The 227430-nt window shown below is 64.9% G+C and carries 211 protein-coding genes, 2 tRNA genes and 2 pseudogenes (2 of these 215 running past the window's edge); 102 read left to right on the top strand and 113 right to left on the bottom strand.

Annotated elements, in window-relative coordinates:
• Both JQ580_RS13140 and JQ580_RS13135 read right to left on the bottom strand, forming a co-directional pair.
• Window positions 1-115: the 5' end (the start) of a peptide ABC transporter substrate-binding protein gene (locus JQ580_RS13140; RefSeq protein WP_212280467.1), read on the bottom strand. 1679 nt of this gene lie to the left of the window's left edge; only the first 115 of its 1794 coding nucleotides appear in the window; it begins with the start codon at window positions 113-115; its stop codon lies beyond the left edge, outside the window.
• A gap of 261 nt (window positions 116-376) precedes the next feature.
• Window positions 377-1795 carry a M20 family metallopeptidase gene (locus JQ580_RS13135; protein WP_212280466.1) on the bottom strand — a complete coding sequence of 473 codons (1419 nt, stop codon included), beginning with the start codon at window positions 1793-1795 and terminating at the stop codon, window positions 377-379.
• 283 nt (window positions 1796-2078) lie between these two features.
• On the opposite strand from JQ580_RS13135, the gene JQ580_RS13130 reads away from it, so the two are divergent.
• From JQ580_RS13130 to JQ580_RS13120, 3 genes are all read left to right on the top strand, one after another.
• A complete protein-coding gene (locus tag JQ580_RS13130) occupies window positions 2079-3050 on the top strand; it encodes a S1C family serine protease (RefSeq protein WP_212280465.1) in 972 nt (323 codons plus the stop codon).
• A gap of 22 nt (window positions 3051-3072) precedes the next feature.
• Complete coding sequence (locus JQ580_RS13125) at window positions 3073-4143, top strand: alpha/beta hydrolase (protein ID WP_212280464.1); 1071 nt, start codon at window positions 3073-3075, stop codon at window positions 4141-4143.
• A gap of 81 nt (window positions 4144-4224) precedes the next feature.
• Window positions 4225-4431 (top strand): hypothetical protein, encoded by a 207-nt coding sequence (locus tag JQ580_RS13120; RefSeq protein WP_212280463.1) that lies wholly within the window; start codon window positions 4225-4227, stop codon window positions 4429-4431.
• A gap of 83 nt (window positions 4432-4514) precedes the next feature.
• Here the strand turns inward: JQ580_RS13120 and JQ580_RS13115 are convergent, their stop codons facing one another.
• The 5 genes from JQ580_RS13115 to JQ580_RS13095 all read right to left on the bottom strand — a co-directional run bounded on the left by JQ580_RS13115 (window position 4515) and on the right by JQ580_RS13095 (window position 7317).
• Window positions 4515-5174 carry a DsbA family protein gene (locus JQ580_RS13115; protein ID WP_212280462.1) on the bottom strand — a complete coding sequence of 220 codons (660 nt, stop codon included), beginning with the start codon at window positions 5172-5174 and terminating at the stop codon, window positions 4515-4517.
• A gap of 87 nt (window positions 5175-5261) precedes the next feature.
• Complete coding sequence (locus JQ580_RS13110; protein WP_212280461.1) at window positions 5262-5984, bottom strand: LrgB family protein; 723 nt, start codon at window positions 5982-5984, stop codon at window positions 5262-5264.
• Window positions 5981-6364 carry a CidA/LrgA family protein gene (locus JQ580_RS13105; RefSeq protein WP_212280460.1) on the bottom strand — a complete coding sequence of 128 codons (384 nt, stop codon included), beginning with the start codon at window positions 6362-6364 and terminating at the stop codon, window positions 5981-5983. Before JQ580_RS13105 ends, JQ580_RS13110 begins: the two co-directional genes overlap by 4 nt.
• Window positions 6365-6408: 44 nt before the next feature.
• Complete coding sequence (locus JQ580_RS13100) at window positions 6409-6885, bottom strand: PaaI family thioesterase (protein WP_212280459.1); 477 nt, start codon at window positions 6883-6885, stop codon at window positions 6409-6411.
• Between the two features lie 3 nt (window positions 6886-6888).
• Entirely contained in the window at window positions 6889-7317 is a 429-nt protein-coding gene (locus tag JQ580_RS13095; RefSeq protein ID WP_212280458.1) for an acyl-CoA thioesterase, read from the bottom strand.
• Between the two features lie 105 nt (window positions 7318-7422).
• Here JQ580_RS13095 and JQ580_RS13090 point away from each other — a divergent pair, with 105 nt between their 5' ends.
• A complete protein-coding gene (locus JQ580_RS13090) occupies window positions 7423-7971 on the top strand; it encodes a TetR/AcrR family transcriptional regulator (RefSeq protein ID WP_212280457.1) in 549 nt (182 codons plus the stop codon).
• A gap of 46 nt (window positions 7972-8017) precedes the next feature.
• On the opposite strand, the gene JQ580_RS13085 is transcribed toward JQ580_RS13090, so the two are convergent.
• Window positions 8018-8509: a hypothetical protein gene (locus JQ580_RS13085; RefSeq protein WP_212280456.1), complete on the bottom strand. Its 492-nt coding sequence runs from the start codon at window positions 8507-8509 to the stop codon at window positions 8018-8020.
• Between the two features lie 203 nt (window positions 8510-8712).
• On the opposite strand from JQ580_RS13085, the gene JQ580_RS13080 reads away from it, so the two are divergent.
• Both JQ580_RS13080 and JQ580_RS13075 read left to right on the top strand, forming a co-directional pair.
• Window positions 8713-9003: a PsiF family protein gene (locus JQ580_RS13080; RefSeq protein WP_212280455.1), complete on the top strand. Its 291-nt coding sequence runs from the start codon at window positions 8713-8715 to the stop codon at window positions 9001-9003.
• A 97-nt stretch (window positions 9004-9100) separates the two neighbouring features.
• Window positions 9101-10186, top strand: a complete 1086-nt coding sequence (locus JQ580_RS13075) for an AbrB family transcriptional regulator (protein ID WP_212280454.1) — start codon at window positions 9101-9103, stop codon at window positions 10184-10186.
• A 3-nt stretch (window positions 10187-10189) separates the two neighbouring features.
• Here JQ580_RS13075 and JQ580_RS13070 read toward each other — a convergent pair whose 3' ends face one another.
• A complete protein-coding gene (locus tag JQ580_RS13070) occupies window positions 10190-10729 on the bottom strand; it encodes a disulfide bond formation protein B (RefSeq protein ID WP_212280453.1) in 540 nt (179 codons plus the stop codon).
• A gap of 158 nt (window positions 10730-10887) precedes the next feature.
• Here JQ580_RS13070 and JQ580_RS13065 point away from each other — a divergent pair.
• From JQ580_RS13065 to JQ580_RS13040, 6 genes are all read left to right on the top strand, one after another.
• Window positions 10888-10972, top strand: a tRNA-Leu gene (locus JQ580_RS13065).
• A gap of 156 nt (window positions 10973-11128) precedes the next feature.
• A complete protein-coding gene (locus JQ580_RS13060; RefSeq protein WP_212280452.1) occupies window positions 11129-11431 on the top strand; it encodes a hypothetical protein in 303 nt (100 codons plus the stop codon).
• A gap of 778 nt (window positions 11432-12209) precedes the next feature.
• Window positions 12210-12437, top strand: coding sequence for a hypothetical protein (locus JQ580_RS13055; RefSeq protein ID WP_212280451.1), 228 nt, complete (start codon window positions 12210-12212; stop codon window positions 12435-12437).
• Window positions 12438-12616: 179 nt separating this feature from the next.
• The gene (locus tag JQ580_RS13050; RefSeq protein WP_212280450.1) at window positions 12617-15379 is read left to right on the top strand and encodes a DUF2235 domain-containing protein; all 2763 of its coding nucleotides are present in this window, start codon (window positions 12617-12619) and stop codon (window positions 15377-15379) included.
• 150 nt (window positions 15380-15529) lie between these two features.
• Window positions 15530-16213: a response regulator transcription factor gene (locus tag JQ580_RS13045; RefSeq protein WP_212280449.1), complete on the top strand. Its 684-nt coding sequence runs from the start codon at window positions 15530-15532 to the stop codon at window positions 16211-16213.
• Window positions 16210-18168: a sensor histidine kinase gene (locus tag JQ580_RS13040; RefSeq protein ID WP_212280448.1), complete on the top strand. Its 1959-nt coding sequence runs from the start codon at window positions 16210-16212 to the stop codon at window positions 18166-18168. Before JQ580_RS13045 ends, JQ580_RS13040 begins: the two co-directional genes overlap by 4 nt.
• A 137-nt stretch (window positions 18169-18305) precedes the next feature.
• On the opposite strand, the gene JQ580_RS13035 is transcribed toward JQ580_RS13040, so the two are convergent.
• A complete protein-coding gene (locus JQ580_RS13035) occupies window positions 18306-18614 on the bottom strand; it encodes a hypothetical protein (protein WP_212280447.1) in 309 nt (102 codons plus the stop codon).
• Between the two features lie 236 nt (window positions 18615-18850).
• Here JQ580_RS13035 and JQ580_RS13030 point away from each other — a divergent pair, with 236 nt between their 5' ends.
• Window positions 18851-19075: a hypothetical protein gene (locus tag JQ580_RS13030; RefSeq protein ID WP_212280446.1), complete on the top strand. Its 225-nt coding sequence runs from the start codon at window positions 18851-18853 to the stop codon at window positions 19073-19075.
• A gap of 154 nt (window positions 19076-19229) precedes the next feature.
• Here the strand turns inward: JQ580_RS13030 and JQ580_RS13025 are convergent, their stop codons facing one another.
• Together JQ580_RS13025 and mddA are read right to left on the bottom strand one after the other, a co-directional pair.
• Complete coding sequence (locus tag JQ580_RS13025) at window positions 19230-19652, bottom strand: GFA family protein (protein ID WP_106949376.1); 423 nt, start codon at window positions 19650-19652, stop codon at window positions 19230-19232.
• A 214-nt stretch (window positions 19653-19866) separates the two neighbouring features.
• On the bottom strand, window positions 19867-20655 hold the full coding sequence (gene mddA, locus JQ580_RS13020; RefSeq protein WP_212280445.1) for a methanethiol S-methyltransferase: 789 nt from the start codon (window positions 20653-20655) through the stop codon (window positions 19867-19869).
• A gap of 133 nt (window positions 20656-20788) precedes the next feature.
• Here mddA and JQ580_RS13015 point away from each other — a divergent pair, with 133 nt between their 5' ends.
• Complete coding sequence (locus tag JQ580_RS13015; protein ID WP_212280444.1) at window positions 20789-22336, top strand: winged helix-turn-helix domain-containing tetratricopeptide repeat protein; 1548 nt, start codon at window positions 20789-20791, stop codon at window positions 22334-22336.
• 18 nt (window positions 22337-22354) lie between these two features.
• On the opposite strand, the gene irr is transcribed toward JQ580_RS13015, so the two are convergent.
• Window positions 22355-22834, bottom strand: coding sequence for a Fur family transcriptional regulator Irr (irr, locus tag JQ580_RS13010; protein ID WP_249134144.1), 480 nt, complete (start codon window positions 22832-22834; stop codon window positions 22355-22357).
• Between the two features lie 181 nt (window positions 22835-23015).
• Between irr and JQ580_RS13005 the strand changes: the two genes are divergently transcribed.
• The 5 genes from JQ580_RS13005 to JQ580_RS12985 all read left to right on the top strand — a co-directional run bounded on the left by JQ580_RS13005 (window position 23016) and on the right by JQ580_RS12985 (window position 28880).
• Window positions 23016-23327: a hypothetical protein gene (locus tag JQ580_RS13005; RefSeq protein WP_212280443.1), complete on the top strand. Its 312-nt coding sequence runs from the start codon at window positions 23016-23018 to the stop codon at window positions 23325-23327.
• A 296-nt stretch (window positions 23328-23623) separates the two neighbouring features.
• Entirely contained in the window at window positions 23624-25174 is a 1551-nt protein-coding gene (locus JQ580_RS13000; protein ID WP_212280442.1) for an ABC transporter substrate-binding protein, read from the top strand.
• Between the two features lie 276 nt (window positions 25175-25450).
• Window positions 25451-26422 (top strand): ABC transporter permease, encoded by a 972-nt coding sequence (locus JQ580_RS12995; RefSeq protein ID WP_212280441.1) that lies wholly within the window; start codon window positions 25451-25453, stop codon window positions 26420-26422.
• On the top strand, window positions 26419-27258 hold the full coding sequence (locus JQ580_RS12990) for an ABC transporter permease (protein WP_212280440.1): 840 nt from the start codon (window positions 26419-26421) through the stop codon (window positions 27256-27258). Before JQ580_RS12995 ends, JQ580_RS12990 begins: the two co-directional genes overlap by 4 nt.
• Window positions 27259-27260: 2 nt before the next feature.
• Window positions 27261-28880 (top strand): ABC transporter ATP-binding protein, encoded by a 1620-nt coding sequence (locus JQ580_RS12985; RefSeq protein ID WP_212280439.1) that lies wholly within the window; start codon window positions 27261-27263, stop codon window positions 28878-28880.
• 18 nt (window positions 28881-28898) lie between these two features.
• Here the strand turns inward: JQ580_RS12985 and JQ580_RS33800 are convergent, their stop codons facing one another.
• On the bottom strand, window positions 28899-29162 hold the full coding sequence (locus JQ580_RS33800) for a hypothetical protein (RefSeq protein ID WP_249134143.1): 264 nt from the start codon (window positions 29160-29162) through the stop codon (window positions 28899-28901).
• Between the two features lie 183 nt (window positions 29163-29345).
• Complete coding sequence (locus tag JQ580_RS33795; RefSeq protein ID WP_249134173.1) at window positions 29346-29618, bottom strand: hypothetical protein; 273 nt, start codon at window positions 29616-29618, stop codon at window positions 29346-29348.
• Window positions 29619-30207: 589 nt separating this feature from the next.
• Between JQ580_RS33795 and JQ580_RS12980 the strand changes: the two genes are divergently transcribed.
• A complete protein-coding gene (locus JQ580_RS12980; RefSeq protein ID WP_212280438.1) occupies window positions 30208-33012 on the top strand; it encodes an autotransporter domain-containing protein in 2805 nt (934 codons plus the stop codon).
• Between the two features lie 51 nt (window positions 33013-33063).
• Here JQ580_RS12980 and JQ580_RS12975 read toward each other — a convergent pair whose 3' ends face one another.
• Complete coding sequence (locus JQ580_RS12975) at window positions 33064-33411, bottom strand: hypothetical protein (RefSeq protein ID WP_212280437.1); 348 nt, start codon at window positions 33409-33411, stop codon at window positions 33064-33066.
• Between the two features lie 122 nt (window positions 33412-33533).
• Between JQ580_RS12975 and JQ580_RS12970 the strand changes: the two genes are divergently transcribed.
• The 4 genes from JQ580_RS12970 (at window position 33534) to JQ580_RS12955 (ending at window position 38472) form a co-directional block, all read left to right on the top strand.
• Window positions 33534-33854, top strand: a complete 321-nt coding sequence (locus tag JQ580_RS12970; RefSeq protein ID WP_212280436.1) for a hypothetical protein — start codon at window positions 33534-33536, stop codon at window positions 33852-33854.
• A gap of 224 nt (window positions 33855-34078) precedes the next feature.
• Entirely contained in the window at window positions 34079-34804 is a 726-nt protein-coding gene (locus tag JQ580_RS12965) for an outer membrane protein (RefSeq protein WP_212280435.1), read from the top strand.
• Between the two features lie 166 nt (window positions 34805-34970).
• Entirely contained in the window at window positions 34971-37121 is a 2151-nt protein-coding gene (locus JQ580_RS12960) for a methyl-accepting chemotaxis protein (protein WP_212280434.1), read from the top strand.
• Window positions 37122-37410: 289 nt separating this feature from the next.
• Window positions 37411-38472 carry an MBL fold metallo-hydrolase gene (locus JQ580_RS12955; protein WP_212280433.1) on the top strand — a complete coding sequence of 354 codons (1062 nt, stop codon included), beginning with the start codon at window positions 37411-37413 and terminating at the stop codon, window positions 38470-38472.
• A 108-nt stretch (window positions 38473-38580) separates the two neighbouring features.
• On the opposite strand, the gene aroQ is transcribed toward JQ580_RS12955, so the two are convergent.
• From aroQ to JQ580_RS12935, 4 genes are read right to left on the bottom strand one after another with little or no spacing between them, the layout of a single operon-like run.
• On the bottom strand, window positions 38581-39012 hold the full coding sequence (gene aroQ / locus JQ580_RS12950; protein WP_212280432.1) for a type II 3-dehydroquinate dehydratase: 432 nt from the start codon (window positions 39010-39012) through the stop codon (window positions 38581-38583).
• 19 nt (window positions 39013-39031) lie between these two features.
• Window positions 39032-40312 (bottom strand): TRAP transporter large permease, encoded by a 1281-nt coding sequence (locus JQ580_RS12945; protein ID WP_212280431.1) that lies wholly within the window; start codon window positions 40310-40312, stop codon window positions 39032-39034.
• Between the two features lie 2 nt (window positions 40313-40314).
• Window positions 40315-40857, bottom strand: a complete 543-nt coding sequence (locus JQ580_RS12940) for a TRAP transporter small permease (RefSeq protein ID WP_212280430.1) — start codon at window positions 40855-40857, stop codon at window positions 40315-40317.
• 19 nt (window positions 40858-40876) lie between these two features.
• Entirely contained in the window at window positions 40877-41905 is a 1029-nt protein-coding gene (locus tag JQ580_RS12935; protein WP_249134142.1) for a TRAP transporter substrate-binding protein, read from the bottom strand.
• A 164-nt stretch (window positions 41906-42069) separates the two neighbouring features.
• Here JQ580_RS12935 and JQ580_RS12930 point away from each other — a divergent pair, with 164 nt between their 5' ends.
• From JQ580_RS12930 to JQ580_RS12920, 3 genes are all read left to right on the top strand, one after another.
• A complete protein-coding gene (locus tag JQ580_RS12930) occupies window positions 42070-42792 on the top strand; it encodes a GntR family transcriptional regulator (RefSeq protein ID WP_409363203.1) in 723 nt (240 codons plus the stop codon).
• A 207-nt stretch (window positions 42793-42999) separates the two neighbouring features.
• Complete coding sequence (hemA, locus tag JQ580_RS12925) at window positions 43000-44229, top strand: 5-aminolevulinate synthase (protein ID WP_212280428.1); 1230 nt, start codon at window positions 43000-43002, stop codon at window positions 44227-44229.
• Between the two features lie 233 nt (window positions 44230-44462).
• A complete protein-coding gene (locus JQ580_RS12920) occupies window positions 44463-47972 on the top strand; it encodes a PAS domain-containing hybrid sensor histidine kinase/response regulator (RefSeq protein ID WP_212280427.1) in 3510 nt (1169 codons plus the stop codon).
• Between the two features lie 6 nt (window positions 47973-47978).
• Here JQ580_RS12920 and JQ580_RS12915 read toward each other — a convergent pair whose 3' ends face one another.
• From JQ580_RS12915 to JQ580_RS12900, 4 genes are all read right to left on the bottom strand, one after another.
• The gene (locus JQ580_RS12915) at window positions 47979-48803 is read right to left on the bottom strand and encodes an SDR family NAD(P)-dependent oxidoreductase (RefSeq protein WP_212280426.1); all 825 of its coding nucleotides are present in this window, start codon (window positions 48801-48803) and stop codon (window positions 47979-47981) included.
• Between the two features lie 17 nt (window positions 48804-48820).
• Window positions 48821-49387: a cytochrome P460 family protein gene (locus tag JQ580_RS12910; protein ID WP_212280425.1), complete on the bottom strand. Its 567-nt coding sequence runs from the start codon at window positions 49385-49387 to the stop codon at window positions 48821-48823.
• Window positions 49388-49458: 71 nt separating this feature from the next.
• Window positions 49459-50484: an alpha/beta fold hydrolase gene (locus JQ580_RS12905; protein ID WP_212280424.1), complete on the bottom strand. Its 1026-nt coding sequence runs from the start codon at window positions 50482-50484 to the stop codon at window positions 49459-49461.
• A 27-nt stretch (window positions 50485-50511) separates the two neighbouring features.
• Window positions 50512-50931 carry an organic hydroperoxide resistance protein gene (locus JQ580_RS12900; protein WP_212280423.1) on the bottom strand — a complete coding sequence of 140 codons (420 nt, stop codon included), beginning with the start codon at window positions 50929-50931 and terminating at the stop codon, window positions 50512-50514.
• Window positions 50932-51128: 197 nt separating this feature from the next.
• Here JQ580_RS12900 and JQ580_RS12895 point away from each other — a divergent pair, with 197 nt between their 5' ends.
• Window positions 51129-53969: an ATP-binding protein gene (locus JQ580_RS12895; protein WP_212280422.1), complete on the top strand. Its 2841-nt coding sequence runs from the start codon at window positions 51129-51131 to the stop codon at window positions 53967-53969.
• A gap of 5 nt (window positions 53970-53974) precedes the next feature.
• Here the strand turns inward: JQ580_RS12895 and JQ580_RS12890 are convergent, their stop codons facing one another.
• Window positions 53975-54646 (bottom strand): response regulator, encoded by a 672-nt coding sequence (locus tag JQ580_RS12890; protein ID WP_212280421.1) that lies wholly within the window; start codon window positions 54644-54646, stop codon window positions 53975-53977.
• Between the two features lie 340 nt (window positions 54647-54986).
• Between JQ580_RS12890 and JQ580_RS12885 the strand changes: the two genes are divergently transcribed.
• Window positions 54987-56612, top strand: coding sequence for an MFS transporter (locus JQ580_RS12885; protein WP_212280420.1), 1626 nt, complete (start codon window positions 54987-54989; stop codon window positions 56610-56612).
• 123 nt (window positions 56613-56735) lie between these two features.
• Here the strand turns inward: JQ580_RS12885 and JQ580_RS12880 are convergent, their stop codons facing one another.
• From JQ580_RS12880 to JQ580_RS12870, 3 genes are read right to left on the bottom strand one after another with little or no spacing between them, the layout of a single operon-like run.
• Entirely contained in the window at window positions 56736-57209 is a 474-nt protein-coding gene (locus JQ580_RS12880; RefSeq protein WP_212280419.1) for a secondary thiamine-phosphate synthase enzyme YjbQ, read from the bottom strand.
• Window positions 57210-57265: 56 nt separating this feature from the next.
• Complete coding sequence (locus JQ580_RS12875) at window positions 57266-57787, bottom strand: hypothetical protein (protein ID WP_212280418.1); 522 nt, start codon at window positions 57785-57787, stop codon at window positions 57266-57268.
• Complete coding sequence (locus JQ580_RS12870) at window positions 57784-58071, bottom strand: hypothetical protein (RefSeq protein WP_212280417.1); 288 nt, start codon at window positions 58069-58071, stop codon at window positions 57784-57786. The genes JQ580_RS12875 and JQ580_RS12870 overlap by 4 nt, the downstream gene beginning before the upstream one ends.
• A 75-nt stretch (window positions 58072-58146) precedes the next feature.
• On the opposite strand from JQ580_RS12870, the gene JQ580_RS12865 reads away from it, so the two are divergent.
• From JQ580_RS12865 to JQ580_RS12845, 5 genes are all read left to right on the top strand, one after another.
• Window positions 58147-58521, top strand: a complete 375-nt coding sequence (locus tag JQ580_RS12865) for an AtpZ/AtpI family protein (protein WP_212280416.1) — start codon at window positions 58147-58149, stop codon at window positions 58519-58521.
• 111 nt (window positions 58522-58632) lie between these two features.
• On the top strand, window positions 58633-59382 hold the full coding sequence (locus JQ580_RS12860) for a F0F1 ATP synthase subunit A (protein ID WP_094973330.1): 750 nt from the start codon (window positions 58633-58635) through the stop codon (window positions 59380-59382).
• Between the two features lie 53 nt (window positions 59383-59435).
• Window positions 59436-59666 (top strand): F0F1 ATP synthase subunit C, encoded by a 231-nt coding sequence (locus JQ580_RS12855; RefSeq protein WP_007599451.1) that lies wholly within the window; start codon window positions 59436-59438, stop codon window positions 59664-59666.
• A 60-nt stretch (window positions 59667-59726) separates the two neighbouring features.
• Window positions 59727-60290 (top strand): F0F1 ATP synthase subunit B, encoded by a 564-nt coding sequence (locus tag JQ580_RS12850; RefSeq protein WP_212280415.1) that lies wholly within the window; start codon window positions 59727-59729, stop codon window positions 60288-60290.
• Window positions 60291-60295: 5 nt separating this feature from the next.
• The gene (locus JQ580_RS12845) at window positions 60296-60781 is read left to right on the top strand and encodes a F0F1 ATP synthase subunit B family protein (protein ID WP_212280414.1); all 486 of its coding nucleotides are present in this window, start codon (window positions 60296-60298) and stop codon (window positions 60779-60781) included.
• 200 nt (window positions 60782-60981) lie between these two features.
• Here JQ580_RS12845 and JQ580_RS12840 read toward each other — a convergent pair whose 3' ends face one another.
• The 5 genes from JQ580_RS12840 to JQ580_RS12820 form a co-directional block, all read right to left on the bottom strand.
• Window positions 60982-61632 carry a hypothetical protein gene (locus JQ580_RS12840; RefSeq protein WP_212280413.1) on the bottom strand — a complete coding sequence of 217 codons (651 nt, stop codon included), beginning with the start codon at window positions 61630-61632 and terminating at the stop codon, window positions 60982-60984.
• A 120-nt stretch (window positions 61633-61752) separates the two neighbouring features.
• Window positions 61753-62340, bottom strand: coding sequence for a GNAT family N-acetyltransferase (locus JQ580_RS12835; RefSeq protein WP_212280412.1), 588 nt, complete (start codon window positions 62338-62340; stop codon window positions 61753-61755).
• A 39-nt stretch (window positions 62341-62379) separates the two neighbouring features.
• On the bottom strand, window positions 62380-63669 hold the full coding sequence (locus tag JQ580_RS12830) for a M16 family metallopeptidase (RefSeq protein WP_212280411.1): 1290 nt from the start codon (window positions 63667-63669) through the stop codon (window positions 62380-62382).
• On the bottom strand, window positions 63666-65084 hold the full coding sequence (gene thrC, locus JQ580_RS12825; protein WP_212280410.1) for a threonine synthase: 1419 nt from the start codon (window positions 65082-65084) through the stop codon (window positions 63666-63668). Before thrC ends, JQ580_RS12830 begins: the two co-directional genes overlap by 4 nt.
• 535 nt (window positions 65085-65619) lie before the next feature.
• Window positions 65620-66264 carry a response regulator transcription factor gene (locus JQ580_RS12820; protein ID WP_212280409.1) on the bottom strand — a complete coding sequence of 215 codons (645 nt, stop codon included), beginning with the start codon at window positions 66262-66264 and terminating at the stop codon, window positions 65620-65622.
• 86 nt (window positions 66265-66350) lie between these two features.
• On the opposite strand from JQ580_RS12820, the gene JQ580_RS12815 reads away from it, so the two are divergent.
• Complete coding sequence (locus JQ580_RS12815) at window positions 66351-67733, top strand: ATP-binding protein (protein WP_212280408.1); 1383 nt, start codon at window positions 66351-66353, stop codon at window positions 67731-67733.
• On the opposite strand, the gene JQ580_RS12810 is transcribed toward JQ580_RS12815, so the two are convergent.
• From JQ580_RS12810 to coxB, 9 genes are all read right to left on the bottom strand, one after another.
• Window positions 67730-68095, bottom strand: coding sequence for a nuclear transport factor 2 family protein (locus tag JQ580_RS12810; protein ID WP_212280407.1), 366 nt, complete (start codon window positions 68093-68095; stop codon window positions 67730-67732). The two genes, JQ580_RS12815 and JQ580_RS12810, sit on opposite strands and share 4 nt — an antisense overlap.
• Window positions 68096-68212: 117 nt before the next feature.
• Window positions 68213-68965 carry an SURF1 family protein gene (locus JQ580_RS12805; protein WP_212280406.1) on the bottom strand — a complete coding sequence of 251 codons (753 nt, stop codon included), beginning with the start codon at window positions 68963-68965 and terminating at the stop codon, window positions 68213-68215.
• Complete coding sequence (locus tag JQ580_RS12800) at window positions 68962-69363, bottom strand: DUF983 domain-containing protein (RefSeq protein WP_212280405.1); 402 nt, start codon at window positions 69361-69363, stop codon at window positions 68962-68964. Before JQ580_RS12800 ends, JQ580_RS12805 begins: the two co-directional genes overlap by 4 nt.
• 98 nt (window positions 69364-69461) lie before the next feature.
• Entirely contained in the window at window positions 69462-70358 is an 897-nt protein-coding gene (locus tag JQ580_RS12795) for a cytochrome c oxidase subunit 3 (protein WP_212280404.1), read from the bottom strand.
• Window positions 70359-70437: 79 nt separating this feature from the next.
• Window positions 70438-71091 (bottom strand): cytochrome c oxidase assembly protein, encoded by a 654-nt coding sequence (locus JQ580_RS12790; protein WP_106949410.1) that lies wholly within the window; start codon window positions 71089-71091, stop codon window positions 70438-70440.
• Between the two features lie 5 nt (window positions 71092-71096).
• The gene (locus JQ580_RS12785) at window positions 71097-71273 is read right to left on the bottom strand and encodes a hypothetical protein (RefSeq protein WP_035700697.1); all 177 of its coding nucleotides are present in this window, start codon (window positions 71271-71273) and stop codon (window positions 71097-71099) included.
• Window positions 71270-72214 (bottom strand): heme o synthase, encoded by a 945-nt coding sequence (locus JQ580_RS12780; protein ID WP_212280403.1) that lies wholly within the window; start codon window positions 72212-72214, stop codon window positions 71270-71272. Before JQ580_RS12780 ends, JQ580_RS12785 begins: the two co-directional genes overlap by 4 nt.
• 61 nt (window positions 72215-72275) lie before the next feature.
• Complete coding sequence (gene ctaD / locus JQ580_RS12775; RefSeq protein ID WP_212280402.1) at window positions 72276-73901, bottom strand: cytochrome c oxidase subunit I; 1626 nt, start codon at window positions 73899-73901, stop codon at window positions 72276-72278.
• Between the two features lie 87 nt (window positions 73902-73988).
• A complete protein-coding gene (coxB, locus tag JQ580_RS12770; protein ID WP_212280401.1) occupies window positions 73989-74828 on the bottom strand; it encodes a cytochrome c oxidase subunit II in 840 nt (279 codons plus the stop codon).
• A 446-nt stretch (window positions 74829-75274) separates the two neighbouring features.
• Between coxB and JQ580_RS12765 the strand changes: the two genes are divergently transcribed.
• The gene (locus JQ580_RS12765; protein ID WP_212280400.1) at window positions 75275-75820 is read left to right on the top strand and encodes an invasion associated locus B family protein; all 546 of its coding nucleotides are present in this window, start codon (window positions 75275-75277) and stop codon (window positions 75818-75820) included.
• Between the two features lie 35 nt (window positions 75821-75855).
• Here JQ580_RS12765 and JQ580_RS34215 read toward each other — a convergent pair whose 3' ends face one another.
• Complete coding sequence (locus JQ580_RS34215; RefSeq protein WP_212280399.1) at window positions 75856-77199, bottom strand: HD-GYP domain-containing protein; 1344 nt, start codon at window positions 77197-77199, stop codon at window positions 75856-75858.
• 292 nt (window positions 77200-77491) lie between these two features.
• On the opposite strand from JQ580_RS34215, the gene tldD reads away from it, so the two are divergent.
• Together tldD and lepB are read left to right on the top strand one after the other, a co-directional pair.
• Window positions 77492-78919 carry a metalloprotease TldD gene (tldD, locus tag JQ580_RS12755; RefSeq protein ID WP_212280398.1) on the top strand — a complete coding sequence of 476 codons (1428 nt, stop codon included), beginning with the start codon at window positions 77492-77494 and terminating at the stop codon, window positions 78917-78919.
• Entirely contained in the window at window positions 78916-79695 is a 780-nt protein-coding gene (gene lepB / locus JQ580_RS12750) for a signal peptidase I (RefSeq protein WP_212280397.1), read from the top strand. Before tldD ends, lepB begins: the two co-directional genes overlap by 4 nt.
• 115 nt (window positions 79696-79810) lie before the next feature.
• Here lepB and JQ580_RS12745 read toward each other — a convergent pair whose 3' ends face one another.
• The 3 genes from JQ580_RS12745 to JQ580_RS12735 form a co-directional block, all read right to left on the bottom strand.
• Window positions 79811-80389, bottom strand: coding sequence for a PAN domain-containing protein (locus tag JQ580_RS12745; RefSeq protein ID WP_212280396.1), 579 nt, complete (start codon window positions 80387-80389; stop codon window positions 79811-79813).
• Window positions 80390-80500: 111 nt separating this feature from the next.
• Window positions 80501-81871: a glutamate--cysteine ligase gene (locus JQ580_RS12740; protein WP_094890805.1), complete on the bottom strand. Its 1371-nt coding sequence runs from the start codon at window positions 81869-81871 to the stop codon at window positions 80501-80503.
• Between the two features lie 97 nt (window positions 81872-81968).
• Entirely contained in the window at window positions 81969-82466 is a 498-nt protein-coding gene (locus tag JQ580_RS12735; RefSeq protein WP_063197904.1) for a MarR family winged helix-turn-helix transcriptional regulator, read from the bottom strand.
• A 126-nt stretch (window positions 82467-82592) separates the two neighbouring features.
• On the opposite strand from JQ580_RS12735, the gene gstA reads away from it, so the two are divergent.
• Both gstA and JQ580_RS12725 read left to right on the top strand, forming a co-directional pair.
• Window positions 82593-83207, top strand: coding sequence for a glutathione transferase GstA (gene gstA / locus JQ580_RS12730; RefSeq protein ID WP_212280395.1), 615 nt, complete (start codon window positions 82593-82595; stop codon window positions 83205-83207).
• A 273-nt stretch (window positions 83208-83480) separates the two neighbouring features.
• Window positions 83481-83807, top strand: a complete 327-nt coding sequence (locus tag JQ580_RS12725) for a hypothetical protein (RefSeq protein WP_249134141.1) — start codon at window positions 83481-83483, stop codon at window positions 83805-83807.
• Window positions 83808-83857: 50 nt separating this feature from the next.
• Here the strand turns inward: JQ580_RS12725 and JQ580_RS12720 are convergent, their stop codons facing one another.
• From JQ580_RS12720 to JQ580_RS12705, 4 genes are all read right to left on the bottom strand, one after another.
• Window positions 83858-86071, bottom strand: coding sequence for an FAD-dependent oxidoreductase (locus tag JQ580_RS12720; RefSeq protein WP_212280393.1), 2214 nt, complete (start codon window positions 86069-86071; stop codon window positions 83858-83860).
• Window positions 86072-86089: 18 nt separating this feature from the next.
• On the bottom strand, window positions 86090-87298 hold the full coding sequence (locus JQ580_RS12715; RefSeq protein ID WP_106949420.1) for an acetyl-CoA C-acetyltransferase: 1209 nt from the start codon (window positions 87296-87298) through the stop codon (window positions 86090-86092).
• 54 nt (window positions 87299-87352) lie between these two features.
• Window positions 87353-89143 (bottom strand): acyl-CoA dehydrogenase C-terminal domain-containing protein, encoded by a 1791-nt coding sequence (locus tag JQ580_RS12710; protein WP_212280392.1) that lies wholly within the window; start codon window positions 89141-89143, stop codon window positions 87353-87355.
• A gap of 102 nt (window positions 89144-89245) precedes the next feature.
• Window positions 89246-89629, bottom strand: coding sequence for a nuclear transport factor 2 family protein (locus JQ580_RS12705; RefSeq protein WP_212280391.1), 384 nt, complete (start codon window positions 89627-89629; stop codon window positions 89246-89248).
• A 195-nt stretch (window positions 89630-89824) separates the two neighbouring features.
• On the opposite strand from JQ580_RS12705, the gene JQ580_RS12700 reads away from it, so the two are divergent.
• The 4 genes from JQ580_RS12700 to JQ580_RS12685 all read left to right on the top strand — a co-directional run bounded on the left by JQ580_RS12700 (window position 89825) and on the right by JQ580_RS12685 (window position 96253).
• A complete protein-coding gene (locus JQ580_RS12700) occupies window positions 89825-90415 on the top strand; it encodes a PadR family transcriptional regulator (protein WP_212280390.1) in 591 nt (196 codons plus the stop codon).
• A 289-nt stretch (window positions 90416-90704) separates the two neighbouring features.
• A complete protein-coding gene (locus JQ580_RS12695; protein WP_212280389.1) occupies window positions 90705-94202 on the top strand; it encodes an SEL1-like repeat protein in 3498 nt (1165 codons plus the stop codon).
• A 366-nt stretch (window positions 94203-94568) separates the two neighbouring features.
• Entirely contained in the window at window positions 94569-95486 is a 918-nt protein-coding gene (locus JQ580_RS12690) for a sulfite exporter TauE/SafE family protein (protein ID WP_212280388.1), read from the top strand.
• The gene (locus JQ580_RS12685; protein ID WP_212280387.1) at window positions 95483-96253 is read left to right on the top strand and encodes a TIGR02186 family protein; all 771 of its coding nucleotides are present in this window, start codon (window positions 95483-95485) and stop codon (window positions 96251-96253) included. The genes JQ580_RS12690 and JQ580_RS12685 overlap by 4 nt, the downstream gene beginning before the upstream one ends.
• Window positions 96254-96413: 160 nt before the next feature.
• Here JQ580_RS12685 and JQ580_RS12680 read toward each other — a convergent pair whose 3' ends face one another.
• Together JQ580_RS12680 and JQ580_RS12675 are read right to left on the bottom strand one after the other, a co-directional pair.
• Entirely contained in the window at window positions 96414-97187 is a 774-nt protein-coding gene (locus tag JQ580_RS12680; RefSeq protein WP_212280386.1) for an MBL fold metallo-hydrolase, read from the bottom strand.
• A 15-nt stretch (window positions 97188-97202) separates the two neighbouring features.
• Window positions 97203-98111 (bottom strand): DMT family transporter, encoded by a 909-nt coding sequence (locus tag JQ580_RS12675; RefSeq protein ID WP_212280385.1) that lies wholly within the window; start codon window positions 98109-98111, stop codon window positions 97203-97205.
• Window positions 98112-98207: 96 nt separating this feature from the next.
• Between JQ580_RS12675 and JQ580_RS12670 the strand changes: the two genes are divergently transcribed.
• The 3 genes from JQ580_RS12670 (at window position 98208) to JQ580_RS12660 (ending at window position 102723) form a co-directional block, all read left to right on the top strand.
• Window positions 98208-99071 carry a LysR family transcriptional regulator gene (locus tag JQ580_RS12670; protein ID WP_212280384.1) on the top strand — a complete coding sequence of 288 codons (864 nt, stop codon included), beginning with the start codon at window positions 98208-98210 and terminating at the stop codon, window positions 99069-99071.
• Window positions 99072-99293: 222 nt separating this feature from the next.
• Window positions 99294-101810: a glycogen/starch/alpha-glucan phosphorylase gene (locus JQ580_RS12665; RefSeq protein ID WP_212280802.1), complete on the top strand. Its 2517-nt coding sequence runs from the start codon at window positions 99294-99296 to the stop codon at window positions 101808-101810.
• Between the two features lie 97 nt (window positions 101811-101907).
• Window positions 101908-102723 (top strand): acyl-CoA thioesterase, encoded by an 816-nt coding sequence (locus tag JQ580_RS12660; RefSeq protein ID WP_212280383.1) that lies wholly within the window; start codon window positions 101908-101910, stop codon window positions 102721-102723.
• A 173-nt stretch (window positions 102724-102896) separates the two neighbouring features.
• On the opposite strand, the gene JQ580_RS12655 is transcribed toward JQ580_RS12660, so the two are convergent.
• The 3 genes from JQ580_RS12655 to JQ580_RS12645 form a co-directional block, all read right to left on the bottom strand.
• Window positions 102897-104513: a phosphoenolpyruvate carboxykinase gene (locus JQ580_RS12655; protein ID WP_212280382.1), complete on the bottom strand. Its 1617-nt coding sequence runs from the start codon at window positions 104511-104513 to the stop codon at window positions 102897-102899.
• A gap of 284 nt (window positions 104514-104797) precedes the next feature.
• Entirely contained in the window at window positions 104798-107392 is a 2595-nt protein-coding gene (locus JQ580_RS12650; RefSeq protein WP_212280381.1) for a CHAT domain-containing tetratricopeptide repeat protein, read from the bottom strand.
• 64 nt (window positions 107393-107456) lie between these two features.
• Window positions 107457-108206, bottom strand: coding sequence for a HugZ family pyridoxamine 5'-phosphate oxidase (locus JQ580_RS12645; RefSeq protein ID WP_212280380.1), 750 nt, complete (start codon window positions 108204-108206; stop codon window positions 107457-107459).
• Window positions 108207-108446: 240 nt separating this feature from the next.
• Here JQ580_RS12645 and JQ580_RS12640 point away from each other — a divergent pair, with 240 nt between their 5' ends.
• From JQ580_RS12640 to JQ580_RS12620, 5 genes are all read left to right on the top strand, one after another.
• On the top strand, window positions 108447-109148 hold the full coding sequence (locus tag JQ580_RS12640; RefSeq protein ID WP_008542552.1) for a response regulator transcription factor: 702 nt from the start codon (window positions 108447-108449) through the stop codon (window positions 109146-109148).
• A gap of 118 nt (window positions 109149-109266) precedes the next feature.
• On the top strand, window positions 109267-111066 hold the full coding sequence (locus tag JQ580_RS12635) for a sensor histidine kinase (RefSeq protein WP_212280379.1): 1800 nt from the start codon (window positions 109267-109269) through the stop codon (window positions 111064-111066).
• 11 nt (window positions 111067-111077) lie between these two features.
• A complete protein-coding gene (locus JQ580_RS12630; RefSeq protein ID WP_212280801.1) occupies window positions 111078-111602 on the top strand; it encodes an HPr kinase/phosphorylase in 525 nt (174 codons plus the stop codon).
• A 133-nt stretch (window positions 111603-111735) separates the two neighbouring features.
• Window positions 111736-112137, top strand: coding sequence for a PTS sugar transporter subunit IIA (locus tag JQ580_RS12625; protein WP_007597752.1), 402 nt, complete (start codon window positions 111736-111738; stop codon window positions 112135-112137).
• A complete protein-coding gene (locus tag JQ580_RS12620) occupies window positions 112134-112451 on the top strand; it encodes an HPr family phosphocarrier protein (RefSeq protein ID WP_212280378.1) in 318 nt (105 codons plus the stop codon). The genes JQ580_RS12625 and JQ580_RS12620 overlap by 4 nt, the downstream gene beginning before the upstream one ends.
• A 108-nt stretch (window positions 112452-112559) precedes the next feature.
• Here JQ580_RS12620 and JQ580_RS12615 read toward each other — a convergent pair whose 3' ends face one another.
• Complete coding sequence (locus JQ580_RS12615; protein ID WP_212280377.1) at window positions 112560-114185, bottom strand: glycosyltransferase family 39 protein; 1626 nt, start codon at window positions 114183-114185, stop codon at window positions 112560-112562.
• A gap of 114 nt (window positions 114186-114299) precedes the next feature.
• Between JQ580_RS12615 and lepA the strand changes: the two genes are divergently transcribed.
• Window positions 114300-116111 carry a translation elongation factor 4 gene (gene lepA, locus JQ580_RS12610; protein WP_106949439.1) on the top strand — a complete coding sequence of 604 codons (1812 nt, stop codon included), beginning with the start codon at window positions 114300-114302 and terminating at the stop codon, window positions 116109-116111.
• Window positions 116112-116431: 320 nt separating this feature from the next.
• Here the strand turns inward: lepA and JQ580_RS12605 are convergent, their stop codons facing one another.
• Together JQ580_RS12605 and JQ580_RS12600 are read right to left on the bottom strand one after the other, a co-directional pair.
• Complete coding sequence (locus JQ580_RS12605) at window positions 116432-116845, bottom strand: SRPBCC family protein (protein WP_212280376.1); 414 nt, start codon at window positions 116843-116845, stop codon at window positions 116432-116434.
• Between the two features lie 143 nt (window positions 116846-116988).
• Window positions 116989-118242: a serine hydrolase domain-containing protein gene (locus JQ580_RS12600; RefSeq protein WP_249134139.1), complete on the bottom strand. Its 1254-nt coding sequence runs from the start codon at window positions 118240-118242 to the stop codon at window positions 116989-116991.
• Window positions 118243-118473: 231 nt separating this feature from the next.
• Between JQ580_RS12600 and JQ580_RS12595 the strand changes: the two genes are divergently transcribed.
• Window positions 118474-119694, top strand: a complete 1221-nt coding sequence (locus tag JQ580_RS12595; protein ID WP_212280374.1) for an MFS transporter — start codon at window positions 118474-118476, stop codon at window positions 119692-119694.
• A gap of 13 nt (window positions 119695-119707) precedes the next feature.
• Here the strand turns inward: JQ580_RS12595 and JQ580_RS12590 are convergent, their stop codons facing one another.
• Entirely contained in the window at window positions 119708-120454 is a 747-nt protein-coding gene (locus tag JQ580_RS12590) for a hypothetical protein (protein WP_212280373.1), read from the bottom strand.
• A 198-nt stretch (window positions 120455-120652) separates the two neighbouring features.
• Between JQ580_RS12590 and JQ580_RS12585 the strand changes: the two are divergent.
• Window positions 120653-121806 (top strand): annotated as a pseudogene (locus JQ580_RS12585) (acyl-CoA dehydrogenase family protein).
• A 181-nt stretch (window positions 121807-121987) separates the two neighbouring features.
• A complete protein-coding gene (locus JQ580_RS12580) occupies window positions 121988-123952 on the top strand; it encodes a methyl-accepting chemotaxis protein (protein WP_212280372.1) in 1965 nt (654 codons plus the stop codon).
• 77 nt (window positions 123953-124029) lie between these two features.
• Here the strand turns inward: JQ580_RS12580 and JQ580_RS12575 are convergent, their stop codons facing one another.
• Window positions 124030-126231, bottom strand: a complete 2202-nt coding sequence (locus tag JQ580_RS12575) for an EAL domain-containing protein (RefSeq protein WP_212280371.1) — start codon at window positions 126229-126231, stop codon at window positions 124030-124032.
• Between the two features lie 506 nt (window positions 126232-126737).
• Between JQ580_RS12575 and mepA the strand changes: the two genes are divergently transcribed.
• From mepA to modC, 4 genes are all read left to right on the top strand, one after another.
• Window positions 126738-127682 carry a penicillin-insensitive murein endopeptidase gene (gene mepA, locus JQ580_RS12570; protein WP_212280370.1) on the top strand — a complete coding sequence of 315 codons (945 nt, stop codon included), beginning with the start codon at window positions 126738-126740 and terminating at the stop codon, window positions 127680-127682.
• A 233-nt stretch (window positions 127683-127915) separates the two neighbouring features.
• Window positions 127916-128701, top strand: coding sequence for a molybdate ABC transporter substrate-binding protein (gene modA / locus JQ580_RS12565; protein ID WP_212280369.1), 786 nt, complete (start codon window positions 127916-127918; stop codon window positions 128699-128701).
• Between the two features lie 13 nt (window positions 128702-128714).
• A complete protein-coding gene (gene modB / locus JQ580_RS12560; protein ID WP_212280368.1) occupies window positions 128715-129410 on the top strand; it encodes a molybdate ABC transporter permease subunit in 696 nt (231 codons plus the stop codon).
• A gap of 2 nt (window positions 129411-129412) precedes the next feature.
• Complete coding sequence (gene modC / locus JQ580_RS12555) at window positions 129413-130075, top strand: molybdenum ABC transporter ATP-binding protein (protein ID WP_212280367.1); 663 nt, start codon at window positions 129413-129415, stop codon at window positions 130073-130075.
• A 37-nt stretch (window positions 130076-130112) separates the two neighbouring features.
• Here the strand turns inward: modC and JQ580_RS12550 are convergent, their stop codons facing one another.
• The gene (locus JQ580_RS12550) at window positions 130113-131906 is read right to left on the bottom strand and encodes a potassium/proton antiporter (protein WP_212280366.1); all 1794 of its coding nucleotides are present in this window, start codon (window positions 131904-131906) and stop codon (window positions 130113-130115) included.
• Window positions 131907-132113: 207 nt separating this feature from the next.
• On the opposite strand from JQ580_RS12550, the gene JQ580_RS12545 reads away from it, so the two are divergent.
• From JQ580_RS12545 to radC, 4 genes are all read left to right on the top strand, one after another.
• Window positions 132114-133430, top strand: a complete 1317-nt coding sequence (locus JQ580_RS12545) for a mechanosensitive ion channel family protein (protein WP_212280365.1) — start codon at window positions 132114-132116, stop codon at window positions 133428-133430.
• 184 nt (window positions 133431-133614) lie between these two features.
• A complete protein-coding gene (gene map / locus JQ580_RS12540) occupies window positions 133615-134433 on the top strand; it encodes a type I methionyl aminopeptidase (protein ID WP_212280364.1) in 819 nt (272 codons plus the stop codon).
• A gap of 174 nt (window positions 134434-134607) precedes the next feature.
• Window positions 134608-135567 carry an MBL fold metallo-hydrolase gene (locus JQ580_RS12535; RefSeq protein ID WP_212280363.1) on the top strand — a complete coding sequence of 320 codons (960 nt, stop codon included), beginning with the start codon at window positions 134608-134610 and terminating at the stop codon, window positions 135565-135567.
• Between the two features lie 122 nt (window positions 135568-135689).
• On the top strand, window positions 135690-136403 hold the full coding sequence (gene radC / locus JQ580_RS12530; protein ID WP_212280800.1) for a RadC family protein: 714 nt from the start codon (window positions 135690-135692) through the stop codon (window positions 136401-136403).
• On the opposite strand, the gene JQ580_RS12525 is transcribed toward radC, so the two are convergent.
• The 6 genes from JQ580_RS12525 to JQ580_RS12500 all read right to left on the bottom strand — a co-directional run bounded on the left by JQ580_RS12525 (window position 136351) and on the right by JQ580_RS12500 (window position 141668).
• Entirely contained in the window at window positions 136351-137115 is a 765-nt protein-coding gene (locus tag JQ580_RS12525; RefSeq protein ID WP_212280362.1) for a tetratricopeptide repeat protein, read from the bottom strand. The two genes, radC and JQ580_RS12525, sit on opposite strands and share 53 nt — an antisense overlap.
• A gap of 178 nt (window positions 137116-137293) precedes the next feature.
• On the bottom strand, window positions 137294-138016 hold the full coding sequence (locus JQ580_RS12520; RefSeq protein ID WP_212280361.1) for an AprI/Inh family metalloprotease inhibitor: 723 nt from the start codon (window positions 138014-138016) through the stop codon (window positions 137294-137296).
• Window positions 138016-139005, bottom strand: a complete 990-nt coding sequence (locus JQ580_RS12515; RefSeq protein ID WP_106949464.1) for a 2-hydroxyacid dehydrogenase — start codon at window positions 139003-139005, stop codon at window positions 138016-138018. The genes JQ580_RS12520 and JQ580_RS12515 overlap by 1 nt, the downstream gene beginning before the upstream one ends.
• Window positions 139005-139823 (bottom strand): ABC transporter permease, encoded by an 819-nt coding sequence (locus JQ580_RS12510; protein WP_212280360.1) that lies wholly within the window; start codon window positions 139821-139823, stop codon window positions 139005-139007. Before JQ580_RS12510 ends, JQ580_RS12515 begins: the two co-directional genes overlap by 1 nt.
• A complete protein-coding gene (locus JQ580_RS12505) occupies window positions 139820-140635 on the bottom strand; it encodes an ABC transporter ATP-binding protein (protein ID WP_212280359.1) in 816 nt (271 codons plus the stop codon). The genes JQ580_RS12510 and JQ580_RS12505 overlap by 4 nt, the downstream gene beginning before the upstream one ends.
• A gap of 10 nt (window positions 140636-140645) precedes the next feature.
• Entirely contained in the window at window positions 140646-141668 is a 1023-nt protein-coding gene (locus tag JQ580_RS12500) for an ABC transporter substrate-binding protein (protein ID WP_212280358.1), read from the bottom strand.
• 161 nt (window positions 141669-141829) lie between these two features.
• Here JQ580_RS12500 and JQ580_RS12495 point away from each other — a divergent pair, with 161 nt between their 5' ends.
• From JQ580_RS12495 to JQ580_RS12485, 3 genes are all read left to right on the top strand, one after another.
• Window positions 141830-142636, top strand: a complete 807-nt coding sequence (locus JQ580_RS12495) for a creatininase family protein (RefSeq protein ID WP_212280357.1) — start codon at window positions 141830-141832, stop codon at window positions 142634-142636.
• A 139-nt stretch (window positions 142637-142775) separates the two neighbouring features.
• Window positions 142776-143039 (top strand): hypothetical protein, encoded by a 264-nt coding sequence (locus JQ580_RS12490; protein ID WP_212280356.1) that lies wholly within the window; start codon window positions 142776-142778, stop codon window positions 143037-143039.
• 397 nt (window positions 143040-143436) lie between these two features.
• The gene (locus JQ580_RS12485) at window positions 143437-145401 is read left to right on the top strand and encodes a carbohydrate porin (protein ID WP_212280355.1); all 1965 of its coding nucleotides are present in this window, start codon (window positions 143437-143439) and stop codon (window positions 145399-145401) included.
• A 9-nt stretch (window positions 145402-145410) separates the two neighbouring features.
• Here JQ580_RS12485 and JQ580_RS12480 read toward each other — a convergent pair whose 3' ends face one another.
• Window positions 145411-147486 carry a methyl-accepting chemotaxis protein gene (locus JQ580_RS12480; RefSeq protein ID WP_212280354.1) on the bottom strand — a complete coding sequence of 692 codons (2076 nt, stop codon included), beginning with the start codon at window positions 147484-147486 and terminating at the stop codon, window positions 145411-145413.
• 232 nt (window positions 147487-147718) lie between these two features.
• Between JQ580_RS12480 and JQ580_RS12475 the strand changes: the two genes are divergently transcribed.
• Window positions 147719-149014 (top strand): hemolysin family protein, encoded by a 1296-nt coding sequence (locus JQ580_RS12475; RefSeq protein WP_212280353.1) that lies wholly within the window; start codon window positions 147719-147721, stop codon window positions 149012-149014.
• Between the two features lie 29 nt (window positions 149015-149043).
• On the opposite strand, the gene JQ580_RS12470 is transcribed toward JQ580_RS12475, so the two are convergent.
• The 3 genes from JQ580_RS12470 to JQ580_RS12460 all read right to left on the bottom strand — a co-directional run bounded on the left by JQ580_RS12470 (window position 149044) and on the right by JQ580_RS12460 (window position 152150).
• On the bottom strand, window positions 149044-149283 hold the full coding sequence (locus JQ580_RS12470; RefSeq protein WP_106949473.1) for a PilZ domain-containing protein: 240 nt from the start codon (window positions 149281-149283) through the stop codon (window positions 149044-149046).
• Window positions 149284-149388: 105 nt separating this feature from the next.
• Entirely contained in the window at window positions 149389-151101 is a 1713-nt protein-coding gene (locus JQ580_RS12465) for an FMN-binding glutamate synthase family protein (RefSeq protein ID WP_212280352.1), read from the bottom strand.
• A gap of 275 nt (window positions 151102-151376) precedes the next feature.
• Window positions 151377-152150, bottom strand: coding sequence for a ferredoxin--NADP reductase (locus JQ580_RS12460; protein WP_212280351.1), 774 nt, complete (start codon window positions 152148-152150; stop codon window positions 151377-151379).
• Between the two features lie 381 nt (window positions 152151-152531).
• Between JQ580_RS12460 and JQ580_RS12455 the strand changes: the two genes are divergently transcribed.
• Entirely contained in the window at window positions 152532-153335 is an 804-nt protein-coding gene (locus JQ580_RS12455) for an ATP-grasp domain-containing protein (protein ID WP_212280350.1), read from the top strand.
• 97 nt (window positions 153336-153432) lie between these two features.
• On the opposite strand, the gene JQ580_RS12450 is transcribed toward JQ580_RS12455, so the two are convergent.
• Window positions 153433-154374, bottom strand: a complete 942-nt coding sequence (locus JQ580_RS12450) for an amino acid ABC transporter substrate-binding protein (protein ID WP_212280349.1) — start codon at window positions 154372-154374, stop codon at window positions 153433-153435.
• A gap of 9 nt (window positions 154375-154383) precedes the next feature.
• Entirely contained in the window at window positions 154384-155682 is a 1299-nt protein-coding gene (locus tag JQ580_RS12445; RefSeq protein WP_212280348.1) for a dicarboxylate/amino acid:cation symporter, read from the bottom strand.
• A 210-nt stretch (window positions 155683-155892) separates the two neighbouring features.
• On the opposite strand from JQ580_RS12445, the gene JQ580_RS12440 reads away from it, so the two are divergent.
• From JQ580_RS12440 to JQ580_RS12420, 5 genes are all read left to right on the top strand, one after another.
• Window positions 155893-156894, top strand: a complete 1002-nt coding sequence (locus tag JQ580_RS12440) for an NADP-dependent oxidoreductase (protein WP_212280347.1) — start codon at window positions 155893-155895, stop codon at window positions 156892-156894.
• Between the two features lie 157 nt (window positions 156895-157051).
• Complete coding sequence (locus tag JQ580_RS12435) at window positions 157052-157918, top strand: cysteine rich repeat-containing protein (protein ID WP_212280346.1); 867 nt, start codon at window positions 157052-157054, stop codon at window positions 157916-157918.
• 117 nt (window positions 157919-158035) lie between these two features.
• A complete protein-coding gene (locus JQ580_RS12430; protein WP_094973403.1) occupies window positions 158036-158251 on the top strand; it encodes a hypothetical protein in 216 nt (71 codons plus the stop codon).
• 190 nt (window positions 158252-158441) lie between these two features.
• A complete protein-coding gene (locus JQ580_RS12425; protein ID WP_212280345.1) occupies window positions 158442-159581 on the top strand; it encodes an FAD-dependent monooxygenase in 1140 nt (379 codons plus the stop codon).
• The gene (locus tag JQ580_RS12420; protein ID WP_212280344.1) at window positions 159578-161191 is read left to right on the top strand and encodes a benzoate-CoA ligase family protein; all 1614 of its coding nucleotides are present in this window, start codon (window positions 159578-159580) and stop codon (window positions 161189-161191) included. The genes JQ580_RS12425 and JQ580_RS12420 overlap by 4 nt, the downstream gene beginning before the upstream one ends.
• Window positions 161192-161374: 183 nt before the next feature.
• Here JQ580_RS12420 and JQ580_RS12415 read toward each other — a convergent pair whose 3' ends face one another.
• Entirely contained in the window at window positions 161375-161887 is a 513-nt protein-coding gene (locus JQ580_RS12415) for a MarR family winged helix-turn-helix transcriptional regulator (RefSeq protein WP_212280343.1), read from the bottom strand.
• The gene (gene maiA, locus JQ580_RS12410) at window positions 161877-162509 is read right to left on the bottom strand and encodes a maleylacetoacetate isomerase (RefSeq protein WP_212280342.1); all 633 of its coding nucleotides are present in this window, start codon (window positions 162507-162509) and stop codon (window positions 161877-161879) included. The genes JQ580_RS12415 and maiA overlap by 11 nt, the downstream gene beginning before the upstream one ends.
• Window positions 162510-162598: 89 nt before the next feature.
• Here maiA and gtdA point away from each other — a divergent pair, with 89 nt between their 5' ends.
• Entirely contained in the window at window positions 162599-163639 is a 1041-nt protein-coding gene (gene gtdA, locus JQ580_RS12405; RefSeq protein WP_212280341.1) for a gentisate 1,2-dioxygenase, read from the top strand.
• Between the two features lie 156 nt (window positions 163640-163795).
• Here gtdA and JQ580_RS12400 read toward each other — a convergent pair whose 3' ends face one another.
• The 5 genes from JQ580_RS12400 to JQ580_RS12380 form a co-directional block, all read right to left on the bottom strand.
• On the bottom strand, window positions 163796-164617 hold the full coding sequence (locus JQ580_RS12400; RefSeq protein ID WP_212280340.1) for an ABC transporter permease: 822 nt from the start codon (window positions 164615-164617) through the stop codon (window positions 163796-163798).
• Window positions 164610-165383: an ABC transporter ATP-binding protein gene (locus JQ580_RS12395; RefSeq protein WP_212280339.1), complete on the bottom strand. Its 774-nt coding sequence runs from the start codon at window positions 165381-165383 to the stop codon at window positions 164610-164612. Before JQ580_RS12395 ends, JQ580_RS12400 begins: the two co-directional genes overlap by 8 nt.
• A gap of 16 nt (window positions 165384-165399) precedes the next feature.
• Window positions 165400-166404 carry an ABC transporter substrate-binding protein gene (locus tag JQ580_RS12390; RefSeq protein WP_212280338.1) on the bottom strand — a complete coding sequence of 335 codons (1005 nt, stop codon included), beginning with the start codon at window positions 166402-166404 and terminating at the stop codon, window positions 165400-165402.
• A gap of 36 nt (window positions 166405-166440) precedes the next feature.
• The gene (locus tag JQ580_RS12385) at window positions 166441-167805 is read right to left on the bottom strand and encodes an FAD-dependent oxidoreductase (protein ID WP_212280337.1); all 1365 of its coding nucleotides are present in this window, start codon (window positions 167803-167805) and stop codon (window positions 166441-166443) included.
• Window positions 167806-167930: 125 nt separating this feature from the next.
• A complete protein-coding gene (locus JQ580_RS12380) occupies window positions 167931-168734 on the bottom strand; it encodes an enoyl-CoA hydratase-related protein (RefSeq protein WP_212280336.1) in 804 nt (267 codons plus the stop codon).
• A gap of 150 nt (window positions 168735-168884) precedes the next feature.
• Between JQ580_RS12380 and JQ580_RS12375 the strand changes: the two genes are divergently transcribed.
• Complete coding sequence (locus tag JQ580_RS12375; protein ID WP_212280335.1) at window positions 168885-169859, top strand: ketopantoate reductase family protein; 975 nt, start codon at window positions 168885-168887, stop codon at window positions 169857-169859.
• Window positions 169860-169862: 3 nt separating this feature from the next.
• Here JQ580_RS12375 and JQ580_RS12370 read toward each other — a convergent pair whose 3' ends face one another.
• The 3 genes from JQ580_RS12370 to JQ580_RS12360 form a co-directional block, all read right to left on the bottom strand.
• Complete coding sequence (locus tag JQ580_RS12370; protein ID WP_212280334.1) at window positions 169863-170537, bottom strand: alpha/beta hydrolase family protein; 675 nt, start codon at window positions 170535-170537, stop codon at window positions 169863-169865.
• Between the two features lie 110 nt (window positions 170538-170647).
• Window positions 170648-172204 carry an acyl-CoA synthetase gene (locus JQ580_RS12365; RefSeq protein WP_212280333.1) on the bottom strand — a complete coding sequence of 519 codons (1557 nt, stop codon included), beginning with the start codon at window positions 172202-172204 and terminating at the stop codon, window positions 170648-170650.
• Window positions 172201-172944 (bottom strand): TetR/AcrR family transcriptional regulator, encoded by a 744-nt coding sequence (locus JQ580_RS12360; RefSeq protein ID WP_212280332.1) that lies wholly within the window; start codon window positions 172942-172944, stop codon window positions 172201-172203. Before JQ580_RS12360 ends, JQ580_RS12365 begins: the two co-directional genes overlap by 4 nt.
• 87 nt (window positions 172945-173031) lie before the next feature.
• Here JQ580_RS12360 and JQ580_RS12355 point away from each other — a divergent pair, with 87 nt between their 5' ends.
• Genes JQ580_RS12355 through JQ580_RS12335 form a run of 5 tightly spaced genes read left to right on the top strand, consistent with a single transcriptional unit; the run spans window position 173032 to window position 177092 of the window.
• Complete coding sequence (locus JQ580_RS12355; protein WP_212280331.1) at window positions 173032-174213, top strand: lipid-transfer protein; 1182 nt, start codon at window positions 173032-173034, stop codon at window positions 174211-174213.
• 9 nt (window positions 174214-174222) lie between these two features.
• The gene (locus JQ580_RS12350) at window positions 174223-174678 is read left to right on the top strand and encodes a MaoC family dehydratase N-terminal domain-containing protein (RefSeq protein ID WP_212280330.1); all 456 of its coding nucleotides are present in this window, start codon (window positions 174223-174225) and stop codon (window positions 174676-174678) included.
• Window positions 174675-175085, top strand: a complete 411-nt coding sequence (locus tag JQ580_RS12345) for a MaoC family dehydratase (protein ID WP_212280329.1) — start codon at window positions 174675-174677, stop codon at window positions 175083-175085. The genes JQ580_RS12350 and JQ580_RS12345 overlap by 4 nt, the downstream gene beginning before the upstream one ends.
• A gap of 20 nt (window positions 175086-175105) precedes the next feature.
• The gene (locus JQ580_RS12340; RefSeq protein WP_212280328.1) at window positions 175106-175933 is read left to right on the top strand and encodes an SDR family NAD(P)-dependent oxidoreductase; all 828 of its coding nucleotides are present in this window, start codon (window positions 175106-175108) and stop codon (window positions 175931-175933) included.
• 13 nt (window positions 175934-175946) lie between these two features.
• The gene (locus JQ580_RS12335) at window positions 175947-177092 is read left to right on the top strand and encodes an acyl-CoA dehydrogenase family protein (protein WP_212280327.1); all 1146 of its coding nucleotides are present in this window, start codon (window positions 175947-175949) and stop codon (window positions 177090-177092) included.
• 16 nt (window positions 177093-177108) lie between these two features.
• Here JQ580_RS12335 and JQ580_RS12330 read toward each other — a convergent pair whose 3' ends face one another.
• On the bottom strand, window positions 177109-178089 hold the full coding sequence (locus JQ580_RS12330; protein WP_212280326.1) for a helix-turn-helix domain-containing protein: 981 nt from the start codon (window positions 178087-178089) through the stop codon (window positions 177109-177111).
• A gap of 160 nt (window positions 178090-178249) precedes the next feature.
• Here JQ580_RS12330 and JQ580_RS12325 point away from each other — a divergent pair, with 160 nt between their 5' ends.
• Window positions 178250-178975, top strand: a complete 726-nt coding sequence (locus tag JQ580_RS12325) for an alpha/beta fold hydrolase (protein ID WP_212280325.1) — start codon at window positions 178250-178252, stop codon at window positions 178973-178975.
• A 41-nt stretch (window positions 178976-179016) separates the two neighbouring features.
• Here JQ580_RS12325 and JQ580_RS12320 read toward each other — a convergent pair whose 3' ends face one another.
• The 6 genes from JQ580_RS12320 to JQ580_RS12295 all read right to left on the bottom strand — a co-directional run bounded on the left by JQ580_RS12320 (window position 179017) and on the right by JQ580_RS12295 (window position 184050).
• The gene (locus tag JQ580_RS12320; RefSeq protein ID WP_212280324.1) at window positions 179017-180156 is read right to left on the bottom strand and encodes an amidohydrolase/deacetylase family metallohydrolase; all 1140 of its coding nucleotides are present in this window, start codon (window positions 180154-180156) and stop codon (window positions 179017-179019) included.
• Between the two features lie 123 nt (window positions 180157-180279).
• A tRNA-Arg gene (locus tag JQ580_RS12315) sits at window positions 180280-180356 on the bottom strand.
• 103 nt (window positions 180357-180459) lie between these two features.
• Entirely contained in the window at window positions 180460-181416 is a 957-nt protein-coding gene (locus JQ580_RS12310) for a tripartite tricarboxylate transporter substrate-binding protein (RefSeq protein ID WP_212280323.1), read from the bottom strand.
• 48 nt (window positions 181417-181464) lie between these two features.
• Window positions 181465-181836: a dimethylsulfonioproprionate lyase family protein gene (locus JQ580_RS12305; protein WP_212280322.1), complete on the bottom strand. Its 372-nt coding sequence runs from the start codon at window positions 181834-181836 to the stop codon at window positions 181465-181467.
• 25 nt (window positions 181837-181861) lie between these two features.
• Complete coding sequence (locus JQ580_RS12300) at window positions 181862-182500, bottom strand: RraA family protein (protein WP_038973561.1); 639 nt, start codon at window positions 182498-182500, stop codon at window positions 181862-181864.
• A 32-nt stretch (window positions 182501-182532) separates the two neighbouring features.
• On the bottom strand, window positions 182533-184050 hold the full coding sequence (locus tag JQ580_RS12295) for an AMP-binding protein (protein WP_212280321.1): 1518 nt from the start codon (window positions 184048-184050) through the stop codon (window positions 182533-182535).
• A gap of 232 nt (window positions 184051-184282) precedes the next feature.
• Between JQ580_RS12295 and JQ580_RS12290 the strand changes: the two genes are divergently transcribed.
• Entirely contained in the window at window positions 184283-184903 is a 621-nt protein-coding gene (locus tag JQ580_RS12290; protein ID WP_212280320.1) for a hypothetical protein, read from the top strand.
• Window positions 184904-185251: 348 nt separating this feature from the next.
• On the opposite strand, the gene JQ580_RS12285 is transcribed toward JQ580_RS12290, so the two are convergent.
• The gene (locus JQ580_RS12285; protein WP_212280319.1) at window positions 185252-186253 is read right to left on the bottom strand and encodes a 2-dehydropantoate 2-reductase; all 1002 of its coding nucleotides are present in this window, start codon (window positions 186251-186253) and stop codon (window positions 185252-185254) included.
• A gap of 161 nt (window positions 186254-186414) precedes the next feature.
• Here JQ580_RS12285 and JQ580_RS12280 point away from each other — a divergent pair, with 161 nt between their 5' ends.
• Together JQ580_RS12280 and JQ580_RS12275 are read left to right on the top strand one after the other, a co-directional pair.
• Window positions 186415-186987 (top strand): YidB family protein, encoded by a 573-nt coding sequence (locus JQ580_RS12280; RefSeq protein ID WP_212280318.1) that lies wholly within the window; start codon window positions 186415-186417, stop codon window positions 186985-186987.
• Window positions 186988-187030: 43 nt separating this feature from the next.
• Window positions 187031-187303 carry a GlsB/YeaQ/YmgE family stress response membrane protein gene (locus tag JQ580_RS12275; protein ID WP_212280317.1) on the top strand — a complete coding sequence of 91 codons (273 nt, stop codon included), beginning with the start codon at window positions 187031-187033 and terminating at the stop codon, window positions 187301-187303.
• Window positions 187304-187423: 120 nt separating this feature from the next.
• Here JQ580_RS12275 and JQ580_RS12270 read toward each other — a convergent pair whose 3' ends face one another.
• Window positions 187424-188209 carry an SDR family NAD(P)-dependent oxidoreductase gene (locus tag JQ580_RS12270; RefSeq protein ID WP_212280316.1) on the bottom strand — a complete coding sequence of 262 codons (786 nt, stop codon included), beginning with the start codon at window positions 188207-188209 and terminating at the stop codon, window positions 187424-187426.
• A gap of 248 nt (window positions 188210-188457) precedes the next feature.
• Here JQ580_RS12270 and JQ580_RS12265 point away from each other — a divergent pair, with 248 nt between their 5' ends.
• Genes JQ580_RS12265 through JQ580_RS12255 form a run of 3 tightly spaced genes read left to right on the top strand, consistent with a single transcriptional unit; the run spans window position 188458 to window position 191528 of the window.
• Window positions 188458-189522 (top strand): acyl-CoA dehydrogenase family protein, encoded by a 1065-nt coding sequence (locus tag JQ580_RS12265; RefSeq protein WP_212280315.1) that lies wholly within the window; start codon window positions 188458-188460, stop codon window positions 189520-189522.
• A 16-nt stretch (window positions 189523-189538) separates the two neighbouring features.
• On the top strand, window positions 189539-190699 hold the full coding sequence (locus JQ580_RS12260; RefSeq protein ID WP_212280314.1) for an acyl-CoA dehydrogenase family protein: 1161 nt from the start codon (window positions 189539-189541) through the stop codon (window positions 190697-190699).
• 16 nt (window positions 190700-190715) lie between these two features.
• Window positions 190716-191528, top strand: coding sequence for an enoyl-CoA hydratase/isomerase family protein (locus tag JQ580_RS12255; protein ID WP_106949510.1), 813 nt, complete (start codon window positions 190716-190718; stop codon window positions 191526-191528).
• Window positions 191529-191639: 111 nt separating this feature from the next.
• Here the strand turns inward: JQ580_RS12255 and JQ580_RS12250 are convergent, their stop codons facing one another.
• The 3 genes from JQ580_RS12250 to JQ580_RS12240 form a co-directional block, all read right to left on the bottom strand.
• The gene (locus tag JQ580_RS12250; protein WP_212280799.1) at window positions 191640-192386 is read right to left on the bottom strand and encodes a VOC family protein; all 747 of its coding nucleotides are present in this window, start codon (window positions 192384-192386) and stop codon (window positions 191640-191642) included.
• Window positions 192387-192388: 2 nt separating this feature from the next.
• Window positions 192389-193177, bottom strand: coding sequence for an enoyl-CoA hydratase (locus JQ580_RS12245; protein ID WP_212280313.1), 789 nt, complete (start codon window positions 193175-193177; stop codon window positions 192389-192391).
• A 168-nt stretch (window positions 193178-193345) separates the two neighbouring features.
• Window positions 193346-194554, bottom strand: coding sequence for an ABC transporter substrate-binding protein (locus tag JQ580_RS12240; RefSeq protein ID WP_212280312.1), 1209 nt, complete (start codon window positions 194552-194554; stop codon window positions 193346-193348).
• A gap of 331 nt (window positions 194555-194885) precedes the next feature.
• On the opposite strand from JQ580_RS12240, the gene JQ580_RS12235 reads away from it, so the two are divergent.
• Together JQ580_RS12235 and JQ580_RS12230 are read left to right on the top strand one after the other, a co-directional pair.
• Window positions 194886-195656: a thermonuclease family protein gene (locus JQ580_RS12235; protein ID WP_212280311.1), complete on the top strand. Its 771-nt coding sequence runs from the start codon at window positions 194886-194888 to the stop codon at window positions 195654-195656.
• 35 nt (window positions 195657-195691) lie between these two features.
• Window positions 195692-197182 (top strand): M48 family metalloprotease, encoded by a 1491-nt coding sequence (locus tag JQ580_RS12230; protein WP_212280798.1) that lies wholly within the window; start codon window positions 195692-195694, stop codon window positions 197180-197182.
• A gap of 94 nt (window positions 197183-197276) precedes the next feature.
• On the opposite strand, the gene JQ580_RS12225 is transcribed toward JQ580_RS12230, so the two are convergent.
• Entirely contained in the window at window positions 197277-198605 is a 1329-nt protein-coding gene (locus tag JQ580_RS12225) for an MFS transporter (protein WP_212280310.1), read from the bottom strand.
• Window positions 198606-198786: 181 nt separating this feature from the next.
• On the opposite strand from JQ580_RS12225, the gene cyoA reads away from it, so the two are divergent.
• Genes cyoA through JQ580_RS12190 form a run of 7 tightly spaced genes read left to right on the top strand, consistent with a single transcriptional unit; the run spans window position 198787 to window position 205707 of the window.
• Window positions 198787-199947: a ubiquinol oxidase subunit II gene (gene cyoA, locus JQ580_RS12220; RefSeq protein ID WP_212280309.1), complete on the top strand. Its 1161-nt coding sequence runs from the start codon at window positions 198787-198789 to the stop codon at window positions 199945-199947.
• A 12-nt stretch (window positions 199948-199959) separates the two neighbouring features.
• A complete protein-coding gene (gene cyoB / locus JQ580_RS12215; protein WP_212280308.1) occupies window positions 199960-201957 on the top strand; it encodes a cytochrome o ubiquinol oxidase subunit I in 1998 nt (665 codons plus the stop codon).
• Complete coding sequence (gene cyoC / locus JQ580_RS12210) at window positions 201958-202587, top strand: cytochrome o ubiquinol oxidase subunit III (protein WP_212280307.1); 630 nt, start codon at window positions 201958-201960, stop codon at window positions 202585-202587.
• Window positions 202584-202964 carry a cytochrome o ubiquinol oxidase subunit IV gene (gene cyoD, locus JQ580_RS12205; RefSeq protein ID WP_212280306.1) on the top strand — a complete coding sequence of 127 codons (381 nt, stop codon included), beginning with the start codon at window positions 202584-202586 and terminating at the stop codon, window positions 202962-202964. The genes cyoC and cyoD overlap by 4 nt, the downstream gene beginning before the upstream one ends.
• A complete protein-coding gene (locus tag JQ580_RS12200) occupies window positions 202961-203809 on the top strand; it encodes an SURF1 family protein (RefSeq protein ID WP_212280305.1) in 849 nt (282 codons plus the stop codon). The genes cyoD and JQ580_RS12200 overlap by 4 nt, the downstream gene beginning before the upstream one ends.
• Entirely contained in the window at window positions 203781-205184 is a 1404-nt protein-coding gene (locus JQ580_RS12195; protein WP_212280304.1) for an ATP-binding protein, read from the top strand. Before JQ580_RS12200 ends, JQ580_RS12195 begins: the two co-directional genes overlap by 29 nt.
• Entirely contained in the window at window positions 205174-205707 is a 534-nt protein-coding gene (locus JQ580_RS12190; RefSeq protein WP_106949522.1) for a response regulator transcription factor, read from the top strand. The genes JQ580_RS12195 and JQ580_RS12190 overlap by 11 nt, the downstream gene beginning before the upstream one ends.
• Before the next feature lie 25 nt (window positions 205708-205732).
• On the opposite strand, the gene JQ580_RS12185 is transcribed toward JQ580_RS12190, so the two are convergent.
• From JQ580_RS12185 to JQ580_RS12160, 6 genes and pseudogenes are all read right to left on the bottom strand, one after another.
• A complete protein-coding gene (locus JQ580_RS12185) occupies window positions 205733-206386 on the bottom strand; it encodes a hypothetical protein (RefSeq protein WP_212280303.1) in 654 nt (217 codons plus the stop codon).
• A gap of 149 nt (window positions 206387-206535) precedes the next feature.
• Window positions 206536-207339, bottom strand: coding sequence for a CarD family transcriptional regulator (locus JQ580_RS12180; RefSeq protein WP_212280302.1), 804 nt, complete (start codon window positions 207337-207339; stop codon window positions 206536-206538).
• A gap of 347 nt (window positions 207340-207686) precedes the next feature.
• On the bottom strand, window positions 207687-208025 hold the full coding sequence (gene fdxA, locus JQ580_RS12175; protein WP_212280301.1) for a ferredoxin FdxA: 339 nt from the start codon (window positions 208023-208025) through the stop codon (window positions 207687-207689).
• Window positions 208026-208157: 132 nt separating this feature from the next.
• Window positions 208158-208421: pseudogene (locus tag JQ580_RS12170) on the bottom strand (RNA-binding S4 domain-containing protein); the annotation flags it as partial.
• A 10-nt stretch (window positions 208422-208431) separates the two neighbouring features.
• On the bottom strand, window positions 208432-211848 hold the full coding sequence (locus JQ580_RS12165; RefSeq protein WP_212280300.1) for a helicase-related protein: 3417 nt from the start codon (window positions 211846-211848) through the stop codon (window positions 208432-208434).
• Between the two features lie 849 nt (window positions 211849-212697).
• Window positions 212698-213507, bottom strand: a complete 810-nt coding sequence (locus tag JQ580_RS12160; protein ID WP_212280796.1) for a DUF3108 domain-containing protein — start codon at window positions 213505-213507, stop codon at window positions 212698-212700.
• Between the two features lie 535 nt (window positions 213508-214042).
• Between JQ580_RS12160 and rpmB the strand changes: the two genes are divergently transcribed.
• A complete protein-coding gene (gene rpmB, locus JQ580_RS12155) occupies window positions 214043-214354 on the top strand; it encodes a 50S ribosomal protein L28 (protein WP_106949527.1) in 312 nt (103 codons plus the stop codon).
• A 187-nt stretch (window positions 214355-214541) separates the two neighbouring features.
• Window positions 214542-215504, top strand: coding sequence for a DUF4917 family protein (locus JQ580_RS12150; RefSeq protein WP_212280299.1), 963 nt, complete (start codon window positions 214542-214544; stop codon window positions 215502-215504).
• Between the two features lie 88 nt (window positions 215505-215592).
• Here JQ580_RS12150 and JQ580_RS12145 read toward each other — a convergent pair whose 3' ends face one another.
• From JQ580_RS12145 to JQ580_RS12125, 5 genes are all read right to left on the bottom strand, one after another.
• Window positions 215593-216279, bottom strand: a complete 687-nt coding sequence (locus JQ580_RS12145; protein WP_212280298.1) for a HEPN domain-containing protein — start codon at window positions 216277-216279, stop codon at window positions 215593-215595.
• Between the two features lie 2 nt (window positions 216280-216281).
• Window positions 216282-217394 (bottom strand): DUF262 domain-containing protein, encoded by a 1113-nt coding sequence (locus tag JQ580_RS12140; RefSeq protein WP_212280297.1) that lies wholly within the window; start codon window positions 217392-217394, stop codon window positions 216282-216284.
• A 202-nt stretch (window positions 217395-217596) separates the two neighbouring features.
• Window positions 217597-217875 (bottom strand): DUF1488 family protein, encoded by a 279-nt coding sequence (locus JQ580_RS12135; RefSeq protein ID WP_211379716.1) that lies wholly within the window; start codon window positions 217873-217875, stop codon window positions 217597-217599.
• A 95-nt stretch (window positions 217876-217970) separates the two neighbouring features.
• Entirely contained in the window at window positions 217971-218267 is a 297-nt protein-coding gene (locus tag JQ580_RS12130) for a hypothetical protein (protein ID WP_212280296.1), read from the bottom strand.
• Window positions 218264-218542, bottom strand: coding sequence for a hypothetical protein (locus JQ580_RS12125; RefSeq protein ID WP_212280295.1), 279 nt, complete (start codon window positions 218540-218542; stop codon window positions 218264-218266). The genes JQ580_RS12130 and JQ580_RS12125 overlap by 4 nt, the downstream gene beginning before the upstream one ends.
• A 407-nt stretch (window positions 218543-218949) precedes the next feature.
• Between JQ580_RS12125 and JQ580_RS34090 the strand changes: the two genes are divergently transcribed.
• The 3 genes from JQ580_RS34090 to JQ580_RS12115 all read left to right on the top strand — a co-directional run bounded on the left by JQ580_RS34090 (window position 218950) and on the right by JQ580_RS12115 (window position 221182).
• Entirely contained in the window at window positions 218950-219084 is a 135-nt protein-coding gene (locus tag JQ580_RS34090; RefSeq protein WP_256471549.1) for a hypothetical protein, read from the top strand.
• A gap of 314 nt (window positions 219085-219398) precedes the next feature.
• Entirely contained in the window at window positions 219399-220751 is a 1353-nt protein-coding gene (locus JQ580_RS12120; RefSeq protein ID WP_212280294.1) for a DUF2235 domain-containing protein, read from the top strand.
• Window positions 220752-220936: 185 nt separating this feature from the next.
• The gene (locus JQ580_RS12115; RefSeq protein ID WP_212280293.1) at window positions 220937-221182 is read left to right on the top strand and encodes a PilZ domain-containing protein; all 246 of its coding nucleotides are present in this window, start codon (window positions 220937-220939) and stop codon (window positions 221180-221182) included.
• Between the two features lie 120 nt (window positions 221183-221302).
• Here JQ580_RS12115 and JQ580_RS12110 read toward each other — a convergent pair whose 3' ends face one another.
• From JQ580_RS12110 to cobS, 6 genes are all read right to left on the bottom strand, one after another.
• Window positions 221303-221710 carry a hypothetical protein gene (locus JQ580_RS12110; protein ID WP_212280292.1) on the bottom strand — a complete coding sequence of 136 codons (408 nt, stop codon included), beginning with the start codon at window positions 221708-221710 and terminating at the stop codon, window positions 221303-221305.
• 132 nt (window positions 221711-221842) lie between these two features.
• A complete protein-coding gene (locus JQ580_RS12105) occupies window positions 221843-222955 on the bottom strand; it encodes an NADH:flavin oxidoreductase/NADH oxidase (RefSeq protein WP_212280291.1) in 1113 nt (370 codons plus the stop codon).
• Between the two features lie 178 nt (window positions 222956-223133).
• On the bottom strand, window positions 223134-223952 hold the full coding sequence (locus JQ580_RS12100; RefSeq protein ID WP_311982451.1) for a Bug family tripartite tricarboxylate transporter substrate binding protein: 819 nt from the start codon (window positions 223950-223952) through the stop codon (window positions 223134-223136).
• Between the two features lie 194 nt (window positions 223953-224146).
• Entirely contained in the window at window positions 224147-225229 is a 1083-nt protein-coding gene (locus tag JQ580_RS12095; RefSeq protein ID WP_212280290.1) for an esterase-like activity of phytase family protein, read from the bottom strand.
• Window positions 225226-227127, bottom strand: a complete 1902-nt coding sequence (cobT, locus tag JQ580_RS12090; protein WP_212280289.1) for a cobaltochelatase subunit CobT — start codon at window positions 227125-227127, stop codon at window positions 225226-225228. Before cobT ends, JQ580_RS12095 begins: the two co-directional genes overlap by 4 nt.
• Before the next feature lie 143 nt (window positions 227128-227270).
• Window positions 227271-227430, bottom strand: the final stretch of a protein-coding gene (cobS, locus tag JQ580_RS12085) for a cobaltochelatase subunit CobS (RefSeq protein WP_106949537.1). Its footprint extends 839 nt past the window's final position; only the last 160 of its 999 coding nucleotides appear in the window; its start codon lies off the right edge, out of view; it ends in the stop codon at window positions 227271-227273.

The raw sequence follows: 227430 nt of genomic DNA, 5'->3' as shown, positions 1-227430 counted from the left end.
GATTGGCGAGGGGAGCGGTGAGACCGACGGCCGCCATGCGCTTGATGAAGGCGCGGCGATCCATTCGCCCGTCCTTCACATCACCGATCATCGAACGCATTTCTTTATCCAGCATGGTTATCCCCCGTCTGGTTCCCATAGTGATGAGGACGGCCGAGAAAGCTGGCCGCCCAATTTGCTGGCAGTAGATGGCACACCGAATGGGGGGCCCGTCAACTGGGACCGTGTGTATGCAAACGGTCTTCTGGCTGTCTGTTGGGCAAAACTGCGCTGCTCAGCCCATCCGTTTGGCAATCCAGCATCAAAACATGCTGGATTGCACGCTGCACTGCGAAAAATTTGTTCGCAGGATCAGACGAAGTGTCGAGGCGTAATTCTACGCGACGGACATGTCGAGCGGCGGTTCAATGTGGTCCGGCAGCGGACAGACATACGGCGTCTTGGCTGTCCGCTTTTTCAGGTCGGCCTTGGCCGCCTTGATCAGTTCCGGATCTGTCAGCGCCTTGATGCCGAGACCGGCCATCGCCTTGGCGGCCTGCACCATGGCCTTGTGGGCGTGCGGGCTTTTGCCCTGCGCCACCACCTGCCAGGTGTGGAACGGCGTGCCGATCGCAACCGTGGGGGCGTGAACCTGCACGGTCGGCACCACCCAGCTGACGTCACCGACGTCGGTCGAGCCGACCAGCGGATTGCGCTTGGCATCTAGCGGCACCAGGAAGTCGGCCAGCGGCCGATCGGTCTGTTCCATGCCGATCGCGTAATAGACCGATGCGATATCCTTGTCGCTCAGCGTCGCACGGATCTGGCTGGCAAAGCCTTTGTCCGCGTCGTCGAAATGCGGCGGTCCGAGCTCTTCCATCACACGGTGCAGCGCCTGCTCCAGCGGCGCGTTCGGCAGGATGTTGGAGACCGCGGAGATGATCTTCATCTCGACCTTGGTCTCGGTCATCAGCGCCGCACCTTCTGCGATCTTGCTGACGCGCCCGACCAGTTCGTTCATGCCGGGAAGGTCACGGGCCCGGATCGAGTAGCGCACCCGCGCATGGGCCTGGACCACGTTGGGCGCGATGCCGCCGGTGTCGAGTAGCGCGTAATGCACCCGTGCATCGCTCGGCATGTGCTCGCGCATGTAGTTCACGCCGACATTCATCAATTCCACCGCATCGAGCGCGGAACGGCCGAGATGCGGCGAGGCCGCCGCATGCGAGGTGCGGCCGGTGAAGATGAAGTCCGCGCGCGTGTTGGCGAGCGACGGCGTCACCGCGACCTCCCAGAAACTGTGCGGATGCCAGGTGATGGCGATGTCGGCGTCCTCGAACGCGCCGGAACGCACCATGAAGGCCTTGGCCGCGCCGCCTTCTTCAGCCGGGCAGCCATAATAGCGCACGCGGCCGGGCACCTTGTTTTCGCCCAGCCAGTCCTTCACCGCGGTCGCGGCCAGCAACGCCGCGGAACCGAGCAGGTTGTGACCACAGCCATGGCCGTGTCCGCCGGATTCGATCGGACGAGGCTCGGCAACGCCCGCTTCCTGGCTGAGACCGGGCAACGCGTCATATTCGCCCATGAATGCGATGACAGGACCGCCCTCGCCCCACTCGCCCATGACTGCGGTCGGAATGCCGGCAACCTTCTCGGTGATGCGGAAGCCCTGGTGGCGCAGCTCGGCGAGGTGCTCGGCGGCAGACCGCGCCTCGGTGTAGCACACCTCGGGCATGCCCCAGACCTTGTCGCTGAGGTCGATGAAACGTCCCTTGATCGTGTCGATGCCACGCCAGATGTCGCTGCGGTTGTCCATTGCTTCGGTCCGTGATCTCTTGGTCAAACGAAGCGGCAATGGTTAGCAGTTTCATCGTACTGCGCCTAGCACCTCGCCGGACACCAGCCATGCGGCCGCATGCTGGATCGAGGGTCGCCTGCCATTCGCGCGGGATGCATCTGAGCCTTTCGAAGATTTCACGCGGGGTTCTGCGAATAGTTGGGAACGAGGCTTTCAAGACGCCCTTCCTCAGCCTAAATTAGCCGTGCTTCGCGCGTCGCTCTGCAGTCTCGGAGCGATGCACTTAAGCCAGGAGAACTCCATGCCCGCTTTGACCGAATGGAGAGTGCCGCCGGCCAATCAGCCGCGTGCGAGCGACTACGGTTTCGATCTCGACCGCGCGCTGGCATCCGTCGTCGGTCTGCACGCCATCATCCCGCCGGACGCCTTCAGCGCCGAGACGCTGGGCACCGAACGCGCCGGCAACGGCGTCGTGATCGACCGCGGACTCGTGCTGACCATCGGCTATCTCATCACCGAGGCGGAATCGGTGTGGCTGCACCTCGGCGACGGGCGCGTGGTCGAAGGCCATGCGCTCGGGTTCGATTCCGAAACCGGCTTCGGCCTGGTGCAGGCCCTCGGCGACCTCGACGTCGAGCCGTTGCCGATCGGCAGCTCGGCGGAAACCGGAATCGGCGACCGCGTCGTGGTCGGCGGCGCCGGCGGCCGCACGCGCTCGGTGGCGAGCCAGATCGTGGCCAAGCAGGAGTTCGCCGGCTATTGGGAATATTTGCTGGACGAGGCCATCTTCACCTATCCCGCCCATCCGAACTGGGGCGGCACGGCACTGCTCAACGAGCGCGGCGAGCTGATCGGCATCGGCTCGCTCCAGCTGGAGCGCGAACGCGACGGCAAGGCCGAGCACGTCAACATGGTCGTGCCGATCGACATCTTGAAGCCGGTTCTGGACGATCTGCGCAAGTTCGGTCGCGTCAACAAGCCGGCGCGACCCTGGCTCGGGCTCTACTCGACCGAGATCGACAACCGCGTGGTCGTGATCGGGATCTCCCCGAACGGCCCTGCCGCGCGCGCCGAACTCAAGACCGACGATATCATCCTCGCCGTGAACGGCGACAAGGTCACGAGCCAGACCGCGTTCTACAAGAAGATGTGGGCACTCGGCGCCGCCGGTGTCGACGTGCCGCTGACGGTCTACCACCAAGGTGTCACCTTCGACGTCACGGTGGCCTCGACCGATCGCTTCAAGCTCTTGAAGGCGCCGAAGCTGCATTGATGCGACGCTGAAGGAAGCTGCGATGAGCGAGGCCGTGATCGACGACATCGTGGCCGTGCTGCCGCCGCTGCTCAATTCGCTGGAAGCGCTCGGCTTCTTCCAACGCCATCTGCATCCGCCGGCGTTCGCTTCCGTGATGAACGCGATCGGCGCACCGGATGAAGCGCTGCAAGCGGCCCGCGCGGCTGTTGGAGCGTGGCCGGAGCAGTTCGCGGGCCTCCGCGAGCGACTGGACCGCGCCTGCGACGAGACGCTTGCCGCCTTTGCCGGAATCCGCGAGGTCGAGCGCGGCAATGGCGATCTCGTCGCCGTCTTCCGTGCGCTGCGCCATGTGCCGCGCGCGCAGGAGGCGCTTTATCCGCTGTCGCTGCAATTTCCTCCCGTCAGCAATTTCTTTCTCAATACCGCCAATCGCGACAATGCGGATCTGTTGTCGCGACTCGAAGCCGGCGCGAGCGAAGATACCGGCATCTTCCATGATCACAACGAACCCGGCAGCCGCGGCGGCTTCTCGGTCTACGTGCCCGAGTATTATATGCCCGGGCGCGCCATGCCGCTGGTGATGGCACTGCATGGCGGCAGCGGCAACGGACGCGGCTTTCTGTGGAGCTGGCTGCGCGACGCCCGCAGCCTTGGCGCAATCCTGGTGGCGCCGACCGCGACTGGTCCGACCTGGGCCCTGATGGGCGACGATGCCGATACGCCCAATCTCATGCGCATCCTCGAGACCGTGCGCAGCCGCTGGAGCATCGACAGCTCGCGCATGCTGCTGACCGGCATGAGCGACGGCGGCACCTTCAGTTATGTCAGCGGTCTCGACGGCGCCTCGCCCTTCACCCATCTGGCGCCGGTCTCGGCAACCTTCCATCCGCTGATGGCGGAGATGGCCGACGCCGCGCGCCTGCAGGGTCTGCCGATCTTCATCACCCACGGCAAGCTCGACTGGATGTTTCCGGTGCAGACCGCGCGCCAGACCCAGGCGGCGCTCGCGGCCGCCGGCGCCGATGTCACCTATCGCGAGATCGACGACCTCAGCCACACCTATCCGCGGGAAATCAATGCGGAGCTGGTGCAGTGGCTGAAGGCGGGATGAACAAGTCCACCTCATCCGTGCCACAGTGCCGCGGAACCTTCACTTCGGGCCGACGTTATCGGCCGTCATCGGAGGTTAGCCATGCGGACTTTTTTCGGAATGATCTTGGGCGCGCTGCTCCTTACCGGAGGAGTCTATGTCTATGACTCCATGCAGACATCGTCCGTTGCCAACGGCGAAGTCGCGGGCGTGAATCGCACGATCGTGAACTGGGACGTCGCGAAGGCCGATTGGGATGCCCTGCGCGATCGCGCTCACCGGGACTGGGTGCGAATCTCGCAGAAGTAACGCCGCACTGTCGGACATGAACGAGGCGCCGTCGCGGATCCGCGACGGCGTCTTTGCGTTGGCCGCGATCGACGCTGCGCGTATCAGTTCATCTTGGCCTTGCGGGCATCGGCGATGACCTGCTCGAACTCGGCAATGCTGAGCACGCCCGGAACGCGATACTTGCCGACGATGAAGGCCGGGGTGCCGCGGAAGCCGAAGGCTTCGGCCTGCTCGTTGTTGCGCTTGAGCAGGGCGTCGATGTCGCTGCCGCGGCCGGCGAGATCGCGCTTCAGGCGGTCCATGTCGACGCCGGCGGCAGAGAGCAGCTCGTTGATGCGCGGCTCGGTCAGGCGCGAGTTGACGCCCATCATGGCATCATGGGCCTGATGGTACTTGTCCTGGAATTTCGCCGCGAGCGCGGTGCGCGCCGCCGTGACCGAGACCGGCCCCAGGATCGGCCAATCCTTCATCACCAGCCGCACCTTGCCGTCGTCCTGGACGACCTGGCGCAGTTCGGGCTCGAGCTTGCGGCAATAAGGGCAATTGTAGTCGGACCATTCGACGATCGTGACGTTGCCGTCGGGATTGCCGGCGACGGGCGTATCAGGATCGCGCAACACCTTGGCTTCGGTCAGCACCTCGTCACTATCGGCGGCTGCCAGCGCCGAGGTGATCCCGCCAGCTGCGAGGGCGCCTGCCCCGATCAGCGTCAGCGCCGCGCGCCGCGTCGGCCTAAGGCCCTTAATCCCAAATCCAGCCATATCTCGTCCCGTTTCGGTCCCATCTCCCCGAATACGGTTCGGGACCGGGAATTGTTACGCGTCATATAGAGTGTCGCGGCGGCGATGTCATCGCACCAGCAGGGTGACCGCCAGGGGGACCAGGAACGAGGTCACCAAGGCGTTCAGGCTCATGGCGATGCCGGAGAACACGCCGGCAATCTCGTCGACCTGGAACGCACGCGCGGTGCCGATGCCATGCGCGGCCAGGCCAGCCGCAAATCCGCGCGCGCGGTAATCGGTGACGCCGGTGCGGTTCATCAACGGCGTCACGATGATGGCGCCCATGATACCGGTGAGGATCACCGCCACCGCCGCCAGCGAGGGATCGGCGTGCAAGGATTCGGCGATGCCCATGGCGACGCCGGCGGTGACCGATTTCGGCGCCAGCGACAGCACCACGTCGCGCGGCAGGCCCGCGAGTTCGGCCAGCAGCACCACCGACACCACCGCCGTGATCGATCCCGCGAGCAGCGCCACCAGCATCGGCACGATGGACGACGCGACGCGCCGGCGGTTCTCATAGAGCGGCACCGCGAGCGCGACGGTGGCAGGCCCCAGCAGGAAGTGCACGAACTGCGCGCCGGCGAAATAGCTCGTATAGGACGTGCCGGTCGCGAGCAGGAACGCGCCGATGATCCACATCGCGTGCAGCACGGGATTGGCGAGCGGATGGCGCCGGGTCGCGAGCGACACCGCATCCGTGGTCGCATAGACCAGCAACGTCACGGTCAGCCACAGCAGCGGCGACTGCGAGAGATAGACCCAAAGCGAAAACGGATTGTCGTTCATCGCGCGTCCTGCTGCTTCAACAGGCGGCTGACGAGGCGGAAGGTCAGCACCGTCGCCAGCAGCGTGACGACCACGGAGAGCGCGAGCATCAGGACGATGGCGATGCCGTGCGAGGCGAGCAGGTCGAGCTTCTGCACGACGCCGACGCCGGCCGGCACGAACAACAGCGACAGATGCGCCAGCAGGCCCTTGCTGGCGGTTTCCACGCCGTCGTTACGCAGCGGCCCGTGTGCAAGCACAGCGAAGCGATCGCGGGCGAGCAGCAGGATCAGGAGCAGCAGCAGGCCGAGCACCGGCCCCGGCAATGGCAGGCCGATGCCGCGCACGACGGCTTCGCCGATCAATTGGCACAGCAGGATGAGGCCGAGACTCGCAAGCATGACGAGCCCATCAAGGGATGCGTCGGCGGGCTTGTCAATCGGCGCTATGCACGGGATGTGCGCGGCTCGTGCGAAGCAGCAATGCGGGGCAGCATCGCCATCAACGTGCCGGTCATGGTGGCGATCAGCGTGGTGTTGCCCTCGTGCTCGGCAAACGCCCTGGCCTCGCAGAACGTGAGCGTGCGACCCGGCTTGACCACCTCCGCCTTGAAGACGAACCGCTCGCCCCGAGCCGGCGCGAGCAGCGTGGTCTTGAACTCGACGGTTAGGATGTCGGCCTCGCGCGGCATCAGGGTAAAGGCCGCAACACCGCAGGCGTTGTCGAGGCCTGCGGTGTTGATGCCGGCGTGGACAAAGCCGTTCTGCTGGGTGAGAGCCGGCGCATGCAGCATCGCCAGCTCGGCCTCGCCCGGCGCAAGGCGGACGATCACGATGCCGAGCGTGTGCATCGCCGGCTGGCGCTCGAACATCGCGATCGACGCCGCGTGATAGCCCGGGTTCTTGGGCTCGAACGCAGCCATGGCTCAGGCCTCGGCGGCAGCGGCGAGATGGCGTAGAGCGATCTCGCGGATGGCCGCCGCGAACGGCGCCGATTTGCGCTGGCTCCGGTCCATGTGCACGCCGGTGATCTCGCAAGTTGCGGCGATCTCGCCGGTCTCGACATTCGTCATGTCGTGCCGGAAGCGGATCGACTTGTCGCGAATTTCGAGCAGATGGCTGCGGATCTCGACGATGTCGCCGGCGAGCAGCTCGCGCCTGTAGGCGATGTTCTGCTGCACGGCGGCCATGCCGCGGCCGGAGGAGCGCAGATAGCTCGGCGTCAGGCCGAGGCGGGCGAACAGATTCCAGTTGGCTTCGTCGAATTTGCCGACATACCACATGATGTTCATGTGGCCGACATGGTCGCATTGCCACGGATAGACCGTGCCGCGATAGGTTGCCTCCTGCTCCATCGCCGTCTCCGCCCTCGATGTTTATCAATCTTGATACGGTAGCGTATCAGGCGCGCAACGCGTTAGCAATACGGCACCGTATCAAGAATCGGAGAGGTCTCTTCCATGAGCGACGGCAAGGGCGATGTCTGGGTCGAGGCGGGCTTTGCCGAGCTCGCCCGCGCCGGGGTCGAGGGTGTCCGGATCGAGGTGCTCGCCAAGAATCTCGGCGTCACCAAGGGCGGCTTCTACCGCCGCTTTGCCGACCGGGCCGCGCTGCTCGATGCCATGCTGCAACATTGGCGCGAGGGGCGGACCGCGTCGATCGCGCAGCAGACGCGCCTCGACGGTCAAGAGCCACGCGAACGGCTGAAGGCGGTGATCCAGCTCTATTCCGAGCGTCTCAATCCGGACGCGATGGCGATCGAGCTCGCGATCCGGCAATGGGCCCGCTCGGACGAGAACGCCGCGGCCGCTGTGGCGGCCGTCGACGAAGTGCGGCTCAAGCACGTCGCCGAACTCTATCGGGCCACCGGCCTTGCAGCCGACGAGGCCGAGGCGCAGGCCTTTCTGTTCTATTGCTTCATCTTCGGCCAGAGCCTGTTGTTCGTAGAGCGCGGTCCGCGCAAGCGGTCGCAGCTCGTGGCGAAATCGGCCGAGAAATTGCTCGACTAGGCGAAATGGCCGGAGAGTTGCTCCGGCCATCGTGTCGATTCGAAGCTCAGGCGGCGCCCTTCAGCTTCTTGTTGCATTCGCTGTAATAGCCGCCGCCCTTCTGGATCCACTTCAGGCCCCCGTTGCCGTTGGTGGTCTTGTTGGCGTTGTACTGGTCGACGCAGGTATGCAGACGCCCCTTGCCCGGGGTCTCCTTGGCATATTTCGGATCGATCGCGTTCGGATAGATCGCGGGTCCGGCCGGCAAGGTCGGCGCGGCAGCCGGGGCCGCCTCCTTCTTGGCCTGCTTCGGCTCGGCGGGCGCGGCTGCGGTCGGTGCGGGAGCGGCCGGCGCGGCAGCAGCCGGCGTTGCATCCGCGCCGCACTGGGCCTTGCGGAAGTCATTCCACTTCATGGTACCGAGCGAGCCGTCCTTCTTGGCAGCCTGGTATTTGGCGCTGCACTCCTGCGACGTCAGGGCCTGCGCCGGCGCTGTCACCGCCAACGCAGCAAATCCCGACAACGCAATCGCGCAGATCATTTTCGATTGAATGGTCATCCTTAAGTCTCCTCCTTGGCCTTCCCAGAGGGAAGTGAAACAAGACTTGCTATCCTAGCGTGTCCGCCATTTGCGACAAGGAAGCGCTGGCTCCCCGCCGCCAAAATATAGTCGCGGCGCCGTTCAGATTATTCATGTCGCGTTCAGCAACGCGAGCCGAGGTTCGCAACCCTTCGCCATTCTCGCAAGATGAGTGCAGCACCATGACCCTCGCCTCTCGCCTCGCCGCCGTCGCCCTCGCCTCCCTGCTCGCCAGCGGCACCGCCTTCGCGCAGACCGCCGCGCCGGCGGCCAAGGTCGATACGGCTACCACCATCGACAAGAAGGCAATGAAGGAGCGTACGGCCGAGTCGATCGAGTGCTCCAAGCAGGCGGACGCCAAGGGGCTGAAGGGCAAGGAGCGCAAGAAATTCCGTCGCGAGTGCAAGAAGGAAGCGAGGGCCGGTACCGCCGCGCCGGCGGCCCCCGCCGCCCCTGCCGCCGACAAGAAATAATCCCTCGCGGGTCCTGCGCGCGTCAGCGGGAGGCACGCGCATTGCGGCATGACGAGCCTGCAATTGTGCGCCTCTCGCCGATTTGCGATAAGGCGGTGTGAAGCAAATCGCCGCCTCCCTGTCGTTCGAATGGCCGAGCCGTGCCAAGATCCTGAGCACGGTGGAGACGCTTGTCATCGGCACCGCCGGCGGCCTTGTGTTTCTCCTTGCCGGCCTTCCCGGGGGACTGATCTCCGGCTCGATGATCGCGGTCGGGATCGCCGCGATTGCCGGACGGCAGCTCGCGCTGCCGCCGCTCCTGACCCAGACCGTGCTGGTGCTGCTCGGCATTTCGCTGGGCTCGGTGGTCTCGCGCCACCTGCTGCAGCAGGTCGGTGCCTACCCCCTCACCATCGGGCTGCTTGCGCTCGCGACCTTCTGCTCGACCTTCGGCTCGAGCTATTACCTCCAGCGCTTCCATGGCTGGGACCGCACCTCGGCGTTCCTCGCCGGCAGCCCCGGCGCGCTGTCGCAGATCACGATTCTGGCGGTCGAGCGCGGCGCCGACCTGCCGGGCATCGCGGTGGTACAGACCATGCGCGTCATCATCCTCACCGCGGCACTGCCGATGGTGCTCGCGTTTGCAGGCGTCGCCCCCTCTGCCGCGCCGTCGCTGACGACGACGATCGCCTCGCCGCTCGATCTCGTCGAGCTGGTCGCGGCGTCGCTCGCCATGGCGCTGGTCCTGCGCCTGATCAGGTTTCCGGCGAGCTGGATGTTCGGCGCCATGATCGCCTCCAGCGTGCTGCACGGCGCCGGCTGGGTCGAAGGCGGCCTGCCGGACTGGGTGCGCGGCGTGGCGCTGGTTGGGATCGGCGCGCTGATCGGCAGCCGCTTCGCGCGGATGCGGCTCAAGACACTCGCCGGCCACATCAACGCGGCGCTGGGCTCGTTCACGGTCGCGATCGCCGTCTCGGCCATCTTCGTCGGCATCGTGGCGCTGACCACCCAGGTCAAGTTCTCCGACACCGTCGTCGCCTTCGCGCCCGGTGCGATGGATGCCATGCTGGCGCTGGCGCTGACCCTGCACATCGACCCGATCTTCGTCGGCGCCCATCACCTCTCGCGTTTCGTGTTCGTGACGATCGCGACGCCGGGCATCGTGCATCTGTTCGGACGCACGCAGGACGACGTGGACGATTGAGCTTCAGCGTTTCGCCGTGGCTGCAAATCCCCACGCGGCGATCGCGGCCATCAGCAGCGAGATCAGCACGTTGTAGCCGGCGAGCGAGAGGCCGAGGAAGCGCCATTGCACCTCGTCGCAACGCACCACCTTCACGGTGTCGAGCTTCGAGAAGAGATCGCCGGCATTGCCGAGGTTGACGACCGGACCGGTGCAATCGGTCGGCCCCTTCCAGAATCCCCATTCGACGCCCGAGTGATAGGTGCCGAGACCGGCATTGGCGAGCGTCGCCAGCGCAAGGATCGCGAGCCCCGCCAGCAGCAGCGGCCGCGGCGCGCCGCTCCGCGCCGCAAGCGCCGTCAGCGCACCGAGCGGGATCGCGAGGTAATAGGCGTAGCGCTGCTCCAGGCAGAGCGGACACGGCAGGATCTCCAGAACGAGCTGGAAGAACCAGGCGCCCGCGATGGTCGCCGCGGCAATCAGCGTGACAAGCAGCGATGCCGTCAGCGCGGGCCCGCTGGCAGCCGGCTTGAACGCAGGTATTGCGGCACTCTGGGTCGTCACGGCAGCCTCTTTCCGGTCGGTTGCTCTCGTAAGCCTCTAGCCCCGGTCCATGCGGCTGTCGAGAACGGCCGGCATCACTTTGGCGCGGGTTGACCCCGCTTTGTCCATGGCTATAGTCCGCCGGCTTCGCGACGCTCGCCTCATAGGGCCGACCGAGGGCCCCTGTGGCGGAACTGGTAGACGCGCTCGACTCAAAATCGAGTTCCGCAAGGAGTGCTGGTTCGATTCCGGCCAGGGGCACCACGCTTCGCCCTTCGGGCTACGCGTGGCGCAGCCGAGCCGAAGGGCGAAGCCTCTTGGCGAAGACGCACTGTCTCAGCGAATCCGCTCTCCCGCTAGCCATCCCCCGATCTCCACTGTATAAGCCGGCAGCTTCTTCCGTTATTCGAAGGAGCTCATATGAACGATTTGCACGCGTGGCTTTTGCAACAGCACCACGGCTTGCGGACCTTCCAGACCTTTCAGCATAAGCTCGAGATGCTCGGCCACAGCGATCCCGCCCAGCGCGGCCTGTGCCGGCTGCTCAGCGGCATCGTCGGCAACTATGTCGAGGCCTTTGACGAGTCCCCGCTCCCGGTCGACATTGCCGAGGCCGCCTATCGGCGCCTGCTGACGCTGGTCGAAAGCCTCGATCTGCACGGAAACGCTGCGCGCCGCCTTGCCGACATCAACCGCGTGGCAACCTGCGAGTTGTGGCGGTGATCGACAAGACGAGCCCGCCCACTTCTGGATAACAAGACGCGCCGCTACGCCTCGCGGCGCATGGCGTCCGAGTCTTGTGCTTCTCTCGACGCCCCCTCCCAAGGAAAGGGCGCAGGGAAGGCCGGGCGCCGGCTGGCACCCACGGTCCGCTGTGCGCAAATTGCGCGAAGACAAATGCACAGCGGCATACAGGGCAGCCTGGGACATCCCGGCCTTTCCCTGCGCAGCGTTTGACGGCTTATGGCGTGCTCTCCCCGGGGAGCGTTGCACTATTGCCCCCGTCGCCTTGCGGATGGCTGATGCGCACGCCCGGTTGGGCAGCCACATCACCGCAAGCCTTGACGCACAGACCCCGGGCGTCAGGACGACACGCTTTTGCCGTACGCGGAGCGCACCGGTCGTGTGCGCGCCGCCCAACCACTCACGGGCCAAACCCGCCCTGCGATTGCTGGCGCGCCGATGCATTCCGCGTCCACCGCCACCCGGCCCGCGCATCGTGACGATCGCGAAACGCCCCTTATCCCAGGGCCGGGATGAGCGACGCATACGATATTTCCGAATTTCGGTCAAGCAGAATTCTTGGATTAGGCTTTCATCCCCCCGGAGCGGGGCAATCGCGCTTGAGAGCAGGCTACCCGCGGCCATCCTTTCGATAGGCGCGCTGAGGCGCCCAGAATACCACCTCGGCTGTCGTGCTCCGAACCGGTGCGAGCCGTTCGACTTCGCCGCGCCACCGCCTATATCCTGAAGCAACCGATGTGATGCAGCGGACAGCTTGATGGCCAGGACACGCACGACTGACGCCGACGACCTCCCCTGCTATTTCGTCTGGGTTCGGGGCCTCGAAGGTCCCGAGCCGCAGAAGTGGATGGCGATGGATTTCGGCGTCGGTGACTGGAAGCGGCCGCTGGTGCTGGCCTATCTGGAGCTGCCGGCCGACGAACGGCGTCTGTCGCTGTCGATGCTGGCCCGGCGCTATCCGCCGCCGCGGATCGACGTTTCATAGACCGGGTCGGCATCACCGGTACGCATCACTATCTCGTCATGGTGAAGCGGCTGGCTTGCTACCTCAACGGGATTATGGGCAGGCTGCACCTGCATTAGATGACGCAGCGATTGATGAATTCCGGGGAGTGCAGCCCGGTTCAGGCCTGACACTTTCCGGTTGCATCGCCGGAGCGACCCATGACGCATCATGATGTCGAGCGGAACGCCGGCTCTTCCGAAGCCGATTATCCCAGGCCGGAACGCACGTCCGGCGCCGGGAATGACGAAGGCGCGGCCTTGCCGAGACGCAAGCTGGTGCTGTTCGCCGACGGCACCGGCAATGCGTTCACCACGAAGGAATCCAGCGTCTGGCGGCTCTATGAGGCGCTGGACCATACCCAGCCGGATCAGATCGCGCACTACATCAAGGGTGTCGGCACCGCCGGCTGGGCACCGTTGGCCGCGCTCGACGGTGCCACTGGTATCGGCGTGCCTTCCAATGTCCGCAAGCTCTATCGCTTCCTGTGCTGGAACTGGCGTCCCGGCGACGACATCTACATCTTCGGCTTCAGCCGCGGCGCCTTCACCGCGCGCACGCTGGCCGCGCTGATCTCGAGCCAGGGCCTGGTGCCGGCGGAAATCGACGACACCCCAGTGTCGCATGCCGAGATGAGCCGCAACGTCAAAGCCGCCTGGCGCGCGTACCGGCGCGACACCGTGCCCTGGACCAGGAGCCTGCCGACGATCTGGGTCACGCGCTGGATCCGCGACTTCCTGCTGTTCCTCTATCACTGGTTTTGCGGGCACCGGAGCTATGCCGAGGTGCGGAGGAAAATGAACGGGCGCAGCGACGTCGAGATCGCATTCCTCGGCCTGTTCGACACCGTCGAGGCGTTCGGCGTTCCGGTCGAGGAGCTCCGTCTCGCCGTCGACTGGGCGATCTGGCCGATCTCTTTCCGCAATCATCGGCTGTCGCACAAGGTCAGGCACGCCTGTCACGCGCTCGCGCTCGACGACGAACGCACCACATTCCATCCGCTGCGGATCGACCAGAGCCATCTGGCGCAGGGACAGATCGTCAAGGAAGTCTGGTTTACGGGCGTTCATTCCGACATCGGCGGCGGCTATCCGGAATCCACGCTGTCCTTCGTGCCGCTGGTCTGGATGGTCGAGCAGCTCGGCGGCCGGCTGCGCTTCAAGGACGGCGAGATCGAGCATTTCAGGGACTATCAATCGGCGCTCGGACCACGGCACGATTCCCGCGGCGGCGCAGCGGTGCTGTACCGTTATGGACCGCGTCCGATCCTCGGCGGCGACGTCAATGGCGGGCCGCCAGTGGTGCACTTCGCGGTCATCGAGCGGATGCTGTTCGGCTGTGACGATTACGCGCCGATCATGCTTCCGGCGAGCTGCCTGGTGCTGCTGCCGGACGGAACGAAATTGCCGCTGCGGTCGGAGGGCGACGACAAGGATATCGACGAGCAACATGCGCGCGAGGTCATGAAGGCCGCCTATCTGCAAAAGGCGACGGGGCCACGTCGTACCGAGGAGGCCAGGGCCTTCATCAGGATGAGCACGCCAGACGCCACCATGTCGAGCCTCACGCGCGACACCGTGTGGTGGCGTCGCGTCGCCTATTTTTCGCTTCTGTTCATGGTCGGAGTGATCGCCGCCTGGCCGTGGATCGCGCACGCGCTGGTGCAGTGGTCCGAAGACCGCGCCCTCGAGGGTACCGGCGCACTGTCTTTCATTACCAATATCGACTGGGTGATGGGCGCAGTGGTGGCGCCGCTGACCAATCTGCTGCGAGACGTGCTGCCGTCCTATGCGGCCCCCTGGCTCAACATCGCGACCTACTACCCCTTCCTGACCTCGATCGTGGTGATCGTCACCTGGTGGATCTGGCACAAGAACGCAACGTTGCGTGACGACATCCAGGAGCGGGCGCGACTCGCCTGGAATACGCCGCGCCGCAGGGCCAGCATGGATCACGTCGACGAGCCGGGACCGCTGATGCGGTTCGGACATTGGATGCGCCTGAATGCCGGTCCGGCGCAACGCGTCATCACCAAGGGTTTGGTGCCGGCGGTCTTCCTGATCGCGATCTTCGGCTCGGCCGCGGTGATCGTGTCGAGCAGCTTGTTCACCGGACGTCTCGCCCTCGGATCGGTCTGCTCGCCGCCTGCGGCCAAAGGTTCTCCCTCGTTTCAGACCGGAACGCCGGTGATGGACGATCCGCTCGAGGCGCGCGGATCATTCGACACCCGGGATTTCTGCTGGTGGAGCGGGCTCGCCGTCGAGAAGGGCCGCAAATACCGCGTCTTTCTCGAGATCAAGGAGCCATGGTTCGACCGTACCATCATGAGCGGCGCGAACGGATTTGCGACCTACGAGCCGCATCATTACGTGGCTCTGCCGGAGCGTCGCCTGTTCGCCGCGGACTGGTTCCAGCCGGTGGTGCGCATCGGCAGCAAAGGCATCAACGACCTGCCGCTGAGCGCCGTCAATGTGATGCCGGCCGACGAATTCCCCCGCCGCATGAAGCCCACCTTGCCGGCGGAGGACGACATCAGCAGGAGCCGCAACAGATATCCCGTACGGCTCGACGACACGGCAGAGTTCAAGGGCCGGCTCGACGGACTCGGCAAGTTCGAGCCGATTCCGCCAGCCATGCTCGCCGAGGCTGGCCAGGTCTGGACCAAACAGCTCTTGACCGGCCGCCTCGTCGCCGAATTCGTCGCGCCCGAGTCCGGCGAGCTGTTCTTCTACGTCAACGACGCCGTCCAGATCTTCCCGCGGCTGCTTCCGGAATCGTGGGTCCCGTCCTGGCTCGATGCGATCCAGGGACCGCGCGATCTGTTCTACCGAAACAACAGCGGCACTGCGAAGATCAAGGTCCAGCGCCTGCCAGCCCCGCCGATGCCGCCGGACAAGCCGGCATCACCGGTGGCGAGCAACTGAGACCGGCAGGACTCCCGCGTCGGAGCTCTCGGCGCCGCGCCTTGGACACGGGGCAATCCCGCCCCCATGATTATGGGTGTCGCTGCCTGCGTCCGGCGGCTAAACTTGCCCTTGCGCCGCGGGGGACACGCGGATCGCGGGACCAGGATCATGACCGAACAGGGCGAGACGGGTGACATCATCACCATCCTCCTCGTCGAGGACGACGCGCCGACCTGCTGGCGGCTGCAGGACGCGCTGGTCAAGGCCGGCTACGAGGTGCGCAGCGCCGGCACGCTCGGCGAAGCCCGTTCGGCGCTCGCCGCCGGCGCGCCCCGCGTGCTGCTGACCGATCTGCGGCTGCCCGACGGCCACGGCATCGAGCTGATCCGCGAGATGCGGCAGCGCTTCCCCGACACCGAGATCATGGTGATCTCGGCCCTCGGCGACGAGGAGAGCGTGATCTCCGCGATCACGGTGGGCGCCACCGGCTATCTGCTCAAGGATGCTTTCCCCACCGACATCGCCACCACCGTACGCGACCTGGTCGCCGGCCATTCGCCGATCTCGGCCTCGATCGCGCGCTTCATCGTGCGCAGAACACAAGGCGCCGCGCAGAATTCGGCGGAGCCGCCGCCCGGCCCCACGCTCAACACCGCCAGGCTGACACCGCGCGAGATCGACATTCTCTGGGGCATCGCAAAAGGCTTCAGCTATGCCGAGATCGCCAGCCATCTCGGCCTGTCCAAGCAGACCGTGCCCGGCCACATCAAGAACATCTATCGCAAGCTCGAGGTGCACACGCGCAGCGAAGCGGTGTTCGAGGCGGTGCAGCAGGGCCTGATCAAGCTGTGAGCGAGATCGCGGCCAAAGAGCCTACAGCGGTAGCTGCAAAGGCACCTGCGAAGGCGGCCGCGCGCCCGCGGCGCCGGCTGATCGCCTCGCGCCTCGTGCCCTATCTGCTGCTGCAGGCCCTGATCGTGATCGCCACCATTCTCGGGTTGCGGCTGCTGCAGCCGAACGACCCCGACGATTTCGCGCTGAGCGGGTTTTCGCTGCGGCAGGACGGCGTAACGCTGCCCGTGACGCTGCCGCATTTCACGGCCTCGCGTTATTCGCTGGACGACCCACCACTCTATACCGGGAACTTCACATTCCGACGCGGCGAAGCGGCCACGGGCTGGTCGGTCTACCTGCCGCGCTTCAGCAACGCGGTCGAAGTCGCCGTCGACGGCGTCGTCGTGCTCGATTCCCGGCGCGACGCCAATGCCAACCGGCCCGACCGCAACACGCCGCAGATCGCAGCCATTCCCGCTTCGCTGCTGCGCGAGGGCGCCAACGAGATCACGGTGCGGCTGTTCGTATGGGGCCCGTTGAAGGGCTTTCTCGATACCGTGTATGTCGGACCGGACGCCGCCCTGCGTCCGGCCTACGAGACGCGCACGCTGCTGTTCGTCACCCTGCCGGTGGTGTTCTCGGCCTGGCAGTCGATCCTGGCCGTTATCCTCGCGATCATGTGGCTGATGCGGCGCCGCGAGCCGGTCTATGGCGTGTTGGCGACGGCGATGGTGCTCGGCGTGGTGCAGGCGTACGTCCCGCCGCCGGTGCCGCCGGCCGCCACGTCGCGGCTTGCCGCGGTGCTGCTGGCGTCCGCGCCGACCGAAAGCGCGTTGGTCGTCATGTTCGGCGTGCTGTTCTTCGGCTGGCGCTGGCCGCGCTACGGCATGCTGCTGTTCGTGCCGGGCCTCGTCGTGTTCGTGGTCGGGCTGATCGGGGGACCACCGCTGCCGCGCATCCTCTTCCTGGTGATCGGCATCCCCACGGTCGGGCTTTGCCTGTTGCTGATGGCCTGGGTGACCGCGACCGCGGTCGTGCGGCGGCAGGACGCCGCAAGCTTCACGATCGGCTGCGCCGTCACCATCGTGCTGGTCTGCTGGATCCAGGACATGCTGACGGTGATCGACATCGTGAACACCGATCGCATCTTCGTTTCGCGCCTGTCCTATTCGGCGATGCTGGTCGCGATCGGCGCGGGACTGACCTGGCGCTTCGCCCGCGCGCTGAACCAGGTCGACAGCTTTGCCGGCCAACTGGTGACGCGCGTGCGGGAGGCCGAGGAACGGCTGAAGGCGAGCTTCGTCCGCGAGGAGGAGCGCGCGCGCGCCGCCGCGCTCGCCAATGAGCGCACGCGCCTGATGCGCGACCTGCATGACGGCCTCGGCGGCCAGCTCGTCAGCATCGTCGCGCTCTCCGAGCGCGGCCACGAGGGCGCGACCATCACCGATGCGGCCCGTGCCGCGCTGAAGGATCTGCGTCTCGTCATCGATTCCATGGACGATATCGGCGGCGACCTGATGCTGGCGCTCGGCTCCTGGCGCGAGCGCGCCAGCGCGCAATTGCGGCCGCACGACATCACGCTGGAGTGGCGGGTGGCGACCGTGCAGGGCCTGCCGCTGCACCCGGAACTGCGGCCATGGCATGTCATCCAGATCGTGCGCATCCTCGACGAGGCCGTGACCAACGCGGTCAAGCACGCGCAGGCCCGCCACATCACGGTCACCATCGAAACGCTCGACGCAAGCGAGGGGCCGTGCGGCCTGATCAGCGTGACCGACGACGGCCGCGGCTTTGCACCGGCCGGCCATGGCGAAACCGGACGCACCGGCCAGACCGGGCGCGGCCTGCGCAACATGAGAAATCGCGCCGCGCGCTGCGGCGCGGTGCTCGATCTGAGCTCCGATGCCTCCGGGACGCGCGTGCGGCTGCAATTGCCGCAGCGTTTTCCCGACAGCGATGCGGCTACGGGCTGAAAAGCCCCCTCTCCGAAACGTGTGGGACGCACGGAGAGAGGGAACGGGCCGGGTGATTTGCCGGCGGAGGACGGGGGGTTCGTCCGCGGGGCGCCCTGGGCCCGAAGCGATGCAATCAAGTCAATCGAATGGAAATGTCAGCGCCTGCCGACGCGATTGACCGGGCCACCGCGGTTCATCGGCGTTCCCGCGCGCACGCCGACACCGGGCGCACCGACACCGGGTGTTGCGACTGCCGCCGCGGCGACCGGCGCTCCGGGCGCCACGACCACCGCCGCCGCCGTCGGCCGCACCACGCAGCCCTTAGGCACGCCGACGGTCTTGCAATAGACCACCGCCTGCGCCGGGCTCGTCCCCAGCGACACCATCGCCACGCCCGCCAGCGCCACGACCGTCAGCGCCGTGACAGTCAGCCTTGCACCCAGCGCTCCAGCTCTCTTCGACATCCTAGCTCTCCTGCTTCCCGTTCGGCGTCCCGATGCAATCACCGGGTCTCGCAGCCGAGGTGTAGCCTGAATGACAAAAGACGGCGTGGGGATACATGCCATGAAGATGGGGGTCCAGCGTCCGTATGGGCTTGCCGGTGCCATGAACATGGCATGGACCGGCGCGCAGGCTTTGCGGGATGGTCCGGCCCGATTGATCCCGGTCGGGACCAACGAGGATTTACAAGAGGTGCTTCATGAAGATTTCGGTTCTTGCCGCGCTGCTGCTCGCTGCAGCCGTCCTGCCCGCTGCCGCGCAATCCGGTCCATCGGTCCAGGAGCAAATGGCCTGCCGCGGCGATGCCAGCAAGTTCTGCGCCGAACATATCGGCAAACCGCCGCAGATGAACGCCTGCCTGCGTGAAAACAAGTCCAAGCTCTCGGACAGCTGCCGCAAGGTCGTTGAATCCCGCGGCGGCTAGTCGTTCATCAGTCTTCTTCGAAGAAGACAGAGGGCGGCGCTCAGCCGCCCTCTCGATAGGGCTTCGACATTGGGAGAGGCGTGAGTGCACGCCTCACCTGAGGGCCCGCCGGGGCGGACAACTCGAAGGATGGCCGCAGGCGACGGCCTTGCCGCTACTCCTGCATCATCTCGCCGCTGCCGCCAAACTCGGCCGGGAAATCCTTCAGCTTGGGCAGGCCGTCGCGCATCGGCAGCACGGTCTCGGCATAGTTCACGTGAACGCCGGGCGCGAAGGCCAGCGTCGGGATGGTGGCGGTGAAGACGTCGACCAGGCCGAGCGGCGGATGGTTGGTCATGAGGTGGCCGCCGCACTTCTTGCAATATTTGCGCTGGCTGAGCGGCGTCTTTGCAAACGTCTCGACATTCTGCGCGCCTTCGGTGACGCGCACCGCCTCGGGCTTCCACAGGCTGAAGGCGTTGACCGGCCCGCCCGACCAGGAGCGGCATGAGCGGCAATGGCAATAGCCCATCGCCTCCGGCGCGCCCGTGACCTCGATCGTGACCGCGCCACAGAAGCAGTTTCCGACATGTTTCATTGGGTCGTCTCCGTTTGATGAAGGGTGCAAGAATCTCTCCCCGCTCCCCGTCCACGATATGTCTGGACCGATGGGATGCGGTGAGAGGTGTGGGGTGAAGGGGGACATCACCCCGGGGGACGCTAGGGGGACGGGCGTATGGGATGCCCGGGTAGCTGACTTCAAGCGGCCGCGCGTCCTCCGTTCGGCGGACGCGCGCGACGCTGCGCAAGGGCTAGAGTGAGCGGCGCCAGGGAATAAGCATCGAGACCCGTTGTTTGTACTGCCGGTACTCGTCGCCGAAGAGAGCGACGAGGTCGTGCTCCTCCAGCGCGATGCCGACGAAGATGTACAGCGTGGTGACGACCGCGAACAGCAGATGGCCCGCGGTCATGGTCGGCGCCGCCCAGAAGGCAACGATGAAGCCGAGATAAATCGGATGGCGGACGAAATTGTAGAGCAGCGGCGTCTTGAAGCGCGGCGGCGTCATCTCCTTGCCGGCCAGATGGTTGGTCACCTGATGCAATCCGAACAACTCGAAATGATTGATCATGTAGGTGCTGGCGAACACCAGCACCCAGCCCGCAAAGGACAGCGTGACCAGCGTCACGGCGAGATCCGGATTCTCGACGTTCCATATGACCGCAGGCAACGGGCGCCACTGCCAGAACAGGAGCAGCAATGACAGGCTCGCGAACAGCACATAGGTCGAGCGCTCGACCGGCTTGGGGACGAATTGCGTCCACCACGCCTTGAACTGCTTCCGCGCCATCACGCTGTGCTGAACGGCGAACAGCGTCATCAGGAGTAGATTGACGATGATCGCCTTGGCCGTCGGCGTGTCGGTTCCGGTGTCGATGGTCTTCGGCACCATCACCCCCATGACGAAGCCGATGGCGTAGAGAATGGTGACGAAGAATACGAGATAGGCCGTAATTCCGTACAGAAAGGCGACGAGCTTGAAAATGCGTGAGCCCGCAACCTCCGGGCCGATGGAATGAATCTGGTGATCAAGTTGGCTCATGAAACGCTCCGTTGTGCCGAGACATCGACACTGTTTGGTCTTCGCAGCATGCCGGATCGGACCTCCGCAGACTTTGGCGGACGGTTGATTTTCGCCTGAGACGACTTTGATTTTTGCTTGAGACGACGGAAACGTGCGATTTCGCTTTGAAAACAACGTGCTCGATGGCGACCTGCGGGAACTCACCTGCGGCGGGTCAGCCGTGCCGTTGCAGCCGCAGGTGTTCGATCTCCTGCTCTATCTCGTCGCGCAACGCGCGCGTGTGGTCAGCAAGGATGACCTGATCAGCCAGATCTGGAACGATCGGATCATCTCGGATTCCGCGCTCAACAGCCGGATTAACGCCGCGCGCAAGGCGATCAATGACGATGGCGCGACGCAGCGGCTGATCAAGACGATACCGCGCAAGGGCTTTCGCTTCATCGGCGAGGTCCATGAAGAAGTGGCAGCATCGATCGTGCCGGCCGAAGCCAGGCCCGCGCCCTCGCGCGCGCCGGACCGCCCGGCGATCGCGGTGCTCGCCTTCGAGAACATGAGTGGCGATCCCGCGCAGGACTATTTCGGCGACGGCATCAGCGAAGACATCCTCACCGCGCTGTCGAAGCAACGCTGGTTCATGGTGATCGCCCGCAACTCGTCCTTCACCTACAAGGGACGCGCGGTCAACATCAGGCAGATCGCGGACGAACTCGGCGTCCGCTACGTCGTCGAAGGCAGCGTGCGCAAGGCAGGCAGCCGGGTGCGCATCACCGCACAGCTGAACGATGCCCATTCGGGCAGTCATTTGTGGGCCGAGCGCTACGACCGCGAGCTGGTCGACGTCTTCGCCGTCCAGGACGAGATCACCAACGCGATCGCCGCTGCGATCGAACCGCAGATCCACGCGGCGGAGAGTTTTCGCGCCCACAGCAAAGCGCCTGCGAGCCTGGACGCATGGGATCTGCTGATGCGGGCGCTGTCGCATTTCTGGCGGGTGACGAGGCGTGATCACGAGACCGCGCGGATGCTGCTCGAACGCGCCATCGGGATCGATCCGAATTACGGCCAGGCGCTGTCGGTGCTGGCGGCAAACCACATGTTCGGCGTGCATCTCGGCTGGGCCGAGCTCGCCGCGGTGGCGCCGGCGGCGGAAGCCGCCGCGCTGGCTGCGGTGCGCTGCGATCATGAGGATGCCTGGGCACATGTCGCGCTGGGCAGCGTCTGCTTCTCGACACGCAGGCTTGCGAACGCGCTGGCCGCGTTCGAGCAGGCACTCGCGCTCAATCCGAACTTCTCGCTGGCGCAGGGTTATTACGCGCTGGCGCTGTCCTATGCCGGACGTTCGCAGGATTCGTTCGAGGCCGCGCAAAGGGCGATCCGGCTGTCACCGCGCGATCCGTCGCTCGCGGTCTATCATGGCATCGCCGGCTATGCGCGCTTCACCGAACGACGTTATGACGAAGCCATCGCGCTGGCGCGCGAGGCGATCCGCCACCGCGGCGATCTCACCGGCGCCTACCGCGTGCTCGCGGTTGCCGCCGGCATGGCCGGCGACCGATTGCTTGCGGAGACGGCGCTGAGCGAGCTCCGCCGCACCCAGCCCGACATCTCGCTGCACTGGATCGCGACGCAACTGCCGTGGGCCAATGACGGCGATCGCGAGCATTATCTGGAGGGATTCCGCCGCGCCGGATTGCGCTAGGCGATCGTCGTGCCGTCGCTACGTTCGCTTGCGGCGCAGGTGGACGATGACGTCGAGCCGCGCGATCTCGTGGCCGGGCAGCGCCTCGGGGATCTTGGTGAAAGCGAGACCGTCGGCGACGTCGACCAGCATATCCTCGCCTTCCAGATAGAAATGCGGATGCACCGACGTGTCGGTGTCGAAGAACGACTTGATGCCGTCGGCGGCGATGCGGCGCAGCAGGCCGGCCTCGGTGAACTGGTTCAGCGTGTTGTAGACGGTCGCGAGCGACAGCTCGGCGCTCGTCGCCATCGCTTCTTCGAACAGGCTCTCGGCGGTGACATGACGATGGCCGCGCAGGAACAGCAATCGGCCGAGCGCCAGCCGCTGGCGCGTCGGACGCAGGCCGGCGTCAACAAGCAATCGCAGACAGTGCTGCACGTCCGCATCGGGCGGCAATTCGAGGCCGGCGACGTCAGGTCCACTATCGTCAACGGCAGGGATATCCTGGATGTCCATCGATCGTCTCACACGTCTCACAGCCCAAAGGCGCAGAACGCGCCGCGTCGCCAGTTGCCATTCGATCGCAAAAGCGGCGACCAGGCTTTGATCCGGATCAAATCCGAAAGCCGCCTCTGACCTATCGCAAGGCGCTTCGCTTTATTCCCAACCAGAATGTGTTGATAGCCACGAGGTTCAGATGTCCCGGCCGGTTCCAGACAAGGCAGAGATCGCACTCGAATATCCCGACAAATTCTATGTCGGCACGTTCGAGCATTCGTCGCGGTTCGAGGCGCGGCTCGACGGCAGCGGCGTTGCACTGGTGCTGCAACATCCGGGCGCTGCCGACGAACGCAAATCGGTGCACCTGCACCTCAATTTCGGCCTGCTTGCCGGCATCCTGCGTGAGCTCGCCGGCAGCGTTGCCGCGCTCCCCAAGGACGACATCGCACATCGCGAACAGCTGGCCGACGCGCTCGCCGAGCTGCAACGGGCGCTCGGCGCGAAATGATGACCTGACGCTTTTGGTCGCAGGCGCAGCCTTGTGCACCGCCTCTCCTGAATCCGGATATGACAGAGGTCGCCTGATCAGCAGGGGCGGCCGATCCGCGTTGGCGGAGGGCCTACGGGATAACAGGACGCGCTGTACATTTTTTGTGCGAACACTGTCGCGACTTTCATCTTGCGGCGCCGAACGGGACTGTGTGAGCCTCGCTTCCGGATGGGGACTGGGATGGGCCGGCCGTAACTTCGCGCGCCATAACGTGCGAAGCGTTCGCGGCTGGCCTCGCTTGAGAAAGATACGACATGCCAAAACGAGTGTTGCTTGGTCTTCTGCTGGCTTGCGGCCTTGCGGCCCCGGTACTGGCACAGGAGCCGAAAACGGGCGGTGTGATCAATGCGGTGATCCAGCCCGAGCCGCCCGGCCTGATGCTGGCGATGGTCCAGAACGGTCCGACCCAGATGGTGTCGGGCAACATCTTCGAGGGCCTGCTGCGCTACAGTCCCAAGCTCGAGCCGCAGCCGGAGCTCGCCGAGAGCTGGAGCGTCAGCGAGGACGCCAAGACTTACACCTTCAAGCTGCGCAAGGGCGTCACCTGGCATGACGGCAAGCCCTTCACCGCCGCGGACGTCTTGTTCTCGATCGAGATGCTGAAGCAGACCCACGCCCGCGCCCGCACCAACCTCGCGCAGGTCGACAAGGTCGAGGCGCCCGACGATTACACGGTGGTGTTCACGCTGAAGCAGCCGTTCGGCCCGTTCCTCGGCATCTTCGAGGTCGGCTCGATGCCGATGGTGCCGAAGCATCTCTATGAAGGCACCGACTGGAAGACCAATCCCTACAACAACGCTCCGGTCGGCACCGGCCCCTTCATGTTCAAGGAGTGGCAGAAGGGCTCGTTCATCCGCCTGGCCAAGAACCCGAACTATTACGAGAAGGGCAAGCCCTATCTCGACGAGATCTACTGGCAGATCATTCCCGACGCGGCGGCGCGCTCGGTGGCGTATGAGACCGGCAAGGTCGACGTGCTGCCCGGCGGCTCGGTCGAGAACTTCGACGTGCCGCGGCTGACCAAGCTGAAGGACACCTGCGTCACCGGCGCCGGCTGGGAGTTCTTCTCGCCGCTGGCCTGGCTGTGGCTCAACAACCGACAGGGCCCGCTCGCCGATAAGCGGGTGCGGCAGGCGGTGATGTATGCGATCGACCGCGACTTCGCCAAGGACGTGATCTGGAACGGGCTCGGCAAGGTCGCGACCGGCCCGTCGGCCTCGACCATCAAGTACTACACCGACGACGTGAAAAAATACCCTTACGATCCGGCCAAGGCCAAGGCGCTGCTGAAGGAAGCCGGCTACAAGGGCGAGAAGATCCGCCTGCTGCCGCTCGCCTATGGCGAGACCTGGCAGCGCTGGGGTGAAGCCGTGAAGCAGAACCTCATGGACGTCGGCATCAACATCGAGACCATCGCCACCGACGTTGCCGGCGGCAACCAGAAGATCGGCGACTGGGACTACGACATCGCCTTCACTTATCTCTACCAGTACGGCGACCCCGCGCTCGGCGTCGGCCGTAACTACATCTCCAGCAACATCGCCAAGGGCCAGGTGTTCAACAACGTCGAAGGCTACTCCAACCCGGAGATCGACAAGTTGTTCGCCGACGGCGCGGTCGCGACCCCGGACTCCAAGCGCAAGGAAATCTACGAGAAGGCGCAGAAGATCCTCGTCGAGGACGTGCCGGTGGCCTGGATGCTCGAGCTGCAATTCCCGACCATCACGCGCTGCAAGGTCAAGAACCTGATCACCACGGGGATCGGGGTCAATGACGGCTTCAAGGACGCATGGCTCGACAAGTGATGAGCTCCATGCGACACCGCGGCAGAGCTTGCTGCGGTGTCGCATGCCTGGATACACAGATAGATCATGAGATCGTGTCGAGACGCTGAGGCATCGGCGGTGCCCATCTCTCCAGGGAGAGGTCCAATCGCATCGCCAGATGCGATCGGGGTGAGGGGTTGCGTTTCCTCGCGGGCCCTGATCCCGCTCACCCGCGCCTTCGGCGCGACCTCTTCCCGACGGGGAGAGGTGTTCCTCGCGGCGAGACCGTCCCAAACAACCGTCATTCGAGTCTAGATGCTCTCCTTCATCTCCCAGCGTGTCGTGAAGGGCGTGATCGTCCTGCTCGCGATCGTCGTCCTCAATTTCTTCCTGATCCGGCTTGCGCCGGGCGACCCCGCGGTCGTCATGGCCGGCGAGGCCGGGGCCAGCGACCAGGTCTTCGTCAAGCAACTCAGGGAAAAGTTCGGCCTCGACAAGCCGCTGCCCGAGCAGCTCTTCATCTACGTCAAGGGCGTCGTCACCCTCGACCTCGGCTTCTCCTTCCGCCAGCAGGCACCAGTCGCAAAGCTGATCGGCGAACGGCTGCCGGCCACGTTGCTGCTGACGCTGACGGCATTTGCGATCTCGCTCATGCTCGGCGTTCTGTTCGGCACCTTCGCCGCGCGCTTTGCCGGGACCTTCCTCGACACCGCCATCACCGTGTTCGCACTGATCTTCTATGCGATGCCGATCTTCTGGGTGGCGCTGATGGGCATCCTCTTGTTCTCGGTCACCATGGATTGGCTGCCGAGCTTTGGATACGAGACGGTCGGCGCCAACCTCACCGGCCTTGCCCACGCGGTCGACGTCGCGAAACACTTGATCATGCCGGCGATGACGCTCGGACTGTTCTTCATGGCGACCTATACCCGGATGACGCGCGCCTCGATGCTCGAGGTGAAGCGGCTCGACTTTGTCAAGACCGCGCGCGCCAAGGGCCTTTCCGACGCCGTGATCCAGCGTCGCCATGTGCTGCGTAACGCGCTGCTGCCCGTCGTGACGCTGGCCGGCGTGCATTCGGGAACACTGATCGGCGGCGCCGTCATCACCGAGACCGTGTTCGCCTGGCCCGGCATCGGGCGGCTGATGTACGACGCGCTGTTGCAGCGCGACTACAATCTGCTGCTCGGCGTCTTCGTGATCTGCTCGGCCATGGTCCTGATCTTCAACCTCATCACCGATCTGGTCTATCGCCTGGTCGATCCGCGCATCGAATTCGCCTCATGAAACAGTTCTGGAAATCGATGCTGCGTAGCCCGAGCGGCGTCATCGGGCTCGTCATCCTGCTCCTCGCGGTTTCGGTCGCCTTGTTCGGGCCTATGCTGTTTCCGAACTCGCCCTGGCGCATGGTGCAGCGGCCGTTCCTGCCGCCGTTCACGCTCTCGACCGTGCCGCTCGGCACCGACGCACTCGGCCGCGACGTGTTCGCCGGCATGATTTTCGGCGCACGCGTCTCGCTTTTGGTCGGCCTCGTCTCCACGCTGGTGGCGCTGGTGGTCGGCATTCCCATCGGCGCCATGGCCGGCTATTTCGGCGGCAAGGTCGACGACGCCCTGATGCGCTTCACCGAGTTCTTCCAGACCATCCCGAGCTTTGCGCTCGCGATCGTGCTGGTCGCGATCCTGCAGCCCTCGATCTATTCGATCGTGGCCTCGATCGCGGTGGTGAGCTGGCCACCGGTCGCCCGCCTCGTGCGCGGCGAGGTGCTGTCGCTGCGCACGCGCGAATACGTCCAGGCCGCCGTGGTCACCGGCCAGAGCAACACCTGGATCATCATGCGCGAGATCCTGCCCAATGCGCTGTCGCCGGTGATCGTGCTGGCCTCGCTGATGGTGGCGACCGCGATCCTGCTGGAATCCTCGCTGTCGTTTCTCGGCCTCGGCGATCCCAATCTGATTTCCTGGGGCTACATGGTCGGCGCCGGCCGCACCGTGATCCGCCAGGCCTGGTGGATCACGGTGTTTCCCGGTGTCGCCATCCTGATCTCGGTGCTCGGGCTGAACCTGATCGGCGAAGGCCTCAACGACGCGCTCAATCCGCGCCTGTCGCGGGAGGGACGCTGACCATGGCCGCGCCAGCCACCGTTTCCATCAAGAACCTGCAGATCGCGCTGCCCGAAGGGGCCGAACGTCCCTTCGCGGTGGATGGTATCTCGCTCGACCTGAACGCTGGCAAGATCGTCTGCGTCGTCGGCGAATCCGGCTCCGGCAAATCGATGTGCGCGCATGCGCTGATGGGCCTGCTGCCAGATACGGTATCCATCGCCTCCGGCGAGATCCAGTTCGAGGGACGCGACCTGCTCAAGCTCGACGACGACGGCTGGCGCGATCTGCGCGGCCGCCGTTTCGCGATGATCTTCCAGGAGCCGATGACCGCGCTCAATCCGTTGATGCGGATCGGCGACCAGATGGCGGAGATGTTCGAGGCCCATGGCCTGCTGACGCCAAGGGAGCGACGCGCCAAGGCGCTGGCGCTGGCGCGCGAGGTCGGGCTGCCCGACCCCGAACGAATCGTGCGCGCCTATCCGCACCAGCTCTCCGGCGGCCAGCGCCAGCGCGCCATGATCGCGATGGCGCTCGCGCTCGAGCCCGCCGTGCTGGTCGCGGACGAGCCCACCACCGCGCTCGACGTCACAACGCAGGCGCAGATCCTCAAGCTGATCCGCAATCTCCAGCAGAGCCGCAACATGGCGGTGATGTTCATCACCCATGATTTCGGTGTCGTCGCCGACATCGCCGACCAGGTCGTGGTGCTCCGCCACGGCAAGGTGGTGGAGGAAGGCCCTGCCGCAACCGTCTTCGACAACCCGCAGCACGACTACACCAAGGCACTGCTCGCCGCCGTGCCGTCGATGGACCCGCCGGCGCGCGCGCCGCTCGACGACAGGGCCAGGGCGGTCGAGGTGATCGGGCTCGACAAGACCTATGTCACCTCGGGCGGCTGGTTTCGCGAGGACCGCCGCGTCGATGCCGCGCGCGCGGTCAATTTCAACATTCTCAAGGGCGAGACGCTCGGTCTGGTCGGCGAATCCGGCTCGGGCAAATCATCGGTGGCGCGGCTGGTGATGCGGCTGATTGAGGCCGACCGCGGCACGGTGTGGATCGGCGACACCGAACTCACCTCGCTCTCGGGCAAGGCGCTGCGCGCGGAGCGCCATCGCATCCAGATGATCTTCCAGGATCCGTTCGCCTCGCTTAATCCGCGCCGCAAGGTTGGCAACATCATTGCCGACGGCCCGATCGCGGCTGGTCTCGATCCGAAGGCGGCGTTTGACCGCGCCCGCGATCTGCTCGGGATGGTCGGCCTGGATGCCGGCGCGCTCGAGCGCTATCCGCATGAATTCTCCGGCGGCCAGCGTCAGCGCATCGGCATTGCGCGCGCGCTCGCGCTCGAGCCCGAGATCATCGTCGCGGACGAAGCGGTCTCCGCCCTCGACGTCTCCGTTCAGGCGCAGGTTCTCCGGTTACTCGAAGACCTCAAGGCGCGACTTGGCCTCTCGATGCTGTTCATCACCCACGATCTGCGCGTTGCGGCCCAGATCTGCGACCGCATCGCTGTGATGCAGCGCGGCGTCATCGTCGAGCTGAAGCCCTCCGCACAACTCTTTGCAGCGCCGGAGCATGCCTATAGCCGGGAGCTGCTCGCAGCGGTGCCGGGGCGAAAGGCGCACGCACCGGTCGCGTGAGGCAGCCGGCTGCGGTTGCTACCTGGCTGGAGGGTTCGTGCTTTTCCAGGTGGGAACGGAGTTGGTCACGCCGACAGAGGGCTGCGTAGACGTGCCAATTGACGGCGCTGTCACTGTCCCGACCGTCTGCCCGGAACTCCCAACCGTCCCTTGCTGCACCGGCGCTCCCGGAATGCTGTTGGTACTGTTGTTCACGCCCGGTCCCGGCGTTTGCGCGCTTGCGGCGGATGCCGCAAATCCGACGGCGGCAATAACGGCAATGAAGCTTCCTGTTCTTGTCATGGCTGATCCTTTTGGATGCGGTGCAAAGATCGATTAGTCGTCGAACCGCTCCTGCACTGAGAACTCCCCATGGGTGAGAATGTGCCGGGATACCTGCGTGAGACCGCTCTCAACACTCCGGCATCATGCGCGATGAACAAGGGCGCGGCCGGCGGCGAGCGAGGCAGCCTGGCAAGATCAAGATCATCGCGGGTTGGTATTGCTCCAGGTGGGGACCGAATTGGTCACGCCGACCGACGGCCAATTATAGGACCCGATCGACGGCGCCGTTACCGTTCCAACGGTTTGCCCAGACGACCCATAAGTCGCCCGCGGCTGCACTGCCGCCGATCCGGCCGCTACTGCACCCGTGTTGTCATATCGGCTCGATCGGTACTTCTTGGCTTCAGCCGCGAACGGCACGGTGAGCACTCCAGCTACGACAAGCGCTATGACTGCAATTCTGTTTCTCGTCATTGCCGATTCATTCATCCCGAAACTCCAATTGCCTGGTTGGGCAATTGTACAACGTGTTGGATCAACGCGTGGCGGGTCGAATTTCCGGGCGAGCGCAGTTCACTTTCACGTCACGGCCTTCCTAGCGGCCAACGCCCGCTTCAATCACTCAAAATTCAGCTGTCGCCGATCGGCAAACCAGTGACGACTTCGCAATTGGTCAGAATAGATGTCCTAATTTGAGGCTTGTCTAAGCGACCATCGACGAGCGTGGCCCGTCAAGCACAGCCACGCAGAATCAGGCCATATGCACGATAGAAGGCAGAAGAAATGTAGAAACAGCCTCCAACAACCCCTAAACTGATTCTAGTTCGGGAAATTGCCAGTGCCCCTGATTTTGGCGCGGCAAAAAATATTTCAGGGGTGACACGTGGGGCATTTTCTGTCGGGCGGCGCGACGTCTTGTGAAACGGCGATACTTGAACCCTCGGTGCATCGGCATCGGCTTCTGCAGACAACGGCCCTTGTCCCCGTCGTGGCGTTGCGGCGTTCGCGGCGATGGCTGGCCTGATCGATCATTGGCGCCGCCAGCTTGTTTGCAACTCAGGCCATGGCGATCGACGTAGCCAACCAGGCAGACTGGAATACCGCCGTCGCTGCGGTTGCTGCGGCCGGCGCAAATTCAACTGTGAGCATCAACATCACGTCTGGATTCACGTTGTCGAGTTCGCTGGCGCAACTCCAGGCGAGCAATGCCAACGTCGTCATCAACATCACCGGCAACAACCAAGTCATCAACGGCGCGTCCGCGTTTCAGGGCATCCAGGTCAACGGCACCAACGCGCCCACAGTGAATATCTCAAGCCTCTCGATTACCAACACCGCGGCGCTCGGCGGAAACGGACAGAACGGGCAGGACGGCTACTTCTCGGGTGGATTGTCCTACGGGTCCGGTGGTGGCGGCGGCGGCGGCCTCGGTGCCGGCGGCGGTCTGTTCGTCGGCAGCGGTGCCAACGTCACGCTGGCGGCAGTAACGTTCACCGGCAACACAGCGACCGGCGGCACTGGCGGCAATGGCGGATCTGCGCAGAACGCGGCCCCCGATCCCGTCAATGGCGGCAATGGCGGCAATGGCGGCGCTGCCAACAATGGCGGTGCCGGCGGCGGCGGCGGCGCGGGCGGTACCGGCGGTCATGCGGGCAACCAGGGTACCGCCGGCACGGCCGGTGGAACCCTCGGTGCCGGCGGCGGCGGCGGCGGCGGTTCGGGAACGACCAACAGTACGACCTATACGAGCAATAACAGCGGCGGTTCGGGGAACGCCAACGGCGGCAATGGCGGTTCGGGCGGAGACGGCGCGACCAATGCCAGCGGCTCGGGCGGACCCGGCCCCGGCGCCGACGGCGGTGCAGGCGGCAACGGCGGCGCCGCCAATGGTGGCGCCATCTACGTCGCGACCGGGGGCACCCTGACCATTCTGAATTCGCCAATCTCGGGCGCCGCCGTCACAGGGGGCGCGGCCGGAACTCCCGGCATCGGAATTGGTCCCAGCGCGATCAACGGATTCAGTGCTGCGGCAGGCGCAGCACAAGGCGCGGGCATTTTCCTGAGCGGCGTCACCGCAAATATCGGCGTCTCCGGCGGCACCGTCACCTACGCCAATACGATCGGCGGCAGCGGACTGACCACAGGAGGCGTCAACACCGCCCTCATCAAGACCGGCGTCGGCACGCTGGTCCTGTCGGCCGCCAACACCTACTCCGGCAACACCGTCGTGAATGCCGGAACGCTGGAAGTGAACGGCACAGCCGCGAATTCGGCCCTGACCACGGTCAATTCCGGCGGCCAGTTGGCCGGTGTCGGCACGGTCAAGGGAACCCAGATCAATGCGGGCGGCACCTTCGCGCCCGGTAACGGGACGCCGGCCAGCACCATGTCGGTCAACGGCAATCTCGCGTTCCAGTCAGGCGCGATCTACCTGATTCAAGTCGACCCGACGACCGCCTCGCGCGCCAACGTTTCCGGCACCGCAACGCTCAACGGCACGGTCAACGCGACCTTCGCCAGCGGGACTTATGTCGCCAAGCAATACACCATCCTTAACGCGACCGGCGGTGTGAGCGGCACCTTCGCCGGGGTCGTCAACATCGGCAATCCGGCAAACCTGAGGTCGAGCCTGAGTTACGACGCCAACAACGCGTACCTCAACGTCACGCTGGGTTTCAATGGGTTCACGACCAACCAGCAGAACGTCGGTAACGCGCTGATCAATTTCTTCAACGCCAATGGCGGCATTCCAGCGGTTTACGCGAACCTGAGTCCGGCCGAACTGACCCAGGCTTCCGGCGAGGCCGCCACCGGATCGCAGCAAACCACCTTCAACGCGATGACCATGTTCATGGGGATCATGACCGATCCGTTCATTGCCGGACGCGGCGAGGGCGGAAGCGCGGGCGGTGGCGCCACCGGCTACGCCGACGAGGAGCTTGCCTATGCCGCGAGCCGCAAGCCGGCCGATGCTATGGCGGCAATCTACGCCAAGGCGCCTCGTCCTGCCCCCTTCGCGCAGCGCTGGAGCGTCTGGGCCGCCGGTTACGGCGGTTCGCAGACCACGGACGGCAACGCCGTCGTCGGTTCCAACACTGCGACCTCCAGCATCTACGGCACGGCCGTCGGCGCCGATTATCGCATTTCGCCCTACACCATTGCCGGCTTCGCTCTGGCGGGCGGCGGCACCAACTTCAATGTCGTCAATAGCGGTTACGGCCAATCGTACCTGTTCCAAGCCGGTGCGTTCGTCCGGCACACTATCGGTGCTGCTTATCTCTCCGGTGCGCTGGCCTACGGTGCACAGGACATCACGACCAATCGCATCGTGACGATTGCCGGCACCGACCGGTTGCAGGCCCGCTTCAATGCCAACGCCTATTCAGGCCGGGTCGAAGGCGGCTACCGCTTCGTGACGCCCTGGATGAACGGCGTCGGGATCACGCCCTACGCGGCAGGGCAGTTCACGACGTTCGATCTGCCGGCCTATACCGAAAGCGCCATCTCCGGCGGCGGCGCGTTCGCGCTCGCTTACGGAGCAAAGAGCGTGACGGACACGCGCAGCGAACTCGGCGTACGGACCGACAAGTCGTTTGCCATGGACGGTGCCCTACTGACCTTGCGGGGGCGTGCGGCTTGGTCGCATGACTACAATCCGGATCGCACGATCGGCGCCACCTTCACCGCGCTCCCCGGCGCGTCCTTCGTCGTCAACGGCGCAGCGCAGGCAAGCGACTCGGCGTTGGTGACTGCCGCTGCCGAAATGAAATGGATGAACGGCTGGTCCGCCGTCGGCACTTTCGAGGGCGAGTTCTCCAACGTCACGCGCAGCTACGCCGGCAAGGGCGTCGTGCGGTATAATTGGTAACCCGCAACGGCCCGGACGCAGTTCGGCCCCCGAGGCGCGGCACCGCCGCGCTCACCGCCGCCGCGGACGGCATGAATGGCGGCCGTGGCGTTCCTTCACGGTCGCGACCGAATGCATCAGCTCCTTGAAGGCGGCGATCGCCGTGTCGTCGCCGAGCGCACTGTCGCCGTGCGCTTCCAAACGCTCGATGACCACGAGCAGCGCATCTCCGATCTGGCCGATCTGCTTGCCGTAGCTGCCGACATCGGACAGCAGATCCTTCTCGACCTCTGGCGCCGAGGATTGACCGACCGTGATGTTGATGAGGCCGAACTGGCTGCCGACGGGGCTGAAGAACGACGTGATCGGATTGATGGACTGAACGACGTCCCCCGACAAAGGCAGCTTGAACACGGACATCCTGGATTCCCTCGCTGACGCTGAAACGGCAGCGCGAGACTAGCACAATCATGGCCGCCTTCGGATGGACCCGAATCAGCGCTAGTGCATTGGGTTCAGTGACTTCCCTGGACGCAAGCAGCATGACCGGCCCTGAACTGAAGCAACTTCGCAACGACCTCTCCGATGCCCTCGGGCGCAAGCTCACCACAACCGACATGGCCAGGCTTTGCGGATTGCCTGACAAGGGTGGCGCCGACACCATTCGACGCTGGGAGGTGAGCGGCCCGACACCGTCTGCGACAAAGGTGCTGCGCGTGCTCGCGATGGCGAGCGAGAGCTATCCGATCCTGGAGAAGTTCGACATCTTCGATCGTCACGACATTCGCGAGGAAGACCGGCCCGCCAAGCGCGCCGCGTTCCGCGAACAGATGCGCGATGAGGCGCTGCGCCGTCTTGGTTAACGAAAGTCGCGCGCAAGTTACCTGGGCCGCGCGAAGTTAAACCTTCCTTCACCACTTCTTAAGCCGACATTAAGCACGAAAATCATTTGCAACCCAATAAGTTAGGTTGGGCGCCGCTGTGCCACGCATGTGACAGCATTTTCGTCAAAAGCGAGCTATCTGCAAAACCAACGCGGCGCGGACAGCGCGCCTGCCGGGGACCTAGAGTGTCGGAGTTCAAGACGATGAAGAAGATTCTGTTCGCGACCGTTGCGCTGCTCGTAGTGGGCGCGGCTGCACCGGCCGTCGGTGCCGATCTCGGCAACCGCAACTATTACAAGTCGCCGGCGCCGGCCTATGCCGCGCCGATCTACAACTGGACCGGTTTCTATATCGGCGGCCATATCGGCGGCGCGTTCTCCAGCGACAACAATTTCAGCGGCCTCTCCACCGGCAACAACGGCAACGGCCGTTTCCTCGGCGGCGTGCAGGTCGGCGGCGACTGGCAGTTCCACCCGAACTTCCTGGTCGGCGTCGAAGGCCAGTATTCCTGGCTCTCCGGCAGCGTCGGCGCCGTGTTTCCGGGCGGCATCGCCTACACCAACGACCAGCGTGGCCTTGGATCGATCACCGGCCGCGTCGGCTACACCTGGGGCCCCGGGCTCGTCTACGTGAAGGGCGGCTACGCCTATTCGGACAACAACGAGAAGGTGACCGTCGGCGGCGTGCCGACCGCTTTCGTGATCACCGGCGATCACCGCAACGGCTACACCGTCGGCGCCGGCCTCGAATACATGTTCGCCCCGAACTGGTCGGCCAAAGCCGAGTATCAGTACTACAATTTCGGCGACGCGAGCTTCACCGCCGGTCCGCTCACGGGCACCGGCAGCTTCACCACCGACGACCACACCATCAAGGCGGGCCTCAACTACCGCTTCAACTGGGCAAGCCCGGCCGTCGCGCGCTACTGATCGGTTACCACGACCTTACTAAGACAAGGGGGCCGGCGATTTCGCCGGCCCTTATTTTTTCGCGCTGCGGAACTGGTGCAACCGCTTGCAGAAATTGCGAATTTTTAACCTGCGGTGCGGATACTGCCGGCCACAACCAGAAGCAAGAACGTTGGGGGAATTTTCGATGGCGATCCGTCTGGGGCTTGGCCGTTTGGGCCGTTCTCTGCCGCGCTTCAAACTGCCGAACTGGGGCGTGCGTGGCAGCCTGTTCACGGCCTTCGCAGTGATTGCAGGCATGGGCCTCGTGATCGCGGCCGGCGCCGGCCTGGCGCTGCAGAGTCTAGGCGGTCGCATGACCGATCTGAGCGGGCGGGACATTCCGCGCCTCACCGCCAGCCTGCAATTGTCGGCATTGAGCGCGAGCCTCGCAGCCCAGGGGCCGGCCCTGCTCGCGGCGCAAAACGAGGAAGCCCTGAACGAGCGTACCAAGAAGCTCAAGGAACTGCAGGAGCAAACCCAGCAGAAGCTCACCGAGATCATCCAGCTCGGCGGTGACAAGACCGTCGTCGCCGGCCTCAGCGAAACGATGAAGAGCATCAACGAGGCGGCCCAGAGCCTGGCCAAGGCCGCCCGCGAACGGCTGGACATCGCCGCCCTTCACGACAAGCAATATGACGCGCTACGCAACGCGCAAGCCGCCTTCGTCGGCGCAGCCAGCCCGGCCATGCTGGACGCCCAGACCCGGGTCAATGCCATCCTCGGCTCGGCCGACCTGTCCGCCGCGGACGCCAGCGACGCCGCGCAGACCGTCGGCCAACTCGGCAACGTCGTCGCCAGCGGCAACCTCGCCGCCGCCGACATGAGCGCGGCGCTGTCGGCCAACACCAGCGACAAGCTCGACGACATCCAGAAGGGATTCAAGACGGCGCAGGGCCGCCTGCGCTCCAACCTCGATCTGCTGCCCGACAACCAGGGCAACAAGATGCTGCGCGAGACGGCGGAGAAGTTGCTCGCGCTCGGCACCGGCAAGACCGGCGTGTTCAATCTGCGAGAGAAGGAGCTCGACTCCATCGACTACGGCCAGACCATCCTGGACGAGACCCGCAAGCTCAATGTCGGCCTCGGCATCAGCGTGCAGCAGCTCGTCGACGGCGTGCAGAAGGAAACCAACGCGTCGACCTCCCAGGCGCAGCAGGAGACCTCGCTCGCGACGACCGTGATGCTGGCTTTGGGGGCCTTGATGCTGGTCGGCTCGGCGCTGTTCGTCTGGCTCTATGTCGGCCGCAACATCCTGCGCCGCATCGGTGAGCTTCAGCGCGCCATGCAGCTGCTCTCGGCCGGCGACCTCGACACCGAGATCGTCCGCTCCCGGCAGAACGACGAGATCGGCGTGATGAAGGAAACGCTGACCGTGTTCCGCGACAGCATGATCGAGGCCAGGGCGCTCGCCGCCGAACAGGACAAGGACCGGGTCGCCAAGGCGGAGCGGGCCGCGCGCATGGAAGCCAGGATCGCCGAGTTCGAAAACACGGTGCGCTCGGCGCTCGACAATCTGGCGCAGTCGGCCAATTCGATGCAGTCGACGGCGCAGAGCATGTCGACCACCGCCGATCAGTCCAACGCGCTGGTCAACGCGGTCGCCTCCGCCGCCGAAGAGACCTCGGTCAACGTGCAGACCGTATCGTCAGGCACCGAGCAGCTGTCGTCCTCGATCGAGGAGATCAGCAAGCAGGTCGTGACCTCGGCCGCCATCGCCAAGAAGGCGGTCGACGAGGCCGGCGCGACCGACGCCACGGTGCAGAGCCTGGCAGACAGCGCGAGCCGCATCAGCGTCGTGGTCGACCTGATCCAGACCATCGCCTCGCAGACCAACCTGCTCGCGCTCAACGCCACCATCGAGGCCGCGCGTGCGGGTGAGGCCGGCCGCGGCTTCGCGGTGGTCGCCTCCGAGGTGAAGAGCCTCGCGAGCCAGACCGCCAAGGCGACGGAAGAGATCCGCGCCCAGATCGCCAGCATGCAGGACATCACGTCGTCGGCCGTCGGCGCCATCCAGGGTATCGGCCGGATCATCGGCGAGATCGACGACGTGACCACGACCATCGCGGCCGCGGTCGAGGAGCAGGGCGCGGCCACCCGCGAAATCGCCCGCAACATCCAGCACGCGGCCGGCGGCACCAGCGAGGTCTCCAGCAACATCGTCGGCGTCTCCACCGCATCCGCCGAAGCCGGCGCCGCGGCAAACGAAGTGCTGGGCGCTTCCGATGCGCTCCGCCGCGAAGCCGACATGCTGCGCGGAGAGATCGACGCGTTCCTCAACAACATGCGGGCGGCATAAGGACGCCGGCAGCACGGAGACTGCACTCCCTCTCCCGCTTGCGGGAGAGGGCCGGGGCGGGGGTGCCTCCGCATTGGGATCACCTGAGACACACCCGAAATTCCCCGCGGGGAGAGATCCCCACCCGGCGCTACGCGCCGACCTCCCCCGCCAGCGGGAGAGGTGACCGAGTTCGGGTCACGACTGTCCCACACCACGGAAAGATGCCGCCCGGAATGACCGCCATGCGGGCGGGCCGCGTAGCCTTTTTCGGCTGGCGCACCGCCCGCGCTGGGTTTAATCCGATAGGATGAACACGAAAACCGACACCCCACAGTCCTCCGCCGAGGCCCTGCGCTATCCCTGGGATCAGCACCCCGGCCACGACGAGGTCGTCGAGGTCAGGCCCGGCGTGTTGTGGGCGCGGCTCAAATTGCCGTTTCGCCTCAACCACGTGAACATCTACCTGCTCGCCGATGGCGACGGCTATGCGATGGTCGACACCGGCTTCGGCAACGAGGAGACGATCGAGGCCTGGACCAGGCTGTTCGACGGGCCACTGAAGGGCGTCCACATCACGCGCCTGATCGTCACCCATTCCCACCCCGACCATGTCGGGCTTGCAGGCTGGGTCGTCGAGCGCTTCAACTGCCCGCTGGTGATGTCGCAGGTCGAATATCTGCAATCGGTCTATCACCAGAATCGCGGCACCGAGGAGCGGAAGGAAGCACAGCGGCAGTTCTTCCGCCGCCACGGCATGGACGATTCGCTGACGGAGAAGCTGCTCGGCCGCGGCCAGGACTATCTCAAGCGCGTCTCGGTGCTGCCGCCAGCCTACCGCCGGATCTCGCATGGCGACGAGGTCGTGATCGGCGCGCGCCGCTTCAAGGTGATCACCGGCGGCGGCCACGCGCTCGACCAGGTGATGCTGTATTGCGCCGACGACAAGCTGTTCCTCTCCGCCGACCAGGTGCTGAGCAAGATCTCGCCCAATGTCAGCGTGTGGGCAGTCGAGCCCGACCAGAACTCGCTCGGCGAATATCTGGCGTCGCTGGCGAGCCTCACCACCACGCTGCCCTACGACCTCCTGGTGCTGCCCGGCCATGGCGTGCCGTTCTACGGATTGAAGACCCGCATCAAGCAGCTCGCCGACCATCACGAAGAGCGCTGCCGCCTGATCGCGGAAGCCTGCCGCGAGGTGCCGCAGACCTCGCGCGCTTTGGTGCCTGTCGTCTTCAACAAGCACGTGCTGGACGAGCACCAGATGGGCTTTGCCGCCGGCGAGCTCGTCGCCCACGTCAACTACATGATCGTCGAGGGACGGCTGACGGCGGAGACGAAGGACGGCGTGCTGCAGTTCAGGACGACCTAGACATGGTCGTCATGGCCGGGCTTGCCCGGCCATCCCCGCTCGGCGCGGAAACGAGTTCGTGGATACCCGGGACAAGCCCGGGCCTGACGAGCTTAGGCCGGCATCGCCTCACTTCATGTTCGCGATCGCGTGCAGCGTCGCGATGTAGCCGAACGGGCCCAGCCCGCAGATCACCCCGGTCGCCACAAACGAGATCTTCGAGTGGCGGTGGTATTCGTCGCGGGCGTGGATATTGGAGATGTGGACTTCCAGCACCGGACCTTCGAACGTCTTGATCGCGTCCATGATCGAGACCGAGGTGAAGGAGAGGCCCGCCGGATTGATGATGATGGCATCGGCGTCCTGCCGCGCCGACTGGATCAGGTCGACCAGCACGCCTTCATGGTTGGACTGGTGGAAGGCGAGCTTGAGGCCGAGCTTGGCCGCGACCTCTTCGCAGCTCGCATTGACCTCGGCGAGCGTCGTGGTGCCGTAGATGTGCGGCTCGCGGATGCCGAGCATGTTGAGGTTGGGACCGTTGAGGATCATCACGCGCTTCATGGCAAGGACCTTTTGGAGGTTAACCGCCGAACCATTTTGCCGGTCCGGTGACGAGAACGGGAAACAGCGTCAGCAAGGCTAGCACGGCCAGCTGCGCGATCATGAACGGCCAGACGCCGCGGATCAGATCGTCCATCGATACCCGGGAGACGCCGGCGACCACGTTGAGCACGACGCCGACAGGTGGCGTGATCAGGCCGATGGCGTTGTTGATGATGAAGAGCACGCCGAAATAGACGGGGTCGATGCCGGCCTGCTTGACGATCGGCATCAGGATCGGCGTCAGGATCAGGATGGTCGGCGTCATGTCCAGTGCGGTGCCGACGATCACGACGATGATCATCAGCACGATCGTGAGGAGCGTCTGATTGCCCGCGAACGGCTTCGTCAGCGCCACGATCTGGTCGGAGATTTCGGCGACCGTGATCAGCCAGGACGACACCAGTGCGGCGGCGACCAGGAACATCACCACCGACGTGGTTTGCGCAGTCGAGACCAGCAGCGCCGGCAGCTGCGACGGCTTGAGCTCGCGATAGACGCCCATCGCCACGACGAGCGCATAGACCGCGACGACGACGGCGGCCTCCGTCGGCGTGAAGATGCCGAAGCGCAGGCCGAAAACGATGATCATCGGCAGCATTAAGGCCCAGAAACCGTCGATCAGGGCGCGCCAGATCTCGGCGACACTCTTGCGCGGCAGCCGCGCCGGGTTTTCCTTGCGCACCACCCACCACCAGGCGAAGCACAGGCCGACACCGAGCAGCAGGCCCGGCACGATGCCGGCGAGAAAGAGTTTTGAGATCGAGACGTTGGCGGCGACGCCGAAGATCACGAAGCCGATCGAGGGCGGTATGACAGGCGCGATGATCCCGCCGGCCGCGACCAGGCCGGCCGCACTGGCGCGATTGTGGCCGGCGGCGGCCATCATCGGCACCAGCAGCGAACCGAGCGCCGCGGCGTCCGCGACCGCCGATCCCGACAGCGAGGCGAGGATGCAGGAGGTCAGGATCGCGACATAGCCGAGCCCGCCGCGAAAATGCCCGACCAGCGCGATCGCGAAGTTGAGAATGCGCCGGGCGAGGCCACCGGTGTTCATGACCTCGCCGGCGAGGATGAAGAACGGCACCGCCATCAGCGGAAAGGAATCGACGCCGTTGATGACGTTCTGCGCGATGATCTGGGAATCGAACATCGCGAGATAGGTCATCAGCGCGATGCCGCAGATGATCAGCGCGAAGGCGATCGGCATGCCGATCGCCATGGCGCCCAGCAGCGAGAAGGTGAAGACGGCGACGGTCATACCTAAAGCTTCCCGCCGGCGGCGTCAGGAGAATGCGGGAGCTCCTCGGATTCGCTGATGGCGATGAGGTCGGCGTCGGCGATCTGTCCGGTTGCGAGACGGTAGAGCTCTTGGACGATGATCACGCAGGAGGCGGCGCCGAATACGATGCCGGCGGCATAAAACAGTCCGACGGACAAGCCCGATGCCGGGGCCACCGTGTCCCAATTCAGCATCGTCTGCTTCCACGATCCCTCCGTCAGCAGCACCGAGGCGAAGAGCATCAGGGCGTGGCTGAGGCCGTAGCAGGCTTTGCGCCCGAGCGGCGGCAACACCTTGACGAGGGTGTCGACGCCGAGATGGGCGTGCTCCTTCATGCCGACGATCGCGCCCAGAAACACCATCCATACGAACAGCCAGCGCGACAGCTCTTCCGAAATGGCGATGCCGGAGTTGAATCCGTAGCGCAGCACCACGTTGCCGAACACCAGCACCAACATCGCGGCAAGCAGCACGGCGATGACTGCGCGCAGCAGCCAGAAACAGGCGTCGACGATCGCTGTCATGATATCCGGCTCGCCGCGCTCAGGGTTTGAGCGCATGCACGCGGTCGAGCTCGCCGTTGAACAGCTTGACGAGTGCGGGGTCGTAATCGGCGGAGAATTTCTCCGCGATCGGCTTGGTCTTCACGCGCATGCGGTCGAGTTCGGCCGGCGCAATCTGGTTGATCTCCATGCCCTTGGCCTTGAGCTCGTCGATCGCGGCCGTGGCCTGCTCGCGGCTGACCTTGCGCTGATAGTCACGCGCCTCGATCGCGGCATCCTGCAGGATCTTCTGCTCGTCGGGCGATAGCCCGTCCCAGAACTTCTTGCTGATCAGAATGATGTTGGTCGAATAGGTGTGGTTGGTGACGCTGAGATACTTCTGCACCTCGAAGAACTTGTTCGACAGGATCACCGAGAACGGATTCTCCTGGCCGTCGACGGTGCGGGTCTCCAGCGCGCTGTAGAGCTCCGAAAAGCTCATCGGCACCGGGTTCGCGTTGAAGGCCTTGAAGGTCTCCAGATAAACCGGGTTCGGGATCACGCGGATCTTGATGCCGTCGAGGTCCTCGCCCTTGGTGATTGGCCGCCGGCTGTTGGTGACATTGCGGAAGCCGAGATCCCAATAAGCGAGCCCGACCAGCCCCTTCTCCGGCAGTTTCGCCAGCAGCGCCGCACCGAGCGGACCGTCGAGCAGCGCGTCGACCTGCTGCGGGGTCGAGACGATGAAGGGGAAGTCGATCAGTCCGTAGTCCTTGACGATGCCGACCAGCGACGTCGTCGCCGGTGACTGCATCTCCTGGGTACCGGCGCGCAACGCCGACTGTTGCTGCATCTCGCTGCCGAGTTGATTGGCCGGATATTCCTTCACTTTGATCTTGCCGCCGCTCTTGGCAGCAACGATTTCCGCGAATTTCTGCACGCCTTTGCTGACCGGATGATCGGTGTTGTTGAGGTGCCCCCAGCGAATGGTGCGCTCCTGGATGGCCTGCGCCGACGCTGGGCCCATCGCGCCCAAGGCAACCGCGCCGATCGCTGCCACCCAAACCAGATCCTTGAATCGAACAGGCATCGCGCCCCTCCCTGATGATCTCATTCTTAAGGGCGCGAACGTCTTATAGGACGAAGTATAAATCAACCGATATTTTGCATTTTATATGAGAATAAAAGAAACGCTTTATAAAACTGCAAAATTTGTCAAAACGCACATCCCAGGCGCTAGGATGAGGCATGGACATCCTTTCCGACACAACCGCCGAAACCGTGGGCGATAGCGCCTACCGCCGCATCCGCGCCGACCTGATCTTTGGCAAGCTGACGCCGGGTCAGAAGCTCAAGCTCGAGCGGATGAGCAGCGCCTATGGCACCAGCATCTCCACGCTCCGCGAGACCCTGAACCGGCTGTGCTCGGAAGGCTTCGTCGTCGCCGAAGGCCAGCGCGGTTTCGAGGTCGCACTGATCTCGGCGGCGGAATTCCAGGAGATCGCCGAGCTTCGCGAACTGCTCGAAGGCCACATGATCGAGAAGTCGTTTGCGGCGGGCGATCTCGACTGGGAAGCGCACATCGTCTCTGCCCATCACAAGCTCGCGGCGATGGAGCGGATGCTGCTGTCGGGCGAGCGATCAGACGCCGAGAGCTGGAAACAGTGCGATTTCCAGTTTCACCGGGCGCTCGTCGCGGCCTGCGGCTCCAAGGTGCTGCTCGACGCGCATGCCGCGGTCTACGACCGCTATCTGCGCTATCAGATGATCGCCGTCGTGTTTCGCGGCGAGATGGCCGCTGCCGAACATCGTGAGCTCAAGGAGCTGGCGCTGAAGCGCGACGCCAAAGGCGCGAACAAGGTGCTGCACACCCACATCCACGATTGCGTGACGCATGCCTTGCGAAATTCCGACTGGCTGAAGCCAATCACGAAGGATACGCAGCGCGAACCGCGCAAGAAGGCCAAGGCAGGCTGAACGGCCACGCGACCGGCGCTTCGTGTATTGTGCGGAGCAGCATCAAATCTCGAGCGAACTTGATCGGGATCAACTTTCAAATCGCACGATAGGGCATTTTGCCCAAATGCCCCACACCATCAAATGTGGGATAGCGCATAGACATTGGAGCTGGAAAAGCTCTAAGAAGATGCGGCCCCTTGGCCAGGTTCCGTTGCAGGTTTGCCGATGGATTACAACCAGTTCTTCGATTCCGCTCTCGATCGTCTCCACGCTGAACGACGCTACCGCGTGTTCGCCGACCTGGAGCGCAGGGCCGGGCGATTCCCGCACGCGGTCTGGCACTCGCCCCGAGGCCAGAGCGACGTCGTGATCTGGTGCTCCAACGATTATCTCGGCATGGGCCAGCACCCGAAGGTTGTCGGCGCCATGGTCGAGACCGCGACGCGCGTCGGGACCGGTGCCGGCGGCACCCGCAACATCGCCGGCACGCATCATCCGCTGGTCCAGCTCGAAGCCGAACTCGCCGATCTTCACGGCAAGGAAGCCGCGCTGCTGTTCACCTCGGGCTACGTCTCGAACCAGACCGGCATCCCGACCATCGCAAAACTCCTTCCGAACTGCCTCATCCTGTCGGACGAGCTCAACCACAATTCGATGATCGAAGGCATCCGCCAGTCCGGCTGCGAGCGGGTCGTGTTCCGCCACAACGACGTTGCGCATCTGGAAGAGCTGTTGAAGGCGGCCGACCCGAAGCGGCCGAAGCTGATCGTCTGCGAGAGCCTCTATTCCATGGATGGCGACGTCGCTCCGCTCGCCAGGATCTGCGATCTCGCCGAGAAGTACGACGCGATGACCTATGTCGACGAGGTCCACGCGGTCGGCATGTACGGGCCGCGCGGCGGCGGCATCGCCGAGCGCGACGGCGTCATGCATCGCATCGACATTCTCGAGGGCACGCTGGCGAAAGCGTTCGGCTGCCTTGGCGGCTACATCGCCGCCAACGGCCAGATCATCGACGCCGTGCGCTCCTATGCGCCGGGATTCATCTTCACCACCGCGCTGCCGCCGGCGATCTGCTCGGCCGCGACCGCCGCGATCAAGCATTTGAAGACCTCGAACTGGGAGCGCGAGCGCCACCAGGACCGTGCCGCCCGCGTCAAGGCGATCCTCAACGCGGCCGGCCTGCCCGTGATGTCGAGCGACACCCATATCGTGCCGCTGTTCATCGGCGATGCCGAGAAGTGCAAGCAGGCGTCCGATCTCCTGCTCGAGCAGCATGGCATCTATATCCAGCCGATCAACTATCCGACGGTCGCCAAGGGCAGCGAGCGGCTGCGCATCACGCCCTCGCCCTATCACGACGATGGCCTGATCGATCAGCTCGCCGAAGCCCTGCTGCAGGTGTGGGACCGTCTCGGCCTGCCGCTGCGCGCCAAGTCGATGGCGGCGGAGTAGGCTCTCTTCCCGCTCGCGCTGCGCGCGGTCGACCCTTCTCCTCCAGGGGAGGGTAAGAGCAGGCGGCTCATCCCACGGCTTAACGACAACCCCAGTTCCTGCCCCGGTTCGGCATTTCGCTGTCGCTTGCGTGAGCCCAACGCGCTAGATTTCCAGCGAAAATGAGCTCGGGCGCAGTCGGCGCCCTTGGAAGATCGGGACGCTACCGCGCCCTGGGAGAAGCGCACCTCGCCATGCTGCACGACTGGGGCGTGATCGCCGCCGCCTTCGGCTATATCGGCTTCCTGTTCCTGGTGGCGAGCCATGGCGACCGCCGCTCGCCGGCTGGACGCGGCCGTGCCTCCGGGCTGATCTATCCGCTCTCGCTGGCGATCTACTGCACCTCCTGGACCTTCTTCGGCTCGGTCGGCTTCGCCACCCGCACCTCGACGGACTTCCTCGCCATCTATGTCGGCCCGATCCTGATGATCGGCCTTGGCGCCAACGTGCTCCGCCGCGTGATCCAGCTGGCGAAGGCCCACAACATCACCTCGATCGCCGATTTCATCGGCGCCCGCTACGGCAAGAGCCAGGCGGTGGCAGCAACCGTCGCCGGAATCGCGATCATCGGCTCGGTGCCCTACATCGCGCTGCAGCTCAAGGCGGTGGCCTCGTCGCTCGAAACGATCCTGAGCGAAGACCAGGCCTTCTCCCACATCCCGATCGTCGGCGACGTCGCGCTGATGGTGACGCTGGCAATGGCCGCCTTCGCCGTGCTGTTCGGCACCCGGCAGACCGACGCCACGGAGCACCAGCACGGCCTGATGCTGGCGGTGGCGACCGAATCCATCATCAAGCTGGTCGCTTTCCTCGCCGCCGGCATCTTTGTCACCTTCTGGATGTTCTCGCCGCACGAATTGATCGAGCGCGCCATGAAGACGCCCGAGGCGGTGCGCGCCATCAATTATTCGCCGTCGATCGGCAACTTCCTGACCATGACGTTGCTGTCGCTCTGCGCGATCATGCTGCTTCCGCGCCAGTTCCACGTCAGTGTGGTCGAGAACTCCTCGGACGCCGAGGTCGGTCGCGCGCGCTGGCTGTTCCCGCTGTACCTCGTCGCCATCAATCTGTTCGTGATCCCGATCGCGCTCGCCGGCCTCGTCAGCTTCCCGTTCGGCGCGGCGGACCCCGACATGTACGTGCTGGCGCTCCCGATGGAGGGCGGTGCGGGGCTTCTCAGCGTCGCCATTTTCGTCGGCGGCTTGTCGGCGGCGACCGCGATGGTGATCGTCGAATGCGTGGCGCTCTCGATCATGGTCTCGAACGACCTCGTAGTGCCGCTGGTGCTGCAGCGACGGCCGGAAGGACGCACCGGCGGCGCCGATTTCAGCGACTTCCTGCTGCGCTCGCGGCGGCTTGCGATCTTCGCCATCATGGTGATGGCCTATTTCTACTACCGCGCCCTCGGCAATACCCAGCTCGCGGCGATCGGCCTGCTCTCCTTTGCCGCTATCGCCCAGCTTGCGCCGAGCTTCTTCGGCGGGCTGCTGTGGCGGCGCGCGACCGCGCGCGGCGCGATCGGCGGCATGCTGGTCGGCTTCGCGGTCTGGCTCTATACGCTGTTCATCCCGAGCTTCATGGACACCTCGACATCGGGCATCCTGCTGCTGCAGCACGGCCCGTTCGGGATCGAGGCACTGCGGCCGCAGGCGCTGTTCGGCGCGGATCTGCCGCCGCTGATGCACGGCGTGATCTGGTCGCTGTCGCTCAACATCCTGACCTATGTGCTGCTGTCGCTGGCGCGCCGGCCGTCGTCCATCGAGCTGTTGCAGGCCGATCTGTTCGTGCCCAACACGCTCGCGCCGATCTCGCCGAGTTTCCGCCGCTGGCGCACCACCGTCACAGTGCAGGACATCCAGACCACGGTGGCGCAATATCTCGGACCCGATCGCGCCCGGCATTCCTTCGAGGCATTCTCCGCGCGGCGCAATGTAAGGCTCGAGCCCGGAGCACCTGCCGATTTCGAGCTGCTGCAGCACGCCGAGCATTTGATCGCTTCCTCGATCGGGGCTGCGTCTTCCCGCCTCGTGATGTCGCTGCTTCTGCGCAAGCGAACGGTCTCGGCGAAAGCCGCGCTCAAACTGCTCGATGATTCCCACGCGGCGCTGCACTTCAACCGCGAGATCCTGCAGACCGCGCTCAACCACGTGCGCCAGGGCATCGCCGTATTCGACGCCGACCTGCAGCTGATCTGTTCCAACCGGCAGTTCGGTGACCTGCTCAACGTGCCCCCGCACATCGTCCAGTTCGGCACGCCCTTGCGCGAGATCCTCGAATTCATGGGCGTGAGCGATCCCGATGATCCGGCCGGGCGCGAGGCGATGATCGAACGGCGTCTCGCCGCCTACACCACCGAGGGCGAGCCCTATCTCGAACGGCTGCCGGAGCGCCACATGGTGATCGAGGTGCTCACCAACCGCATGCCCGGCAGCGGCTTCGTCATCACCTTCACCGACGTCACCCCCACCTTCGAGGCGGCGGAGGCGCTGGAGCGCGCCAACGCGACGCTGGAAAAGCGGGTGCGCGACCGTACCGAGGAGCTGACGCGGCTGAACTCCGAACTCGCATTGGCAAAGAGCGCCGCGGAAGACGCCAGCATCTCCAAGACGCGCTTCCTTGCCGCCGCCAGCCACGACATTCTCCAGCCCTTGAATGCGGCGCGGCTTTACGTCACGAGCCTGGTCGAGCGCCAGCACAGCGGCGAGGAGATGCGGCTGGTCGAGAACATCGACGAATCGCTGCAGGCGATCGAGGAGATCCTGGGCGCGCTGCTCGACATCTCACGGCTCGACGCCGGCGCGATGACGACCTCGATCTCGAGCTTCAAGATGGCCGATCTGATGCGCTCGCTGGAAATCGAGTTCGCGCCGAGCGCGCGCGCCAAGAATCTGGAGCTTGCCTTCGTCCCCTGCTCGCTCCCGGTCGAGTCCGATCGCCTGCTACTGCGGCGCCTGCTTCAGAACCTGATCTCCAACGCGATCAAATATACCCCGCGCGGCCGTGTGCTGGTCGGCTGCCGCCGCCAGGGCGCCTCGCTCAAGATCTGCGTCTACGACACCGGCGTCGGCATCCCCCTGGTCAAGCGGGGCGAAATTTTCAAGGAATTCCATCGCCTCGAGCAAGGCGCGCGGATCGCGCGCGGCCTCGGCCTCGGCCTCTCGATCGTCGAGCGGCTGGCCCGCGTGCTCAACCACGGCATCGCCATCGACTCCAATGCGGGCGGCGGCTCGGTGTTCTCGGTGACGGTGCCGACGGCGAAGGCCATCACCCACACCGCCGCCGTGACCAGCGCGACGCCGCTGGCGCGCACGCCGATCTCGGGCGCGCTGATCGTCTGCATCGAGAATGATGCGGCGATCCTCGACGGCATGCGAACGCTGATGAAAGCGTGGGACGCCGAGGTGATTGCGGTCGCCGATCCCGAGGGCGCGATGGCGGCCATGGAGGCTGCCGGCCGCCGCGTCACCGGCCTGCTGGTCGACTACCATCTCGACCGCGGCAACGGCATCGCCGCGATCCGCGAGATCCGCCGCCGTTTCGGCGACGGCATCCCCGCGATCCTGATCACCGCCGACCGCAGCCCCGCCGTGCAGGTCGCTGCCCGCGACGAGAAAGTCGCGGTGCTCAACAAGCCGGTGAAGCCGGCCTCGCTGCGCGCCCTGCTCGGCCAGTGGCGCACGCAGCAGATGGTCGCGGCGGAGTAAAGCGCTTCAGTAGTCTGTCGACACGCTGAGTGCGCGCCAGCTCTCGAGCTCTTCGAGGCGTTGCCGGTCCGTCGCGGAGATGGCGTCGACGGCATCGCTGCCGAGCGCGATGCGCAAGGGTGGTCGATCCATCTCGACGATCTTCAGGAGAACTGCTGCCGCCTTCGCGGGATCGCCGGGCTGCCGGCCGTCGTAGTCTCGCTGCATCCTGACGGCGGCGCCGACGACGGCATCATACTCGGTACGCCCCTCTCCGGTGGCGTGCGCGGCCTGCGCGAAGCCGGTCCTGAAGCCGCCGGGCTCGACAATCGTCACGTGCACACCGATCAGCGCCATCTCGCGCGCCAGCGACTCCGAGAAGCCTTCGACGCCCCATTTCGCCGCGGAATAGGCGGCGCGGGCGGGAGCACCGATCCGTCCGCCGACGGACGAGACCTGGACGATATGGCCGCGGCGCTGCCGACGCAGCACGGGGATTGCCGCCTTGGTGACGATGATGGTGCCGAGCAGATTGACCTCGATCTGCTGCCGGAACGACACAAGGCTGGTGTCCTCGACCGACCCGAGTTCGCCGTAGCCGGCGTTGTTCACGACGACATCGATGTTGCCATATGCCTCCACGGCGAGACCGATCGCGGCCTGCGCGGCTGCATCGTCGGTCACGTCGAGTTTGGCCAGCCGCAATGTCTCCCCGAAATGTTCACGCAACGGTTCGAGCGGAACCGTGTCGCGCGCGGAAGCGACAACACGATCTCCCGCCGCGAGCGCGGCTTCCGTCAGCGCACGGCCAAGTCCGCGCGAGCTTCCGCTGATGAACCAGGTCTTCGACATGATCGTCTCCGGGCGCTTCACGGCGCCAGCCGCGTGAAGACGTAATCCCGGTTCTTGACCCGCGCGTCGTGGCAGGCGAAGCAGGTGCGGTGCTGGGCCTCGTCGACCGGCCTGCCGTTGATGAAACGGCCGAAGCCCCAGCCGCCGGTCGCGGCATATTTTTTGGAATCCTTGACCATCACCTGCACGGTGGTGGCAGCGCCGGGAACTGTCGCGGATGCGAAGTCCGGCGATTGCTTCCGCTTCCAGGCACGCTTGACCAGGATGGTGCCGTCGGGGAACGGCAGCTTTCCGGCCTGATAGGCGTCGATTGCGGTCTGGTTGCCGACGACAGCGCGAAGCTCGTCGAGCGGGGCGGCCTCTTCGGCCGGCGCGATCAACTGCCACTGCTTGTAGCCGGGCGGAATCGTGACACCGAAGATCGGCGACGCGTCGGTCGTCGCGCGCTCCGCCGCCGCCTCTTCCGCAGGCGCGATCGTGACGAGATAGGGCACGCATGTCAGAAGCACCACGATCAGAATCGCAACGAGCACGATCGCCGTCCGGAACGACGATCTCTTCTTTTCAGTTTCAGTCGACGTCATGATCTCTCACCTGGCAGGGGTTAACGGGTGTCCTCGGTCCAGCGTGGCCCGACCGAGGCACTGACGATTCCTCAAGCGCCGTCGGCGTCGATGACAGCCTTGGCAAAGGCCTGCGGCGCCTCCTGCGGCAGATTGTGGCCGATGCCGCCGGTGATCAGCCGGAACTCGTACCGGCCGGAAAATTTCTTGGCATAGGCGCCGGGGTCGGGGTGCGGCGCACCGTTGGCGTCGCCTTCCATCGTGATCGTCGGAACGGTGATGACTGGAGCTGCCGCGAGCTTCTTTTCAAGCTCCTCGTATTTCGCTTCACCTGTGGCGAGCCCGAGCCGCCAGCGGTAATTGTGGATCGTGATCGCGACATGATCCTTGTTATCGAGTGCGGCTGCACTGCGGTCGAAGGTGGCGTCGTCGAACTTCCACTGCGGCGAAGCCAGCTTCCAGATCAGCTTCGCGAAATCATGCGTGTATTTCTCATATCCGGCGCGGCCGCGCTCGGTCGCGAAGTAGAACTGGTACCACCATTGCAGCTCGGCGGATGGCGGCAGCGGCGCATTGCCCGCGGCCTGGCTGGAGATCAGATAGCCGCTGACCGACACCAGCGCGCGGCAGCGCTCCGGCCACAGCGCCGCGATGATGTCGGCGGTGCGCGCGCCCCAGTCGAAGCCGGCGACGACCGCCTGCTTGATGTCGAGCTTGTCCATCAGCGCGATGATGTCCGCCGCCATGGCTGCGGGTTCGCCATTGCGCAGCGTCTCGCCGGAGAGGAAATGCGTTGAGCCGTAACCGCGCAGATAGGGAATGATGACCCGATAGCCCGCCTTGGCGAGGATCGGCGCGACATCGACGAAGGCGTGAATGTCGTAGGGCCAGCCATGCAGCAGGATCGCGACGGGGCCGTTTGACGGGCCGGCCTCGGCATAGCCGACGTTGAGAACGCCGGCGTCGATCTGCTTGATCGTGCCGAACGACGCATTCGATACCGACTTGGGCGCCTCCGTCTCGGCGCGGGCGAAGTCGACAATGCCGAGACCGACAGCGACGGTTCCCGCGGCGACGCCGAAGAATTTGCGGCGATGCTGGTCGATGATCTGCTTCATGGTGTACCTCGTTGGTCGTTGGTGACGTCAGATCAGTGCGACCGTGACGTCGATATTGCCGCGCACGGCGATGGAGTAAGGACAGGTCTGATGGGCATCATCGATGATGCCGCGCGCGACCTCGGGATCGAGCCCCGGCAGGCTGACATTGAGGCGCGCCCGGAGAGCGAAGGTGCCCCCATCGAGGAGAAGATCGATTTCCGCATCGATCGCGCTTTTTCTCGGAAGCACGATTTTCCGCTTGCGCGCGGCGATCTCCATCGCGCCTTCGAAGCAGGCCGACCAGCCGGCCGCGAACAATTGCTCGGGATTGGTACCGATGCCTGCGCCACCCGGCGGCGACAGCTTGACGTCGAGACGGCCATCGGAGCTGCGCGATATGCCGTCGTGGCGGCCGCCGCTGGTGTGGGTTCTGGCCGTGTAGAGTGTTTTCGCCGCTTGTGTCATGAATGTCTCCTGGCCGTCGCAGCAATGACTAGCAGCGATCGTCCGAACCTACCCGTTTGGACTTGTGAGAAATTGTGAGGTCGCCACGCGCGCGCCTCACAAGGCCTGCATGCGCCGTCTGATGCCGATGCAGGGGCGGACTTGCCCGATCCTCACCGTCTGGCTATCCGGTCGGCTTCTAGGGATCAGATTTCACCATGACCGAGCCGGCCAGCATCGCGACGGGAACTTTATCTTTCGGACCGTTCACCGTGACGCCACATGAGCGGCTCATTACGCGAGACGGCGTTGCGCTGCCGCTCGGCGCAAAGGCCTTCGACACGCTCATCGCGCTGATGTCGCGGCCGAACGCCGTCGTGAGCAAATGGGATCTGATGGCGCTCGTGTGGCCCGGCATTACCGTTGATGAAGCCAATTTGCGCTTCCACGTCGCCGCGCTGCGCAAGGCGCTCGGCGACGGCAAGGACGGCGCCCGCTACATCACCACGCTCTCGGGCCGAGGCTATTGCTTCGTCGCACCGATTGCGCAAGCGGAGATTCCCGCAGAGCCGCGCGCGACGCCAAAGCTGGATCTGCCACCGGTAAAACTTCCCAACCGTCTGCTCCGGATGGTCGGGCGCGAGGAGGCAATCGCCGCCATCTCGGACAAGCTCCTCGGCTCCCGCTTCGTCACGATCGCAGGCCCCGGCGGCGTCGGCAAGACCGCCGTCGCAGTGGCGATAGCTCACGACCTGCTCGAAACATTCTGCGACGCCGCGCATTTCGTTGATCTTGCCGCGCTCAGCGACCCCGATCTCGTGATCACCTCGATCCTGCTGATGCTGGGCCTGCCGGCGCAGACCGACGATCCCCTCCCCGCATTGCTTGCGCATCTCCGGGACAAGCGGATGCTGCTGATCCTGGACAATTGCGAGCACGTCATCGGCGCAGCGGCACCGCTGGCGGCGGAGATCTTTGACGGCGCACCGCATGTCCACATCCTCGCCACGAGCCGCGAGGCTCTGCGCGTCGAGGGCGAACAGGTGTATCGGCTGGCGCCACTTGCCGTTCCGCCCGACGATACCGGGATGACAGCCGCGTCGGCACAGACCTATCCGGCGCTGCAATTATTTCTCGAACGTGCAACGGCCGGCGGCGCTCAGATCGTACTCGACGATGCAAATGCTGCGATCATCGCGAACATCTGCCGCAAGCTCGACGGCATGGCGCTGGCCATCGAGCTCGCCGCCGGCCGGGTCGAAGCCTACGGCCTGGAGCAGACGGCGGCGCTGCTCGATGAACGCCTCAACCTGGTCTGGCAGGGCCAGCGCACCGCGCCGCCGCGGCAGAAGACGCTGCACGCGACGCTGGACTGGAGCTATAGCCTGCTGTCCGACACCGAGCGGCTTGTGCTGCGCCGGCTCGCGGTTTTCGCCGGTCACTTCACCATCGACGCCGCGCTCGAGGTGGTGCCGGACGACCGCGTCGACCGCTCGCGCCTGTTCGACGCCATCGACGGTCTCGTCGCCAAGTCGATGGTTGCGCCGCGCCCGATCGGCGCCATGATGCGCTATCGCCTGCTCGATACGACGCGCGCCTATCTGATCGAGATCGACCCTTTCGACGCCGCACTCGCTGCCCGCCACGCGACCTATTACCGGCAGTGGCTGGAGCAGGCCGGCACGACATGGGCGACGCTGCCGAGCGCCGACGAGCGTGCAGTCCACTTCTCCGCGCTTCACAATGTGCGCGCTGCGCTCGAATGGTGCTTCGGCGCGAGCGGCGACATCGGCGTCGGCATCGCGCTTGCCGCGGCCGCGGCCCCGATCTTCCTTGCGATGTCGCTGCTGATCGAATGCCGGCGCTGGTCGGAACGGGCCTTGCTAGCGATCGATCCGTCCGCGCACGGCAGCGCCGAGGAGATGCACATCCAGGCCGCGCTCGGGCTGACCTTGATGTTCACGCGCGGCGGCAGCGAGGCGGCGCGTGCTGCGTTGCGCAGGGCGCTTGCGATCGCCGAGGCGCGCGGCGATAGGCCGAACCAGCTCCAGCTGCTTGGCCGCATGCATATCTTTCACGAGCGGATGGGACAGTTCGACGCCGCGCTCGGTTACGCCCAGCAGAGTCTCGCGGTCGCCCAGACGCTCGGCGATGCCGCCTCGATCGCCCTCGCTCATTCGCTGCTGGGCGTGTCGCTGCATCTTGCCGGCGGGCATCGCGAAGCGACGGCCATGCTGGAGACGGCCTGGCGGGGGCCGGGCACGGAACGGATCAGCACGGTCCACGGCTTCGATCATCGCAATCGCGCCGGCATCTCGCTCGCGCGCGAACTCTGGCTACAGGGCCGGCCCGCGGATGCCCAGCGGCTGGCGCGTCAGACCATCGACGAAGCCGCGCAGATGGATCATCCGATCACACTCTGCATCGCGCTGATCTGGGCGGTCTCGATCGATCTCTGGAACGGCGACCTCGACGGCGCCGAAACGAACATCGACCGCTTCATCGCGCATGCCAATTCGCGTTCGATGGGCCCCTATCTTGCGGTCGGTCGCGGCGTCAAAGGCGAGATTGCGGTCCGACGCGGAAATGCCGCCGATGGCGTCGAGACGATCAGGGCCTGCCTGCGCGAGCTCCATGATGCAGGCTACGAGCTGCTCACCACGACGTTCAACATCGCACTGGTCCAGGGATTGTTGGCCCTCGGCCAGATCGAGCAGAGCGCAGGGCTGATCGACGATGCCATCCGCCTCGTCGAGCGAAGCGGCGATCACCTCTACATGCCCGAGCTGCTGCGCATGAAGGGCAAGGTCCTGTCGCACCAGCCGATGCCGCGGATCGAGGAAGCCGAGGCCTGCCTGATGCAGGCGCTGGACCTCAGCCGCACGAGAGGGGCGAAAGCGTGGGAATTGCGGGTGGCCATCGATCTGGCGCAGCTTCTCGTCGGCCGGCGTCGCCCCCAGGAGGCAAGGCTACTGCTCCAATCGGCGCGCGACGGTTTTGCTGCAGGTTCCGAGACGGAAGATATCAGGGCCGCCGATGCGCTTCTGACGACGCTGTAGCAGGCTCACCCCGTCGGTGTGCCCTGCTTCCACTGGCCGCCGGCGATCTTCGCCGCGGCAATCACGGCCTGGGTCCGGCTCTCGACGCCGAGCTTCTGCAGGATCGCCGAGACATGCGCCTTGATGGTGGCCTCGGAGACACCGAGCTCGTAGGCGATCTGCTTGTTGAGGAGGCCTTCCGACAGCATCATCAGGACCCGGACCTGCTGAGGCGTCAGCGTCACCAGGCGGTCGCGCAGGCGCGTCATGTCCGGATCGGCCGCTGCCGACAGATCCGTATCGGCGGGAACCCAGACGTCGCCCTCCATCACCTTGAGGATGGCGTCGCGCAAGGTCTCGACGCCGAAACGCTTCGGAATGAAGCCGGAGGCGCCGAAATCGAGCGAACGGCGGATCGTGGCGCCGTCGTCGGAGGCCGAGACGATCACCACCGGAATCGCCGGATATTGCGCGCGCAGATAGATCAAGCCGGAGAAGCCCGAGATGCCGGGCATCGAGAGGTCGAGCAGAATGAGGTCGACCTCGGAGGTCTGTTCCAGCAGCTTGGTCAGATCCTCGAACGAGCCGGCTTCGTCGATCCTGGCCGTGGTCAGGACGCCCGCCACTGCCTGCCGCAGTGCGTCGCGGAACAGCGGGTGGTCATCGGCAATGACGAGATGGGTCGAGGGAGCGTTCATCGTTCTCTTGCTGTCGTTCACGCCGGGCGGCGAGTCAACGCCGCAGCCTGCCAATTCTTCCCCGAGCAGCCGTGGCATGCAAGGGCACATTATTCCTTTGCCGCAAAGGGGTTAATCCGCAAGCCCCGCGGCTACCTGCCAGCGCCCGATACCGCTGCGTCGGGTGCGCGTCAGTGCGCAAGGCCGAAAGTCGTATTGGGGCGGGTTTCACGCCGATGTTACTTTGCACATCAAGACCCAGGTTGATCCGGCATGCCCGGACACCCGGGACGCGAGGAAACTTTCGGGGAGCGATTCAAACATGTCGACAATTGCAGTGTCTGAAACACGTGCGGGAGGGATGACGAAGGACGAACGATTCGTCATTCTCGCCTCTTCGCTCGGTACCGTCTTCGAGTGGTACGACTTCTATCTTTACGGTTCGCTGGCCGGCATCATCGGCGCGCAGTTCTTCTCGGCCTATCCGCCGGCAACCCGCGACATCTTCGCGCTGCTGGCCTTTGCCGCCGGCTTCCTGGTTCGTCCGTTCGGCGCGATCGTGTTCGGCCGCATCGGCGACATCGTCGGCCGCAAATACACCTTCCTCGTCACCATCCTGATCATGGGCCTGTCGACCTTCATCGTCGGCCTGCTGCCCAACGCGGCGACCATCGGCATTGCGGCGCCGATCATCCTGATCGCGCTGCGCCTCGCGCAGGGTCTGGCGCTCGGCGGCGAATATGGCGGTGCGGCGACCTATGTCGCGGAGCATGCTCCAAACGGCAAGCGCGGCTATTACACCTCCTTCATCCAGACCACCGCGACGCTGGGCCTGTTCCTGTCGCTGCTGGTGATCCTGTTCACCCGTACCGCGACCGGCGAAGCCGACTTCGCGGCCTGGGGCTGGCGTATTCCGTTCCTGGTCTCGGTGCTGCTGCTCGGCATCTCGGTCTGGATCCGGCTCCGCCTCAACGAATCCCCGATCTTCCAGAAGATGAAGGACGAGGGTAAGAGCTCGAAGGCGCCGCTGACGGAAGCCTTCGGCAACTGGCAGAACGGCAAGCTGGTGCTTCTCGCACTGCTTGGCGGCGTGATGGGCCAGGGCGTGGTCTGGTACACTGGCCAGTTCTACGCGCTGTTCTTCCTGCAATCGATCTTGAAGGTCGACGGCTACACCGCCAACCTCCTGATCGCCTGGTCGCTGCTGCTCGGCACCGGCTTCTTCATCGTGTTCGGCATGCTGTCCGACAAGATCGGCCGCAAGCCGATCATCCTCGGCGGCTGCCTGATCGCGGCGCTGACCTTCTTCCCGATCTTCAAGATGATCACCACCAACGCCAACCCGGCGCTGGAAAAGGCGATCGAATCGGTCAAGGTCGAGGTGGTGGCGGATCCCGCGGGTTGCGGCGACCTGTTCAACCCGGTCGGCACCCGCGTCTTCACCGCGCCTTGCGACACCGCACGTGCCTACCTCGCCCAGTCGTCGGTCAAGTACTCGACCTCTCCCGGCGCGGCGGGTTCGGGCGTGAAGGTAATGGTCAACGGCAAGGACATCGCCTACGCCAACGCCAAGGACGGCAACCCGGCGGTCCTCGCCGCCGTGCAGGCGGCCGGCTATCCGAAGACCGGCGACGCCGGCATTGTGAAGATGGCCCACCCGTTCGACGTCTTCCGTCCGCAGGTGGCCGCGACCATCGGACTGCTGTTCGTCCTGGTGCTGTTCGTCACCATGGTCTACGGCCCGATCGCCGCGATGCTGGTCGAACTGTTCCCGACCCGCATCCGCTACACCTCGATGTCGCTGCCCTACCACATCGGCAACGGCTGGTTCGGCGGCCTGCTGCCGGCGACCGCCTTCGCCATCGTGGCCTCGACCGGCGATATCTACGCGGGTCTCTGGTATCCGGTCATCTTCGCATCGATCACCGTCGTCATCGGCTTGTTCTTCCTGCCGGAGACCAAGGACGTCGACATCAAGTCGAACTGATCGAGAGTACCGGTCGCAACCAATACCAACCGGCCGCGGTCTCCGCGGCCGGTTTTTTCATGGGCTTCTTGGTTTGACGCTTTTTCTTGCTGCGGACCGGCGGCGACTGCGCTCGAAAGCGCCTTACTGATTGCCGCCGACGAATTGCAGCACCACCTCGCGCCGGTGCGGCCGTCTGCGATGCTCGATCAGATAGATCGCCTGCCAGGTGCCGAGCGCAAGCCTGCCGTTCAGGACCGGGACCTGAAGCGAAGTCCCGGTCAGCATCGTCTTGACATGCGCCGGCATATCGTCCGGTCCTTCGGTGTCGTGAGTCCAGCCCGCATTCTCCGGCGCGAGGTGGGACAATGCCGTGGAGAGGTCGACGAGCACGGATGGATCGGCGTTCTCCTGGATCGTCAGCGAGGCCGAGGTATGGCGGATGAACAGCGTCAGCGCGCCGTCCCGCGCGTGAACCTCGGCGATGAATTTTGCAGCTTCACTGGTCAGATCGGTGAAGCCGCGGCCCGGCGTCTGCACGGCCAGCAGCGACGATGCAATGGTGGTGGCTTGCACGGCTGATGGCGCCGAGCGGGTGACGGATTTGCCTGATGTCATGAAGGCTCTCTCAGCTTGGCAAGTTGCCGTCGTCATTCATGTCGTTGGAGGCATCGTCAAATCCTCCCCGACACGTCCTTCTGCACCCGGTTGGCCATGTCGATCAGCCGGCGCCAGGCCTTTTCAAGAAACGACATCACGCGGTCGACGTCCTGGTCGCTCGGCAGCGGGATCTCGATCTTGCGCTCGGCCTCGGCACCCCTAGGCTCCGCCTTCTTCAGCGGATCGGATTTCGGCAGCGCGTCGTCGATCTTTCCCGACACCGTCGGCCCCGCCGCGAGCTGTCCCTTCAGCCTTTCGACCTCGGCCTGGAGCCTGCCGATCTCGGCGTCGAGCGCGGTCCGTTCGTCGGGCACCGCGTAGCAGGCCCAGCCGGTACCGTTCTTGGTGCAGGTCGAGACCGTCCCGGTCCGCGTGTCGAGCCGCAGCACGCCCTCCGGGATGGGCGTCATGCTGTAGCGGCCGTTTTCGCTGTCGGGGCCGGGCTGGGCGGCCTCGAGGTCGCCGCCGATTGCCATCGCAGCAGCGAACGCCGCCACCGCAAGCCATGATGTTGTGGATGACGTCACTGGTCTCATCGCACTCTCCGCCACGACGTGAAGGTGGCACTCCGGCAGATTCTACACCCCGGCGAGCCGATCCGCCGCCCAAAACACGCAACCGTATCAACGATCGCGGTGGCATCTTCGATCCCGGCAGCGTGGCGAAAGAGCAGCACCATTCGCCGAACCTGCGGCGAGCTGCTGCGGTGCGGCGTCACGCTGTGTGCGGCGCTGCCGCGCGCGCCAATATCGTCAACCAAATCAGCCACATAGCCGAAAGCGACGCAATCGTGACCCGGCTTGACTTGATTATAGGCCATCAGTATGGTCCGCGCGGCTTTTGAGGGTGGCGGGCGCAATTTCCATTCAGCCGCGGCGTTTCGGGTCTTCGTTGCATGACACAGGGCACGGGACACGGCGAGAATGGAGATCGCGATAGATCGTCCGAGGAAGCTGCGCTTTCCGAACGGCTCGGAAATCTTGATCAGCGGTTGTCCGAGCTTCGGGACCGCCGGACCAAGACCGAGCAACCCGCAGGTGACGGTGAAGACAGGGGGGCCAGAGCTTCGGCGATGGCGCTTGGATTCCGGTTATCCTCCGAGTTGGTCGCCGGGGTCGTCGTCGGAGCGGGGATTGGCTGGGGGTTCGACCGCTTGCTGTCGACGTCGCCTTTCGGGTTTATCGTGTTCCTGTTGCTGGGCTTTGTCGCCGGCGTGGTGAATGTGGTGAGAACGGCGGGCGCGGGTCAGAACAGGCGCGGTGGTTCTTAAGCGATCCGCCCAGGAGAGGAATAATCGCACCGGCATCGTCGGTGCGGGCCGGCCCGGCCGGCAGACCGAGACCCGCCGGCATCGCCCGGCAGACCAAGAGATGCCGCGCTGATGAAAATCGATCCGATCCACCAGTTCAACATCGAGCCTCTCTTCACCCTGGGCCATATCGGCAATCACACGATCGCCTTCACGAATTCGTCGCTCTACATGCTGGTGACGATCGCGATTATCTCGCTCCTGATGCTCGCCAGCGGAACCCAGCTGGTCCCCGGGCGCCTTCAGTCGGTCGCCGAGATCTCCTACGAGTTCGTGGCTTCGACCATCCGCTCGACCGCCGGCGCGGAAGGCATGAAGTTCTTCCCGCTGATCTTCTCGCTGTTCATGTTCATATGCGTTTCGAACCTGGTCGGTATCATTCCCTACACCTTCACGGTGTCGAGCCATCTGATCGTGACGGCAGCGCTCGCGCTTCTGGTCTTCTTCACGGTCCTGATCTACGGCGTCGCCAAGAACGGCCTGAAATTCTTCTCGATCTTCGTGCCCCACGGCGTTCCCGGCTACATCCTGCCGCTGGTGATGTTCATCGAGGTCCTGTCGTTCTTCCTGCGGCCGGTCTCCCACAGCGTCCGTCTGTTCGCCAACATGCTGGCCGGCCACATCGCGCTGAAGGTGTTCGCGGGCTTCGTCGCCATGCTCGGCTTCTCGCTCGGCGCGCTGGGCTGGGTCGGCGGCGTGCTGCCGCTGGCGCTCACGGTCGCGCTGTACGCGCTCGAGATTCTGGTCGCGTTCCTGCAAGCCTATGTGTTTGCGATCCTGACCTGCATCTACCTCAACGACGCCATTCATCCGGGACACTGAGCGGTCCGGGGAATTTCCACCCAAAACCCAATCTTTCTTCCAAGGAGTCTAAAATGGATCCGGCAGCAGCAAAACTTATCGGCGCGGGCATCGCATGCATCGGCATGGGCGGCGCAGGCGTCGGCGTCGGCGTGATCTTCGGCAACTACCTCGCCGCAGCCGTTCGCAACCCGTCGGCCGCTCAGGGCCAGTTCGGCAATCTGATCTTCGGCTTCGCCGTGACCGAAGCGCTCGGCATTTTCTCGCTGCTGATCGCGCTGCTGCTGCTGTTCGTTCCGCTCTGAGGACGAAGTTTCGCGCCGCTTCAACCGAAGCGGCGCGCATGACGGCAACAGGAGTAATCCATGGCTGAAAGTCATGGCGGGGCGAAAAGTCCGGCGGCGGGCGCCCACACCGGGGCCGAAGGCGGTCACGGTGGTGGTTTTCCGCCGTTCGAGAGCAGCACCTACGCTTCACAGCTGGTGTGGCTCGCGATCTTCTTCGTCGCGCTTTATGTGATCGTGTCCAAGCTTGCTCTGCCGAAGGTCGGCGGTGCGATCGAGGCGCGCCAGAACAAGATCGAGGGCGACCTCGCCGAAGCGCAGAAGTTGAAGGACCAGTCCGACGCCGCGCTCAAGGCCTATGAAAACGAGCTCGCTTCGGCGCGGGCCCGGGCACAGGCGATCGGCAACGAATCCCGCGACAAGGCGAATGCGGCGGCGGAAGCCGAGCGCAAGGCGCTGGAAGAGCAATTGGCGGCCAAGCTTGCCGGGGCGGAGAAGACCATCGCCTCGACCCGCGCCACCGCCATGAGCAACGTCCGCGGCATCGCGGCCGATGCGGCCGGCCAGATCGTGCAGCAGCTTACCGGCGTCGTTCCCGACGCTGCGTCGGTCAATGCCGCGGTCGACGCGTCCCTGAAAGGTTAGTCGAGATGTTCTTCGATCCTGAAACCTGGGTCGCCATCGCCTTCGTGATCCTGATGGTCCTGTTCGGCTATCTCGGGGTCTTCAAGAAAGCGATGACCGCGCTGGATCATCGCGCCGACCGCATCAAGGCCGAGCTCGACGACGCGACCCGCCTCAAGCAGGAAGCCGCCAAGGTGCTCGCCGACTACAAGGCGCGCACCGCCTCGGCCGAACGCGAGGCTGCGGACATCATCGCCAACGCCAGAAGCGAGGCCGAGCGCATCGCGACCGAGGCCAAGGCGAAAATGGAAGACTTCGTCGCCCGCAGGACCAAGACCGCGGAGAGCAAGATCGCGCTCGCCGAGGCCCAGGCGCTCGCCGATGTCCGCGCCGCAGCCGCGGAAGCCGCCGTCCAGGCCGCCTCGACCATCCTGTCGCAGTCGGTCAAGGGCTCGGTCGCCGACGATCTGCTCGCCAAGGGCATCACCGAGGTCCGGCAAAAGCTGAACTGAGGTGTTTGATCCTCACCAATCAAAAAGCCGGCGCGATGAGCGCCGGCTTTTTTGTTGGAAGACTCTCTTGTCCCGGGCGCGACGCAGCATGAAATGACGCGACGCAGAGCCGAGACCCAGTGGGTCGCGGCATTGGCCCTGCTCTGCAGCGCACCGCTGAAGAAGCGCTGCGCTGCGTCCGGGGCAAAGGGGCCCGTACGCTACTTCTTCTTCCGCCCCTTCGGCTCCGGGGACAGCGCCTGCGGGTCGAAGCCGACATAGAAGACATAGGAATCCGCGACGGCGGCCGACGGCGCCGGATAGCTCACATCCTCGACGATGAAGGAGAAGGGCACGCTGCCGCCATCCGTCATCTCGACTGTGGTCCGGTAAGCCTTCGAGGCGATCACTTTCTCGCCGACACCGCCCTGCACCACCGCGACACGCAAGGGGACCTCGACGGTGGAGGGCGCGCCGGCGGGGCCCGCGATGACACGACCCTGGATTCCGATCCGCGCCGTGATGCCGGCGCTGCTGCGGGCACATTCGCGCGCCATCTTGGTGATGGTGGCCTGGAAGCGGATCTCGTTGCCCACGGCCGGCTTGCCGGTAACCCCAACCGCGTAGGTCGACGCACCAGCGCGCACCGTCACCTGCGGGCAATCGACCTCGTCTTCCGCCGGCTGACCGGGCGCGGGGGCAGGCTTCGGCGCAGCCTGTTCATCCGACTTGCCGCCGAACAGGTTCTTGAAGCGGTCGGTCAAGGACTGGGCGGCGACTGGCGAAGTCGCCGCGAACGACATCGACAAGGCCAGCATGATCGCCGGCATCCGCCGCAGCACATTCTCCGATGACCGAAGCTGCTTCACCATCAAAACCCGTACTCCATGACAAATTCCGGCCGATTACCCGCGGGAACATGCGGGTTATATCGCCAAAATCGGCGAACCCAAGGCAGCAAAAAGGGGGATTGGCCACATGAATCGAGCGGCTCAGCCGCGGAAGTCCTCATGCAGCAGGCCAAACAGCAAATGGTCCTGCCAGACCCCGTTGATGCAGAGATAGCGGCGCGCCAGCCCCTCGCGGGAGAAGCCGCACTTCTCCAGCACCCGGATCGACGGCGCATTGGTGGGGATGCAGGCGGCCTCCACCCGGTGCAGATTGAGCTCGCCGAACAGCGTCGGCAGCAGCACCCGCAGCGCAGCCGTCATGTAGCCGCGATGGGCATGGGGTTGCCCAACCCAATAGCCGATGGTGCCGGCCTGCACGATGCCGCGCCGGACGTTGGCCAGCGTGATGCCGCCGACCATGGCGCCGTCAAGCTCTCGAAAAACCAGAAAGGGGTAGGAACGGTCCGCGGCAATGTCCTCGGAATAGCGGCGCAGGCGGCGGCGGAAGCCGGAGCGGGTCAGGTCGTCCGAGGGCCAGATCGGCTCCCAGGGCGTCAGGTAATCGCGGCTGGCTTCGCGCAAATGCGCCCATTGCAGGAAGTCCGACATCTGCGGCGCGCGCAGCAACAGCCCGTTGCCGCGCGGCGCGAGGGCGGCGGGTCCACTGGACGGCAGGCGAAAGAGGGCCATGGTGATGCTTCCCGGGGCAGCTCGGCCCGCGCGCGGCTCCTAATGCAGCCGCGCCTTGGCACGTGCCCGCGTCAATCCTTCCGCAAAAGACACCGCCGTGTCCAGACCCCTGCCACTGCCTAATGCGACAACCGCAGGGCGGCTCCGCGACAGCAGCGCACGCGCGGCATCCCGGGTCGATTCGACGCTGACGGCATCGATGCGGCCCACCAGCTCCTCGACCGTCTGCGGCCGGCCATAGGCCAGCACGTGGCGCGCCAGCTGCTCGGCACGGGACGAGCAGCTCTCCAGCGCCATCAAGAGGCCGGCCTTCATCTGCGCCTTGGCCCGCGCGATCTCGGCCTCGGTCAGCGTCTCCACCGAATCATTCATGATATCGACCACGACCTCCATCATCTCCGGCGCATCGGCCGGGTCTGTGCCGGTGTAAAGGCCGAAGAAGCCCGTGTCGGTATAGGGCGCGTGGAATGAATAGATGGAGTAACAGAGGCCGCGCTTCTCGCGGACCTCCTGGAACAGGCGCGACGACATTCCGCCGCCGAGGATGTTGGTGAAGACCTGGAGCGAGAACAGCGACAGATCACTCTGCGGCACACCTTCCAGCGCCAGCGTCAGATGCGCCTGCTCCAGCTCGCGATGCACCACTTTGGTACCACCCTTGCCGAACATGGCCGCCTGCGGCTTGGGACCCGGCGTCCCCTCAAAACTTGCAAAGCGCTTCTCGACCTCGGCGACCACCTGCTTGTGATCGACCGCGCCGGCCGCGGCTACCACCATGTCGGGCCCGCGATAATGCGTCGAGAGATAGTCGCGCAGCGAATCGCGATTGAAGGCGCGCAGCGTCTTGGCGGTGCCGAGCAGCGAGCGGCCCATCGGCTGGTCGGGATAGCAGAGCTCGTTGAGATGCTCGAACACGACGTCGTCGGGCGTGTCCTGAGCCGCGCCGATCTCCTGCACGATGACGTTCTTCTCGCGCTCGAGTTCGTCGGGCTCGAAGGCGGGATTGGCGAGGATGTCGGCGAGCACGTCGAGCGCCAGCGGCACGTCGGCCTTCAGCACCCGTGCGTAATAGGACGTGGTCTCGGTCGAGGTGCCGGCATTGAGGTCGCCGCCAACCGCCTCGATCTCCTCGACGATCTCGCGCGAGGAGCGCTTGGTCGTGCCCTTGAACGCCATGTGCTCGAGCAGATGCGAGATGCCGTGCTCGTTCGGCTTTTCGTCGCGTCCGCCGACGCCGGCCCAGACGCCGAGCGCCGCGGTTTCGAGATGGGGCATCTTGTCGGTGACGACGGTCAGGCCGGACGCAAGCTTGGAAATCTCGACGCTCATCCGGCAACTCCTTGTTTTGCGGCGCGGCTGACCGACAGCACGAACCGCTCGACCTCGGCCTGATCGTTCTTCACCACCTTCATGTGTTCGGATTTGGTCATGAGACCGTCGAGCCAAACCGGCAATTGCGGCCGCTGGCCGCAGGCCGCTTCGACGGCATTGGGAAATTTGGCCGGATGAGCGGTGGAGAGCACGATGCTCGGCACCCGCGTGTCGGTGGTGTCGCGGTCGGCCACGGCGAGCGCCACCGCCGTATGGGGATCGACCAACTCACCTGCTTCGCGCCAGGCCGCGCGGATTGCAGCCGCGGTCTCGGTCTCGTCGGCGCGTCCCGCGTCGAACTCCTCGCGGATCGCGGCCAGCGTCGCGTCGGGCAGCACGAACCGCCCGGACTGCTTCAGCGACTCCATCAGACGGCGTACATCGGCGGCATCGCGCCCGCCCGCTTCGAACATCAGCCGCTCGAAATTCGACGAGATCTGGATGTCCATCGACGGCGATGCCGTCGCGTGCACCTCGCGCACCTCGTAGATCCCCGTCTTCAGCGTGCGCGCCAGGATGTCGTTGACGTTGGCGGCGATGCGCAGGGTCCGCACCGGCAGCCCCATCCGCTTGGCGACGTAGCCGGCGAAGATGTCGCCGAAATTGCCGGTCGGCACGACGAAATCCACCGCGCGCGCCGGCGCACCGACGGCGACGGCAGAGGTGAAATAATAGACCACTTGAGCGACGATGCGCGCCCAGTTGATCGAATTGACGCCGGAGAGCGAGGTCGCATCGCGGAAGCGATGGTTGTTGAACATCGCCTTCACGAGAGCCTGGCAGTCGTCGAAATGGCCTTCGATGGCGAGCGCATGCACATTCGCCGCGCCCGTCGTCGTCATCATCCGCTGCTGCACCTGGGAGATACGGCCGTGCGGAAACAGCACGATGAGGTCGACATTCTCCAGTCCTGCAAACGCATCGACCGCGGCACCGCCGGTGTCACCTGAAGTCGCAACCACGATGGTGGTCCGCTGGCCACGCTTGGCAAGCACATGGTCCATCAATCGCGAGATCAACTGCATCGCCACGTCCTTGAAGGCGAGCGTCGGTCCGTGGAACAGCTCCAGCACGAACTGGTGCGGCGACATCTGGCGCAGCGGCACCACCGCAGGATGGCGGAAGGTTGCATAGGCTTCGTTGGCCATGCGGCCGAGTTCGGCATCCGAAATCTCGCCGCCGACGAAGGGACGGATCACGTCGACCGCGACCTCCCAATAGGGGCGGCCGAAAAAGCCGGCGATGGCTTCGGTTGAGAGCTGCGGCCAGATGGTCGGCACGTACAGGCCGCCGTCGCGGGCCAGCCCGGTCAGCATCACCTCGCAGAAGCCGAGTTCGGGGGCTTCGCCCCGGGTCGAGATATAACGAGTCAAACTGCCCTCCAAAGGCCGACCGAGCCTGAGCCCGCTCGCTAAGCCTTTGATTTTACGAAATTACTTGTCAACAGCCAGAGGCTTTGGGCCACCATAAAGTGTTTTGCGGCATCAGGAAACCGCTTCCCGCCTCTGGCCGGCCCAACGAAAAAGGGCTGCGGCGATGCCGCAGCCCTCCTCTTGGAAGGTCTGTCGTTAAGTGTGCAGACCAGTTTGCCTCGCTCGGGTCGCCGACCCGTCAAAAACTCTTCCCGGCAACCTTGCGTCGCCGTTCACGAAACCGTCAAGGGCGAAAACGATGTGCGCGCCAAAATGTTCCAAGTTTTCCCGATCAACCGCGTTCGATCAAGTGTCAAACGGAGCAACAAATTTGAAAAATCTACCGTCTTTTCCCGAATCGTCGACGTCTAGCGGGAACCTGTCTAGGTGCTCTTCGTTGGACCGGCGGACAGATGTCAGCGACGTCCATGCATTGCCCGGCTGCGCGCCGGCATCAATCCGCGCGCGGAGGTCGGCCTCAGCGCGGCGAGCAAATTCAGTTCATCCCGATTTCGACCGCGATCCGGATCAGGTCGGAATGGTTCTTTGCCCCCAGCTTCTGCTTGAGCAGGGACGTGGTGTTGGCGACGGTCTTGTAGGAGATGCCGAGTGCCTCGGCGACTTCGACGATCTTGTCGCCGCGTCCGAGCAGGCGGAGAATTTCGAGCTCCCGCGGCGTCATCTGCGAGGCCGGATTGGCCTTGATGGCCGCGCCGGAGAACGTCACGGCTTCCGCGAGCTGAGGAGAAATGAAATTGTCGCCCGCCACCACCTTGCGCACCGCTTTCAGCAGGATCCGGGGATCGTCGCCCTTGGAGACATAGCCCTGCGCCCCGAGTTCGACCGCCCGCACCACGAAGGCCGGATCGTCGTTCATGCTGAACATGATGATCTTGGCGTCGGGATCGTGCTTGCGGATGCGTCGCATCAACTCGAAGCCGGAGACATCGGGCAGGCTGATGTCGATCACGGTGACGTCAGGCCGCTTGCTGACATAAGCGCGATGGCCGGATTTGGCGTCGGTCGCCTCATCGATACGGATCGAATGGTCCGAAGCGAACAGGGTGCGGCAACCGGACAGCACCACGGGATGGTCGTCGACAATCAGGACCCGGGTCCCCGGTTTGGCAGTATCTTGCATCGCGCACTCTCTTGTTCTTCGACTCATAGACCGGCGGGAACAAATGGAAAGAGCAAATCCCGCCAACGCGCGTTAGAATTGACCTAATGTGGCAACGACTCTCGTTCAGAACCCAACTGTTTCTTCCCCTCGGCGCGGGCTTCCTCGTCGCTCTGATCCTGGGCGGCATATTGTTGCAGCTCTTTGCAACAATTCAGCTGGCCGACGAGAAGGAGCCAGCGCGACGCTCGACCAGGATCATTTCCGCCGCGCTCAACAACACGCTGAGCGCCTCGGACAATCCGCAGAAGACGCTGGATGCGTTTGTCCAACTGTTGGACACGTCTTCCGATATTCAATTCCGTCGTGTCGAAGAGGGTCCATTGCCCTCCCCAAGGGATGACATTCGCAACCTTAAATTAGTTCCAAGCTGGTTCGTCAACCTTCTAACCATACCAAACATGGACAATGCCTCGCCTGTCGTGATTGACGGCAAGCATGTGGGCGATCTCGTATTCCTGCCAGACCTCTCCGCCGACCTGTTCGAGAAGTGGATCGGCTTCCTCGCGCTGGCCAGCCTGGTCGCCGCGCTGATGCTGCTGACCGGTACCATTGCCTATCTCTTCGCGGGGTCGGCCTTGCGGCCGTTGCAACATCTCGGCAATGGGCTCACCCGCATCCGGCGCGGCGATTACGCAACTCCGATCCCGGTGGGAGGACCGCCCGAAATCCGGCAAAGCTGTGAGGAAGCAAATGCACTGGCAGCAACGCTGGCGCAACTCAGCCAGGACAATCGCGATCTGATGCACCGCCTGGTGTCGCTGCAGGACGACGAGCGGCGCGATCTCGCCCGCGAATTGCACGACGAGCTCGGACCGCTGCTGTTCAGCATCCGCGCCGGCACGATTGCGCTGATCGACGCCGCTCCGCAGGCGGGGAATCTCGGCAATTCGGCCGAGGACGTACTGCAATCGGTCGAAGCGCTCCAGCAAACCAATCGCCGTATCCTCGACCGGCTGCGGCCGCTCTACATCGAGGAGCTCGGCCTTTCGACCAGCGTGCGGACGCTGCTCCAGAATTTTCGCAAGCAGGCCCCACATATCGTCCTGACGGACACGATCGATTCCAAACTCAGTGAGGTCGACGGGCCGCACGCGCGGACCGTCTATCGCGTGATCCAGGAGGCGCTGACCAACGTGTTGCGTCATGCCAAGGCCGGCAACGCCGACGTCCAGGCGACCATCACCGGTAAAGCACTCGTCGTCGATATCTCCGACGACGGCGGCGGCTTCCCCGAAGGCAACGTTTTTGGCCGCGGCCTGACTGGCATGCATGAGCGCGTGCGCGCGCTCAGCGGATCGCTGTCATTGCTGCGCGTGGATGGGCGAACCTATGTGCGCTGCCGCCTGCCGGTCCAACCGGCGCGCGAGGCGTCGGACTTGCCAACCATGATCTTGTCGGAGAACCGCCCCGCGCAAACCGAGCGCTAGCAGGCGCAGCCAAGTTGCGCATTCTGTCGCGCCGGTTCGCACAGCATGCTGCGGATCCTGCCTTGCGGGCAAAATCGAAACGAGGCGCGGATGCGAAGCGCGCCGGCCACCGAATATTCGAGATCGACGCCCTCCGAGGCGGGATGTATCTCCTCGAGCCTGAAGCCCACCGAAGAGAAAGCGCTCAGTCGCGGTCTCCAATAGCCTTCGATCTCGCTCCTGCCGCGGTGGCGCCGCGATTCGCTGCAGATGCATTCAAGCTCGGCGTCGTCCGCGTAGAGGTCGAGCAACGTCGTGAGGTCGCCCTTCCTGCAGGCGTCCACCCAATCGACGACAATTCCCATCTGGTCGAAATCGCTCACGCCGCAATCCTGTCTGCCGCGGAAAATCGATCGCGGCTTAGGGCCACACTCGTGAATGTGTGCTGAATGGTAAACCCCGGGCGATACCGGGTTCCCTCGGGATATTCATGGACAAGCTCAGATCTGCCGCCGGCCTCTTGCCCACACGGCGAAGGCGATCAGCACCGCGCCTGCCAGCATGAACCAGGTGACGGCGTATTGCAGGTGATCGTCCTTCAGATGTACGTCGAGCGGCCCCGGGCGCGGGATGCCGTTCTCGGGCACCGGCTGCTCGAGATCGACATAGAACGGTGCGACCGCGCCCCAGCCGAGCGCGCTTGCGATCGCCCGATGATCGCGCACGAACCAGAGCCGTTTGTCCCGGTTCTCCGCCGGCGTCAGCCAGCCGGGCGGCTCGGGAAAACGCAAATAGCCGGTAAGCGCGACCGGCTGCCCAGTGACGAGCTTCTTCACCGCGCGATCCTCGACGCTGCGGTCCTGCATCGTGTTCTCGACGAAGCCCGCATCGATCACGACCGTCTCGCCGCTCTCGAGCTTCGCCGGCAGGAACGCCCAGGTGCCGGGGCCGGAGGCGTCCTTGCGCACCGCCGAGCCCGAGGAATAGACCATCGCATCCGGCAGGGCCGCGTAGGTCGCGGTGAAGCTGACGCGGCGGAATTCGTCGCGCGCGGGATTGAGTGCGGCCCATTGCGAAGGCGGCGGCAGCGCAATCGGCGCCTCTGCAAGACGCTCGGTGAGGGCTGCGACCAGCGCGTGCTTCGCGGTCCGGCGCTGCAATTGCCAGAGGCCCAGCGCGACGAAGACGGCCGTGAGGAACAGCGTGAACAGCGCGAAGCCGGCCACGCGGGGCTTGCGCGCAGGCTGGTTCATTTCGCGCGGTCGACCAACCGGCCCGGCGCCGCCTTGTGGTGGAATTGCAGCGCGATCAGCAGCGACTTCATCGCACGCAGCGGTAACAGCGTGGTGACCAGGATCAGCGGCAGCCAAAGCGCCGCATGCAGCCAGTAAGGCGGCTGGTATTTGACCTCGACGATGAGTGCGGCCGCCACCACGATCCCGCCGGCCAGCATGATGATGAAGATCGCCGGGCCGTCGCCGGTATCGATGAAGGCGTAGTCCAGACCGCAGCGGTCACAGGCGGGGGCGAGCGTCAGGAAGCCCGCATAAAGCTTGCCCTGGCCGCAGCGCGGACATCTGCAGGCAAGCCCGCGCAGCGCGCTTTGCAGGACAGTGGTTTCCGCTACGGACGGGCCGGTGGTGTCATTCATGATCGCGGACTCTATCACAGTTCCGCCGCGTCTTCCGGCGGCCTGAAAGCGAAAGGGCGGCCTTGCGGGCCGCCCTTCTTGATGATCTGCCTCGCGGCTTAGTGCGCGCCGTGCGCCATGGTCTCGGCGCCGTGTCCCCAGACGTAGATGCAGAGGAACAGGAACAGCCAGACCACGTCGACGAAGTGCCAGTACCAGGCGGCAAACTCGAAACCGAGATGCTGGGTCGGCGTGAAATGGCCGGCATAGGCGCGGAACAGGCAGACCAGCAGGAAGATGGTGCCGACCAGCACGTGGAAACCGTGGAAGCCGGTCGCCATGAAGAAGGTCGCGCCGTAGACGTTGCCGCCGAACGAGAACGCCGCATGGCTGTACTCATAGGCCTGCACGCAGGTGAAGAGCGCGCCCAGGACGACGGTGAGGATCAGGCCGTACTTGAGGCCCTGGCGGTCGTTCTCCAGCAGCGCATGGTGGGCCCAGGTCACCGTGGTGCCCGACGTCAGCAGGATCAGCGTATTCAGGAGCGGCAGATGCCAGGGATCGAATGTCTCGATGCCGTGCGGCGGCCAGGTGCCGGGGACTGCGCAGGCACCGGCCGCAGTACCGAGGCCGCAACCGAACACCGCATCACGGGTGGCGTGGACCGCGTCCGCCGGGAACAGCGCCGCGTTGAAATAGGCCCAGAACCAGGCGACGAAGAACATCACCTCGGAGGCGATGAACAGGATCATGCCGTAGCGGTGATGCAGCTGCACGACGCGGGTGTGGTCGCCCTTGTACTGGGCCTCCTTGATCACGTCGCCCCACCAACTCGCCATGGTGTAGAGCACGCCCACGGTGCCGACGCCGAACACGATCGGCGCGGCCGAGAACATGTGGTGCATCCAGGCGATCGCGCCGACCGCCATGATGAAGGCCGAGAGCGAACCGACGGCCGGCCACGGCGACGGATCGACCAGGTGATAGTCGTGATGCTTGGTGTGCGCCGTTGCCATTTGCGGTCTCTCTCCTCAATCCCGTGCCTGTCAGGCACTTATCCCCTCGTTTCCGACCTTCCGGGCGCGAGCCCGGCGGTCAGAGATTTCCCTTGCGCTTGTCGCCTTCGCCCGATGCCAGCGGCTTCACCACGGGATCCTTCACCGGATAGAAGGTGTAGGACAGCGTGATGGTGTTCAGCCCGTCGTTCTCGTGATCGTCGGCCAGCGACGGGTCGACGTAGAACACCACCGGCATCTCGCGCTTCTCGCCGGGCGCCATGGTCTGCTCGGTGAAGCAGAAACAGTTGATCTTCTGGAAATAGGAGCCGACCGTCAGCGGCGCGACATTGTAGGCAGCCTGCGCGGACGTGGTGCGCGCGGCCTGGTTGGTTACGGTGTAGAAGACGGTCACGACCTGGCCGATATTGACCTCGATCTCGCTCTGCTCCGGCTCGAACTTCCAGGGCAGGCCCGGCGCGACGTTGGAATCGAAGCGCACCGAGATCTTCCGCGCGATCGGCCCGGTCGCCGGCGCGGAGGTCGCGACCTGGGTCGTGCCGTTGAAGCCGGTGGCGCGGCAGAACCAGTTGTAGAAAGGCACCGCCGCGTAGGAGGCGCCGACCATCAGCGCGACCACGCCACCACAGATGGATGCAACCACCACGTCGCGGCCGAGCCCGTGGCGCTTGGTCGGCTCACGCCTGGCCGGCTTGGCGCCGACATCCTGCGATATGGTGGGCTCGTGATCCATGTTTCCTACATCGGCCGGACGAGGACTGCCGGCCCCTTGACCATGGTGACGGCAAAGAACAGCACCACCAGCACGCCGAGCGCGAGAGCGATCGCGATCGAGCGCTGACGACGGCTCTTCTTCTGCGCCTCGGTGAGGACGATGCCATCTGGCTCGGGTTTGTCGGCCATTGCGGTGATCATACGCCCCAGACCATAGGAGCCAGCGCGCGGAATACGACCTCGAGCAAGAGGGTCGCAAACAGCGCGAACAGATAGAGGATGGAGAAGGCGAACAGCTTGCGGGTGGCGCGCAGCGACGCAGCTCGCTCGCGGCGCATGTAGACGTTGATCGAGAGCATCAGCATGCCGGCGCCGAGGATCAGCGAGACGATGCCGTAGACGGCGTCGAAATAGCCGAGCGCCCAGGGCGCGGCGGCGACCGCGATCAGCACGATGGTGTAGAGCAGGATCTGGAGACGGGTCGCGTCGGGACCGGCGACATTGGGCAGCATCGGGATGCCGGCGCGCGCGTAATCGTCGGAGCGGAACAGCGCGAGTGCCCAGAAGTGCGGCGGGGTCCAGAAGAAGATGATGGCGAACAGCAGCAGCGGCTCGACGTCGACCGTGCCCGTGACCGCGGCCCACGCCACCACCGGCGGCAGCGCACCGGCGGCGCCGCCGATCACGATGTTCTGCGCGGTCCAGCGCTTCAGGCCCATCGTGTAGATCACGACGTAGAAGAAAATGGTGAAGGCGAGCAGCGCGCCCGCCATCCAGTTGACGAGGATGCCGAGCGTCATCACCGAGAAGAAGGACAGCGTCAGGCCGAACGCCATGGCTTCAGGGCGGGTAATGCGGCCGCGCGGAATCGGCCGGTTGGCGGTGCGCGACATCTTGGCGTCGATATCGCCTTCCAGCGCCATGTTGAGCGCGCCGGAGGCGCCGGCGCCGACGGCGATGCAGAGCAGCGAAGTGATCGCCAGCACCCAGTGGAAACGCCCGGGCGCCATCGCCATCCCGACCAGCGCGGTGAAGATCACCAGCGACATCACCCGCGGCTTCAAGAGCGCGATGTAATCGCCGACCTCCGCTTCGGAGATGCGGGGATTGATGTCGATGGCGTTGTGGTCGAGGACGGACACTTAATTCAACTCGCTTCTCTATAAGGCCGCGGCGCCCGTCACGGGCGCCGCGGGAGAACGATCACTGCACGCGGGGCAGCACTTCGAACTGATGGAAGGGCGGCGGCGAGGGCAACGTCCACTCCAGCGTGGTCGCACCCGCACCCCACGGATTGTCGCCGGCCGGGACCTTCTTCATGAAGGCATCGAGCACGCAGTAGAGGAAGATCAGCACGCCGAAGCCGGAGATGTAGGACCCGAGCGACGAGATCAGGTTCCAGCCCGCGAACGCGTCGGGATAGTCGACGTAGCGGCGGGGCATGCCGGACAGGCCGAGGAAGTGCTGCGGGAAGAACACCAGATTGACGCCGACGAAGGTGACCCAGAAGTGCGCCTTCGCGAGCGTTTCGTTGTACATGTAGCCCGACATCTTCGGGAACCAGTAGTACCAGCCGGCGAAGATTCCGAACACCGCACCCAGCGACAGCACGTAGTGGAAGTGCGCGACGACGTAGTAGGTCTCCTGCAGCACGCGGTCGACGCCGGCATTCGCCAGCACGACGCCGGTGACGCCGCCGACCGTGAACAGGAAGATGAAGCCGACCGCCCAGATCATCGGTGCCCGGAATTCGATCGAGCCGCCCCACATCGTGGCGATCCAGGAGAAGATCTTCACGCCGGTCGGAACCGCGATGACCATGGTCGCGGCGACGAAATAGGCCTGCGTCGCCGAGGACATGCCGACCGTGTACATGTGGTGTGCCCACACCACGAAGCCTATGCCGCCGATCGCGACCATGGCGTAGGCCATGCCAAGATAGCCGAACACGGGCTTGCGCGAGAAGGTCGAGATGATCTGGCTGACCATGCCGAAAGCCGGCAGGATCAGGATGTACACTTCGGGGTGGCCGAAGAACCAGAACAGATGCTGGAACAGCACGGGGTCGCCGCCGCCTTCGGGGTTGAAGAACGTCGTGTGGAAGTTGCGGTCGGTGAGCAGCATGGTGATCGCACCGGCAAGCACCGGCAGCGACAACAGCAGCAGGAACACCGTCACCAGGATCGACCACACGAACAGCGGCATCTTGTGCAGGGTCATGCCCGGCGCGCGCATGTTGAAGATCGTCGTGATGAAGTTGATGGCGCCGAGGATCGACGAGGCGCCCGCCAGATGGAGCGACAGGATCGCGAAGTCGACGGCCGGGCCCGGATGGCCCGAACTCGACAGCGGCACATACATCGTCCAGCCGGCGCCGACGCCGTTGGCGCCCGGCTCGCCCTCGACGAAGGTCGACATCAGCAGCAGCGCGAAGGAGGCCGGCAGCAGCCAGAACGAGATGTTGTTCATGCGCGGGAACGCCATGTCGGGCGCGCCGATCATCAGCGGCACGAACCAATTGCCGAAGCCGCCGATCATCGCGGGCATGACCATGAAGAAGATCATGATCAGGCCGTGCGAGGTCACGAACACGTTATAGGTGTGCGTCTCGTGGAAGATCTGCACGCCCGGATACATCAGTTCGGCACGGATCGCGATCGACATCGCGGCGCCGATGACGCCGGCGATGACCGCGAAGATCAGGTACATCGTGCCGATGTCCTTGTGGTTGGTCGAATAGACGTAGCGCCGCCATCCGGTCGGATGGGCATGCTCGTCATGTCCGTGGTCCTGGGCGTGATCGCCGTGTGCCGCTGCGCTCGTTGCCATTTTCAAATCCTGCCTTGCGTCCCAATCGGACCTGTTGAGGTCCCGCCCTTATGTCGCTTTCAGTCCCTGAAAGCCGTCACCCGACGCTTACTGCGTCGGGCCGGCTGCGGAGGCGTAGGTGCTGGTGCCGCCGCTCGCAAACTTCTTCTTCGCCGTCTCGACCCAGGAGGCGAATTCCGTGTCCTCCACGACGCGAATCGCGATCGGCATGAAGGCGTGGTCCTTGCCGCAGAGCTCCGAGCACTGGCCGTAGAACATGCCGGTCTTGGTGGCCTTGAACCAGGTCTCGTTCAGCCGCCCCGGAATGGCGTCGATCTTGACGCCGAAAGCCGGCAGCGCGAAGGCGTGGATGACGTCGGCGCCGGTGACCTGGACACGAATCACCTTGTTGACCGGCACCACCATCTCGTTGTCGACGCCGAGCAGTCGGGGCTGCTTGTCCTGCGCCATCAGCGAGTCGAACTCGAACTTGCCGTTGTCGGGATAGGCATAGGACCAGTACCACTGCTTGCCGGTCGCCTTGATGGTGATATCCGCCTTCGGCACGTCGAGTTCGAGGAACAGCAGCCTGAATGACGGCACCGAGATGCCGACCAGGATCAGCACCGGAACCAGCGTCCAGGCCACCTCGATCAGCGTGTTGTGGGTCGTTCGCGACGGCACCGGATTGGCCCGCGCGTTGAACTTGACGACCACGAGCACGAGCAGCGCCAGAACGAACAGCGTGATCAGCGTGATCAGCACGAACAGGAAGTTGTGGAACCAGACGATGTTGTCCATCACCGGGGAGCCGGACTCCTGCAGCGTCCACTCCCAAGGTTTCGGCTGCCCGAGCTCGGCAAACGCCGCACCGCCCGTCGCCAGCGTCAGACCCGCTACGGCCAATCCCAGCAAGTGCCGGCCCACCGGGCCCATCGACATCCTCATGCCGTTCGCGCTCCCCTAACGAAATCACCCCAAGTGCGCTCCCCTGCTTGCGGGAAACGCTTATTCGATCCGCCCGCCTGACAACCGCCGCGCAAGAATACCTCTAAGAGGAATTGGGGCCCGATCGTGAGAACGCCGAAATCAAGCCTCTCAAACCATAATTTTTGATCTATCGCAATGCAGTCTTGAGCGACACTGCCAGCGATCACCCGCAAGATATTTCCTAGTAAGATCAAACAAAAATACCGTTTCCCGGGATGCTGCCGCTTGACAGCGGAATTGCCCGCGGTAGGCACTGGCAGATGGCCAGGCAGGAACCTGATTCGTGCAGGCGGCGGCGGCACGAGGCGGCGCGGAATTTGCTTGGGAATTGCCTTCAAGACGCCGTCATTCCCGTATCAGTCCGCCACATGCTAGCGACCCAGGCGAGCAGAGGGACCGACCCGATGGGGTTTTCGAAATCGATGGCTAAGCTGGCTCGAAGGCAAGGCATCCGCCTCACGGCGCTGTTCAGCCTGCTGGCTGCGACCGTCCTTCTGGCATTTCCCGGCCTCGCCCATGCGCAGGGCGCAGTGCGCTCCGTCCATGGTGACTGGCAGATCCGCTGCGACACCCCGCCGGGCGCCCAGTCCGAGCAATGCGCCCTGATCCAGAGCGTGGTAGCGGAAGACCGCTCCAACGCCGGCCTCACCGTCATCGTGCTCAAGACTGCCGACCAGAAGAGCCGCCTGATGCGCGTGGTGGCGCCCTTGGGGGTCCTCCTGCCTTCCGGCCTCGGCCTGAAGCTCGACAATCAGGACGTCGGCCGCGCCGGCTTCGTCCGTTGCCTGCCCAATGGCTGCGTCGCCGAGGTCGTCATGGACGACAAGCTGCTCGGCCAGCTCCGCACCGCCAAGACCGCGACCTTCATCATTTTCGAGACCCCGGAAGAGGGCATCGGCTTCCCGCTCAGCCTGAACGGGCTCGGCGAGGGTTATGACAAGCTGCCGTAAGGCCGCCGCTCCGGCCTTTGGCCGCGCGCTCTCTCTTAGTCTGCGTAACGGGCGGCGATATCCTTGAACTGATCAGTGATTGCAGCGAAGGCATCCGCGACATCGGGATCGAAGTGGCGGCCGCGGCCCTCGAGGATGATCGTGACTGCCTCATCATGTGACATCGCGTCCTTGTAGACGCGGCGCGTGGTCAGCGCATCATAGACATCGGCCACCGCCATCAGCCGCGCCGAGAGCGGGATCGCATCGCCCGCGAGCCCGCGCGGATAGCCGCTGCCATCCCATTTTTCCTGGTGGTTCAGCGCGATTTCCTTGGCACAGGCGAGGAAGTCGACGGTGATGCCGAGTTGTCTCTCGGCCTTCTCGATCGCGTCGTAACCCAGCGTGGTGTGGGTCTTCATGATCTCGAATTCCGCCGGATCGAGCCTGCCCGGCTTCAACAGGATGCTATCTGGGATGCCGACCTTGCCGATGTCATGCAGCGGCGCCGATTTGAAAAGGATGTCGATCTGGCGCCCGGGCAGCTGATGGGCAAAGGCCGAATGGGATTGCAGCTGGACGGCCAGCGCCCGAACGAAGTGCTGGGTGCGGCGAATATGGTTGCCGGTCTCGTTGTCGCGAGTCTCCACCAGAGATGCCAGGATCACGATGGTCGCATCCTGCGTCTCCCGGATCTCGCGGGTGCGTTTCTCCACCTCGAATTCAAGGTGCTCGTTCTGGTTCTTCAGGACATCCCTGGCTGTCTTCAAGGTCGTCTGGGTCGAAAAATCCTTGCGCACCAGGAATTCGCGCCACCAGCCGACTCCTGCCGCCAGGATGAACAGGGTGACGACGTGATACGACCAGTAGCAGAATGCCCCGAAATCCTTGCCGAGCTCGACCTGCATGGCGGCTTCGAACATCAGCAGGATCGCAATCCCCGCCGGCAGCGCAAAGCGGAACTGAACGCCCAGGATGACGAAGCAATAGAATTCGAGGAAGGTGAAGTTGAGGATTCCGACCCACGATTTGATCCCCATGCCGCCTTCGCGGTCGATCATCGACAGGACCCAGAACACGCTGCAAGCGACCACCACGATGAAGGTGGACATCACCAACTGCCAATGCCGCCGCGCCGTGTCGGTGAAGGAATAGGCGATCCCGATTCCGAGCAGCGGCAGGCAGAGCTGGATGCGACCGAGATTTGCCGGCGCGTTGAAAGCCATCCAGTCGACAAGATAGTCGCCGAGGATCAAGACCATCCCGACCGCGAGGCTCGCTTGAGCGTAGCGATAATAGAAGCCGTGATAATATCGGCAAAACTTCTCTTCATAATCCGCGCTGGCGAACGACAGTTTTGGCCGCAGCGGCAAAGCATCAGCTTGATCGAGACTCGTCACGGTACGGCTTTCCTGTACGCCCACCTCGTGCGGCCAGCGTTCCATGGGCGCCCTTAAATCACGGTGAAGTCACAATCCCGTAGAAATACGCCGTGGCGAAATGACCGTGTCGTTGCGCCGGAGGGCATGGGCTCTCGCCGTGCCTGAACGTGCCGGACGAAGCGAACCTCAAGCTCCCGAAGCCGGCGAGGCCATGGTTTTCTATCGTTTCCGTAATGTGACGGCCCGCCCCCTCGCGTAACCACCGGGAAACCATTATCTTGCCCTACATCTTCCGCTAATGGACGGACGCATGACAAACCCAGCCACGACCTCCCTGCTCGACCGCGCCAATCTCGACCGCGACCAGGTTCGCCACGAGGTCGCACGCGGACTTTCCGGTGCCGACGACGGTGAGCTGTTCCTGGAGTACAGCCAGACCGAAGCGCTGATGTTCGACAATGGGCGGTTGAAGCAGGCGACCTACGACACCTCGCAGGGTTTTGGCCTTCGCGCGGTCAAGGATGACGCCGTGGGCTACGCTCATTCCTCCGACGTGTCGCTGCCGGCGCTGATTCGCGCCGCGGACGCTGTCGCGGCCGTACGCGGCGGCTATTCCGGCAGCTTCGCCGCGCCGCCGCCGCACACCAACGTGCGGCTCTACGGCGACGAGAACCCGCTCGATGCTCCGGGCTTTGAAACCAAGGTCAAGCTGCTCGCCGAGATCGACGCCTACCTGCGCGACAAGGATCCGCGGGTGCGGCAGGTCAGTGTCAGCCTCGGCGCGACCTGGCAGGTCGTCGAGATCCTGCGGCCCGACGGCGAGAGCTATCGCGACATCCGTCCGCTCGTGCGCGTCAACGTCTCCGTGGTCGCCGGTCAGGGCGATCGCCAGGAGAGCGGCAGCAAGGGCTATGGCGGCCGCGCCGGCTATGCTGAATTCATCGAGAGCAAGAACTGGCGTGATGCCGCCGACGGCGCATTGCGCGAGGCGCTGGTCAATCTGGAATCGATCCCCGCCCCCGCCGGCGAAATGGACGTCGTGCTCGGGGCCGGCTGGCCCGGCGTGATGCTGCATGAAGCAGTCGGACACGGCCTCGAAGGCGACTTCAACCGCAAGAAGACCTCGGCATTTGCCGGCCTGATGGGCCAGCAGGTCGCGGCCAAGGGCGTCACCGTGGTCGACGACGGCACCATGGCCTCGCGCCGCGGCTCGCTGTCGATCGACGACGAGGGCACGCCGACCAATCGCACCGTGCTGATCGAGGACGGCATCCTCGTCGGCTACATGCAGGACCGCCAGAACGCGCGGTTGATGAACATGAAGCCGACCGGCAACGGCCGCCGGCAGGGCTATGCCCATGTGCCGATGCCGCGCATGACCAACACCTACATGCTCGCGGGCGACCGCGATCCGGCCGAGATATTGGCGTCGGTGAAGAACGGCGTCTACGCCGCGAATTTCGGCGGCGGCCAGGTCGACATCACCTCGGGCAAGTACGTGTTCCAGTGCACCGAGGCCTACAAGATCGAGAACGGCAAGCTGGGCGCTCCGCTCAAGGGCGCCATGCTGATCGGCAACGGTCCGACCGATTTGCATCGCATCCGCATGATCGGCAACGACCTCGCGCTCGATACCGGCATCGGCACTTGCGGCAAGAACGGACAGGGCGTGCCGGTCGGCGTTGGCCAGCCGTCGCTGCTGATGGAGCGCATCACCGTGGGTGGAACCGGCGCATGAGCATGGAAGAAAAGGTCACAGTCTCCGCCAAGCGCAAGAGCAGCGGCTGGGCCGGGCAGATCGCACAGCTCGCCGGCATCGTTGCCGCCGTCTTCATCGCCAAGGGCGCGCTTGCCGAACCGTTCTACGTGCCGTCGGGCTCGATGGAGCCGACGCTTCTGATTGGCGATGCGCTGCTCGCCTCGAAATTCCCCTACGGCTACGGCACCTCATCTTTGCCGATCCAGATCAGCCTGCCCGAGAGCGGCCGCGTTTTCGCGGAGACGCCGAAGCAAGGCGACGTCGTCGTGTTCCGTTGGCCTGGCGATCGCTCGCAGGCCTGGGTCAAGCGCGTCGTCGGTCTGCCCGGCGATCGCATCCAGATGCGACAGGGCCAGCTCTTCGTCAACGACCGCCCCGCCGAGCTCAAGCCGGACGGCGTGGGCGCTGCCGAGGACGACAATGGCGGCAGCGAGCCCGCCTATCGCTTTGTCGAGACGCTGCCAAACGGCGTCTCGCATCTGATCTTCAAGATGCGCGACAACGGTCCGCTCGACAACACGCCGGAAGTGACGGTGCCGGCCGGCCATCTCTTCGTGCTCGGCGACAACCGCGACAATTCCGCCGACAGCCGTGTGTCGCTGCGGTCCGGCGGCGTCGGCCTGCTGCCGATCGACAATCTGATCGGCCGTGCCGATGCAGTGCTCGGCTCCTGGGATCTCGGCATGCGCCGCCAGCCGGTGTACACTTGGCTCTCCGGCTTCCGGCTCGGCCGCTTCTTCACCGCCGTGCACTGAGCGTGTCATGACATTCGACGACGGCGCGGAAGTCGAGGCTCCACGCGCCTGTCGCCTCATCTCAGCGTCGTGAGCATGGGGCAGGTGCGCCTTTGCGCACCGATGTCACTCTGGGCTACCGTACCACGCCCGACGTGAATCCCGCCTTCCGTCGCGGCGGCTTGATTTCCTTTTTCAGGAAGCAGCGCGCCTCGCGTCCGGTGTAACCGGGGCGGGCATAGGTGAAGGCGCGGCATTTGTTGTCGGCGGTGCAGGCGGCCTTGCAGGCGTCTTCACCCTCGCCGTTCTTGATCTCGAAATTTCGCAGATCGCCACCGGGGCGGTCGATCGACGTCTCCACGCCCTCGACCCGCGGCTCGATCACGCCGGCGCCGCGCACGCCCGAAATGCAGCAACTGCCGGGCACCCGCGCCGGCACGGTGTTCTTCAGCCAGCACACAGCCGCGCCGCCTTCGACGTCCGGATAGCTGAAGCTCCACGAGCGGCAGCGGCGGTCGCGCTCGCAGAGCAGCGCGCAATCCTCGGGATCGCCTGAGGCGACAGGCGAGCTGAAATAGTCGCCGCCGGGCCGGTCGAATGCAGTCTGGGCGCGCGCCGGCACGCTCGCGAGGGTGAGCGAAAGCAGCGTGACACAAGCCACGACGCAAGCCATGACTTTTGCCATGAAGGCCCGGGACTGGCGGCCCTTCCCCATCGGAACAGCTTTCGAGTTATTGACGACGCTCGGTTTTTTCGGCCGGTCATTTGATCGCCGCAAACCTGTACGGGCGATGAACGGCGGAAACCCTGGTCGTTGGCCTATGGTCTAGAAAGCGTATTCCGCGTAGGCCGGTTCCACCGAGCCCTGCCATGGTCCGTTGAACTTTTCGAGCATCTCCTCGGCCGGCGTTCGGCCTGAGTCGATAATGCGGTCGAGCGGCTCCAGATGCCGCGTTTCGTCCCGCCCGAGCTGGTCGATCCGGCCGCGCCGGCGCAGGCCGGCATGCGCCAGAACGAGGCATTCCTTGGCGATCTCGAACAGATAGCGGTCCTTGATGCGCGCCTTGAAGCCGAAGCGCGGCACGTCGTCGCGCAGCGACTGACGCTCGGGCGCGGTCCAGTGTTTCGCAATGTCCCAGGCCGCGTCGAGCGACACATCGTCGTAGAGCAGCCCGGCCCAGAACGCCGACAGCGCGGGCAGCCGACCCCATGGGCCTCCGTCGGAACCGCGCATTTCGAGGTAGCGCTTAAGGCGGACCTCAGGGAAGATCGTCGAGAGATGGTTGGCCCAGTCTGACAGCGTCGGACGCTCGCCGGGCAGGTTGTTGTTGCGGCCCTCGAAAAAGGCGCGGAACGAGGAGCCCGATACGTCGATGTAATCCTCGTCGCGCTTGACGAAATACATGGGCACGTCGAGCGCATAGTCGACATAGCGCTCGAAGCCCATGCCGTCCTCGAACGCCCACGGCATCATGCCGGCGCGCGCATTGTCGGTGTCGCGCCAGATCTCGGAGCGGAACGAGAGGAAACCGTTCGGCTTGCCTTCAGTGAACGGCGAATTGGCGAACAAGGCCGTCGCGACCGGCTGCAGCGCGAGCGAGACGCGCAGCTTCTTGACCATGTCGGCTTCGGAGGAGAAGTCGAGATTGGTCTGCACCGTGCAGGTCCGGTACATCATGTCGAGGCCGTACTGGCCGACCTTCGGCATGTAGTTGGTCATGATCTTGTAGCGGCCCTTGGGCATCACCGGGATGTCGGCGCGCGACCAGGACGGCGTCATGCCGAGACCGAGGAAGCCGATGCCGAGCGGCGTTGCGATCTCGCGCACCTGCGCCAGATGCGCCATCAGCTCGCTCTGGGTCTGGTGCACGTTCTCGACCGGCGCGCCGGAAAGCTCGAACTGCCCGCCGGGCTCGAGCGAAATCGCACCGCCGCCGGTGACGTCGTAGAGGCCGATGATGTTGCCCTTCTCCATGATCGGCTCCCAGCCGAGCAGGAGCTTCATGCCTTCGAGCAGCGCGCCGATGCCGCGCGCGCCCTCGTAAGGCACGGGGCGGTGGCCTTCGAGCGTGAATGGGGTCTTCTCGTGCTCGGTACCCATTCGCCACTCGGACGGCGGCTTGCAGCCGGCCTCGAACCACGAAACGAGTTCGTCGCGCGATTGCAGCGGCGTCATATCGATCTGGTCTCGCGCCATATCAAACTCTAATCAAAGGGCGCTTCGATCGAACGCGCGCGGGTGGCGGGATGGTCCGCGAACCCATCGGGCGCACGGACGAGCTGGTGCCGCGCGATCATCGCGACGGCGAGGTTTCGTTGACGTTGGCGACTGGCGGCAGTTTCATCTCACCGCAGGAGCAGCCCAGGCGGTCGAGCAGACCGCTGAGCTTGACGGCATCGGCATCGGACAATTTCGAACCGACATATTTCTCGATCGCAGCCGAATAGGCGCCCCACATCCGCTTCTGCAACTCGCGGCCGGCTTCCGTGATCTCGACGAACTGACCCCGCTTGTCGATCTTGCATTCGCGCCGCGAGGCGAGGCCCTCGTCGACCAGGCGGTCGATCAAGCGCGAGGTGGAATATTGCGGGATCAGCATCTGCCGTTCGAGTTCCACCGGCCTCAGCTCGCCCGAGGGAGCACGCGACAATTCCAGCAGCGCATCGTACCATGCCAGCGGCGGGAAGCCGGCCTTCTTCAGGTCCTGCTCGACGCAATCGAGTACGCGGCTCTGCACCCGCATCAGGCGGATCCAGGCGGAAGTCGCCTCGGTCGATGGTTTGCGTTTCATGGTCCCGCTCAAGCTCGTCGCCCGTCTCTTACCCCATTTGATGCAGCTGCATCAATCTTGACTATTCCAAGCAGATGCATGTAGTCGTTCTTTCGGCCGAACCAAGCGTCAAGAGGAGGAAATTCCATGAAGCTGTACTATTCGCCCGGTGCCTGCTCGCTCTCTCCCCATATCGCGCTCCTGGAAGCCGGCTTGCCCTACGAGCTGGTCAAGGTCGATATCCGGGCCAAGAAGCTCGAAAATGGTGAGGATTATCTGAAGCTGAACCCCAAGGGCCAAGTCCCTGCGCTGGGCCTCGACAGCGGTGAGATCGTGACCGAAGGCCCGGTGATTGTCCAGATGATCGCCGATCAGGCTGCGTCGAAGGCGCTGGCACCCGCCCACGGCAGTGCCGAGCGCTACAAGCTGCTGGAGTGGCTGAACTTCCTCACCTCCGAGGTGCACAAGAGCTTCGGGCCGATGTTCGCGCCGGCCCTGAACGACGAGGCCAAGGCGTTCTTCAAGGATCGCGTCATGGCCAAGCTGAAATACATCGATAGCCAGCTCGCAGGCCGCGACTACCTCATGGGCAAGCAGTTCACCGTGGCCGACGGCTATCTTTTCACGATGCTGACCTGGGGCGACCGGATGAAGTTCGACCTCTCGGCGATGCCGAACCTGATGGCCTACAAGGCCCGCGTCGCGGCGCGCCCGCAGGTGCAGGAAGCGCTGAAGAAGGAAGGCCTCGCGCACGCCGCCTGAGGCCGCCGCACGACAGTCGAGATGACGAAGAGCCGGATCAACGATCCGGCTCTTTTGCTTATGCCGGCCGCGGAGTTCGCTAAGGACGAAGCTTGCACGGCTGGGACCTGTGGCGCCGCGCTGGCGGGGCACGGACGCACATCAGCAGATCTGACAGTCCGCAAATCGATCGGCCGGATCGCTCCCGCCGTTTCAGGGTGAACCGTTTGGGCGGCGACCGCGTCGAAGCAACTGTGGAAGGAGACAGCCGCTCCCATGAACATGATCGTCCTCATGACCGCCGCCGGCGCGCCGCTCGCGATGCTCGGGCTCTCGACTCCGGTCGCACCACAGCGCGATTGCATCTTTATGATCCATCCACAGATCACCTCGGCGGTGTTCGAAACCAAGGAAAGCAAGATCGTCTTCCCGGACCGGCCGACCGAATATCGGTGCAGCTACACCAGGACGAAGGGCGGAACGGACATTGCCTTCACCAACCAGAACGGCTGGCGCTTCGAGTTGCGCATCGGCCGCGGCGACGCAGGCACCTGGAAAGCCAGCCGGGCCGAAGATGCCGTCTCGGGCCGTGCATTATCGCCGGTCGGAAACAGACAATAGAAAAGGCCGGATCGACGATCCGGCCTTTTGTCTCTGCGTCGCCCGGCCCGTCAGGCCGCCGCCTTCTTCGGCGCGAAGCGGCCGTAGAAGGTTTCGCCCTTCGCCGCCATCTCCTCGAGCAGTTTCGGCGGAGTGAAGCGCGAGCCGTACTTGGCCTCGAGCTTGTGGCAGAGCTCGACGAACGTCTTCGTGCCCATGAAGTCGATATAGGACAACGTGCCGCCGGTGAACGGCGCAAAGCCGAAGCCGAGGATGGAGCCGACATCGGCCTCGCGCGGATCGGTGATGACGTGGTCCTCGACCGTGCGCGCGGCTTCCACCGCCTGCACCACCAGGAAACGCTGCTTCAGCTCCTCCACGTCAAGCGTATCGGGATCGAGCTGCTTCGGCTGCAAGGCCGAGAGGCCCGGCCACAGGCTCTTCGAGCCCTTGCCCTTCTCGGGATAGTCATAGAAGCCCTTGCTGTTCTTGCGGCCGAGACGGCCCTGCTTCTCGACCAGCTCCACCATCAGCTTCTTCTGATCGGGGTTGATAGCGTTGGGGCCGAGATCGGCCTCCGTCGCCTTCATGATCTTCAGGCCGAGATCGAGCGCGACTTCGTCGGAGAGCGAGAGCGGGCCGACCGGCATGCCGGCCATCTTGGCGCAGTTCTCGATCATCGCCGGCGGCACGCCCTCGAGGAACATCTCGTTGCCCTCGGCGACGTAGCGGCCGACGCAGCGGTTGGCGAAGAAGCCCCTGGAGTCGTTGACCACGATCGGCGTCTTGCCGATCTGCCGGACGTAGTCCAGCGCGGTCGCGAGCGCGAGATCGCCGGTGTTTTTGCCCTTGATGATCTCGACCAGCATCATCTTCTCGACCGGCGAGAAGAAGTGGATGCCGACGAACTTGCCCTGGTCCTTGAAGCTCTCGGCCAGCGAAGTGATCGGCAGCGTCGAGGTGTTCGACGCAAAGATCACGTCCGGCTTCATGTGCTCCTGCGCCTTGGCGAAGGTGTCAGCTTTGACCTTACGGTCCTCGAACACGGCCTCGATGACCAGGTCGACGTCCTTCAGCGTCGCATAGTCCGCGGTCGGCGTGATGCGCGCGAGCAGCGCTTCGGCGTCCGCCGGCTTGGCGCGGCCCTTCTTGATCTGCTCCTCGATCACCTTCTGCGCGTGCGCCTTGCCCTTGTCGGCGCTTTCCTGGTCGCGGTCGATCAGGACGACGTCGAGGCCGGCGCGGGCCGAGACGTAGCCGACGCTGGCGCCCATGAAGCCGGCGCCGATCACGGCGATCTTCTTCACCTTGGTCGCGGGCACGTCCTTCGGACGGCGCGCGCCCTTGTTGAGCTCCTGCATCGACAGGAACAGGCTGCGGATCATCGCCGCCGCCTCCTTCGAACGCAGCACCGAGGTGAAGTAGCGCGACTCGACCCGCAGCGCGGCATCGATCGGCAACTGCAGGCCCTCATAGACGCAGCTCATGATGGCACGCGCGGCCGGATAATTGTCGTAGGTCTCGCGGCGATAGATCGCGTTGCCGGCCGGGAACATCATCATGCCGGCCTTGGAGAACACCGGGCCGCCGGGCAGCTTGAAGCCCTTCTCGTCCCAGGGCGCGACGGCCTTGCCGCCGCCCTTGATCCAGTCCTTCGCAGCCTTGATGAGATCGGCGGCGGGAACGATGGCGTGAATCAGGTTCAGCGCCTTAGCCTTCTCAACGGTGACAGGGTCGCCCTTGAGAAGGATGGTCATCGCGTCCTGCGGCGGCACCAGCCGCGGCACGCGCTGCGTGCCGCCGGCACCGGGGAACAGGCCGACCTTGACCTCGGGCAGGCCGAGGCGGGTCTTGGGATTCTCCGCGGCGACGCGGTAGTGGCAGCACAGCGTGATCTCGAAACCGCCGCCGAGCGCGAGGCCGTTGATCGCGGCCGCCCACGGCTTGCCCGATGTTTCGATCGAGCGCAGCACCTGCGAGAAGCGGCGGCTCTGGTCGAACAGCATCTGGTTCGCGGCGGTCTCGCCCTGCTCCTTGAAGACCTTGGCGTAGGCCTGGTTCATGCCTTCGAGCATGGAGAGGTCGGCGCCGGCGCAAAAGGCTTCCTTGGCGGAGGTGATGACGACGCCCTTCACCGCGGCATCGGCCGTGGTCGCCTTGACGATCGCGTCGAGCTCGTTGGTCGAGGTCTCGTCGAGCACGTTCATCGAACGGCCCGGAATGTCCCAGGTGACGAGCGCGATGCCGTCTGCGTCGGTCTCAACCTTGAAGTTCTTGTACGACATGTTGGTTGCTCCCTACCCTTAGACGCGCTCGATGATGGTCGCGGTGCCCATGCCGCCGCCGATGCACAGCGTGACGAGAGCGGTGGACTTGTTGGTGCGCTCGAGTTCGTCGAGCACGGTGCCGAGGATCATCGCACCGGTCGCCCCGAGCGGATGGCCAAGCGCGATCGCGCCACCGTTGACGTTGATCTTGGCGTTGTCGATGTCGAAGGCCTGGATGTAGCGCAGCACGACGGAGGCAAAGGCCTCGTTGAGCTCGAACAGGTCGATGTCGGACTTCTTCATGCCGGAGCGAGCGAACAGCTTCTCGGTGACGTCGACTGGGCCGGTCAGCATCATCGCCGGCTCGGAGCCGATGTTGGCGAACGCGCGGATCTTTGCACGCGGCTTCAGGCCGTACTTCGCACCCGCCTCCTTGCTGCCGAGCAGCACGGCGCCGGCGCCGTCGACGATGCCCGACGAGTTGCCGGCGTGGTGCACGTAATTGACGCGCTCGATCTCCGGATGGGACTGGATCGCAACGCCGTCGAAGCCGCCCATCTGCGCCATCATCGTGAACGACGGTTGCAACTGCGCCAGCGACTGCATCGTCGTCGACGGACGCATGTGCTCGTCCTTGGCCAGGATGGTGAGGCCGTTGATGTCCTTCACCGGGACGATCGACTTGTCGAAGCGGCCTTCCTCCCAGGACTTCGCCGCGCGCTGCTGGCTCTGCACCGCATAGGCATCCACGTCGTCGCGCGAGAAGCCGTATTTGGTCGCGATCAGATCGGCCGACACGCCCTGCGGCATGAAGTAGGCCGGGACCGCCATCGAAGGATCCATCGGCCAGGCGCCGCCGGAGGCGCCGATGCCGACGCGGCTCATGGACTCGGCGCCGCCGCCGATCACCAATTCATGCTGGCCGCTCATCACCTGGGCTGCGGCGAAGTTCACGGCATCGAGGCCGGAGGCGCAGAACCGGCTGATCTGTACGCCGGGCACGGCTTCGCCGAGACCGGCTTTCAGCGCCGCGAAACGCGCGATGTCGGAGCCGGCTTCACCGACCGGATCGACCACGCCCAGGATGACGTCGTCGACGGAATCCTCGGGCAGATTGTTGCGGTCCTTCAGCGCCTTCAGCGGCACCGTCGCAAGCGCGAGCGCGGTGACTTCGTGCAGCGAACCGTCCGCCTTGCCGCGGCCACGGGGGGTGCGAACGTGGTCGTAGATGAATGCCTCAGGCATGACGCCCTCCTGATATGATGTTCGATACGGTTGGGAGCAGGCAGCGGAAGCAGCTCAGAACGCCTCCGCCGGCAATTCCATGATGGTGGCGCAGCCGGCCTGGATGCGCGCGAGATTGGCGGCGGTCTCCGGCAGCATCCGCTCCATGAAGAAACGGCCGGTGACGAGCTTGGTGGAGAGATAGGGCGTCGCCCCGCTCTCGGCAATCTTGGCGTTCGTCACCTTGGCCATCTTCGCCCACATGTAGCCGAGCGCGACGAAGCCGAACAGGTTCAGGTAATCGGTTGCGGCGGCGCCGGCATTGTCGGGCTTCGCCATCGCATTCTGCATCAGCCAGGTGGTGGCCTGCTGGAGATGGCCGAGCGAGGTCGAGAGCGGGCTGATGAACGGCTTCAGTGCCTCGTCGCCGCCGTTCTCCTTGGCGAAGGCCATGACCTCGCCGAAGAAGGCCATGATGGCGCGGCCGCCGTCGCGCGGCAGCTTGCGGCCGACGAGGTCGAGCGCCTGGATGCCGTTGGCGCCTTCATAGATCATGGCGATGCGAGCATCGCGCACGAACTGCTCCATGCCATGTTCGGCGATGTAGCCGTGGCCGCCATACATCTGCTGCGCCTGCACCGCGTTGGCGAAGCCGTAATCGGTGAGGAAGCCCTTCAGCACCGGGGTCATCAGGCCCATGTGATCGTCGGCGGCCTGGCGGTCCTTCGGGTCTTCTGAGCGGTGGGCGACGTCGCTCTTCAGCGCGGTCCAGATCACGAAGGCGCGCGCGGCCTCGTTGAAGGCGCGGATCGACAGCAGCGTGCGGCGCACGTCGGGGTGCACGATGATCGGGTCGGCCTGCTTGTCCGGCGCCTTGGCGCCGGTGAGCGAACGGCCCTGGATGCGCTCGCGGGCATAGGCGACCGCGTTCTGATAGGCGACCTCGGACTGCGCGAGCCCCTGCACGGCAACGCCGAGCCTGGCCTCGTTCATCATCACGAACATGCCCTGCATGCCCTTGTTCTCTTCGCCGATCAGCCAGCCGGTCGCGTTGTCGTAGTTCATCACGCAGGTGGAATTGCCGTGGATGCCCATCTTGTGTTCGATCGAGCCGCACACGACGCCGTTGCGGGCACCGACCGAGCCATCCGGATTCACGAGGAACTTGGGCACCACGAACAGCGACACGCCCTTGATGCCGGCAGGTGCGCCCTCGATGCGGGCGAGCACGAGGTGGATGATATTGGGGGCGAGGTCATGCTCGCCGGCGGAGATGAAGATCTTGGTGCCCGTGATCTTGAAGCTGCCGTCGGGCTGCCGCACCGCCTTGGTGCGGAGCATGCCGAGGTCGGTGCCGCAATGCGGCTCGGTCAGGTTCATGGTGCCGGTCCATTCGCCGGCGACCATCTTCGGCACGTAGGTCTGCTTCTGCTCCGGCGAGCCATGAACGATCAGCGCCGCGGTCGCGCCCATGGTGAGACCGCCATACATCGAGAACGCCATGTTGGCCGAGCACTGGAATTCGTTGACCGCCTGGCTCAACGTGACGGGAAGCCCTTGTCCGCCGTATTCGGTCGGCGCAGACAGGCCAAGCCAGCCGCCCTCGGCGACCTGCCTGAATGCGTCCTTGAATCCCTTCGGCGTGGTGACGCTGCCGTCGTCGGCGCGCTTGCAGCCTTCGAGATCGCCCACGCGATTGAGCGGCTGCAGCACCTCTTCGGCGAGCTTGGCGGCTTCACCGAGAATGGCCTCGCGCACGTCGCTCGACGCATCGGAGAAGCCGGCCAGATTGTCGTAACGGTCGATCTGGAAGACGTCGTTGAGCAGGAAGTTCACGTCTTCGACGGGGGCTTTGTAGATCGGCATTGCGGTCTCCCGGCATGGGCTTGAAGTGGTGGATTCTGTGAACGATCCCCGCGGCGCAGCTTCATCCGCGAGCTTAGCGGGTTCTGCAAACTCGGGGCAGGGTCATGATTGGGCGGCCAGCTGCTCCGCCATCAGACGGTGCAGCATGTTGATCGCCTTGAGCGGCCGCACCATCACCTTGAAATGCGTGATGCGTCCTTCGGCATCGAAGCTGATGATGTCGACGCCATTGATCTCGATGCCGTCGATCATGGTCTTGAATTCGAGCACGGCGCCGCGCTCGCTGGTCCACTCACCGACATAGGTGAAGCCGGGACCGCCGAGCACCTTCTCGGCGCTGGAAAGATATTTGAAGGTGATGTCGCGCCCGCGCTGCGGCGAATGCACCACGGGACTTTCGAAGACGGCGTCGGGATGCAGGAGGTCCCAGAGCGCGGCGCGATCATGAGACTTCATGTAGGCGTACCAGGAGTCGAGACCGGTCATTCTCGGGTGCCTCCCTCAAGGCCATGTAAAAAATGCGAAAACAACCCCATGCACAGTAGCGAGCTGGTTGATTTCGTTACGCTTTACAGGCCGGAGTTTGACGCCGCCCCGCATCTTTCATATGCACATTGACGCATATGCGCGGATGCGCATAAAGTCAAGCGGGTTGGTCGATGCTGGAGAAGGAGACCTGTCATGGCCCTGGGCGACGCCATCCTCGCATGCCTGACGGAACGCCCGATGACGGGCTACGAGCTCGCCAAGACTTTCGACTCCTCGATCGGCTTCTTCTGGAAGGCCGACCACCAGCAGATCTATCGGGAGCTCTCCAAGCTGCGCGACCGCGGCCATATCCAGGGCCGCGAGGTCGTGCAGACAGGCAAGCCCAACAAGCTGGTTTATACGCTCACTCCGGAGGGGCGAACAGCACTGCGGCACTGGGCCGCGCGGCCAAGCACCCCGGCCTCGACCAAGGACGACCTCCTGGTCCGCCTCCATGCGCTCGACAGCATCGACATCGAGCCGCTGCGCACCGATCTGATGGCCCGGCTGGAGCACCACCGCGACCGCCACGCCAACTACGAGCGCATCCTGAAGAAGCGCTTCCCGGAGGGGACGGCGGAGGGCCGGCTCGATCTCGGAAACCTGCTGCTGCTTCGACTCGGCGCCAGACACGAGCAGATGGTGGCCGACTTCTGCGAGGAGGCGCTCGATGCACTGTCGGCGATGAGCGGCAAGGCCACCGTGGTGCCGCTGGAAGACGGCAAGCGCGAGGGCAAGGGCTGAGGGCCCTCCGCTTCGTCTTGGCGGCGCTTGACGCGGCCATCGACGTTCTTTCGCAAGGTCCGCAAGAACGTGACGCCCGGGCATGACCAGCATTGGTGCAAGCCTCCCGGTTCCCCCGCCCAACTTTAAGACACCGGCGACGCGTTCCTTAACCCGTTATTTACCGTAACGGACAAAAGTCGGTTTTCGAGGCAGACGACCCGCGCCAAATCCGATTGTCTTGCAACCGGCACGCGTGGGGAGACTGGAGGCGCCGGGTGGGGCGCCGGAGTCGGAACCGGACAGAGTCATGAATTCGCGCGTATCGTGGAGTGTTGACGGCATCGATCCATCCGTCAGGGAGCGGGCCGAAGCTGCTGCGCGTCGTGCCGGCATGTCACTCAACGATTGGCTGAACTCCACCCTCGGCGAGACTGCTCCCCCGAACTTTCGCGAGCCTAACGACCAGCGTCCGCAAGCTCCGCCCGCGCCGAACCAGGAGAGCCGCGAAGTCGCCGACATCCACCAGCGGCTCGACGCGATCACCCAGCAGATCGAACGGATCTCCAAGCCCGCGCAGCGCAGGGATCCCTCACGACAGGATTCGTCGCGGCAGGACCCGTCGCGGCCGGACGCCGCGCGCGAGCAGGGCGTTGCGCGCCAGCTCAACGATGCGATCTCGCGGCTCGATGCGCGGCTGTCCCAAATCTCGAGGCCGCAGCAGCCTCAACCGCAGCTACCTCCGGCTCCGCGTCCCGCGCCGGCCGACGCGCGCCAGCGCCAGGCCGATGCGGTCGAGCGTGCGGCAGCCCAGGTCTATCGCAACGCCCCGCCCCTGAGCCCCGCTTCGTTCGACGTCGCCGTCGCCGAGATCACCGCGCGACAGAGCGAGCTCGACGGCTTCACGCCGCGGCAAATGCCGCCGCGCGCCGCGCCCCCGATCGCGCCCAATGCAACTCCCTGGGCAGCTCCTTCCGCACCTCCGATGGCGCCGCCCGCGCCTGCCTATGCTCCGCCGCCACCGCAGCCGGGGCCGGATTTTTCCGCGCTCGAGCGCCATCTGCTCAAGATCACGAGCCAGATCGAGTCGCTGCAGCGCCCCGACAATACCGAGCAGGCGATCAATGCGTTCCGCAGCGAGCTTGCCGAGATCCGCAACGCCATCACCGAGGCGATGCCGCGGCGCGCGATCGAGTCGATCGAGAACGAGATCCGCTCGCTGCACCGACGGATCGACGAGACGCGTTCCAACGGCACCGACGGTCAGGTGCTGTCGGGCATCGAGCACGCGCTGTCCGACATCAAGCAGGTGCTGCGCACGCTGACGCCGGCGGAGCAGCTCACCGGCTATGACGAGGCGATCCGCAATCTCGGCGCCAAGCTCGACCTGATCCTGCGCGCCAATGACGATCCTTCGACGGTGCAGCAGCTCGAAAGCGCGATCGCAGCGCTGCGCGGCATCGTCTCCAACGTCGCCTCCAACGAAGCGCTGGCACGCCTGTCCGAAGACGTGCAGTTGCTGTCGTCCAAGGTGGACCAGGTCACCCGGGCCTCCGGCCAGGGCGACAGCTTTGCGGTGCTGGAGCAGCGAATCGCGGCGCTCACGGCGGCGCTGGAAACGCGCGAGCGGCCGCAGGCCACCGAGAGCACCGAGCACCTGGAATCCGCCATCCGCGCGCTGTCGGACCGTTTCGACCGCATGCAGGTCGGCAACGATTCGGCCTCGACCTTTGCCCATCTCGAACAGCGCGTTTCGTATCTGCTCGAGCGGATCGAAACCGCCGCCGATCCGCGCAACGGCAATTTGAGCCGCGTCGAGGACGGGCTGCACGACATCCTCAGGCATCTCGAGCGGCAGCAGGCGACCTATTCCGCGCTGGCCGAGAGCCGCAGCTCCGCCGCCCCGGCCGATTCCGGAATGGTCGATCTGGTCAAGCGCGAGCTGTCCGACATCCGCTTCAGCCAGGTCGAGACCAACCGCACGACCCAGGATTCGCTTGACGCCGTCCACAGCGCGCTCGGCCATGTCGTCGACCGCCTTTCGATGATCGAGGGCGATCTGCGCGCGGTGCGCACCGCGCCACCGGCCGCTGCGACGCAGCCGATGCCGCAGCCGATGCCGATGGCCGCGCCGATGGAGCCCGCGCCGCCGATGGCGCGTGAGACGCGGCCGCAAGCCCAGCAGCCGAAATACGATCCCAAGCCCGAGCTGCCGAACCCTGCCGCGCATCAACACGGCCAAAGCGCCTTCGCGCAAGCCGCCTTCTCCGCCGCGCCGCGTGAATTCCATGCCGCTGCTCCCGCCGCGCCGCCGCCGGTGCCATCGGCACCACCGGTGCCGCCGCGCGCGATCAGCGAGATCCTGGAGCCGCACACGGCGCCCACGCGCGCCGCGCTCGCGCCGGAATTGCCGCCGGATCATCCGCTCGAGCCGGGCACACGGCCGGGTGGACGCGCTGCCACGCCGTCGGAACGCATCGCCGCATCCGAAAGCGCGATCAGCGACATTCCCGCTGCTGCGAAAGAGCCGGTGTCGTCGTCGAGCTTCATCGCGGCCGCCCGCCGCGCCGCCCAGGCCGCCGCCGCGCAGCCGGAAAAGCCGGCGCGCGGTGCCAAGGGGGGTGCGAAGGTCGGCGCCGATCAAGCCAAGGACAAGGGCAAGGACGGCAGCTCCACCATCACCTCGAAGATCCGCTCGCTGCTGGTCGGCGCGAGCGTGGTCGTGATCGTGCTCGGCACCTTCAAGATGGCGATGAACCTGCTCGAGGGCAGCCCGCCGCCGTCGCCGCAGGCCATGGACAATACGTCGAGCCAGCCGGCGCCGCAGGCTCCGCCGCCGCCGGTGATCGAGAACAAGCCCACCACGCCCGAGCAGGTCACGCCATCGATGACCTCGCCGACGCCGATCGGACGGCAATCCCAGAACAACGCCCCGCCGGCCGCTGCTGCGCCCGGCCCGGCCAGCTCGGCCTCGGTCGAGATTCCGCCGGCGCCCGCCGCAGCCGTGCCGCAGCCTGCCGCGAGCAGCGACGTCACCGGCGCGCTGTCTGGCACGAGCCGCGCCAAGCTCGGCATGATCCAGGTGCCGCCGAGCGAAAAACTGCCCGACGGGATCGGCGGACCGCTGCTGCGCACCGCCGCGATGAAGGGCGATGCGACCGCGGCCTACGAGATCGGCCTGCGCTTCGCCGAAGGCAAGGGTGTCGCCACGAATTACGACGAAGCGGCCAAGTGGTACGACCGCGCGGCGCAGGCCGGCGTGATCCCCGCGACCTTCCGCCTCGGCACGCTCTACGAGAAGGGCCTCGGCGTGAAGAAGGACGCCGACATCGCCCGCCGCTACTACACCCAGGCCGCCGAGCGCGGCAACGCCAAGGCGATGCACAATCTCGCGGTGCTCGACGCCGACGGCGGCGGACGCGGCGCCAACTACAAGAGCGCGGCAATGTGGTTCCGCAAGGCCGCCGATCGCGGCGTCGCCGACAGCCAGTTCAACCTCGGCATCCTCTATGCCCGCGGCATCGGCGTCGAACAGAACCTGGCCGAATCCTACAAATGGTTCAGCCTCGCCGCCGCGCAGGGCGACACTGACGCATCCGGCAAGCGCGACGACGTCGCCAAGCGGCTCGACCCGCAATCGCTCGCGGCCGCCAAGCTCGCGATCCAGACCTTCAGCGCCGAGCCTCAGCCCGACGACGCGGTCAATGTCGCGGCCCCGAACGGCGGCTGGGACAGCGCGCCGCAGGCAAGCATCAAGCCGGCACCGAAGGCGGTTGCGAGCAAGAAGTCGGCCTCGGCTGCACACTGAGGCGCCAGCATTTAGATCGAACCAAGTGAACCACAAGTTCGGTGCACCTCTCCCGCTTGCGGGAGAGGTCGGCGCGTCCCGGGCGATGCGAAGCATCGTCGCGCGCGCCGGGTGAAGGTTCTATCCTCTGGGGGATTGTCCCGTTGTTGGGGATACCCTCTCCCCGACCCTCCCCCGCAAGCGGGGGGAGGGCGCTTCTGCGATGACGCCAAGCTTCATCACACTCTCCTCTTCGCCCATTCACCACGCCCGAAATTCCGGGTCCCTCCCCGCTCCGAATTCCGCTATTGAAAGACGCGCAATCGTTCCGACCGTCCGGCGGGCATTCCGCGCAATCGATCCGTCCCGCCGGAGCGTGGTCCTTCAATGCAGCTCTACCTTCCGATCGCCGATCTTCCCGTCAATGTCTTCCTGGTGCTGGCGATGGGCGCCGCGGTCGGCTTCGTCTCGGGCATGTTCGGAATCGGCGGCGGCTTCCTGATGACGCCGCTGCTGATCTTCATCGGCATCACGCCGGCGGTGGCGGTCGCCTCGGTCGCAAGCCACATCGCGGCCTCCTCGTTCTCCGGCGCGCTGTCCTACTGGCGGCGGCGTGCGATCGATCCGGCGCTGGCGGGCGTCCTGCTCTGCGGCGGCGTCACCGGCACGGCGCTCGGGGTGTGGACCTTCACGCAGCTGCGCGCGCTCGGCCAGCTCGACCTGATGATCGCGCTCTCCTACGTCGTGCTGCTCACCACCGTCGGCAGCCTGATGTTCTCGGAAGGACTGCGCGCCCTGCTGCGGACCCGGCGCGGCGCGCTGCCGCCGCGCCGGACCCACAACTGGATCCACGGCCTGCCGCTGAAGATGCGGTTCAAGCGCTCCAAGATCTATCTCTCGGTCATCCCCGTGGTGATCGTCGGCATCATGATCGGCTTCATCGGCGCCATCATGGGCATCGGCGGCGGCTTCATCCTGGTGCCGATCATGATCTATCTCTTGCGCGTGCCGACCTCGACGGTGATCGGGACCTCGATGGTGCTGACGCTGGTCACGATGCTGTTCGCGACCATGCTGCACGCGGTGACCAATCATCTCGTCGATGCCGTGCTGGCGCTGATCCTGATGGTCGGCGGCGTCACCGGCGCGCAGTTCGGCGTCCGTGCCGGGCAGAAGATCCGCGGCGAGCAGCTGCGGCTGCTGCTCGGCCTTCTGATCCTCTCGGTCGGAATCCGCTTCGCGGTCGAGCTGGTGATCCAACCCTCGGATCTCTTCACCATCCGCGAGTTCGGAGCAAGCGGATGATGCGCGGAGCGCTCGCACTTCTCCTCGTCCTGCTGCTCGGCTCCGCCGCGCGCGCCGAGCGGCTGATCGTGTCGGTCTCCAACCACCGCGTCACGGTGACCCCGAACTATTCCGGCGAGGAGTTGGTGCTGTTCGGCTCGGTCGAGAAGGACGCGACGACGCCTGCCGATCGTACCGCCTATGATCTCGTCGTCACCGTGATGGGCCCGCGCGCCGACATGGTGACGCGGCGGAAAGAGCGTACCTTCGGCATCTGGATCAACACCGACTACCGCCAGTTCCTGCAGGTGCCGAGCTATCTGGCGCTGTTCGCCAACCGTCCCTTCGACGCGATCACCTCGCCCGAAATTGCGCGGCGGCAGCAGGTCGGTTTGAACAACGTGCTGCTGACCCAGCGGGTCAGTGGCGACTTTGCCGACGTGGTGCCGAACGACGTGTTCCGCTCGGCCTTCATCCGCCTGCGCACCCAGCGCGGGCTCTATCGCGAGGACGGCAGCGCCGTCACGTTCCTGACGCCGACCCTGTTCCGCACCGGCATCCCGCTGCCGGCGGAGGTGCCGATCGGCACCTATGAGGTCGAGATCAGACTGTTTGCGAACGGCGCGTTCATCGGCAAGACCGAGACAGCGTTCGAGATCGTCAAGGTCGGCTTCGAGCAGTTCGTCGCCACCACTGCGCGGCAGAACGGGTTGATCTACGGCCTCGTCACCGCCGCGATGGCGCTGATGACGGGATGGATGGCGTCGATCGTGTTCCGGAAGGATTGAGGGCGCAGACTGCCGCTCACTTGCCGTCCTGCCCGGGCTTGGCCCGCGGCCGAAGCCTCTTCGGCGCCGGGGCGTCCACTGTTCTCGTGTGCGACAAAGAACGGGATGGCCGGGTCAAGCCCGGCCATGACGAGGCGGGGAGCGTTCGCCACGCGTCAGCTCACGGCGCCTCGATCACCGTCGGAACGCCCGGCTCCAGCAGCCGCAGCCGCGTTCCGAAGCCGAGCACATCGAACGTCTTGCGCAGATCCTCGCTGTTCTGGCGGAAATGCGCCCAGCCTTCGGTGTGCACGGGCACGACCGTCGCATCGGGGAAGGCGCGCGCCGTCTCGATGGTGTCGTTGGTGTCCATCGTGAGATGGAACGGCCCGCGCGTCTGCGCGGCGCCGGCGAACGGCAGCACCACGCCGCATTTGAAACGGCGCGCCACTTCGGCGACGCCGTCGAACCAGGTGGTGTCGCCACTGACATAGACCGTGCTGGTATCCTTGCGGCTCGAAGCCACCACGAAGCCGATGACGTCGCCCGACAGCGGCTCGATACCGGCCGGGCCGTGGCGCGCCGGCGTTGCGGTGATGGTCAGCGTGTTGCCGTCACCATCCTTCAGATGTGCGGTGCTCCAGGGCGCAAGGCCTTCGGCATGGCCGCCGAGACGCTTTGCCCCCGCCTCCGTCGTCAGCACGCGCTTGACCTTGTGGAGAAAGTCGCGGCCGGAATTGTCGAGATTGTCCGAATGCTGGTCGTGGCTGAGCAGCACGGCATCGACCGGGCCGATCGCATCGGGCCCCAGCGCGGGGCCGATGGTCTTCTCCAGCGTCACATGCGGCAGCCGATAGGCGCCAGGCGCATCGAACGTCGGATCGGTGAGCAGGCGGAAGCCGTCGATCTCGATCAGCGCAGTTGGGCCGCCGATCAGGGTGATGGTCACGGGCATGAGAGAACTCTCCTCTTACGAAACAAGCTTTGCCGGCCGCGTCACCAGGTAGATGCCGAGCGCGACCGGAATGATGCCGAGCAGGTCGCGCGCCTCGACATGCTCGCCGAGGACCAGATACGCGAACAGCATGCCGAGCGGCGGCATCAGGAAATGATAGGCGCTGGCGGCGGTGGCGCCGCACACTTTCAGGAGATGGAACCAGAGCCAATAGGCGAGGATCGAGCCGCCGAGCACGAGGAACGCAAAGGCGCCGATCAGCCCGGGCGTATAGTCGATCGCGTGCACGTCGGCGAAGGTCAGCGCAACCGGCGTTAGCGCGATGCCGGCAGCGAGGTTCTGCACGCCGTTGCCGATCCACAGCGATCCCTTTGGCGCCAGCAGCTTGAACAGGATCGTCCCGGCGACGAGCGAGGCCAGCGAGGCCAGCGTGAAGAGGATGCCGTGAAGCGAGTCGGTGCCGACCGACAGGCGATGCCAGACGATCAGCGTCACGCCGATGACGCCGAGCAGCAGGCCGCTTGCCTTGCGCCAAGTCATGCCTTCGCCGAGCAGCAGCGCGGCGAGCGCTGCGGTAAACACCGGATTGGCCGAGACGATCAGGCCGCCGAGGCCGGCCGAGACTGATTGCAGACCGGTGTAGCCGAGGCCGAGATAGAGCGCGTTGTTGGCAATCCCGAGCACCGCGAAGATCGCGGCATCGCGCCACGACAACGACCAGTCGCCGCGCATCAGCGTGGCGCCCAGGATCAAGATGCCGGCGAGCGAGAAACGCGCGGCGAGCAGGATCAGCGGCGGGCAATGGGTGACGCCGATCTTGCCGGCGACGAAGGCGTAGCTCCAGAGCAGGCAGAACAGGCCGATGGCGAGCGGCAACGTGTTGAAGCGGGTGCGGGGAACGGGAATCGAGGGGGCAAGCGACATGGGGCATTCTCCTGGGCCTCGATCTAGGGACCCCGCTTGCCATTTGGAAATTAAATGATTAACTCATGATCAGTTGATTTTCGAATGGAGGCCGCCATGCTCGATCTCGAGCTGCTGCGCAGCTTCGTCTCGGTGGTCGAGGCCGGGGGCTTCACCCGCGCCGGCGAGCGCGTCCACCGCACGCAATCGACCGTCAGCCAGCAGATCAAGCGGCTGGAGGACGACGTCGGCCAGGTGCTGCTGCATCGCGACGGCAAGAACGTGCGCCCGACCGAGGCCGGCGAACGGCTGCTGTCTTATGCGCGGCGTCTGCTCTCGCTCGCCGAGGAGGCGCGCGACGTGCTGCGCCAGCCGGACGGCGAAGGCGCGATCCGGCTCGGCATCCCCGAGGATTTCGCGGCGTACCGGCTGACCAAACTGCTGGGGGCGTTCTCGCGCTCGCATCCGGGCCTGCGGCTCGACGTGCGCGCCGATCAGAGCAAGCATCTGGCGCGCGATCTCGAACGCGGCGAGCTCGATCTTGCGTTGTTCAAGCGTGCGGCCGGCGAGAAGGGCGCGATCGCGGTTTGGCCGGAGCGTGTCCACTGGGTCACCAGCAAGAGCCATCCTGTCGACGTCCACGCCGCGTCCGTGCCGCTGATCGGCTTCCCGTCCGGCTGCCTCTACCGTGCCGGCGCCATCCACGCGCTGGAAAGCGTCGGCCGCGCCTGGCACATGGCCTATTCCTCGTCGAGCCTGTCAGGCATCCAGGCCGCGGTCGCCGCCGGCATGGGGCTGAGCATCCTGTCGGAGATGTCGATCCAGTCCGACCACCGCGTGCTGACGGCGAAGGACGGTTTTGCGCCGATCAACAAGACCGAGGTCGCGCTGATGGCCTCGCCTGATGCGAGCCCGGCGACGCTGCGCCTTGCGGATCGTCTCGCCGAGTTTTGCGATACGGTGCAGGCCAAGGCAGCGTGAAGCCGCTCGGCGTTTTCGCAGATCATTCCTCCACACTGATGGCTGAATTGACCGGCAATCTATCGTCGAATCCCGGTTTCTCCGTGCTCGCCCGGGTTCCCAAATCGGCCCGTTCCTTGCATAAATTTACGCCAACGCAGTGCACGACCGCTTCAGTGACAGTTCCGGTGCAGCGGCAGGACGCGTAGGGTTAGTGATGTGTTCGACCAGGAAGTGATGGCTTTGCAAGATCAATCGTTCCAGCCCAGTTTTCCCGCCCCCGTCCAGCCGATCGACGAACTCGCGCTGGCCGAGATCAAGGGCACGATCCTGGCGAAGCTGCGCCTTGCCATCGGCAAGGATGCGGGCATGGCGACCAAGCACGATTGGTACCAGGCCGCGGCACTGGCGCTGCGCGACCGTGTCGTGCATCGCTGGCTCACGGCCGAGAAGCACAGCTACGATGCGGGCCGCAAGCGCGTCTATTATCTCTCGCTCGAATTCCTGATCGGCCGTCTCTTCAGCGACGGGCTCAACAACATGGGTCTGCTCAAGATCTTCGAGGTCGCGCTCGGCGATCTCGGCGTCTCGCTGCCGGAGCTGCGCAAATGCGAGCCGGATGCAGCCCTCGGCAATGGCGGCCTCGGGCGCCTCGCCGCCTGCTTCATGGAGAGCATGGCGACGCTGTCGATCCCCGCGATCGGCTACGGCATTCGCTATGATTACGGCCTGTTCCGCCAGATCATCAACCAGGGCTGGCAGCAGGAATATCCGGACGAATGGCTGAGCTTCGGCAATCCCTGGGAATTGCAGCGGCCCGAGGTGATCTACGACATCAATTTCGGCGGCGGCGTCGAGCATGTCGACGACAAGGGCCGTGACCGCGCGATCTGGCATCCGGGCGAGACCGTGCAGGCGATCGCCTATGACACGCCGATCGTCGGCTGGCGCGGCCAGCACGTCAACGCGCTCCGCCTGTGGTCGGCGCGCTCGCCCGATCCGTTGAAGCTGGATGCCTTCAACAAGGGCGACTATGTCAGCGCCAGCGCCGAGCAGTCGCGCGCCGAAGCGATCTGCAAATTCCTCTATCCGAACGACGAGAGCCCGGCGGGCCGCGAGTTGCGCTTGCGCCAGGAATATTTCTTCGTCTCGGCCTCGCTGCAGGATCTGATCAAGCGGCACCTTGCCTCGGACGGCCAGCTGCGCAGCCTGTCGAGCAAGGTCGCCGTGCAGCTCAACGACACCCATCCGAGCCTTGCCGTCACCGAGCTGATGCGCATCCTCGTCGATCTGCACAATTTCCGCTGGGACGAGGCCTGGAAGGTCACGGTCGCCACGCTCTCCTACACCAACCACACGCTGCTGCCCGAGGCGCTGGAGACCTGGCCGGTCGAGCTGTTCGAGCGGCTGCTGCCGCGGCACCTGGAGATCATCTACCGTATCAACGTGCAGCATCTGGCGCTCGCCGAAGCGCGCTGCCCCGGCGACATCGATTTCCGTGCCTCGGTTTCGCTAATCGACGAGAAGAGCGGCCGGCGCGTGCGCATGGGCCAGCTCGCTTTCGTCGGCTCGCACCGCATCAACGGCGTCTCGGCGATGCATTCGGACCTGATGCGCGAGACGGTGTTCCACGATCTCAACCATCTCTATCCCGGCCGCATCACCAACAAGACCAACGGCATCACCTTCCGGCGCTGGCTGATGCTGGCGAACCCGCGGCTGACCGATCTGTTGCGCGAGACCTGCGGCGAGGCCGTGCTCGACGATCCTACCCAGCTCAGCCTGATCGAGGCGCGCGCCAGCGACGTCGAATTCCAGAAGAGGTTCCGCAGCGTCAAGCTTCACAACAAGACCGCGCTGGCGCGCCTCATCGGCGAACGGCTCGGCATCAAGGTCGACCCGAGCGCGCTGTTCGACGTGCAGATCAAGCGCATCCACGAATACAAGCGCCAGCTGCTCAACATCATCGAGACCGTCGCGCTGTACCAGGCGATCAAGGACGATCCCACCGGCAATTGGGTGCCGCGGGTGAAAATCTTCGCCGGCAAGGCGGCGGCGAGCTATCGCTATGCCAAGCTGATCATCAAGCTGATCAACGACGTCGCCGAGGTCGTCAACAACGATCCCGCGATCGGCGGCAAGCTCAAGGTCGTGTTCCTGCCGGACTACAATGTCAGTCTCGCCGAGGTGATCATTCCCGCGGCCGACCTGTCGGAGCAGATCTCGACCGCAGGCATGGAGGCGTCCGGCACCGGCAACATGAAGCTGTCGCTCAACGGCGCCCTCACCATCGGCACGCTCGACGGCGCCAATATCGAGATCCGCGACCATGTCGGCGCGGAGAACATCGCAATCTTCGGCATGGAAGCGGGCGACGTGATGATCCGGCGCAAGCAGGGGCTGGACGCCTCCGACGTGATCCGCAATTCGCCGAAGCTCTCGCGCGCCATCAACGCGATCGGTGCCGGCGAGTTCTCGCCCGGCGACCCCGGACGTTTCGAGTCGATCGCGCATGCGCTGCGCTATCTCGACCATTACATGGTCAGCGCCGATTTCGATTCCTATTACGAGGCGCAGCGCGGCGTCGATGCGCGCTGGCTGGTGGCGCCGGCCTGGACCCGCGCGTCCATCCTCAACGTCGCGCGCATGGCGTGGTTCTCGTCGGATCGCACCATCCGTGAATATGCCGAGGAAATCTGGAACGTGCCGGTGAATCCGACCACACCGCTGCTGCCCAACCTGCGCGACGCCGCCGGCTGATTTTTCCGCGCCGTGGAAGCGGCGTTACCCCGCAGGTAGTTGCACAAGCCGGCGACGGACGTGATATGACGTCCGTCATTGAACGCCGGATCGACAAATGCACGCCAAGCTTCCGCATCCCTTCGACGACGCCACCCGCGTCACCGCCGGCGACTCCAGCTGGCAGGGGCACACCAGCGACGATTACTGGGCCTTTGTCGGTCCGTTCGGCGGCGTCACCGCCGCCACCATCCTGCGCGCGCTGATCGAGCATCCGCAAGCCGCCGGCGACCCGCTCGCCCTCACCGTCAACTATTGCGCGCCGATCGCCAAGGGGCCGTTCGATCTCGACGTGCGGCTGGTGAAGGCCAACCGCTCAAGCCAGCACTGGAGCGTCGAACTCAGCCAGGACGGCGGCGAGGTCGCAACGCTCGCCACCGCCGTGTTCGCCGAGCGGCGGCCGTCCTGGGAGCACCGGGTGGCGCAATATCCGGAAGCAAAGCCATTCGAGGAGACCCTGCCGTTCCCGAAGATCAAGGCCTCCTGGGCCAACCAGTACGAATTCCGCTTCGTCGAGGGCGAGATGCGGATCGGCCCGCCGCAGCCTGAGCTTGCCAGCACCTATTCGAAGATCTGGATCAGCGACCGCGAGCCGCGCAAGCTCGACATGCCGTCGCTGATGTCGATGTCCGACGCCTTCTTCGGCCGCATCTTCCACGCGCGGCGCGAGCTGGTGCCGTTCGGCACGGTGTCGCTGACGACCTACTTCCACACCGACAGCGAGGCGCTCGCGGCCGAGAACATCACACGCGTGCTGGCGACGGCCGATTCGAAGATCATGCACAAGAGCTACGCCGACCAGAATGCCGAATTGTGGTCGCCGAACGGCAGGCTGCTCGCAACCACGACACAGATGGCGTATTTCAAGGCGTGAGCTGATTTTCAAACTCGTCATTGCGAGGAGCGCAGCGACAAAGCAATCCAGAATCTCTCCGCGGAGGGATTCTGGATTGCTTCGCTGCGCTCGCAATGACGACGGAAAGATCCCGGCACAAACAAAGAGGGCGGCCTCGCGGCCGCCCTCTTGCAATTCAAACCGGGCGAAGATTACTCCGCCGCGAGCTTCACCTCCGGGGCGGCAGCGCGCACCTCGGCGTCGACCTGGGCCTCGAACTTGGCGAAGTTCTTCTGGAACATGCCGACCAGCGCGCGGGCGGTCTTGTCGAACTCGTCCTTGTCCTTCCAGGTGTTGACCGGGTTGAGGATCTCGGCGGGCACGCCGGGCAGCGCGGTCGGGACCGCGAAGCCGAAATACTTGTCGGTGCGGAATTCGACGTTGCGAAGCGAACCGTCGAGCGCGGCGGTGAGCAGCGCGCGCGTCACCTTGATCGGCATGCGCGAGCCGACGCCGTACTTGCCGCCGGTCCAGCCGGTGTTGACCAGCCAGCAATCGACATTGTGCTGGGCGATGAGGTCACGCAGCATGTTGCCGTAAACCGAGGGATCGAGCGGCAGGAAGGGCGAGCCGAAGCAGGTGGAGAATTCCGGCTGCGGCTCGTTGCCGAGACCGCGCTCGGTGCCGGCGACCTTGGCGGTGTAGCCGGACAGGAAGTGGTACATCGCCTGCGCCGGCGAGAGTTTTGCAATCGGCGGCAGCACGCCGAAGGCGTCGGCGGCAAGCATCACCACGTTCTTCGGCTGCGGCGCGCGGCCGGTGCGCGAGGCGTTCGGGATGAAGTCGAGGGGATAGGCCGAACGGGTGTTCTCGGTCTTGGAGCCGTCGTCGAAATCCACAGCGCGGGTGTCTTCGTCGAGCACGCAGTTCTCGAGCACCGCGCCGAAGCGCGTCGATGCCGCGTAGATCTCCGGCTCGGCTTCCTGCGACAGCTTGATGCACTTGGCGTAGCAGCCGCCCTCGAAATTGAAGACGCCGTTCGGGCCCCAGCCATGCTCGTCGTCGCCAATCAGCGTGCGGTTGGGATCGGCCGACAACGTGGTCTTGCCGGTGCCCGACAGGCCGAAGAAGATCGCGGTGTCGCCCTTGGCGCCGACATTGGCCGAGCAATGCATCGGCATCACGCCGCGCTCGGGCAGATAATAGTTCAGCGTGGTGAAGACCGACTTCTTCATCTCGCCGGCGTAGTAGGAGCCGCCGATCAGGACGATCTTGCGCGCGAAGTCGATCGCGACGACGTTCTCCGACTTGCAGCCGTGACGCTTCGGATCGGCGCGGAAGCTTGGCATATCGATGATGGTGAGCTCCGGCACGAAGGTCGACAGCTCGATCGCCTCGGGGCGGATTAGAAGCGTGCGGATGAACAGCGAGTGCCAGGCGAGCTCGGTGAAGACGCGTGTCTTGATCCGGTAGGCCGGATCGGCGCCGCCGTAGAGATCCTGCGCGAACAGCTTCTTGCCTTCGGCGTGCTTGAGGAAATCCTGATAGAGCGTCTCGAACTGCTCTGCGGTGATGGATTGGTTGCCGGCCCACCACATCTTCTTGTCGGTGGTGGCGTCGCGCACCGTGAACTTGTCCTTCGGGCTGCGCCCGGTGAACTCGCCGGTGTCGGCGCAGAGCGCGCCGTCAGCGGACAGCACCGCCTCGCCCGCAGCGAGCGAGTATTGATAGAGCTGCGGCGCACCGAGGTTCCAGTGAACCTGCTTGAGATTTTTTAAGCCGAACTTGTCGGCGCCGAAGGCACCGTTGCGCACGCCCGTCTCTTGCACGAAAAATCCTCCTAGAACCCGCGACATTCAGCGCGACCAAGTTTGAGCGCCATCGCAGTCACCGTGATGAAAGGGCCATTCGGCCTCGGCTGAACGACCTAATAATCATGAACGCTGGCGTTGCCAAGCCGATCCCGCAGGATTTGGTTTATTCAAGGACCGCGCCAAACGTCGCGCATGTCAGCTTTGAGCATGTGCACCACAAAATCCCAGATGATCGCGCAACCAAACGTGCAATTCGACGTTAATCAGGGTTTTTGCGACGCACAATTCCGGCTGCCGGCTTATCGTACCTCGCCTTCGCCGATCAATGCGAAAGGTCCCCACATCGCGGGATAGGCATTACGGGGCGAGGAGGTGTCATCGACAAAGGTTAACATCGCGCGGCGCAAGGCTTCGGAACGGCCGATTTTCGGTTCTTTCTTGAGCAGCTCGAACGTCGATGTGGTGAGGCGGGTGGCGGCTTCCGAATCCACGGCCCAATGCGAGACCAGCAGCGCGCGGGCTCCTGCGTAGAAGAACGAGCGCGCCAATCCGGACAGCGCTTCGGCACCGGGCTTGTCGCCGGCGATGGTGTTGCAGGCCGACAGCACAACCCAATCGGCGTTGAGCTTGAGCTCGGCCACTTCGCTCGCGGTCAGAAGGCCGTCGTCGAGCTCCGACGGCTGATCTGGAATCGACAGCGCAAGCGACGGCTCGCCCAGTCCCTTGACGTCGCCGGCAACGAGACCATGGGTGGCAAAGTAGATGATGCCGTATTGAGCAAGCGCTGCACGCTTCAGCGTCGTTTCGCTGGCGTCGCGTCCGAGATGGATGTCGGCATCAGTAGCGCCGACGTCTCTTGCCACCGCAGTCAGCTCGTCGGCGGTGTCAGGCAGTTGCGGCAGCGCCTGCGCAAGCCGCGCGCGGTCGACGCCCGCGCCACGCCAGAAATCGGTATAGGCAATCGTCGCAATGCTGCGCGCCGCGACCTTGCCGCCTGCGGCGCGACGGTCGGCGGGTCCTTCGGTAGCGGGGTTGAAGACGGGATCGCCGAAGCCGGTCATCGGCTTCACGCCCTGATCCCTGCGGGCGAAGGCGCGGAGGGATTTCAGGCTGATCACCGAGGGCAGCACCGAGACGGCCTGACGCCGCAGCAGCCAGGCGGCGTCGCGATACCCTTCGAGCCGGTCCGGGATCGCAGCCTGCGGCTTCTCCGTCACCAGCAGATGAAACGGCAAGGCGGTCAGCGCCGCCGATGGCACGACCAAGAGATTGCGCTTGTCCTTTGTCAGTGCCTCGACCGGGCCGAGCAGCGCGGCATAGAGCTCGTTGGCAAGCGCGAGATCGAACAGCCCCGACTTGCCGGAGGCATCGCGCGCCTTGCCGACATCCAGCCCCCTGCGGAACGCCGACACCTTCCGCGCCATCGCGTCCGCGCCGAGCGGGATCTCCTTCCAGTCGGCGCCGTCGCGCGTGATCGCGATGACATAGCTCTGCTTGTCGACGACCGAATAGATCACCATCGCCTCATCGGCCGACAGCAGCGGCTGGATGTCCTTCACCGCCAGCGGCAGCGGATTGGAGAGCGAGGCGTAGTCGGGAAACTCGAGCGCGAGCATCTTCTGCAAGCCCGCGCGCTCGTTCGCGATCGTAGCGATCCGCGCGCGGCTGCGCTGCTCGGCTGCGACGTCGCGCTGCGCCGATTGCTTCGACACCGCGGTGATGATGGCCTTGTCGAGCGCCTCGGCCTCGGCCGCGAGATCTTGTTCGCGGCGCACCAGTTCGGCGAGCCGGTCGCTCCCGGCGGCCAATCGCACCGCAAGCTTGTTCACGGCAGAGGCCGCGGAGGATTGCGTGCCGCGCTGGATCGCACCGATCGCCTCGTCGAGCGCCTTGTCGTTCGACAGCAGCGTTTGCTGCCGCGCGGCGAACAGAACCGGCAGCACGGTACGCAGTTGTGCGCGATTGGCGGCAAGCGTTCTCTGCGCGAACGGCAAGGCCTCGGCGGTGCGGCCCGACACCTGAAGGAAGTATGCGAGATTGTTCGTCGAGGTCGCCACATCGGGGTGATCGGGTCCGAGCGCACGCTCGCGGATCGACAGCGCGCGGCGATAGAGCGGCTCGGCCTCGGCATAGCGCTGCTGGTGCTCGTAAAGCCCGGCGAGATTGTTGAGCGAGCGCGCCACGTCGGGATGATCCGCCCCCAGCACCTTTTCGCGGATCGCGAGCGAGCGCTTGATCGGCGCTTCGGCATCCGCATCGCGGTTGAGGTCGCGATCGACCTGGCCGATATTGTTGAGGACGGTGGCAACCGCGGGATGCTCGGGCCCGGCGGCCTTCTGGTAGATCGCAAGCGCGCGCTGAAACAGCGGCTCGGCCTCGGCAAAATGCTCCTGCTTCACGTAGAGCGTGGCGAGATTGTTCAGAGCACGGCCGACATCGGGATGCTCGCGCGACAGGCTCTTTTCGCTGACGGCCAGCGCGCGCTTGAACAGCGGCTCGGCTTCGGAGAAGCGGCTCTGCCGCTGATAGAGTGCTGCCAGATTGTTCAGGAGCGGCGCGATCTCGACACTGCCCTGACCGGTCCCCTTCTCCATCAAAGCAATGGCCCGCTTGTAGAGCGGCTCGGCCTGATCGTCGTGGCCCTGATCGGCGTGGATCTGCCCGAGATTGTTGAGTGCGGCGGCAAGATCGCGGCTGTTGGTGGTATTCTCGAGCGAGGTCACCATGGCCTGCGCCAGCGGCAGCGCCTCGGAATATTTGCCGGCGCTGCGGAGAGCATTGATGCGCGCGCTCTGCGCCGAGAGGTCGGCCTTCTGGGCAAGGCCCGGCGCGGCAAACGACGTGGTGATCGCGAGCGCCAGACCCGCAGCCAATGCCAAACGACGACGCGTCATGAACCCTTCTCGCTGCGAGCCTAACGACCTGACCGTCTTGGGTCGCAGCGATGGCTCGCGGCGTTCAATTCTTTACGTTCTGGTCCACCTTCGTGCGCGCTTCGCCAGCCAGGCGCACCAACATCTTGCGCAGCGACGTGCCGTCCGTCACCCGCTCCGGGAAGTCCAGCCGCAACGCGGTCTGGCCGTCCTGCAGGTCGAGGCCTTCCGGATCGCAGCCGGTGCAGCGCCAGTCACCCGCGGCAGCGCCAAGGAGCTTGGTCGCATAGAGGCCCATGGTGTCGCGATGATCGGCATTCATATGCGCGACAGCCCCTTCCTCCGCCGCCAGCAGATCCTCGGCGCCGGCGAGGTCGGTGAGGAACTGAGGGGGCTTAAGGTCGACGATCCGGCCGAAGCCGGCGACCAGATGGGTTCCCGTCGGGCGTATGCGGAAAAAGGAGAAATCCTTAAAGGAGACAAAGGCTTCCGCCGACGGATGCGCATTCAGATACCGCCACTGGAGCAGATCCTTGTCGGACTCCGCCTGCTCAGCCCGGCCGGACAGCATGATCCGGGCGCCTTCCAGCGGATCGCCCGCCGCGCGCTCGTCCAGCATCAACGAGACCCTGCTATCGGCCAGGATGTTCTTCGTATGTACGGCGAGGCCAGAGATCAGCAGGATGGGCGAGCCGTCGGGATGGCTGGCCAGATTGACCAGGGAACAATAGGGGTCGCCGCTGCCGACCATAAGGGTGGCCAAGGCCCCCTGCCGCGATCGCCGCAGCAGGGATTTGGCGAGCTTTGCGGGGTCGAAATCAGGGGTCGGTTGCATCGGCTTTCTCGGTTCAGGTGGTTGCAAGGGGGGGCTTTTTTCGGGTAAACGAGGGCTTGGTTATGGGTCGACATGCGGCGAATCTGCCGTGTTTCGTGGAACTTGGTCACACTTCAGCCCAGCTTGCATTGCTCGGTGACAAGGTTCGAACGCCAATTCGGCACCCATGTATGCGGCGCATCAGTGGATTGCTCGCCGTTTCAAGCCACGACCCAAACGGACAGCAGAAAGCAGAGGCTCATGCCCACAATCGCTTTGGTCGACGACGACCGCAACATTCTCACATCCGTCTCGATCGCGCTGGAAGCCGAAGGCTACCGCATCATGACCTACACCGACGGCGCCTCCGCGCTTGACGGTTTCCGCACCACCCAGCCCGATCTCGCCATCCTCGACATCAAGATGCCGCGCATGGACGGCATGGAGACGCTGCGCCGCCTCAGGCAGAAGTCCGACCTGCCGGTGATCTTCCTGACCTCCAAGGACGAAGAGATCGACGAGCTGTTCGGCCTCAAGATGGGCGCCGACGACTTCATCCGCAAACCGTTCTCGCAGCGCCTCCTGGTCGAGCGCGTCAAGGCGGTGTTGCGCCGCTCGGCGCCGAAGGATCCGACCGTCGCGCCCAAGGAGAACGACGCCAAGGCGCTCGATCGCGGCCTGCTCCGCATGGATCCGGAACGGCATACCTGCACGTGGAAGAACGAGCCGGTGACGCTGACCGTCACCGAATTCCTGATCCTGCAGGCGCTGGCGACCCGGCCCGGCGTGGTGAAGAGCCGCAATGCGCTGATGGACGCCGCCTATGACGATCAGGTCTATGTCGACGACCGCACCATCGACAGCCACATCAAGCGGCTGCGCAAGAAGTTCAAGGTGGTCGACAACGAGTTCGAGATGATCGAGACGCTCTACGGCGTCGGCTACCGCTTCAAGGAAGCCTGAGGCGCGAGGCGCCTGCACGAAGACTGAGAGCATTGCCGGTTCTGATTCCATCACGACCGGGATGGCTCTAGGATGCGGGGACCCTTTCATACGAGCTGTCCTAACGCGGGCGTAAGCATTGCTGGACCGAACGCAGCCTGATGAGAACCAGAGCGCCGGGGATATCGCATCCGACGGCGTTTCCGAGCACGTCGTCGAGGACAAGCCGCAGAGGGGCTTCCGCCCGCTGAACTGGCTCAAGCGCGCCGGGCAATTCTTCTTCGCGCTGTCCTTCTCCAGCCTGACCCGCCGCATCGTCTCGCTCAACCTCGCCGGCCTCGTCGCGCTGGTGGCGAGCATCCTGTACCTGTCGCAATTCCGCGCCGGCCTGATCGACGCGCGGGCGCAGAGCCTGCTGGTGCAGGCCGAGATCATCGCCGGTGCAATCGCGGCCTCCGCCACGGTGCAGACCAACGCCATCACCATCGATCCCGACCGGCTGCTCGACCTCAAGCCGGGCGAGACCTATGGCGGCCCGGACGAATATTCGCCGCTGGACTTCCCGATCAACCCTGAGCGCGTGGCGCCGGTGCTGCGCACGCTGATCTCGCCGACCAAGACGCGCGCCCGCATCTACGATCCGAACGGCAGCCTGCTGCTCGACAGCCGCAACCTCGAAAACGTGCTGCGCCTCGACCTGCCGCCGCCGGCCGAGAAGCCCGGCTTCGTCGAGCGCGGCATGGTCGCGGTGCGCACCTGGCTGAATCGCGGCGACCTGCCGCTCTATCGCGAACTCGGCCCCGAGAACGGCAACGGCTATGCCGAGGTGGGCGATGCGCTCCAGGGCCAGAAGCGCTCGATGGTGCGGGTCAATGCCCGCGGCGAGGTGATCGTCTCGGTCGCGGTCCCCGTGCTGCGCTCACGCGCGATCCACGGCGCGTTGATGCTGTCGACGCAAGGCGACGACATCGACCAGATGGTCACGGCCGAACGCCTCGCCATCCTGAAGGTCGGCGGTGTTGCCGCTGCGGTCATGATCATGCTGTCGCTGCTGCTCGCCAGCACGATCGCCGGGCCGGTGCGCCGGCTCGCCGACAGCGCCGAGAGCGTCCGCCGCCGCATCAAGGCCCGCATCGAGATTCCCGACTTCACCCGCCGCCGCGACGAGATCGGCCATCTCTCCGGCGCGCTGCGCGACATGACCAGCGCGCTCTACAGCCGGATCGAAGCCATCGAGATGTTCGCCGCCGACGTTGCGCACGAACTGAAGAATCCGCTGACCTCGCTGCGCTCCGCGGTCGAGACGCTGCCGCTGGCACGCAACGAGAACAGCCGCGCGCGCCTGCTCGAGGTGATCGAGCACGACGTCAAGCGGCTGGACCGGCTGATTTCGGACATCTCCGACGCCAGCCGCCTCGACGCCGAATTGCAGCGCCAGGATGCCGTCCCGGTCGATTTGCGCCGCCTGCTGACGACGCTGGTGTCCGTCGCCAACGAGACCAAGCTCGGCCATGACGTCGCGGTCGAGACCCGCTTCGAGGGCCGCAGCCCGACCGACGCCTTCGCCGTGACCGGCCACGATTCACGGCTCGGGCAGGTGGTCTCCAACCTGCTCTCCAACGCGCAGTCGTTCTCGGAAGCCGGCAGCAAGGTGCGCCTCACCTGCCGCCGCGCGCGCGGGGAGATCGAGATCGTGGTCGACGACGACGGCCCCGGCATTCGCGACGACGCGCTGGAGCGCATCTTCGAGCGCTTCTACACCGATCGTCCGCATCAGGGGTTTGGCCAGAACTCCGGCCTCGGCCTGTCGATCTCCAAGCAGATCGTGGACGCCCACGGCGGGCGCATCTGGGCCGAGAACCGCGCAGGCCCGCCGGATGACGAGGGCGTGCCGACGGTCGCGGGCGCGCGCTTCGTGGTGCGGCTTCCGGCGCTATGAGCCAGGGCAGCCTGAACGAAAGCGGGCCCAGCGTTCACGCCTCCGCGGTCAGGGTTGGCCGACTGGCGGTGCTGATCCGCGGTCCCTCCGGCTCCGGCAAGTCGCGCCTTGCCTTTGATTTGATCATGGCGGGACGCTCCGGCGTGATCGAGCCGGCCGTCCTGGTCGGGGACGACCGTGTCCATCTGGCGACAGTCGGCGATGAAATTGAGGTCCGCCCCGCGCCGGTACTGGCCGGCCTGATCGAGATCCGGGGACTCGGAATTCGCCGCTGCGACTTTGTGGAGCATGCGACCGTCGGTCTCGTGGTCGACCTGGATGCCGCCGACGCCGAGCGCCTGCCGACGGCCGAATCGCTGAAAATCAGCATTTTCGGTGTCGAATTACCGCGAATCCCGGTTGGCCGCGACCATTCGCCCCTCCCGCTGGTTGTCGCGGCCTTGACCACTACCAAGAGTTCATCTTCCGTTAACTCTTCCGGCGATTGTTTGAAGGGAAATGGTAACCATATGAACCCCAGTATCGCGACCGAATAGACCGGCGAAGCTCCCCTCATCCATCCGTCTAGATTCAGGGAGATACGCAACATCCCCTCTTGCGCGGGGGCTCTGGATGGTCAAAGTGGCGCGTTCGTGCGGTGCACCAAAAGCGCCCGCGAGGAGTTTTCCGATGATTGGTCTAGTACTTGTGACCCACGGGCGCCTTGCCGACGAATTCAAGGCAGCGCTTGAACATGTCATGGGCCCACAAAAGCAAATCGAAGCGATTACGATCGGTGCCGAAGACGATTCCGATCTTTGCCGAAGCGACATCATCGAGGCGGTTAACCGCGTCGATTCCGGCGACGGCGTTGCGATCCTCACCGACATGTTCGGCGGCACGCCGTCGAACCTCGCAATATCTTGCATGAGCCGGCCCAAGGTCGAGGTGCTCGCGGGCATCAACCTGCCCATGCTGGTAAAGCTTGCCAAGGTGCGCGAGGAGCGTCCGCTGCCCGACGCAATCGCGATGGCCCAGGAAGCGGGCCGCAAATACGTCACCATCGCCAGCCGCGTGCTCGCCGGCAAATGAGCGACGAGGCGCCACAAGCCGGGACAGGCGTGCCCGCGGGCGCGATCTCCAAGGACCTCCTGATCATCAACAAGCGCGGCCTGCATGCGCGGGCCTCCGCGAAATTCGTCCAGGCGGTCGAGCGCTTCGATGCGCAGGTCTGGGTGACGCGCGGCGGCGAGACCGTCGGCGGCACCTCGATCATGGGCCTGATGATGCTCGCGGCAGGACCGGGCACCACGATCACCGTCGCCGCCGCCGGCAACGACGCGGCAGCCGCGCTCGCGGCCATTACCGAGCTCGTTGAAAGCAAGTTCAACGAGGAAGGGATTTAGGGCCCTCGCCAAGCGCTCCGTGCCGGGCAAGGCAAAGCGTGCGTGTCTCACGATTGCCGAAAGATGGTGGGCACGGCCTCCGCGCCTTTGTCCCCTGCGAGACCTTCGCTATTTTCCCGGCGGCGCGATGAAGACGTTCCAGCTCATCGCCGGGCCGGGCTTGCCGTGGGTGAAGCGGCGCGTCGTCATCACGATGCGCTCGGCGTTCGGAGCGACCTCAGAAACCCACTTCTCGAACCTGGGCAGCCGGTCGTCGGTCGCATCGAACACGCCGATGAAGCCGTATCTTTTGGCGTCGTCGAGCGAGGTCAGCCCGGACCCCCAGGCCTCGTTCGGCGTGAACGCGGCCGGATGATCCGGGCTGTAGAACACCATCGGCTGGATCGTCTCCATCGTTCCCGCAACGACCGCCCAGCGCGAGGCGAAGCGCGCGTGCCAGACCTGGGTCAGCTCGCGTGCGAGCTCGGAGCGGGCGCCATAGGTCGCCGTGTTGCCGGCATTGGCCGTCATCTCGCGCGCGGCGATCCAGGGCGAGGCGGCGAGCGTGGCAACGCTGAGCACGAGCCAGATCGCCGCGATGTTGAACAGCGCCGTTCCCTGCACCCGCAGCGCCGGAATCGCGACCAGCGCGAGCGGCACCAGGAAGAACAGCGAGATGCCCCAATCGGTCTTCAGGTAGACGCCGAAGGCCAGCGCGCCGAGCGGAGGGCCGAACGCGACGATGATCTGGATCATCCACACGTTCAGCGCCTGCGAGACGTTGACGCCCGAATTGGCGCCGCGCGCCCAGGCGCGCGTGACGATGCGCAAGGGCGCGCGCAGCAGCAAGGTGAACCACGGCGGCACCAGCGCCATCGCCAGCGCGGCGAGCGCGACCGGCAATGCCAGCAGTCCTAGATTGTGCAGCATGTAGCCGGTGACGAGCTGATGCACCTGGCGGGTGTCTGCGAGGCTGTAGGTGTCGCCGGCATAGGTCAGCGGCACGAAATGCGCATCCGCCAGCCAGACCACGTGCGGGATCATCGCCACGACCATCGTTGCAATCGCAACCCAAGGCGCCGGCGAAGCCAGGAATCTCATCCGCTCCGGATGGAGCAGCGCGGCAAGCCCGATGGCGCCGATCATGGTCAGCACCCAGTATTTCGTCATCAGCGCCAGCGCGCCGGCCAACCCGAGCAGGAGGCCGGACTGCCAGCTGCGCTTCTCGAACGCGTTGAGATAAGCGAGCACCAGCAGCGGCAGCGTGACCAGCTGGAGCAGATCCGGGTTGTACTTGAAGCCCTTGAAATTGAAGATCGGGTAGAGCGCGACCATCACCACGACCAGGAAGGCGCGCCGCGCATCCACCACGCGCATCGCGATGAGCCAGCAGATCACCATGCCGGCACCGACCGTCGCCATCGCCAGCGCATAGGTGGCCCAGTCCGCGGCCGGAAACGCCATGAACCAGAGCCCGGCGACCCAGCCCGACAGCGGCGGATGCTTGCCGTAGCCCCAGAGGAATTTCTGGCCCCAGCCATAGGCTTCCGCGACGTCCATGTGAACGTCCTGCGCCGCCTTCAGATTGATCAGGATGAAGGTCCAGAGCACTGCGTGCAGGATGGCAAGCTGGATCACCAGCCACAATCTCGCCTCGGGGCGGACCGCGCAGGCAACCAGCCAGGCCCGGAAACGGCCAAAGCTCAGGCGGGCCTTCGTGCGCGTTCTGGCGGTCGGTAAAGCAGTGGTCGACATGGGCCCTTGCCTAGCGCGTTTTGGGCACGCGTGGAATCAGCTTGGCGTGAAGAAAGACCCTGAAATTACAGCAATATGGTTGCCGCACGGGGATGTGAGTGGTATCCCGCGCCCATGACGACCGTCCCCATTTCCAACATCCGCAATTTCTCCATCGTCGCCCATATCGACCATGGCAAATCGACGCTGGCCGACCGCCTGATCCAGATGACCGGCGGCCTCTCCGACCGCGAGATGGCGGGCAAGGAGCAGGTGCTCGATTCCATGGACATCGAGCGCGAGCGCGGCATCACCATCAAGGCGCAGACGGTGCGCCTCGCCTACAAGGCCAAGGACGGCAAGGATTACATCTTCAACCTGATGGACACGCCCGGCCATGTCGACTTCGCCTACGAAGTCTCGCGGTCGCTGGCGGCGTGTGAAGGTTCCCTGCTGGTGGTCGATGCCAGCCAGGGCGTCGAGGCGCAGACGCTCGCCAACGTCTACCAGGCGCTCGACAACAATCACGAGATCGTACCGGTCCTGAACAAGGTCGACCTGCCCGCGGCCGAGCCCGAGAAGGTCAAGCAGCAGATCGAGGACGTCATCGGCATCGATGCTTCCGACGCGGTGATGATCTCGGCCAAGACCGGCCTCGGCGTCCCCGACGTGCTGGAAGCCATCGTCACCCGTTTGCCGCCGCCGAAGGGCGACCGCGACGCGACGCTGAAGGCGCTGCTGGTCGACAGCTGGTACGACGTCTATCTCGGCGTGGTCGTTCTGATCCGCGTCGTCGACGGCGTCATGAAGAAGGGCAGCCGCGTCCGCATGATGGGCACGGGTGCGGCCTACGACATCGAGCGCGTCGGCTTCTTCACGCCGAAGATGACACAGGTCGACGAGCTCGGCCCCGGCGAGATCGGCTTCATCACCGCCGCGATCAAGGAAGTCGCCGACACCCGCGTCGGCGACACCATCACCGACGACCGGAAGCCCGTCACCGAGATGCTGCCGGGCTTCAAGCCGGCGATCCCCGTGGTGTTCTGCGGCCTGTTTCCGGTCGATGCCGACGACTTCGAGACGCTGCGGGCCGCGATGGGGAAGCTGCGCCTGAACGACGCCAGCTTCTCGTTCGAGATGGAGACCTCCGCCGCGCTCGGCTTCGGCTTCCGCTGCGGCTTCCTCGGCCTGCTGCATCTGGAGATCATCCAGGAGCGGCTGTCGCGCGAGTTCGATCTCAATCTGATCGCGACCGCGCCGAGCGTCATCTACAAGATGAAGCTCAACGACGGCACCGAGATCGAGATCCACAATCCGATCGACATGCCCGACGTGGTCAAGATCGCCGAAATCCAGGAGCCCTGGATCGAGGCGACGATCCTCACCCCCGACGAATATCTCGGCAGCGTGCTGAAGCTGTGCCAGGACCGCCGCGGTTCGCAGAAGGAGCTGACCTATGTCGGCTCGCGCGCGATGGTGAAATACGACCTGCCGCTCAACGAAGTGGTGTTCGACTTCTACGACCGCCTCAAATCGGTCTCCAAGGGCTACGCCTCGTTCGACTATCATCTCACCGACTACAAGCCGGCCGATCTCGTCAAGATGCAGATCCTCGTCAACAACGAGCCGGTCGACGCGCTCTCGATGCTGGTCCACCGCACCCGTGCGGAGGGGCGCGGCCGCGCCATGGTCGAGAAGATGAAGGATTTGATCCCGCCACACATGTTCCAGATCCCGATCCAGGCGGCGATCGGCGGCAAGGTGATCGCCCGCGAAACCGTCCGCGCGCTGCGCAAGGACGTCACCGCAAAATGCTACGGCGGCGACATCACGCGTAAACGAAAACTTCTGGAGAAGCAGAAGGAAGGCAAGAAGAAGATGCGGCAGTTCGGCAAGGTCGACATCCCGCAGGAAGCCTTCATTGCCGCGCTGAAGGTGGATAGCTGACAGCAAGGTCCTTTGATCGATCGCCAGTCACCCTCATGCCCGGGCACCTCCCGGGCATTTTCTTTTTGCGGCTTGTCGGAGACGTGGATGCCGGGTCAGGCCCGGCCATGCCGATGGAGCTGGATGGGTCCTGTCCGACCTGCTAGCCACGGCCGAAGCAAAAATTGCGAAAACAACCCCATGCACAGTAGCCGACCCCTTGGCGGCATTGGGCTTTTTTGGTCATGCGAAGCCGGTTTGCTTTGTCGGGCAAAACAGGGGGATGATGACATCGTCGCTGCGTCTTTGATGCAGGCCGCGTCGGGCTAGGCTCGCTGAGATCACGCGCTCTGTTTCGCCTCGACGTATCGCTTGAAATTGTCGAGGATCGCCTGCCAGCCAGCCTGCTGCTGCTCGACCGAATGCGTCGTCTCGCCATCGAACACGACGCGGACCACGACACTGTTCGGGCCGGGCACGAACTCGACCTCGGCCTTGCGGTCGCCGAGCATATATTCAATCCGCTTATGCGCGACGACCTTCGTGTAGGTGCCGGCGAAGTCGAAACCCATGCTGCCGTCCTTGGCTTCCATCCGGGATGAGAAGGCACCGCCTTCCCGCAGATCAACCGTCGCCCTGGTCGTATGCCAATCGTCAGACGCGGCATTCCACTTCACGATGTCGGCGGGCGTCGTGTAGGCCTGCCAGACCTGATCGATCGGGGCTGCGACGCTGGTTTCGACGGTGATCCTCATGGGCAGTGCTCCAGTTTAATATGGCGATCGAGGCGACGGTCGGGGCCGTCCTTGCCCCGGCCGAACGTGTCCACCCAAGGACGATCGAAACCCGCCGGTGCCGACATGGTCCGTCGAATTTCCGGGCTTGGGGTGCCGTCAGATCATTTCCCGAGTTGTTGAAGCACGGCGGACCACAACGCGAGCGGTTCCCTGAGGCTTCCCGGCTCGGACGGCTTTTGGCGAACCGCGGTGTGCACCATGACGAGCCTGGAGGCGGGATCGACCAGGATGACCTGACCGCGGATGCCGAGCAGGGCAAATCTGCGCTGCTCACCCGGAAGGAGCCACACCTGATAGCCGTAGCCGAAATAAGGCGTGGCCACGCGCGGCGCGAGATGATCATCACCCGGTCTGACGGTCGTGGCATCGAGCAGCCATTGCCGTGGGATCAATTGACGACCTTCCCAGGCGCCGTCGTTTGCAAGCAGCCGCCCGAGGCGCGCATAGTCGCGCAAGGTGGCGTTGAAGCAGCAGAATGCAATTTCCTGCCCGCTGCCGTCGATCGCCCACGACGCATCCGCCTCGGTGCCGATGGCGCTCCAGATGCGATCGTGGAGATAGTCAGCCAGCGGCGTGCCGGTCGCCGCGCGCAGCACCAGGCCGAGGATCTCGGTCTCCACGCTGGCGTAGTGCCATTTGGTGCCCGGCGGCGTCGACCGCGTGTTGAATTGCGCGACGACGGATGCGGGGTCTTTCGGCTCACCGACGAACAGCGCGCGCCCGAGCCGGGCTATGTCGTCCTTGCCGTCATAGACTTCAGAGAATTCCACGCCGGACGACATGTTCAACAAGGCGCGGATGGACGTGCTGCCATATTCCGTTCCTGCGAGCCCAGACACGTAGGTGGAGACGGAATCGTCGATCGAGTTGATCCGCCCCTCGGAGACCGCGATTCCCACCAGCATGGCCACAAGCGTCTTGGCCATGGACTGCGACAGGAAGCGGTCGCGGTCGGTCCGGGCATATTGATAATGCTCGTAGAGGATCGTGTCGTCCCTGGCGATCAGCAATCCCGTCACCGGGTTGCGCTTGAGGTAGTCCGCGATGCTCAGCCGCTGGTTATCGAAACTGTAGGCGATCGTCGGCTCCGGCGCGCGCTTGAACGACCAGGGCGTCGCGGCGCGACCGACCCGGCGCGACGGATAGATGTCGCCGAAATGGCTGTAGGCCCCGACCAGCTTGTCGAGCTCGTTGCTGGTTCCCCGCGCGCCGGCCGGATAGCCGGATGCCTTGCCGTAGAGTTCGGCATCGGGACCGCCATTCGAAAACACCGGTCCCGGCTCGTCGGGAGCGCTTCGGTTGTCCTGTGCGCTTGCGAGCGGCACCGCGAGCGCGGCGGCGAAAATGACAGGCATGAAAAACCTGCAGCAAGCACGCAGCTTGCAGAGCGCTTCCAGTGTCATTGGACTTGCTTCCTCACGCGTTGCTGTGCGTGTGAGCTTCAAGAGAACAACGTCGCAAAGACATGCTAGCATCGGAGCCAGACGGTGTCAGCATTCCGCCCGTCCCGCCTTGCCCTCCGCCGTCGGATGCGCCACCATCCATCTCGCGCACCACCAACAAAACCAACAGCGCCGGGGAAACGCATGAGCAAGCCGTCACGCTTCGACTATGGCTGGGTCGTGGTCGCCGCGGGCGCGCTGATGACCTGTGTCGGGTTCGGCACGATGCTGTCGCTGGCGGTGTTCTTGCAGCCGATCTCGGAGGCGATGGGGTGGTCACGCGCAGGCGTCTCGGCGGCAGCAACCCTGGACTTCCTCTGCATGGGCGTAGCCGCGTTCCTGTGGGGCGCGCTGTCGGATCGGTTCGGCACGCGCATGGTGGTGCTCGCGGGAAGCGTTCTGCTGGGGCTCGGTCTTGTCACGGCGAGCCAGGCGGCCAGCCTGTGGCAATTCCAGCTTTGCTTCGGCGTGCTGATCGGCATTGCGGCCGGCAGCTTCTACGCGCCGATGATGGCGCTCGCCAGCGCCTGGATCGAAAGGAACCGGAGCCTTGCGGTGGCACTGGTCTCCGCCGGCATGGGCGTGGCGCCGGTGACGATCGCGCCGACCGCGAGCTGGCTGATCACCGCCTATGACTGGCGTACCGCGATGCTGGTGATCGGCTGTGCTGCATGGGCGCTGCTGATCCCGGCCTGCTTCCTGGTGCGACCGGCACCGGCCGCGACGGCCCCGACAAGCGGCGACGCGGCACCGCAGATCGAGCTGACCGCGGCGCAGGCGCTGCGCACACCGCAATTCATCGCGCTCGCTGCGGCGCATTTCGCCTGCTGCGCCGCGCATTCCGGCCCGATCTTCCACATGGTGTCCTATGCGATGGTGTGCGGCATCGCCCCGCTCACGGCGGTGACGGTCTACAGCGTCGCCGGCGTCTCAGGCCTCGGCGGCCGCCTGTTGCTGGGTGCGGCGGCCGACCGCATCGGTGCAAAGCCGGTGCTGGTCGGCGGACTGTTCGTGCAGGCGATGTGCATCGCGACTTATCTCGCCGTGGCGCAGCTCGGCGAGTTCTACGCGTTGTCGGTGGTGTTCGGCCTCGCCTATGGCGGGGTGATGCCGCTCTATGCGGTGCTGGTCCGCGAGTTCTTCGGCGCGCGCATCATGGGCACCGTCTTCGGCGCGGTATCGGCGTTCGCCAGCCTCGGCATGGCGCTTGGCCCCTGGGCTGGCGGGCTCGTGTTCGACAATTTCCAGCGCTACACATGGCTGCATGCCGGCTCGTTCGCGATCGGGCTCGCCGCGGTCGCGGTCGCTCTGAGCTTCCCGACGAAACGCGGGCCGTCGCTCGACCTTGGCCGCGCCGCGGCCTGACGAGGAGAGCGAATCAATTCACCGCTCGCAGCGCGGCCGTGAAGGCGGCGAGATCGGTTCGCGCCGTCTCGTCCGGAGCCCATCTGGGAAGGTCGGCAAGCTGCTCGAGCACGCGGGCCCGGTCCTGCGGCAGCAGGAAGCTCGCCCAGACCTCGCGCGTGTCGCGAATGGCGGCGGCGACCAGGCGGGCGTTGGCGGATTTGCCCGCGCCCTGGATCGCCGCGCAGACGGTGGTCAGGATGAATTCGGCGGAGCTGCGGCGGAAGCCGGTAAATCCCTCCTCGCGGATGCGGGTGCGCTGCTCCGGCGCGAGGCTCGCCATGAACAACTGGCCCGCAACCGCCTCGCGCGCCATGCCGCGGATGGCAAAGTTCATCGCCGCCGCGTACTGGTCGCCATAGTCCGTCATGTTGCGCTGAAGCGCGGCGAGATCGGGCTGCGGCCCCGGCTTCGAACCATAGAGCACGAACAGTTTCGAGGTCGCGTTGGCCGCGTCCATCCAGTCCATCAGCCAGCTCATGTCGCTCGCCTGCGCCGGCGGCAGCGCCTGCAGGGCCTCGACATCGAAGACGCGGCCGAGCAGTGCGGCGGTCTCCGGCCGGGTCAGGTCGGGTCGTCCCCCTTTTCTCGCCACGGCATCGACATAGGCGCGGAACATCCGCGCGGCCTCGCCCGCGGCGGCCGCATCACGGGCGCCGTCCTGCGCCAACGCCGGCGAAGCGAGCGCGAGCAGGACGATGAGGATTCGGACGATCGGCATGGGCAACCTCATCCGGCGCGATACGCGGTGCCGTTGGCGGCGGCTGAGGTTGTTGGTCGCGCGCCGCGCCGCCGAGGTTCACGGGCGGGCCTTCGCGCGCGGCGCACGGGGGATGTTGCCCGCACCTTGAACCATCCCGTCAAATGGACCACCATCATCGCCTCACTGCCCACGACAGAAAAAGGCGAGGACAGTCGAATGTCGGAGCTTCCCGGATCTGGTCTCGTCGAACGTGCCCGCGCCATCGCGCCGCTGATCGCGCGCGAAGCGGACGAGATCGAGCGGACGCGGCGGCTGACGCCTTCCGTCGTCGCGGCGCTGACCGAGAACGGGCTGTATCGTGCGTTGCTGCCGCAGAGCCTCGGCGGTGCGGAAGCCGCGCCTGAAGCCTTCATGCAGATGCTGGAGGCAATCGCCAAGGCCGACGCGTCCACCGCCTGGTGTCTCGGCCAGTGCAGTGTCTGCGCGATGATCGCGGCCTCGCTCGATCGCGATACTGCGCAGGAGATCTTCAACACGGCGCCCGGGATCCTGGCGTGGGGCGCGATCGCGCATGAGGCGCGCGCCGTCGAGGGCGGCTATCGCGTCACGGCGCGCTGGGATTTCGCCTCGGGCTCGCGGCAGGCGAACTGGCTGGGCGCCCATGTGCGCATCCTCGGGACCGACGGCACGCCGCGCGTGAATGCCGACGGCTCGCCTGAAGTGCGCACGATTCTGTTTCCCGCCTCCAGCGCGACATTGCACGACGTCTGGCAGGCGATCGGACTTGCCGGCACCGGCACCGATTCCTACGAGGTGAACGACCTCTTCATCCCGAGCGCTTCACCGCGTTCCGCGACATGCCGTCCGGGTTGCGCGAGCCAGGTCCGCTCTACAGGATCGGCACCGGCGCGGCCTTCAGCCTCGGCTTTGCCGCGGTGTCGCTCGGCGTCGCGCGCGCCACGCTGGATGCGGCCATCGCGCTGGCGCGCGGAAAACATCCCTCGCTGACGGCGAGTGCGATGCGCGACAACGGCGCGGTGCAGGGGCTGATCGGCCGCACCGAGGGCGATCTGCGCGCCGCGCGCGCCTATCTCTTTACGACCGCAACGGCGATGTGGCGCGATTTGTCCGCAACGGGCGAGTTCAGCACCGCGCACCGCAGCGCGGTGCGGCTGGCCGCGACCTGGACCATCCATCAATCGGCGAAGGTGGTCGACACCGCCTATCACATGGCCGGCGCGACCGCGGTGTTCCGCAGCAACCCGTTCGAACGCCGGTTTCGCGACATGCACGCGATCGCCCAGCAGATCCAGGCGCGCGACACGCATTATGAGGAAGTGGGGAAGGCGATCCTTGCCGAAACCCTCTAGTCGCCGGCGCAACGTCCCTGCCCGCGACGCGCAACAGGCCTTCCATGCGCCCGCTGCATCGAGTCATGCAAAAGGATGGGGGCGACTCCGTTGAAACACGGAGGCCATCCCGTCCTTGTTGTTAAGCAATTTCTGGGACCTTTCCACCAAAGCAAGATTTGGAAATGCCTGGGATTTTTTGATGTTCAAGATCAAGTCGATTGCCGCCCGCCTGATTCTCGCGATCGCCCTCACCGTGGCCGTGGCATGCGCCATCGTCTCAGGCTTCTCGATCAGCCAGCAACGGGCGCTGACCCGGATGGCGCTCGATCAGCAGCTCAAGCTGCAATATGAGAGCGTGATCGCGGCGATCGACTATGAGGGACGCTCGGCACTGGCTGTCTCCGCCGTGATCGCGGCGCTGCCGCCGGTCGGGGACGCCATCGCCAAGGGCGACCGCGACAGCCTGGCCGCGCTGCTCGGCGAGGCCAACAAATCGCTGAAGGCACAGGGTATCCCGCTCATCACCTTCCAGGTTCCGCCCGCGGTGGCGTTCTACCGCGTGCACGCTCCCAAAGTGTTCGGCGATGACGTCTCGGCGCGCCGCGAAACCGTCGTCGAGGCGATGAAGGGTGGCCGGCCGATCGTCGGCGTCGAGCCGGGCCGCGAGGCGCTTGGTATCTTCGGCATGACACCGATCATGCGCGACGGCAAAAGCATCGCCAACGTCGATATCGGCGTCGCCTTCGGCAAGGAGTTCGTCGACCGTGCCAAGAAGCGCTTCGGCATCGACCTTGCGGTCTACTCGCTCGACGGCAAGAACCTGAACAAGTTGTCTTCGACGTTCGGCAGCACGGTCGTCACCACGATGGACCAGTTGAAGAGCGCGATCGACGGGTCGGCGGTCCGGCACGAGGCCGAGCTCGACGGTCATCCGGTCGAGGTCTATGCCGGGCCGATCAAGAACTATGCAGGAGCGCCGGTCGGCGTGATCGAGATCATCAAGGACACGACCGAGTACGAGGCCGCGTTCGCCACGGCCGAGCGCAATTTGATCCTCGGCACGGTTGCCATCCTCGCCGTCGCGATCGTGCTGGCGCTGCTGCTCGGGCGCGGCCTGTCGCGGCCGCTCACCGCGATCACCGCGGTGATGAACCGGCTGTCGAGCGGCGATACCAGCGTCACGATTCCCGGCAGCGAGCGCCCGGACGAACTCGGCACCATGGCCAAGGCGGTGGACGTGTTCCGCCGCAACATGCTCGAAGCCGTCACCATGCGCGAGGCGCAGGAGGCCGACAAGGCCAAGGCAGAGATCGAGAAGCAGGCCCTGCAGCGTCAGATGGCCGACCGCTTCGAGGCCGACGTCAAGGGCGTGGTGGCCGCCGTGGCCAGGGCGACCGAGGGCATGCAGAGCGTCGCCGGCGACATCACCAGCAGCGTCAACGGCACCTCGCAGCGGGCCTCCGCCGCAGCGACGGCCTCCGAAGAGGCCTCGACCAGCGTGAACGCGGTCGCGGCGGCGACCGAGGAGCTGGCCTCGTCGGTCAGCGAGATCGGCCGCCAGGTCACCCATTCGAGCAAGGTCGCGAGCGACGCCGTGGGCAAGGCCGCGGAGACGACCGAGATGGTCACGAGCCTTGCCACCGCCGCCGAGCGCATCGGCGACGTGCTGCGTCTGATCAGCGAGATCGCGAGCCAGACCAATCTTCTTGCGCTCAACGCCACGATCGAGGCGGCGCGCGCGGGCGAAGCCGGCCGTGGCTTTGCCGTGGTCGCCTCCGAAGTGAAGGAGCTGGCGAGCCAGACCGCGAAGGCGACCGACGAGATCGCGAGCCAGGTCACCGCGATCCAGGCCGCCACAGGCAATTGCGTTACGGCGATTTCCGGGATTAGCGACACCATCCGCGAGATCAGCGGTATCGCCACCACGATCGCCGCCGCGGTCGAGGAGCAGGGCTCCGCGACGCGCGAGATCGCGCGCAGCGTGCAGCAGGCCTCGGCCGGCACCACGGACGTCTCGGCCAATGTCGCCGGCGCCAGCCAGGCCGCGGATCAATCGCGGGCGCTGGCAGGCAACGTGATGGCGGCCTCCGGCGAACTCGGGCAGCACGCCTCGGCGCTGATGCGAAGCGTGGACACGTTCCTGGCGGGGCTGCGGGCGGCGTAAGGCTTCGGGCTTGACTGCAGCCACGACGGTGCTGCGCTGCCTCGCCCGTTCTCACGGGGCTGGGAGAGGCAGGAAGCTCACGCCACCAGCGCGGCGTCTTCGTCGCCGTCGATGCCGCGCTGTGCGGCGAGCAGGCTGATGATCTCGGCGTTGGGCCGGGCCTTGCTGAACAGGAAGCCCTGGCCTTCGTCGCAGCCCTCGGTGCGCAGGCAGCTGAGCTCGGCTTCGGTCTCGACGCCTTCGGCGGTGATGGTGACGCCCAAGCCTTTACCGAGGCTGACGATAGAGCGGATGATCGCCTGCGCCTCGCGGTTGGCGCCGAGATCGCGCACAAAGGACTGGTCGATCTTGATCTTGTCGAAGGGAAAACTGCGCAAATAGCTGAGGCTGGAATAGCCGGTGCCGAAATCGTCCATCGAGATGCGCACCCCGAGTGCGCGCAAGGCATGCAGCGTCGCCAGCACCTGCGCGCTCTTCTCCAGCAGCAGCGTCTCGGTGATCTCGAGCTCAAGCCGCCGCGGCGGCAGGCCGGAATGTCTCAAGGCGTCCGTCACGATCGACAGCAGATTGCCACTGCGAAACTGCAGCGGCGACAGATTGACGGCAACGCGGACGTCGTCAGGCCAGCTTGCGGCATCGAGGCACGCCCGGCGCAGCATCAACCCGCCGAGCGGATTGATCAGGCCGGTGTCCTCGGCGACCGGAATGAACTCGGCCGGCGAGATCATGCCGCGCTCGGCATGGGGCCAGCGCACCAGCGCCTCGAAGCCGGTGATGCGGCCGCTCTGGAGGTCGACCAGCGGTTGGTAATAGGGACGCAGCACGTCGTTCTGGATCGCGTCGCGCAGCTCGACCTCGATCTTGCGCCGGCTCTGCGCCCGGGCGTCGAGCGCGGCCTCGAAGAAAGCGAAGCTGCCGCGCGCGTCCAGCTTGGCGCGCGACAGCGCCATGTCGGCGCTCTTGAGCAGCTTTTCGGAATCATCGCCGTCGCCCGGCGCCATCGCGATGCCGATCGAGGCGCCGATCACCACGGAATGGCCGTCGAGCAGATAGGGATCGGCGATCGCCGCAAGCAGACGTTTGGCCAGCATCACCGCGTCCTCGGGACGCGCCAGGCCGCTCTGCACGATGGCGAACTCGTCGGAGTTGAGCCGCGCCAACGCGTCTTCCTCGCGCAAGGTCGAGCGCAGCCGCTTGGCAACGCCGCGCAGCAGCTTGTCGCCGACCGCATGCCCGAGCGTGTCGTTGACCGACTTGAAACTGTCGAGCCCCAGCATCAGAAGCGCGACCTTGTCGGAGCTGCGCCGCGTGTGCAGCAGCATCTCGTCGACCTGCTGGCGCAGCAGGCTGCGGTTGGGAAGGCCGGTCAGGGTGTCGTGCTGGGCCATGAAGGCGAGCCGCGCCTCGGCGCGCTTGCGTTCGGTGATGTCCATCAGCGCAAGCAGCACCGCCGGCCGCTCGGCATAGGTCAATTCGCGGGAATAGATCGCGAGGTCGATCAGCGCGCCGTCGGCCTTGACATGCTTCCAGGTCCGGCCGGCCTGCTCCTCGCACGTCGGGTCCGCCACCCAGGGCGGCTCACTTTCGAAGGCCTGCAGGGAGCGGATCGTCAACCGTTCGAACTCGGCGCGGCTGTAGCCGTAATGCGCGACCGCGGCGTCGTTGACGCCGAGGATGCGCTCGTCGTCCAGCGCGCAGACGATCATGGGAACGGGATTGCCGTCGAACAGCAGGCGGAACGAGGCCTCGCGCTGCTTCAGCTCGGTGATGTCGACGCGCAGGCCGACCACCCCGCCATCGTCGGTCAGGCGCTCGTCGATCAGGATGACGCGGCCGTCGGACAGTTTCTGCTCGTGGCGGGCGCCGGGCTGATAGAGCCTCTGCAGGCGGTCGGCGATCCACTCGTCCTCGTGGCCGACGGCCTCGGGATAGTCGCCGCGGGCAACGCCGATGCGCAGCGTGTCTTCGAGACGCGCACCTTCCTCGAACAGATCGGCGGTCTTGCTGTAGATCTCGGCGTATTTCTTGTTCCAGAGGACGTAGCGGCCTTCGGCGTCGAGAAACACGATGCCCTGCGGCAGGATGTCGATGGCCTGGCGCAGGCGCTCATGGGATTTGCGCGCGTCCGCGATCGCAGCTTCGGCCTCGGCGCGGCTGCGCAGGACTTCCTCGCGTTCCGAAACGGCGCGCGGCGCGCGCGCAAAGCGCGGCTTGCGCGGCGTTTGGCCAGCCCGGGCAAGCGCGCGTTGCTTTCGTCGTCCTGCTTTTCGAGACCCCAAACCCAACTTCACTCGTCCCAGTCGCGCCCAACGGCGCAAGCTTTGGGGCAAGTGTCTGAAAGAAAAGTAATCCTGGGTGGCCGCGCCAGCCGAGGCGCCGCCTTGCGAGCATCGAGAACCCGGCGCGTGTGCCTGTTTACGAGGCGCGAGCAGGCCGTATGGCGCACCAAAGCCGCGACGTCATCGCACTCGACGACCGAGATGATGCAAAAAAGCGCGCTCTCCATGAATCAATTCCGGACGCGGGTCCGATTGCATACGGGATGGAAACGAACCCGGTTCCGCGCACGAATTTTGGTCAATGCAGGATACGGTTATCGCACCGTTAAGAATGCGGCCAGCTCCGCGAAAAAACTGCGATTTTTGGACGACCTTGTTGAAGGCGGGGATCGTCATGCCGGACGCCTCCGCGCTGGAACAACGGCCATCAAGGCGCTGCGAGATTGTCCGCCGCCGCACGCCCGATTCTTAACCCCGACGCCCTTGTTGGGCTATAAGATCTGCGCATGAGTCTCCGCCGCCTCACCCCTCTCCTGGTCGTCATGACGCTCCTGGCCGCCGGCGGCGCATTGGCCCAGGACAAGGGCAGCGTCAACCCGAAGCCGCTGCCGCCGCTCGCCAATCCCAACGACCCCGATATCGCAGCCAAGGAGCTGTTCGCGCGCAAGATGCTGCCGTCGAAGGGGGCGGCCCATGTCATCGGCTCCTACACCAGGGGCTGCATCGGCGGCGCCGAGCAGATCCCGGTCAACGGCGACCATTGGCAGGTGATGCGGCTGTCGCGTAATCGCAGCTATGGCCACCCTGACATGATCGCGCTGATCAAGCGGCTCGCAGCCAGGGCGCACAAGGACGCGGGATGGCCCGGCATCCTAGTCGGCGACATCGCCCAGCCGCGTGGCGGCCCGGCGCTGTCGGGCCACGCCAGCCACCAGATCGGTCTCGATGCCGACATCTGGCTGACGCCGTCGCCGGACCGCCGCCTCTCGCGCGAGGAGCGTGAGGACATGTCGGCGGTGATGATGGTGCGCCAGGACCGGCTCGACGTCGATCCGAAGGTGTTCACCCCGAGCCATGTGCTGGTGCTGCGCGACGCGGCGCGGGAGCCGGCGGTGCAGCGCATCTTCGTCAATGCCGCGATCAAGAAGGCGCTGTGCCGCGAGGCGAAGGGCGACCGCACCTGGCTGTCGAAGATCCGACCCTGGTGGGGCCACGACTACCACTTCCACATCCGCATGCGCTGCCCTGCAGGGGCCGGCGAATGCGAGGGCCAGCCGTCACAGGCCGAGGACGAAGGCTGCAAGCCCGCCGATCTCGCCTATTGGTTCTCCGACGCGGTGCTGCACCCCAAGCCGCCGCCGGAGCCGCCGAAGCCCAAGCCACCGATGACGCTGGCGCAGATGCCGGCGGCCTGCAAGGCGGTGCTGCATGCGGCGGATGCGAAGCCGTAAGGATGTGTGGACCGCGCGGCCGCCTCACCCCGCGGTGATTGGGCCGCGCTTTTGGGATGACGACCCTGGTTTGACCTCGGGCGCCAGCCTGCTATCTTCGCGATTGCGATATCCCTGCCGGCCGTAAGCCGCAGCCGGGCCCCGTGGACAGCGCTTCCACCCGTCGCGACCTGACCCACCAACGCCAGACCTGAGCGTGCATCCTGCGCGCGCGGACTCGCACGGAGCGCACCATGCTACGTATTTCAGGACTCTTCGCCGCCTTCGTGATGCTCGCGAGCACGAGCCTTGCGCCGGCAGCCGCCGAGGACAAGACCATCACCGTGTTCGCCGCGGCGTCGATGAAGAACGCGCTCGACGAGATCGACGCTGCCTACACGGCCAGGACCGGCGTCAAGTTCTCGGTCAGCTATGCCGCGAGCTCGGTGCTGGCCAAACAGATCGAGCAGGGCGCGCCGGCCGACGTGTTCGTCTCGGCCGACACGGACTGGATGGACTACGCGATCTCCAGGAAGACCATCAACGAGCCTTCCCGAGTCAATCTGCTCGGCAACAGCATCGTGCTGATCGCACCGAAGGATTCCAGGATCGACAACGTCACCATCGCGCAAGGTTTCGACCTGGCCAAACTCGCCGGCGACGGCAGGATTGCGACCGGGGACGTCAAGTCGGTGCCGGTGGGCAAATACGCCAAGGCGGCGCTGGAGAGACTGGGCGCGTGGCAGACCGCCGAGCCGAAATTCGCCATGGCCGAGAGCGTGCGTGCGGCGCTGACGCTGGTGGCGCGCGGCGAGGCCAATCTCGGCATCGTCTATTCCACCGACGCCAAGGTCGAGCCCGGCGTCAAGATCGTCGGCACGTTCCCGGCGGAGTCGCATCCGGCGATCATCTATCCGGTTGCCGCGACCACGATTGCGAAGCCGGAGACGAACGACTATCTCGCCTTCCTGCGCTCCTCCGCCGCCAAGACCATCTTCGAAAAATACGGCTTCAAGTTCCTGGTCAGCCCGACAATCTGATATTCACCACGTGATGTCAGACATCTCTCCCGCCGAATGGACCGCGATCCTGCTCTCAGTCAGAGTCGCGATCATCGCAACGCTGGTGGCGACGCCATTCGGCATCGCGCTGGCGTGGCTGCTGGCGCGGCGCGATTTCTGGGGCAAGTCGATGCTCGACGCCATCGTGCATCTGCCGCTGGTGCTGCCGCCGGTGGTCACCGGCTATCTGCTTCTGCTGACGTTCGGCCGCCGCGGCCTCGTCGGCGGATTCCTCGCCGATCATCTCGGTATCGTGTTCTCGTTTCGCTGGACCGGCGCGGCGCTGGCCTGCGGTGTGATGTCGTTCCCGTTGTTGGTGCGGCCGATGCGGCTGTCGATCGAGGCGATCGACCGGCGGCTCGAGCAGGCCGCCGAGACGCTCGGCGCCGCACCCTGGAAAGTGTTCTTGACCGTGACGCTGCCCTTGGCGCTGCCCGGCGTGCTCGCCGGCATGGTGCTCGGCTTTGCCAAGGCGATCGGCGAGTTCGGCGCCACCATCACCTTCGTCTCCAACATTCCCGGCGAGACCCAGACGATTTCCTCGGCAATCTATTCGCTGATCCAGACGCCGGACGGCGACGCTGCGGCCGGCCGGCTCGTGATTGTCTCGATCGTGCTGGCGCTCGGCGCCCTGATCGCTGCCGAATGGTTCGCCCGCCGCGCGACGCAGCGCCTGCACGGGAATTGACCATGCTCCGCGTCGACGTCGAGAAGCAACTCGGTGAATTCTCGCTTCAGGCATCCTTCACCGGCGAAGGCCGCGTCATCGGCCTGTTCGGCGCCTCCGGCGCCGGCAAGACGTCGCTGGTGAACATGATCGCCGGGCTGCTGCGGCCCGACCGCGGCACCATCGTGCTCGACGGCGAAACCGTCGACGACACTGCGGCCGGGATTCATGTCCCGGCCTGGCGCCGCCGCATCGGCTATGTGTTTCAGGACGCGCGGCTCTTCCCGCACCTCAACGTCGCGCAAAATCTCGACTATGGACGAAGGATGAACCGACTGGCGCCGGATCCGGCGCAGCACGCCCGCGTCATCGACCTGCTCGATATCGGCACCCTGCTCGGCCGCCGCCCCGGAAAGCTCTCCGGCGGTGAGCGCCAGCGCGTCGCGCTCGGACGCGCACTGCTGGCAAAGCCGCGGCTGCTGCTGCTCGACGAGCCGCTCGGCGCGCTCGACGAGGGCCGCAAGCTCGAGATCCTGCCCTATCTGGTGCGGCTGCGCGACGAGGCCAATGTCCCCATGGTCTATGTCAGCCACGACGCCGCCGAGCTGCGCCAGCTCGCGACGCAGATCGTGATGCTGAAACAGGGCCGGGTGACGAGCCTTGGCGGGGTGAAGATGCTGGCGTAAGGCTGTCGCAAGATCGAGCGCAGTGTCTATCGCGTCCCTAAACCCCAGCCACCGACGTCCAGACCTCCGCGAGCTTCTTCCGCAGCGCCTGTGCGCGCGTCGGCGGCGGCGGCGTCTCGTCTTCTTCCGGAAGCCGCAGGCCGACGACGTTGACGCGGCCGCCGGAGATGCTGCGCGCGACCAGCACGATCTCGTCCAGCGGCAGCTCGGCGCCCTCTTTCGGGGCCCGGTCGAGGTGGACGTCGAAATAGTCGGCGAGCGTCAGCTTGCTCGCGTCCTCGCCGACCCTGACGCCGTAGATCTCGGCAAGCTCGGCCAGCGTGTGCTCGCCGGAGACCAGGAAGTCGCCGAGCAAATGCGGATCGGGCGCCGAGCTCGGCTGCATGTCGACGAAGAAGCGGTCGAGCGACTCGGCCTTTTCCGGCGGGGCCAGCAGGTAGATGTAGTCGCCGGGCGCGATCGGCTCGGCCTCCAGCGGCGTCAGGATGTTCTCGTTGCGGATCACCAGCGTCGGCCTGGACCAGGACGGGATCAGACCGCGGCGAAAGTACAGGCTCTTCGCGCGCACCGGGTAGCCGACCAGCTGCTGTTCGAGTTGCCCGGGCAGATCCAGCTCGACACGCCGCGGACCGCGCTCGGCGCGCGGCAGGGCGACATGCAGCTTGCGCGCGGCGGGCGCCAGCGTCCAGCCTTGCAGCAACAGCGAGATGATGACGACGACGAAGGCGACGTCGAAATACAGATAAGCCTTGGACAGGCCGACCAGCATCGGGATCGAGGCCAGGAAGATCGCGACCGCGCCGCGCAGGCCGGTCCATGCGATGAAGATCCGTTCGCGCCAGTTGAAGCGGAACGGCGTCAGGCAAACGAATACCGCGATCGGCCGCGCCACCAGCATCAGCACGAAGGCGATCCCAACCGCCGGCAAGACGCTGGCGCCGAGCCGGCTCGGCGAGACCAGCAGGCCGAGCAGCACGAACATCACGATCTGCGCCAGCCATGTCGCGGCATCGAGGAAGGTCACCACCGAATTATGTGCGCGGGTCGGCCGGTTGCCGATGATTATGCCGGCCAGATAGACCGCGAGGAAGCCGGAGGCGTGCATGATCTGCGAGCCGCCGAAGATCACGAGTGCCGCGGTCGTGACGAAGGGCGCGTGCAGTCCCTGCGGCAGCGCGACCTTGTTGAGCGCGAGCACAACGAGGCGTCCCCCGAAGAAGCCGACGACGGCGCCCAGCACGGCCTCCTGGACGAATTCCATCAGCACATGGCCTGCGGAGCTCGATCCCAGCGAGATATATTCGACCAGCATCAGGGTCAGGAAGATCGCGAAGGGATCGTTGGTGCCGGATTCCGCCTCCAGCGTCGCGCCGACGCGCGGGCGCAGGCGCAGGCCCTGGGTGTGCACCAGCAGGAACACCGCGGCGGCGTCGGTCGAGGCGACCACCGCGCCGACCAGCAACGACTCGGTCCAGTTGAGGTCGAGCGCGTATTTGGCGAACGGCGCAGTGATCAGCGCGGTCAGGAGCACGCCGACGGTCGCGAGCACCACGGACGGCGCGAGCACGGTGCGGATGCTGGCAAAGCGCGTCTTCAGGCCGCCGTCGAACAGGATCAGGGCCAGCGCGACGGAGCCCACCAGATAAGTGGTGCGGACGTCGTCGAACTGAAGCTGGCCGGGGCCGGAATCACCGGCGAGCATGCCGATCAAAAGGAACACGAGCAGCAAAGGCGCGCCGAAGCGCAGCGCAAGCAGGCTCGACAGGATACCGGCCATCACGAGGACGGCGCCGAGCAATATGGCGATGCTGACGGAGTCGAGGGAAGCCATCCACCTTCCGGGCAAAAACAGCTGGAAGGGCATCCATATCGTCGCGGCCGCGGCACGCCAACCCATTTCTCCCGCTCGCGGCAATCTGCCCGCGTTTTACGGCCTTAACGCGCTTCACTTCACGGTGTATCGATGGCCCGGCCGCGCCCATTGTGGGATTCTGCGGCTCCCTCGAATCAATTCCTTCCCCGTTTGCCGACGAGACCGATGGACATGGACCTCAAGGACTTGATGGAGTTCGTGCAGACGACGGCGCGCAGCGTCGGGGCGGAAATCTCCTCGCCCTGGTTCTACCTGCAATTCGGTCTCATCCTGGCCGCGGCGGGCATCGCCTATGCCGCGGACACCGCCATCCGCAACCGGGTCGACATGAGCTCGCTGGCGATGCGCTGGCCGCTGCCGCTCCGGCACTTTGCCCGGGTGATGGTCTCCAGCGCCTCGACGGCGGTTTTCACCCTGCTCGTGATCATCTCGCGCGTGGTGATGTACCACGCGACCTGGCCGAGCCGCTCCTATCTGCTGATGGTCGCCGCCAAGCTGGGCTTCGCCTGGCTCGTGATCCGGCTGGTGACGACGGTGCTGCGCAATGCGTTCATCGTCCGCCTGGTGTCGATCACGGCGTGGTTCGTCGCCGCGCTGTCCATCCTCGGCCAGCTCGATACGACCGTCGATCTGCTCGATGCCTATGCGATCGTGCTCGGTGGCCTCAGGCTGACCCCGCTGCTGGTCCTCAAGGCCGGCGCGCTCCTGCTGATCGCGCTCTGGGTCACCAACATCGCGAGCAATTTCGCCGAGAGCCGGATCAACGCAACCACCGACCTGACGCCGTCGGTGCAGGTGCTGCTGGTCAAGATCATCCGCATCGGGCTTCTTGCCATCGCAGTGGTGATTGCGCTCGGCGCGGTCGGCATCGACTTGTCGGCGCTGGCGGTGTTCTCCGGCGCGGTCGGCGTCGGCATCGGTATCGGCCTGCAGAAGATCGTGGCCAACTTCATCTCGGGCATCATCCTGCTGGCCGACAAATCGGTGAAGCCCGGCGACCTCGTCACCATCGGCGACAATACCGGCCGCATCAGCGCGATGAAAACGCGCTATATTTCCGTTGCCGCCGGCGACGGGCGCGAATTCCTGATCCCGAATGAGGATCTGGTGACGCAGAAGGTCGTCAACTGGACCTATACCGACAAGAACACGCTGGTGAAGATCGCCTTCGGCACCAATTACGACGCCGACCCCCGCCTGGTCACCAGGCTCGCCGCCGAGACCGCCGCCGCCCATCCGCGCGCGACCAAGGGCAAACCGCCGAACGCCATTTTGACCGAGTTCGCCGAAGCCGGGATGAAGTTCTCGCTGACCTTCTGGATTGCGGACCCCGACGGCATGGACAATGTCAAGAGCGACGTGATGCTGGCGCTGTGGGACGCCTTCAAGAGCGAGGGTATCCGGGTTCCCTACCCCGTCCGCGAGATCCGCATCCGGGGCGGCGCGCTGCCGGTGGAAACCACCGTGGAAGTCCCGAATTAGGCCCGCTTTCGGGCGCAAGGCCGGGAAGAATCTCGTTTTGACGCGTTTTCTTCACGCGAACCGGCGGCCACTTCGCTCGAAAACGCTCTGCCTTGGCTTGCACGAAGGCCCGTGATCGTTAGATTAGGGCGTGAAATCAAGCCCTTCCACCGACATCGACCCCTTTTCAGAAGATCGCGCCCGCATGAGCTACGTCGAAGCCACCGATACCTCGCTGCGCAAGACCGGACAGATCAAGCTGCATGGACCGAGCGCGTTTGCCGGCATGCGCAAGGCGGGTGCGCTGGTGGCGAAGTGCCTCGACGAGCTCACCGACATTGTCGGGCCCGGCGTGCCGACCGAGCGTATCGACCAGTTCGTCCGTGACTTCGCCTTCAGCCATGGCGCCTTTCCGGCGACGCTGATGTATCGCGGCTATCGCTACTCGACCTGCACCTCGCTCAACCACGTGGTCTGCCACGGCATGCCCGGCGACCGTCCGCTGAAGGAAGGCGACATCGTCAACATCGATGTCACCTTCATCGTCGACGGCTGGTACGGCGATTCCAGCCGGATGTATGCGGTCGGCCCGATCGCACGCAAGGCCGAGCGGCTGATCGAGGTGACCTATGAAGCCATGATGCGCGGCATCGCCGCCGTGAAGCCCGGCGCCACCACCGGCGACATCGGTCACGCCATCCAGAGCTTCGTCGAGCCGCAGGGCATGAGCGTGGTGCGCGATTTCTGCGGCCACGGCCTCGGCCGCATGTTCCACGACGAGCCGAACATCATCCATATCGGCCGGCCCGGCGAAGGCGTGCAGCTCAAGCCCGGCATGTTCTTCACCATCGAGCCGATGATCAATCTCGGCAAGCCGCATGTGAAGATCCTCTCCGACGGCTGGACTGCCGTCACCCGCGACCGCTCGCTGTCGGCACAGTTCGAGCACTCCGTGGGCGTGACGGCGACGGGCGTCGAGATTTTCACACTGTCGGAGCGGCACGGCGAGAAGCAGATCGCCTAGGTGCAATCCTCCTTGTTGCCAGTCGTTCTCAACGCGGCGGCCTGCCTGCGGCAACTTGCCGTTCTCTCAATCTCGATCACCACGGAATAGGCTGCGCATCCCGGTGTCGAACTCTCAGGGCGCTTTCAATCCGTGAGCGCACTTGCGAGGATTCCCTCAAGGCGGAGCATCACAATGTTCGAGATTTCACGTCGCGATCTGGTCCTCGGGAGCACGGGGGCCGCACTGGTTTTCGGCCTCAAGGGGCCGGTTTCCTTCATCGATGCGGCATATGCGCAGCGCGCCGCCGACAGCTTCAAATACATGGTCAGCGACATCGAGGTGTTCAGCCTGCATGAAGGCGCGATCGAACGCCCGGTGACCGAGGGCATGGTCAAGAATGTCGGGCTGGACGACGTCAAGAAGGCGCTGACCGCGTCCGGCATCGGACCCGACAAGATCGAGAATCCCTTTACCGTCACCGCGATCCGGACTGGCGGCAAGGTCATTCTGTTCGACACCGGTTTCGGCGGCAACGGGCCCTCGAGCGTCGGCAAGCTCGCCACCAACATGAAGGCGGCCGGCCTCGATCCGGCGACGGTCTCCACGGTGGTGATCTCGCATTTCCACCCTGATCACATTTCCGGTTTGTGGGTCAAGGAGACCGACGCCCAGGTGTTTCCGAACGCGGAAATCATGATGCCGGAGGTCGAGTACAAGTTCTGGACCGACGCGGCACTGGTCGAAAAGGTGCCCGAAGCCAACCGTCCCCACGTCAAGCGGATCCAGGCGACCTTCCCGACCTGGAAGAACATCAAGCAGTATGCCGACGGCGCCGACCTTGCACCCGGCGTCAAGGCCATTGCCACGCCGGGTCACACGATCGGCCACATGTCCTTCCTGGTGGCATCCGGCGGACAGCAGCTCTTCATCCAGAGCGACGTCACCGGCATCTACCAGCTGTTCGTCAAGAACCCCGGCTGGTTCTCCGGCTTCGACAGCGACGGACCAAAAGCGGAAGCCACCCGCCGCGCCTTCTTCGATCGCGTGATCGCCGAAAAGGGCATGATCGCCGGCTATCATTTCGGCTTCCCGAACGTGGGCACGCTGACCAAGGACGGCAGCGGCTACGCCTTCGCGGCCGTGAAGGCCTGATCGCACAGCGAACCGGGGATTCGAAGGCGCCGTGTTCGCACGGCGCCTTTTTTCTTGCCGAATTGGCTGGCCGCCCGCACTTCCGAGTTGCAAAAGCCCCGCGTCACGGCATGCTTGCGCCGATGCCCCGCAAGACCGACCAGCAAGAACATCAGTCCGCCGAACCGCCGCACTATCACGGGCATCGCGAGCGGCTGCGCGAGCGCTTCTACAGCGCCGGGGCGGATGCGCTCAGCGACTACGAATTGCTGGAGATGGCGCTGTTTCCGGCGTTGCCGCGCCGGGACACCAAGCCGCTGGCGAAGATGTTGATCAAGACTTTTGGTTCTTTCGCCGAGGTCGTGCACGCGCCTGTCGCACGCTTGCGCGAGGTCGAGGGCGTCGGCGAAGCCGCGGTCAACCAGCTCAAGCTGATCGCGGCCGCGGCGAGCCGCGTGACCAAGGGCGAGGTCAACAGCCGCAACGCGCTGTCGTCGTGGAACGAGGTGATCGACTATTGCCGCTCCAGCATGGCGTTTGCCGACAAGGAGCAATTCCGCCTGCTGTTCCTCGACAAGCGCAACCAGCTGATCGCCGACGAGGTGCAGCAGACCGGCACGGTGGACCACACACCGGTCTATCCGCGCGAGGTGATCAAGCGCGCGCTGGAATTATCGGCGACCGCCTTGATCCTGGTGCACAACCATCCCAGCGGCGATCCCTCGCCGTCCCAGGCCGACATCCAGATGACGAAGGCGATCATCGACATCGCCAAGCCACTGGGGATTGCCGTGCACGATCACATCATCGTCGGCAAGAGCGGGCATGCGAGCCTGCGCGGGATGCGGTTGATCTAGCACAGATCAGGTCGTCGGTTTCCTGACGGCTTTGAGATGATCTTCCGCAGCCGTGATGCCGGCGAATGCCTTGAGTGTCAGAGCAGTCGGCTGCGGCTTCCACCCGGCAACTATTTTCTCCGCATTCTCGCGTTCCGATTTGGACAACGAGCCGGCCATCTCGTTCACGTTCTTTGGCGGCGCAATTTGCGAGAGCTTGAAATAGGCATACGACAGAGACAGGTCCCTCGGCGTTCCCCTCCCAGCGGAATAAGCCCGGGACAGGCTGAAGAGGGCGGAGGGAAGTCCCTGATCGCCGGCCATTTTCCACCATTTCAACTTCTTCTTCCGGGTTGCCCTGCCGGTCGTACAGGAGGGCGACATCGTGCTGTGCACGCGCATAGCCGGCCCTGGCGGACACAAGCTTGTATTTCAAGGCTTGATCCGCATCAGCGGCGACGATGCCGGCGCCCTGCCCGTCAAAGTAACAGCCGAGCTTGTAGGCCCCGAGCGGCTCGTTGGCCGCGGCCGATTTCTGAAACCACGCGAAGGCCTGGCTGCGGTCCTGCTGGGTGCCGATGCCGTTATTGTACATCATTCCGACATGGTATTGCGCCTCGGCATCTCCTTGATGCGCCAAGGTGACCATCGCATTGAAGGTGCCTGCATCATCGGCACGGGCGGGCATCCCGAGAAACAGCAGGCACGAAAAAGCCAGGACGACGAATTTCATGTCAAAGCGCGATCAGGTTTGAGCCGTTTTGTCTTGGTCGCTCGGAAGACAAAGAGGGTTCGAAACCTGGCCAGAACTCGATAACGGCGGGTTTTGACCAGCTTTCGCGCTAACGCGGCAAAAGGCGGCCCGGCCGCAGCCCGCTACGCCCGCTTGCCCGCGGCGAGGGCTTGCTCGCCTACTGACGCAGCATGATCAGCGGATCGGCGGTGTCGGGGATGCGCCGCCACTGCGCGTTGTCGTCGGCTTCGAACTGCCAGACGTCGCCCGATTTCGACATCAGGATGATCTGGCCGCGCTCGAGCCGCCATTGCGTCGGGTTGAACTGGGCGACGGCCGCGTCGCATTTCGGCTTGAGGAAGACCTGGAAATTGTCGGGGCCGGCTTCCGTGTTGGTCAGCGTCAGCCCGCAGACCGGCTGGCCGTTGCCGCGCACCATGGCCCAGTCACCGATCATCTGGTCCATCGACTTGGCCATCGAGCGCGCGGCGGCGAGATCCTGCAGGATATAGACGCCCTCGCCCTGGCGCAGGCCTTCGAAGATGCCGGCCTCGACCTCGGTGAAGTCGATCACGGCTTCACCGGTCGCATCCTGCAGACGGACGATATCGAGGCCCCTGACGCTCCAGGCGACGATATCCTTGGTGAAGGGCAGCGCGGTCTTGCAGGCCGGCTCGAGTTCGAGCTTGTATCCCAGCGCGACCGGGTCGCCCTTGATCGTGACGACGCAGGTCTTGCTGCGTTCGGTGGTCGAGAGCTCCCACTGCCCGAGCATCTCCTTCTTCAGCGTCGTCGCATTCTGCGCATGCGCGATGCCGAGCGCGGCCAAGGAGGCCGCGACGGCACCGATCGCGGCCAAAGAGGCCGCGACGGCGAATGCAACGACCCGAAGATTTCGCATCAGCGTCCCTTGAACGGCGTTTCGGCAACCGGCGTCAGTGGCGCCTTGCCTGAGAACCATGACTTGAGGTTGTCGACCACGAGCTGGTCCATGGCGTTGCGCGTCACCACCGAGGCCGAGCCGATATGTGGCAGCAGCACGACGTTCTGCATCGCCTTGAGCTCGTCCGGCACGGTCGGCTCTGCCGCGAACACGTCGAGGCCGGCAGCGAGGATGGTGCCGGATTTCAGCGCCTGCACCAGCGCCGGCTCGTCGACCACGGAGCCGCGCGCGACATTGATCAGCACGCCCCGCGGGCCGAGCGCCTTCAGCACCTCGGCATTGATCATCTTGTTCGTCGCCGCGCCGCCGGGCACGATCACCATCAGCGTGTCCACCGCCTTCGCCATCTCGATCAGATCAGGATAATGCTTATAGGAGACGTCCTTGGACGGATTGCGCGAGTGATAGACCACCGGCACCAGCGAGGCATCGAGCCGACGCGCGATGGCCTGGCCGATCCGGCCCATGCCGACGATGCCGACCTTGCGGTCGCGCAGCGAGCCGACGCTGAGCGGATAGTTCTGGGTCTGCCAGAGGCCGGAGCGGACGTAGCGGTCGGCCTTGATGAATTCGCGCAAGGTGGAGATCAGCAGGCCCATCGCGACGTCGGCGACCTCTTCGGTCAGCACGTCGGGCGTGTTGGTGACGATGATGTTGTGCTCGGCCGCGTATTTCGCATCGACGTGGTCGTAACCGACGCCGAAGCTCGCCACCATCTCGATCTTGGGAAGCTTCGACAGCGAACCCTTGTCGGCGCGGACGGTGTGATAGGTCACCGCCACGCCGCGGATCTTCTCGCGAATTTCCGGCGTCAACCGTTCGAGGTCGCCATGCGTCTCGGCCTTGTGCACGACGAAATGGTCGGAAAATCCGTTCTCGAGGATGGGCCGCACCGGCCCATAGATCAGAAGATCGATCTTCTCGGACGAAATCGAACCGGCAGCCATCAGTTTTCCTTTCCAAGCGCGCTTTCGTGCCAGCGCCGTAAAACGAGGTGGGAAACTACCGCCAGCACCCCATAGATGACAATCCCGGCCAAGGACAACAGAAGCAGCGCTGCGAACATGCGGGGTATGTTCAATCGATATCCGGACTCGGCGATCCTGTAGGCAAGCCCGGAGCCGGCACCGGCAGTTCCGGCCGCGATCTCGGCCACGACCGCGCCGATCAGCGACAGGCCGCCGGCGATGCGCAGGCCGCCGAGGATATAGGGCAACGCCGCGGGCAGCTTGAGAAAGCGCAGCGTCTGCGGCTTTGAGGCGCCATAGAGCTGGAACAGGCCGGCAAGATTGCGATCGACCGAATTCAGCCCGAGCGTGGTGTTGGACAGCACCGGGAAAAAGGCGACGATGAAGGCGCAAGCCACCACCGCGGTCTGCTGCTCCAGGTAGATCAGCAGCAGCGGCGCGATCGCGATGACAGGGGTAACCTGGAGGACGATGGCATAGGGGAACAGCGAATATTCCACCCATTTCGACTGATTGAACAGCAGCGCGAGTGCAATGCCGCCGATGCTGGCCGCGGCAAAACCTTCGAGTGTGGTCAGAAGCGTGGCGGCGAGCGATTGTGACAGCACCGCCCAGTCCTTGATCAGCGTCAGGACGATGACGGAGGGCGCCGGCAGCACGTAGGGCGGGATGCCCTTGATGCGGACCAGGAGTTCCCAGGCGAGAATGCCGGCCGCGAACACGATGACAGGAAGCACGAAGCGCAGCGCGGATTGCAGGGATCGCGGCTTCGCGGTGACGGTCGCCTGCGCGTTCATAGCGTCGACTGCCCGGAATAGGATGGCGCCAGCGCGGCCGACACCTTCCGGCAATAATCGGAATAGGCCGCGGACGTGCGAAACGCCTCGCCGCGCGGCTCGACCGTCTCGATGCGGATGTCGGCCTGGATGCGGCCGGGCCGTGCCGTCATCACCACGACGCGCTGCGACAGATAGACGGATTCGAACACCGAATGGGTCACGAAGATAACGGTCTTGCCGAGGCTGCGCCACAGCGCGAGCAGATCGTTGTTGAGCCGAAAGCGCGTGATCTCGTCGAGCGCGGCGAACGGCTCGTCCATCAAGAGGATATCCGGCTCGGTGACGAGCGCGCGCGCCAGCGACGCCCGCATTTTCATGCCGCCGGAGAGCTCCCGCGGAAAGGCATCGGCGAAATCGGCGAGACCGACGCTGGCCAGCGCTTCGTCGGACCGCGCACGGGCCTCGGCTTTGGGGATGCCCGCAAGCTTCAGTGGCAGCCGCACATTCTCGCGCACGCTGGTCCAGGGCATGAGGGTCGGCTCCTGAAACACGAAGCCGATCCCGTGACCTGGCTGCCGCGCGCCTTCGTGGCGAGCCACCCGGACGGTGCCCGACGACGGTGCGGTGAGCTCCGCGATGATGCGCAGCGCCGTCGACTTGCCACAGCCAGACGGCCCCAGCAGCGAAATGAACTCGCCCTTGCGCACCGTGAGGTCGAGCGCACCGAGCGCCAGGACGCCATTGTCGTAAGTCTTCGTCACGCCGCGCAGGCTGACGGCGAGATGCGTCAGGCCGGCGTCGGCCGCGAGCGAGGTTTTGCCTGATGACATCGACCTGGCGCTACGGCTTGCTCGGGCGCAGCTCGACGCCGACGCCCTTGTTGACGAAGCGCAGCGTATAGGATTTGCGGAAGTCGAGATCGCCCTTCACGACGCCGGCCTTGACCATCTTGTTGAAGAAGGAGGTGTAGCGGTCGTCGCTCATCGCGCCGATGCCGTTCTTCAAGGAGTCGCCGGAATCGACGATCCCGTATTCCTTCATCTTCGCGACGGAGTATTTCAGCAGATCGTCGGTCATCTCCGGATTGAGCTGCTTGATCAGGGCATTGCCGGCGGAATTGTCGCCGTAGATGTAGTTGTACCAGCCGATCATGGAGGCATCGACGAAACGCTGCACCATATCCGGCTTCTTCTCGACGGTGTCGCGGCGCGCCTCGATCAGGGTCGAATAGGTGTTGAATCCGTAATCGGCCAGCAGCAGCACGTTGGGCTTGAAGCCGGCGGCCTTCTCGACCGCGAAGGGCTCGGAGGTGACATAGCCCTGCATCGCGCTCTTGGGGTTGGCGATGAAGGGTTGCGGATTGAAATTATAGGGGCGGACGTTCTTCTCGCTGAAGCCGTATTCGGACTTCAGCCACTGGAAATAACTGCCCATGCCCTCCTTGGAGACGAACAGCGTCAGCGGCTTGAGGTCCTCGATCTTGCCGACCTTGGCATCCGGCTGCGTCAGCATCACCTGGGGATCCTTCTGGAAGATCGCGGCGATGGTCACGACGGGAACGTTGTTGGCAACCGCGTCGAACGACATCAGCGTGTTCGCGGCCATGAAGAAATCGATCTTGCCGGCGATCAGCAGCATCCGGTTGTTCTCGTTCGGGCCGCCGGGAACGATGGTGACGTCGAGGCCGTATTTCTTATAGGTGCCGTCGGCAACCGCCTGGAAGAAGCCGCCATGCTCGGCCTCGGCGACCCAATTGGTGCCGAACGTCACCTTGTCCAGCGTCTCGGCACGCGCCTCGACGCTGCAGACGAAAGCCGCCATCAAGCCGGCAATGAGCGCTCGCCGCAGTGGGAAGGGGGTCATATGGCACTCCGTCGATCGCTTCCGGCCAATCGCGTCTGGCTCATGTGAACGCAACGCGATAAAACCGATGACATCAGGGGACGCGAGCCGGGCGGGCCCGCATCCCCTGATACCCAAATTACGTGACAAATTCGGGCAATGAAACCTCCAAAGACTACTCAATGATGCCATCCCGCGACTGGACCGAAATCCGCTGGACCGATGCGTCTCCCGCGGACACGTCGCGCTGGATCGCGGTGCTGCCGCTGGCGGCAACCGAACAGCACGGCCCGCATCTGCCGCTCGAGACCGACGTGCTGATCGCGGACGCCTATCTCGCACGCGTCCGCGAGCTGTTGCCCCGGAGTGTTCCGGCCAGTTTCCTCCCCGTTGAAGCGGTCGGAATTTCCACCGAACACATCGACTATCCGGGCACGCAAACCTTGCCGACAGACGCCGCCCTGACGCGATGGACCGGGATCGGCGCGGAGGTCGCGCGGCGCGGCGTGAAGAAGCTCGTCATCATCACCAGCCATGGTGGCAACAGCGCGGCCATGATGCTGATCGCGCAGGATCTGCGCGCCCATCAAAAGCTGTTTGTGGTGACGACGTCGTGGTCGCGACTGTCAGGCGCCGACAAACTGTTCCCGGCCGACGAAGTGCGCCACGGCATTCATGGCGGCGCAGTCGAGACCTCGATCATGCTGGCGCGCTATCCCGAGCAGGTGCGCAAGGATGCGATCGCGGATTTTCCCGCGAGCAGCGTCGCGCTGGAACGGCAATATCGCTGGCTGTCGACGCAGCGGCCCGCGCCGTTTGCCTGGCAGGCGCAGGATCTCAACCCCAGCGGCGCCGTCGGCAATGCGACGTTGGCCGTGGCGACGAAGGGCGAGCGGCTCATCGATGAGGGCGCCCGTGCGTTTTGCGATCTGCTGGGCGAAGTCGATAACTTCGACGTGAACAGGCTCGCCAAGGGGCCTCTCGGCTAAGCCATATCCTGCTGGAATCCCTCACGAAAATTCCTCGCTTCCGGAGCGGATTTGCGGCGTTCGAACCGGACGCGGGGAGCCTCCGTCAAACTGGGCACGCGGGCCACAACGGACCGCCTCAACCCGGATGGAGTTTCACATGTCGATCAAGACCAAGATTGCCGCCCTCGCGCTCGCGACCCTCGCCGTCACCGGCAGCATCGTGTCCACCACCTCTTCGGCCGAAGCCAAGCCGCCCGGCTGGGTCTGGGGTGTCGGCGCCGGCATCGCCACCGCCGCCGTCGTCGGCTCCGCGATCGCCGCCAACAACGATCCCTATTACTACGGCTATCACCGCTGCGGCTGGGTCGCCCAGTACAACGCTTTCGGCCAGTACATCGGCCGCGTTCGCACCTGCTACTGATCTGAGTACCTGAGGCCGATCTTACGTGGATCCTGCGTCCGACACGGGCGCCTCATCCACCCCGTGTCGTGCCCCCCGACCCCGCCCGGCTGTCCCCCCGGGCGGGGTCATTTCTTTGGGCCGCGGGAATTTGTTGCCGTCCCGTCACAGAGAGGTGCGAACCATCCCGTGCAGCAAATCGCAACAGTTGCTATTGCGAATTAATCGCAATAAAGTCTGCAACGGGCTCAGGGGCTTGGGACGAAGCACGTCGTGGCGGATCATTTCCATCGACGACGCGAGACACCAAGACCTGATGACAGGACCACCGCGAATCGGCAGGGATATCGCGGCGGATAGGATACATCGCGTTTTGGGGGCGTGCGTTTTGACGTTGAGAGGTCACCGTTATCAGGGCTTGCGGACGGCCGCGGCGATTGCCTCGGGCGTGCTGGCTTTTCCCGCCGCGAGCCGCGCGGCCGATCTGCCGCTGAAGGCGCCGGCGCTGAAAGCGGTTTATGACTGGACCGGCCTCTATATCGGCGGGCATGTCGGTGTCACCCGCGGCACTTCGTCGGCGACGTTGACCGATCCCACGCTCGCAACCGACAACAACGTCTTCACCGGCGCGACCGGCGGCGTCCAGGCCGGCTACAATTGGCGCCTCAATTCGGGCCTGCTGCTCGGCGTCGAAGGCGACATCTCGTTTCCGAACTATCTGCCTTCCAACCACGTCGTGTCGTCGGCTGTGACTGCGCTGTCGGGCGCAGAGGAACGCTGGGACTATGTCGCGAGCCTGCGCGCGCGGCTCGGTTACGCCACCGGCAACTGGCTGTTCTATGCCACCGGCGGCGCGGCCTTCACGGGCGAGCGCTTTCTGTCGACGCCGACGGGCAGCAATGAAGAAAAGGTGCTGCACACGCGGTTCGGCTGGACCGCCGGCGGCGGCGTCGAATATGCCTTCGCGCCGCACTGGACCACGCGGCTCGAATATCTCTACAGCAGGTTCGAGAACGCCAGCGTCACCTTTCCCTCCGGCGGACAATATTCATCGTCGATGGATTTCCACAGCCTGCGGATCGGCCTCAATCGCAAGATCGATTGGCCGGGCGTGCCGACCTACAATCCGAAGTCTGACATCACTGATACCGAGTCGAGCCGCTGGGAGATCCACGGCCAGTCGACCGCGCTGGGACAGGGCTATCCCGCCTTCCGTGCGCCCTACACGGGAACGAACAGCCTGCTCCCGTCGCCTGACTTCCAGCAGACCTGGAGCAACTCGCTCTATCTCAATGCGCGGCTGTGGGACGGCGGCGAGGTCTATTTCAATCCGGAGCTGCTGCAGGGATTCGGCTTCAACAACACGACGGGCGCTGCAGGCTTTCCCAACGGCGAAGCGCAGAAGTCCGGCTTCCCCTATCCGCACTTCAATGCCTCCCGGCTGTTCGTGCGCCACACCTTCGGCTTCGGCGGCGAGCAGGAAGAGCTGGCTTCCGGCCAGCTTCAGCTCGCGAACAAGGTTGACGTCTCACGGCTGACCCTGCAGGTCGGAAAATTTTCCGTGGTCGACGTGTTCGACGGCAATTCCTACGCGCACGATCCGCGCAAGGATTTCATGAACTGGTCGATCTGGGCGTCCGGCGCTTTTGACTATGCCGCCGACAAGCTCGGCCTCGGCTACGGCGCCACCGCAGAGTTGAACCAGAAGCAATGGGCGATACGCGGCGGCTACTTCCTGATGGACGCGGTTTCCAACTCGAGCAATTTCGACATGAACGTCGGCCGGCGCGGCGAATATGTCGTGGAGCTCGAGACGCGCTATTCGCTGTTCGGCCGGCCCGGCAAGCTGCGCACGCTCGGCTTCCTCAACAGCGCCTATTCCGGCAGCTATCGCGAGACGCTGGACAATCCCGCCTTCGGCGTCGACATCAGCCAGACCCGCCGCGGCCGGATCAAATACGGCTACGCCCTCAACCTCGAGCAAGCCATCACCGACGATATCGGCGTGTTCGGCCGCTGGAGCTGGAACAACGGCCGCACCGAGATCATGGCGTTCACCGACATCGATCGCAGTCTGTCCGGCGGCCTCTCCGTCAAGGGAGCGAAATGGGGACGACCCGACGATGTCGTCGCCATCGCCGGTGCCATCAACGCGCTGTCGCAGGACCATCGCGACTTCATCGCAGCCGGCGGACTCGGTCCCCTGATCGGCGACGGCCAGCTCAACTACCGCCGCGAGCGGGTGCTGGAGACCTACTACGCCTATGCGCTGAACAAGGCGCTGACCTTCACCGCCGACTACCAGCTCATCGTCAACCCCGCATACAACGCCGACCGCGGACCGGTGTCGGTGTTTTCAGGGCGTCTGCACGGCGAGTTCTGAGCGAGCTCCCTACGCCGCGCGGATCGCGTCCAGGAACTTGCCGACCTCCACCTTGAGACGGCTGCTTTCGCCGGACAGCGATCTGGCCGAGGCGAGCACGTTGGAGGAGGCCGATCCGGTCTGGCTCGCGCCGCGCTGCACGTCGACGATGCTGGCGGAGACCTGCTGGGTGCCGCGCGCCGCCTGCTGCACGTTGCGCGAAATCTCTCGCGTCGCTGCGCCCTGCTCCTCGACTGCCGAGGCGATCGCGGACGCGATCTCGGACATTCGGCCGATGGTGTCACCGATCGCCTTGATGGCGCCGACGGACTCTTCCGTCGCTGTCTGAATCCCCGTGATCTGCTGGCTGATCTCGCCGGTGGCCTTGGCGGTCTGCTCGGCCAGCGCCTTGACCTCGGAGGCAACCACCGCGAAGCCGCGTCCGGCCTCACCGGCACGCGCGGCCTCGATGGTGGCGTTGAGAGCCAGAAGATTGGTCTGGCCCGCGATCTGGCTGATGAGCTCGACGACATCGCCGATCCGCCCCGCGGCCTTGGCGAGCTCCCCAACATGGTCGTTGGTCCGCCCGGCCTGTTGCACCGCCTCGCCGGCGATGCGAGCGGAGTCCTGCACCTGCCGGCTGATCTCGTCGACCGACGAGGCCATCTCCTCGGCCGCCGAAGCGACGGTCTGCACGTTGGTGGAGGCCTGTTCGGAGGCGGCCGCGACGGTCGCGGTGACCTTCTCCGACTGCTCGGCCGTGCTCGTCAGCGTTCCCGCCGACACCTCCAGCTCCGAGGACGCCGACGACACCGTGTTGATCACGTCGCCGATCATGGCTTCAAACTCGCGCGCAATCTGGTCCATGCGCTGGCTGCGCCGGAGCTTCGCATCGGCTTCGACCGCGGCCGCCTGGTCGGCGGCCTTCTTGGCGAGCAGCGAATCCTTGAAGTGCTGCAGCGAACCCGCCACTTGGCCGATCTCGTCATTGCGGCCCGTCGCGGGGATCTCGACCTCGTGCTGTCCGGCGGCGAGCGTTCCGATCACGTCCGCAATCCGGCCGAGCGGGGCCACCACGCGCCTGCGCAGCATCAGGGTCACGCCACCGAGCGTCCCGAGCAGCGCCAGCACAACCACGGCTGCGAGCGCGAGCATCGCCAGTGCGCCATCGCGCGCGGTCGTGGCACGGTCGGCCGCTTCGGCCAATGCGGCATCGCGCACGCCGTAGAACATCTGGATGGCCGGTACGATGACCTTCGCCAGCTCATCGGCGTCGACGCCGTACTTGCCGTCACCCCTCGCTGCGGGCATCTCCTTTTCGACGACCAGCGCTGCTTTGCCAAAATAGGACTCCGTCGCCGCCTTCAGCGCGGCGGCAATCCGGGGCGGATTGCCGAGCATCTCCATGCCGGCTTCGATACGCTCGCGGTCGGCTTCCACACGTCCCTGCATGCGGTCCATGAGCGAGAATTCGGCCGCCACCAGCGGGCGGCGTGCCGACAGCGCCGGCGACAGCGTAGCGGCGCGGCTGCCGGCCGAGACGCGCAAATCCTGCGCCGTTCGCGCGAGGCCCAGGAACGCCGCGAGCGAGGAATCGGCATTCACGACGTGTCCTTCGAGCCGGTTCATGATGGGCTCGATCTTGCTGATGACCTCGGCGACACCGGGCAGGAAGCCCTTGACCACGGCGCTGTCGCGCGCCGCCAGGGGCACGCTCATCGCGCGATCTGCCGCCGTATACAGCTCCTTGAGCCGCCCGGCGGCACGATCCAGGGTGTCGACCATCGCTGCGCTGTCGTCGAGCGCCATGATGGCGCGCCGTGCGGCCGCGAAGCCGGCATCGGCCGCTTTCGCAGCCTTCCCGGCAGCTTCGAGCTGGGCCTGCGTCGCAACGCCTTCCTGGAAGATCGGAGAGATGTAGGGCGCACGAAGTCCTGCGACGTGCTGGCTGACCGTCAGCATGGCGCCGAAGGCATCGACGCTCTTGATCGCGTCGGAGCGGTTGGTGAAGATGCGCGCCTGGGGTATCAGCACCTCGGCGCCGAGGATGACTGCGAAAACCGTCACGGTCAGCATCGACAGCGCGAAAAGTTTCCCGATCCGCATCTGGGGTCTCCCAAAAATATTTCTGCAATGTCGAAATCTAGCCGCCGGCCACTAAAAGCCCGTTAAACAACGGCCATCCCGTAGTTCCACGGGGCGTAGGAGAGCCTGCCCGCGATCGGACGCGCTGTTCCGGGGACGCCAATGCGGTAAAATTGACGGCAATCCCTCGCAAAATACCTATATCAAGAGATGTGCCGTTTATCCGGACACACTCCCTTACCTCGGAATGTCAATGCTCTCGGTCGAACTCGTCATCGTCGTCGTCCTGATCGTCATCAATGGCCTCTTGTCCATGTCGGAGCTGGCCGTGGTCTCGTCCCGCCCGGCGCGGCTGTCGCTGCTCGCCGCCAAGGGCGTGCGCGGCGCCGAGCGGGCGCTGACGCTGGCCGCCGATCCCGGCAAATTCCTCTCGACGGTGCAGATCGGCATCACGCTGGTCGGTGTGCTCTCCGGCGCGTTCTCCGGCGCGACGCTCGGGCAGCGGCTGACGCAATGGCTGCTCGAGCTCGGCCTGTCCGCGGGCATTGCCGACATCGTCGGCGTCGGCATCGTCGTCACGCTCATCACCTACGCCACCCTGATCGTCGGTGAGCTGGTGCCGAAACAGGTGGCGCTGCGCGACCCCGAAATCATCGCGGTCAGGGTCGCGCCCGCCATGCACGTGCTTTCGAAGGTCTCGCTGCCGCTGGTGTTTCTGCTCGATCTTTCCGGCAAGCTGATTCTCACCATGCTCGGTCGCGGCGGCAAGGCCGAGGAGAAGGTCTCGGAGGACGAGATCCATCACCTGGTCCGCGAGGCCGAAAGCGCAGGCGTGCTCGAACCCGGTGAGAAGGAAATGATCGCCGGCGTGATGCGACTTGGCGACCGGCCGGTCGGCGCGGTGATGACGCCGCGCACGGAGGTCGACGAGATCGACCTCAACGACGATCCCGCGGCCATCCAGGAGATCATCGCCAAGAGCCCGCATTCGCGCTTTCCCGTCTCCGACGGCGACCGCGACAAGCCGATCGGCGTGCTGCAGGCCAAGGACCTGCTGGTCGCCTATATGAGCGAACGGACGCCGGACCTGCGCGCGCTCGTGCGCGAGGCACCCGGCATCCCGGCGTCGGCAGACGCACGCGACGTCGTGGCCATCCTGAAGGCCGCGCCGGTTCACGTCGGTTTCATTTACGACGAATACGGCGGCTTTGAAGGCATGGTGACGGCCTCCGACATCCTCGAATCGATCGTCGGCGCCTTCCATTCGGAGGACGGGCCGCCGGAGCCGGCCTTCGTGAGGCGTGCCGACGATTCGCTGCTGATCTCCGGCTGGATGCCGGTCGACGAATTCGGCGAATTGCTCGGTGTCGAGCTGCCGCCGCACCGCTACAACACGGTGGCTGGCCTGGTGCTGCAGCAGTTCAACATGCTGCCCAACACCGGCGACGCCTTCGACTTCGGCGGCTGGCACATCGAGGTGGTCGATCTCGATGGGCGGCGGATCGACAAGATCCTGGCAAGCCGGCTGAGCGAGGTCGAGACGGGATAGTTCGCGCGCTTGCGCGAGCGCCGACATTCTCACCCGAACTTCACGCCGATCCGCTTCTCCTTGCGCCAGACCACGGTGCAGGCGAGATGCGTTCCGTCGGCCGGGATGAACAGGGTGAAGCGTTCGGGAATTCCGACCGGGCTGGTAACGTCGAGCGCCGCGCCGGTGTCCGAGAAATTGCGGACGGTGCAGTCGATCGCGCCGCCGCCGAACTCGATCGTTCCGGCTTTCAGCACACGGTGTCTGGCTTTGTCGCGTCGCTCATCCATGGGGGCAATTTACACCCAAAGCTGACACAGACATTAAGGCACGGCGCATTCGCGATGATTTTGTGCCGCCGCGCCAAGCGCGGCGGTATCATGCGGTGGAGGGCCTTACAGGGCCGGCTGGAACGTGTCGGTCTGCGCCATCCGCCAAGCCTCGCGGAAGCGTGAGTCTTCAGTGCCTTCGAGCAATTCGCCGGGACGTAGCTCCGGATAGAGCCGCGCGAAGGATTGAACCTGCGTCGTGGACGTCCGTTGGCTGAAGTGAATCGGGCGCAGCTGCTGCGGATGCTCGAGGCCCGCCGCGGCGATCAGCTCGGTCAGCGAATGCAGCGTCGCGTGGTGATAATTGTGCACGCGGTCGATCTTGAGCGGCACGTAGAGCGCACGCGCTCGCGTCGGATCCTGCGTCGCCACCCCGGTCGGGCAACGATCGGTGTGGCAGCTCAGCGACTGGATGCAGCCGAGCGAGAACATGAAGCCGCGCGCGGAGTTGCAATAATCGGCCCCGATCGCCATGGCGCGCGCCATGTCGAATGCGGTGGCGATCTTTCCGGAGGCACCGATCCTGATGCGGTCGCGCGCATTGATGCCGATCAGCGCGTTGTGGACGAAATTGACGCCCTCGCGCATCGGCATGCCCAGGTGATCCATGAATTCCAGCGGCGCCGCACCGGTGCCGCCCTCATTGCCGTCGACCACGATGAAATCGGGATAGATGCCGGTCTGGAGCATCGCCTTGCAGATCGCCAGAAATTCCCAGGGATGGCCGATGCACAGCTTGAAGCCGGTCGGCTTGCCGCCGGACAGGCGCCGCATCTCCGCGATGAACTGCATCATGCCGACAGGCGTCGAGAACGCGCGATGCGAGGCCGGCGAGATGCAGTCCTCGCCCATCGCGACGCCGCGGATTTTTGAGATCTCCTCCGAGACCTTCGCCGCCGGCAGGACGCCGCCGTGGCCCGGCTTGGCGCCCTGGCTGACCTTGAGCTCGACCATCTTGATCTGGTCGTCGCAGGCGACGCGCGCGAACGCCTCGGGATCGAAGGTGCCGTCGAGATGACGGCAGCCGAAATAACCGGAGCCGATCTCCCAGATGATGTCGCCGCCCATCTCGCGGTGATAGGGGCTGACGCCGCCCTCGCCGGTGTCGTGCGCGAAGCCGCCCTTTTTGGCACCGGCATTGAGCGCGCGCACCGCGTTGGGGCTGAGCGCGCCGAAGCTCATCGCGGAAATGTTGAACACCGAGGCCGAATAGGGCTTGCTGCAATCTGGGCCGCCGATGGTGATACGGAATTTCTCTTCGGCATGCGTCTTCGGCGATACCGAGTGATGCATCCACTCGTAGCCCTCGCGGTAGACGTCCTCCTGGGTGCCGAACGGACGCTTGTCGAGCTCCATCTTGGCGCGCTGATAGACCACCGCGCGGGTGTCGCGCGAGAACGGCATGCCGTCCTTCTCGCTCTCGAAGAAATACTGCCGCATCTCCGGTCGGATCTCTTCGAGCAGGAAGCGGATATGCGCCGAAATCGGATAGTTGCGCAGCACCGCGTGGCTCTTCTGCAAGAGATCGCGGACGCCGAGCAGCGTCAGCGCGCCGAAGATCAGGATCGGGACCAGCAGGATGTCGAAGATCTTGCGGTCGGCGATGCCGATGCCGATCAGGAGCGCGGTGACGACCGCGCAGATCGTCAGGACGATGAAGCGCGGCGAGAACGGCAGCAGCAGGGTCTCCATGATCCCCTCCTCCGCCAGCGCCACGCGCTTGTGGGACGCGCGTTGGGAGGAGTCCTGCGTCTTGGTGTCGTCGGCCACGATTCCCATCCTCTCGCCAGCATGAGGCGCTACGATACGCCCTCGCCTGTCATACGGATATGACGCGGCCCTTGTTTCAGGCTAGCGAATTCGGCCGGGATAAATCAATCAGCCGAGAGGATAGGCTTTTGCAGTGCAGCAGGGGGCCGAATTGAGCCGCCTGCATGGATGCAAACTAACTTTGTCCCGGACAAGCGCCCGGGATCCAAAATGCAACAGCATACGATGGTGAGATGGGCCCCGGCTCTGCACTCCGTCCGGGGCAAGAGAGCGTGGCTGGGGCCTTACCGCTCGACGAACGCCTTCTCGATTACGAAATGGCCGGGCTTGTTGCCGCTGCCTTCGATGAAGTCGCGCCCTTCGAACATCACCTTCAGCTCTTCGAGCATCGCGGGGCTGCCGCACATCATGACCCGGTCGGTCTCGATGTTCAGCGGGCCCTGCCCGATATCGTTGAAGATCTGCTCGGAGTTGATCAGGTCGGTGATACGGCCGCGATTCCTGAAAGGCTCGCGGGTCACGGTCGGATAGTAGATCAGCTTGTCGGCGAGCAGTTCGCCGAACAGTTCGTCTTCGCGCAGCGAGGCGACCAGCTTCTCGCCATAGGCGAGCTCGGACACCTGGCGGCAGCCGTGCACCAGAACGATCGATTCGAACTGGTCATAGACCTCGGGGTCCTTGATCAGGCTCGCGAACGGCGCGAGGCCGGTTCCGGTCGAGAGCAGCATCAGCCGCTTGCCGGGAAGGAGATTGTCGGTGACCAGCGTGCCGGTCGCCTTGCGGCCGACCAAGATGGTGTCGCCTTCCTTGATCTTCTGCAGGCGCGAGGTCAGCGGGCCGTCCTGAACCTTGATCGAGAAGAACTCGAGCTCTTCCTCGTGGTTGGCGCTCGCCATGCTGTAAGCGCGCAGCAACGGACGGCCGTCGATCTCGAGGCCGATCATCGCGAACTGACCGTTCTGGAAACGGAAACCGGTATCGCGCGTGGCACGGAAGCTGAACAGCGTGTCGGTCCAGTGCTGGACGGAAAGAACCTTCTCTCGGTAAAACGCGCTCATGATTTTCGATATTCCGAATAATTGCGGTTTTAAGGCAAAAGCGTTGCCCGGCCCTGAAACGGGGCGGACACCATTGCCATGGCGGAGGATTTCGCGTGTGTGATCTACGCCATTGAGACCAATAATCAACCTCGTTCCCCAGGCAATTGATGCCGGTCAAACCGGCATTTGCGGCGGAATTGGCCATATTGTTAATGAATCTGCTGCCGGGCGCGCGAGGCGTGCAATTTCTTCGCCCTGCGACGGTCCAATGCAGCACTTAATTTCCCTCGCGCTCGCGAGAATTTCATTAAGAATAGCTCTGACTTTCATCCCGTTTTGGTGCCGTTCCCGCATTTTTGCGGCTTTTGGCGCCAGGAACGCCTGACACACGAGAAACACATGGCGACCAGCGACGAGCGGATCTTCGTCCAGGCGGTCAGGCGCTATGCCGCGAAGCACGGCATCGCCGTGGACGTCCGCGCCGATGGCTGGCTGATCGCCATGCGCCGGGGCGACGAGCGGCGCTTTGCCTTCGGCTACGACATCGGCCTCAACAGCGCCATTGCCCACCGCCTCGCCAACGACAAATCGGCGACATCCGAGGCGCTGGCGCTAACGGGCGTGCCCGGTATGTCGCATCATCTCTTCCTCAACCCCAAGCTGGGCGAGAACGTCGTTGGCGCCGGCTGGCGTCAGGCGATGACGCGGCTTCTTCACGACCATCCTGAAGGCGTGGTGGTGAAGCCCAACGAGGGAACGTCGGGGCGCTTGGTGTTCAAGGTGACGACCGAGGCGGAGCTCGACCACGCAGCCGGCGAGGTGTTTTCGATGAGCACAGGGCTCGTGATCTCGCCCTATGTCGCGATCGAGGAGGAGGTCCGCGTGGTGCTGCTCGATGAGCGGCCCCTCGTCGCCTACAGCAAGCAGCGGGGAGCGGATTGGCGACATAATCTCGATGCCGGCGCAAAGCCGGTATTGCTGGAGGACGGCGAGGTTCGCACGGCCTGCGTCAAGCTCGCGATCGATGCCGCGCGCGCCGTCGGCATCGCCTTTGCGTCGATCGACGTGGTGCGCGTGGATGGCGCGTGGCGCGTGCTCGAGATCAATTCCGGCGTGATGATGGAGGCGCTGGGGAAGCTGTATCCGGAGCTGGTGCAGGCGGCGTATGACGCGGCGCTCGACCGGGTTTTTCGAGAGGGTTGAAGCCAAGTGCCCGGTGCCAATCTTCGCCCCCCCTTGTGGGAGACGGCGGCGCGAAACGCCCTCTCCATGAAGGGAGAGGGCGCGGCAAGTCCGCCCGTCAATTATTCGCCCCCGCCGAATCGTCCATCGCCTTAAACGCCTCTTCCAGCTGTGGCGAGATCGGCACGTTCAGACGTTCGCCGGTCGGAAGCCGTGCGGTGAACCATTTGTTGTAGAGCGGGACGAGATCACGGTTGGAGCCGAGCTTGCGAAAGGCGCGCTCGACCACGGCCGCGAGCTGCGGCTCGCCCTTTCTGAACATGATGCCGTAGGGGTCGTAGGACAAATAATCGCCGGTGACGCGAAACTTGTCCTGCGCCTTGTGGCGCGCGATCAGGCCGAAGAGCAGGATGTCGTCGGTCGCGAACGCATCGGCCTTGCCGTCGGAGAGCATCTGATAGGATTGCTCGTGGTCGGGAGAGGTGACGATGTTGAGGCCCAGCGTGAACTTCTTCTCCGCCGCCTGGATCGCCTGCTCGTTCGTGGTGCCCTTCGTCACCACGATGGTCTTGCCCTTCAGATCGGTCAGCGACTGAACGCTGGACGCCTTCGGCACCATCAGCTTGGTGCCGGCGACGAACATCAGCGGCGAGAACGCGACGCGCTTGCCGCGCTCGGCATTGGCCGTGGTCGAGCCGCATTCCAGGTCGATCTTGTTCTGGAGCACGGCATCGATGCGGTCGTCCGAGGTGACCTTCACGTAGTCGATCTTCAGGTTGGGATCATCGACCTCGACGCCGACCTCCTCGACGATGGCCTCGCAGAGCTCGAGGCTGTAGCCGATCGGGCGGCCCGACTGGTCGAGGAAGGAAAACGGCGGCGAGCTCTCGCGATAGCCGAGCCGCACGGTGTGCGCTTTCTTGACGGCCGCCAGCGTCGGGCTGAGCCCTTCGCCAGCCGTCTGCGCGACGGCCGAGGCCGCGAACAAGGAGGTCGCGAGCAACGATGCCGCAAGTAGCAGGCCGCCTGAGGTCAGAGACCTCGCCGAGATCTGGCCCATGGTTCGCTCCTACCCATGGCCGGCCATCGCGGGGACCTCGCCGGGAATCATGTCGTCAGGCACGGCGTCGCCGGGTCCCATGGCATGCTCCGGCCCGAGTTCGCCTTCCCACTTGGCCACGACGGACGTCGCCAGCGTGTTGCCGATCACGTTGGTGGCGCTGCGGCCCATGTCGAGGAAGGTGTCGATGCCCATGATCATCAACAGACCCGCCTCGGGGATGTTGAATTGCGCCAGCGTCGAGGCGATCACCACGAGCGAGGCGCGCGGCACGCCGGCGACGCCCTTCGAGGTGATCATCAGCGTCGCCAGCATCGCGAGCTGGGTGCCGAGCGGCATGTCGATGTGGTAGCTCTGCGCGATGAAGACTGCCGCGAACGTGCAGTACATCATGGTGCCGTCGAGGTTGAAGGAATAGCCGAGCGGCAGCACGAAGCTCGAGATCCGCGAGGAGGCACCGAAGCGGTTGAGCGCCTCCAGCGTCTTCGGATAGGCCGCCTCCGAGCTCGCGGTCGAGAACGCGATCATCAGGGGTTCGCGGACCAGCTTCAGCAGATGGCTGTAGCGCGGCCCGATTACGATGAAGCCGACGATGACCAGGATGGCCCACAGAATCATCAGCGAGAGATAGAAGCCGCCCATGAAGACGACGAGCTTCCAGAGCACGGCGAGGCCGTTCTTGGCCACCGTCGCGGTGATGGCGGCCCAGACCGCGAGCGGGGCGAACAGCATCACGTAGCTCGTCACCTTCAGCATGATGTGGCCGATATCGTCGATCATCGCCAGGATCGGCTTGGAGCGCTCCGGCATCGATCCCATCGCCACCGAGAAGAACACCGCGAAGATCACGATCTGCAGGATCTCGTTCTGCGCCATCGCATCGGCGATCGAGGTCGGAATCAGGTGGGTGAGGAATTTCTCGATCGAGAAGGCCGACACCGGCAGGCCGGTCGACTGGCCCGCCGCAGGCAGCGTGCCGGGGAAGTTCGCGCCGGGCTGCAGCAGATTGACCATGATGAGGCCCAGCAGCAGCGAGATGAAGGAGGCGCTGATGAACCAGCCCATGGTCTTGGCGAAGATGCGGCCGAGCTTGGAGCCCGATCCCATATGGGCAATGCCGCCGACCAGGGTCGCGAACACCAGCGGCGCGATGATCATCTTGATCAGGCGCAGGAACATCATGGCGATAAGGTTGATGGCAGAGGCCCACTCGCCGCGGGTATCCGGCAGGAAGTTGTAGATCGCCGTCCCCATGACGATGCCAAGCACCATCGCCGCCAGAATGTATTGCGTAAACCTGTTCGACATCGCTTACCCCCACGTACACCGGCGCTTCATGATGTCGCAGATGTCACAGCGACGCAACACGCTTTGCGTGTGATCGTGTTTTCAGGATGTTCCCGTTGTGAAATGGAACGCCGCGCTCTAGCCTTCGCGCAGCGCACAACGCATGCGGCTTGCACGTTTTGTTTGCGGCAGCTGCTTCAATAATCGTCAAGACAATCAAAAGGGAACGCCATGAGCGGCAACGTCAATCGCCAGATTTTGCTGGTCGAAAAACCCAGCGGCAAGCTTGGCCCCGAACATTTCAAGATGGTGGAAGGCGCAGTGCCGGCGCCGAAGGACGGCGAAGTCCTGCTGCGCGTGCGATACATTTCGCTCGACGCCGCCAACCGCGCCTGGATGCACGGCGCGACCTATCGCTCCGCCGTCGAAGCGAACAGCGTGATGGCCGGAGGCGCTATTGCCGAGGTCGTCAGCTCGAAGGCCGAAGGGTTGGCGGCGGGCGACATCGTGTTCGGTGACACCGGCTGGCAGGAATTTGCCGCGGTGCCCGCAAAGCATCTCACCAAGATGCCGAAGCTCGAGCCGATGACACATTTGCTCAGCGTGTTCGGCATCGCCGGCCTCACCGCCTATTTCGGCCTGCTGGACATCGGCAAGCCGAAAGACGGCGAGACGGTCGTGGTGTCCGCGGCCGCCGGCTCGGTCGGATCGATCGTCGGGCAGATCGCAAAGATCAAAGGATGCCGCGTGGTCGGCATCGCCGGCGGCGCGGACAAGTGCAGCTGGCTGACCTCCGAGCTCGGCTTCGACGCCGCCGTCGACTACAAGGACGGCGCGGTCTTCAAGGCGCTGCGCGCGGCGGCGCCAAAAGGCATCGACGTCTATTTCGACAATGTCGGCGGCGACATTCTCGAAGCCTGCCTGCCGCAGATGAACAATTATGGGCGCATCGCCTGCTGCGGCGCGATCTCGCAATATGACGGCGTGCCTGCCGCGCACGGACCGCGCGGCGTGCCGGGCCTGATCGTGGTGAAGCGGCTCGTCATGCAGGGCTTCATCGTGATGGACTACATGAAGGAGAGCCAGCGCGCACTGGCCGATCTTCAGGCCTGGGTCAAATCCGGCAGATTGAAGGTGCAGGAAGACATCATCGACGGCCTTGAAAACACGCCGAAGGCGCTGATCGGTTTGCTTGCGGGCGAGAACCGGGGCAAGCGGATGGTCAGGCTCTGACGATTTCGGCGCCTCGCATCGACGCCGGCATAATCTACTTGCGGTAGCGGCTGAAGCGGCCAATGATATCGCTTGCGAGGCATCACTCGCGAGCGATTGTGATTGCGCGACTTTGATTAAGCATCGACCGATATCGACAGGGCAGGAATTTCTTCAGATGTTCAACACGTTGAAACGAGTCTCAACGCGCAAGGCGTTGCTCGCCGCGACATTCTTCGCAACTGCAACAGGAGCGTTCGCGCAAGCACCGACCGATGCGCAGAAGAGCGCCATCCGGTCCGCATGCCGCTCGGACTTCATGGCGCACTGCTCAAGCGTGACGCCCGGCGGCACGGAAGCGTTCCAGTGCTTGCAGAAGAACATGTCCAGCCTCTCGTCGGGATGCCAGACCGCGGTTCGCGCGATCGCGCCGCCGGCGGCTGCGAAGACTGAAGCCGCTCCCGCCGCGGCGAAGACCGAAGCCGCCCCCAAGGAAGCGGCCCCCAAGACGGCCGCTCCCAAGGCTGAGCCGGCGCCTGCACCCGCCGCACCGAAGGTTGAATCCGCTCCCGCTGCGAAGCCGGCTGCCGCGCCGGCGCCGAAGGCTGCTGCGCCCAAGCAGCCGAGCAGCGCGCAACTTGCCGCAATCAAGAGCGCCTGCCGGGGCGATTATCCCAAGGTCTGCGCCAGCGTGCCGCCGGGCGGCGCGCCTGCGCTGGAATGCCTGGAGAAGAACAAGGCCAAGGTGTCGCCGGCCTGCGGAAGCGCTGTCAGCGCGGCAACCGGCGGCGGCGCGGCAGCCACTGCAGCCCCGTCTGCAGGCGCCGCGGCCGCCCCTGCCGCAGCGCCCGCCGTGCTCGTGCTGCGCCCAATGCGACCGCGCGAAGAGTTGTTCGTGGCGCGATCAGCCTGCGGCGCCGATATCCGCACGATCTGCGCCGGCGTCGAGGTCGGGGCCGGCCGCATCATGCAGTGTCTTGCGAGCAACGCGGCGTCGCTGTCACCGGCGTGCAGGGACGTGCTGGCGGCCTTCACGGTGCGCTGACGCGCCGCGCAGCTCCATCGAAATCTGGCGGCGTGCGCGCATGAATTTTCGCACGCCTGCAGCGACAAATCCTTTGCAGACATCCGATTTCATCGACGGCAACACCGGGAGGACAACATGCGATCATTGCTGCTCGTTGCTTCTGCACTCTTCGCCTTCGCCGCAACCATGACGTTCGAGGCCACCGACGCCAATGCAGTGGTGTGCGCCCGCGGCGTCTATCGCGCCGGCTGCGCCGGACCGAACGCGGCCGTCGTGGTCCGCAAGCCGGTTCCGGTGGTCCGTTGCACCAGGGTGCTGGTGAACGGCGTCTACGTGAAGCGCTGCGTCTGACACGCGAATAGCCAAGCCGGCGCGGTTTGGCTATGATTCGGACCTGATGGCGTCGGGCGCGCGCGACCTGAGCGCCCGAAGATGAGCTGCGGCGCGCCTGCGCTCGGCCGATAATTCCGCTGGCGCGGGCCGCTGGAGCACATTAGTCTACCTCTAGATAGTAAGTATACTGTCAATTAGGGAGGCAGAAGTGCGGATCGCCGTGATTGGCGGGGGGCCCGGTGGGCTCTATTTCGCCTATCTCTGGAAGAAGCGACATCCCGAGGATCAGGTCGACCTGTTCGAACAGAACCCGGCCGACGCGACCTGGGGCTTTGGCGTCGTGTTCTCCGACCAGGCGCTGGAATTCCTGCGCGCCGACGACCCCGAGACGGTCGACGCGATTGCGCCGCACATGGAGAGCTGGGAGAACATCACGCTGAACCTCGGCGGCGACAGCGTCGCCATCGACGGAGTCGGCTTCTCCTCGATCGGGCGGCTCGAGCTGCTGCGATTCCTGCAGCAGCGCGCGCTGGACGTCGGCGTCACACCGCGCTTCGATACGCAGATTCAGGCCGTCGACCAACTCCACGGATACGACCTGATCGTTGCCGCGGACGGGCTCAACTCGCTGGTCCGTCGCAGCTTCGAAGGTGATTTCGGCACCTCGCTGTCCTACTCCTCCAACAAGTTCGTCTGGTACGGCACCTCGAAGCGGTTCGACACGCTGTCGCAGACCTTCGTGAAGACCGATCGCGGCGCCTTCAACGCCCATCACTATCGCTACTCGCCGGCCATGAGCACCTTCCTGGTCGAATGCGACCACGCGACCTGGCAGGCCTATGGTTTCGCCTACAAGGACGTCGAGCAGTCCAAGGGCGTCTGCGAAGAGGTGTTCGCGGACACGCTCGGCGGCCATTGCCTCGTCTCCAACAAATCGGTCTGGCGCAATTTCCCCTGGATTTGGAATGAGCATTGGTCGTTCAAGAACATGGTGCTGATCGGCGACGCCCTGCATTCCGCGCATTTCTCGATCGGCTCGGGCACGCGGCTCGCGATCGAGGACGCCATCGCGCTGGTCAAGGCGCTGGAATCGGATGCGCATCTGTCGACCGCACTGCATCGCTACCAGGCGGCGCGCAAGCCGGTGGTGCAGAAGCTGGTCAACGCGGCGCGCACCAGCGCCTTCTGGTATGAGCAATTTGCCCAGCACATGCAGCAAGGCCTGATGGACTTCGCCTATAGCTACATCACCCGCTCCGGCCGCATCGACGATGCACGCCTGCGCCACATGTCGCCGGCCTTCATGGCGCGTTACGAGGCTGCCAGGAACGGCGGGAACGAGGCATGAGCAACGAGACTTCCGACCAGGTGCCCGCCGACAGCGAGGGCGCGCGCGAGATCGGCTTTGCCGTTCCAAAATTCTACAACGCCAGCCGCGTGCTGTTCGACAATATCGCCAAAGGCCGGGGCGACAGGGTCGCGCTCATGGGGCCGGCGGGCACGCGGACCTATGCCGGGCTTTGCGACGAGGCTTGCCGCTGGGGCAACGGCCTTGCATCGCTCGGCCTAAAGCGCGGCGACCGCGTGCTGCTGTTCCTCGACGACACGCCGTCCTACCCGGCCGCGTTCTTCGGCGCGGTGCGGGCCGGCTTCGTGCCGCTCCTGATCAACACGCTGACGCCGCCGGACCTGCTGCAGTTCTATCTCGCCGATTCCGGAGCTGAAGTCGCCGTGACGGAGGCCGAGTTCTGTGGCCGCTTCGATGCAGAGGCCTGCAAGGACACGCGCCTGCGCACGCTGATCGTCGTCAATGGCGCGGCGGGCCATCACGCCGCGCCGAGCGCGCTCGCGGCGGCGGACTGGCTCGGGCAATTCCCGGCCGAGCTGGCGGAAGCGGACACCCATCGCAACGAGATGGCGTTCTGGATGTACTCGTCCGGCTCGACCGGCCGGCCCAAGGGCATCGTGCACCTCCAGCACGACATGGCCTATAGCGAGCTCGCCTTTGCGCAGAACGTGCTGAAGCTGACGCCCGATGACATCTGCTTCTCGGTGCCGAAGATCTTCTTCGCCTATGGCTTCGGCAACTCCGTCACCTTCCCGTTCGCTGCGGGAGCGGCCACGCTGCTGCTGTCGGGCCAGCCGAAACCCGCCGCGATCTTCGCGGCGATCGAGCAATACAAGCCGACGGTCTTCTTCGGCCTGCCGACGCTCTACACGTCCCTCACCAAGGCTGAAGGCGCGGACAAGACCGATTTCTCGTCGCTGCGCATGTCGCTTTCGGCGGCGGAGGTGCTGTCGGCGGAAGTCTTCAACGGCTGGAAGGCGCTCACGGGCCTGGAGATCGTCGAAGGCCTCGGCTCGACCGAGGTGCTGCACATCTATCTTTCCAACAGGCCCGAGCAGAAGAAGCTCGGCGCCGCCGGCCTGCGCGTGCCCGGCTACGAGGTCTCGCTACGCGACAAGGACGGACGCGAGGTCGGCGACAACGAGGAAGGCATCTTGTGGGTGCGCGGCGATTCCAACACGCCGCTGTACTGGAACCGGCCCGACAAATCCGCCGAGACGATTCGGCAGGGCGGCTGGATCTACACCGGCGACCGCTTCATCCGCGATGCCGACGGCTTCCACTTCTTCCGCGGCCGCGCCGACGATCTCATCAAGATTTCCGGTCAATGGGTCTACCCGCTGGAAGTCGAGCTGTGTCTCGCCGACCACCCCGACATCCGCGAATGCGCGGTGTTCGCCACGGAGCTGCCGGACCGACGCATGACGTTGAAGGCGGTGGTGGTGATGAACAGTCGCACCGCCGACCCGAGCGAAGCGACGCGGCGGCTGCAGGATTACGTCAAGGGCAAGCTGCTTCCCTACAAATACCCGCGCGAGGTGATCTTCACCGACGAGTTGCCGAAGACGGGGACGGGAAAGATCGATCGGCAGGCGTTGCTGCGGATGTGAGGCGCCGCGGCGAGTAGCGCAACTCAACCCGCCACGCAACCGTGGCCATCGCCCGCGAAGGCGGGCGATCCAGAGCTCCGAAACAGTTGTGATTGAAATGATAAGGCTGCAGCATACTGGATTCCCCGCCTCCGCGGGGAATGACACCTCTATCTTGCAACAGCGGCGCCTTCCTCGCTTCCCTCACCCCGTCTTCCCCAGATGCTCCAGCGCATCTTCCGCACGCAGCGGGACCCGCGAGGCCTCGTTGTTGAGATCGACGAGCTGCGACATCAGACCCATCAGCGTCTTGCGATCGGCCGGCTTGAGCGGCTCCAGCATCCGCGCCTGGGCGCGTTCGACCGCGGGGATGATCTCGCGCAGGATCGCGACGCCGGGCTTGGTGAGATAGAGCAGCTTGATTCGCTTGTCTTCGGGCGCCGGCTTGCGTTCGACATAGTCCTTGGCCTGCAGACGCTCGATCACGCTGCCGAGCGTGGAGCGGTCGAAGGCGATCACCGCCGACAGCCGCGTCGCGTCGATGCCGGGATGGGTGTGGATCGCGATCAGCGCCGCATATTGCACCGGGGTCAGGTCGAACGCCTTGCACTCCTCCATGAAGATCGAGACCGCGATCTGCTGCATGCGCCGGAACAGATAGCCCGGCGCGGCATAGACCGCATCGATCGTAATGGGAGGAGAAGCCTTACTCGGCATCGGGCTGCTTCTCCGGTGCGGCATCGGCGAAGGCCGGCAGCGCCTTTGCTGCCGCTTCCGCCTGCAGCAGGCGCGGATAAGCCGAGACATCCACGCCGAAGCGGCGCGCATTGGCGAACTGCGGCACCAGGCAGAGATCGGCGAGCGTCGGTGCATCACCGAAGCAGAACGGCCCGGGCTCGCCCTTGATCAGCGTCTCGCAGGCCGACAATCCCTCGCGGTTGACCCACGCCGCCCAGTCCTGGACCTTGTCTTCGGCCAGCCCGAGCTCGCGCAGCCGCGCCAGTACTTTCAAATTCTGCACCGGATGGGTGTCGCAGGCGATCGCCAGCGCGAACGCCCTCACCTTGGCGCGGCGCAGCGGATCCTGCGGCAGCAGCGGCGGATGGGGATGGGTCTCGTCGAGCCATTCGATGATCGCGACCGATTGGGTCAGCACCACACCCGCATCATCCTCCAGCGCGGGCACGAGGCCTTGCGGATTGATGGCGAGATAGGCGGGCGCACATTGCTCGCCCTTGCGCAAATGATGCGGCAGATGCTCGGCCCCGAGGCCTTTCAGGTTCAGCGCGATCCGCACCCGATAGGCGGCGCTGGAGCGGAAATAGCCATGCAGCTTCATCGGACCCTCCCTTACATTCTTGTCGTCACATTGACGCTACCTAGATCGTCAGTATACTGTCAATCAACAAAACGAACGGGAGCGCCGCCATGGAAGCCGTGACCAAGACGCCGGAACGCGAGGCCTTCTACAAGAAGATCGACGGCGAAAACCTCACCGCGCTGTGGACGGTGATGAGCGATCTGATCACGCCGGAGCCGAAGAGCGCCTGCCGACCGCACCTCTGGAAATTCGACGTCATCCGCGACTATATGACGGAGGCGGGCCGACTGATCACCGCCAAGGAAGCCGAGCGGCGCGTGCTGGTGCTGGAGAATCCCGGCTTGCGCGGCCAGTCCAAGATCACGACCTCGCTCTATGCCGGCGTGCAGATGGTGGTGCCCGGCGACGTCGCGCCGGCGCACCGGCACAGCCAGTCGGCGCTGCGCTTCGTGCTGGAAGGCAAAGGCGCCCACACCGCCGTGGACGGCGAGCGCACCGCGATGGAGCAAGGCGATTTCATCATCACGCCGTCGATGACCTGGCACGATCACTCCAACGAGACCGATCAGCCGATGTTCTGGCTCGACGGCCTTGACATTCCCCTGGTGCAGTTCTTCGACTGCTCGTTCGCGGAAGGCTCGAAGGAAGACCAGCAGAAGATCACGAAGCCCGCCGGCGACAGCTTTGCGCGCTACGGCCACAATCTGCTGCCGATCGACGTCAAGCGCAGTTCGAAGACCTCGCCGATCTTCAGCTATCCCTATGCCTACACCCGCGAAGCGCTGGAGAAGGCTCGCACGAGCCAGGACTGGGATGCCTGCCACGGGTTGAAGCTGAAGTTCAGCAATCCCGAGACCGGCGATTTCGCGATGCCGACCATCGGCACGTTCATCCAGCTGCTGCCGAAAGGATTCAAGACCGCGCGCTATCGCTCGACCGACGCCACCGTGTTCTGCCCGATCGAGGGTAAGGGCCGCAGCCGCATCGGCGACGCCGTTTTCGAATGGGGTCCGCGCGATCTGTTCGTGGTGCCGAGCTGGCACTGGGTCACGCATGAGGCGGATGAGGACGCCGTGCTGTTCAGCTTCTCGGATCGGCCCGTGCAGCAGAAGCTGGATCTTTTTCGCGAGGATCGCGGCAACGCGTAACGGGCCACCGGTCTATCGTTCGTCAAGGCCGGGCTTGACCCGGCCATCCACGCCTCACGTCCGATACAAGAACGTGGATGCCCGGGCTTCCGCCGCGCCGAAGCGGCTTCGGCCGCGCAGGCGGGACAAGCCCGGGCATGACGACATGGGATACGGCTACCGCCAGTGCAGCAACCGCGTCTCCAGCCAGCCGATCACCTTCCCCACCGCCAGCCCGAACACCGACAGGATCACCACGCCCGCCAGCAGCTGATCGGTCTGCATCAGATTGCCGGCCTGCAGCACGAAGGCGCCGATGCCGTATTGCGCGCCGATCATCTCGGCGCTGACGACGAGCAGCAGCGCGACGGATGCGGTGATGCGGAAGCCGGCGAGGATCGCGGGCAGCGCGCCGGGCCAGATCACCCTGCGAACGATGGTGGCGAACGGAACGTTGAAACTCTGCGCCATGCGGATGAGATTGCGCGGCACAGCGTCGACGCCGCTATAGACCGAGATCGCGGTCGAGAAGAACACCCCGAGCGCGATGGTCGCGATCTTCGGCTCTTCGCCGATGCCGAGCCAGAGGATCAGGAGCGGCAGCAGTGCGATCTTCGGGATCGGGAACAGCGCCGAGATGAAGGTAATGCCGACACTCCGCGCCATCCGCGACAGGCCGATGGCGAAGCCGACGACGACGCCGGCGGCCGTCCCGAGCAGCCAGCCGACGCCGATGCGCAGCAGCGATGCCGAGAGATGCTGCCAGAGCGCACCTGAGATCGCGAGCCGATAGATCGCGCGGACGATTGCAGCGGGCGTCGGCAGAAATAGCGCATTGACGAGACCGATGCTGCCCGCCGCTTGCCAGATCGCGATGACCAGAGCGAGCGCGATCCAGCCGCCATAGCGACTGCTCGCGGGCACGAAGCCGGCGCCGCGAAACCGCACGCGCCGCGTCACCCCGCCCTTCGCAATCTCAGTCGCCGCGCGATCAAGCATGCTGGACCTCGCGCTCGGCATCGATCGCCTCGTTGCGGATCAGCGACCAGATCTGGGTCTGCAACGCCAGCAATTTTTCGCGCGCCGCAGCTTCGCCGCGCTCGCTGCGCGTCATCGGAACGGTCACCACCTCGCGAATGCGCCCCGGTCGCCGCGACAGCACCACGATGCGGTCGGCCAGCCGCGCCGCCTCTTCGAGATTATGCGTGACATAGACCGCCCCCATGCCACCGTCGGCGAGCAGGCGGACGAAATCCTCCATCAGCAATTCGCGGGTCTGCGAGTCCAGCGCCGACAGCGGCTCGTCCATCAGCAGGATCGCGGGCTTCACCGCGAGCGCGCGCGAGATGCCGACGCGCTGGCGCATGCCGCCGGAGAGCTGCTTGGGATAGGTTTTGCGGAAATCGGTCAAGCCCGTGCGGCGCAAGGCATCGTCGACCAACGCGCGGCGCTGCGTGGCCGAGAGGTGGGTGTGCAGCAGCGGGAATTCGACGTTCTCCTCGACGCTCGCCCAGGGCAGCAGCGCGAAATCCTGGAACACAAAGGTCAGCGGGTTGAGGCTGTCTGCCGGCGGCGCACCGCGCAGTTCGGGCGCGCCCGATGTCGGCTGCAGCAGGCCACCGAGGATCGACAGCAGCGTGCTCTTGCCGCAGCCCGAGGGCCCGACGATCGCCACCACCTCGCCGGCGCCGACCGTGAAGGAGACGTCGTCGAGCACGGCGAGATCGCCGAAGCGGTGGGAGATGTGGCTCGCGATCAGGTCCATCGTCTGCGTTCTACTCTCAATCCGCCTTCACGTAGTCCTTCGCGATGATCGCGTTCGCGTCAAAGCCCTTGTCGACGAAGCCCTGCTCCTGCAGCCATTTGATCTGGTTGTCGACGTTCTTCACGTCCAGCTTGCCGTCGGGATCGATATAGGCGCAATTGCCGACCACCTGCTCGACCGGGAGGTTGGTGTACTTCGCGATGATCTCCAGCAGCGGCTTTGTCTGCTCGTTGATCGGCGCGACACCGTCCTTCATCGCGGCGAGGATCACGTCGTGATATTCTCGGTCCGCCTTGGCCAAGACGCCGAGCAGCTTCGTCACCAGCGCCTTGTTGGTCAGCGTCTTCGGCGAGGCAAACACCGCACCCAGCTGCCACGGCGTTTCGTCGCCGACCCAACCCAGGAACTTCGCGCCGCCTTCGTCGGTGAGCTTTCGCGCCGTCGAGATCGGCAGCAGCGCCGCATCGACTGTCTCGCCCTTCAGCGCGGCGGCGGCATTGGACAGCGATTGCAGCGGCACGATCTTCACGTCCGCGAGCTTGAAGCCGTATTTGTCGGCGAGCAGGCCGAGCGAATAGTGGAAGGAGGAGCCGACCTGCGTCATCGCCACGCGTTTGCCCGCGAGGTCCTTCGGCGTCTTCAATCCGGCCGCGTAGGCATTGTTGCTGGCGAAATATCCGATCAGGGGATAACCGGCCTTCTCGCGGCTCATGCCGCCGATCACCTTCAGTGTGCCCTTGCCGGCGAGATTGTAGAGACCGGCGGTGAAGGCGGTGATGCCGAAATCGACGTCGCCCGACGTGGTGGCGACTGCGATCGGCTGTGCCGCGTCAAAGAATTTCAGCTCGACCTCGAGGCCGGCTTCGCGAAAGTAGCCCTTGTCCTGCGCGATGAAGACCGGCGCGGAGGAGGACAGACGGAGCACGCCGATCCTGGCCTTCAGCGCATCCTCGGCGTGGGCTGCCCCCATCGCCATGATCGCCAAAAGACTGGCTGCCGCGAACCGCGCAATTCCGATCATCCTGCTTCCTCCGCCGTCGGTTATCTTGCTGTTCGTTTACATGCCTTCGGGTACCGGCTGGTCCCGTCCGATGAAGACACCCTGTTGTTTCAACGTTTCCTGCAACTTTTCAATGGGGATGTCGCGTGGAATTCGGTTTCCGGAGAGCGCCAATGCAGCGGCGGAACCGGCCGCCTCGCCCATCGCAAAGCAGGCCCCCGAGACCCGCGCCGCGGACTGGCCCTCGTGGGTCATCGAGGCGCAGCGGCCGGCGACCAGCAGATTGTCGACACCTTCGGGCACCAGCATCCGGTACGGCAGCTCGTTATAGCCGCGCGATTCCGGGATCGGCGGGAAGGTGAAGACGACGTCGCCGGGAACGTGAGCCTCGATCGGCCAGCCATTGACGCCGATGGAGTCCTCGAAGGAGGCGCAGCCGAGTACGTCCTCGCCGCTGAGCTGGTAGCCGCCCTTGATGCGGCGGGTCTCGCGAATGCCGAGCTGCGGCGGCAAATCGACGATGTAGGATTTTTCAAACCCCGGTACGGTGCGCAGGAATTCGAAGGCGGCGAGCGCCTGCTTGCGGCCCTCGATCTCGCCGCGGGTGAGATCGTCGGGCTCGACGCCGTTGATGGCGTGGCCGTCCTCGCGCGCCACTTGCGTGAAGTTCACCCGCCATTCGATGCCGGATTTCTGCGGCCTTACGATCGCGCTCTTGCGCGGGAATGTGTGGGTGCCGGCGGCAAGCGCCTTTTCCATCAATTGCGGGATGGTGCGCCAGGCATCGCCGGCCTTGTCGGGGTCGATGCCATTGAGACGGAGCATCATCGAGGGATACATCGGATGGCCGTGCGCATCGCCGATGTCGAACGGCGCACCGGCCCAGACGGCGAGATCGCCGTCGCCGGAGCAATCGATGAATATCTCTGATCGCACCGCCTGCCGTCCGGCCTTGGTCTCCACCATCAGCGCGTCGATGCGGTTGTTCTTGCCCATCACCACGCCTGCGCCGAGCGCGTGGAAGAGAATGTGCACCTTGTGGCTCGCCAGCAGTTGATCCGCCGCGATCTTGTAGGCCGCGGTATCGTAGGCCTGCGCAAAGACCTTGCCGAGGATCAGGTGCGGCGCGTTCAGGCCGTTGAGCCGATCGATCCGCGCCAGTAACTCGGACGCCATGCCCTGCACGAGGCGACGATGCTCGCCATGGACATTGCCATGCAGGCCGCAAAAGTTTGTGACACCTGCAGCGGTGCCCATGCCGCCGAGAAAGCCGTAGCGCTCGATCAGAAGGGTCTTTCGTCCCGCGCGCGCCGCTGAGGCCGCCGCGACGATCCCGGCCGGGCCGCCGCCGAGCACGACGACTTCGTATTCGCCATAGAGCGGCACGTGACGCGCCGGTTCTTCGATCGTCGTGGTCCGCATGGCGCGTTTCTTCCCAAATCTCTTGCTCGCCCAAGGCTGGATTCGCCCGGCTCGCCTCGGCCAGATGCGACAAGACGACGACGTAGTCTATCGCAGCATCGACATTCTGCCGCGGCTGTCGACGTTCAGCGTTTCCCGCCGCCCCAGTTCCCCGCCCGCTTTTCCGCAAACGAGGCCAGACCCTCCGCCGCTTCCGCGCTCTGGCGCTTGAGCGAATGCAGCTGGACGAGCCGCGTGTAGGCGGCATCGTCCACCGCCATGCCGCCGAACGAGCTCTCCAGCGCGAGGCGCTTGGTTTCAGCCATCGCCTCCGGCCCGTTGGCGAGCAGTTGCTCGACCACCTTGGCGCCGGCGGCTTCGAGATCGGCGAGCGGCACCACCTCATGGACCAGGCCGATGCGGCGGGCGTCCTCGGCACCGAAACGTTCACCGGTCAGTGCGTAGCGGCGGACCTGGCGCACGCCGATGGCATCGCAAAGCTGCGGGATGATGATCGCGGCCGTCAGGCCCCAGCGCACCTCGGTGATCGAGAACAGGGCGTTGTCCGCGGCGATCACGACATCGCAGCCTGCGATCACACCGGTGCCGCCACCGAAGCAGCCGCCCTGCACCAAAGCGACCGTCGGGATCGGCAGGGTGTTGAGCCGTTGCACCGCCTCGAAGGTCGCGCGCGAGGCCGCCTCGTTGACCTCGACCGATTGCGGCCGCACGCCGTTGATCCATTTCAGGTCGGCACCGGCCTGAAAGTGCTTGCCGTTGCCCTTGAGCACGACGACGCGCAAATTGGGCTTCTTGCCGAGATCGTCCATCGCCGCAAGCACACCCGCGATCAGCGCGCCGTCATAGGCGTTGTTGACCTCCGGCCGGTTCAAGGTGACGGTTGCAACCCCTCGCTCGTCAAGGGTCCACACCACGGGGCTGGCAGTCATCGGCGATCCCTCCGGTCATTGTTTGCCCTGCACTATGGCCGAGGCAACGCATCCCGATCCATATCTTTCCAGCGTGGGGCGGTCGCGCCCATCGCATGGCGGCTTGTGTCATGGTGGCGCCGGGCGACAGTTTGGGACCAGGGAATCATCATGCGTATCTGCATTTTCGGCGCGGGCGCCGTCGGCAGCCACATCGCGGTCCGGCTGGCGCGCGCCGGTCATGACGTTTCATGCGTGATGCGGGGGGCGCATCTGGAGGCGGTCCGGGCCAATGGCCTCAAACTGCGCGTCGGCGATTCCGAGGTCTCCGCCAAGGTGAACGCCTCGGGCGATCCGGCCCAGCTCGGCCCGCAGGACGTGGTGATCTCGACGCTGAAGGCGACCGCGCTGACGGGACTGGTCGCCAGCCTCAAACCGCTGCTTCAGGACGACACCGCGATCGTCTTTGCCCAGAACGGTATTCCCTGGTGGTACGGGATCGGCCTGCCGCCGCGGCACCCGACACCGCCGGACGTGTCCTTCCTCGACCCCGGCGGACGTTTGCGCGCCTGCATTCCGAAGGAGCGGATCATCGGCGGCGTCGTCTTCTCCTCCAACGAGGTGACCGCACCCGGCGTGGTGCAGAACCGGACGCCGGATCGCAACCGCTTGCTGATCGGCGAATGCGACGATCGCAATAGCGAGCGCATCACCAAGCTGCGCAACGTGTTCAACGACGCGCGGCTGGAGTCTCCGCCGGTCGCCGAAATCCGCGAGGCGATCTGGTCGAAGCTGCTGATCAACATGTCACTGTCGGTGTTGTGCCTGCTGACCGGGCAGACCGCGCGCGGCGTGCGCGACGACCCGGCGTTCGCCGAGGTCATTCCGCGCATGCTGAACGAGGCCAATGACATCGCCCAGCATTTCATCCCCGAGGTCAAGCGCGTGACGCGCAGCGGCCCCGCCCCCAACCACAAGCCGTCGCTGCTGCAGGATTACGAGCTCGGCCGCGCCATGGAGATCGACGTGCTGGTGAAAGCGCCTGCCGCCTTCGCGCGCACCGCCGGCCTGTCGACACCGACGCTCGACCTGATCGCGGCGCTCGCGATCCAGAAGGCGCGGGACAAGGGGTTGTATGCGGCGTGAGGTTCAGGCGAGATCGTCGATCCACGCCGCAAGCGTATCGAGCACCTCGGTGAGCGCCTCTTCGTTGCTGCGGCCGGATTTTTTAAGCACCGCGAACGAGTGATCGCCGCCTTCGACCTCGTGGAGCGTCGCCTTTGGGCCGAGTGACGCGATGACCGGCTTGAGATGGCCGAGATCGGCAAGCTCGTCGCGCGTTCCCTGGAGGAACAGCATGGGGATCGCGATGCCGGCGAGATGCTCGGCCCGCTCGGATGACGGCTTCTTGGCGGCATGCAGGGGGAAACCGAGGAAGGCGAGCCCTTTCACGTCGGGCAGCGGCGCCTTCGACTGCGCCTGCGAGGTCATGCGTCCGCCGAACGACTTGCCGCCGGCAACCAGCGTCACCCCCGGACACAGTCTCGCCGCCTCCGCCGCCGCCGCGCGGATGGCGGCGTGCGCGACCGCGGGCTGGTCGGGACGCCCCTGCTTCCTTTCCATATAGGGGAAGTTGAAGCGGAACGTCGCAATGCCGCGATCGGCGAGACCGGCTGTGACCTTCTCCATGAATGAATGCCGCATGCCGGCGCCGGCACCGTGCGCCAGCACGTAGCAGGCGCGTGCATGGTCCGGCCGCGTCAGGAGCGCCGAGACCGTACCGACGCGTTCGATGTCGAGCTTGAGTTCGCGCGTCTCGACCAAGACTGAATGTTCCCGATGAATTCCCTCGATGGTACCTGCCCGAGCGCGATCTGAAAACAGGAGACCTCGCACCTGCTCGCGATGTGTGCGGCCCGCGCGAGCAGAGACCCTTAGCTCACCCGCCGGTCCCGGCCTTCCCAGAACGGCCTGCGGAGCTCGCGCTTCAGCACCTTGCCGGCGCCGGACAGCGGCAGCGGCGTCTCGGTGATATCGATGCTTCGCGGACATTTGTAGCCGGCGATCAACGTCTTCGTGAACTCGATCAGCTCGCCGGGCGAAACCTCCGCGCCGCCGCGCTTGACCACGACGGCATGGACCTGCTCTCCCCATTGCTCGTTGGGAACTCCGATCACCGCGCATTGCAGCACCGACGGATGCTGCGCCAGCGCGTTCTCCACCTCGACCGAGTACACATTCTCGCCGCCCGAGATGATCATGTCCTTGACGCGATCGACGACGTAGATGAACCCGTCCTGGTCCATGTAGCCGCCATCGCCGGTGTGCATCCAGCCATCGACGACGGCGCGCGCGGTCTCTTCCGGACGTTCCCAATAGCCCATCATCACCGTGTCGCCGCGCACCACGATCTCACCGACCGCGCCTGTCGGTACCGGCTGATCGTTCTCGTCGACGATCCGCACCTCGCAGCCGAGCGTGGCGCGGCCGGCGCCGCGATGACGCCCCTTGCTGCGCCCCTCCCCGATATGCTCGTCGGAGTGCAGCAGCGTCGCGATCGGCGACAGTTCGGTCATGCCATAGGCCTGCGTGAAGCGCACATGCGGCAGTGCCCGCGCGGCGCGGTCGAGCACCGCCTCGCTGATCGGCGACGCCCCATAGATGATGTGCTTGAGCGACGACAGGTCGTAGTTTGCGATCGCGGGGTGATCGACCAGCATCTGGATCATCGTGGGCACCAGCAGCACGTCGGTGACGCGCTCGTTCTGCATCGCGGCCATGACGCCTTCGGGCGTGAAGCCCTGAACGATCACGTTGGAGCCGCCGGAGAGCAGCAGGGAGTACATCGCCGCCCCGTTGGCGAGGTGAAACATCGGGGCAGCATGCAGATAGGTCGTGCTCGCCGGAAACAGCCCTTCGCCGAGGGCGTTAAGCGCATTGGCCATCAAATTCTGGTGGCTGAGCATCACGCCCTTGGAACGTCCGGTGGTGCCGCCCGTGTAGAAGATGCCGGCGAGATCGCCGCCATTGCGCATTGCGTCGGCAACGGGCGTGCTGCCCGCGACCAGGTCCTCGTAGTTCTCCATCCCCGCCGGCACCTCGCCGTCGTCGGCATAGATCAGCTTCAGCCCAGGAATTTCGCCGGCGAGCTGCGCGCCGATTTTCGCAAAGGCCTTGTCCACCAGCAAAACGGAGGCCCTGCAGTCGCGTAGCGCATCCTCGTTTTCCAGCGCGCTCCAGCGGATGTTGAGCGGCACGATCACGCCGCCGGCCCAGCCCGTCGCCAGATAGAGCTCGAGATAGCGGTCGGAGTTGAAGGACAGCACGGCGACGCGATCGCCGTCCTTGAGGCCGCGCGTGTGCAGGCCACCGGCCAGCCTGGCGACGCGTCCGCCGACGTCGCCCCAGTTGCGGCGCCGCTGGCCATAGACGGTGGCGAGCCCGTTCGGATTGATCTGCAGCGCGCGCCGCAGGCCGTGCGTGATGTTCATCGCGTTCCCTCTCCTGTACGCTTCTTCCCTGTTGTCTTGCGTCTAGGGTTGCGCCGTCGCGGCGCCCCCGGCGTCTTCTTTATCGTGTGTTGCGGGCCGACAGCCGCCAGGCCTTCGGTCAGCCGAGCCGTGAACTCGTCGGCGATTGCGGCCGGCGACAATCCGCCGTCCCGGCGATACCAGTGGCCGATCCAGTTGAGCGAGCCCGCGATCGCGAACGCCGCAAGCTTGGGATCGCAAGCCTTGATCGAACCGTCGGCCATGCCTGCGGCGATATAGTCCCGGAACGTGGCGTCGATCCGCTTCTTGGCCGCGCGCGCGACAGCTGCGTTCCGCTCGGTCAGGTCGCGCAGGTCGAAGCGCACCAGGCTCGCGCCGAAATCGGTCGCCATCAGCGCGGCATAGGCGTGGACCAGCTTGCGCAGCCTGGCGAGGCCCGAGCCGCTGCCGGCATTGATCTCGGTGATGACGCTGTCGACGAGCTCGGCGCCCATCGACCAGCATTCGAACAAGATCTCGTCCTTGCCCCGGAAGTAATTGTACAGAGCGGGCTTGGTGATGTTCAGCCGCTCGGCGACCTCGTTGAGCGTGACGCGATGATAGCCCTGCTCCAAAAACAGTTGCACGGCGGCGCGCAGCACCGCCTCGCGCTTCTCGTCCCGGGCGCGGCGCCGGCTCTCGAACGGCAGCCATGGGGACGATGGCGGGGATGACGGCGGAGTGGGCGGCGCTGAATCCATGCTCGACTGCGTTGACTCCGGAGGATATCGGCCGATATATTACCCGCAGGTAAGAAAAAGTCCAACGGGTAAATTATCGGAGGAACGATGTCTGACGTCATCGTCGCTGGGGTCGGCATGATCCCGTTCGCCAAGCCGGGCGCCAGCGCGCCCTATCACGCGATGGGGACCGAGGCGACCAGGCTCGCGCTCGCCGACGCCGGCCTCGGTTACGACCAGGTCGAGCAGGCCTATGTTGGATATGTCTACGGCGATTCCACCTGCGGGCAGCGCGCGCTCTACCATGTCGGGATGACCGGCATCCCCATCGTCAACGTCAACAACAATTGCTCGACCGGCTCGACCGCGCTGTTCATGGCGCGGCAGATGATCGCGAGCGGCGCGCTGGATTGCGTGCTGGCGGTGGGCTTCGAGCAGATGAAGCCCGGCGCGCTCGGCAGCGTCTACACCGATCGCCCGAGCGCATTCGAGGAATTCGACGCGGCTGCGGACGAGCTGATCGACGCTCCCGGCATTCCGCTGGCGCTGCGCTATTTCGGCGGCGCCGGACTGAGCCACATGAAGAAGTACGGCACACCATTGGACGCCTTCGCCAAGGTGCGCGCCAAGGCAAGCCGTCATGCCAGGAACAATCCGCTCGCGCTCTTCCGCAAGGAGGTCACCGCGGACGACGTCATGAACGACCAGGTGATCTGGCCCGGCGTGATGACGCGCCTGATGGCATGCCCGCCGACCTGCGGCGGCGCCGCGGCCGTGCTGGTGTCCGAACGGTTTGCGGACAAGCACGGCATCGGCAAGAAGGTACGGATCGCGGCTCAGTCCATGACCACCGATACGCCGTCGACCTTTAAGGCCGGCGACATGATGCAACTGGTCGGCTATGATATGGCAAAGGAGGCGGCCGGCCGCGTCTATGAAAGCGCCGGCGTTGGGCCGGGCGATCTCGACGTCGTCGAGCTGCACGACTGCTTCGCCCACAACGAGCTGATCACCTACGAGGCGCTCGGCCTCTGCGGCGAGGGCGAAGCCGGCAAGTTCATCAATGACGGCGACAACACCTATGGCGGCCGGATCGTGACCAATCCGTCCGGCGGATTGCTCTCGAAGGGGCATCCGCTCGGCGCCACCGGGCTTGCACAGTGCTACGAGCTGACGCGGCAGTTGCGCGGCACGGCAGGTGCCACGCAGGTCGAGGGCGCGAAGGTCGCACTTCAGCACAATCTCGGCCTCGGCGGCGCCTGCGTCGTCACCCTTTACAAGCGGCACTGATATCACGCCATGGTCGATCAGTCCGCCGTAGGGCGCTGCTTCACGCCCGTCACCGCGCGCGTGGAGCCGGGCCGTCTTCGCTACTTCCTCAATACGCTGGGTGAACAGAACCCGGTTTATCGCGACGCAGACGCCGCGCGCCCATCCGGCTTAGCCGGCACGCCGGTGCCGCCGACCTATCTGTTCTGCCTGGAGATGATGGACGTCGACGATCCCTTTGAAATGTTCACCGCGCTGGACATCGATATCGCCCGTGTGCTGCACGGCGAGCAGAGCTTCATCTATCACGCGCCGGTTCTGGTCGGCGACACCCTGACGTTTCGGCCGAGCGTGACCAGCGTGACGGAGAAGAAAGGTGGCGCGATGACGCTGATCGGCATCCGGTGCGAGGTGACCAACCAGGACGGCCTGCATGTCGCCGATACCGCGCGCACCATCGTCGTCCGCAACGAGGTTGCGTCATGATGGCAGCCGCAGACATCAAGGCCGGCGACCGCATCGTGCACAAGGTCTTTCCGCCGATCACCCGCCACACGCTCGCGCTCTATTGCGGCGCATCTGGCGACCACAATCCGATCCACGTCGATATCGACTTCGCCAAGGCGGCAGGATTTCCTGATGTGTTCGCCCACGGCATGCTGGTGATGGCCTATCTCGGGCAGGCGCTCACGGATGCAGTGCCGCCATCGAAGCTCCGCGCCTTTGCGACGCGCTTCGTCGCCATCACCCAGCTCGGCGCCAGGCTGACCTGCGAAGGCACTGTGACCGAGCTGTTCGCCGAAGGTGGCGAGCGGCGCGCAAGGCTCGCGCTTACCACCAGGGACGATCGCGGCGAGATCAAGCTCGACGGCAGCGCCGTCATCGCGCTGTAACAGCAGGAGAACACATCCAAATGGCAAGACTGCAGGGAAAGGTCGCGCTCGTCACCGGCTCGGGCCGCGGCATCGGGCGGTCGATCGCACTCAAGCTTGCGCGCGAAGGCGCGAGGGTCGTCGTCAATGACCTCGATGCCGCGCCCGGCGACGCCGTGGCCGCGGAGATCAAGGCGCTCGGCCGCGACGCCGTCGCCGTCAACGGCAGCGTCGCGGAAACAGGCTTCGCCGACCGCTTCGTCGGCGCCGCGCTGGACAAGTTCGGCGGGCTCGACATCATCGTCAACAATGCCGGCTATACTTGGGACTCCACCATCCAGAAGATGACGGACGAGCAGTTCCAGGCCATGCTCGACGTCCATCTCGTCGCGCCGTTCCGGCTGCTGCGCGCGGCGGCCGAGCCGATTCGCGTCTTTGCCAGGAAGGAGGCCGAGGAGGGCCGCGAGGTGTTCCGCAAGGTCGTGAACATCTCCTCTATCGCCGGCCTCTACGGCAATGCCGGACAGGCGAGCTATTCCTCGGCCAAGGCCTCGCTGATCGGGCTGACCCGAACCATGTGCAAGGAGTGGGGCCGCTACAAGGTCAACGTCAATTGCGTCGCGTTCGGCCTGATCAACACCCGCCTGACCCAGCCGATCGAGGCGCAGCAAAAGACCATCGACGTCGCAGGCCGCGACATCAAGGTCGGCGTCCAGCCGCAGATGCTGGAGGCGATGTCGCGTATGATACCGCTTGGCCGCGGCGGCACGCCGGAAGAGGCGGCCGACGCGGTCTATCTGTTCTGCAGCCCGGAATCCAATTATATCAGCGGCCAGGTGGTCGTCGCCGGTGGCGGCCTGATTGTCTGAAAGCGAGGCGCCGATGCATTACCGATCATCGTGGATGACCGAAGAACTGGACACGTTCCGCGACCAGTTCCGGAGATACCTCGCCAAGGATTTGGCGCCGCACGCCGAAAAATGGCGCGAGCAAAAGATGGTCGACCGCTTCGCCTGGCGCGGCCTCGGCGAAATGGGCGCGCTGCTGGCCAGCGTACCGGAGGAATATGGCGGCCTGGGTGCGAGCTTCGCCTATGACGCCGCGGTCCTGGACGACCTCGAAAGCACGGTGCCCGAGCTGACCACCGGCGTCTCCGTGCACAGCGCCATCGTCGCCCACTACATCCTCAATTACGGCTCGGAGGAGCAGAAGAAGCGCTGGCTGCCGAAGATGGCCTCGGGCGAGATGGTCGGCGCCATCGCCATGACCGAGCCCGGCACCGGCTCGGATCTGCAGGCCGTCAAGACCACGGCAAAGAAGCAGGGCAATGCCTACGTCATCAACGGCCAGAAGACCTTTATCACCAACGGCCAGGCTGCCGATCTTGTCATCGTGGTCGCCCGCACCGGTGACGTCGGTGCCAAGGGCATTTCGCTGATCGTGGTCGAGACCGCAGGCGCGGACGGCTACAAGCGCGGGCGCAACCTTGACAAGATCGGCCTGCACGCCTCCGACACATCCGAGCTGTTCTTCGACAACGTCGTGGTTCCGCCGGAAAACCTGCTCGGCAAGGAGGAAGGCCAGGGCTTCGTCCAGCTGATGCAGCAATTGCCACAGGAGCGCCTTGCGCTCGCGGTCGGCGCCGTCGCCTCGATGGAGCGCGCCGTCAAGCTCACCACCGACTACACCAAGGAGCGGAAAGCCTTCGGCAAGCCGCTGATGGACTTCCAGAACACCGCCTTCACGCTCGCCGAGCGCAAGACCGAAGCGATGATCGCGCGCGTCTTCGTCGACTGGTGCATCGAGCGCCTGGTCGCCGGCGACCTCGACACCGTCACCGCGTCGATGGCGAAATACTGGTGCTCGGACAAGCAGGTCCAGACCGCCGACGAATGCCTCCAGCTGTTCGGCGGCTACGGCTACATGCAGGAATACCCGATCTCACGCATCTTCATCGATTCCCGAATTCAGAAGATCTACGGCGGCACCAACGAGATCATGAAGCTGCTGATCGCCAGATCCTTGTAGATCAGGTCGCTGTAGATCAGCGCGCACGCCAGTCGCGCGGCCGGCAGCCGAAGCGCTGCTTGAAGCGTCGGGTGAAGTGGGAAAGGTCCGAGAAGCCCCAATCGAACGCAATGGCGCCGATCGCACGGTTTGCCATCTCGGGATCCCCGAGATCCCGGACCGCTCCGTCGAGCCTGTTGTCGATGACATAATCGGTGAAGCTGAAGCCCGATCGCGCCAGCAGCTTGTGCACGTACCGCTCGCTGATGCCGACGGCCTCGGCGACATCGGCGACCGCAAGGCCGGGCTCGCGGAGCCGCCGGTGAATGGCGCGCTTCAGCGCCAGCGTCGTCGCGTCGGCAAGACTTTCGGACGCCGCAGCGCCTGCCTTGCTCTGCCGTGACAGGCTCACGGCGACCAGCTCGATCAGCGCACGAAACAACCGCACGCCTTCCTGCTCGGTCATGCGCAGCGCGCCGTCGCTGAGCGTGCGCGCCGTCTCCACGATGAGATGGCCGACAAAGGGGTCGTCGGAGACTCGGGACGCGGCAACGTCGAACGACGCCGGCAAGCGTTCGCGCAAAACCTCCGCCGGCACCCAGAACGAGGCAACCCGCAATTGCGGACCACGGTCGTGCAAAAGAGCGAACTGCCGGTCGCTGTCGAAAATTCCGACCTGTCCTGGCGACAGGCTGATTTCGCGACCGTCCTGCTGAACGCGGCAGCGGCCGGCCACCTTCAGGTTTAGGTAGAAACAGCTGCGGTCGGACGCCGCGATGTCGGCCGCGGAACGACGCACCACGTGCTCGGGAAAGCTGACGCGATTGATCGCGGCATCGCCGAGCCTGACATTCTCGACACTGGCGCGGAAGCCTGCGGCCGCCATCGGCTCCGGGGTCAACTTCATGAAGGCCTGGCAAACCGCCTCGCGGTAGTAGGCGAATTGCTCGCCTGGCCTGATATCCTCGGTGTCCCAGGCCGATTGGCGTGACGAAACGGCGCGCTCGATCTCCTGCATCGGTTCACTCCGAGACCAATCCGGTTCACTTCCAGCCAAGCAGCAAATAACCAGCCGGTTCACACTTCGCACAAGAAGAATTGTCCGCTGCGTGCCTCGCGCGAGCCGCAAGGGGGCCTACGTCTGTCGATCTAACCACACCCTCAGGAGGGGCCACAACATGTCGACCTACGTTCTCGTCCACGGGGCATGGCACACCGGTGCCGAGTTCGAGCCTGTCGCGGCACCCATCCGGGCCGCTGGGCACCAGGTCTACACGCCAACGATCAAGGGCAACCGCCCGGGCGATGCCAAGACGACGGGATTGAAAGAAGCGATTCAGTCGATCGCCGACGATCTTGCCGAAAATGATCTGAAGGACGTCGTCCTGCTCGGCCATTCCTATGGCGGCATGATTATTACGGGCGTTGCCGACCTTGCGCCGGAGCGTATCCGTCGCCTGGTCTATTGGAATGCCTTCGTGCCCAACAATGGCGAATGCCTCAACGACATGGTGCCGCCGCACTATGTCGGACTGTTCGACGCCATCGCCGCCGAACGCGGCGACGGCTCAGTGGTGCTGCCGTTCCCGGTCTGGCGTGAAGCCTTCATCAACGATGCAGACCTGGAGACGGCGCAGCGCGCCTATGACGTCCTCAATCCGCATCCGCTGGCAACCTTCACCGACAAAATCACGCTCAAGGCCAATCCGGCGGAGATGCCGCTGGCCAAGTCCTACATCAACTGCACCGAAGACACCGCCCTGCCGCACAGCTATGGCTGGCACCCGCGGCTGTCGGAGAAGCTCGGCCTGTTCAGGCTGGTGCAGGTGCCCGGAAGCCACGAACTGTGCTTCTCCGATCCGGCACGCCTTGCCGGGGCGATCATGGAGGCAGGGCGCGACTGACAGGTGCGTCCGCGACCGCGATCATGGCTTGCAAGCAGCGCTTAATTCGGATGCCACCAGCGGCCGCCGATGACGACGCCTTCGGACACGACCTTGCGGTCTCCGATCAAATGCTCGCCGACGACGTCCTCGTAATCGAACTGGCCTTGCCTGACCGTAACGAGCGTGGCGTCGCCGACGCTGCCCGGCTTGAGGCTGCCGAGTTCGGGGCGGCGCAGCGCCATCGCGGCGTTCACCGTCGAGGCCGCGATCACGTCGGACAGCTCCATGCCCATGCACAGGAACTTCGACATGGTCGTGACCTGGTCGTAGGCCGGGCCGTCGATGCAGAGCTGGTGGATGTCGGACGAGATCGTGTCCGGATAGAAGCCGTTGGCGAGCATCGCGCGCGCGGTCTTGAAGGCGAACGAGCCCTTGCCGTGGCCGATGTCGAACAGCACGCCGCGCTCGCGCGCGTCGAGCACCGCCTTCTTCACCGTACCTTGCGCGGTCGCCGGCGTGTTGGGGAAGGGGCGGAACGCATGGGTGAGCACGTCGCCGGGACGCAGACGGGCCAGCACCTCTTCGTAGCTCGGCGGCGGATGGTCGATATGCGCCATCAGGGGCATGCCGACCTCGCCCGCGACCTCGAGCGCGATATCGAGCGGCACCGCCCCCGACGTTCCCGAAGAATGCAGGCCCACGCGCACCTTGATGCCGACGATGAGATCGCGATTGGCGTCCGCGACCTTCGCGGCCTCGATCGGATTCATCAGCCGCAACTCCTCGCTTTCGCCGACCATGATCCGGTGCGAGAAGCCGAAGATGCCGGCATGCGAGACGTGCAGATAGGCAAGAATGCGAACCTGGCTCGGCTCGATCACATGCTTGCGGAAGCCCGCGAAATTGCCGGGACCGGCGCTGCCGGTGTCGACCGCGGTGGTGACGCCGGAGAGCCGGCAGAATTCCTCGGCGTCGATGCCGAGCGAAGTGCCGCCCCAATAGACATGGGTGTGGAGATCGATCAGCCCCGGCGTGACGATGTAGCGCGAGACATCGCGCACGTCGGTGCCCGGATCGGCCTTGAGGCCGGCGCCGATGGCGGCGACCTTGCCGCCGGCGAACGCGACATCGGTTACGGCATCGAGCTTCTGCGAGGGGTCGATGACGCGGCCCCCGCGCAGGATCAGGTCGAAAGGCATCAACGTCTCCGGGTGTGTGGCGGTGAGGCGGCTGGCAAAACCGCCTGAAGAAGGAAGCGCCTGCTTCTAGCAATTTCTGCGCCGGAGAGCTTGCCGCACGGTGAGGACGGCTGAATGTAAGGCTGGCGATCCCGGCATGACTCGAACATGCGACCTACGGTTTAGGAAACCGCCGCTCTATCCGGCTGAGCTACGGGACCGCGGAACCCGCCGGGTAGGCGGGTTGCCTGGGGATGTTCATATCAAAGCGAGGGCGGAATCGGAAGCCCTCCGCCTTGCCTAATGCTCGAGTCTGGCTGCCCGTCACGCCCTGATATTGTTGTCTTTCACCACCTTGCCCCAGGTGGCAACCTGCTTGTCGAAGAAGGTCTTGAAGGCTGCGCCGTCCTGGAGCAGCAGCGTCATGTGCTGCGTCTCTTTCAGCTGGGCGGCGGTCGCGGGCTCGCTCAGGATCTCCTTGGACGCTGCCGCGAAGGCTGCGACGACATCGGGCGGCGTGCCTGCGGGCGCGAAGATGCCCCACCAGGCCAGCGTCTCGAAATCCGGAAAGCCCGCCTCGATCGCGGTCTGCGTATCCGGCAGGGCCGGTAGCCGCTCGCGGCCGAGCTGCAGGATCGGATGCAGCATGTTGGTGCCGAGCTGGGCGGCGACCAGCGCCGCCGATCCCGCGATGAGGTCGACGTGGCCGCCGAGCACGTCGTTCATGGCCGGCCCGCCGCCGCGATAGGGCACATGCATGATTTCGACGCCGGCCTTGTTCCCGAGCACGGTCATGGCGAGATGGCCGAGCGTGCCGATGCCGACGGAGGCGTATTTCACCGCGCCCGGCGTCGCCTTGCAGGCCGCGACCACGTCGGCAAAAGTCTTGTAGGGGCGGCCGGCGCCGGCGGCGATCACATAGGGTGCGGTGCCGATCAACAGCACCGGCATCAACTCGCGCTCGACGTCGACCGGCGGCTTGTCGAGGATCGACGGAATCACCGCGTGGGAATCGAAGGTGACCAGGAAGGAGGTGCCGTCGGCCGGGCTCTTGGCGACCTGCGCCGCGCCGAGCGCGCCGGCCGCGCCCGACTTGTTCTCGACCACGACGATGCGATTGAGCTTGGTTTGCAGGCTGGCCTGCAACAGCCGCGCCATCGCGTCGGTCGAGCCGCCCGGCGGAAACGGCACCACCAGCGTGATCTTGCCGGCCTGCGCGCGCGCCGGCGTCAACGCGAGAATGGCCGGTGCGGCCAGCAGCGCCCGTCGAGTGATCGTCATGGTCCCCTCCCTTTAGATTTTCAGCGCCCGGCTTTTGCTCTTTGGCGCTCAGGTCGTTCCGAAGCCCGATCCCGCTTTCCTGTATTCTGGACGAGGCGGACTGAAGATGTCCAGCACCCGGGCACCGTCGGGTCCGGCACGCATGGTGTGCGGCACATTGCCCGGGGTGCGCCAGAAATCGCCCTTCTTCACCGCAATCTCCTCGTCGCCCTGGACGCGGATGGCGGAGCCGTCGAGCAGCACGCCCCATTGTTCCTCGGGATGGTGGTGCAGCGTGCCCTGCGCATGCGGCGCCAGCGTCACCACCGACAGCATCGCCTGCTCGCCGGAGAAGATGCGCGTGGTCACCCCCGCCGCGAGCTCGCGGAACAGCCCGTCGCTGGGATCATCGATATTGTGGAATTCGTCCCTCTGGCTCACGCCGTGCTCCTTCTTGTTCTCGTGATCAGGATTTGCCGTAGGAGCCCTGATAGCGGCCCTCGCGGATCGCCTTCATGGTCTCCTCCTCGCGCGCGACCTGGGCGCGGACTGCTTCCAGCAGCGCCGCCGCGCCTGCAGCGGGAAACGACACCACGCCATCCTCGTCGCCGACGACGATGTCGCCGGGCGAGATCACGCTGCCGCCGATCGTGACGGGCACGTTGATCTCGCCCGGACCGTTCTTGTAGGGGCCGCGGTGGATCACGGCGCGCGCGTAGCAGGGAAAATCGTCGGCCGCGAACGCCGCGACATCGCGGATCGCACCGTCGATGACGTAGCCTTCGGCTTTGCGCCATTGCGCGATGTTCTTCATGATCTCGCCGACCAGTGCGCGGGTTTCGTCACCACCGCCGTCGACCACGATGACGTCGCCGGGCCCGACCAGTTCGAGCGCCCGGTGGATGGCGAGATTGTCGCCGGGGCGGGTGCGCACGGTGAAGGCCGTGCCCACCAGCTTGGCCCCGCGATGATACGGCTTCAGCCCGACCGCGCCGGGGAGCCGGGCGAGATTGTCTGAAATGACCGAGGTCGGCGCCCCGCGAAAGCCCTCGATGATTTCGGCCGGCGGCTTCGGCACGCTGTTCGCTGCGATGGTGATCGTCATGTCAATCTTTCCCCATGTGTATCACTCGCCCCTTACTCGGCGTGCGCCCGGGCCTTCGCCGGCATGATCCGGAAGGCACGCCCTTCCTTCATCCACGTTGCGCGCTCGTCGCGCAACAGGGTGCGGCGGACTTTTCCGGAATCATCGCGCGGCGGGGCGTCGACGAACTCGAAGCTTTCAGGGTGCTTGTAGCGGCTGAGCCTGTCCTTCAGGAATTCCGCCATGCCGTCGGCGATCGCCTGGCCATCGCTGTCCGCCTCCGGCTCGATGATGGCGTGCACGCGCTGGCCGAGCTCCGGATCGGGCAATCCCACCACGACGCAGGAGCGCACGCCGGGCGCCTCGGAGACCGCAGCCTCGACCTCGGCCGGATAGATGTTGGCGCCGCCGCGCAGCACCATGTCGGCGAGGCGGTCGCCGAGATAGAGATAGCCCTCCGCATCCAGCCGGCCGATATCGCCGAGCGATTCCCAGCCGTCGCTGCGCCGCTTCGGCTCGGCGCCGAGATAGTGATAGGTGGCGTCCTTGCCGTCATTGTTGAAGAAATAGATCTCGCCAGTCTCGCCGAGCGCGACGTCGCTGCCATCCTCGCCGATGATGCGCAGCTTCGCCATGTCGCCGATCTTGCCGACCGAGCCCTTGTGCGTCAGCCATTCCGTGCCGGAGATGATGCAGGCGCCCTGCCGCTCGGTGCCGCCATAGAGCTCCCAGATCCGCTCCGGGCCGAGCCAGGCGATCCAGTTCTCCTTCAGCCAGGGCGGCATGGGCGCGGCCATGTGAAACACGGTCTGCAGGCTCGACAGATCGTAGGCGTTACGCACCTGCTCCGGCAGCGCCCAGATCCGGTGCATCATGGTCGGCACGAAATTGATCCATTGCACGCGCTCGCGTTCGATCTGCCGCAACGTCTCCTCGGCGTCGAACTTGGTCAGACCGGTGAGCTTGCCGCCGGTGAACAGAGCGTAGTGCGACACGATGAACGGCGCGTTGTGGTAGAGCGGACCGGGGTTGAGCAGCGAAACCCCGAAGGGAATATTCAGCGGCGGCGCGGCGACTGTGTCGGTCACGGCCGGCTGATGATCGAGGATGACTTTCGGCCGGCCGGTCGAGCCGCCGGAGGTCATGGCTTTCCAGTAGCGCGCCACCGGCGGATTGAGCGCCTCATCCGAGAATCCTTCCGGCACAAAATCCGCCGGCAAGTGGTTCGGCGCATTCCAATCAGCCTCGCCGCCGACCACCAGCGCGGGCTTGAGAATGTCGAGCACGGCAGCGGCCTCGCCGCGCGGCAGCCGCCATGACAGCGAGGTCGGCGTCGCACCACACTTCCACACCGCAAACGATGTCTCGAAGAACGTATTGCCGTTGGGCAGTCCGATCGCAACGAAATCACCGGGCTTGACGCCCTTGGCCGCGAACGCCCGCGCGCGCCGGTTGGCACCGCGCTCGAGTTGGTCCCATGTCAGCGTGTCCTGCCCATGACGGATTGCGATCGTGCCTTGCGGTTTGCGTTCAGCGTACCAGCGCGGCACGTCGGACAGGGGCAGCAGCATCAGGCGTTTCCATTTCGTCTTTTTGGCGTCGCCTCGGGAGTAAGGCACTCGCAGGGCGAAGTGTAGCATCCAGCCAGAGCGACGCTGTGACTCATGCGCAACGTCAAGCACAAAATGTCAGCATCCCAGCCACGAAATTCCCGGGTTCCATGGGTGACAAGCCGGCGATAAAGAGGCAAAAATCCGGCTCGACTCAGTTTGGGTTGAGTTTGACAAGGAATGCTCTCGTAGAATGTCGTCTCTGATTGCATTGCGTCGTGCGGCGCTGTTTCCCGTTGCCGCAGCAGGGTTCTTTCTGCTGACGCATACGCATGCCCAGGCGCAATGGTGGAAACGCGCGCCGGTCGACTTCGAGGAATGCGCCGACGCTGCCGAGAAGGCCGCGACCAAGGCCGAGAAGACCTCCGCGCTCGCCGATTGCAACGCCAAGTTCGCGGGCCGCCGCAAGCCGGGCGGCGGCTACTCCTATTACGACTTCCTGCAGGATCGCACCTTCGACATCGCCGGTCCCAATCCGACGCCGGAGGAACAGAAGAAAATCGACTCAGCCTATACCGCCTATCTTGCCAAAGAGCGCCGCAACAACGAAGCAGCCGAGGCTGCCGCCCGTCAGCAGCGCGAGCAGCAGGAACTGCAGGCGCGGCAAATCCAGCAGGTCGCATTGCGAACCGACGTCGAGCGCGTGCCGATGCCGGTCGAACGGCCTAAGGTGCAGCAGACCGTCGGACAGCGAAAGGGCGCGCCCTGCGCCAAGGGCTCTTTCTCCTGCGAATGGCCGCGGCTGTCGGAAGGCTTGAACGATCTGAAGAAGCTGTTCAATCCGACCCCTAGCAAGCCGGCGAAGAAGGGCTGAGTCTCTTGCACTGATCTGCAGGGTGGGCAAAGGCGCAAAGCGCGGTGCCCACCAGTCATGCATGATTGAGGGAGTTGGTGGCACGCCCACCCTCCGAGAGCGTCCACCTCACTTCGTGTGCTTCTTCTTGCGCTGCTGCGGTTTGACCACCGGTGTTGTCGCTGGCTCGGTGACCGTCGGCGAATTTCCTAACTGAGACCGGCTCTCCTGCAACCGCCTGTCGTATCCCGGAGAGCTCTGGGCCGTCGGCGGCCTTGCATGGGCCAACGTCGATGCGCCGCAGAACGTGACCAGCGCTATTCTCATCATCCAAGAACGCCTCATCGCACTTCTCCTCGCGCGCAAGCGCTAGCCGCGGATCTGCCGCGGCGTCAGACGCGGCGGACCGTTGCCGGCCGCCTCGGCTTCCCTGATCAGCGCAACAATGCGGCGCATCAGCGGCACGTCGACATGGTTTTGCTCGGCGAGCGCGATGACGGCGCCTTGTAGATAGTCGATCTCGGTCTTGCGGCCCTGTTTCAAATCCTGCCACATCGACGAGCGTGCCTCGGGATCGATCCTCATGGTCCGTCCCAGGATCGCGTTGAAGATCACGTCGGGCAGCCGCAGCAGCGCCGGCGTCCAGTTCATCGGGATCGGCGTCGCCGAGACCGGCGCGATGCCGGCGGCCTTCAGCACAGCCAGCCCCTCGGCCATCTGATCGGCGAACAGCCTGCGCCAGTCGCGGCTTGCCAGTTGCGCGGCGAGCGGCAAGTCGGACAATGCGCTGAGCGCGTTGTTGAGATTGATGATCAGCTTGCCCCATTGCACGCCGGTGATGTCCCTGCTCGCGCGCACCGCGAGACCGGCCACCGAGAGCGCCGCGGCCGTATTCCCCGCATCCTCTCCGACTTGGATGTCGCCGGAGGTCGAGCGGTGGAAACGGCCCTCGCCCATCGCGATCACGTTGAACGGCACCATGCCGGCGAGCACGCGGCGGTTACCGAGGCGGTCCCGCAACACCCCGACATTGCCGATGCCGTTCTGGAGCGAGACGATGACGGCATCCTCGGGCGCGTGCTGCGCGATCTGGTCCGCGACATCGGCGGTGTCGGCGCTCTTCACCGTGACCAGCACGATGCGGGCGTTGTGCAGGATCGCGGGATCCTCCGACAGCGCGAACTGGCCGGCATCCAGCTTCTTCTCCGAACCGTCGAAGCCGGTGAGCCGCAGGCCGAACCGCTCGATCTCGGCCTTCACCCGCGGCCGCACCAGCAGCGCGACACGGCGGCTCGAGGCGGCCAGTTGGCCTCCGACGAAACACCCGATGGCGCCCGCGCCGGCCACCACGATCGGTCGATCCGTCATCACCTCGCCTTGCTCCCTGAACGATCCGCCTTCGATAGCAGAGGCAAGGGCAGCAACCAATCGCGTCGCATCGACTTGTAACGGTCATGAGCGCCCCATATGTTTTCGTTCCGGGGGCAGTCAGCGGCGAGCGGTCGCCGCACGAGACGCCAAAGGAGAGCACCATGGGTCTACTCGACGTCCTCAACGGCATGCAGAACGGCCCGCGCGGCCCCGCTACGCCGAGCTCCGAGAAATCCTCCGGTGGCATGTCGCCGATGACCATGGCGATCATTGCCCTGCTTGGGTGGAAAGCCTTCAAGCATATGACGGCAAATCAGTCCGGTACGGCGCCGCAGCCGTCGCCGACGCCTGCCCCTCCGCCGGTGAACGCGGACAGCGGCGGTCTTGGCGGTCTCGGAGGCCTGCTCAAAGGCGGGCTTGGCGGCCTGCTCGCGGGCGGCGCGGCCGGATCCGTGCTGAGCGGCGGCTTGGGGGACCTCCTCAACCAGCTCCAGCAGGGCGGCCACGGCGAGGCCGCGAATTCCTGGGTCGGCAAGGGCGAGAACAAGCCGATCGCGCCCGGCGACCTTGCGAGCGCACTTGGCGCCGACCAGATCGAAAGTCTGTCCGCCCAGAGCGGCCTGCCGCGCGATGAATTGCTCAACGGCCTCAGCCAATATCTGCCGCAGGTGGTCGACCATCTGACGCCGGAAGGACGGCTGCCGACCGAGCACGAGCTCTCGGGCAAGCTTTAATCAGACCTTCGATCGACGCGCTTTCGGGAAGGGGAGCACACTCATGAGCATGGGCGGCCTGTTGTGGATCATCGTCGTCGGCTTTATCGCCGGCCTCATCGCGCGCTGGCTGGCGCCGGGACCGAACAACCCGAGCGGCTTCATCCTCACCACCATCCTCGGCATCGCCGGCGCGTTTCTGGCCACCTTCATCGGCCAGGCGATCGGCCATTACGGCCCCGACCAAGGCGCCGGCTTCATCATGGCCACGCTCGGCGCGGTGGTGGTGCTGTTCATCTGGCACCGGCTGGTGGCGAGCGGCGTGATCAGGGGATAGCGCTTAAAATCAGCGAGGGGGCACACCGCCTCATCAACGTCATGCCCGGGCTTGACCCGGGCATCCACGTCTATCGACCTGCGCGTTAGTCCGTGGATGCCCGGGACAAGCCGGACGACATCACGTAATTAAATGCATGCCCGCATCCATGCGCACGACCTCGCCGGTCATGTTGCTGGAGGCCGGCATTGCCAGGAAGCAGACCAACTGCGCGATGTCCTCGGCGGTCGAGGCCACCTTGAGCGGCACCTTCGCCACCACGCTGTCGCGCACCTGCTTGGCGCCCGCCTCGCCGCGGCCCTTGGTGAACCAGGGCGTGTCGATATAGCCGGGGCAGACCGTATTGACGCGGATCAGCGGGGCCAGCGCGCGCGACAGCGACAGCGTCATGGTGTTGAGCGCGCCCTTGCTTGCGGCATAGGCGATTGACGAGCCGACGCCGCTGATGCCGGCGACCGAAGACACGTTGACCACGGCGGACGGACGCCCCGAAGCTTTCGCACCGGCCTCAAGCAGGCTCCGCGCGGCGCGCACCATCTGGAATGGTCCGATGGTGTTGACGCCATATAGGCGCTGGAAATCTTCCGCCGACAATCCGTCGAGATCGGCGTGAGCAACATGCTTGGTGGTACCGGCATTGTTGACGAGGATGTCGAGCCGGCCCCAGCCGCTGGCGGCCGCGACGATCCTGCGGCAATCCTCATCCTTGGAAACGTCGCCCTGCGCGACCAGAACTTCCGCAGCGCCCGCCTTGCGGCAGAGTTCGGCGGTGGCCTCGGCCTCCTTCTGGCTCGACGAATAGTTGATGACGAGCCGCGCCCCGCTCCGCGCGAGAATCTCCGCGGTTGCCGCACCCAGCCCGGATGCAGACCCCGTCACGATTGCGCACAGACTGTCTTTTGCCATCCGGATTTCCTCTTCCCCGTTATTGAATTGCCGGTGCCTTGTTTAGCGAGTTTGCCGCGCCCTGCAAATCGAGCAAACTCCGCTAAGCGGAATTAGCCTCCTCAATCCGTGCCCATGCCTTCGCTGCAGGTTGACCTGCGATCAACGCTTGTCAGGGCCATGGCTTTTTTAGATCATCGGGCGCAAGAAGACCTGCGCGGTTCGCTCAACGAGGCGGGACGCGCCAACGGCAAAACACGGGGAACGCTGTGGCGGAGAGTGACAATATCGTCGTCGAGACTGCGGAGAAGATCTTCGCCGATCTCGCCGATCCTCAAACCATCAACAACGACAAGAAGAACTCCTGGCAGGCGCCGCTGTGGCAGGCGCTGAGCGAAGCCGGCCTGCCGCTCTCCTGGGTGCCCGACGATCTCGGCGGCTCCGGCGCGAGCCTTGCCGACGGCTTTGCGCTGCTGAACGCCGCCGGCCGTTTCGCGATCGCGGTTCCGCTGGCCGAGACCATGCTGGCCGGCTGGCTGCTGGCCCAGGCGAAGATCGCATCGCCCGAGGGCGAGATGACGGTGCTGCCGGCGTCGCCGAAGGACCGCATCACTCTTGATGCCGACGGTTCGCTCTCCGGCCGCGCCCGCGGCGTGCCCTATGCCAAGGCGGCGAAGCACTTTGCGGTGCTGGCGCACGGCAAGGATGGCGCCGTGATCGCACTGGTCGATGCCGGCAAGGGCCGTATCGAATCCGGCCTCAATGTCGGCTACGACCACAGCGACACCGTGACGCTCGACAAGGTTCAGCCGGTCACGCTCAAACCGGCGCCTGATGGCTTTGACCAGACCACGCTCATGCTGGTGGGCGGCGTTGCGCGTAGCCTGCAGATCGCCGGCGCGCTGGAATCGATGCTCGACATCTCCGTGCGTTATTCCAACGAGCGCGTCGCCTTCGAGAAGAAGATCTCCAAGTTTCAGGCGGTGCAGCACAATCTGGCGCGCCTCGCCGGCGAATCCGCCGCGGCCCTTGCGGCTGCAACCTCGGCCGCCGACGCCATCGCGAACGCGACGGGTTTCAACGACGAGGTCTATCTCGAAGCGGCCTCGGCAAAGATTCGCTGCGCGGAAGCGGCGGAAAAAGGCGGCGCCATCGCCCATCAGGTGCACGGCGCGATCGGCTTCACCCTCGAGCACATCCTGCACCGCTATTCGCTGCGGGCGCTGGCCTGGCGCGACGATTTCGGCTCGGAAAGCCATTGGGCCGTCGAACTCGGCAAGCTGGTCGCCACCAGAGGCGCCGACGAATTGTGGCCACTCGTGGCGTCGCGCTGATCAGGGAGAGAAACACATGACCGCAGCCCTCCGTTTCGACCCGATCCGCCTGCCCGAGAAGTGCGAGCAATTGCGCAAGGAAGTGCGCGCGTTCCTCGCCGAAGAGATCGCCGCCGGCACTTTCGACCCGCACAAGCCCAACCGTGAAGACACCGATGCGCCGGAGTTCTCGCGGCGCGTCGGTGCCAAGGGCTGGCTGGGCATGACCTGGCCGAAGAAATATGGCGGCCAGGAGCGTTCCTTCCTCGAGCGCTACGTGGTGACCGAGGAGATGCGCGTCGCCAACGCGCCGACGCGGCGCTTTTTCGTCGCCGACCGCCAGAGCGGGCCGGTGCTGATCAAATACGCGCCTGAACATATCAAGATGGACATCCTGCCGCGCATTTGCCGCGGCGAGATCTGCTTCGCCATCGGCATGAGCGAGCCGAACTCCGGCTCCGACCTGTTCGCGGCGAAGACGCGCGCGACCAAGACCGACGGCGGCTATCTCATCAACGGCACCAAGATCTGGACCTCGTCGGCGCATATCGCCGACTACATGATCGCGATCTTCCGGACGTCCCAGCCGACAAAGGAAAACCGCCGCCACGGCCTGACGCAGTTCCTGGTCAAGATGAAGCAGCCGGGTATCCAGGTGAACCCGATCGGCCAGATCACCGGCCAGTACGAGTTCAACGAAGTCGTCTTCACCGACTTCTTCGTGCCCGACGATCACGTGCTCGGCGAAGTCGATGGCGCCTGGAAGCAGGCAACCAGCGAACTCGCCTATGAGCGCTCCGGCCCCGAGCGCTTCCTCGAGACCTATTACGTGCTGACCGAGCTGGTCCGCGCGGTCGGCTCCAATCCGGATACGCGCAGCGCCGAAGGCATCGGCCGTCTCGTGGCGCAGCTTCACACCATGCGGCGCATGTCGGTCTCGGTGGCCGGCATGCTGCAGGCCGGCAAGGAGCCGGTGGTGGAGGCGTCGATCGTCAAGGATATCGGCACGGTCTGGGAGCAGCAGCTGCCGCATCGCGTGCGGGATCTCGCCGCCTTCGTCGAGGAGACCGCGACCAACCGCGAGACGCTGGAGCGGCAGCTCGACTTCGCCATCAAGACCGCGCCGAAACTCACCATCCAGGGCGGCACCACCGAGGTGCTCCGCGGCATCATTGCCCGCGGTTTGGGCCTGCGCTAATTCAATCGAGGACATCATGAGCACCTATACAGATATCGGCGTCGAGAAGGTCGGCCACGTCGGCACCATCGAGATCCGCCGCCCGCCGCTGAACTTCTTCGACATTTCGCTGATCAACCAGATCGCAGATGCGCTCGACGAGTTCGACCGCGACATCGAGATCCGGGCCTCGGTGCTGTCGGCACAGGGCAAGGCGTTCTGCGCTGGCGCAAACTTTGGCGACCCGGCGCGGCAGGCGCAGGAAGCGCGTGAAGCCGAGAAGAAGGGTGACCCTGCCGACAATCTCGGCCCGATCAACCATCTCTACATCCAGGCCGTTCGCATCTTCCGCGCCAAGAAGCCGATCGTCGCCGCCGTGCAAGGCGCCGCCATCGGCGGTGGGCTCGGCCTTGCGGTATCGGCCGATTTCCGGGTCACCTGCCCCGAAGCGCGCTTCTCCGCCAACTTCACCAAGCTCGGCTTCCATCCCGGCTTCGGCCTGACCACGACGCTGCCCGAGCTGATCGGCAAGAACAACGCCGAGCTGATGTTCTACACCAGCCGCCGCGTCACCGGCGAAGAGGCGTACAAATGGGGCCTCGCCAACGAGCTGGTCCCGCAGGACCAGGTCAAGGCCGCCGCGATGAAGCTCGCCGGCGAGATCGCCGAATGCTCGCCGCTCGGCCTGCTTTCGACCCGCGCCACAATGCGCGCAGGACTGGCCGACCGCGTCATGGCTGCGACCAATCACGAGCTCGGCGAGCAGACCCGGCTGCGCGCGACGGAAGATTTCAAGGAAGGCGTCAAGGCCACGGAAGAACGCCGCACGGCGAACTTCAAAGGGCGGTAAGGCCATAATGCCGTAGGGTGGGCAAAGGCGCGCGAGCGCCGTGCCCACCATCGTGCCTCCAATGAAAGAGCGTGGGCACGCTACGCTTTGCCCACCCTACACTTCGCTCACTCAGCTCAGGCGGAACGTTACGCCGCCCAGTGCAAACGCGTTGCCTTCCACCGCAACCCCTCGCGCCTTCGCCGCATCCAGCACGCGCGCGACGTCGGCCACACGAAACTCCAGCGCGCTCATGATCTCACTGGCGCCCTTGACGAAGCGGAAGGTCGCATTGGGCAATTTCAGCTCGGCACCTTCAGGCGCAATGCCAATGATCTTGCCCCAGTGCTCCGCAAGACCTTGCGGATCCGGGCTCTGCATCTCCACGGCCGTCAGCGCCTGCGTCACGTCCTTGCGGATGAATGTCTGCCAATCCGGCCCGGCCGGCGGATAGGGACCCAGAATATCGTCGCTGCCTTCAGTGTGGTTGAACTCGATGAAGGCGGCGCGGCAGTCTCGGGGGTGGAGCTGCACGCCGTGATAGGGCGCGTGGTCGATCACGTTGGCGGTGCGCACGCCAAGCGCGTTGGCGTTGCGGCCGCGCTCGTCCGGATCGTCGCAGCAGAAGATCGCCATGTAGCCGCCACGGCCGCCGGTCTTTTCGATGAACCGGCCGGCCGTGGTGCCGTCCTGGAACGGTGCGACCACCTCCAGCAGGATCGTGTCGACCGGCAGCAGCGCATTCTCCAGACCGTATTTCGCGACGTTGCCGTCGCGATAGCAGACGGCAAGGCCCATGATCTCCGCGATGTCGGAGACGACGGGCGCGAGTTGCGGCGCGACCAGGCAGATCTGCCGCAACCGCAGATAGGGCGCCATGGTCATGCGCCCTTGAAGCTCGGCTTGCGCTTCTCCACGAAGGCCTTGGCGGCCTCCTTGTGGTCCTCGGTGTCGCTGCAGCGGGTGTGGTGGATCGCCTCGCCGTCGAAGCAATCCTCCAGCGGCAGATGCTCGGCGTTGTTGATGTTGCGCTTGATGAAGCCGAGCGCGATCGACGGGCCCTGCGCCAGCGACAGCGCAAGCTCGTGCGCAGCCGCGTCGATCTCCGCGTCGGGCACGACCTTGGTCACCATCCCGATCGCGTGCGCCTCCTTCGCCGTGAGCACCGGCGACATCAGATAGAGCTCACGCGCCCGCGCGCTGCCGAGCAGCTGCGTCAGGAAGTAGGTGCCGCCGTAATCGCCGGAAAATCCGACCTTGGCGAAAGCGGTGGTGATCTTGCAGGACTCGGAGGCGATGCGTAGATCACACGACAGCGCCATGGAAAGACCGGCGCCGGCCGCGGCGCCGTCGAGCTGCGCCACGACGGGTTTCGGCATCTGGTGCAGGATGCGAGAGACCTCCATGCCGCGCCGGAGGTTCGCCATTTTCACCTCGAACGGGAGCGGCGCACGGCCCGCCGCCATCGACTTGACATCGCCGCCGACGCAGAACGAGCCGCCGGCGCCCTTGAACAGCACCGCGCGCACCTCCGGATCGTCCGCCGCCCGGCGCGCCGCCTCGACCAGCCCGGCCACCATCTCCGGGTTGAGCGCGTTCTTCCGATCCGGGCGATTCATGGTGATGGTGAGCAGTCCGCCTTCGAGCTTTTGCAGAACCATATCGTTCATCGGGCGTCTCCCTGTTGTTCTTCCGTCATTCCGGGGCCCGCGAAGCGCGAGCCCGGAATCCATTCTCCAACCGTCACGGCCGCCCGATGGATCCCGGGTTCTCGCTACGCGGGCCCCGGGATGACGACCTGTCGTGAGGCACGATCGCCGGCACGACGGCTCACGTTCTTATTTCTTCACCAGCGGACAGCGCGACTGCTCCATCGGCTGGAACGCCTCGCTGCCGGGCACGGTGGCGAGCAGCTTGTAATCGTCCCAGCGCCCCTTCGACTCCGATGGCTTCTTGACCTCGAACAGGTACATGTCGTGGATCATACGACCGTCCTCGCGGATCTTGCCGTTCTTGGCGAAAAAGTCGTTGATGGGCGTCTCCTTCATGATCTTCATGACGGCCGCCGCGTCGGTCGTACCCGCAGCCTTCACCGCCTTCAGATAATGGGTGATCGAGGAGTAGACGCCGGCCTGGGCCGAGGTCGGCACGCGCTTGGTGCGCTCCATGAAGCGTTTTGAGAAGGCACGCGTGTCGTCGTTCAGATCCCAGTAGAACGCTTCAGCCAGCAGCAGGCCCTGCGCGGTTTCCAGCCCGATCGAATCAATATCTGAAACGAAGGCCAGCAGCGGCGAGACCTTCTGGCCGCCCTTGGTGATGCCGAACTCGGCCGCCTGCTTGATGGCGTTGACGGTGTCGCCGCCGGCATTGGCGAGACCGATCACCTTGGCCTTGGAGGCCTGCGCCTGCAGCAGGAAGGACGAGAAGTCCGACGTGTTGAGCGGATGACGTACGCTGCCGAGCACCTTGCCGCCGGTCTTGGTGACGACGGCGCTGGTGTCCTTTTCCAGATCCTGGCCGAAGGCATAGTCGGCGGTGAGGAAGAACCAGCTGTCGAGGCCCGTCTTCACGGCCGCGAGGCCGGTCACGTTGGCTTGGCCGTAGGTGTCGAACACGTAATGGATGGTATAGGGACCGCAGGCCTCGTTGGTGAGACGGATCGAGCCCGGTCCGTTGAACATGATGATCTTGTTGCGCGCCTTGGCGATCTCGCCGGCCGCAAGCGCAGTCGCGGAGGCCGCGACGTCGTAGATCATCTCGACGCCCTGGTTGTCGAGCATGTCGCGGGCGATGTTGGCGGAGAGATCGGCCTTGTTCTGATGGTCGGCGGCCAGCACCTGGATCTTGCGCCCCAGCACCTCGCCGCCGAAATCCTCCACCGCCATCTTGGCCGCGGTCTCGCTGCCGGGACCGGTGATGTCGGCATAGAGGCTCGACATGTCGAGGATGCCGCCGATCTTGAGCGGTGGCTTGTCCTGGGCCTGCGCGGCAGCGCTCGCACTCAAGGCAAACGCAGCGGCAAAAATGCCCGACAGAATATTCTTCATCGAAAAAGACCTCCCGTTATCGCGCCGTACTCTGATGGCGGCTTGGTTATTGCTGTTGCCGCAATCATGCCGCATGCGCAAGAGCGCAGCAAGCGCGAGCTGCAATACGCGCAGGAATGCCGCGCATGTTTTCCGCAAAGCGGAATGGTGGAATGTCGCAAAATGTTTGCGCGTCATGGCGAGCGCAGCGAGGCAATCCAGTCTTGCCGCGGAGACAGTCCGGATGGCTTCGTCGCAAGGGCTCCTTGCAGTGACGGAGTTTGACGAACCCACTTCGCCGCCCATGACGCTTGAGTTATGATCAGCAACTAACGCAACCTCTCCGGGTCACGTGGCACGACGACTTCACCTCATCGTCGCAATCCTTCTCCTCGCGAGCCGCACCGCGCTCGCGACGCCGTGCCAGTTCGAATCGCAAGGCGAGGGCCGCGTCACCGCGATCGTCGATGCGCGCAGTGTCCGCCTCGATGACGGCCGCGAAATCCGCCTCACCGGCATCGAGCCCACGGCGACGACGAAACAGGCGCTGGCCTCGCTGCTCGCGAGCCGCGACGTCACTCTCCGGGGCACCGACGATACGCCCGACCGCTACGGCCGGCAGGGCGCGTTGGTCTTCATCGCCGGGAGCGACACCCCGGTGCAGGCCATGCTGCTCGCCCAGGGCGATGCCATGGTCTCCGCCGAGATCAGCGACAAGGACTGCGCGGCTGTCCTGATGGCGTCGGAGGCCGCGGCACGGCGCCAAAAAATTGGCAGCTGGGCTGCCCCGACGGCCATAAAAAACGCGGAAAGTCCGGACGATATTTTGGCGGGGATCGGGCGTTTTGTGGTGGTCGAGGGTAAAGTCCTGTCGGTCCGGCAAGCTGGGGCAACGACCTACCTCAACTTCGGACGGAACTGGACACGTGGCTTCGCCGTGACTATTTCAAAGCGCACGTTACCCGCGTTCGAGAGCGCCGGGATTGCCCTTAAGTCCTTGGAAAGTAAACGTGTTCGAGTTCGGGGCTGGGTCGAGGGAAGTGCGGGGCCGCGGATCGATGTGCGGTTCGTAGGGCAGGTCGAGTTGCTGGGCGCAAACGAGCCGACAGGGGTAGGGCCCTAAAGAGGGCCAGGCACGGGTTAAGCGACGTGAATGGGGTGCTAGAACGGCACGTACGGAACGAACGCCGCCGCCTGCGGGCGGCGCCGGCCGCGCTATGCCTCGTGCTGGGCACGGCGCTGGCGGGCTGCGGCGACATGGGCCGGTTCCAGACCGCCGCTGTCCCGGCGACCGTCGCCATGCCGAAGCCGAAACCGGCCGTTGCGCAGACCCCCGCGACCGAAAAGGAGCATGAGCGCATCCTGGCGAGCTATGGCGGCACCTATGACGATCCCAGGCTCGAGTCGCTCGTCAGCAAGACAGTCGATCGGTTGGTTGCAGCGTCGGATCGTCCAGACCAGGGCTACAAGGTCACCATCCTCAATTCCGGCGCTGTGAACGCCTTCGCGCTGCCCAACGGCCAGCTCTATGTGACGCGTGGCCTGCTCGCGCTCGCCAGCGACACCTCGGAATTGTCGTCCGTGCTCAGCCACGAGATGGCGCATGTGCTGTCCAAGCACGCCGCGATGCGCGAGGACCAGGCGCGCCAGGCCGCGATCGTCACCCGCGTCGTCACCGACATGAGCAACGATCCGGACCTCACTGCGCTGGCGCTGGCCAAGACCAAGCTCACCATGGCGAGCTTTTCGCGCAAGCAGGAGTTCGAGGCCGACGGCATCGGCGTCGGCATCTCCGCCAAGGCGCATTTTGACCCTTACGGAGCTGCGCGCTTCCTTTCGGCGATGGAGCGCAATGCCGAGCTGAAAGCGGGCAAGAGCTCGCTCGATCCGCGCGCGCAGGATTTCACGTCGTCGCATCCGGCAACCCCGGAGCGCGTGCAGAACGCGCAGACCATTGCGCGGCAATATACGGCGCCCGAAGGCGCCGAGCGCGACCGCGAGAGCTATCTCGCGGCGATCGACAACCTCGTCTACGGCGAAGACCCCAGCGAAGGTTTCGTCCGCGGCCGCCGCTTCCTGCATCCGAAGCTGGGCTTTTCCTTCCAGGCGCCGGAGAATTTCACGCTCGACAACACCGCCCAGGCCGTGATCGGCGTGCGCGAGGGCGGCGCACAGGCGATGCGTTTCGACGTGGTGCGCGTCCCGGCCGAGCAGTCGCTCGGCGACTACCTCAATTCCGGCTGGATGGAGGGCGTCGAGAAGGCCTCCACCGAAGACATCACCATCAACGGCTTTCCGGCCGCGTCCGCCACCGCCAAGGGCGACCAGTGGCAGTTCAAGGTCTACGCGCTGCGCTTTGGCAGCGACGTCTACCGGTTCATCTTCGCGACCCGGCAGAAATCGACCGAGAGCGAGCGCAACGCGCGCGAGACCGTCAGTTCATTCCGCCGCCTGACGCTGGACGAGATCCAGGCCGCCCGTCCGCTGCGCATCAAGGTCATCACCGTGCAGCCCGGCGACACCGTGGAATCGCTCTCCCACCGCATGGCCGGCGTCGATCATCCCGCCGAGCGTTTTCGCGTGCTGAACGGGCTCGATCGCACCGCGCAGGTGAAGGTGCGAGATCGCGTGAAGATCGTAGCGGACTGACGTGCGCGAAGCGCACGTCATCCCGGGGCGCGCTGAGCACGAACCCGGGATCCAGAGCCACAAAGGCATCTGTTGTGTGACTACCGCGCGAGCCCTAACGCCCCGCGTCCATATCGCCGGCCTCGCGCTGGCCGCTGAGCCAGAGCGCGAGCAGCGTCCAGAACGCGCCTGACAGCAGATAGGCGCCCGAGGCGATGACGCCGAGATTGGTGGCGAGCAGCAGCGCGACCAGCGGAGCGAAGCCGGCGCCGAACAGCCAGGCCATGTCCGACGTCAGCGCGGACGCCGTATAGCGATAGGTCTGCTTGAAGCTCGAGGCGATCGCGCCCGAAGACTGGCCAAAGGACAGGCCGAGCAGGATGAAGCCGATCACCATGTAGATGGTCTCGCCGAACGCGCCGGCGTCGAGCAGCTGCGGGGCAAAGCCGCTGTAGATCGCGATCGCGATCGCCGATCCCATCAACAGCGACTTGCGTCCCACACGGTCGGCGATGATGCCGGAGGCCACAATCGCGCCGACGCCGAACACGGCAGCGACGATCTCGATGATCAGGAAGCGCACCGGGCTTTCGCGGGTGAACAGGAACACCCAGGACAGCGGAAACACCGTGACCATGTGAAACAGCGCAAAGCTGGCGAGCGGCGCGAACGCGCCCAGCATGATGTTCTGGCCTTCGCGAGCGACGGTCTCGGAAATGCGCGCGGGCTGCAATTCGCGGGTCTCGAACAGCGAGGCGTATTCCGCCGTCGTCACCATGCGCAGGCGAGCGAACAGCGCCACCACGTTGATGGCGAACGCGACGAAGAAGGGATAGCGCCAGCCCCAGTCGAAGAAATCGTCGGCCGAGAGATTGCCGGCGAAATAGGCGAACAGCGCGCTCGCCACGATCAGCCCGAGCGGGGCGCCGAGCTGCGGCACCATCGCGTACCAGCCGCGCTTGGAAGGCGGCGCGTTCAGCGCCAGCAGCGAAGCCATGCCGTCCCAGGCGCCGCCCCAGGCCAGACCCTGCGCGATACGCGCCAGCGCGAGCAGCCAGATCGCCGCGCTGCCGATCTCTTTGTAGCTCGGCAAGAACGCAATGGCGACGGTGGCAGTGCCGAGCAGGAACAGCGCCGAGATCAGCTTGGCGGTCTTGCCGTATTCCCGGTCGACGGTCATGAAAATGACGGTGCCGATCGGCCGCGCCATGAAGGCCAGCGCGAAGATCATGAAGGTATAGAAGGTGCCGGTCAGCTCGCTCGTGAACGGGAAGACCAGGCGCGGGAACACGATCACCGAGGCAATCGCGAAGACGAAAAAGTCAAAGAATTCCGAGGTGCGGCCGATGATGACGCCGATGGCGATCTCGCCCGGACTGGCGAGGTCGTGGCCGTGCTCGCCCGAGGGGGTCTTTGCCAATACCGGGGTGTGTGCCGTCGCCATGCGTGCGCCCTTAACGTCTTGATAACCAATGCCGACCGCCCGGCGGGGCGCCAGGCAATCCGCCTTTGTCTGACCCAGCATTCCGCACTGCAACATTGGACAAATTGTCCAATGTCCGGACTGTTGCGCCGCAGCTACCCGTTGGCTCCGCAAAAGAAACTCATTCTCAAAGGCTCGGCCCGTGTCTCGTCTCAAGATCCTGGCGCTACTACCTCTGGCTGCTGCGCTCAGCGGCTGCGACTGCGTTGTGCTGGCGCCAGCCGGCGATATCGCAGCCCAACAGCGCGACCTCGTTATCATCTCGACCGTCCTGATGCTGCTCATCGTCGTCCCCGTGATGGCGCTGACGGTGCTGTTCGCCTGGCGCTATCGCCAGTCCAACACGGACGCTCGCTACGAGCCGGAATGGGATCACTCGACGGCGCTCGAGCTGGTGATCTGGTCGGCACCGCTGCTGATCATCGTCTGCCTCGGCGCGCTGACCTGGATGGGCACGCACCTGCTCGACCCCTATCGCACGCTCGGCCGCATCCATGCCGACCGCGCCGTGGACCAGTCCAAGGCTCCGCTCGAGGTCGACGTCGTCGCGCTCGACTGGAAGTGGCTCTTCATCTATCCGGACTACGGCATCGCCACCGTCAACGAGCTCGCAGCTCCGGTCGATCGTCCGATCACATTCCGCATCACCGCGTCCTCGGTGATGAACTCGTTCTACATCCCCGCGCTCGCCGGCCAGATCTACGCGATGCCGGGCATGGAGACCAAGCTCCACGCGGTGGTGAACCACGCAGGCAGCTACAAGGGCTTCTCGGCCAACTACAGCGGTGCCGGCTTCTCCGGCATGCGCTTCAACTTCCAGGGCCTCGACGACAAGGGTTTTGACGCCTGGGTCGCCAGCGCCAAATCGGCCGGCGGCTCGCTCGGCCGCGCCGAATATCTCCAGCTCGAGAAGCCCAGCGAGAACGAGCCCGTACGACGCTGGGGCACCGTCGATGCCGACCTCTATCGCCTGATCCTCAACATGTGCGTCGAGACCGGCAAGATGTGCCAGAGCGAGATGATGGCGATCGACGCCAAGGGCGGCAACGGCCATGAGGGCCTGAACAACACGCTGCCGCTGGCTTACGACAAATACGCCCGCCGCGGCACGGCGCTCGGACCCGAGCCGAGCTTCGTCGCAGGCACCTGCACGCCCGATGCGCCGCAAGGCAAGACCACGGCGTCGATCACGGCTCCCGTCGACATGGCGCCGCTGCTCGGCGCAGGCCTGAAGCGGCCGAGCTTCACGCCGCTCAAGTCCTCGTCCTTCTTGCTCGGACTGCGTCCGAAGTCAGACTCCTAAAGAGATTCCCGCATGTCTCCTGATCTTCTCAAGCTCATCTTCGGCCGGCTCACCATCGAATCCTTGCCGTTGCACGAGCCGATCGTCGTCGGCACCTTCGCGGTGGTGGCAACCGGCGGCCTCGTCATGCTCGCCGGCCTGACCTATCTCCGCCTCTGGGGTTATCTCTGGCGCGAATGGTTCACCACCGTGGACCACAAGCGCATCGGCATCATGTACATGATCCTCGGCATCGTGATGCTGCTGCGCGGCTTCGCCGACGCGCTCATGATGCGGTTGCAGCAGGCGCTGGCTTTTGGTGGTTCCGAAGGCTACCTCAACGCCCATCACTACGATCAGGTCTTCACCGCCCACGGCGTGATCATGATCTTTTTCGTGGCGATGCCGCTGGTGACCGGCTTGATGAACTATGTGGTGCCGCTCCAGATCGGCGCGCGCGACGTGTCGTTCCCCTTCCTGAACAATTTCAGCTTCTGGATGACGGTCGGCGGCGCGGTGCTGGTGATGGCCTCGCTGTTCATCGGCGAATTTGCCCGCACCGGCTGGCTGGCTTATCCGCCGCTGTCCAACATCGGCTACAGTCCTGACGTCGGCGTCGACTATTACATCTGGGGTTTGCAGGTCGCCGGCGTCGGAACGACGCTGTCCGGGATCAACCTGATCTGCACCATCGTCAAGCTGCGATGCCCCGGCATGACCATGATGAAGATGCCGGTGTTCACCTGGACCTCGCTCTGCACCAACGTCCTGATCGTCGCTTCCTTCCCCGTCCTGACCGTCGTGCTCGCGCTGCTCACGCTCGACCGCTACGTCGGCACCAACTTCTTCACGAACGATTTCGGCGGCAGCCCGATGATGTACGTGAACCTGATCTGGATCTGGGGCCATCCCGAGGTCTACATCCTGGTTCTCCCGGCGTTCGGCATCTTCTCCGAGGTGACCTCGACCTTCTCCGGCAAGCGACTGTTCGGCTACACCTCGATGGTGTACGCCACGGTCGTCATCACCATCCTGTCGTACCTGGTCTGGCTGCACCACTTCTTCACGATGGGTTCGGGCGCCAGCGTCAACTCGTTCTTCGGCATCACCACGATGATCATCTCGATCCCGACGGGCGCGAAGATGTTCAACTGGCTGTTCACGATGTATCGCGGCCGTATCCGCTACGAGCTGCCGATGATGTGGACGATCGCGTTCATGCTGACCTTCGTCATCGGCGGCATGACCGGCGTGCTGCTCGCGGTACCGCCGGCCGACTTCGTGCTGCACAACAGCCTGTTCCTGATCGCGCACTTTCACAACGTCATCATCGGCGGCGTGGTGTTCGGCGCGTTCGCCGGCATCAACTACTGGTTCCCGAAGGCCTTCGGCTTCAAGCTCGATCCATTCTGGGGCAAGATGTCGTTCTGGTTCTGGGTCACCGGCTTCTACCTCGCCTTCATGCCGCTCTACGTGCTCGGCCTGATGGGCGTGACTCGCCGGCTGCGCGTGTTCGACGATCCGAGCCTGCAGATCTGGTTCATCATCGCCGGGATCGGCGCCTTCCTCGTCTTCCTCGGTATCCTCTCGATGCTGGTGCAATTCGCGGTCTCCTTCCTCAAGCGCGAGCAGCTCAAGGACGTCACCGGCGATCCCTGGGATGCACGCACGCTGGAATGGGCGACATCGTCGCCGCCGCCGGACTACAACTTCGCCTTCACCCCCGTCGTTCACGACAATGACGCGTGGTGGGACATGAAGAGACGCGGCTACCAGCGTCCGCTGACCGGATTCAAGCCGATCCACATGCCCAGCAGCACCGGCACCGGCATCATCCTTGCCGGCCTCGCGACTGCGATGGGGTTCGGCCTGATCTGGTACATGTGGTGGCTGGCCGCATTGAGCTTCGCCGGGCTCCTCGTCGTCGGCATCGGCCACACCTTCAATTATCACCGCGACTTCGACATTCCGGCTGAAGACGTCATCCGGGCCGAGGACGCGCGCACCAAACTGCTCGCCGGAGCCAAGTAAATGACTGTCGCTGTCCAATCCACCCAATCCGGCGAGCCGGTCTTCTACCTCGCCGACGAACATCCGCATCCGGAAGGCTACAGCACCTCGCTCGGCTTCTGGATCTACCTGATGAGCGACTGTCTCATCTTCGCGATCCTGTTCGCCACTTTCGGCGTGCTCGGCGGCAATTATGCCGCCGGCCCGGCGCCGAAGGACCTGTTCGACCTGAACCTGGTCGCGGTGAACACCTCGATGCTGCTGCTGTCGTCGATCACCTACGGCTTTGCCATGCTGACGATGCAGCAGAACAAGGTCGCTCAGACGCAGGTCTGGCTGGCGATCACCGGCCTGTTCGGCCTCGCCTTCATCGGCATCGAGCTCACCGAGTTCGCCCACATGATCCACGAGGGTGCGACGCCCCAGCGCAGCGCCTTCCTGTCGGCGTTCTTCACCCTGGTCGGAACCCACGGCCTGCACGTCTCCTGCGGCCTGATCTGGCTGGTGACGCTGATGGTGCAGGTGCAGAAGTTCGGCCTGATCGAGGCAAATCGCCGCCGCCTGATGTGCCTGTCGATGTTCTGGCACTTCCTCGACGTGGTCTGGATCGGCGTCTTCACCTTCGTCTACCTCCTGGGAGTTCTGCGATGAGCACCGATACCCGCGCCGCGCACGCGGACGACCATCACCACGGCGACAGCCACGCCCACGGCACGTTCTCGACCTACATGCTCGGCTTCGTGCTCTCGGTGGTGCTGACCGCAATTCCGTTCTGGCTGGTGATGAGCGGCGCGCTGCCGAGCAAGCAGATCACCGCGCTGGTGATCATGGTCTTCGCCGTGGTGCAGATCGTCGTCCACATGATCTACTTCCTGCACATGAACACGGCGTCGGAGAACGGCTGGACGATGATGGCGCTGATCTTCACCATTGTCATGGTGGTGATCGCGCTGTCGGGTTCGCTGTGGGTGATGAGCCACCTCAACAGCAACATGATGCCGATGCACGAAATGACGGGAATGAAGTGAGCGATACCGGGACCGTGACGGACAAGGCAGAGGGCGCGCCCCGCAAGGCTGCTCGCCCCTCCTTGTGGCTCACGGTTCTTTCGCTCGCGGCCTTCGCACTTCTGATCGCGCTCGGAATCTGGCAGATCGAGCGCCGTGCCTGGAAGCTGGCCCTGATCGACCGCGTCGAGCAGCGCGTCCACGCCCCGGCCCAGCCGATCCCCTCGCCCGCTTCATGGCCTGCGGTCAGCGCCGCCAACGACGAATACAGGCATGTCAGCCTTCAAGGCCGCTTCCTGCATGACCGCGAGACCCTGGTGCAGGCTGTCACCGAGGGGGGCCCGGGCTTTTGGGTGCTGACACCGCTCCAGCGCGACGATGGCACGCAGGTCCTGATCAACCGCGGCTTCGTGCCATCGGAGCGGCGCGACGCATCGACGCGCCGGGACGGCAATCCGGACGGTCAGGTCGAGATCACCGGCCTGCTCCGCATCTCGGAGCCGAAAGGCGGCTTCCTCCGGAACAACGTGCCCCAGCACAACCGCTGGTATTCTCGCGATGTCGCCGCGATTGCGACGGCCCGCGATCTGCACGAGGTTGCGCCGTTCTTCGTCGATGCCGATGCCCGATCACAATCCGCGGGCGGGCCGATCGGCGGATTGACCGTGATCAGCTTTCCAAATAACCACCTGATCTATGCCCTGACGTGGTTTGCCCTGGCTTTCATGCTGGCAGGTCGACTCTTCGTCACATTCGGCGGCGGGCTGTTCCGCCGCAAACGCTTCGTCCACGAACAGGCTGGCGGCACCGATGCTGTCGCCCGCAGGACGGGATCAGATGCTGGAACGATCGTCGAGCCGACCTGACGACGGGAAGTCGCTTTCCCACACATTTGCGCAGGACGGGTTGGCCGTCACGCTGCAATCGCAGGCGGACGCACGCAGCGAGCTGATCGGCACTGCGCCGACTGACGACGAGACCAACCGCAAGAACATGGCGCTGCTGATCCAGTTGCGCTGGATCGCGGTGATCGGCCAGATCGTCACCATCGGCGGCGTGCATTTTGGGCTCGGCATCCCCCTGCCCTTGGAGCGGATGGGCGCAGTGATCGGCGCGCTGGTGCTGCTCAACGTCTCCAGCCTGATCTGGGTGCGCCATCGCGCCGCGATCACCAACAACGAGCTGCTGGTCGCTCTGATGCTAGATGTCGCCGCGCTGACCGCGCAGCTTTACCTCTCCGGCGGCGCCACCAATCCCTTCACCTCGCTGTTCCTGCTCCAGGTGACGCTCGGCGCGGTGCTGCTCGATGCGCGCTCGACCTGGTCACTGGTCGCGCTGACCTGCGCGAGCTTTGTGTGGCTGACCCTGGCCTACAGGCCGCTCGATTTGCCGCCGAACCCTCTCAGCGAGACCTACAGCCTCACCGTCACGGGCATGCTGCTGGGCTTCGTGCTCAACGCCGTGCTGCTGGTGGTGTTCGTGACCCGCATCAACAGGAATTTGCGCGAGCGCGATGCGCATCTGGCCGCGCTGCGCCAGCATGCGGCCGAGCAGGACCACATCGTGCGCATGGGTCTGCTCGCCTCCGGCGCAGCCCATGAGCTCGGCACGCCGCTGGCCTCGCTCTCGGTGATCCTCAGCGACTGGCGCCGCATGCCTGATCTTGCCGCCGATCAGGAGCTTGCCGAGGACCTCGCGGAGATGGAAACCTCGCTGCAACGCTGCAAGTCGATCGTGACGGGCATTCTGGTGTCGGCGGGCGAGGCGCGAGGCGAAGGCTCGTCGCCGACGACGGTGACGGCGTTCGTCACCGCCCTGGTCGACGAGTGGCGCGACGCGCGCTCCGCGCGGACGCTCTACTTCGTCAACACCTTTGGCGAGGACGTCGCGATCGTCTCGGATGTCGCTTTGAAGCAGGTGATCTTCAACGTGCTCGACAACGCCTATGAGGTCTCGCGCGACTGGGTCGAACTCGTCGCGGAGCGCGAGGGCGACAATCTCGTGCTGTCGATCAGCGACCGCGGCCCGGGCTTTGCGCCGGACATGCTGGCACAGCTCGGAAAGCCCTATCAGTCGAGCAAGGGCCGCGCCGGCGGCGGGCTCGGCCTGTTCCTGGTGGTGAATGTGGTGCGCAAGCTGGGCGGCACCGTGACCGCCGAGAATCACAGAAAGCGCGGCGCCACCGTGCGCCTCACGCTGCCGCTCGCAATGCTCGCGATCGGAGGAAATTTTGACGCCTGACCGTTCGCTCATCGTGGTCGAGGACGATGCGGGTTTTGCACGCACGCTGAAGCGCTCGTTCGAGCGCCGCGGCTACGAGGTGGTGCTCGCCGCCTCGATCGAGGAGGTGCGGCAGGTGCTGGAGGAACGCTCTTTCGGCCACGCCGTGGTCGACCTCAAGCTCGGCGGCGCTTCAGGCCTGGCCTGCGTCGAGCTCTTGCACACGCATGATCCTGATATGCTGATCGTGGTGCTGACCGGCTTTGCCAGCATCTCGACCGCCGTGGAGGCGATCAAGCTCGGCGCCTGCCACTACCTCGCAAAGCCTTCCAACACCGACGACATCGAAGCCGCCTTCACCAAGGCGGCCGGCAATACCGAGGTCGCACTCGACGCGCGACCGACCTCGATCAAGACGCTGGAATGGGAGCGCATCCATCAGACCCTGATCGAGACCGATTTCAACATCTCGGAAGCAGCACGAAGGCTCGGCATGCACCGGCGCACGCTGGCACGGAAGCTCGAGAAGCGGCCGGTGAAATAGGTCCGCGCGGCACGTTGCCGTATCCTTACTGTACCTCGTCCCGCCATGTCACGGTGACTTCGATACCTTCCTGATCGATCCGCGCAAGGACATCGAAGCGACACAGCTTGGTTGCCCTGCATTCTGTCCGCCAGGTCGTCAGGTCGGAGTAGCTTGTGGCGTCAGCGGAGATCGCGTCGGGCGGCGAGAGCAGCGCGGCGCCCAAATGATACGATACGCGCGCCACGAGGGATGCGGCCATGTCGTGGCTCAAGCGACCGGCGCCACTCGGATAATCCTGGACCCAACGCCGCGCCCAGCTGACTTCGCACGCGCCCTCCGGAACTCGCGCGGTCGGAAGAATGAACTTGATGATGGGGTAGCCCCCGGCAGTATCGCTCTCCTCGTTGCCAGTCTTGGACAGAACGACATTGTTCGGGAGCGATCCGTCCTCCTTGCCCCACATGTAAACGGGACCACTGACGATCTGATAGCCGTTCGGCAATAGCTCGGCTGGCAGAGCCGGTGCCAGAGGTTCGGAGAGGCAGGCGGCGCGGAAGGCTGTCAGTACATTGACCAAGCCACGCAGATCGGCGGTGTTTTCATATTTGAACACGATGCGTTCGGCTGATGCCGCATGACACGACATGCAACACAGCAGAAAGCACACTGGAAGGAGGCGGGAGATCAGTTTGTCCATGTTGTGCAGGAGCCGCTTTGCGCACCGCTCTCCATCAGTGCCTGCGGACCCGCTCCAGGTTCAGTTGGGTCACGACCGAGAGCACGCACAAAAAAGCCCGGCCGACCGGCCGGGCTTTTGATTTCTTGCGCTCGACGCGACGAAAGCGCTTACGCGGCCTCGTCGGCAACGGTGGTGTCATCGCCATCGGTGTCGTCGGTATCGCCCTCGGCATCCGTCTCGCCTTCGGCGGTTTCGGACTTGGCACCGCGGCGCGGGCTCTTGGCGAGCTGGCCCTCGATCTCCTTGACCGCTTCGGTCTCGGTCGAGTGCTGCACCACCGCGATCTCGCGGGACAGACGATCGAGCGCCGCTTCATAGAGCTGGCGTTCGCTGTAGGACTGCTCCGGCTGCGATTCCGAGCGGAAGAGATCGCGCACGACTTCCGCGATCGCGACGATGTCGCCGGAATTGATCTTGGCTTCGTATTCCTGGGCGCGGCGCGACCACATGGTGCGCTTGACGCGGGCGCGGCCCTTGAGCGTCTCCAGCGCCTTCTTCACCAGCGCGGGCTCGGACAGCTTGCGCATGCCGACATTGGCGACCTTGGCGGTCGGCACGCGCAGCGTCATCTTGTCCTTGATGAAGTTGATGACGAACAGCTCGAGCTTCGCGCCGGCGATCTCCTGCTCCTCGATGGCCAGGATCTGGCCGACGCCGTGAGCGGGATAGACGACGAATTCATTGGCCTTGAAGCCCTGGCGCTGGGTCACGACCTTCTTTTCTTCGACCTTCGGCGCAGCGGCCGCCGGCTTCACAGCCGGCTTGGCGGCAGCGACGGGCGCCTTGGCAGGAGCAGCAACGGGAGCCTTCGACGCGGCGGGCTTGGCAGCAGGAGCCTTGGCAGCGACAGGCTTGGCAGCAGGCTTTGCAACGGTCGCTTTCGCGGCCGGTTTGGCAGTCTTGTTAGGCATTGCGCTTCTTTTGTTCTTCGAGGACTTTGCAGCCGGCGGCGCCTTGGCAGCGGTCCGACCCTTGGATGCGCTACGGCTGGCCGCGGCGACTTTTTTGGCCTCCTTATGGGAAGCCCTCGCTGAAGTACTCTTTTTACGCGTTTTCTGTGACACAGCCTGCGCGCGGAAACTGCCACGCCCCTGTTCGACATTTGGTTTCACGGGAACCCGGCGGGGCCAACGGGGCTGACAGGGTTCGGCTCAATGTGCCCAATATAGCACATTTCCCGCAAAAATCAATGATTTAGGGGTAGTCAGGGCTGGTTTTCGGCGGCAGCGACGCTATTAGGGTTAAGTTTGGGCCCGATTTAGTCGCCGGAGCCGGGAGTTGGAGAAAAATATTTCTCGAACTTGCCTTCCATGCCGTCGAATTCCTTCGCGTCGGCAGGTGATTCTTTCTTCTGGGTGATGTTCGGCCAGCTCTTGGCGTACTGGGTGTTCACTTCCAGCCACTTTTCGAGGCCCGGTTCGGTGTCCGGCTTGATCGCGTCGGCGGGGCATTCGGGCTCGCACACGCCACAATCGATGCACTCGTCCGGGTGGATGACGAGCATGTTGTCGCCCTCATAGAAACAGTCGACCGGGCAGACCTCGACGCAATCGGTGTACTTGCACTTGATGCAGTTTTCAGTGACGACGTAAGTCATCCAACGCTCCGAAAAGCTCTTTTAAAAGTCGCGGCTTGCGTAGCGCGGATGGCCGGGCGCCGCAAGGTCGGGAAGGCCCGATCATGACGGCTTTGCGCGTTTGATCGACCAAGAAATGAATGCAATGCGCAATTAATTGCGCATCCCGAGCTCTTCATAGAGCACGCGCGCCGCGGCGGCATCGCCGCGGCGTTCGCTGAAGCCCGTCACCTTCAGGACGCGCACGGTGCGATCGAGTGCGACGGTGATGACGTCGCCGAGCTTGACCGCATGGCCCGGCGCCTTCTCTCGCTCGCCGTTGACGCGGACATGACCGGATCCGACGAGTTCGGCCGCCGAGGTACGCGCCTTCACCACCCGCGCGTGCCACAGCCATTTGTCGAGGCGCTGCCGCTCGGTCGTGGCACTACTCCTTGCGCCCGGAAAGCTGCTCCTTCAGCGCGGCGAGTTTCGCGAAGGGCGAGTTCGGATCGGCGGGACGGTCGCGCTCGCGCGGGTTCGCGCTCGAGGCGTAGGGACGCAGCGACGGACCGCCCTGGCGGTCGCGGCCCTTGTCGCGATCACGGCCGCGGTTGTCACGGCCCTTGTCGCGATCTCCGCCGAATTTGCCCTTGTCGCGATCGCGTCCCTTGTTGTTGTCGCGATCCTTGCCCTCGAAGCGGCGGTTCTTGTCGTCGCGCCCCTCGGGACGCGGCGCGCCTTCGCCACCTTCGCGCGGCTTGCGGAAGTCTCTGCCGCCGTCCCTGCTGCGATGGCCGCCATGGCGATGGCCCGGCTTGGCGCCGTCGGCGGCTTCGCCGGGCGCAGCGTTCGCCGCACCGGGCGCAGCGCCGGCTTCGGCGCCGGCCTGCGGACGCTGGTTCTGGTGACGCTGGTGGCGATGGCGCTCGTGGCGCGGCTTGCGGTCCTCGTGACGGCCGCCGGGACGCCAGACCTCGATCAGTTCGGGCTCGGCGGGCGTCGCCGCAGCTTCGGGCGCGGCAGCGTCGGGTGCCGCGGCAGCCTCGGCTGCTGCCGTCTCGGCCGGAGCGGCTTCGAGGCCGGCGGACTCGGTCGGCGCAGCAGCGTCTTCCGCCGGCGGCGCAATGCCGGGCGCGTCTTCGGGCGTGACAGGGGCCTCGGGAGAGCCTTCCAGCGCAGGCTCGGCCTGCTGGGCCGGCTCGTCCTGCGGCTCCATGCCGGGCGCGTCTTCGACGGTGACCGGCTCGGCGGCAGCTTCGGTGGAAGCCTCCGCCGGCAGGCCGGCAACGGCCTCGACTGCAGTCTCGTTCGAGGTTTCCGCGCTGCCTTCAGCCGGCGGCGTCTCGGCTGCGACCGTCTCGGCCACGGCGGGCTTTGCCGGCAGCGGCGGACGCTTCTCCATGCGATAGCCGAGGGCGCGCAGCACCGAGGCGAAATCTTCGCCGGCGGATCCCGTGAGCGAGGTCATCGCCTGCGTCACCACGAAACTGCGGCCGTCGAAGGCGCCGGCCGGCTTTTCGCCGGAAGCGTTCTCGCGCCAGGCCAGCGCCGGGCGGATCAGATCGGCCAGGCGCTCCAGGATGTCGACGCGTACGGCGCGCTCGCCGGCCTGCTTGTAGCCGAGCACGCGATAGGCATCGCGCGGCAGCGCCTTGTCGACCGGGAACGAGGTGCGCCCCGAGGACGCCAGATGCTGCGCGCCGGACAGCGAGGACAGATCGACATTGTCCTGCTTCAACGCCCACAGCAGCGCGGCCAGCGCACGCCCGGCGGGCTTGAGCAGGCCGGGGAAGTAGATGTGATAGGCGCCGAAACGGACGCCGTATTTGCGCAGCACTGCGCGCGAGGGCTGGTCGAGATCCTTCAGCTCGTTGGCAATCTTGGGACGCTCGAGCACGCCGAGGGCCTCGACGAGCTGATAGGCGATGCCGCGGGCGATGCCGGTGACGTCCTCGGCCTTGGACAGCTCGAACATCGGCCCGAGCAGCTTCTCGATATGGGTCTTGAGCCAGAGCTCGAGCCGGGCCTGCACCTTGTCGCGGGGGGCGCCGGTCAGGCGCTCGTCGGAGATGATGCGGATGCGCGGATGCAGCGCGTCCTCTGCGGCGGACAGTCGCGCCACCGCGTCGCCGGTCCAGCGGATGATGCCTTCCGAGGTCAGCACGAACTGATCGTCCGGCGCGTTGCCGAGCTTTTCGGCGCGCGCGTTGATCTCGCCGGCGAGCACCGCCTGCGCTGCAGCCTGCAAGGCTTTCGCATCGGAGCCGGCTTCCGCCGCATCCGGTGCAAAGGTGAAGCCATCGAGACGGCCGATGACATGGCCTTCGACGATGACTTCGCCGGTCTTGCCGATTTCAGTATTCAAGCTCGTGTTCTCCCGCAGGCGGCGCATCAATACACTGGTCCGGCGATCAACGAAACGCTCAGTCAAGCGTTCATGGAGCGCATCCGATAATTTATTTTCGACCTCGCGGGCGATTCCCTGCCAGCGTTCGGGGTCTTTCAGCCAGTCCGGACGGTTGGCGACGAAGGTCCAGGTGCGGATCTGCGCGATTCGGGCCGACAGCGTGTCGATGTCGCCGTCGATGCGGTCGGCCTGGGTGATCTGCGCCGCGAACCAGGCATCGGGGATGCAGCCCTTCCGCATCAGGAAGCCGTACAGCGTGGTGACCAGCTCGGCATGGGCGGCCGGCGACAGCTTGCGATAATCCGGGACCTGGCAGGCCTCCCACAGCCGCTCCACGGCGTCCTTGCCATGCGCGACGTCGCGCACCTCGGCGTCGCGGGCGGCGTGCTCGAGCACGCGCATGTCCTCGGCAACGGGCGCGCGCGTCAGCGCCTCGTGGCCGGGGCCGAGGTTCAGCGACACCTGGAGCGCGCCGAGCGAGGCGAAATCCAGCCTCGCATTGCGCCATTGCAGCATCTTCACGGAATCGAAGGTGTGGTTCTGCAGCGCGTTGACGAGCTCGGGCTCGAACGGCCCGCAGCGGCCGGTGGTGCCGAAGGTGCCGTTGCGCGTGGCGCGGCCCGCGCGGCCTGCGATCTGCGCGAATTCGGACGGCGTCAGCCGGCGGAACTGGTAGCCGTCGTATTTGCGGTCGGAGGCGAAGGCGACGTGGTCGACGTCGAGATTGAGGCCCATGCCGACGGCGTCGGTGGCGACGAGATAATCGACGTCGCCGTTCTGGAACATCGCCACCTGCGCATTGCGCGTGCGGGGCGAGAGCGAGCCCAGCACCACGGCGGCGCCGCCATGCTGGCGGCGGATCAGCTCGGCAATGGCGTAGACCTCGTCGGCCGAGAACGCGACGATGGCGGTGCGGCGCGGCTGGCGCGTGATCTTGCGGTCGCCGGCGAATTCCAGCTGCGACAGCCTGGGACGCGTGATCATGGAGACGCCGGGCAGCAGCCGCTCGATGATCGGGCGCATGGTGGCAGCGCCGAGCAGCAGCGTCTCGTCGCGGCCGCGGCGGTTGAGGATGCGGTCGGTGAAGACATGGCCGCGTTCGAGATCGCTGGCGATCTGGACTTCGTCGACGGCGAGGAAGGAGACGTCGAGGTCGCGCGGCATCGCCTCGACGGTCGACACCCAATAGCGCGGGCTCTTCGGCTTGATCTTCTCCTCGCCGGTGACGAGCGCGACCGCGTCGCTGCCGACCCTTGCCGCGATCTTGTTGTAGACCTCGCGCGCGAGCAGGCGCAGCGGCAGGCCGATCATGCCCGAAGGATGCGCCAGCATCCGTTCGATGGCGAGATGGGTCTTGCCGGTATTGGTCGGCCCGAGCACCGCGGTGACGCCGGCGCCGGGCACGCGATCGGACAGCGCGCGCTCGGAGGCGAAGGGGGAGGAGGAAAAGGGCATCTGGGGGATTAGGTAATGCCTGATCGGGCGAATGTCAGTGCTGTCTGGTGCGCGTCCCTGCTCCTCATCCTGAGGAGCGCGTCAGCGCGTCTCGAAGGATGAAGGCCCCGGTTGCCGGTGCCGTCGCCAGGCCCCTCGCCCTTCGAGACGGCCGCTTGCGCGGCCTCCTCAGGGTGAGGGGCGCGCCGAATGTAGGAACGCCCTCCCCAGATCCCGCGCAACTGTCTCACTTTGCGACGCTTTTCCCGTTGGCCTTAAGCTTCGGAACGACTCTAGAACGAATCGCGGCCGAATCGCTGACTCCCTCCGGAGTCATGTTCCGTTCACGCAACATGTCGCGGGAGTCCTGTTGGCTGCGACTAGATGGAGTTTTGGGCCGCCGTACAAGTGACGTTTCGATGGCTGAAAGCGTTAAGTTGGGGACGGCGCGGAGTCGAATCAGAATCGGGGAGGAGTCAAATGGATTCCCGGCCCCGTCATGCGCGGGCTTGCCCCGCGGATCCATCGCAACAAAGAGCGTGTTTTCGAGGGATGGATGGCCGGGTCGAGCCCGGCGATGACGGCTTCGCTATCCCATTTTTGCGAAAACAACCCCATGCACAGTAGGGATGTCATTGAAATTGCTTACTTCTTTTTCCATCCCGACAGGCACGGCAATCGCCCATGGCTTTTCACGAGTTGAGCGCACGCCTCGTCCTTCGAGACGACCGCTTCGCGGTCTCCTCAGGATGAGGCGAACCGGCACGGTCTCCGTTGAAGCTGCTTACCGCGCACCCGGTCCTCATCCTGAGGGCCCGCCAACGGCGGGCGTCTCGAAGGATGGCTACAAAGGAAGCGCTTCGCTGCGGCCTACTGCGTCTTCGCCACGCGCGGCGGCTGGGCGGTGGTGATGAAGCTGGTGGCTTCCAGCATGGCCGGCCCGAGCGGCGTCGGCACTTTCAGCCAGAACGGGACCAGGATGCGCGTGCCGGCGATGGGGGCGAACGCGATTTCCATGTTGCGCTGGGCGGCGAGGTATTTGATCACGGGACGGTCGGGGATGTAGCCCGCGACTGGCACGAAATAGATCGCGCAGACCACCACCGGGCCCTTGTAGCCCTTCTCGGCCTTGACGGTCTCCATGCGCTTGAAATCGAGCTTGAGCTCGTAGCGCATGCGGCCGTCGAACACCGGGGCCGAGCTGTGGCAGGCCTCCGGCGAGACCGGGTCGCCGGTGCCTGATACCCGCAACAGCGAGGCCGTCATGGGGTCCCAGACGCCGCGGCGGTGCGCGTCGGTGACGACGATCCGATCCGGATCGACCGGCGGCTCCGGCAGGATGGCAAAATCCTTCACGTTGCCCTTGTCGAGCGTGATGCGGATCTCTTCGGTCTTCTTCTGGGTGGTGGTGGAGGCCTGGTAGCCGGTCGCCACCAGCGCGCCGTTGACGACGCGCCCCTGGCTGGCGCCGGTGCCGGACCCGCCCGTGAACGATTTCAGCAGCCCCGAGGTGCCGCCGGAGGCCGCGGCCGCGAACACGTCGTCCTGGATATCGATGTTCCAGGCGCCCTTGCCGACGGGAATGCCGGCCAGCGAGGCCTCATATTGCGCCTCGAGCTTGCCCTGCGCCGCCGCCGGCCCGGCGCCCCACGCCAGCGTCAGGCCGCAAACCACCGCCAGCCAGCCGGCAAGGCGCGGGCGGGCGGAGCGCGATCTGGGCGCAACATGGGGCGATATCAGCACGAAGCAATCCAATCGGGGCGCGACGGTCGTTACTTAAGCCAAAAACCGCGGCGGACAATGTGTCGGAACGTGTCGATCCGGGAACTCCACCGAACTCTTCGGCGGCGAATACGCCCTTTATGTGATGGTAAAGCGCGACAAACACTGCCGTTTTGGTGATCGGGCGGGCAGCAGCGCCCACTTGCTTACACCCCCTCCGCTGTCATGCCCCGGCTTGACCAGGGCATCCGGTGCGCCGCGGGCCTCTGGCCGGCCGCGCCGCCGCGGCGTGCTGGATCACCCGCCTGCGCGGGCATGACACGAGGGGGTGAGGCATGCTGCGGAAGCACGAATCCCCGCCCAAAACCTTGACGTCCCGCCCCTTCCCCCCTATACGTCCGCCCGCTCCCTGCAAGGACAAAAGAATTCGCCCCCGTGGCGCCCAGAATGGCGGCCGCACATCGTTGGGGGTTTCAGGATAAGGATTGATGCCATGTCTCGCCGCTGCGAACTGACGGCCAAGGGCCCCCTCGTCGGCCACAAGGTCAGCCACTCCAACATCAAGACCAAGCGCCGCTTCCTGCCGAACCTGGTCAACGTGACCTTCATCAGCGAAGCCCTGGAGCGCAACGTGCGCCTGCGCGTCTCCACCAACGCGGTGAAGAGCGTCGACCACAACGGCGGCCTCGACGCCTACCTGCTCAAGGCCAAGGCCGACGTCCTGTCGCCGCGCGCCCTCGACCTGAAGCGCGCCATCCAGAAGAAGGTCGGCCCGACGGCCGCACCGGCCAAGAAGGCCAGCTGAGATTTCAGAATTGGGCGGGGGCTAGGTTGCGTCGCGTGGCGTAGGCTTAGCCGAGTAAGAGTTTGCGTTGCGGCCGGATCGGAAGATCCGGCCGTTTTTGTTTATTCGATTAGCAATTCAACAGAGGGTCGACACCGAAATCGCAGATCTGTAAATAAACTCAACACAACCACTGGATGTGCAGCGCATGCCCGAGATACTCCGCTTCGATGCAGCTTTAAAAAAGATCGGCAACGAATCTTGCTCGATATTGTTGGGTAACGGATTTTCAGCCGCATACTGTGGTTATAGAACCCTGCTCGATAAGTCGGGGCTTGCAGCAGACGCTCCGTGTCGCATTCTGTTTGACCGCCTCGATACTCCAAATTTCGAACGCGTAGTGAGAGCATTGGAGGATGCAGCAATCGTAGAGCGTGCATACGGCCGGGAAGTTGAGGCGGACAAACTGTTAGCCGACGCCGAAGTGGTACGAAAGGCGCTGATTACAGCGATTCAGGCTGCCCATCCTACCCATTTGGATAAGATCAAGGGTGTGATCCCGAATTGCTTAGAGTTTCTAAATCCATTCATCCGCGTATTCACGACCAACTACGATCTTCTTCTCTATTGGGTGATGATTAAGTCCCGGCAATTCGGCGACGGTTTTTATCTCGCCCAAGAAGAAAATGGTTTCCGTGGCCCGTTCGTCGAGGACAACCGATGCAACGTGTATAATATTCACGGTGGGCTTCATTTGTTTCTCCGGAAAGATGGAGAGACAGAGAAACGGCTGGCAGGAGCAGACGGCGGGCTCGAAGCCATCGCACAAACAATCGAGAATAATAATCGCTTCCCCATATACGTTGCCGAAGGATCCACGGAATCAAAGCAGGCACGGATCGCTTCGATACCCTATCTAAAGCTTTGCTTCGAACGCCTGAAGGAAAGCAGGGGCTGCTTCTTCGTGTACGGTTCGGCCGCAGACGATAACGATGCTCATATCTATAACGCGCTCTTCGCTTCAAAAATAAGCCATTTATATTTTTGCATATACGACCTCAATGAACTAGCTGCGCTTGATGGCAAACTCGCGAAATATCAAAAATCAAATAGATCAAAGGTGCAGTATACCTTCGTTGATTCAAAGAGCGCAGGGGTTTGGGGGGATTAGTCGTACGACCAAGTATCGCTCACAGGGGTCGAGCCGTCTCCGCACGATAAGCGCGCATCAAAACTGATTCCATTTAGCTTCGGAAATGTCACCACGGCCGCGGCACATTGAACTGTTTTGCAATACTCACTGACAGGTGACGATCGGCCCGCTCGCAAAAATCTCGGATACCCCGCATATAGCGCTTTATGTCCGCTTGTGTTGCCTGCGCCGTGTAGTCGCCGTGTGCAATGTTGTTCCGGAGGTCAACAAGCCCCTGCACGCCAAGCCACAAGGTCTTTCGAGAACTTTCCTTTCGCGTGATCTGTTTAAAGATGTCGTCTAAGCCCCACAATTTGAAAAATCGGACAAGGTCTTTCGGATGAGGGGCCTTCATCCACATAAGCAGGCGATCGTGCAGTATCGCACCGCCAGAATGAGCACTCCAAATCCAAGCCTCATTCGCTGTGAAGTCGAGTAGCTTCGGTGCACGATTCTCCCAACCTGTTCGTCCCAGTTCATCGATGGGAACAATTGAGTGTTGCAACCGAATTCGATCCGGGATCTTATCCCCCGCCAGATTTAGTGTGTTGAGCAAGGTTACAAGCTCTTCATTCACCGAGTAAATATAACGCTCGAAGTGAGAAGAAAGGAGCACCGCCTGTCCTCGGCCGACTGCACGAGCAAGCTTTAGCGACTCGGGCGAATTGCGAGCAAGCGTCGGGTGTGAAGCAGCACCCAAATGAGTGACCTCGTCTAGTGCAGCGATCAATGCTTGAAGCGATGAAGAGGGCATGGCTAGTGACTGAGATTGTGAGGAACCTGCATTTTGGCTCCTGCATCCTGTATCGCAGCGACTGTATCTCTTACTCGCTTTAGAGTTCTCGAACGATCGCCCGTCGCTCGCTGAACAGCATCTGTAAATGTCTCATCCATGAAAAGTGCAGCGACATTTTTCTTCACTGCTTTTTTGCTCGGCAAAGAAGTGCCCGCAACCCATGAACAAGCCAGAAGTTGAGACTCGAGTAGCGCACGATTGACCGCCGTTTCGGCAGGTTCGCCATTTGGGCCGAGCACCCGAAAAGCTGACTGACCCAATAGCTCGGCAGCCGTATCTACGGCTCGAATGAAAGCTGCTCGATATGCTTCTATCTTCTGAGAATCGGCGGATCTCACGGTGCTCATAAACTCATTCAAGAATTTTTTGAGCGGAGTCTTATAAGTCCCCAACTTCTCTCTCATTGCAAAGAAGCGAAGTATTGCTTCTTCATCAACCATTCGCTTGCGCGGCATCTTCGTTCCGATAAGCACGCGAAAGGAAGAAAGGTTAGCGAGTTCGTGCAACAAGTCGTTAAACGGTCCACGGTAGATAGAGTTACGAAGTTCTTGCGCGTTGAGCGAAATGGAACCGGTATTTAAGCGCTCATATATTTCGAACTTCATGTTCGGATGGGAGTCAATTGAAATCAAGATCGTTCTGAGAGTCCGCATCCTTAGAAAGCGCTGCTCGCGGTCGGGCAATTCCAGATATCGGAGACCTCGATATTCTCTAAGTACGGCCAGACCGGAAAGCGGATAAAGGCCCCCCAAGTAATTCACGATCGAACGGACACGCTGATGGCCATCAAATATTTCGTATTTCGCTTCCTCCGTTTCAGCAAAATACAAAACAGGAATTGGGATATTGAGAAGGAGAGATTCGATCAACCGGCTCGCCTTCGCAGAATCCCATACATATTCGCGTTGAATATCGGGTAGTACGAGCTGCTTAGAACCCCATTGCTCTTGTAGAGTTTGGACGGACAGATCGAGCGGTTGTGTAATTACTCGACGTTCGGCCGGAGGGAACGAGAAATCCTCGTTGTCATCAGTCTCGCCAAGATCTTGATCGGCAGGTAGTTTTGCAGCCATCAGCTTCCCCTAACACCTAAGAAAACCAAAGGTTGCTTGTTGGCGCAATAGGCCGGAACGATCCATGGCCGACATACTCAAGAAATTTGTACGTTCGCCGGGCCGAAACTCGATCGCTAACTGCGCCCCGCCGCCAACGGGAGCGTGGCCCGAGGTATCGGTTTATAGATACGAGCTTCAGACCAGATTCGCCCCTCTTCCCCTACCCCCGAAAATCAATGCTCCGCAGCACGATGCCCGGCGGGGTCCCCTCGAACTCCGTCGCCTGATACTTCCGCTCGACGCAGGCTTCGATGCGCTCGCTCAGGCGGGTGAACTGGGCTTCGCGCTCGCTGGGTCTGGCGCGCGGGCCGCGTTCGAGGTCGTCCATCGCGGAGGTCGAGATCGCGCAGGCGATCTCCCTGGTGCCGTCCTGCAGCGAGAACTGGACGATGCCGCGGTCCTGATCGTAGGCGATGAAACGGCTGGCGGTGAGTGGCATGGGGGACTCCTGTCATACGATGGGTGCGCGCCCGCATCCGCCTGCCCTGAAGCTTCGGCGCGACAGGAGCGGGAGAGGTGAACCAGCGGCCGGCGTCAGCTGTCGCCGCCGAGTTTGGCGAAATCGTCGAACAGGGCGGCGACCAGCGCGCGGTGTCGGGTGTCTTCGTTGGGCAGGCTCGCGGCATAGAGGTTGAGCAGATAGCGCGCCTTCACCGCGGCCTCCGGCCACGAGGTGGCGGGCGCCGACATCATGCGGTTCTCGAGGTCGGCCTCGCGCTCGCGCAGCTCCCTGACATTGTTCTCGACCTCGGCCAGCGCGCGGCGCAGGTCGGTCGCCTTCTGGGCGGCCATGCCGCGATGCTTGTCGAGGTCCACGGGGATGTCAGTCATGGGCGCGGTTCGTCTCCTGAGAATTGCGCGTCGGCCGCCTGCGCATCGGCAAGGTCGACCGAGCCGATCGACAGCACCTCGGTCGCGCCCCGCACGCCTTCGGACGGCACGGTGATCATGGTGGCGATGCGGCGCCAGGATGCGAACGACAGCCCGTCGATCATCTCCTCGTCGGTGACGACCTCATAGGTGCCGGCCGGCAGTTCGCGCGCGATGCCGCGAATGTGGACCGGATGCCTGAATGTGATGGTTTCGCGCCGCGAGCGTGTGGTCATGCGAGCCTCCCTTGCGCTGGTCAGGCCCCAACCGACGTGGCTGCGCGGAGCATGCGCCGGTTGGCCCGCAATAGCCAGCTTTATCGCGCCCGGCGCGCGCGGCGTTTTAGGCCTCGCTATCGGTGGTGTGCGGGCGTAGGCTCGCCTGCATCAGCGCATGCTTCCGTTTCGCAACGGGTGGGAGCCGGGAGTACATGCGCCAGGGCCGGTGCCCTGTTCCGTGAGCGCGACCGGCGAACAGGCCGGCGCGACAACGTCTCGTGCGGCCAACTTCGACGCAAGGGCCTGCAAGGCCCGAGAGCCCGCCTTCGCGCGGGTGCTGCCATCGGACGACCGCGAATTCCCAAGAGTCGAACCCCCAAGAGTCGCACTCGAACACTCGAACCCCCACAGAGGAGACTGACGTCATGGCCAAGGGACAGCAAAAGGGCAATCGCGAAACCAAGAAGCCGAAGAAGGAAAAAGCCAAGGTGATCGCCGCCGCGCCGAACCGCAAGGACGCCGCCTGGCAGCCGGATTTCGGGCCGGGGAAGAAGAAGTAGGACACGTCCTTCGCCATTCTGCGCCGAAAGCAGGACCAGTCGTTCTCGCGACCCCGCTTGCGGCCATCCTTCGAGACGCCCGCCTTCGGCGGGCCCTCAGGATGAGGCGCGGCGTGCGCGGCGACTGCATCAACTAGCGACAATGCCATTCAGCCTCATCCTGAGGAGGCGCGTCAGCGCCGTCTCGAAGGACGAGGCGTGCGCCCCGGCCGCGCAAAGCGTCGATTGGCGCCGCGAAGGCAGAAGCGGCGTCTCCTCTCCGTCGCGCTTTCCCGCTATGCTCGCCTCGGTAGCATCACCCGGAGGCGCATCCCGTGGAGCAGGCCCACACCACCGCGACCAGATCCGAGCCGAAACATCTCGTCATCTGCTGTGACGGCACCGGCAACGAGATCTCGGAGAACATCTCCAACGTCCTGAAGCTGTACCGCTGCCTGCGCAAGACCGACAAGACGTCGCCGCGGCAGCTGGTGTTCTACGATCCCGGCGTCGGCACGGTGACGCAGCCGACGACGTGGCACCGCCTGAAGGCCAACATCAACCTGGTGCTGGGGCTCGCCACCGGCTACGGGCTCGATGACAACGTGCTCAGCGCCTATTGCTTCCTGGTCGAGCATTACGCGCCCGGCGACAGGATCTATCTATTCGGCTTCTCGCGCGGCGCCTACACGGTTCGCGTGCTGGCGGGGCTGATCCACAAGATCGGGCTGGTCAGGCCGGAGCAGGCCAACCTCGCAGGCTCGGGGCTCGTCGCCTACAAGCAATATTCCGGCACCGGGCGCGGTAACGACGTCGCGGACCTCAGGGATGTCGATGTCGACGACCAGGGGCCGCTGCCGAAGGACCAGTTCGACCTCGCCGCCCAGTTCGCCCGCATCACCTCGACGCGCTGGCCGACCATCCATTTCATCGGCGTCTGGGACACGGTGGCGAGCGTGATCGTGCCGCGGCGCGACAATCTGTTCTTCCTGTTCAGCCTGGAGGAGCTCGCCTTCACGCGGCGCAATCCCAGCGTCAGGACCTTCCGGCAGGCGATCGCGATCGACGAGCGGCGCCGTATGTTCCGCCTCAACAAATATGAGGAGCCGCAGGAGTTCTGGAGCAACCGCTATGTGCCCGACGAGAAGAAGGTGCCGCAGGACATTCTGCAGGTGTGGTTCGCCGGCGTGCACAGCGACGTCGGCGGCGGCTATCCGGAGGCGCAAAGCGGCGACTCCAAATATCCGCTGATCTGGATGATCGCGGAGGCGGAGAAGGCGGGGCTGCAGTTCAACCCGGCGACCATCAAGCAGCTCGCCTGGGGCGTCCAGCGCAAGAACTCGCCGTTCCAGTATGTCGCGCCGGCCTACACCGGAAAGACGGGCATGCTGCACGATTCCATGACAGCGGGCTGGCGGGTGCTGGAGGTCTTTCCGAAGAGCGCGAAGTACCGGGAGTGGCCGGAGCGGAAGGTGTTTCTCGGCCTGTACATCCCCGATTGCGAGCCGCGCCTGATCCCCGAAGGCGCCCATGTGCATGAGAGCGTTTTGAAGCGGATCGCGGCGGAGCCGGACTACCGGCCGGTGAATTTGCCGAAGCACTATGTGACGGTGCCGATGCCGGTGCCGCCTGCTCCGGGTCTCCCGCTTGCAGGAGAGGCCGACGCGCTCGCAGAGCGCGGCGGGTGAAGGCTTTCACCACTCGGTCGAGCCCTTGGAGGCAGGAGTGTGGCACCCCGCTACCTTCGCTTTCCGCCTTCGCCGCAGCTTTTCATTAAAATTCTCCCGCCCGCTTTAGCCGGATCGCATCGACTCGTCCGCATCATCCTGCACAGGATCCGCCGCTACATCTGCGGAATTGGAGGAGAGTGCCAATGTATCCGCGTAAATTCGCCCGCGTGAAGCCTGCAGGGCTGGTATCGCGCCAGGCCAAGATCATCACCGACCCGCGCGCGCCCGTGATCACGTGCACGCTGATCGACTATTCGCCCGGCGGCGCCTGCGTCGATCTCGGCGGCCAGGTGAAGATCCCCGACAGATTCGATCTGCTGCACGTCAACACCAGGAAGCGCTGCCGCATCGCCTGGAAGCGCGGCACGCGGGTGGGCGTTGTGTTCTGAGCGGCGAGACGGGTGAGGGGTCTGCCTCCGCAGCCTCATCTGCTACGATCGGACTCGCTGAGGCAGCCCCCTCATCCGGCGCTTCGCGCCACCTTCTCCCACAAGGAGAGAAGGAAAAAGCTACTTCCGCATCCTCGCCTTCGCGCCGGCCACGATCTGCATGACGACGCCGACGATCCAGCCGATGAAGACGAGCCAGGTCCAGCCCATGTGCGGATCGATTCGGAGCACGATGACGAAGACGGAGACGAAGGCGGTCAGGGTTGCGAACAGCGTGCCGGCGGCGCTGAGGAATTCCGCGGCATCGATGTGGCTGTGCGCATCGTCGAACGGCATCTGCGGCGTGTCGATGCCGAGATAGAAGCCGATACCGCCGAGCACCATCATCAGCAGCAGAAAGCCCTGCGTGGTGAGTTGCGGGATCGACGATCCGACATGGGCGCCGACGAACAGGCCACATGCGGCGCCTGCCATCGCAAGGCCCACGCGCTCGAAGATGTGAGCGGTTTTGCGGACAGGATAACGCATGACGGGACCTCCGCAGGCAGTTGGGTGGAGGCAAGGTTAGGCCAGTTTTGCGGGAGGTTGAAGCTGAGGGAATTTACGGAGGAGGGTGAGCCGGCACCCTCCCCCCCGTTGTTGTGCGGCGAGCTGGAGAGGCTACCGCGCCCCGAACGTGGTCTTGCCGAACAGCGCCTTCTGCGTCGAGGGCTGCGAGCGCCAGTATTGCGGCGGCGCCTCGACCTCGCCGCCGACCTCGGCGGCGGCGTGCCAGCCCCAGCGCGGGTCGTAGAGCATGCCGCGGGCGAGCGCGACCATGTCGGCCTTGCCGGATGCGACGATCTCTTCGGCCTGCCGGCCCTCGGTGATCAGCCCGACGGCGATCGTCGGCAATCCGGTCTCGCGCTTGATGGCCTCCGCAAACTGCACCTGATAGCCGGGGCCGAGCGGGATCTTCTGCAGCGGCGAGACGCCGCCGGAGGAGGCGTCGATCCAGTCGACGCCGCGCGCCTTCAGCGCATTGGCGAACGCGATGGTCTGCGCCAGATCCCAGCCGCCCTCGACCCAGTCGGTCGACGACACCCGCATGCCCACCGGCTTGTCGTGCGGAAACACCGCGCGCACCGCGTCGTAGATCTCGAGCGGGAAGCGCATGCGGTTCTCGAGCGAGCCGCCGTATTCGTCGGTGCGCGTGTTGGAGATCGGCGACAGGAACTGATGCAGCAGATAGCCGTGCGCGCCGTGCAGCTCGATGGCGTCGATGCCGATGCGCTCGGCGCGCTTGGCGCTGTCGACGAAGGCGTCGCGAATGCGCTTGAGGCCGCTCGCGTCCAGCGCCAGCGGCGCGGCCTCGCCCTCCTTGTGCGGCAGCGCCGACGGCGCCACCGTCTGCCAGCCGCCCTGCTCCACCGGAATCAGCTGGCCACCGTCCCAGGGCCGCGCGCTACTGGCCTTGCGGCCGGCATGCGCGAGCTGCATCGCGATCGCCGTGCTGGAATGCTTGCGCACCGAGGTGAGGATCTGCTTCAGCGCGGCTTCGGCGGCATCGCTGTAGAGCCCGAGGCAGCCCGGCGTGATCCGGCCGATCGCCTCGACATGGGTCGCCTCGATGCAGAACATCGCCGCGCCCGACAGGCTGAGATTGTTGATGTGCGTGAAGTGCCAATCGGTGGCGACGCCGTCGTCCGCCGAATATTGGCACATCGGCGACACCACGATTCGGTTCTTCAACGTCAGGCCGCGCAGCTTGATCGGGGAAAACAGGACGCTCATGCGGGGAGGTTCCGGAGATGAGAGGGATGCAATTGCATCGAGTTTAGCGGGTGCCCCGCGGAATGCCAGTTGCGCGACGGACATGGCGGACCGGAAAGGCCTGCATTTATCGTCATCGTTGCCCCGGATTTGCGCTTCGCTTGTCCGGGATGATGGGGGATGCGTGCATAAGCCGCTGCTACGGCTTGATGCCGGCGGCCTTGATCAGCTCCTGATTGGCCGCCAGCTCGCGCTTGACGAGGTCGTCCATCTCGGCGGGCTTCATCGGCCTCGATTCGAGCCCGAGCTTTGCCAGGCTCGCCTGCATCGCCGGAGTGGCCAGGACTTTCTCGGCCGCCGCGGACAGCTTGTCGACGATCTCGCGCGGTGTCTTCGCCGGCACGAACACGCCGAACCAGATTTCGCTATCGGCGTCCTTCAACCCGATCTCGGTCGGCGTGGGCACATCGGGCAATTCGGCAACGCGCTTCGGTGTCGAGACCACCAACGCGCGGACCTGGCCCTCGCGGATCAGCGGCAGCGCGGTCGCCAGCGGACAGAAATACAGATCGATGCGGCCGCCGAGGATGTCGGCGATCACTTCGGGGCCGGCGCGATACGGCACATGCGTGGCCTCGATGCCGGCGGCGTAGCGGAACTTCTCGCTCGATATGTGCACGGCGCTGCCGATGCCGACCGAGCCGAACGAGATCGAGCCGGGCTTTGCCCTGGCCTCGGCGATGAACTCCTGGATGGTCTTCCAGGGCCGCTCCTTCGGCACGATCATCACGTTGGCACCGGATCCAATCATGAACACCGAGGCTAGATCGCGGCTGGGGTCGAAGCTCGCATTCGGGAAGATCAAGGGCGCGACGGTCAGCGCCGACGACTGGGCGAGCAGACTGTAACCATCGGGATCGGACTTCGCGACCGCCGCCGAACCGACCACACCTCCGCCGCCGGCGCGGTTTTCGATCACGATCGGCTGACCGAGCTCGGCGGAAAGACGCTCGAACACCAGCCGCGGGACCACTTCCCGGACCGAATGGAATAGTCGCCTTGATCAGCCGCGCCGGCCAGTCCTGTGCAAGGACCTGTGCTGCAGCGGCGACCCAGAAGCCGATGCAAAGGCAAAACACGCGAAGCAATCTGGACATCGAAATCTCCGATCGAGCCCCGCGACCGGTGCAAGAATCGTTCCGGTGCGAACTTCTATTCCGCCAGCGTGAACTGCAGCAGCAGGGTCCGCTGCAGCATCGAGAAATTGTCGTCGGAGATCAGCGTCAGCACGGTCTCGCCCTCGCTAGTGACGTGGGCGTCGATGCCTTCCATGTTGTCGACCTCGTGGCCGAGATCGGCGGCGAACAGCGCGGGGCCGTCGACCACCGCACCCGGCGCGATCGACTTCAGCTGTAACGAGCGGATGCGGATGTTGACGCCGGTGAACCAGGAGAATTTGCGCTCGAGGATCAGCAGCTCGCCGGAAGGCAGCAGCACGGCATCGCTGATGTCGTATTTCTCGGTGCGGCGCACGCTGAACTGGCCGGGCGTGGGACCGCCGATCAGGAAGGCCGTGAGGTTGCCGTCGGCGTCCAGCCCGCGCTCGGAGAAGGCGATCAGCGTGCCCGCCAGCGGCATGTTGCGGTCCTTGCCCTTGGGCACGAAGACCAGCGCCTCCAGCCCCTTGTTGGAGGGCAGCTTGCGAATCCCGGGAGGCACCGGCACCATTGCGCCGCGCGCGCGCGTGCCGCCTTTGGAGAAATCATAGCGCAGGATCTGGTTGACGCGCTCGAGCCCGACATAGACGACGTCGCCGTCGCGCGCGATCGCTTCCGAATCCCACCACAGCCGCTTTTCCGTGATCGGCCGCCCTTCGGCCCCTAACAGCGGCGCGGCCTCGACGTCGTCGAGCCCGGTCATCTTGCCGCCGGAATAGCGGATGCGGCCGGTGAACCAGCCGCCCTGGTCGGAGACCGCGAGAAAGCCTTCGCCCTTGGCATCGAGCCGGATGCCGGACAAGCCGCCGAAGCCGCGATAGGGCGAGGTCAGCACCAGGCCGCTGCGATACTCCAGCGAGCCGAAGCGCGTACGGGTGCGGTCACGCGGCTCGAAATGGGGAATGGCGCGCGCGTTGACCTCGACACTGACAGGCTCGACGACGGCGTTCTCGACCTGCAGCGCGCGCGGCGGCGGCTCGCTCGCGCCTTGGGCCAGCGCGAGACGGGAGACCGCGAGAGTGGAAAATCCCGCCGCTGTAAAGCCAATGAAGCTGCGGCGGGATCGATGCGTGCTCACGAATGCAATTTGCGCCGCGGGCGACCGGGTGCTTGCGTCGGCGCGGTGTTGGTCTCGCTGAAGAGTTCGGCGAGCTTCTCGGTGATGGCGCCGCCGAGCTCCTCGGCGTCCACGATCGTCACCGCGCGGCGATAGTAGCGCGTCACGTCATGGCCGATGCCGATCGCGATCAGCTCGACCGGCGAGCGGGTCTCGATCTCCTCGATGATGTGGCGCAGATGCCGCTCGAGATAGTTGCCGGGATTGACCGACAGCGTGGAATCGTCGACCGGCGCACCGTCCGAGATCATCATCAGGATCTTGCGCTGCTCGGGCCGGCCCAGGAGCCGCTTGTGCGCCCAGTCCAGCGCCTCGCCGTCGATGTTCTCCTTGAGCAGCCCCTCGCGCATCATCAGGCCGAGATTCTTGCGCGCCCGGCGCCAGGGGGCGTCGGCGGATTTGTAGATGATGTGGCGGAGATCGTTGAGCCGGCCGGGATTGGCCGGCTTGCCGGCGGCAAGCCACGCCTCACGCGATTGCCCGCCCTTCCAGGCGCGCGTGGTGAATCCCAGGATCTCGACCTTGACGCCGCAACGCTCCAGCGTGCGGGCCAGAATGTCGGCACAGGTCGCCGCGACCGTGATCGGGCGCCCGCGCATCGAGCCGGAATTGTCGAGCAGCAGCGTCACCACGGTGTCGCGGAACGTCGCTTCCTTCTCGTGCATGAAGGACAGCGGCTGGTAGGGGTCGATCACCACGCGCGACAGCCGCGCGGGGTCGAGGATGCCCTCTTCGAGGTCGAACTCCCAGGCGCGGTTCTGCTGCGCCATCAGGCGGCGCTGCAGCCGGTTGGCGAGGCGGGCGACGATGCCCTGCAGATGCGCGAGCTGCTTGTCGAGATAGGCGCGCAGCCGCTCCAGCTCGTCGTGGTCGCAGAGGTCTTCGGCGGCGATGACCTCGTCGAACTTGGGCGCGAAGGCATGGTATTCCGGCCCGCGCGGCTCGTTCTTGCCGCTCGAGTTCGGACGCGTCGCCTCGCCCGGCGTCTCGTCGTCGCCGAGCTCGCCGTCGTCGAAGGTGTCGGAGGTCGAGGCCTGCGCGCTTTCCATCGCGCTCTCGCTCATCTCTTCCGAGCTCGCCTGCGCCTGGTCGGCGCTCATCTCCTGCGCGGCGTCGGAATCGGGCGAGCCTTCCGCGCCGGACTGATCGTTGTCGCCGTCCTGGTTCTCGTCGTTCTCGTCATCGTCTTCGCTGTCGGCCGATCGCTCGTCGCCGATGTCGAGCGCCGTCAGCAGATCGTGAACGGCATCGCCGAACCGGGTCTGGTCTTCGACGAGGGTATCGAGCTGGTCGAGCCGCTTGCCGATCTTGTCTTCGAGAATGGGACGCCAGAGATCGACCATCTTCTTCGCGGCGGTCGGCGGCGCCAGGCCGGTCAGGCGCTCGCGCACCAGCATCGCCAGCGCGTCGGCCAGCGGCGCATCGGCGCGGTCGGTGATCTCGTCGAACTTGCCGCGATGGAAATGGTCGTCGAGCATCGCGGTGAGGTTCTTGGCAACGCCCGCCATGCGGCGCGCGCCGATCGCCTCGACGCGAGCCTGCTCCACCGCCTCGAACACGCCGCGCGCCTGCGGATTGCCCGGCATCAGCTTGCGATGCAGCTTGGCGTCGTGACAGGCGATCTTCAGCGCAATCGAATCGGCGTGTCCCCGCACGATCGCGGCATCGCGCTTGGTCATTTTTCGCGCGGGCTCAGGCAGCCGCGCCTTGCCCGGCGCAAGGCCCGGCCGCTCAGCGGCGAAGCTGACATCGAGCTCGGGCGATTTCGCGATCGCCTTCAGACACGAGGCGACCGAGCGCTTGAACGGCTCGGTCGGCGATTCCTTGGTGTTGCGGAATTTGGAATTGGAGGTGGTCATATCACCCTATCCGTCGCCCCGGCGAAAGCCGGGACCCATAACCACCGGCCGTCGTTGGGTCAGGAAAACTATCAGCGTCATTCCATCGAGGCATCGCGCGGTATGGGTCCCGGCAATCCGCCGGGACGACACACCGCGAGAGATCAGCTCAGCGCCACGTTCACCGAGGACTCCGGCAGCTCCGCGTTGAAGCAGCGCTGGTAGAACTCGGCGACCAGCGGACGCTCGAGCTCGTCGCACTTGTTGAGGAAGGTGACGCGGAAGGCGAAGCCGATATCGCCGAAGATCTCGGCGTTCTCCGCC

It is taken from the genome of Bradyrhizobium sp. SZCCT0148 (genome assembly GCF_018129985.1).
Taxonomy (GTDB): domain Bacteria; phylum Pseudomonadota; class Alphaproteobacteria; order Rhizobiales; family Xanthobacteraceae; genus Bradyrhizobium; species Bradyrhizobium japonicum_H.
Note: the sequence above shows the minus strand (reverse complement) of the source record. Positions and strands in the feature narration are given on the sequence as shown.

Coding starts and splice junctions, on each gene's coding strand:
- JQ580_RS13135 (WP_212280466.1), bottom strand. CDS start 1,795: ATGGACAACCGCAGCGACATCTGGCGTGGCATCGACACGATCAAGGGA.
- JQ580_RS13130 (WP_212280465.1), top strand. CDS start 2,079: ATGCCCGCTTTGACCGAATGGAGAGTGCCGCCGGCCAATCAGCCGCGT.
- JQ580_RS13125 (WP_212280464.1), top strand. CDS start 3,073: ATGAGCGAGGCCGTGATCGACGACATCGTGGCCGTGCTGCCGCCGCTG.
- JQ580_RS13120 (WP_212280463.1), top strand. CDS start 4,225: ATGCGGACTTTTTTCGGAATGATCTTGGGCGCGCTGCTCCTTACCGGA.
- JQ580_RS13115 (WP_212280462.1), bottom strand. CDS start 5,174: ATGGCTGGATTTGGGATTAAGGGCCTTAGGCCGACGCGGCGCGCGGCG.
- JQ580_RS13110 (WP_212280461.1), bottom strand. CDS start 5,984: ATGAACGACAATCCGTTTTCGCTTTGGGTCTATCTCTCGCAGTCGCCG.
- JQ580_RS13105 (WP_212280460.1), bottom strand. CDS start 6,364: ATGCTTGCGAGTCTCGGCCTCATCCTGCTGTGCCAATTGATCGGCGAA.
- JQ580_RS13100 (WP_212280459.1), bottom strand. CDS start 6,885: ATGGCTGCGTTCGAGCCCAAGAACCCGGGCTATCACGCGGCGTCGATC.
- JQ580_RS13095 (WP_212280458.1), bottom strand. CDS start 7,317: ATGGAGCAGGAGGCAACCTATCGCGGCACGGTCTATCCGTGGCAATGC.
- JQ580_RS13090 (WP_212280457.1), top strand. CDS start 7,423: ATGAGCGACGGCAAGGGCGATGTCTGGGTCGAGGCGGGCTTTGCCGAG.
- JQ580_RS13085 (WP_212280456.1), bottom strand. CDS start 8,509: ATGACCATTCAATCGAAAATGATCTGCGCGATTGCGTTGTCGGGATTT.
- JQ580_RS13080 (WP_212280455.1), top strand. CDS start 8,713: ATGACCCTCGCCTCTCGCCTCGCCGCCGTCGCCCTCGCCTCCCTGCTC.
- JQ580_RS13060 (WP_212280452.1), top strand. CDS start 11,129: ATGAACGATTTGCACGCGTGGCTTTTGCAACAGCACCACGGCTTGCGG.
- JQ580_RS13055 (WP_212280451.1), top strand. CDS start 12,210: ATGGCCAGGACACGCACGACTGACGCCGACGACCTCCCCTGCTATTTC.
- JQ580_RS13050 (WP_212280450.1), top strand. CDS start 12,617: ATGACGCATCATGATGTCGAGCGGAACGCCGGCTCTTCCGAAGCCGAT.
- JQ580_RS13045 (WP_212280449.1), top strand. CDS start 15,530: ATGACCGAACAGGGCGAGACGGGTGACATCATCACCATCCTCCTCGTC.
- JQ580_RS13035 (WP_212280447.1), bottom strand. CDS start 18,614: ATGTCGAAGAGAGCTGGAGCGCTGGGTGCAAGGCTGACTGTCACGGCG.
- JQ580_RS13030 (WP_212280446.1), top strand. CDS start 18,851: ATGAAGATTTCGGTTCTTGCCGCGCTGCTGCTCGCTGCAGCCGTCCTG.
- JQ580_RS13025 (WP_106949376.1), bottom strand. CDS start 19,652: ATGAAACATGTCGGAAACTGCTTCTGTGGCGCGGTCACGATCGAGGTC.
- mddA (WP_212280445.1), bottom strand. CDS start 20,655: ATGAGCCAACTTGATCACCAGATTCATTCCATCGGCCCGGAGGTTGCG.
- irr (WP_249134144.1), bottom strand. CDS start 22,834: ATGGACATCCAGGATATCCCTGCCGTTGACGATAGTGGACCTGACGTC.
- JQ580_RS13005 (WP_212280443.1), top strand. CDS start 23,016: ATGTCCCGGCCGGTTCCAGACAAGGCAGAGATCGCACTCGAATATCCC.
- JQ580_RS13000 (WP_212280442.1), top strand. CDS start 23,624: ATGCCAAAACGAGTGTTGCTTGGTCTTCTGCTGGCTTGCGGCCTTGCG.
- JQ580_RS12995 (WP_212280441.1), top strand. CDS start 25,451: ATGCTCTCCTTCATCTCCCAGCGTGTCGTGAAGGGCGTGATCGTCCTG.
- JQ580_RS12990 (WP_212280440.1), top strand. CDS start 26,419: ATGAAACAGTTCTGGAAATCGATGCTGCGTAGCCCGAGCGGCGTCATC.
- JQ580_RS12985 (WP_212280439.1), top strand. CDS start 27,261: ATGGCCGCGCCAGCCACCGTTTCCATCAAGAACCTGCAGATCGCGCTG.
- JQ580_RS33800 (WP_249134143.1), bottom strand. CDS start 29,162: ATGACAAGAACAGGAAGCTTCATTGCCGTTATTGCCGCCGTCGGATTT.
- JQ580_RS33795 (WP_249134173.1), bottom strand. CDS start 29,618: ATGACGAGAAACAGAATTGCAGTCATAGCGCTTGTCGTAGCTGGAGTG.
- JQ580_RS12980 (WP_212280438.1), top strand. CDS start 30,208: ATGGCGATCGACGTAGCCAACCAGGCAGACTGGAATACCGCCGTCGCT.
- JQ580_RS12975 (WP_212280437.1), bottom strand. CDS start 33,411: ATGTCCGTGTTCAAGCTGCCTTTGTCGGGGGACGTCGTTCAGTCCATC.
- JQ580_RS12970 (WP_212280436.1), top strand. CDS start 33,534: ATGACCGGCCCTGAACTGAAGCAACTTCGCAACGACCTCTCCGATGCC.
- JQ580_RS12965 (WP_212280435.1), top strand. CDS start 34,079: ATGAAGAAGATTCTGTTCGCGACCGTTGCGCTGCTCGTAGTGGGCGCG.
- JQ580_RS12960 (WP_212280434.1), top strand. CDS start 34,971: ATGGCGATCCGTCTGGGGCTTGGCCGTTTGGGCCGTTCTCTGCCGCGC.
- JQ580_RS12955 (WP_212280433.1), top strand. CDS start 37,411: ATGAACACGAAAACCGACACCCCACAGTCCTCCGCCGAGGCCCTGCGC.
- aroQ (WP_212280432.1), bottom strand. CDS start 39,012: ATGAAGCGCGTGATGATCCTCAACGGTCCCAACCTCAACATGCTCGGC.
- JQ580_RS12945 (WP_212280431.1), bottom strand. CDS start 40,312: ATGACCGTCGCCGTCTTCACCTTCTCGCTGCTGGGCGCCATGGCGATC.
- JQ580_RS12940 (WP_212280430.1), bottom strand. CDS start 40,857: ATGACAGCGATCGTCGACGCCTGTTTCTGGCTGCTGCGCGCAGTCATC.
- JQ580_RS12935 (WP_249134142.1), bottom strand. CDS start 41,905: ATGCCTGTTCGATTCAAGGATCTGGTTTGGGTGGCAGCGATCGGCGCG.
- hemA (WP_212280428.1), top strand. CDS start 43,000: ATGGATTACAACCAGTTCTTCGATTCCGCTCTCGATCGTCTCCACGCT.
- JQ580_RS12920 (WP_212280427.1), top strand. CDS start 44,463: ATGCTGCACGACTGGGGCGTGATCGCCGCCGCCTTCGGCTATATCGGC.
- JQ580_RS12915 (WP_212280426.1), bottom strand. CDS start 48,803: ATGTCGAAGACCTGGTTCATCAGCGGAAGCTCGCGCGGACTTGGCCGT.
- JQ580_RS12910 (WP_212280425.1), bottom strand. CDS start 49,387: ATGACGTCGACTGAAACTGAAAAGAAGAGATCGTCGTTCCGGACGGCG.
- JQ580_RS12905 (WP_212280424.1), bottom strand. CDS start 50,484: ATGAAGCAGATCATCGACCAGCATCGCCGCAAATTCTTCGGCGTCGCC.
- JQ580_RS12900 (WP_212280423.1), bottom strand. CDS start 50,931: ATGACACAAGCGGCGAAAACACTCTACACGGCCAGAACCCACACCAGC.
- JQ580_RS12895 (WP_212280422.1), top strand. CDS start 51,129: ATGACCGAGCCGGCCAGCATCGCGACGGGAACTTTATCTTTCGGACCG.
- JQ580_RS12890 (WP_212280421.1), bottom strand. CDS start 54,646: ATGAACGCTCCCTCGACCCATCTCGTCATTGCCGATGACCACCCGCTG.
- JQ580_RS12885 (WP_212280420.1), top strand. CDS start 54,987: ATGACGAAGGACGAACGATTCGTCATTCTCGCCTCTTCGCTCGGTACC.
- JQ580_RS12880 (WP_212280419.1), bottom strand. CDS start 57,209: ATGACATCAGGCAAATCCGTCACCCGCTCGGCGCCATCAGCCGTGCAA.
- JQ580_RS12875 (WP_212280418.1), bottom strand. CDS start 57,787: ATGAGACCAGTGACGTCATCCACAACATCATGGCTTGCGGTGGCGGCG.
- JQ580_RS12870 (WP_212280417.1), bottom strand. CDS start 58,071: ATGGCCTATAATCAAGTCAAGCCGGGTCACGATTGCGTCGCTTTCGGC.
- JQ580_RS12865 (WP_212280416.1), top strand. CDS start 58,147: ATGACACAGGGCACGGGACACGGCGAGAATGGAGATCGCGATAGATCG.
- JQ580_RS12860 (WP_094973330.1), top strand. CDS start 58,633: ATGAAAATCGATCCGATCCACCAGTTCAACATCGAGCCTCTCTTCACC.
- JQ580_RS12855 (WP_007599451.1), top strand. CDS start 59,436: ATGGATCCGGCAGCAGCAAAACTTATCGGCGCGGGCATCGCATGCATC.
- JQ580_RS12850 (WP_212280415.1), top strand. CDS start 59,727: ATGGCTGAAAGTCATGGCGGGGCGAAAAGTCCGGCGGCGGGCGCCCAC.
- JQ580_RS12845 (WP_212280414.1), top strand. CDS start 60,296: ATGTTCTTCGATCCTGAAACCTGGGTCGCCATCGCCTTCGTGATCCTG.
- JQ580_RS12840 (WP_212280413.1), bottom strand. CDS start 61,632: ATGGTGAAGCAGCTTCGGTCATCGGAGAATGTGCTGCGGCGGATGCCG.
- JQ580_RS12835 (WP_212280412.1), bottom strand. CDS start 62,340: ATGGCCCTCTTTCGCCTGCCGTCCAGTGGACCCGCCGCCCTCGCGCCG.
- JQ580_RS12830 (WP_212280411.1), bottom strand. CDS start 63,669: ATGAGCGTCGAGATTTCCAAGCTTGCGTCCGGCCTGACCGTCGTCACC.
- JQ580_RS12820 (WP_212280409.1), bottom strand. CDS start 66,264: ATGCAAGATACTGCCAAACCGGGGACCCGGGTCCTGATTGTCGACGAC.
- JQ580_RS12815 (WP_212280408.1), top strand. CDS start 66,351: ATGTGGCAACGACTCTCGTTCAGAACCCAACTGTTTCTTCCCCTCGGC.
- JQ580_RS12805 (WP_212280406.1), bottom strand. CDS start 68,965: ATGAACCAGCCTGCGCGCAAGCCCCGCGTGGCCGGCTTCGCGCTGTTC.
- JQ580_RS12800 (WP_212280405.1), bottom strand. CDS start 69,363: ATGAATGACACCACCGGCCCGTCCGTAGCGGAAACCACTGTCCTGCAA.
- JQ580_RS12795 (WP_212280404.1), bottom strand. CDS start 70,358: ATGGCAACGGCGCACACCAAGCATCACGACTATCACCTGGTCGATCCG.
- JQ580_RS12790 (WP_106949410.1), bottom strand. CDS start 71,091: ATGGATCACGAGCCCACCATATCGCAGGATGTCGGCGCCAAGCCGGCC.
- JQ580_RS12785 (WP_035700697.1), bottom strand. CDS start 71,273: ATGATCACCGCAATGGCCGACAAACCCGAGCCAGATGGCATCGTCCTC.
- ctaD (WP_212280402.1), bottom strand. CDS start 73,901: ATGGCAACGAGCGCAGCGGCACACGGCGATCACGCCCAGGACCACGGA.
- coxB (WP_212280401.1), bottom strand. CDS start 74,828: ATGAGGATGTCGATGGGCCCGGTGGGCCGGCACTTGCTGGGATTGGCC.
- JQ580_RS12765 (WP_212280400.1), top strand. CDS start 75,275: ATGGGGTTTTCGAAATCGATGGCTAAGCTGGCTCGAAGGCAAGGCATC.
- tldD (WP_212280398.1), top strand. CDS start 77,492: ATGACAAACCCAGCCACGACCTCCCTGCTCGACCGCGCCAATCTCGAC.
- lepB (WP_212280397.1), top strand. CDS start 78,916: ATGAGCATGGAAGAAAAGGTCACAGTCTCCGCCAAGCGCAAGAGCAGC.
- JQ580_RS12745 (WP_212280396.1), bottom strand. CDS start 80,389: ATGGGGAAGGGCCGCCAGTCCCGGGCCTTCATGGCAAAAGTCATGGCT.
- JQ580_RS12740 (WP_094890805.1), bottom strand. CDS start 81,871: ATGGCGCGAGACCAGATCGATATGACGCCGCTGCAATCGCGCGACGAA.
- JQ580_RS12735 (WP_063197904.1), bottom strand. CDS start 82,466: ATGAAACGCAAACCATCGACCGAGGCGACTTCCGCCTGGATCCGCCTG.
- gstA (WP_212280395.1), top strand. CDS start 82,593: ATGAAGCTGTACTATTCGCCCGGTGCCTGCTCGCTCTCTCCCCATATC.
- JQ580_RS12725 (WP_249134141.1), top strand. CDS start 83,481: ATGACCGCCGCCGGCGCGCCGCTCGCGATGCTCGGGCTCTCGACTCCG.
- JQ580_RS12720 (WP_212280393.1), bottom strand. CDS start 86,071: ATGTCGTACAAGAACTTCAAGGTTGAGACCGACGCAGACGGCATCGCG.
- JQ580_RS12715 (WP_106949420.1), bottom strand. CDS start 87,298: ATGCCTGAGGCATTCATCTACGACCACGTTCGCACCCCCCGTGGCCGC.
- JQ580_RS12710 (WP_212280392.1), bottom strand. CDS start 89,143: ATGCCGATCTACAAAGCCCCCGTCGAAGACGTGAACTTCCTGCTCAAC.
- JQ580_RS12705 (WP_212280391.1), bottom strand. CDS start 89,629: ATGACCGGTCTCGACTCCTGGTACGCCTACATGAAGTCTCATGATCGC.
- JQ580_RS12700 (WP_212280390.1), top strand. CDS start 89,825: ATGGCCCTGGGCGACGCCATCCTCGCATGCCTGACGGAACGCCCGATG.
- JQ580_RS12695 (WP_212280389.1), top strand. CDS start 90,705: ATGAATTCGCGCGTATCGTGGAGTGTTGACGGCATCGATCCATCCGTC.
- JQ580_RS12690 (WP_212280388.1), top strand. CDS start 94,569: ATGCAGCTCTACCTTCCGATCGCCGATCTTCCCGTCAATGTCTTCCTG.
- JQ580_RS12685 (WP_212280387.1), top strand. CDS start 95,483: ATGATGCGCGGAGCGCTCGCACTTCTCCTCGTCCTGCTGCTCGGCTCC.
- JQ580_RS12680 (WP_212280386.1), bottom strand. CDS start 97,187: ATGCCCGTGACCATCACCCTGATCGGCGGCCCAACTGCGCTGATCGAG.
- JQ580_RS12675 (WP_212280385.1), bottom strand. CDS start 98,111: ATGTCGCTTGCCCCCTCGATTCCCGTTCCCCGCACCCGCTTCAACACG.
- JQ580_RS12670 (WP_212280384.1), top strand. CDS start 98,208: ATGCTCGATCTCGAGCTGCTGCGCAGCTTCGTCTCGGTGGTCGAGGCC.
- JQ580_RS12660 (WP_212280383.1), top strand. CDS start 101,908: ATGCACGCCAAGCTTCCGCATCCCTTCGACGACGCCACCCGCGTCACC.
- JQ580_RS12650 (WP_212280381.1), bottom strand. CDS start 107,392: ATGACGCGTCGTCGTTTGGCATTGGCTGCGGGTCTGGCGCTCGCGATC.
- JQ580_RS12645 (WP_212280380.1), bottom strand. CDS start 108,206: ATGCAACCGACCCCTGATTTCGACCCCGCAAAGCTCGCCAAATCCCTG.
- JQ580_RS12640 (WP_008542552.1), top strand. CDS start 108,447: ATGCCCACAATCGCTTTGGTCGACGACGACCGCAACATTCTCACATCC.
- JQ580_RS12625 (WP_007597752.1), top strand. CDS start 111,736: ATGATTGGTCTAGTACTTGTGACCCACGGGCGCCTTGCCGACGAATTC.
- JQ580_RS12620 (WP_212280378.1), top strand. CDS start 112,134: ATGAGCGACGAGGCGCCACAAGCCGGGACAGGCGTGCCCGCGGGCGCG.
- JQ580_RS12615 (WP_212280377.1), bottom strand. CDS start 114,185: ATGTCGACCACTGCTTTACCGACCGCCAGAACGCGCACGAAGGCCCGC.
- lepA (WP_106949439.1), top strand. CDS start 114,300: ATGACGACCGTCCCCATTTCCAACATCCGCAATTTCTCCATCGTCGCC.
- JQ580_RS12605 (WP_212280376.1), bottom strand. CDS start 116,845: ATGAGGATCACCGTCGAAACCAGCGTCGCAGCCCCGATCGATCAGGTC.
- JQ580_RS12600 (WP_249134139.1), bottom strand. CDS start 118,242: ATGCCTGTCATTTTCGCCGCCGCGCTCGCGGTGCCGCTCGCAAGCGCA.
- JQ580_RS12595 (WP_212280374.1), top strand. CDS start 118,474: ATGAGCAAGCCGTCACGCTTCGACTATGGCTGGGTCGTGGTCGCCGCG.
- JQ580_RS12590 (WP_212280373.1), bottom strand. CDS start 120,454: ATGCCGATCGTCCGAATCCTCATCGTCCTGCTCGCGCTCGCTTCGCCG.
- JQ580_RS12580 (WP_212280372.1), top strand. CDS start 121,988: ATGTTCAAGATCAAGTCGATTGCCGCCCGCCTGATTCTCGCGATCGCC.
- mepA (WP_212280370.1), top strand. CDS start 126,738: ATGAGTCTCCGCCGCCTCACCCCTCTCCTGGTCGTCATGACGCTCCTG.
- modA (WP_212280369.1), top strand. CDS start 127,916: ATGCTACGTATTTCAGGACTCTTCGCCGCCTTCGTGATGCTCGCGAGC.
- modB (WP_212280368.1), top strand. CDS start 128,715: ATGTCAGACATCTCTCCCGCCGAATGGACCGCGATCCTGCTCTCAGTC.
- modC (WP_212280367.1), top strand. CDS start 129,413: ATGCTCCGCGTCGACGTCGAGAAGCAACTCGGTGAATTCTCGCTTCAG.
- JQ580_RS12550 (WP_212280366.1), bottom strand. CDS start 131,906: ATGGCTTCCCTCGACTCCGTCAGCATCGCCATATTGCTCGGCGCCGTC.
- JQ580_RS12545 (WP_212280365.1), top strand. CDS start 132,114: ATGGACATGGACCTCAAGGACTTGATGGAGTTCGTGCAGACGACGGCG.
- map (WP_212280364.1), top strand. CDS start 133,615: ATGAGCTACGTCGAAGCCACCGATACCTCGCTGCGCAAGACCGGACAG.
- JQ580_RS12535 (WP_212280363.1), top strand. CDS start 134,608: ATGTTCGAGATTTCACGTCGCGATCTGGTCCTCGGGAGCACGGGGGCC.
- radC (WP_212280800.1), top strand. CDS start 135,690: ATGCCCCGCAAGACCGACCAGCAAGAACATCAGTCCGCCGAACCGCCG.
- JQ580_RS12525 (WP_212280362.1), bottom strand. CDS start 137,115: ATGAAATTCGTCGTCCTGGCTTTTTCGTGCCTGCTGTTTCTCGGGATG.
- JQ580_RS12520 (WP_212280361.1), bottom strand. CDS start 138,016: ATGCGAAATCTTCGGGTCGTTGCATTCGCCGTCGCGGCCTCTTTGGCC.
- JQ580_RS12515 (WP_106949464.1), bottom strand. CDS start 139,005: ATGGCTGCCGGTTCGATTTCGTCCGAGAAGATCGATCTTCTGATCTAT.
- JQ580_RS12510 (WP_212280360.1), bottom strand. CDS start 139,823: ATGAACGCGCAGGCGACCGTCACCGCGAAGCCGCGATCCCTGCAATCC.
- JQ580_RS12505 (WP_212280359.1), bottom strand. CDS start 140,635: ATGTCATCAGGCAAAACCTCGCTCGCGGCCGACGCCGGCCTGACGCAT.
- JQ580_RS12500 (WP_212280358.1), bottom strand. CDS start 141,668: ATGACCCCCTTCCCACTGCGGCGAGCGCTCATTGCCGGCTTGATGGCG.
- JQ580_RS12495 (WP_212280357.1), top strand. CDS start 141,830: ATGATGCCATCCCGCGACTGGACCGAAATCCGCTGGACCGATGCGTCT.
- JQ580_RS12490 (WP_212280356.1), top strand. CDS start 142,776: ATGTCGATCAAGACCAAGATTGCCGCCCTCGCGCTCGCGACCCTCGCC.
- JQ580_RS12480 (WP_212280354.1), bottom strand. CDS start 147,486: ATGCGGATCGGGAAACTTTTCGCGCTGTCGATGCTGACCGTGACGGTT.
- JQ580_RS12475 (WP_212280353.1), top strand. CDS start 147,719: ATGCTCTCGGTCGAACTCGTCATCGTCGTCGTCCTGATCGTCATCAAT.
- JQ580_RS12470 (WP_106949473.1), bottom strand. CDS start 149,283: ATGGATGAGCGACGCGACAAAGCCAGACACCGTGTGCTGAAAGCCGGA.
- JQ580_RS12465 (WP_212280352.1), bottom strand. CDS start 151,101: ATGGGAATCGTGGCCGACGACACCAAGACGCAGGACTCCTCCCAACGC.
- JQ580_RS12460 (WP_212280351.1), bottom strand. CDS start 152,150: ATGAGCGCGTTTTACCGAGAGAAGGTTCTTTCCGTCCAGCACTGGACC.
- JQ580_RS12455 (WP_212280350.1), top strand. CDS start 152,532: ATGGCGACCAGCGACGAGCGGATCTTCGTCCAGGCGGTCAGGCGCTAT.
- JQ580_RS12450 (WP_212280349.1), bottom strand. CDS start 154,374: ATGGGCCAGATCTCGGCGAGGTCTCTGACCTCAGGCGGCCTGCTACTT.
- JQ580_RS12445 (WP_212280348.1), bottom strand. CDS start 155,682: ATGTCGAACAGGTTTACGCAATACATTCTGGCGGCGATGGTGCTTGGC.
- JQ580_RS12440 (WP_212280347.1), top strand. CDS start 155,893: ATGAGCGGCAACGTCAATCGCCAGATTTTGCTGGTCGAAAAACCCAGC.
- JQ580_RS12435 (WP_212280346.1), top strand. CDS start 157,052: ATGTTCAACACGTTGAAACGAGTCTCAACGCGCAAGGCGTTGCTCGCC.
- JQ580_RS12430 (WP_094973403.1), top strand. CDS start 158,036: ATGCGATCATTGCTGCTCGTTGCTTCTGCACTCTTCGCCTTCGCCGCA.
- JQ580_RS12420 (WP_212280344.1), top strand. CDS start 159,578: ATGAGCAACGAGACTTCCGACCAGGTGCCCGCCGACAGCGAGGGCGCG.
- JQ580_RS12415 (WP_212280343.1), bottom strand. CDS start 161,887: ATGCCGAGTAAGGCTTCTCCTCCCATTACGATCGATGCGGTCTATGCC.
- maiA (WP_212280342.1), bottom strand. CDS start 162,509: ATGAAGCTGCATGGCTATTTCCGCTCCAGCGCCGCCTATCGGGTGCGG.
- gtdA (WP_212280341.1), top strand. CDS start 162,599: ATGGAAGCCGTGACCAAGACGCCGGAACGCGAGGCCTTCTACAAGAAG.
- JQ580_RS12400 (WP_212280340.1), bottom strand. CDS start 164,617: ATGCTTGATCGCGCGGCGACTGAGATTGCGAAGGGCGGGGTGACGCGG.
- JQ580_RS12395 (WP_212280339.1), bottom strand. CDS start 165,383: ATGGACCTGATCGCGAGCCACATCTCCCACCGCTTCGGCGATCTCGCC.
- JQ580_RS12390 (WP_212280338.1), bottom strand. CDS start 166,404: ATGATCGGAATTGCGCGGTTCGCGGCAGCCAGTCTTTTGGCGATCATG.
- JQ580_RS12385 (WP_212280337.1), bottom strand. CDS start 167,805: ATGCGGACCACGACGATCGAAGAACCGGCGCGTCACGTGCCGCTCTAT.
- JQ580_RS12380 (WP_212280336.1), bottom strand. CDS start 168,734: ATGACTGCCAGCCCCGTGGTGTGGACCCTTGACGAGCGAGGGGTTGCA.
- JQ580_RS12375 (WP_212280335.1), top strand. CDS start 168,885: ATGCGTATCTGCATTTTCGGCGCGGGCGCCGTCGGCAGCCACATCGCG.
- JQ580_RS12365 (WP_212280333.1), bottom strand. CDS start 172,204: ATGAACATCACGCACGGCCTGCGGCGCGCGCTGCAGATCAATCCGAAC.
- JQ580_RS12360 (WP_212280332.1), bottom strand. CDS start 172,944: ATGGATTCAGCGCCGCCCACTCCGCCGTCATCCCCGCCATCGTCCCCA.
- JQ580_RS12355 (WP_212280331.1), top strand. CDS start 173,032: ATGTCTGACGTCATCGTCGCTGGGGTCGGCATGATCCCGTTCGCCAAG.
- JQ580_RS12350 (WP_212280330.1), top strand. CDS start 174,223: ATGGTCGATCAGTCCGCCGTAGGGCGCTGCTTCACGCCCGTCACCGCG.
- JQ580_RS12345 (WP_212280329.1), top strand. CDS start 174,675: ATGATGGCAGCCGCAGACATCAAGGCCGGCGACCGCATCGTGCACAAG.
- JQ580_RS12340 (WP_212280328.1), top strand. CDS start 175,106: ATGGCAAGACTGCAGGGAAAGGTCGCGCTCGTCACCGGCTCGGGCCGC.
- JQ580_RS12335 (WP_212280327.1), top strand. CDS start 175,947: ATGCATTACCGATCATCGTGGATGACCGAAGAACTGGACACGTTCCGC.
- JQ580_RS12330 (WP_212280326.1), bottom strand. CDS start 178,089: ATGCAGGAGATCGAGCGCGCCGTTTCGTCACGCCAATCGGCCTGGGAC.
- JQ580_RS12325 (WP_212280325.1), top strand. CDS start 178,250: ATGTCGACCTACGTTCTCGTCCACGGGGCATGGCACACCGGTGCCGAG.
- JQ580_RS12320 (WP_212280324.1), bottom strand. CDS start 180,156: ATGCCTTTCGACCTGATCCTGCGCGGGGGCCGCGTCATCGACCCCTCG.
- JQ580_RS12310 (WP_212280323.1), bottom strand. CDS start 181,416: ATGACGATCACTCGACGGGCGCTGCTGGCCGCACCGGCCATTCTCGCG.
- JQ580_RS12300 (WP_038973561.1), bottom strand. CDS start 182,500: ATGACGATCACCATCGCAGCGAACAGCGTGCCGAAGCCGCCGGCCGAA.
- JQ580_RS12295 (WP_212280321.1), bottom strand. CDS start 184,050: ATGCTGCTGCCCCTGTCCGACGTGCCGCGCTGGTACGCTGAACGCAAA.
- JQ580_RS12290 (WP_212280320.1), top strand. CDS start 184,283: ATGTCGTCTCTGATTGCATTGCGTCGTGCGGCGCTGTTTCCCGTTGCC.
- JQ580_RS12280 (WP_212280318.1), top strand. CDS start 186,415: ATGGGTCTACTCGACGTCCTCAACGGCATGCAGAACGGCCCGCGCGGC.
- JQ580_RS12275 (WP_212280317.1), top strand. CDS start 187,031: ATGAGCATGGGCGGCCTGTTGTGGATCATCGTCGTCGGCTTTATCGCC.
- JQ580_RS12270 (WP_212280316.1), bottom strand. CDS start 188,209: ATGGCAAAAGACAGTCTGTGCGCAATCGTGACGGGGTCTGCATCCGGG.
- JQ580_RS12260 (WP_212280314.1), top strand. CDS start 189,539: ATGACCGCAGCCCTCCGTTTCGACCCGATCCGCCTGCCCGAGAAGTGC.
- JQ580_RS12255 (WP_106949510.1), top strand. CDS start 190,716: ATGAGCACCTATACAGATATCGGCGTCGAGAAGGTCGGCCACGTCGGC.
- JQ580_RS12250 (WP_212280799.1), bottom strand. CDS start 192,386: ATGGCGCCCTATCTGCGGTTGCGGCAGATCTGCCTGGTCGCGCCGCAA.
- JQ580_RS12245 (WP_212280313.1), bottom strand. CDS start 193,177: ATGAACGATATGGTTCTGCAAAAGCTCGAAGGCGGACTGCTCACCATC.
- JQ580_RS12240 (WP_212280312.1), bottom strand. CDS start 194,554: ATGAAGAATATTCTGTCGGGCATTTTTGCCGCTGCGTTTGCCTTGAGT.
- JQ580_RS12225 (WP_212280310.1), bottom strand. CDS start 198,605: ATGGCGACGGCACACACCCCGGTATTGGCAAAGACCCCCTCGGGCGAG.
- cyoB (WP_212280308.1), top strand. CDS start 199,960: ATGTCTCCTGATCTTCTCAAGCTCATCTTCGGCCGGCTCACCATCGAA.
- cyoC (WP_212280307.1), top strand. CDS start 201,958: ATGACTGTCGCTGTCCAATCCACCCAATCCGGCGAGCCGGTCTTCTAC.
- cyoD (WP_212280306.1), top strand. CDS start 202,584: ATGAGCACCGATACCCGCGCCGCGCACGCGGACGACCATCACCACGGC.
- JQ580_RS12195 (WP_212280304.1), top strand. CDS start 203,781: ATGCTGGAACGATCGTCGAGCCGACCTGACGACGGGAAGTCGCTTTCC.
- JQ580_RS12185 (WP_212280303.1), bottom strand. CDS start 206,386: ATGGACAAACTGATCTCCCGCCTCCTTCCAGTGTGCTTTCTGCTGTGT.
- JQ580_RS12180 (WP_212280302.1), bottom strand. CDS start 207,339: ATGCCTAACAAGACTGCCAAACCGGCCGCGAAAGCGACCGTTGCAAAG.
- fdxA (WP_212280301.1), bottom strand. CDS start 208,025: ATGACTTACGTCGTCACTGAAAACTGCATCAAGTGCAAGTACACCGAT.
- JQ580_RS12165 (WP_212280300.1), bottom strand. CDS start 211,848: ATGCCCTTTTCCTCCTCCCCCTTCGCCTCCGAGCGCGCGCTGTCCGAT.
- rpmB (WP_106949527.1), top strand. CDS start 214,043: ATGTCTCGCCGCTGCGAACTGACGGCCAAGGGCCCCCTCGTCGGCCAC.
- JQ580_RS12150 (WP_212280299.1), top strand. CDS start 214,542: ATGCCCGAGATACTCCGCTTCGATGCAGCTTTAAAAAAGATCGGCAAC.
- JQ580_RS12145 (WP_212280298.1), bottom strand. CDS start 216,279: ATGCCCTCTTCATCGCTTCAAGCATTGATCGCTGCACTAGACGAGGTC.
- JQ580_RS12140 (WP_212280297.1), bottom strand. CDS start 217,394: ATGGCTGCAAAACTACCTGCCGATCAAGATCTTGGCGAGACTGATGAC.
- JQ580_RS12135 (WP_211379716.1), bottom strand. CDS start 217,875: ATGCCACTCACCGCCAGCCGTTTCATCGCCTACGATCAGGACCGCGGC.
- JQ580_RS12130 (WP_212280296.1), bottom strand. CDS start 218,267: ATGACTGACATCCCCGTGGACCTCGACAAGCATCGCGGCATGGCCGCC.
- JQ580_RS12125 (WP_212280295.1), bottom strand. CDS start 218,542: ATGACCACACGCTCGCGGCGCGAAACCATCACATTCAGGCATCCGGTC.
- JQ580_RS34090 (WP_256471549.1), top strand. CDS start 218,950: ATGGCCAAGGGACAGCAAAAGGGCAATCGCGAAACCAAGAAGCCGAAG.
- JQ580_RS12115 (WP_212280293.1), top strand. CDS start 220,937: ATGTATCCGCGTAAATTCGCCCGCGTGAAGCCTGCAGGGCTGGTATCG.
- JQ580_RS12110 (WP_212280292.1), bottom strand. CDS start 221,710: ATGCGTTATCCTGTCCGCAAAACCGCTCACATCTTCGAGCGCGTGGGC.
- JQ580_RS12105 (WP_212280291.1), bottom strand. CDS start 222,955: ATGAGCGTCCTGTTTTCCCCGATCAAGCTGCGCGGCCTGACGTTGAAG.
- cobT (WP_212280289.1), bottom strand. CDS start 227,127: ATGACCACCTCCAATTCCAAATTCCGCAACACCAAGGAATCGCCGACC.